The following is a 224,157-nucleotide window of genomic DNA, read 5'->3' as shown; positions in this document are numbered from 1 at the left end:
ATGCCTACCGGGCAGTGGCCAAGGCCGACGCCAAGCCGGCACCCTTCACCACGCCGGCCGAGGTCACCGCGGCGGCGCTGGCGAAGTCGGATCCGGTGGCCGCGGAAGCGCTGTCGATATTCGTCACCTGTCTGGGGCGCACCGCCGGCGACCTTGCGCTGGTGTTCATGAGTCGCGGCGGCGTCTTCCTGACCGGCGGCATCGCCCAGAAAATCCTGCCGGCGTTGAAGACGGGCGAGTTCCGCGCCGCCTTCGAGGACAAGGCGCCGCATAGCGAGTTGATGCGGACCATGCCCGTCTATGTGATCACCCACCCGCTGGCTGCGCTCTCCGGCCTTGCCGCCTATGCCAGAAATCCCTCGCTGTTTGGCGTCCAGACGGCGGGGCGGCGCTGGCGGGCTTAGGTGACGACCTGAGCGCCGGCGAAGTTTTGCCGGCCTCGGCCATAGGCAAGCCGCCACCAGGGCGCTAAGAGGATTGCCGAATTAGCCCGGCCGCGAAGCCGAAACCGACATCACGGATCCCCACTTGAACCAATCGCCCAAACATCAAGCGAAAGCTCGGCATCAAGCGAAAGCCCGGCCCGGCGAGATCGTGGCAGTGGTGCGCCGTATCCTGACCGAGAACGGATACGAGTACCGGTGGTCCTACGTCTTCACCATAATCTGCCTGTTGACCGTATCCGGAACGACAGCAGTCACGGCCTTGATCATGAGCCCCGTGGTCAATCAGATCTTCTACGAACGGCGCGGCGATCTGATCGCCTGGATCTGCGCTGCGATCCTGGGTGCCTTCATCCTGCGCGGACTGGCCGGCTACGGCCAGGCGGTGACGTTGGCCAGGATCGGCAACAATCTGGTGGCGCGCTACCAAAAGCGCATCTTCGACCATCTGATGAAGCTCGGCGTCGGCTTCTTCAACGACACGCGCTCGGGGCGCCTGGCCGCGCAGGTCAACGAGAACGTCAACGGCATCCGCGACCTTCTGTCGATGACGCTGACGTCGATCGCGCGAGACGGTGTGACGCTAATCGGGCTGATCGGCGTCATGATCTATCAGGATCCGGTGCTATCCCTGAGCTCGCTGCTGATCGGGCCGCCGCTGATCTACACCGTCACCTATCTGATGCGGCGGGTGCGGCGTATCACCCGTGAATCGGTGCAGATCAACTCGCGGCTGATCGGCGCCATGCAGGAAGCCACGCAAGGCATCGCCATCGTCAAAGCCTTTACCATGGAGGGCGAGCTGTCGCGCCGCCTCGGCAAGCTCGCCGACGATGCCGAGCAGCGGACAAACAAGATCGCCCGCGTTTCGGAGCGACTGACGCCGATCTCCGAAATACTGGCCGGTTTCACCGTTGCCGGCGTCATCGCATATTCCGGCTACCGGGCGACCGTGCTCGGGCAGCCGCCCGGCGCAGTCTTCTCCTTCATCACCGCGCTGCTGCTCGCCTACGATCCGGCCCGGCGGCTGGCGCGCATGCAGGTCGGCATGGAACGGGCGCTGGTCAATGCGCGCATGATCTACGAGTTGCTCGACCTCGAGCCGCAGCAAGGCGACGCCCCCGGAGCGGCCGAAGCGAAGATCACCAGCGGCGAGGTGCGCTTCAACAACGTCTCGTTCGGCTATGTCGCCGACGCGCCGGTGCTGCAGGACCTCAGCTTCGTCGCCGCCGCCGGCAAGATGACCGCCATCGTCGGCGCCTCGGGCGCCGGCAAGTCGACGCTGGTGGCGCTGTTGCAGCGCTTTTACGATGTCGAGGCAGGCAGCATCGAGGTCGACGGCCAGGACATTTCGAAGATCACCAAGCAGTCGCTGCGCAGCTCCATCGCCTATGTCTCGCAGCAGCCCTATCTGTTCGAAGGCACCATTCGCGACAACATCCGCTACGGGCGGTTGAGCGCCAGCGACGCCGAAATCGAACTGGCCGCGCAACAGGCCGAGGCCGACGGCTTCATCCGGCAACAGCCGCAAGGCTATGACACCCCTGTCGGCGAAGGCGGCGTGACGCTGTCGGGCGGCCAGCGCCAGCGCGTGTCGATCGCCCGCGCCATTGTGCGCCAGGCGCCGATCCTGCTGCTCGACGAGGCGACCTCGGCGCTCGACAACGAGGCGGAAGCCCGTGTCCAGCAAGCGCTCACCAAGGTTATGCACGGGCGCACGACCCTCGTCATCGCGCACCGGCTGTCGACGGTGGTCAACGCCGACCACATCGTCGTGCTGGAACAGGGCCGGCTGGTCGAGCAAGGCACGCACGCCTCGCTGATGGCCGACCCGCACAGCGTCTATGCCCGCTTCCACCGGGTCCAGGGCAACAAAGGGCTGGGGCTTGTCGACGATGGTAAGCCAATCCAAACTCCGGTGCGCCGCGCGAAAAAGGCGGTTGGGAGGACCTTATGAACGACACGCCCACGAGCGATATGGGCCTGGTGGTGGTCGGCGCGGCCGGCCGCATGGGCCAGGCACTGATCCGCGCCATCCACACGATACCGGGCGCGCGCGTCGCCGGCGCGATCGAGCGGGCCGGCTCGCCCCATCTCGGCAAGGATGCCGGCGAGCTTGCCGGCATCGGCAGTATCGACGTGGCGATCGGCGACGACCCGCTGCCGGCCTTCGCCAAGGCCGACGGGGTGCTCGATTTCACGAGCCCGGCAGCGACAGTCGAATTCGCTGGATACGCGGCGCAGGCACGCATCACCCATGTCATCGGCACCACCGGCTGCTCGGCGGACGACGATGCGAAGATCGCGGCGGCAGCGCGCCACGCGACGGTCGTCAAATCAGGCAATATGAGCCTCGGCGTCAACCTGCTGGCGGTGCTGGTCGAGCAGGCGGCGCGCGCGCTCGATGCCGACGATTTCGACATCGAGATCCTGGAAATGCATCACCGGCACAAGGTCGACGCGCCGTCGGGCACGGCGTTGTTGCTCGGCGAGGCCGCCGCCGCCGGGCGCGGCATCGATCTTGACGGGAACAGCGTGCGGTCGCGCGACGGTCACACCGGCGTGCGAAAGACTGGCTCGATCGGTTTCGCCACGCTGCGCGGCGGCTCGGTGGTCGGCGACCACTCCGTGGTGCTGGCCGGCACCGGCGAGCGCATTACGCTCGCCCATCATGCTGAGGACCGGGCGATCTTTGCCCGCGGCGCGGTCAAGGCCGCACTGTGGGCGCGCGGCAGGAAGCCGGGGCTGTATTCGATGCGGGACGTGCTCGGACTCGCCTGAGACGATCTGATCCACAAACTGAAGGAGCAAAAATGTCGGGAACTCTCGTGCTCGTGCGCCACGGCCAGAGCGAATGGAACCTGAAGAACCTGTTCACCGGCTGGCGCGACGTCGACCTGACCGAACTGGGCCACGCCGAGGCCAAGGAGGCAGGCGCAAAGCTGAAGGCGCGGGGCCTGAAATTCGACATCGCCTTCACGTCGTCGCTGATCAGGGCGCAGAAAACTTGCCAGCACATTCTCGACGCGGTTGGCCAGAGCGATCTCGAGACCATTCGCGACCAGGCGCTGAACGAGCGCGACTATGGCGACCTCTCCGGCCTCAACAAGGACGACGCGCGCAAGAAATGGGGCGAGGAGCAGGTGCATGTCTGGCGCCGTTCCTACGATGTGCCGCCGCCCGGCGGCGAAAGCCTGAAAGACACTGGCGCGCGCGTCTGGCCGTACTACCTGCACGACCTGCAGCCGCATGTGCTGCGCGGCGGCACCGTGCTGGTCGCGGCGCACGGCAATTCGCTGCGTGCGCTGATCATGGCGTTGGACGGCAAGTCGGGCGAGGAGATCGTCAAGCTGGAGCTCGGCACCGGCGTACCGGTCGTCTACAAGCTCAACCCCGATTCGACCGTGGCGTCCAAGGAAGTGCTGCAGGGCGCATGACCCCGAACCGCAGGTTCGGAAAGGATCATGCGCAAATTCAAAACTACACTAGCCGGCGCGCGGGGCGCGTTTCTAGATTGCGCAAAAAAGCGCGTTGACACTCACCCCTTGCCCGCCTAAAGAGCCCGCACCAGCCCAGATGGCGGAATTGGTAGACGCGCACGGTTCAGGTCCGTGTTCCGCAAGGAGTGGAGGTTCGAGTCCTCTTCTGGGCACCAAATTCCCGTTTCGGACCGCTCGACATGGTTCAGAAACTCCAAGAAAAAGCCCGGTTTTGCCGGGCTTTTTTCTTGACCTGATGTCCTATTGCTGTTCGCAGTCCTGTCACTGGTTCCCACCATGCTTATCCGCCCGGGTTAGGCAGCGATCTGTCGTTGCGACAGCGCACTAGCAGGGCGGAGATCACTGTGGTGATCTTTTTTGGTTGGCGTTGGTCACGACGGTCATGCACGCACATCCGTAGCCGTGGCCCGAACCAGGCACCTTGGTCTCGACGAACTGTCGGTCGTCACGCCCGATGCTGGACGATGCCGCCTTGAGGCATTCCTGCACATGCGGCCGCCGCATCCGCCGGTCTTCGCGCCGGACGCTGCAAGCATCGACTGTTCAACAGACAGGAACCGATCTCTGGTGATGCCAACAGCACAGATGCCGCAATCGTCATACCACCAAGCCTCATTTCCATATCGCCTCCCGCGAGCCGGCAAACAAGGCGAATCCGCCACAGGCGATCGCCGCGAACACGGGCAGACCATGCGGTGAATTTTCCATTGCTATGCCGGCGATGAGCGGCCCCAGGAGCGCGCCGATACCCCAGGCGATGGAGAGCAACGCATAGATACTGAGCAATTCTGCGCCCTTGTAAGCCTCCCCGAGCATGACGACCGTAGTCGTATAAATGCCGACGAAGGCCCCTCCCCAAAGGAAAAGTAGGGGATAGGCAAGCCACGGGTGCAAGAAGGCTAGAGGCCAGGCAAGCGCCCCAAGCGCCGATATGGCCGCAAGGGCAATCAGTAACCCCCGACGGTCCATTCGGTCGCCAAGCCAGCCGATGGGCAATTGCAGCAGGATCGAGCCGATAAGGAGTACAGTCAACAGCAGCGTCGCTGAATGCTCCGGCCATCCGAGCCGGACGGCATAGAGCGGCAATAGGCTGAGACCGGCAGCTTCCAATGCGGCGTTCAGGACTGAGGAAGCAACCGCCACTGGCGCCAGTTTGAGGTACCGAAACGGATTGCCGATATCCTCGCTCGCAGGCTTGGCTGCATGAGGTCTACCTACGATCAGGATCACGCAAGCGGTGAGTGCTATTGCAGCGCCGATAATGAAAGCAAGAGACTGCTCGCGTCCGACCAGGGTAAGAATGGCAGGACCAATTGCGGTGCCACAGGAAAGAGCGGTCATATAGATTGCAATCATTCGTCCGCGGTTTCTCTCGCCGGCAAGCTGGTTGAGCCACGTTTCGGACACGACAAACAGCGTCTCTGACGCCGCACCGAGAGCCGCACGCAAGGGAAACCAGATCCACAGAAACGGTGCCAGGGGAAAAAAGAGGAACAACCCGCCTGATGCTATCAGAGCTCCCTTCGCCAGCCGCGCAAATCCAAGCTGTTGTGCAAGACGGGGCAGGTAGGGGGCCGCCAAAAGAACACCGATGGCGTACATGGCGCTGTTTGCGCCGATAAGGCTTTCGGAATAGCCCGCTTCCGCCAGCTCAAGTGCAATCAGCGGTGCGCTAAGGCCATAGGTCAGCCCGAAGACTGCAGCGGTCAGGATGACGACCGCTGACGTGCGCACAAAACCACTCATGCAGGCGCCCCGTCGCGCTCGGCCACATGGGCCAGCTTGCGGCCAGTGCTGAATGCGTCGGAAAGCTTGCTTCTCCAGCGCCGGTCGCTGTGTTCAACGACGCTGTGCAGAAGGCGCGTGTAGTCCAGAACGAGCCCCGGGGTCCACGTCAAGGACTCGGCTCGGCCGCGGACGAGCCGCAACAACCAGAATTGCGGATTGCTGATGATCTTGAAGAGATCCCGCCAAATGTGGCCGCTGTACGATGAGCCCTCCAGAGCCGCATCGAGCGCCTGAATAACGGTTGTCGAGCAGTTGCGGGCCGTCAGATTATAGGTCTTGTCCTGAGAATATGCTTCCCAGAAAATCCGCAGGGCTTGCGGATTGAATCTGTGGAACGTCACCTTCTGGTCCGGCTCACACCAGGCGGCCGACTCCTGTGCAAGGGATTCGTTGAACCGCCCAGCTACATCATTCTCATGTCCCGCCGAGAGAATGGCACGGAAGTCATCAGGGCTGTGGTCGATGTCGTCGAACGGATAATGGCTGATGTAAAGGTCTGGCGGCATTTCCAGCGCGGAATGGCCTGTTGAGATCACACCTTTCTTGTCGACTGCCGCGACATACCGGTCGATTAGTATCCTGCGCTCCGGGTCCTTGATTGCGCCGACGGCCGTCCAGACATAGACATTGAGGACGTCAGCTCCCTTGGCCCAGACATCCTCCCTTGCCGGAATGGCTGGCCGCGCTGTCCCACCATGCCAGTTACGAGCTGCATAAAGTGGCAAAGACGTGACCGAGCCGCCTTCCGGCAATTGCCGTAGAGGCAGAGCCATCCGCACAAGTGCATAGCCGGACGTCAGCAGAAGGAGCGCAAAGCAAAACGGAACTGTCAGCTGGTGCGGGACCGGCCAGGACATCAAGATGCCGATGGCCAGGCTGATCTCGATCAGGCCCGCGACAATCCCGACCCGCCAGCGTGGGCTGTGGATCACAAACGCGGAGCCGATCCTGAAAAGCCCGTCAACCAGGAAGGCGGCGCCGAACACAATTGCCGCGCCGATATTGTTGTCCCAGGGGACGTCGAAGACCAGAAACGCGGCGAACAGAAATGCGATGCCGCGCAGCGCATCGATCCAGTGCTGGCGAAGCCCGGCGGATATGGCTGCGGCAAGCTCGACCAGCCCCTCGACTACCAAGAATACGGCGAGCGTATCCAACACGACCGAGAGCGCGCCGTCGCTCAGGTCGAACAGGATGGCAATGCCCACAAGCATCCAGACGACGCCTGCCGCAGTCAGGAGTTGCCAGACCGGTTTCAGTGCACGCGCCCCAAGAAGAAGAAAAACGAGCCGGATCATGATGCTTTCGGTACCCTTGAGGGCCTAAAGGGGCGGTCATCTAGTTGACGTTTCCGAAATACTGGCCGCAGCTTCTCCACGGTCCCGTCTTCGATCGGCCCCAGAAGCTGCAACATGCGTCTGGCCGCTATCGTGGGGACGCAAGGCCGTACTTATCGGGGTGGAAGATGTCCTCTTTCCATTTCCGGCCACTAGTCGTTGACGGCGATAATCTTCACCGTATTGTTGTCTCCGATGCCGGAGAACCAAACCTCTCCATCGCCAATCATCACACCCTGCCAGTTGGCGAACAGCTTCGGATAGGTCTGATTGGAGACGGCTCCCTTGACCTTGGCAGTGAAGACTTTGTCGTAATCCGCCGCGAAATGAGCGGCGTCCCTGATCGTCACGGCCTTGCCGTTGATCCGTGCCTTGAAAGGATATTCGACCATGGAAGCGACGGCCCCCTTGTCGTTTCCAGCGACGGCCTTCTTCAGCGTCTCGAAGAAGGCGTGATACGGCCCATGAGCGCCATACAGATCGTCAAGGGTCTGGTCCATCTCTTTAGCTGATTGGGCTCCCACCGTCGTGATCCCCGCCAAGCCGATGAACAGAGCTGCAAAAGAGAGTTCGATTTAGCTTGTGCATGTTACTACCCTTCTGCTGATTGATCGTGAGCAAAACACTTTGCCATGTCTTGCGGCACTCCGAGCTTTTTCGCCCAGGATACCAGTTCAGGTTTCTCCGACGGATCGGCATAGCCGCCCCATACGTCGCGGAACTGCTTCTTTCCGTCGACTGTCTGGAAGAACATCACGCCGTCGTCGCTCACCGGCGTGGAGACGTAGGCGGCACTCCAACTGCCGCTCTCCATGATTGTGATGAACTTCGCTTGAGCGGGCTTGAACTTTTTGTCCAACGCCGAGACGACGAGAGGGGCATACTCCTGCTTGCGCGCCTTCGTCACTTCTACCTTTACACCGTCACAGGCGTTGTTCGCGGCGAAAGCGGCCGTCAGTGTCATTCCCAGCCCCGCAAGGCCGACCATGACGATTTTGGCACGCCGACGGATGAGACCGTTCAATTCAGGCATGAATGGATATCCTCTTCTTGTTCGCAGCAGGGGCGATTAATCGGAGTCGCCATCGTCCGATGAACTGTCATCGTCCGGCGAATCGACCTCGCAGCCGATGCCGCGGCAGCCCTGGTAGTTGCCTTGGGTATCGAAGTTGGGATTGCCTTCCTTGTCGTATTGCGGTCTGTCGTCGATACTCTGATCCCCGTCATCAGGATCGTCGACTTTACACCCCAGCCCACGGCAGCCGATGTAACGGCCTCGCGTATCGAAGTTGGGATTGCCATTCCTGTCGAACTGCGGCCGGTCATCAATCTTTCGGTCCCGTTTATGAGGCCGATCAACCAGGCAGCCCGATCCGCGGCAGCCATCGTAGCCGTCGTCGGTGGTACAACCGGCGATCGCCACCAAAGCCGTGGCCAGGGTCGCATAGATTACAAATCTCATGGTTCATTCCTCAGACTGCCTGGCGGTTGGGGATCATCGTATCAGAAGACTATTGCAGGCGGCGGTCCCCGCTCTTGTCGGCTGCCGCGAAGTCCTTCATGACCCGGTTCATGAATTCGTCCCGGCTGACGCGGCCGTCCCCGCTCGCATCGGTCGATGCGAACTGATCAGCGTTCAGGACGTCGGCGGTTTCGGCTTGATTGAGAGCGCCGTTATTATCGGCGTCCAGCTTTTCGAAGGCCTCGGTCATGAAGGCCTGATACTCCTGCCGGTTCACGGCGCCGTTGTCATCGGTATCAAGTTGGTCTTGGTGACCCTCGTACATGGACTGCTGTGCCGTGGCCGCGCCGGTGCAAAGCAGGAGCAAGGAAGCCGTCGTCGCAATTATGGATTTCATTGTTTTGTCCTTTCTTCTCGTCTCAGCCGCAGGCAAGACGATTGCCGAGGTAGCCGCCACCGCCGATGCCAATCGCTGAACCGATCACACGTCCGGTTCCACCACCTATGGTGCTGCCGATCAGGCCGCCCACGATCGCGCCACCGACCGTACCGGCTATGCAGCCGAACTCGCTGTTGCGCGCCTGAACTTCCGGATTGGATGACGACTGGCACGCCGTAAGCGCGAAAGTGCCTGCGAGCACGATTGTCAAAGTTGATTTCCTCATCGCTCTTTCCTGATTTGATTGCTGATTGGACGCCCATCCGAGGAGGACAGAGCTTCGCCGGCCGCCGAATGAGCCAGGCTGTAGCCGTTGCATTCGAAGTTAGTCGCCGGCTGTCGTAGTCTCTTACGTCGAGGGGAACGCTCCCCACGGGGCCGCATTAGCGAATGTCGATTTCCCTCTCCATGCTTTGCGCCCGTCCGCCCAGGCATGCCAGCAATCCACTGACGCGGTTGCTGTCGCGAAAAAAGTTGCATCCGATGTCGGCCTACGGCAAGGAAAAACTGCAGTATCATCGGATGAACTTTGCAGATGCTTAATAATTCGGAACGCTCGCCGCATACCTTAGCAGGTACTTAAGTTCTTTCGGTAGCAAGATTCCAGCACCTAAGATCACCCTTGTTCTATTGTTGACTATATTAAGCTCAAGAAATAATTCACACTTCTATGGATTTACACTGATCGAAAAAGAGCTTATGAGGAAATGTAAGCCTATTTGATCGCCTGGATCTGGGTATATTGCTGGTATTTTTCGAACCCCGCCAACCGTTGCGCAGGCCGAAAGAAGTGCCGCTCACTTATTCGATTTTCTTCAACGCTGCGGTGTGCCGATAGAGGCGCAGTGGGCGCGCAGCGGCCGCTTTTTGAGCATCTTCCCAGACGGAGTGTCATCGGGTAGCGTGGGGGAGCGGCACGTGACGACGCTCTCTTCGGCGAATGCGTTGTCGCATCTTCAGCAGTTGCCGTCGGCAGATGGAGCTGGTGTCACAACCCGGTGCTTGCCGTGACAAGTCGTTCCCGTCCCGGTTGGTTTCAGCGCCGAAGCGAGGGGGAAGAAAATGCACAAGCGGTTTCTGCAGTCTCTGCGGAAAATGTCGTTGGCGGCATTGACGATGCTGGTGGTGAACATCCCGGCCCAAGCGGCCGATCTCGTCATTGCAATGCCGAACTGGCCGTCGGGCCAGGCGACGGCAAACATTCTCAAGGTCAGCCTGAAGGAAAAGTTCGGGCTCGATGCTGAGGTGCGCGAGATGGGGACGCTTATTGCCTTTGCCGGCCTCGATTCGGGCGAGGTGGATATTCACCCCGAAATGTGGCTGCCCAACCTGGACAATCTGGTGAAGAAGTATGTGGACGGTGCCGGCACGGTAGCCATCAGTCCCATCGGTGTGCCGGCTTGGCAAGGCATTTGCGCTACTCGCGAAACTGCCGACAAGTTTGGCATTCGCGACATTTCGGATCTTACCGACCCGCGCAAAACTGCCGCGTTGGACACTGATCGGGACGGACATGGGGAACTGTGGATTGGCGCCGAGGGTTGGTCCTCAACGGCGATCGAGCGCGTCCGCGCCAACAGCTATGGCTATGCCAAGACGATGACATTGCTGGAGACGCCGGAGGATGTCGGAATGGCAGCTGTCGACGCCGCGGTCGCCACGGCTCATCCGATGGTGTTTGCCTGCTACGCGCCGCATCATGTGTTTGAACTGCACGACATTGTCCGGCTTACCGAACCGCCTTTTGACCCGGCAAAGTGGAAGATCGTGCTGCCTTCCGAGGATCCGCTCTGGGTCTCGAAGTCCAGCGCGCCAGTGTCCTGGGATACCGCACATTTCCATATCGCTTACGCCACCTCACTGCGCAAAAAATATCCTGACGTGGTCGAGTTCCTGGAACGGGTCGCGCTCAAGCCCGAGGACGCCGCGAAGATGAGTTATGCGCTCCAGGTGGAGCGTCAGGATCCTTACGAGTACGCCAAACAATGGGTTGCCGCGCAGGGCGCTCGGGTGCACGGGTGGGCAAATCCATGAACGGAAAGCTGATGATCGTGGGACGCGCCATTCTGCAGCGGCGCTCCCTGACCGCAATTGTCGCGGTGGCGTTCGGTCTTGTCGCAGTGGCGGCGCTGGCTGCGGGAACACAGGTTTTCGATCCGAAAACCCGCAAATGGGTGGACTATGACCGCACCAAGGCGCGCAAATATTATGCCGCGCATAATGAAGTTCCCGAGGCGTTTCGCCCGCAGATGGTCAAGTTTCGCACCGCGGAAGTGCCCGGCACGATCATCATCGATGGCAACCAGCATTTTCTCTATCTTGTGCAGCCCGGTCAGCGGGCCATGCGCTACGGTATCGGCGTCGGCCGGGAGGGATTTGGATGGGCCGGAATCGTGCGCGTCGGCCGCATGGCGGAATGGCCGACCTGGACGCCCCCGGCCGAAATGATCGCTCGTGATCCGAATGCGGTCAAACATGCGGGAGGCATGCCGGGAGGACCGGACAACCCGCTCGGCGCCAGGGCGCTCTATCTGTATGAGCGCGACCAGGACACGATCTACCGGATACACGGCACGCCGGAGCCCTGGACGATCGGGCTCGACGTGTCATCAGGGTGCATCCGGATGAGGAACGACGACATCACCGATCTCGCATCCCGCGTCAAGGTTGGAGCCAAGGTCATCGTTCTCATGCAGGGGGCGGCACTTTACAAGGGTGTGTAAGGCCGGGAAGCGGCATTCGGAGAGGGACCAAGCAATGTCGGCAAAACATGCAGTGAGAACGTCGATCCGGGCAACAACAATTGGATTTTTGGTGGGAACACTGAGCGCTTGCGTCAGCGCCCCGCCGCCGCCTCCCCAGGAACAGATGTCCAGGACCAAGGTCGAGACGGCCCCGGCGGACCTTCAGCTTCTTTGCGCCGACGCGGCCGCCAAGGCGAGCGGCGTCGACAGCACGAAGATACTTCCGGTTTCGTCGAGCAAGATCGATCCCCAAACCTATCAGGTCGAGCTCGATGCCGGCGGCAAGAAGACAAGCTGCCTTGTCGATACCGAAGGCAATGTCAAATCGGTTCAGCCTGCCTGATCCGCTCTGGTCGAGGAATTTTGGGCGATCTGACGATTGCTGCGAAGCTGCCGTCGACTTCGGACGTGAGGTGGTGGCGATCAGCCGTGATGAAGGCTCAGAAACCTCGAGAAAAAACCGGCCGACCGCAGCTTGCCTCAACCCGGCGGCATCATCGTGATTGGCAGGTTCGGGCATCCGCTGTACCATTTCCTACGCCGGTCGCCGACGCAGCGTGTTCCGGCAAGGGAGAAACGTCCATGTTCCGATCAATTTCGCTTGCGGTTTTCCTGGCGGTCGTTCCTGCGACAGCCTTTGCAAACTCATGCCCGACCATCATGGCCGCGATCGACGCGGCGTTGCCGAGCGCCACCCTCTCCGAGGCCGATAAGACCAAAGTCAAGGAACTGCGCGCCCAAGGCGAGACATTGCACGCCGCCGGCGATCATGCAGGGTCAGAGGCCGCGCTCAACCAAGCCAAGACGATGCTCGGCATATAGCTGCGACGATCGCGGCTTTGCTGGCCGATCTTCTTGGCCGATTGCCGGGCTTTTGTTCGGCTGTCGGACGGTGAGGATCGCGGCCTTGACCGGTTGAAGCAGGCCTGAACTGGAGTGGATCACCCAGCCCGATGCGCTTGGCGCCTTCTCGGAACATGGCCTCGACGTCCGATAACCGGTCAGTTGCTTGGCAATCCAAAAAGCCTTCCGCCGGGCACGACGTCATTGATCCCGGCGAGCCGCAGACAATGCCAGGCCATGGCGTGGTTGCTGGACGTCACCGGCACGCCGATACGCTGCTCGAGCCCGGCGGCCGCTTCGGCGATGCGCAGGCTGGTGCATGATATGAAGACCGCATCCACCCCCGGCGCGGCAGCCATTTGCTCGGCCGCAGCTTCGATCGATGCGACCGCGATGCGGGCGGCGTCGCGATCGTCGCGTCGGTCGAAGGTCGCGACGGCCGATATGCCGACGCCGCGCCCGCTGAAATAGGCAACGAGGTTTTCGTTGATCTGCGGCGCGTAGGGCGTCAGCAGGCCGATGCCTTTGACGTCGAGAGCCTTGAATGCCGCGAGTGCTGCGGTGACCGGTGTGGTGCAGGCGACATTTGGCCGTGCCTTCCTGATCTCCGCGAAAACCGCCTCTTCGCCGAGCGTCATCGTTGCCGAGGTACAGCCGAAGGCAACGACGTCCAGGGAAATGCTCGGCAAGATGAGGTCGACGGCCGGCGCGATCCTGGGACCGATGGCGCGCAAGGTGTCAGTCGTTATGTCGTTGTCGCTGAACACGCGGGATTCGTAGAAGGCGACACCGGGCTGGCGCACGAGTGCGCGGAATTCATGCTCCAGGGTCTGATCCGTGGCCAGCACCACAAGGCCGATCGCCGCCCGTGACGCCAGACCGCCGTCGAGTTCCGACGGCAGCACGCCAAGATCGACCGGTTTGGGATCGACCGGTCCTGAAAACCGAGGGGCGGCAAGGTTGAGAGACATGGCGTTCCCTTTCAATTTGAGCATGATCCTCTCCGAAAACTGGTTCCCACCCTTGGGTCAGGCCCGAGGGCATGCTTTTCGGGATCATGCTCTAGGTCAAAAGATCATCCATCGGAATGGCCGGCGTCCGGCCGGCGATCAGGTCGGCGGTGATCCGGGCCGACCCGTGCGACATGGTCCAGCCGATGTGGCCATGCCCGGTGTTGAGGAAGAGGTTGCGCAAGCGTTGCCGTCCGAAGGTGGGAAGATTGTTCGGCGTCATCGGCCTCAGACCAGCCCACATTTCGGCGCGGTCGTAGTCGGCGCCTTCGGGGTAGAGCTCCTGCGTCACGCCTTTCATGAAAGCGAAATCGGCGGGCTTATGGCTGGTGTCGTAGCCGGCGAACTCCGCCGTCGCGGTGACGCGGATGCGGTCGCCGAAGCGCGAGATGGCGACCAGATTGTGCTCGTCGACTGAGGCGATGGTCGGCGGCAGCGGACGATTGCCGATCGGAATCGTCAGCGAATAGCCCTTGATCGGGTAGATCGGCAGCCGGATGCCGATCTTGCCTGCCAAAGCAGGACTGTGACTCCCAAGCGCCAGCACATAGGCATCGCCCCTGAAAGGCTCTTTGTCGGTGAGCACCTGCGCGACAGCGTCGCCTGATGTTTCGACGCCGGTGATCGTCGTGTCTGTGTGGATGGCGCCGCCCCGGGCGACAATCTTGGTGGCGAGGGCCCTGGTGAACTTTGCCGGGTCGCCGGTCTCGTCGGTCGGGCAATAGATGCCGCCGGCAATCTTGTCCTTGGCCGACGCCAGCGACGGATCGAGCGCGACGATCGCGTCTCGGTCGAGCACCTCGATCTCTTGTCCGTCCGACTGCAGCAGCTTCATATGCTCGACACCGCTATCGAGTGCCTGCTGGCTGCGATGGAAATAGACGATGCCGCGATCGTTACGGTCGTAGTCGATTTGCTCGTCGGCAACGACCTCGCGCAGCACCGCCTGCGAGTAGGCGGCGAGGCGATGCTTGAGCAGCGTGTTGCGTCGCGCCTTGGCGGCCGTGCATTCCATGAGAAACAACCAGGACCACGTATAGAGCCGCGGATCCGCCGAGAACTTGAAGCGCAGCGCCTGGTCCTTGAGCACCAGCGATTTCAGCAAGGTCATCGGCGCCTTGGGGGACGACCAGACAAAGGAATGGCCTGGCGCGATCATGCCGGCATTGCCCCAACTCGTCTCGGCGGCGACCTCGCTGTTGCGTTCAATGAGCGCGACGTCGTGACCATCGTTTTGCAGTTGGTAGGCTGTCGTGATACCGACGACGCCGCCACCCAGCACCACTACGCGCATGACGCCTCCGGAAATCGCAAAGTGAGTACACTTTAGAATGTAATTTGCGAACCGCAAGAGGCTCTATGCAATCGCCAGACACCGGCGGGAGAGAGGGCTCCGGGGATCGTCAGGCGTTTGGCTCGCCTGGCTGTCCTGTTACGCGGCCGTCCCAAAGAAGATCCGCGCCAGACCGCGTGTCGCCACCTCCATCGCATGCGCCGAACTCAGCGTGATGTGCTTTTCGACCAGCGCTGCCCCGCCCGCGGCATCGCGACGGCGCAGGGCATCAATGATCGCTTCATGCTCCTGGTAGCTGTGGCTGCGGCGCGGCATGGACTCCAGATCGATGCGCCGGAAAAAGCGAATCCGCGAACATAGGCCATCGAGCGCGTTGACCATCTGCGCATTCTTCGACAATTGCGTCAGGGCCATGTGGAAACTTTCATCGGCAACGGCAACCTTCGCCCACGACCCTTCACCCTTCAGGCTGCTATGCTTCGTCCATGCGTCGACGGTGGCCTGGATCTCGGTATCCGATGCCCGCTTACAAGCCAGGACGAATGCGGCCCGCTCGATCGCCGCGCGAAGTTCATAGAGATCGCGCACGGCTTCCGGCGTGAGTTCGCGGGCATAGAATCCCTTGTTGGGAACTGACGCTACGAAGCCGTCGCGCTGCAATCTGTTGAGAGCCGCGCGCACCGGCGTGCGACTTACGCCAAGTTCCGTCGCGAGTTCGACCTCGTTGATCTTCTCCCCCGGCCGGAAACGATAGTCGATCGCGAACTCCTTGATCGTCGCGTAGACCCTATCGACACTGTCCGCAGCACGGACGATGCGCTCTCGCTCTTTTGCGCGCGTTTGGACTTCTACCCCGGCACCGGCGTCATTTCTGGGTTTTTTTGCCATCCTGTCCTCATGCCATGTCCACGCACGCGTCTGAAGAGGCCTATGCGGCGCGCTTTGCGTTCCTGTTTTTGTGCATGTCGTTGTCCCAAAGCCGCTATGCACCTTTGGGCAACACGCATTAGCCTCCCGAGAAGACCAACTCTGATATGATACATAGCTGAGTCGCAAACTGCACTCAGTTACCGCCACGGGGAAAGAGCCGGCCGAGGATCGGGGCCGCGATCGGTTGAGGTCGTGTCAGACGGAGGCATGGCTCGGGCTCATTCGCTTCAAAAGCACCGTCCCGGGTTGGATCACCCCAGCCCAATCCTTCTCGCCCCTTGCCGGAACAGGGCCTCGGCATCCGGTTCGAAGCGGAAGGTGTTGATGAAATCGTCGGCGCGGTAATTCGGCAGCGTCTTGCGCAGCGCGGCGGCGAAATTTCGGGCCTCGTCCTGCCGTCCGGCCAGCGCCAGGCAGTGGGCGGCGATGGCCAGGATGATGGCGTGGGCGTTGGGGCGGGCGGCGGCCTTCAGCGCCCATTCTGCCGCCTCGTCGAACTGGCCGAGCCGGGCGAGCGCCATGGCGCGGGAGCCGAGCATGCCGAACAGCAGCGGATCGAAGGGGCTGAGATGCCTGGAATGGTCGGATGAGCCGATCGCTGATTTCGGGTCGCCCGACTGCGAGTGCACGAAGGAGAGTGCATAATGGCCGAGCGCGAAGTTAGGGCTGAGGTCGACAGCCCGTTCCAGCTCGATGAGGGAGCCGTCCTGCTCGCCGCGCAGCCACAGCGCCCGGCCCATGGCCCAGTGCGCGGCGGGATTGTGATCGTCGACCAGAAGGCTTTGCCCGGCCGCCTCGAAGGCGAGCGCGCTTTCCTGCTCGCGGTCGCCCCAGCGCTGGAAAGCATTCTGCCAATGGGTGAAGGACAGGCCGGCATAGGCGCGGGCGAAGGTCGGATCGAGCTTCAAGGCAATGTCGAAGAAATGCCGGGCCTGTTCGTTCTCGGTGCGGGTGAAGCGGTACATGTGCCAGAGGCCACGATGGTAGGCCTCCCAGGCATTGAGCGAGTTCGGCGCCTTCAGCATGGCGCGGTTGCGCTCGCGCGTCTCGATCTCGTTCGAGATCGACGAGACGATGGCGTTGCCGATCTCGTCCAGCACGGCAAAGATGTCGTCGGGCCGGCGCTCGAACGTCTCGGTCCAGACGATCCTGGCGGTGCGCACCTCGACCAGTTCGATGCTGACGATGATGCGGCCTGGCAGGCTGCGCACCGCGCCGGTGGCGACATAGTCGACATTCAGCCGCCGGCCGGCATCCTCCGGCGCGATGTCCTTTTCCGCCAGCGCAAAGACGGAGCCCCGTGCGATGACGAAGAAATCCCTGAGCTTGGCCAGGCGGGTGATGATGTCGTGGGTGAGGCCGTCGGCCAAGCCACCACGGGGGCCAACGCCGGCTTCCTCAAAAAACGGCATCACCGCAAGCGAGGCCCGGCGCGGTACCGCGGCATCGGGTTCGGCAAGCGCAATCGGGGGCGCCAAACTTACCACGGAGCGCGCGCATGGCGTGGCTACCGACGGCCGGTCCTTGATCGCCCGCCAGGCGTCGCGGACCGGGGCAAAATCCAGGTCCTCGGATTGGAAGAGTTGCGCGGCGGCGGCAAGATGCTCCTCGCACGCGCCGACTTGGCCGCGCTGGGCAAGATTTTCCAGCAATGCGACATGGGCACGCCCATCGAAGGGTGCCAGAGCAAGCCATCTTTCGATGTGGGCGGACACGCTCCTGGAGCCCACCGGGAGATTGTTGACGAGATGCTCCAGAATGGCGGCATGGCATGAGCTGAAGCGGCGGCGCTGCGCAGTCACCCAGCTCATGAAATGCGGGCTGCGGTCGATCTCCAAGCCTTCGAGGAAATCGCCAACGAACAGTTCGGACAAGGCTTGCAGGCGCTCCAGATCGAGTGTCTCGACGCCCTTGGCGGCGGCTGAGGCAATATCGATCGCGTCGACGAAACTGCCGCCGAGATCAAGCGCGACCGTGTCGCCCGACGTCTCGATCTTGGCGGGATCCTCGAGAACGCCCCTGAGCTTGCTCAGGCACCAGCGAAGCTCGCCCCTCGGATCGTTCGGTACGTCCCACAAGAGCTCGCACAGGCGGCTGCGGCTCACGGCGTGCGGCGCAAGCGCCAGATAGGCGAAGAGCGCGCACAGCTTGCGCGATGCCGGCAGTTGCACGGCGGCGCCATCGCGCATGATCGTCAGCCGCCCGAGCAGCCGCACGGACAGCCCGGCCCTACCGCCGTCCAGGCTCGATCGAGCGGATTCCACGTGCATTTCCACGCTTGCTCCCACGCTGGCCTATCGCCCTCTGCTTTATCACTGAAAGCGATAGAGTGCATCCGGCAACGAATTTCCGCGCCGGACGCCGGCATTGCCGGCACAGGCACCTTACCGCGGCAAGGTCTCGAAACCTCGCCGCCCAAACCGCCGGTTTGTAACCGGCTCGTGACGACAACAACTTGTGACAAAAACAAAAAGAGGAGAGCAGACATGTTGCAGCAACGGAAAATCAGGACCACGGCCGGCCGCGGCCGCCTGTTCGACAGCGTTCTCGACACGGTCGGCGATACGCCGGTGATCAGGATCAACAATCTCAGCCCCGATCATGTGACGATCTATGTGAAGGCTGAATTCTTCAATCCGGCGGCCTCGGTGAAAGACCGGCTGGCGCTCAACATCATCGAGGAGGGCGAGCGCAGCGGCGCCCTGAAGCCGGGGCAGACCGTCGTCGAGGCGACCAGCGGCAACACCGGCATCGGGCTTGCCATGGTCTGCGCCCAGAAGGGCTATCCGCTGGTGGTGACGATGGCCGACAGTTTCTCCATCGAACGGCGCAAGCTGATGCGCATGCTGGGCGCCAAAGTAGTGCTGACGCCGCGCGCCCAGAAAGGCTTCGGCATGTACAAGAAGGCGGTTGAGCTGGCCGAGGCCAATGGCTGGTTCCTGGCCCGTCAGTTCGAGACCAAGGCCAATGCCGCCATTCACGAGGCGACGACCGGGCGCGAGATCATCAACGATTTCGTCGGATCTCGGCTCGACTGCTTCGTCACCGGCTATGGCACCGGCGGCACTGTCGTCGGCGTTGGGCGCGTGCTGCGGCGCGAGCGTCCGGAGACGCGGATCGTGCTGGCCGAGCCCGCCAACGCCCAGCTGATCGGCAGCGGCAAGGCGCAGGAGCGCGGCGCCGGTGGCGCGCCGGCTGCCAGCCATCCGGCCTTCGAGCCGCACCCGATCCAGGGCTGGACCCCGGATTTCATCCCCAACGTGCTGCAGGAGGCGGTCGACGCCAGCCTCTATGACGAGGTGATGCCCGTGCCCGGACCGGAAGGCATGAAATGGGCCAAGGCGCTGGCGCAGAAGGAAGGCATCTTCACAGGCATTTCCGGCGGCGCCGCCTTCGCTGTGGCGCTCCAGGTGGCGGAAAAGGCGGCACCCGGCTCGGTCATCCTGTGCATGCTGCCCGACACCGGCGAACGTTACATGACGACGCCGCTGTTCGACGGCATCGAGGCCGAGATGGACGCCGAGGAGATTGCGCTTTCGCAGTCGACGCCGGGCTGCCAGTTCCCGGCGTGACGGCGGCATATCGGGGGCGACCTGCATGGACACGCCGTCTGGATTCTCCACCACGACCGAGGAAACGCTTGACCCCTCGGACTGGGCCGATGTGCAGATCCTGTCGCACCGGATCGTCGACGATGCCGTCGCTTACCTGCGCGATGTCAGAGACCGGCCGGTGTGGCAGGAGATGCCTGGAGATGTGAGGGACTTCTTCACCGCGGCCCTGCCGCAATCGCCAACGCCGCTTGCCGAAGTCTATGGCGACGTCGTCAAGAAGCTGATGGCCTATCCGATGGGCAACATCCATCCGCGCTTCTGGTCGTGGTACATGGGGTCGAGCAATTTCACCGGGGCGCTCGGTGATTTCCTGGCAGCGATACAGGGTTCCAATCTCGGCGGCGGCAATCATGCCGCCGCCCTGATGGACAGCCAGGTCGTCGACTGGCTGAAGCAGATGCTGGGCTTTCCGCAATCCGCCAGCGGCACGCTGGTCAGCGGCGGCTCGATGGCCAACATCATCGGCCTGACCGTGGCGCGCAATGCCAAGGCCGGCGTCGACGTGCGCGAGTATGGCGTCGCCGCCATGGCCAAGCCGCTGCGTTTCTACGGCTCGGACCAGCTCCATTCCTGCCACCGCAAGGCGATGGAAGCGCTCGGCCTCGGCAACCGGGCGCTGCGCCGCATCCCGACCGACGCCGGATTGCGGATCGACATCGACGCATTGCGCAAGGCGATCGCCGAGGACCGCAAGGCCGGCTTCAAGCCGGCCTGCGTCATCGGCACGGCAGGCACTGTCAATACCGGCGCGATCGACGATCTGCAGGCGCTGGCAAGGCTGGCGGCTCAAGAGGACCTCTGGTTCCATGTCGACGGCTGCATCGGCGCCCTGATCGCCATTGCGCCGGAAAATGCCCACCGGGTCGCCGGCATCGAACGCGCCCATTCCATCGCGCTCGATCCGCACAAATGGCTGCACGCGCCGTTCGAGGTCGGCTGCGCTCTGGTCAGGGACGGCGCCTCGCACCGCAATACGTTTGCGGTCACGCCGGAATATCTGGAATCGACGCCACGCGGACTGGCATCCGGACAATGGCTGCATGATTACGGCCTGCAAACGTCACGCGGCTTTCGCGCGCTGAAAGTGTGGATGGCGTTGAAGGAGCACGGCATCGAAAAATTCGGCCGGCTGATCGACCAGAACATCGCCCAGGGCCACATTCTCACCGGGCTGATCGAGGCCGAGCCGACCCTTGAGCTGACGGCGCCGACCAGCATCAACATCGTCTGTTTTCGCTACCGCGGTGATGGGCTGGCGGACGACGAGTTGACGGGCGAAGCGCTGAAGGCGCTCAACACCGAGATCATGCTGAGGCTGCAGGAAGAAGGCATCGCCGCCCTCTCGGATACGACGGTGCATGGCCAGCATTGCCTCAGGGTGGCGATCAACAACCACCGGACCCGACGCGAGGATCTTGACCTACTGGTGCGGGAGACGGTTCGACTTGGGAAGGAGATTTCAGGGGCACCCGCCGGCCGCTGATTCAAGCGACCGGCAACGACAAGGTCACGCCTCAATCCAGACCTTCTCGAAATGCTGCTCCAGCGACTGGTGCTGCTCGCAGCCATGCACGCCCTTGCGGAACGTCCGGTAGACCGAGCGCCAATAGGGCTGGATGATGATGCCGGAGTCGCGCAAATTCTGTTCGATCTTGGCCATAATCTCCTTGCGGGCGCTGGCATCAGGCGTGGCCAGCGCCTTGTCGAGCAAGGCGTCGAACTCGGGATTGGCATAGGCGCTCTCGTTCCAGGCAGCGCCTGATCTGTAGGCCAGAGCCAGCACCTGGACGCCCAGCGGCCGGCCGAGCCATTCGGTGCAGGAGAAGGGATATTTGCTCCAATCGTTCCAGAATGTCGCCGCCGGCAGCACGGTGCGTTTTACCTTCAGCCCGGCGTCGCGCATCTGCGCGGCGATGGCGTCGCCAGTCGTCTTCTGCCAGTCGACATCGACCGATATCAGATCGTATTCGTGGTCGGACTTGCCGGCTGCGGCAAGCAGGGCCTTGGCTTCGTCGACGTTGCGGACGGCCGGACCGATGTCGGCATATTCGGCGTGCATCGGCCCGACATGGTGGTTCTCCGCCGGCTTGCCGCGGTCGTTCATGCCGATCTTCAGGATCGCGCTGTTGTCGACCGCTAGCTGGGCGGCCCGCCGCACCCTGATATCGTCATAGGGCGCATTGCCGACGTTGAAGCGCGCAACGATCGTCGAGCCGGTGGCAAGCTCCGAATTGCTCAGGTCCATGGCGTCGGTCTGCGAGACCGTATCGGCGGCAGTTTCGTGATTGGTGTCGATCTCGCCGGATTCAAAAGCCGAGAACATGGCATTGGGATCGGAGCCGTAGTCGACCCATTGGATGCCGTCTAGGTAGAAGTCGCCTTTCCACCAAGGCTTATCCTTGCGGCGGACTTCTGCGCCGACTTCAGCGTCCCATACCGCCAGCTCGCAAGGCCCTGACGTGATCGCCAGCGCCTTCAGCGGATCGCCGTCGCCATCGTAGCTGCGATGCATGATCAGCGCCGGATAGTCGGTCATGCCGGCAATCAGCGAAATGTCGGGCTTCGGCAAATTGAGCCGGACGGTAAAGTCGTCGACGCGTTCGATGCCACCGTCGACTGGTTTCTTGGTCGCGGCATCGACCAGCGCGCCCATGCGCTCGGCGACCGAATTACCGGGGACGCCGGCATCGCACCAGCGCGTCAGATTGTGGACGACGTCGTCGGCGTTGAAGGTATCGCCATTCGACCAGGTGATGCCCTTGCGGACGTGCAGCGTGAGCACGCGGGCGTCGTCGCTGGTCTCCCAGCTCTCGAGCAGCCACGGCTCGAAGGTGAAATCGCGGTTCCAGCGGACCAGATATTCGTTGCACTGGCGGGCGATGTTGGACATTTCGACGCCGTCGAAGGTGCGCGGATCCTTAAAACCCTTGACGTTCATGGCGACGCGGAGCACGCCGCCGCGCTTCGGCTCCTCCGCCCTGGCCGGGGAAGGTGCCAGGCCGCCCAGCGTCAGCGCACCGACGGCGCTGACGCCGAGTGCTGCCATGGTGGCGAGATATTCGCGCCGGTTCATCTGGCCCTTCTTAAACCCGTCGGCGACGGGCTCGGCCTGCGGATGCAATGACCTGCCGGTCAACATGAACTTCATAGTCGATCCTCCCTGTCGGCGCCCGGCGACCGCTTCGCGGGGGCGGATGCGGTCGCCGGGCGCCCTGGTCATAGGCGATGATAGTGTGGGCTTGATCGGGGAAGTGTTCTGGTTTCCGCAGTTGTTGTGCGCTGTTCCGCAGAGGTAGAAGGGGCCGGCACTGCTGCGATGCAGAAGCGCCGAGCTACGCGCCTTTTTTCCACGGCAGGCTCCAGCGCAGCTTTTCCCGCGTCGCTCCGGCCGCAGTCGATGTCGGGGCGGGCTTCATTTCGTGGTATTGTGCCGAGCCCTGCGGCGGATAGGCGTGGGTGTTGTTGAGAGCGAGCTTCTCGATCTGGCTGAAGTCGGGGAAAGGCAGGTTTTCCGCCTCACGCCAGTCGCGGACCCTTTTCTCCGCAGCGATTCGTTTTTCCTCGTCGGCCGGCAGATCGGCGGCCGTGTACTCCAACTGCGAGGGGAAGGCGAACTGCGTGCCGGCATCGTCCATGATGTTGATGATGGATAGAAGGATGTCCTCGCGTATGGCGAGGAACTCGGACCCGTCCGCCGTCATGATATAGGTGGACACCTCTATGTCGAGCGAATAGGGGCCGAAGCCGATAAAGCGCACATGGCAGGGGTCGTCGATGACGCGCGGATGCGCGATCAGCAGCTTGCGCAACTCGGCCAAAGTATAGCGCAACTGATCGGGTGTGGTCTCGTAGCGCAGTTGCAGCGTCGTCGCGAAGCGGGTGCGGTCGCGATGCGCGTAATTCTCGATCTGCATGCCGGCGAAATCCGAATTCGGCACCGAGATGATTGTGCGGTCGGGCGACCTTATGCGGGTCGAGCGCATGCCGATATGCTCGATGGTGCCCGACTGTCCGCCGAACTTGCAGAAGTCTCCGACGCTGACCGGCCGGTCGGCATAGAGCGTCAGGCCGGAGAGGAAATTCTGCAGCGTCGGCTGCGCTGCCAGCGCCACGGCGAGGCCGCCGATGCCGAGACCGGCGATGACGCCCTCGTAAGGAATTGCGAGCACTTCGGCCAACAGCAGGAAGGCGACGATCAGCACGGCCACGCGCGCCACGCCGGTGGACAGCGAAATCAGCGTGTCGTGATAGCCCGGCACCTGCCACATGCTACGATAACGATCGGCGATCCTGCCGATCAGGTGCCAGATCACCGGTACGAAACCTATCACGATCAGGCTCCAGGCCACGGCCTTCACTGGTGCTGCGACCACCTGCGGCAGGCCGAGCGGGCGCAATGTCACCAAAAGGAAAAGGCCCAGGAAGATCGAACGTACCGCCCATTCGACCACGCGCAGGAAACCCGACCGCTGCGAGCGGTTCTGGCTGGGCGTGAAAAAGGAAATGACCGCATTGGCGATGAAGCCGAAGACAATGCCGGCCAGCACTGCCAGGCCGAGCATCCACCATTGCCAGCGCTCCATCGGTCCGGCGCGGGTGAGCAGGCGGGGGCTGATCTCGCGGGCCAGGCCACGCGTGGCGAAGAACGGGTCGGTGCTGGCGAAAGCGGCGAATTCCGGCGCCACCGGGACCTCTTCCACATCGGCATAGAGCGTGCGGATATTGGCGAGCGTCTCGGGCGTGAATTGCCAGATCTTGCCTTTGCCGGTGCCAGCGGAATCCGTCTCGACCGGCCCGACGACTATGTTGCCGGACGGATGCTCGAAATAGACGTAGGGCGTGTTGCTTATGGGGTCGTCCGGAATTTCCTGCCAATAGACATAGCCGATACGATCGATGACTTTCTTCAGATAGCGCTCGAGAAGGACCGCCTCGTCGGCGCGCACGGCGGGGTTGTAGTCACGCAGATTGAGCGCCGCCTGCGCCATGTTACCGGCCTCGGTGACGCCGCTGAGCAGCACCTTGAACGTATCGCGTGGCGAGGCCAGCTTGGCTGGATCGTCGACCCAATCGACGGCTTCGCCGCGTGCCGCCTGGAATTCGGCGAGCTTGGCCTGGAGCAGGCCGGAAGGCGGCCCGACGATGAACCACTCGCTTTGCCTGCGCCGGAAAGTGACGTCGAAGAAGACGTTGGTGCCATATTGCTGGAGCTTGGCTCTCACCTCGTCGCCGGCGATCGCGTCGTGCGGCAGGCTCCAGAGGCGGAAGGTGGCATTGTCGATGACATTGAACAGAAGCTTGGTGTAGTCGGGCATGTTGAGGCCGCCGCGGTCGGCCTCGGCGACATCGACTAACCCGGCCGCCCGGGCGGCGAGGCCCATGCCGCCGCCGGTTGCGCGCGGTACATTGTCGGCGCCGCTCTCGTTCATCGCCTGCAGGAACGAGCGCATGGTCGTCATCGGGCTGGTCTGGTCGACACGGATGTCCTCGACGGCGCTGACGCGCACGCCTGTCCACCATTCGGCCGTGGCAGTTTCGAAGCGCCCCATGAAGCTCTCGCCGTCGGGCGACTGGACGAAGAGGAAAGCGCCCTGGCGATCGCCCTCGAACCAGCGTCCGACAAGATTTCCGCCTTCAGCCTTAGCCTCGATGCGGCCGTTGTAGAGCGGGTAGACGCCCTTTACATCGGCACCGGTCTGCTCGAACGTGATCTCGGCGCCGCCGCCGCGCCATTTCGTGTCCCAGACGCCGTTCCAGTTGGCACCGGTCCAGTCGGCTGTCTCCTGGGCATTTGCCTGCTGCAGCAACGGCAGCAGGCCGGCCAAGGCAAGCGCCACGATCAGAGCGATCATACGGATCAGGACCGAGGCCAGCCGATCTTGGCTCGCTGATGCGACGGGGACACCGCTCATTGCATTGTCCTTCTTCTCGCCCGTGCAGCAGTGGGCGGGACTCTGTCGAAGAAGGGTTATTGCCGCGGAAGGTGAATATTCTGTTTCCGCAGGGTCATGGAACACCGCCGGATCGCGGCGCTTGCCGTCAATCGTAGGTCAGATCCGTCGCCTTGCCGCCGAAGACGCGGTAGGCGTAGAACGAATAGAAGATGATGATCGGCAGCACGACCACCGTGCCGGCCAGGATGATGGCAAGGCTTTCGGGCGCGGATGCCGCCTGCCAGATGGTCAGCCTGTCGGGCACGACGAAGGGATAGAACGACCAGGCAAGCCCGGCAAAGCCCAGCGTGAAGATGGCGGCCAGCGTCAGGAACGGTATCAACGCATGGCGGTCGTCTGCCTTGGGCAGATGAAAGGTCTGTCGCCATAGCCACCCGAACAGCATCGCCGACAGGACCGGCAGCGGCGACAGATAGAGCATGGAGGGCCAGACGAACCATTTGTCGAAGATGCGCGGGCTGGCGAGCGGCGTCGCCAGCGAAACGGCGACCATGCCGAGTGCGGTCAGCACCAGCGCACTACGCAACCAGAGCACCGCCTTCTTTTGCAATTCGCCTTCCGTCTTGTAGATGACCCAGGCCGCGCCCATCGCCGCATAGGCGGCCGCAAGGCAGAGCGCCACCAGCGCGCCGAAGGCGATGCCGCCCAGGCCGACATCCAGGCCGAGCACATAGATCCCAAGCATATAGCCTTGTGCCAGCGAGGCGATGACCGAACCGAGGAAGAAGATGCGGTTCCAGCGATGCTTCCGACCGGCCGGCACCTTGGCACGGAAGTCGAAGGCAACGCCGCGCAGGATGAGGCCGACCAGGAGCAGGAAGACGGGGATGTAGAGTGCGGTGAGGATGGTGCCGTGCGCCAGCGGGAAAGCGACCAGCAGCAAGCCGACGGCCAGCACCAGCCAGGTCTCGTTGGCGTCCCAGAACGGACCTATCGCGGCGATCATGGTGTCCTGCTCGGCGTCTTCGGCGACCGCGAACAGGATGCCGATGCCGAGATCGAAGCCGTCGAGAATGACGTAGATCAGGATGGCAAGGCCCATCAGGCCGGCGAAGATGACGGGGAGCAATGTCGGCCAGTCGAGGGTCATCACCGGTCTCCTGGTTGGGCGACGGGCTGCGACAGCGGCGCGTTGAGGACACCCGGCAGCGGCGAGGCGTCACCATCCTTCGCCGCCTTCAGGGCCAGATGCACCAGCACGCCGAGATAGGCGATCAGAAGCAGCGCGTAGAGGGCGAGATAGACGGCAAGCGACAGCGCGACCTGGCTGCCGGCGACCGGGCCGACGGCATCGACAGTCCTCAGCACGCCGGTCACCAGCCAGGGCTGGCGGCCGATCTCGGTGGTGTACCAGCCGGCTAGCGTCGCCAGCCAGCCGGACAGCGCCATCGGCACCATCACCAGGGCCAGCAGTTTCGGCAGGCTGTGGCGGCGCTTCAAGAAAAAGGCGGCCGACCAGGATACGACGAGCATCAAGACCCCGGTGCCGACCATGATGCGAAAAGCCCAGAACACCGGGAAAACAGGCGGGTGGTTGCCGACATAGTCGTTCAGCCCCGGCACGACGCCGCTGGCGCTGTGCCTGAGGATGAGGCTGGCCCCGTCGGGGATGGTGACCTCGAACTTGTTTTCTCTTGCCGCTTCGTCGGGAAGCGCGAAGAGGACCAGCGGCACGTTTGGTCCGGTGTTCCAGTTGGCCTCCATGGCGGCGATCTTCTGCGGCTGGTGCTCCAACGTGTTGAGGCCGTGCTGGTCGCCGGCGAAGATCTGGATGGGGATCAGGATCGCCGCAGTGAAGACACCGGTGCGCAATGCCTTCCACATCGATTCCGAGCGATCTCCATAGAGATAGCGCAGCGCCGACAGGCCGGCGATCAGGAACGAAACCGTCAGGCCTGAGGCAAGCAGCATGTGGATGAGCCGGTAGGGCATCGATGGATTGAAGACGATGGCCCACCAGTCGACGGCATGGGCGACGCCGTCGCGCATCTCGAAGCCGACCGGCGTCTGCATCCACGAATTGAGCGCGATGATCCAGAAGGCGGACAGGGTGGTGCCACCGGCCACCAGCACGGTCGCCAGCGTGTGGATGCGGTTGGAGACACGGCGGAAACCGAACAGCATGATGCCGAGGAACGCGGCCTCGAGGAAGAAGGCGGTCAGGATCTCATAGGCGAGCAGCGGGCCGGCTATGTTGCCGACGGTCTCCATGTAACCCGGCCAGTTGGTGCCGAACTGGAAGCTCATGGTGACGCCCGAAACCACGCCCATGGCGAAAGACAGCGCGAACACTTTCACCCAGGTGAAATAGGCACGCATCCAGGCGGAATCGCCCGTGGCGTTGTAGCGAAGCTTGAAGAACAGCAGCACCCAGCCAAGTGCAATGGTGATAGCCGGAAACAGGATATGGAACGAGATGTTCGCGCCGAACTGGATGCGCGAAAGGATGAGCGGGTCCATGGTGGGCTCCGGCTGCTGCTTATGGCAGGAAGATAGGCCGGATGCGCCAAACGGTCAAAGCGGCGTGGCGTCACGCGAGGCGGAACGCCGCAGGACGGGACCATTTATTCCTGAGGCGTTATCGTCAAAGCCAGGGTAGGCACCTATACTCGGATCAGTGTACGGCCTAGCGCCTTGAGACCGGTTGGCCGATCTCAACACTAGAACCGGATGCCGACCTTGGCCGAGACGGTGTGATCCTGGCTGTCGCCATCGGTACCGACTACGGTGCTGTAATTCATGCCGAAATTCCAGCCATCGCCCATCTGCGCGTCAAAGCCGAGGCCAACCGACAGCAGATCCTGCGAGAAGGCTTCGACGTCGAACCCATAAGGCAAGGTGCCCAGATCGGCATAGCCCATGCTGGCGCGGCTCGACCCCTCGAAATCATGCGTGTATTCCAGCCGCAGGCGTGGCGTCAGCACGCCCCAGCCCATGGGCATCGCCTTTTCCAGCCGCAGGCCGAGCGTGCCAGACAGCGTGTCGATCTCCTGCTCGCCAAAGGTCAGATTGTCGAGGCCGGCACCGGTCTCGGTAAAACCATCGAGCCTGGAGCGCGAGCCTGATAACCGCCCGTAAGGCGAGATCAGAAGCCCGTCCCGGCGATATTCATAGCCGGCCGAGAACGAGGCGAAGATCTGGTCGCCGCTGCGTGTGCCCGATGCGAAGTCGCCCGTCCCCGTCACGTAACGCTCGCTGTCGAAATCCAGGCTGCTATAGCCGGCGAGCCCATCGAGGAAGAAGCCAGGCACCGGGCGGTAGCTGCCATACGCCGCAATGGAAATGGCTTTGGCATGGCTTTCGGTGCCGTTATCGCCGACATCGGTGACGTCGCGCCCGTAGCCGAAGCCGAGTCCGGCGGTCAGTTGAGGGCTGAACCGGTAATCGGCGCCGGCACTGACGCCGACCAGGGTGCTTTCCAGCTTGAGCGCGCCATCGTCATTCTTGCCGAAATTCACATAGCCGCCGCTCCAGAGGGCGAGTTCGCCAAATGGGCTGTCGGAGACGATCGGGTCGGCCGCGGCGCTGCCGCTGGTGCCTTGAATCGCCGTGCCGGTGGCCGGCGCCTGGCGCTGCTGGCCGGGCTTGTCCTGCGCATAGGCTGTGGCAGTGGTGGGCAGCGGCTGCGCGGCTGTTGCCGTACGGTTGCCGTTAGCGGTGTTGGTCGCCGCGTCGGGTACAACGCGCTGGATGGCATCCAGCGCAGGATCGCTCTGCACGATCTCCTCCGCATAGGCGTCCGGATCGTTCGGATCGCTTTGGACGCCGAGATTTACGCCGATGGAATTTGTGCGCCGTTCGCCCTCATTGTGAAGCTGTTCGAGGCGCTGGTTGAAGTGGCGGATCTGCGTGTTGGCGAACCGCTTGGTGCTTTCCGTCTGTGCCCGGATCAGGCCGATCACTTCCGGATCACGCGATGGATCGGCGCGGGCGGTGACATTGATGGTGACTGTCGCCGGCGCCGACGCGCCATCGGAGTTGGACAGCGTATAGGTCAGGCTGGTGGCGCCGGCAAAAGTGGCGGACGCCGCAAAACTGAGGATGTAGGTACCGCTTTCAGCGACGATCGTCGCCTCGCCGGCCTCGCCTGGCGCCGGCGTGACAATGGCGGCGCTGGTGAACGGGCCATTGACCGCACCTTGGGTGAGGTCGACCGTGCCGGTGGTGCCGGCCAGAACGGTCAGCGTGTGATCCTGTGCTTCCGGCTGCGTTCTCTCGATCACGAGCGTATAGGCCTGTTGGCCGATGAAGCCGAGATTGTCAGTCGCCGTCACGGTGAGATTGAACGAGCCGGATTCCGTTGGCGTGCCGGAGATCTGGTTGCCGCCAAGGCTCAGGCCCGCCGGCAAGGTGCCCGCAGTCAGGGCAAAGCTGTAGGGCGCTGTACCACCCTGAGCGCTTATCGTGACCGCACTATAGGCATCGAACACGTTGCCAGTCGGCAGGCTACCAGGTGCCAGTGTAATCTCCGGCGCCTCGATGGTCAGCGCGTAGGCGCGCTCGCCGGTAAAGCCATGGGCGTCGGTGGCCGTTACGGTGAAGGTGAAGTTGCCGGCGACCGTCGGCGTTCCCGTGAGATCGCCATTGGTCAGGGTTACACCAGCCGGCAAGGCGCCAGCCGTCAGTGTATAGCTATAAGGAGCGGTTCCGCCTGCTGCAGCAAAGGTAGCGGGCGCATAGACAACGCCCCCGGTTCCGATCGGAAGGCTGTCCGGTCCCAGGGTAATTTGTGGGGCGTCGATGGTCAAAGTGTATACATTTTCGCCGGGAAAGCCGTTGGTATCAGTGGCCGTCACGGTGAAGTTGAAAGTACCGGCAGCGGTCGGCGTTCCCGCCAACTGACCATTGGTCAAGCTCATCCCGGCCGGCAGGGCGCCGGCTGTTAGTGCAAACGTATAAGGCGCTGCACCGCCCTGACCCGAAAGCGCCACCGGTCCGTAGGTAGTGCCGGCTGTTCCATTTGCCAGATTGTCGGGCAATACGTCGATGCCCGGCGCGTTGACGATCAGCGCATAGGCGCGCGCACCGGTAAAGCCATTCGCGTCGGTGGCCGTCACTGTGAAATTGAACGTGCCGGCGACAGTCGGTGTCCCCGTCAGTTCGCCATTGGTCAAGGTCATCCCGGTCGGCAGCGCGCCGGCAGACACTGCATTGCTATAGGGTGCCGTTCCGCCCTGAGCCGACAGCGCCACCGGCCCATAGGCAGTGCCGGCCGTCCCATTGCCAAAGCTGACAGGTTCGATGCTGATCGCAGGGGCAACGACGGCCAAAGTGTAAGCCCGTGAACCGGTAAAGCCATTGGCGTCGGTGGCCGTCACGGTGAAGTTGAAGTTGCCGGCGACAGTCGGTGTCCCGGCCAGTGCGCCAGCGGTCAAGGTCATCCCGGCCGGTAGCGCGCCGGCGCTCAGCGCATAACTGTAAGGTTCTGTTCCGCCCGTTGCAGAGTATGCCACCGGCCCATAGGCGGTTCCGGCCACTCCACCGGGGACGTTCGCGGGTTCCACCGCGATCACCGGTGCGACAATCGCCAGCGAGTAGGCCCGGGTGCCGGAAAAGCCGTTGGCCGATGTTGCTTGCACGGTGAAACTGAAAGTGCCGGGCGTATTCGGCGTCCCTGACAAGATGCCTGCCGACGATAGTGTCAACCCCGCAGGAACCAAACCAGATGAGATGACGAAGCTGAAGGGGGCGGTTGCGCCATTTGGACTGGTGGCCGTGAGGGTCTGGCTATAGGCCACCGCCGACACGCCGCCGGGCAGCGTCGATGGCGAGATATCGACGGTCACGGCGGTGCAGGCGAGCACCAAATTGGTCACATCGGCGCCGGCAATGGCGCCGGATGTTGGTTGGAGCGTGCAGATTTCCTGCGCCGGGTTGGAGACTATCGAGGCGCTCCAGCTGGTGCCGTTGAGCAATCCGGTAGGGAAAGTGAAGCCGGCCGCGCCGGCTGCGACAGTAACGGTCTGAGGGCCGCTCGAGCTGTTCAGTTGAAGGGTGACCGGACCGCTAGCGCTACTGCCGGTGCCGCCGACGAAGAAGCGAGGCTCGGAAAAGCAGATCAGAGCTGAGCCATTACCGGCGACAACACCGTTGTTGATCGTCGCTGATTGCAGCCCCGTGACACCCGAGCTACCGCCCGCACCACCGCCGCCGCCGCCATTCCAGTTCTGCTGACAGCCGGTCGTGCCCACACCAGCACCACCGCCGCCACCGCCAGTGACTGCGCCACCGCCACCGCCGCCGCCAAATCCGGCGCCGGTAAAGGAGCCCGAGAAATTGAAGGCATCTCCGCCATCACCGTTGGCGCCGCCGGCTGTAGCGGGAAATGCGCCGCAACCCGCACCGCCCGCACCGCCAGTGCCGACGCTGCCGCCGCCGCCACCGAATGGCCCTGTGCCACCGGGTACAGTCGCGCCTGCAAGGCCAAGGCCACCACCGCCTACACCTCCGGCACCACCGGCAATCGCATTGGCTGTGCTCCAGCCGGCATTGCCGCCCCCACCGCCACCGCCTGCTATGGCGACACGGCTGCCGCTTCGTTGCAGATCCGTTGCGCCACCGCCAATGCCATCGACCCCTTCCCCAACACCGCCAGGATTGACAGCCTGCGAGCCCTGTCCGCCGACGCCGATGGTCAGCACATCGCCGGGCGTGACCTGAAGCGTGCCGCGAACGCGGCCGCCGAGGCCGCCGACGCCGCCGGGGCTGTTGGGGCTATTGCCAATAGTGCCGGCGCCACTCCTGCCGGAACCACCCTGGGCACCCGAGAGAAAAACCGTGGCCTGGGTTACGCCGTCTGGAACGGTTATGGTTTGCTGTCCGCCGGTAAAACCGAATGGATGTGCCGTCTCGCCGGGAGCACAACTTTGCGCCGATGCGCTGGCCGACCAGGCGCAGACCATCGCGATCGCGCCCAGTATCCGCGCAACCGTTCGCACATGTCTCTTCGATTTCATGACGCCCCCGCCAAGTCTGTGACTTTCGATCTATAAGGATGATCTACCGGCGCAGTGCAATCAGAATTTCCATGAAGTTGTCGTGAGATATCGGATGCGGCGACTGAGGCTCAATATTAAGCAAATCCGATGCATTTTTGCTACACCAGTAATGCTGTAGCCTAAACAGGTGATGCTGGCTTGCCAGCCCTAAGCCTCACGGTTGAAGGAACCGTTGATACCTTGGATCGTGCGCGCCCTCTCGCCTGTAGTTTCGCTGGAAAAGCTTAACTGTAGTTATTCTTGCTCGGAATGTGCCGCGCGTGCAATGGCGGCGCAATTATGCTCTCATTAAATGAGATTCATACCAACATCCTGCTCACATTGGGTGAGACTGCGCTCAGATTATTTCTACAGCTCTCGCAAAATCATCGGTTTGCGCTCCGATTAGTGAGACGCTTATGGCCGCCTCATTTGGGTAGACGTCAGCGGAGCAGCGTGGCGAGACGGTTTTTGCGTCTCATAAGGATGGCTTGCGACAGTCCGAGACGCTATCGCGTGGCATCATCTAGATGCCCGTCCTGTCATCGATCAATCGACTGTGATGTGACGGCACGCTTCTCCGGTGATTCCGTGAAGTTGATAAGGCCATTCCTGACTTTGGACTAGGCGTGTTTAGATTCAGGTCAGGCAGAGCCGAGAATGGTGGGTCCCGAGAACCGGAACGGAGCGGATATTTGGGTCCGTGAGTACCGGACGCGCAGGAAACCGCCGTTCGCAGGCCGGCATCACCTGAATATTGACGTGCCCTAGATGATCTGTGGGTCCGTCATCACGGTGAACATTCCGACCCGCTTGGACCGCAAACTTCCGGGCTTGTATTTGCTGAGCCATTCATCCGTTTCGGACAGGAAAAGGCTCGCCTTCCCGTCCGCGGCGGCATTGCCGGCCGCTGCGGCTCTGCCTCGTATCGCCTGGTGAACAGATCGGAAATAATAGTGGAAGAAGAGACGGTTGAATTCGGTGAAGTAAATGTCGGCAGCCCTTCCGCTGCCGCGGATCACGAGCATGTTCTCGTCGTTGCCCGTGATCGAAGCGTCGGAAAAGTTTGCCGACCCGGTGATGACGATCGGGTCCGCACCGAGAGGGTCCTTCAACAGAAACTTCGAATGAATGTAGGCGACATGCTGGTTGAGCTTCAGGATGCCGGCATTGACCTCGCGGGTCCAGCGATAGAGATTGTCCCGCAAATACGATCCCCAAGCCTGGTAGACGTTGTGCTTTGCGGATAACCGGACGAAAGCATCGGGCTTTTCCGGATCCGGCTTGTCTTCCTTCTCCAGCATGAGGAAGGAGATGTGGCTGTCTCGCGTATTGTCTGCTAGTGCGGATTTGAACAGCGCGTTGACGCCGAAGGCGAGCGTGATGCAAGCGAGCGATTCCGCCGCGTCAAGCGTCTCGACATACATCTCAAGAACTGAAACGCCCTTTCGCGGGCTGAAGATCGGTGTCACTCCGGCTGGAATCTCCGACAGCTTCCCAGGCGTCGGCAGCAACGCCATCACCGCCTCGCGGTAAGCCGCTTTTTTGGCTGTCGCTTCGGCCCGTGGGTCGCCCTTCAACGAGCCAGGATCGGTTGCCAGCAGTTTCCAATATTTGCTGAACGCCGAGGCAGTGTCCTTGTTGCGAAGCCAGTGCCCGACATTGGTTTGCCCATGAACCCCGCCATCCGACAGATTGGTGGAGCCCGTCCAGACCTCTTCTGCGACCGCGGGGTCGCCGCGCAGAAGCACCAGAAACTTGTTGTGCTGGATGTCGCTTGGATTGGCGGCGCGCCAGCAGGCGACGCTTTCTGCCGGCAATCCGGCGGCGGCCACCGTGCGCTTGCTGTCCTCCAGCGGAAAGCTTTCGACAAGCTTTCCCGTCTTCTTGTCGATATGGGCGTTGTCCTTGCCGTCAAGGATCAGCTTGACGATAACCCCGCGTTCGACGGCGGCCGTCAGTCTTTTGACGACGGGCAGATAGCGGAATTCATAAAAACACCCAAGCAGCGTATCGCCCGCTTGCACGCCGTCTATGAAGCGGATCAAGGCCTCGTCTAGATCGCGGCTCAGCCAGTCGAGCGCCGCCTGGCGCTTGACCGGGTCGGTGATCTTGTCCGGCGCCTTGTTGTCGAACTGGCGCGCATAGGCCTGACTGCTTGCGACGCCACGATTGAAGAAGATGTCATGCTCGCCCTTGGTAAACAGCGGCTCGGTGCGGATGCCAATCTCCACCGGCGCTGCGCTGCGGTCGATATTCCTCGGTTTTCCCTTCAGCGGATGAAAGAAATAGCGATATTCGCGACCTGGTTTGGCGGTGAAGTCATCCCAGACGAAGCTCTGGATCGGCTGGTCATATGTACTGACGATCATATCCTGGCCGGGAAAGGGAATTACGGACGGAAACACCTTGAAACCGTACATGAAATAGCGCTCGTCTTCCTTCGGGTCGAAGCGCTCAACCGCAAAACCCAACAGGCCCGCCGTATCGGCCTGTCGGTAGTCGACAGCAAAAGAGACAGTGTTTGTGCCCGAGACAGCATATATTACATAGCCGTCTACAGAATTTGACCTGAAATGCACGAGAACCCCCTCTTGTTCATCGTTTTTACGGAACACAGCGAAGTAGCTACTACTATAGCATGGAATATGCTTTTATGGCGAAACTAGGCGTGCGATCGCGCGATTGCGGCAGGGGAAGATGCGGCTTCGCATGCCAATGTCCAGAACTGTCAGGAGTGCCATTGACTTCCGGCTGCGCGCACCGACATTCAGCGGATTAAAATCAACAAACCTCCTTTCAAGCAGCCGTTTTCAGCCATGCCATCCATCATTTCCATTTCCGGGGTCACCAAGACCTACGCCACCGGTTTCAAGGCGCTGAAGGAAATCAACCTCGATATCGAGCGCGGCGAGATTTTTGCGCTGCTCGGGCCGAACGGCGCCGGCAAGACGACGCTGATCTCGATCGTCTGCGGTATCGTCAACCGCTCGTCGGGCACGGTCACAGTGGACGGCCACGATATCGGCCGGGATTATCGGGCAGCGCGCAGCCTGATCGGGCTGGTGCCGCAGGAACTGACCATCGATGCGTTCGAAAGCGTTTGGGCGACCGTCAGCTACAGCCGCGGCCTGTTCGGCAAGCCGGCCAACCCCGCCTTCGTCGAGAAGGTGCTGCGCGACCTGTCGTTGTGGGACAAGAAGGACGCCAAGGCGATCACCCTGTCCGGCGGCATGAAGCGGCGGCTAATGATCGCCAAGGCGCTATCGCACGAACCGAGGGTGCTATTTCTCGACGAGCCGACAGCCGGCGTCGACGTCGAGCTGCGCCAGGACATGTGGGCGATGGTGCGCCGGCTGCGCGAGGATGGCGTCACCATCATCCTGACCACGCACTATATCGAGGAGGCCGAGGCGATGGCCGACCGCGTCGGCGTCATCAACCGCGGCGAGATCGTGCTGGTCGAAGACAAGGCCGAACTGATGCGCACGCTTGGCCGCAAACGGCTGTTGCTGGAGCTGCGCAGCCCGCTTGCCATCATACCCGAAACGTTTTCGCGCTATGCGCTGGAGCTTTCGCCGAACGGTGACCAACTGACTTATACCTACGACAACCAGAGCGAACGGCCGGGCGTGGCCTCGTTACTCCGCGACCTTGAGACTGCCGGCATCCAGTTCCGCGATATCGACACGCAAAACAGCTCGCTCGAGGAGATCTTCGTCAATCTGGTGAGGAAGGACGCATGAACCTGCGAGCAGTCTGGGCGATCTACAAGATGGAGATGGCGCGTGCCTTTCGGACCGTGCTGCAGAGCATCGTCTCGCCGGTCATCTCGACGTCGCTCTATTTCGTCGTCTTCGGCTCGGCCATCGGCTCGCGCATCACCGAGATCGACGGCATCAGCTACGGCGCTTTCATCGTGCCGGGGCTGATCATGCTGTCGCTGCTGACGCAGTCGATCTCCAACGCGTCCTTCGCCATCTACTTCCCGAAATTCGTCGGTTCGATCTACGAATTGCTGTCGGCGCCGGTATCCTATCTGGAGATCATCATCGCCTATGTCGGGGGTGCGGCGACCAAGTCGATCATACTCGGCCTGATCATTCTGGCGACCGCGGCGCTGTTCGTGCCGCTGACCATCGAGCATCCGTTCTGGATGCTCGCTTTCCTGGTGCTGACGGCGGTGACGTTCAGCCTGTTCGGGTTCATTATCGGCATCTGGGCGAAGAGCTTCGAGCAGCTGCAGCTGGTGCCGCTGCTGATCATCACGCCGCTAACCTTCCTTGGCGGCAGCTTCTATTCGATCGATATGCTGCCCGGCATCTGGCGCACGGTGACGCTGTTCAATCCTGTCCTCTATCTGGTCAGCGGCTTTCGCTGGAGTTTCTACGGCAAGTCCGACGTCTCGATCGGCATCAGCCTCGGCATGACCGTCGTTTTCCTGCTTATCTGCATAGCGGTCGTCGCGTGGATATTCAGGACCGGCTACCGGCTGCGGAACTGACGGTCCCAACTTCGTCACCCCAGGGTCTCCGCGACGGAGCTTCGTTCCGCCCCAGGATGACGAAGGGAGAAGGCTTCGATCAAGCCCGCTGTGTCGAGGACCTAGAGCGGTTCAGCTTTTGATAGAATCGCTGACCCGCTCTAAGTGTTTGTTTTTACGCAATTCCGAACGGAAAACCGCTACGCACTTTTCCTGGAATTGCTCTAGAGTGCCTTGATCAGGCGGAGCAATCCCAGCATCTCGATGAAGGTACCCTTGCGGAAGGCGATGTAGGTCGGCTCCTCGATGCCGTGGAAGCGGCGTTTGAAAGCTGCCTGCCCCTGCAGGTTGAACTTGCTCCGGTTGATCCATGGCGAACCATAGGCGCGCTGGAAGGTGGTGCGCCAGAAGTCGCTTTCGGCAAATCCGCTGGGTCCGATGTCGACGAGCGGCGACAGGCCGAGCGTGACGACGGAGACGCCTTGCTCGCGGAAGCGGTCGACTGCGAATTTGGTCAGACCGATCTCGGCATGCGGCGTGGCGTCGACATGCTTGCGCTTGAACGAGGTGGTGTAGCCGATCACCTCGCCGCCGCTGAACAGGGGATCGAAATCGAGCAAGGCCACGAGCTCGCCATCGGGGCCATGCAAGACGAAGCGGCGCATGTCGACGCCGAGATGATCGCTGAAAGGGCGGTTGAGGAAGGCCATCTCCCATCGTTTGACGATGCGGTCCGCCCGCCAGTTCTGCGATAGCCGCTGGATCTCGTCGAGAAAGATGGTCCGCTTGTCCTCCGCAAAGGAGAACCCCTTCTTCAACAGCCAACGCTCGGAATAGCGCACGGTTTCGTTGCGCTTTCCGGAAAAATCATGGGCTGGCAGAACCAGCCGCGTATCCACGCCGAGACGGTTGACCTGGTATCCGAGCCCGGCCAGCACACGCGCCGTCTGTTCGCCGATCTGCACGAACCACGGGTTATCGGCGGCCTCAACGAAACGCTTGATATAGTCGGGCCGATCGGGCGGATGGACCACCGGGTCGCCGAGCGCGAAATGGTGTTTCATTTTGGTGCCGAAGGCGATGTAGCCGTCAGCGTCACCGAAATAGGAAAGGTTGCGCTGGACGGCGGTCGAATAGGCGAGCGAAAAATTGCCGTGCTGGCGGACCAGCGCCAGGCGCTGAACATGCGTCAGCTCCCGCCGCTCTACCTTCGGCGCTGCGCCCTCGAGCAGGCGGTCGAAATGAATGCGCAAGGAGGGCATTGTCGAGATTCCGCGTCCCGCGCTTCACTACTGGGAGTACCCGCCAGCTCGCGGGCTTCGAATCAATCTCATTGGGCGGTCTGATTGTCGATCATATCGCGCATGTGCCCTATAGAGCGCAACTGGGGTGGTGAACACCATGAAATGGTAGCAGCGAGAATTGAACGAAAGCCCAGCAATTGGGCTAAACTGGCAATTGGGCATAAAAATGAGGGGCTTCGGCCGAACCGAAACCCCTCCTTCACGATTTATCAGCGTGGACCTTGGAGCGAGCCGATCCCTAGACCGCGATCTTGCCGCCGCCCTGTTTGGTGATGGCGACGACCGACGGCCGCACCGGCATATCGGGCTTGAAGTCGGGCCAGCGGGTCGACAGGTCCTCGTAGTAAGAGGGACGGCCAAAAGGCTCCCAGTCTTCGCCGCCATCGGCCGGATGCTGGACTGCAACGAAGGCGGTCTGGTCGTCAGGCGTGAATAGCGGGCCGCACATTTCTGCGCCGATCGGCACGCGGAAGAACAGCTTTGACGTCGCCCGCGCCTCGCCTTCGGTGTCGACCGCCCACAGGCCGTCGGTGCGACCGGTCGCCTTCGGACCCTGGCCGTCGGTCGAGACCCAGAGCCGGCCGGCCGCATCGATGGCGCAATTATCCGGCATGCCGAACCAGCCATTGGCGGTCGTTGCGGTCGAGAAGGTGGCACCGACTTCGGCCACCGAGGGATCGCCGCATTTCAACAGCACTTCCCACTTGCCCTTGGCAGCAGTGAAATCGCCACCGTCCTCGACGATCTCGATGATATGGCCGAAGGCGTTTTCGGCGCGCGGGTTGGCGGCGTCGACCTGCTCGGCCTTGCGCTTCGAATTGTTGGTCAGCATGACGTAGACCTTGCCGGTCGTCGGGTTGGGCTGGATGTCCTCAGGGCGATCCATCTTGGTGGCGCCGAGAAGATCGGCGGCAAGCCTTGTCCCGATCAGCACGTCGGCCTGGCTGGCAAAACCGTTTTCGGCGGTCAACGGGCCCTGACCGTGAACCAGCGGCAGCCACTCAAGCGTGCCGTCCTCGGCGAATTTGGCAACGTAGAGCGTGCCGTCGTCGAGAAGATCCATGTTGGCGGCACGGTCCTCGGCGTTGAATTTGCCTGTGGTGACGAATTTGTAGACATAATCGAAGCGCTCGTCGTCGCCGAGGTAGAAGACGACGCGGCCATCCTTGGCGACGATCGATTCGGCACCCTCATGCTTGAAGCGGCCCATGGCTGTGCGCTTCTTCGGCACCGAATTCGGATCGTTGACGTCGACCTCGACGATCCAGCCAAAGCGGTTCGGCTCATTCGGCTCCTTGCCAAGGTCGAAACGGTCGTAATGCGCCGCCCACTCATAGGCGCCTTCGGGAATGCCCAGGCGCTTGTAGTTGGCTGCCTCCGGATGATCGGCCGGCAGTTCGCCGGAGAAATAACCGTGGATGTTTTCCTCGGCCATGACATAGGTGCCCCAGGGCGTGACGCCGCCGGCGCAATTGTTGACGGTGCCGATGACCTTGGTGCCGGTCGGGTCGGCATTGGTCTTGACGCGGTCATGGCCGGCGACGGGACCTGACAGTGCGATCTCGGTGTTGGAGGTGATGCGGCGATTGAGCTTGCCGTCGCGCACCACTTGCCATTTGCCTGATACCTTGCGGATCTCGACGACGGTGCCGCCATGCGCGGCCATCTCGACATCGACCTGTTCCTTGCTCAGCGGCGCCTGCTTGGCCTCACCCTCGACGATGGTGACGAGACCCGGAAACATCAGATGCGGGTTGGTGTATTCATGGTTGACCACCAGCAGGCCATGCTCGGCCGAGCCGTCGAGCGGGATGTAGCCGACATAGTCGTTGTTGTAGCCGAACTGTCTTTCCTGGGCCTGCGCCGACTGCTTTGTCGGATCGAATTCCGGCGAATCGGCAAACAGCGGATCGCCCCAGCGCAACAGCACGTCGGCGTCATAGCCCGGCGCGACATGATGCTTGTCGTCGACGCCTGCCTCGATCTCGTCGAAAGTGAAGGCCGAGCCGGTGGCGGCGCGGGCATCGTCGGCAAGCATCAGCGCCAGCGGACTGACGGTGACGGCAATGGCGGTCGCCGCGAGCGATCCCTGCAGGAACCCACGGCGCGAGAAACGCGCGGCGATGATTTCGCCCATCGTCCGGTTGTCGGTGGGATTGGTTCCTGGCCCATCGTTTTCCTCGAGCAGGCTGGTGCGGAACTGGGCGTCGGGGGCGCGATGTTCAGACGAGCGATGTTCAGTCATGGGGGGCTTGCCTCTGGCTTCTTTGGGATGGCTGGAGCGTCTTGCTTGACTGACCGCTATCGCCAGCAGATCACAGTTTGATGACGTTGCCGGCCAATTTCCAGTCCCGATTCCGTGTCTATGGTCGGCCCCGCTTGACCGCGACCGACGCTTCGGAAACAAGATCTGCCGCAGGCACGGAAGCACCGCTTTGAGAGGGACAAAAAGTGAGTTTTTGGGGACTGGGGCAGCTCGGCATTTCGACGGTGATCTTCCTTCTGGCGGCGACGGCGGCCAAGCAATGGGGACTGGCGCCGAGCCTCGGCAAGATCATTCTGACCTTGGCGCTCTATTCACTGGGCAATCTGATCATGCTGAGGCTGATCCGTGAATTCGGCATGTCGGTGTCGTTCAGCCTGTCGGCGGTGATCCAGCTTGTGTCCGTGAACGTGGTGGCACTGGTCTTCTTCGGCGAGCGCGTCAATGCGTTGCAGGCGGCCGGGATCGTGCTCGCTGTCGCAGCGGTGGCGCTGATCACGCTCGGACCCTATCTGCAAAAATTGTAATTGCGAGGGCCGATGAAGAACACCACAACCAAGTTGCTCGGCTGGATCGAATTCCCGGTGCTGCTGGCCGGACTGGTCATCGCCGGCGGACTATGGGGGTTCGAGGAACTGATGGAGGTGGCGCGGGACGCCACGCCGCACGCCTTCGACACGGAAATCCTGCTTGCCTTCCGTGAAGCGGGCCAGCCCGACGATCCGATCGGACCGCCATGGCTGGAAGGGGCGATGCGCGACATCACCAGCCTCGGCAGCGCCAGCGTGCTCGTGCTGATCACCGCTGCGGTGATCGTCTATCTGCTGCTGATCCACAGGCCGGGGCCGGCATTTCTCGTTTTCGTAGCGGTGGCGGGCGGGCAGGCCTTGTCGAGTACGCTGAAGCTCGGAATCGATAGGCCTCGCCCCGAGTTGGTCTCGCATCTCGCCGACGTGGCGACGCTTTCGTTTCCGAGTGGCCATGCGATGCTGTCGGCGGTAACATATTTGACGCTGGGCAGCATGGCGTCGCGCTTCCTGCCCGGGCGAACGACGAAGATCTACGTGCTGTCGCTGGCAGTGCTGACGACGGTGCTGGTCGGCATCAGCCGCGTCTACCTCGGCGTTCATTGGCCGTCCGACGTGCTGGCCGGCTGGTGCGCCGGCTTCGCCTGGGCGATGCTGTGCTGGCTGGCCGCATGGGCGCTACAGCGATGGCGCGGGCAGATCGACGCCTGAACGCCGCCGCGGCTAGTACTCCTCGAAATTTGTGACGGCGAGGGCCTGCTGTCCCAGTTGGCGCGCAGGCTCTGCAGGACACAACCAATCTTGGTGCGTGCATGTCTGACATATACATCATGATGCTTGAAACATGATAATGATGGTATTATGCATGGGAATGCAGACTCAGACGGGGTTTTTTAGCCGATGATCACTGCCGCGCAGATGCGCGCCGCAAGGGCGCTGGCCGGCATCGATCAGAAGACGCTTGCCGAGCGCGCCGGGGTTTCGCTTCCAACCATCCAGCGCATGGAAGCGAGCGACGGCGTGGTCAGGGGCGTGGTCGACACGCTGATGAAGGTCATCCAGGCCCTCGATGAGGCCGGCGTGGAACTGATCGGCGAGAATCAGGCCAGCGAGCGCGGCGGCAGGGGCGTGCGCCTCAAGCCGGTCGTGCCGAAGAGCCCGCCGGGCTGAGTCGCTAAAAGTCGCGACGGCGACCGCCGACAGTCCTGCCGACGATCTCGCCGCCTTGGTTTTTATGCATGTCGTTGCCGACCTGCATCAGGAGCGAAAGGCAGTCCATGGATCGGCGGGCAATTCATCAACCGGCCCAAAGACCGGCAAAGCCGACATTTTCTGAACTGTTCACCCCGAAGCTGGTGACAGTGCTGCGCGAGGGCTACACAGCAGAGCACTTCAAGGCCGATGCCATTGCCGGGCTGACCGTGGCCATCGTGGCGCTGCCGCTGTCGATGGCGATCGCGGTCGCCTCCGGCGTGACGCCGGAGCGCGGGCTCTACACGTCCATTATCGGCGGCTTCCTCGTCTCGGCGCTCGGCGGCAGCCGCTTCCAGATCGGCGGGCCGGCCGGCGCCTTCATCGTGCTGGTAGCGGCAACGGTGGCGCGGGTCGGTGTCGACGGGTTGCTGCTGGCGACGATGATGGCCGGCATCTTCCTGCTCGCCATCGGCTATCTCAGGCTTGGCACCTACATCAAGTTCATTCCCTATCCGGTGACCGTTGGCTTCACCGCCGGCATCGCCATCACCATCGTCTCCGGCCAGATCGTCGAGCTGTTCGGGCTGAAGCTCGCCGGCAAGGAACCCGGACCGCTGGTGCCGAAGCTGATGGCGCTCAGTGAGGCGGCCGGCACGATCAATCTCGCCGCCACCTCCGTGGCCGTACTGACCATCGTCGCTATTGTCCTGATGAAGCGATGGCGGCCGAAATGGCCTGCCATGCTGATTGCCATCGGCCTTGCGTCGCTCGTCGTGGCGCTGTTTTCCCTGCCTGCCGAAACCATCGGCACGCGCTTCGGCGGCATCCCGCGCAGCCTGCAAATGCCGGCCTTTCCGCCGATCAGCTTCGACAAGGTAATCGACGTCCTGCCGGACGCCATAGCCTTTGCGCTGCTTGGCGCGATCGAATCGCTGCTGTCGGCGGTTGTCGCCGATGGCATGACAGGAAGGCGACACCGCTCCAATTGCGAACTCGTGGCGCAGGGCTTTGCCAACATCGCGTCGGCCCTGTTCGGCGGCATCTGCACCACCGGCACCATCGCCCGAACGGCGACCAACGTGCGGGCCGGCGCGCATGGACCGGTTTCGGGCATGATCCACTCGGTCCTCCTGCTTGCCCTGATGCTGGTGGCGGCGCCGCTGGCCAGCTACATCCCGCTTGCAGCCCTCGCCGGCGTGCTGGCGGTGGTGTGCTGGAACATGTTCGAGAAGCAGGCCTTCGCCACGTTGCTGCGTGCCTCGCGCGGCGACGCGCTGGTGCTGATGGCGACCTTCCTGATCGTCGTCTTCCGCGACCTCACCGAAGGCATCGTCGTCGGTTTCGCCCTGGGCTCGATCCTGTTCATCGACCGCATGGCCAAGAGCATTGCGGTTGAGCCGGATCAGAGATTGGTGCAGGACGATGTCGCCGACCAAACCGGTGCCGCGAACGCATATGATTCCAGTGAAGCCAGCGATACCGACACCGTCGTCTACCGTATTTCGGGCGCCTTCTTCTTCGGCGCTGCCTCGACCGTCGCCACGGTGCTGGACCGCATCGCCGACCAGCGCAAGAACTTCATCCTCGATTGCTCGGCCGTGCCGTTCTTCGATTCGACTGCAGCCAACGTCATCGAGGGCGCAGCCCATAAAGCGAGGCGGGCCGGCGTGCGCTTCATCATCTCAGGCGCTTCGCCTCAGGCACGTCGCATGCTGATCAACCACGGGGTCAAGCGCCCGCTGGTGACCTACGCCGCTTCGATCAGGGATGCGCGGGCGCAGTTGGAAGGGAAGCGGAAGATGGACTAGCGATCAGGATTTTACCGGTCAGTGGGTCATTTGTCAGGTGCAAGGATGTCCGCCCGTTGCTTCAGTTTCCACCATGATCTTTTGTCCGGACATTTTTGCTCTTTGCAGCCGCGCTTCAAAAATGGAACCACATTCATGGTAGAGTTCGCGCACTGATTTGCCAGTATGCATGACACATCCCCGTGAAATCGAAGTGATCCTATGCCGACGGCGCCAACACTTGAACTTCGCCGCTATTCGCGCCTGAAAAATTTGCGGGAGCGCGCAGAACGCCAGGGTGCTGCATTGCAGTTCTGGGCGCGTACGGCATCGCTCGCCGTGATCTCCTGCTTCTTTTCATCGATCAGCCGCTGGGATGCCTCGCTGCTCTTCGTGCTGGCGGGCCTCGTGCTGTTCCAGCTCGTCGGCCTGATCCAGTTTCTCTTTGCGCGCCGTCGCAACGCGCCATGGTGGATCGGTTACCTCGTGGGTACGCTGGACATCATTCTGTTGACCGTTCTGCTGGTAACGCCCAACCCGTTTTCCCTGGAGGTCGCGCCGGCCGCGATGCAACTGCGCGAGGGCAGCTTCAAATTCCTGCTGATTTTCGTATGCCTTGGCGCGCTGACCCTTTCGACACGATTGGCGCTCTATCTCGGCGCGCTCGCGGCCTTGACGTGGGCGATCGGGGTGGGGTGGGTGATTTTTCATGCGGGAACCGTCATTCCGGCGACGAACCTCTATTCGCTGCCGATGACAGAGCGACTGAACCTCTATCTCAATCCCAATTTCGTCGATACATTCGCGCAGGCGACCAACGTGTTGGTTGTGCTTATTATCGGCGCGATCATGGCGCTGGTCGTGTCTCGTTCCCGACATCTGTCGGAAGACTATGTCAAGGCAGAGCGCGCCCGCGCCAATCTTGCCCGGCATTTTTCGCCCAATGTCGTCGACCAGCTCGCCACGGATGACGAGCCCTTCGGCCCGGTCCGCCGGCAGGATATCGCGGTGCTGTTCGCCGACATCGTCGGCTTCACACACTATTCCGAGGATCATCCGGCCGAAGCAGTGTTCGAACTTCTGCGTCAGTTCCACCGTCGCATGGAGCAGGTCGTTTTCGACCACCATGGCACAGTCGATAACTATATTGGCGATTGCATCATGGCGACATTCGGGGTTCCGCAAGCCAGCCATGACGACGCGACTCGGGCCATCCAATGCGCTGAAGCGATGATCGCCGCTCTCAAAGACTGGAATGTGCAGCGGGTGTCCAGGGGATACCCGCCGCTGGACGTTCGGATCGGTGCACAATATGGCGCAGTCGTCATCGGCGCGGTCGGCAGCGAGCGCAATCTGTCCTTCGCGGTGGTGGGCGACACCGTCAACGTCGCCAGCCGTTTGCAAGCGCTCTGCCGTGAGCTTCAGGCGAATATTTGCTTTGGGTCACGACTGATTGAGGCCGCGCAGGCGGAATCGCCCACGACACAGTTGAATGCGCGCGATCATGGACCGGTGAGCATCCGCGGCCGGGACGAACCGGTCCATGTTTGGGTCGAACACAGAGCCGAAAACCAGGGCGCTGTTGCGGTCTCGGCGTGATATAGGCCGCCATGTGAAACGCCGCACTTCGGCCGGATAGCGGCCGCGCCATAGGGGTATGTCCTGACCCAGGCCGCTCGCCCGGCAGATGCGCGTGTTGTAGGTCCGATAGCGCGACAGCGGCACGGCGATGCAGCCATCGCCAAGTGTGACCTCGATCAGGCGGCGACGCTCCGATCCGTCCTCCGGTTCGGGCAAGGCATCGCCGACATAGAAGGCCGCATGCGACCAGGTCGACTGGGTCAGGTATTTGATCGCTGCCGAGATCTTCTGATTGCCCTCGATGAGCAGGATGTCGCCGGGCTCGAGCGTTCGGCGCAGCGTTTCGGCATCGGACGGCGTGTAAGGCTCGTAGCCCGACGATTCCTCCTGCAACCGGCCGGCAAGCCAGCGGCCAAGTCGGTCCAGAAGCGTGTCCCCGGTCTCGATCATGCCAGACGGCGATTATCACAGGCCGGCGGCCTAGACCATGATCCCGAACTGAAGGACTGCATCAGCCGGCGGCGCCGGGCGCGCTGGCGTCTTCGCGCGGCGCGGCCGCCAGATCGTCGCGCGCCTTGCGTGCGAGTTTCCTTGTCGAGCGCCTGGGACTATCGCCGAACAGATCGGCCGCCGCGGCGAGGCAGGTCTTTTTCAGGCTTTTCTCCGAGCGCTTCAACAGTTTGCCCAGGAGCCGGGTCTCTTGAGGAGAGCCGAGCGGCCGGTCGTCGGCATCGAGAAGTTCGCGCAGGACAAACAAATCATGCAGCTCGCCCAGTCTTTCGCCCAATTCGTCGACTGCTTTACGCCGGGCCTTGATCGGCGTCGGCCACAGCCTTCCGAGCAGCGACAGATGCATACCGTGGGTCTTTGCCGCCTTGCGCAGATCATGGAAATCGTCGGCCTCACCGCGGGAGCCCGCCTTGTCCAGCGCCTTTCTGGCGCGACGCAGCGTGGTGCGGGCGCCTTCGGCAAGCACATCGGCGGCCTGTTCAGGCCGGTCGGGCAAGGCCAGCATATCGATCCGGTTGATTCCCTCCTCGCAAGCGGCAATCGCGGCAGCTACCGCAGCGTCGAGGCCGACACCGCCATGCAATTCGTTCTGGCGCGCGACGAGCGTCTCGCGCACGGCATCGAGGCCGCCGCCGGCGCTCTGCTCGGGAAAGCTTGCCGCCAACCGGTCGATGGTTTCAACCAGCGCGGTCGCCTCGCGCGGACCGGCGAGCAGGGCCGCCACCTGTCTGTAGCATTGGTTCTCGGTCACGCAAAATGTTTCGTCTCCGGAACGGACCAAGCGTAGCAAGGCGCGTGCATTCTTCAGCCGCTTGCGGCATTTGTGCAGCGCCTGCTCCGGCCGGTCATGCGCCGCGTCCAAATGGATGAGCGCCTTGCCGATCTCCTCGGCGAGAATGCGCCTGACCTCATCGGTCAGCGGCAGGCGCGGGTCGATGCGATAGCTCATGCGGCGATCTCCGGAATCCCCCCGAGGGCGAGCGACGCGTTATAGAACCTCTGCTCGCCGGTGACTTCGCGGCCGAGCCAGTCTGGCAGCATTTCGTCCGGTACGTCCTCCGGCGTCTCGAGCTCGGCGACTACAAGACCGGTATGCATCCCGCCGAAGACATCGACTTCGTAGAGATGGCCGCGATGCCTAACATGGTGGCGTGTCTTCTCGATGACATGTCCGATGGCGAAGGCCAGCATCTCTTCCGCCTCCGCCAGAGGGATCGGATATTCGAATTCGTCGCGTTCGCGGGCCTTGCTGCCGAATTTGAGCGTCAGCTTTGCCGAGGCGCCGTCGCTGATGCGCACGCGCACCGAGCGGTCGGGTGCGGCGGCGAGGTAGAACTGGCGAATGCGGATATCCGCCTCGGCCAGGTCCCGCCACTCATTGCCGGAGACCAGGAACTTGCGCTCAATTTCCTTGACCATGGCTTCGCACTAAAGCGCGTGCGGCAGGAGAAGGCAAGGTCGAGATAGTCAAAGGTTGACTTTAATCATTCGATTGATTAAATAGCTGATCATGAGCAAATCAACGGACTCCAAAATTCCGCGACGCGAGGCATCTCCCGCCGACATGACGCGCGCGGCACTTGTCCGCGCGGCCCTGAAGCTGTTCGGACGCCAGGGTTTCGACGGCACGTCGACGCGCGAGATCGCGGCGGAGGCCAAGGCCAATATCGGCTCGATCGCCTATCATTTCGGCGGCAAGGAAGGGCTTCGCAATGCTGCGGCCGACTACATCGTCGACACCATCCAGACCATTGCCGGCCAGGCGATCGGCAATCTGCAAGCGCCCGCGGCGGCAATGACCGATCCCGAAGCAGCGCGGGCGCATCTATTCACCGCACTGGAGCGGATGGTGGCCTTCATCGCGGCAAGGCCGGAAGCGGGCGAGATCGTGCAGTTCGTCCTGCGTGAGCTGTCCCATCCAACCGCCGCGCTCGACCGTATCTATGACGGCGTGTTCGAACCCGCGCATCGCCGGCTCTGCCTGATCTGGGAACAGGCCACGGGCGAGCCGGCCGAGAGCGAAGCTACCCGTCTCACCGTGTTCACACTGATCGGCCAGGTCGTCTATTTCCGCATCGGCCGCGAGGCGGTGATGCGCCGCATGGGCTGGCGCGCGATCGGCGACGCCGAGGCCACCAAGATTGCGGCGGCGGTGACGGATAACCTTGGGGCCATATTGGCCGCCCGGAAGGATCGTAGGTCATGAGTTTTCTCTGTTCTCTGCCGCTCGCCGCCCTGCTTTTCAGCGCCTGCGCACCGGCGGCACCGCTCGCCGTCGGCTATGTCGAGGGCGACTATGTGCTGCTCGCGCCGATCGAGGTGGCGCAGGTCGAGACGATTTCGGTCAAGCGCGGCGACCGCGTCGCGCCGGGCACGCCGGTGGTGACGCTTGAGAGCGCCGACGCGAAAATCGCCGTCGCGCAAGCCGAGGCGGCGCTTGCCCAGGCCCAGGCGCAACTTGCCGACTTGCAGGTCGGTAAGCGACCGGAAGAGATTGAGGTGCTCAAGGCGCAGGTCGACATGGCCAGGGCGCAGGCCGCCGACGCCAAACGCAGATACACCCGCGCCAGCGATCTGTTCAAACGCGGCACCGGCACGCAGGCCGATTTCGACACCGCCTCGGCCACCCTGGAGACAGCCAACGCGCAGGTCGGCCAGGCGGAAGCCAATCTCGCTGTCGGCGGCCTACCGGCGCGGCCGGAGACGATCAAGGCCGCCGACAATCAGGTCAGGCAGGCGCAATCGGCGCTGGAGCAAGCGCGATGGCGGCTGTCGAAGCGCGTGCTGGCAGCGCCTTCGCCGGGGCGCGTCAACGATGTGATCCGCAATCCGGGTGACACGGCCGGCCCAACCGCGCCGGTCATTTCGGTGCTGCCGGACGGCGCGGTGAAGCTCAGCGTCTATGTGCCGGAAAGTGCGTTCTCGTCGATAAAGGTCGGAACGCTGCTTAACGTCCACTGCGACGGCTGCGGGCCGGACGTGAAGGCTCGCGTCAGCTACGTGTCGCCGGACCCGGAATTCACGCCACCAGTGATCTACTCGCTCGAGACCCGACAAAAGTTGGTCTACCTGGTCGAGGCGCGGCCCGAGAGCGACGCCAGCGCGCTGCAGCCGGGGCAGATCGTCGACGTTGATCTGGCGGATATCGGCAAATGAACGTCATCGACGTCCATGGCCTGGTCAAGCGCTTCGGCGACAAGACCGTCGTCGACCATGTAACGATGACGGTGGCAGAAGGAGAGATCGTCGGCTTCCTCGGCCCGAACGGCTCGGGCAAGACGACAACGATCCGCATCATGTGCGGCCTGCTGACGCCGGATGAGGGCGACGGCACGGTGCTCGGTTTCGACATCCGCACCGACAGTCTGAGTATCAAGCGCGAAGTCGGCTACATGACGCAGAAATTCTCGTTCTACGAGGATCTGACCATCGCCGAAAATCTCGAGTTCGTGGCGCGGCTCTACCAGTTGAAGCCACTCGACGAGCATGTCGGCAGAACGCTGGAGGAACTTGGCCTGACCTCGCGCAAGGACCAATTGGCCGGCACATTGTCCGGTGGCTGGAAGCAGCGGCTGGCGCTGGCCGCCTGCATCATGCACAAGCCCAGATTGCTGCTGCTCGACGAGCCGACGGCGGGCGTCGATCCGAAGGCCAGGCGCGAATTCTGGGACGAGATCCATCGGCTGGCGAGTGGCGGGCTGACCGTACTGGTCTCCACCCATTACATGGACGAGGCCGAGCGCTGCCACCGCATCAGCTACATCTCCTACGGCAAGATGCTGGCGTCAGGCACGGTCGAAGAGGTGGTCAGGAATGCTGGGCTGACGACCTTCGTCGTGCATGGCCCGCGGCTTGATCAGGTTGCTGCCGCACTCGGCGGCCGCTCCGGCGTCGACCAGGTGGCGCCCTTCGGCGCGACGCTGCATGTCGTCGGTTCCGACAAGAACGCGCTTCAGGCAGCCCTCGCTGACGTCGAGAAAGAGCACAAGGGCGTAACGGTGACGCCGGGCGAGACCAGCTTGGAGGATGTCTTCATCCAGTTCATGTCCGGCTCGAAGGACAATATGGGATGAAAAATGGGATAAACAGCGTCTTCTCCTTCGCCAGGCTCGGCGCGCTGCTGATCAAGGAATTCATCCAGATGCGGCGCGACCGCATCACCTTCGCCATGATGCTGGGCGTGCCGCTGATGCAGCTGGTGCTGTTCGGCTATGCCATCAACAACGATCCGAAGAGCCTGCCGGCGGCCTTGGTTACGATGAGCAGCGATCCTTACACGAGGGCCATGGTTTCGGCGCTGCAGACCACCGGCTACTACCGCTTCGACCATGTCGCGCAAAGTGCCGCCGAGGCGGAATTCCTGATGGCGCGTGGCGACGTCGCCTTCGTCGTCACCATCCCCGCCGATTTTGCCCGGAGGGTCGAGCGCGGCGACAGTCCGCAGATCCTGATCGAAGCGGACGCGACTGACCCGGCCGTCGCCAGCGGAGCCATCTCGACGCTGGGCACGGTCGCCAACCAGGCGCTGCTTCGGGCGCGCGGCATGCAGGAGACGGCAGCCGAGAACGCCAAGGGCCAGCTCGAAGTGGTGGTGCACCGGCGCTACAATCCGGAAGGCATCTCGCAATACAACATCGTGCCCGGCCTGCTCGGCGTCATCCTGCAGATGACGATGGTGATGATGACCTCGATCGCGCTGACGCGCGAGACCGAGCGCGGCACGATGGAGAACCTTCTGGCGATGCCGTCGAGCCCGCTTGAGATCATGCTGGGCAAGGTGCTGCCCTATCTGGTGGTCGGTGCCGTCCAAGTGGTGGTGGTGCTGGCGGCGGCCAAGCTTTTGTTTGGCGTTCCGTTCACCGGATCGATGTCGCTGCTGCTGACAGCGGTCCTGATCTTCGTGCTGGCGCTGGTGCTGCTCGGCTACACCATTTCGACGATGGCGCGCACGCAGATGCAGGCGCTGCAGCTTACCTTCTTCTTCTTCCTGCCGTCGATCCTGTTGTCCGGCTTCATGTTTCCTTATCGCGGCATGCCGGGCTGGGCCCAGATCTTCGGCGAGGTCCTGCCGCTGACGCATTTCTTGCGCATCATCCGCGCGGTTATGCTGAAAGGCGCCGACCTGCCGGCGATTGCAACAGAGATCGGCTGGCTGGTTGTGTTCGTGGCGCTGTTTGCCGGCGTGGCGCTGGTGCGGTTCCGTCGAACGCTGGATTAAAGCGCGTCGCGTTCGAGCGGAGTCATGCGACGCGCTTTAAGCTCTTGTTTTTATGCATGTCGTTATCGCAAAACCGCTGCGCACTTTTGCGCGACATGCATTAACTCACGCAAAATGGCCGAGATGAGCGGAGTGAGGAGCTCCAACGCGAACGCGCAACGGCCGCGGGATGCATGATCGTTCGGTTCATGCAGGCTTGGCCTGAGCCGGAACCGGCGGCAATTCAGGCGCATCCAGTCCTTTGAAGGGATCGCGCCAGGCGTCGATTTTTTCAAGCTGGCAATACCAGCGGCTGACAGACGGATAATCAGCGAGCGGCAAGCGGGCGACATCGTTGAAGGGCAGAAACGTCGCCATTCGAAAGTCGGCATAGGAAACCGAATTTTCGACCAGCCATTCTCGCTCGGCAAGCGCGGCCTCGAGTGTTGCCGCGGCCGTGCGGAAGTCTCTCAGCCCCTCCTCAACCCGGTCCTGATCGATCGGGCCGATCCCATACCGCTGTTTGGTTCCGCGTTCGAAATGCACGACGTCGCAAGCTCTTGCGAAATTCTCTTTGCCCCAACTGAGCCATCGGATCATCTCGGGCTCGTCGTCACCGGTGCGCCAGAAATCCGAATGCGCGTCGCGTGAAAGCCGGCAGGCTATGGCGTCGGCCTCCCAGAGACTTTTTCCCGAGCCCACAAGTATGGGCAATGAAAGATTGGGGTTTAGCGGGCGAAATCGCTCAGCCTGCCCTGGAGCGAAGGGGGAGGCGAATTCAAACTCGACCTTTGCGTTGAGATAACGTGCGACCGCGACCGCGAGGCGAGGGTTGGGATTGCGGCTGAAGAACAGTTTCATTCCATGTCAGCCTCTGAATGGGATCGGTTCGACTGGGCGCGCACGGGGCGCTTGAGACTTTGAATCGGCGCGTGATCCGGAACTAAGCTGCCGCCATGATCTCGGCATAGGTGCCGAAATCGACATTGCCGCCGGAGAGCACCACGACAACGCACTTGCCGGCAATGTCGATCCTGCCCGACGATAGCGCGGCCAGCCCGACGCAGCCGCCGGGCTCGACCACCAATTTGAGATGGGCCATGGCGTCGCGCATCGCCTGTGCCGCCGCTCTGTCGGGAACGGCAATGCCGCCGGCAAGATTCCTGCGGTTGATCTCGAAGGTGATCGCGCCGGGCTCGGTGGTGAGGAGCGCGTCGCAGATCGAAGTGTGGCCAGGTTCGATCGAAACCCGCGCACCTCTGGCCAGTGAACGACAGGTGTCGTCGAAATGCTCGGGTTCCACCGCCCAGACGGCCGTATCAGGCGAGGCATCCTTGACTGCAATGGAGATGCCGCTGCTCAAGCCGCCGCCGCCGCAGGGAATGACGACCGCGTCGAGGCTCACGCCGAGTGCTTTCGCCTGCGCCATCAGTTCGAGGCCGATCGTGCCTTGGCCGGCGATGATGGCCGGATCGTCGAATGGCGGGACCAGGACCATGCCCCTTTCCATGTAGGGGCGAACGACCGTCATGCGATCGTCGCGGAAGCGGTCGAACGGAACCACTTCCGCTCCCATTTTCCTGACATTGCCGACCTTCATTGCCGGGGCGTCAGTGGGCATGGCGATGACCGCCTTGACGCCGAACATCGCCGCCGACGCAGCGACGCCTTGCGCATGGTTGCCCGACGAGAAAGCGACGACGCCACGGCTGCGTTCTTCCTCGGTGAGTGAAGACAATTTGTTGTAGGCGCCGCGAAACTTGAACGAGCCGGTGCGCTGCAACGTCTCCGGCTTGAACAGGATCCTGGCGCCGAAGCGCTTGTTCAGCTCCGGCGATTCGATGAGCGTCGTTTCGACGATCAGGCCGGACAATCGCAATGCTGCGGCGCGGATATCGGCGATGCCGGGAGGCGTTGGTGCGGTCATGAAGCGGTCCCGTGGAAAGACATGTTGCCTTTCATGATGCCCAGAAAGGGAGGCGGCGCACCAATGAAAAAATGTGACCGTTACAAATTCCCGCTGGTAGGAAGAGGGCGGTGTGCCTGTCACCTACCGCCTCCCCGGCCCTCCGCTATGGCTCCGGGCGCTCGTCGCTTCAATCGATAAATCGTTGTCGATTGATCGGCTTCGCCGACCGATCATCCCAAAAGCGTTCGTTGCCGTTTGGCGCCGCCCATCTTGCGCCAGTTGTTGAAGCGATGGGTGGCGGCGGCGAATGAGATCTTCATCTGCTGGGCAACCGAATAGCGCGATTTGCCCTCGTCGAACAGGCGGTAGCAGCACTCGACGCCCTCCTCGGTCAGCTTGCCGTCGGGAGCCTTGTTGTGCGGATTGGCCGGATCGAATTTTTCGACCTGCTGCTCGACCAGGCCTTTCAGCCGCTGCAGGTCTGCCTCGATATTGGCGATGAGGTCTAGAACAGGTTTCGGGTCAAATGCATGGGTGGGCTGTTTTGCCGGCATCAACAGTTTCCTTTCTCTTGGCTTAGATTCAGCTATATAGGTGAACATTCGTCAATAATGAAGAGACGCCGATAATGAAGAAGCGCAGGAGGATTCCCGGAACCAATAATTTGAGCGTTCAGCAGCGAACGAGATTGACCAAGCGCGCGCTGGACCCTAGTTTAGAATAATTCTAAACTAGGGCGATTTTCTCATGCTTTCCCGCGTTTTCGGCTTTGGCCGCCGTCCTTTCGAATCGCTCTCGGAGCAGGAGATCCTCGCGCTCGCCATCTCTTCGGAGGAAGATGACGGGCGTATCTATCGCGCCTATGCCGACGGGCTGGTGGAGAGCTTTCCGCATTCGGCCAAGGTGTTCGAGGAAATGGCCGAGGAGGAGGACGGCCATCGCGACTCGCTGATAGAGCTTCACCGCGAGCGTTTCGGCGAGCGCATTCCGCTGATTCGGCGTGAGCATGTGAAGGGCTATTACGAGCGCAAGCCCGACTGGCTGGTCAGGCCGCTCGGCATCGAGCATGTGCGCCAACAGGCCGAGTCGATGGAGCGGCAGGCGTACCTGTTCTACGTCGAGGCATCCAAACGTACCAGCGATGCCTCGACGCGAAAGCTGCTCGACGACCTGGCGGTGGCCGAACAGGGCCACGAGACGCTGGCGCAGCGGCTGGAGAAAAAGCATGTGCCTGGCGCCGTGAAGGACGAGGAAGCAGCGGCCGAGCAGCGCCAGTTCATCCTGACCTATGTGCAGCCGGGACTGGCCGGGCTGATGGACGGGTCGGTGTCGACGCTGGCGCCGATCTTTGCCGCCGCCTTTGCCACGCACGACACGTTCCAGACCTTTCTGGTCGGGCTTGCCGCCTCGATCGGCGCCGGCATCTCGATGGGCTTCACCGAGGTCGCCTCCGACGATGGCAAACTATCGGGCCGCGGTTCGCCGGTGAAACGCGGATTGACCGTCGGCATCATGACCATGCTGGGTGGCCTCGGCCATGCGCTGCCCTACCTCATCCCGTTTTTCTGGACAGCGACGATCGTCGCTGCAGTCGTGGTGTTCTTCGAATTGTGGGCGATCGCCTTCGTGCAGAACCGCTACATGCAGACGCCGTTCTGGCGCGCCGCCTTCCAGGTGGTGCTGGGCGGCGCGCTGGTGTTTGCGGCGGGGGTGCTGATCGGGAATGCTTAGAAAGCCCTACCCATGCAGCGCCCGGCTATCCTCAGGCGCCTCGGCTCGCTCGGTCAGGCCATAGTCGCGCACGACATCGGCGATGCGCAGACGATAGTCGGCAAAGATGCCGCCACGGCCGGCCTTCTGAGCCCGCCTATGTTCCTCCGTGTTGCGCCAGGCCTTCACCGCCTCCTCGTCGCGCCAGAACGACAGTGACAGGATGCGGTTCGGGTCGGTGAGGCTCTGAAAGCGCTCGATCGACAGAAAACCGTCTATGCCGTCGAGCAACGGGCGCAGGTCGGCGGCGATGGCCAGATAGGCATCGCGCTTGCCCGCTGCCGGCTGGACCTCGAAGATGACGGCTATCATAGTTTCACCAGGGAGGCATGCGGCCCGGAGGCGAGTTTCAGAAAAGTCCGGTCCTCTTTAAGAATGAATTTTTCACGTCGCGCGAATTCGTAATTCGCCTTGCCGGCCGGATCGGCGGCGAGCCTGGCACGGTAGGCTTCGTAAGCGGCCAGGTTGTCGATGTTGTAGGCGGCGTAGGCGGTAGTGGCCGAGCCTTCATGCGGCGCGAAATAGCCGATCAGATCGGCGCCGCAGCGCGGAATCGCCTGGCCCCAGTTGCGGGCATACTCCTCGAACGCCGCCTTGCCGAACGGGTCGATCTCGTAGCGGATAAAGCAGGTGATGGTCATCTTTTGTCTCCTTGCTGAATCTGGTTTGTTGCGGCGACAGTTCGAGCGGGGTCGAAACGTTCGGCGGCTCGACGTGCTAGGCAAGTTCTCCACTGGTCACGCTTGCCAGAAGGATTTTGCGCATTCGCGGCGAACGTCTTCCGGCGTCAGCCCAAGGTCGCGCAAAAGATGCTCGTCAATCTCGGCGAGGTCGAGGCGTTGTAGATGGCGGTCATACCACCGCGCCAACAGCCGCAGGCGCAGCCGGCGTAAGGTCACGAAGGGGAACGGCCGGCGGCCGAACCGGCCAGCGGATACGGCGTCGGGAACGGTTCTTGCAGTCATCGTCGTCTCCTTGATCTCATTGGAGGATAGTGGTTACTTGACGACAACGCTTCGATGAGGAACGAACTATGCGTGAAGGACCAGATATAGCCCGCATCGCCAGCCTGGTCGGCGATCCGGCGCGGGCAAACATGCTGACCGCGCTGATGGGCGGCACGGCATTGACGGCGAGCGAACTGGCGCTCGAGGCCGGCGTCTCGCTGCCGACCGCCAGCTCGCATCTGTCGAAACTGATGGAAGGCGGTCTGCTGACACTGGCAAGCCAAGGACGGCATCGCTATTACGGCCTCGCCGGTCCGCAGGTGGCAGGCATGATCGAGGCGATCACCGGCGTCGCCGCTGCGGTCGGGCCGCAGCGGGTGCGGCCGGGTCCGCGTGACGCGGCGATGCGCGTGGCGCGGGTCTGCTACGACCACCTCGCCGGCGAACAGGCGGTGGCGATGCTGGATCGTCTTGTCGCTCGGCAAGTGCTGCTGCGCGACGACAATGAGATCAGGCTTGCGCCATCAGCCGCCTCGTATTTTGCCGCGATTGGCATCGGCGTCGAGAGCAAGGCGCGGCGGCCGGTGTGCCGGGCCTGCCTCGACTGGAGCGTGCGGCGTTCGCATCTTGCCGGCACACTGGGTGCGGCCATTCTCGACAAGATCCTTCTGGAAAAATGGGCGCGGCGCGAGAAAGACAGCCGCGCGGTGGTGTTTTCGCCGACGGGCAAGCAGGCGTTCGAGAAGGTGTTCCTCGGTTGAAAAACTGATCAGTCGCGCTTGAGCGGCTTACCCTGCCTGAAAAAATCCGCCCACGGATCGGCTTTCGCCAGCTGCTTCAGCGTCGTCTTGTCGCCGATCGGGAAAGCGTTCGGCGCCAGTCCGGCCTCGATCTCCGCCCAGGTCGCCGGCATCGATACCGTGGCGCCCTTCTTGGCCCGCGACGAATAGGGCGCCACCGTGGTCGAGCCACGGCCATTGCGCAGATAGTCGACGAAGACCTTGCCGGTGCGCGCCTTCTTCGACAGCGTCGCCGTGTAACGCTCGGGTGCCGCCTGCTCGAGGGCGAGGGCGAAATCATGGGCGAAGCCCTTCACCTCATCCCAATCGGCCGATGGTTTCAGCGGCACGACGACATGATAACCCTTGCCGCCCGATGTCTTGACGAAATTCGGCAAGGACAGCTCATCGAGCCGGCCGCGAATTTCGAGCGCCGCCGCGCGCACCGCTTTCACGTCGACGCCTTCATCGGGGTCGAGATCGAAGATGATCTGGTCCGGCTTGTCCAGTTCGTCGATGGTGCAGCCCCAGATATGGATCTCGACCACGCCGAGCTGGACCAAGGCAGCGACACCGTCGAAATCGCGGATGAACAAGATCTCCTCGCCGTCGGTCGGATCCTTCATTCTGGCGATCTTGTCATGCATGCCGGCCGAGGCATGTTTCTGAAAGAAGCGTTGGCCGTCGACGCCGTCCGGCGCGCGCACCAGGCTGAGCGGCCGATTGACGACGAATTGTTGCATGCGCGGCCAGACCAAAGCGTAATGATCGAGCAGGCCCTGCTTCGATACCTTCTCCTGCGGCCACAGAAGCTTGTCGGGATGAGAAAGCTTTACGACGGTGTTTGCCGCCCCGGCGGATTTGACCTTGGTCTCGCCCTTGCTACCGGCAGGCTTTGCCTTGGTGTCAGCCTTCGGCTTTTCCTGCACGACTTCCTCCGCCCGTTCGTCCTCGCGCAATCCCTGGAGCGAGGCGTGGCGTATTATACGACCGGACGTCCAGCTACGGAACTCCACTTCGCCGACAAAGTCTGGCCCCGCGAAAGCGAGGCACGCCGGATTGCCCGGCGTTGCCTCGATCGAGAGCGTTATTCGGCGGCCTGAAGGTTGACCTTGGCTTCCGCAATCTCGGTAAGCTTGCGGTCGGTCGCCTGCTCTTCCTTGATGTTGTTGGCCAGGACATTGGCGCAGTCGGTGCGGCCAAGCTGCTTGGCCCAGGCGATCAGCGTGCCGTAACGGGTTATCTCATAGTGCTCGACCGCTTGCGCCGATGCGATAAGGGCGGCGTCCAGTACGTCCTTGTCGTCGATGTCGCCGCTGACTTCATCGGCTTCCTCGAGAATACCGTCGATGGCCGGACAGTTGACCGTCTTGGCCTTCACGCCATGCAGTTCGAACACCTTCTCGACCCGCTCGATATGGCCTTTGGTCTGGCCTAGGTGCTTCTCCAGGCCGGCTTTCAATTGCGGATCGGTTGCCTTGTCGATCATCTTCGGCAGCGACTTCTCGATCTGCTTTTCGGCGTAGTAGATGTCGCGCAGCGTGTGGACGAAGAGGTCGTCCAGCGTCTTGATGTCTTTCGAAAAGAAACCCATGGCTTTGCCTTTCCATTGTTCTTGCTGTTGGGATGTGGCGGCGGTCCCGCTCGGAAAGCCGCAGCCTGCCGGGCCGGCTTGGCCCGGCTACTGGCGTCAACGTGCTGATATAGGAGGGGTTCCTGACTTTCTCTGGCAAGCACGGAAATTCCGCGCTGCCGGCCAAGGTTGAAACAGAAGCGCGCCGCAGCGACATCCAAACGAAACATATGTGATGCAAAAGTCACATCGACCGAAATGTCGACGAACTGCATGGAAAGACCCCGAATCAGCCGCATTGCGGCCACGAACCAAGGCATTTTCGACCAGATATTAACATCGTGTTCACCGACTATTCACGCCTCGACGCTATGATCTCCGCAATTCGGAAGGGACATCCGAAATCGGGACAGGGACAGGTAAAATGAACTTCTTGACGCACCTCATCGGCTACGCTGCTGCCATCCGCGAATTCGTCGCGCCGACCTATCGGCCGGAGCGCTATTACATGCGCGGCCCAGGGCCTGCTTGCGCACGCCGCGGCCACACGCTCGGCATCAGCGCGCACTGATGACGACCATGGAAAGCCGTCATGACAGCCGGATCTGCAGGCCGGCCGCCGATCACCGTGCGACCACCTATCGTGCGGAGCGCCCTGCGCTCGCCGACAGGCGGCGTGCGACAATGCCAACGTCCTGAGATTCTCGGCTCTGTGATTCTGGGGCTTTGATCTCGCCGCCGGCAAGCTTATGTGTCTTTTGACACCAAGCAGCCGGGACTCGCGCGATCACCCAGCCAGACCATCCTCCTGAAAAGCCAGCCTTCGATGCAAGCCATCCGTTGATCGTGTTCGACGGCGTCTGCGTGCTGTGCTCCGGCTTCGTGCGCATGGTGGTCAGGCTCGACCGCAAAAGCCGCTTCCGCTTCGCCACGGCACAGTCGCCGCTCGGCGACGCGCTGTTTCGAAAATACGGGCTGCGGACAGACAGCTACGAGACGAATCTGGCCCTCATCGACGGTGCCGCCTTCACCCGCCTGGACAGTTTCGTTGCCGTGATGGCCGAACTAGGCTGGCCATGGCGGGCGGCGAGATTTTTGCTCCTGCTGCCGCGCCCGCTCCGCGACTGGCTTTATGATCGCATCGCAAAGAACCGTTACGCGCTGTTCGGCAGGAAAGAGAGTTGCGAGATTCCTTCCGCTGAACTGAAAGGGCGGCTGATTGGCTAGCAGACAACGCTCAGTTTTCGCCTTTCAGTCAACCAGATCGGCCGTTGGGGCGCTTCGGATGAAGGTTCTCCGCAAATCTAGAGCGGGATAGCGGTCGTCTCCTTGGCGGTCCGAATCACAAACATTGTGTAATACCGCGCGACATTGGTCCGATCCCGGAACAGCCGCTCGCACAGAGCATCAAACTCTTCCATATCCGTCAGGCGCAGCATAAGGACAGCGTCGGTCGAGCCGCTCACGCTGTAGGCTTGGATCACCGCTGGTTCCATGGCGGCAAGCTCTAGGAAGCGGCGCATGTGTTGCTCGCCGTGGCGCTCCAGCTCGACCGTGACGATAGCCTTCATCCCCCTGCCGGCCTTGGCTGGGTTAAGAAGCGCGACAACGCGATCGATGACACCGGCTGACTTAAGCCGCCGTATGCGGCGCAAGCAGCTGGAGGGCGAAAGCCCGACCGCCGCCGCCAGGTCGGCATTGGTTCGCGAAGCGTCTTCTTGCAAGAGCTTAAGAAGCTTCCTGTCGATCCGGTCCATTCGGGCCCTCCGTTGTCGTCTACCGCTGCAATTTTATTGCACAAGACCGCTAATTTTGACCACAAATGCGAACCGTCTAACGGTAGTCATTTGGCGTCAATAACGGAGACGTCGCCATGGCAGTGTATGCCCTCTACCGAAAGACGCTGGGAACGCTTGAAATCTATTGGGAATTGGTTCGCGTCATCGTTCCGGTCACGATAGTCACACAGATCCTGCAGGATCTTGGTGTTATCCGGGCGATCTCTCCATTCTTCGCCCCTCTCATGACGCTGGTTGGTCTACCGCCCGAGCTCGCCCTTGCCTGGCTGACAGGACTGCTGGTGGGAATTTGGGGCGCGGTGGTGACCGTGTTCACGCTGGCGCCGGTTTCGACGCTGAGCACTGCCGACATGACCGTCTTTTCAACCCTTTTGCTATTTGCGCATGCCATCCCGATTGAACAACGCATCATTCAGAAGGTTGGGCCAAGCTTCGTGGTCACTGCGGCGCTTCGTATTGGCGGCGGACTGATCCTTGCCATGCTCCTGCACCAGATATTCGTAACAACCGGATGGCTATCCGAGCCGCTGAAGCCGGCGTGGGTACCAATGAGCGAAGGCACTGATTGGAGCAGTTTTTTTCTGAGTATGCTCAAAACCCTGGCAGCCATGCTCGTCATTCTCCTCGCACTGAGCTGGCTGATCGAGCTGCTCAAGATGTCGGGCATCCTGGGTTGGCTGAACAAGGGGCTTGCGCCGCTCTTTCGCCTTGCCGGCATCCAGTCACAAGCGGTACCGTTCACTGCGGTCGGTCTGTTACTTGGAATTTCCTATGGCGCGGGACTTCTGATCCGCGAGGCGCGCACCGGCAGCGTAGAGCCGCGCCAGATATTCCTCGCTTGCGTGTTCATGGGCTTTGCCCACAGCCTCATAGAGGACACACTGGTTGTCGTAGCTCTGGGTGCAGACTTCACCTGCGTGTTCGTCGTTCGCCTGATCTTTGCCGTGCTCGCAACCGCTTTGATCGCCCGGGCAGTCAGTTCGGCTTCCGACATTACGTTTTTCAAAGCATTCTTCCACAAGGAAGAACATCGGCTTGCTCAGTCGGAATCCGGGTTTGGCGGTTAATAATGGAGCGTCTTCGGCCTGCCAATGTGGCTATACCCCGCGTCCGCTACCGCGGATGGCTGGAACCATTGCACGGCTCCAGCAAGATCGTGGCGCCTGCAGCCTTGCCCAGTTCGCGACAGCCCTGGACCGTGCATAGCGTCCAGCCTTCACGCGTCGCGCCAGAGGCTGCGAGCACGAGGCGCGGCTGAGGCCCGGTCCGGGGTGCATAGACCCACCAACCATTTCTCAGCACCGAGCCTTCCGGCGGCTCCATGCCGGCGCCCGAGCCCTTGATCCGTGCCTCGGCTATTTGCAAGCCGGAGGGCAGCACCTTCCAGTCCTCCTGCCAATGCGTCTTTTCCACCGAATGCGTCCAGGACAGCGTGAAAGCGGCGACAGTGAGCGTCACCGCCTTGCCGGCGGCTAGAATACAGAGGCTCATGCGGACCCGGCGGCCGACGCCTGCCGCGCACGCCAGCAGTGCCAGCCGATCCAGACGAGAGAGAGTACCCAGCCGGCTTCGTCGGTGAGCGGCAATGCGGCAACCAGCAGAGCGCCGGCAGCGAAGGCGACGAGACGTTCCCACCAGGCCATGCGCCGGGCGAGAAACCCGACAGCGGCCGCGCCCCACAGGACGATGCCCATGCAGGCCTTGGCGACGACATAGGCGACCTCGACGGGATAACCGAACTGGGCGGCGATCGGACCGGCGTCCTGCAACATCAATGCCGGGGTGTAAACCGCCATGAACGGCACGACGAAGCCGGCGATGGCAAGCTTAGTCGCCTGGATGCCGATCTTGAGGCCGCTCTCCTTGGCCATGGGCGCGGCGGCGAAGGCGGCCAGCGCCACGGGCGGTGTGAGGTCGGCCATGATGCCAAAATAGAAAACGAACATGTGGCTGACCACCAGCGGCACGTCGAGCGCCAACAGGGCCGGTCCGGCCAACGACGAGGTGATGATGTAATTGGGAATGGTCGGGATGCCCATGCCGAGTATCAGGCAGGTGAGCATGGTCAGCACTAGCGACAGGAACAGATTGTTCTCGCCGATGGAGATGATCCAGCCGATGAAGGTCGAGGCGATTCCGGTGAGCGTCAGCGTGCCGATGACGACGCCGACAATGGCACAGGCAATGCCGACCGGCAGCGCGTTCTTTGCGCCCTCGGCAAGCGAGTCTATGCATATCTGCAGCGTCTCGCGGCCGCCCTTGAAAGTGAAGCAGGCGATAATGAGCGCAGCGATAACAAGGCTCAGGATATTGACGCCGAACTTCATGAAAGAGGCGGCGGCAAGCCCCAGCGCCAGCCAGAAGACGATACGGAAGGCAAGCGGCCCGATCAGCGCCGCCAGCGGCGTGCCGAGGATGAGCACGATGGTCAGCGCCAGGCCCATGGTGCCGGCGAAGATCGGCGTATAGCCGGCAAACAGCAGATAGATGAGTGCGGCGAGCGGCAGCACCAGCGGCCAATGCCTTCTCACCGCGTCCCAGGGATTGGGCAGGTCCGCCTTGGCCATGCCGTGCAAGTCGGCCTTGCCGGCTTCCAGATGCACCTGCCAGAAACAGGCGCCGAAATAGAGCAGCGCCGGGATGATCGCCGCCTTGACCACCTCGGCATAGGGGATGTTCAGCGTCTCGGCCATGATGAAGGCGACCGCGCCCATCACCGGCGGCATGATCTGGCCGCCCATCGACGAGGTCGCCTCGACGGCGCCGGCGAAAGCCGGGCGGAAGCCGAAGCGCTTCATCAGCGGGATGGTGAACTGGCCACTGGCCACCACATTGGCGACGCCGGAGCCCGAAATGGTGCCCATCAGCGCCGAGGACAGAACACAGACCTGGGCCGGGCCTCCGCGCCACGAGCCAACCAGGCCCAGAGCGAAATCGTTGAACAGCGCGATCATGCCGGCGCGTTCGAGGAAGGCGGCGAAGACGACGAAGATGAAGATGTAGGCGGCCGAGACGTAGACCGGTGTGCCGTATATGCCTTCGGTGCCAAAGGCGAAGGTGTCGACGAGCTGGGCGAAGTCATAACCGCGATGGATGAAGGGCGGCGGCAGATGATTGCCGGCAAATGCGTAGGCGAGGAAGATCAAGGCGATCAGGGCAAGCGGCAGCCCCATCAGCCGCCGCGCCGCCTCGAAGACCAGCACGACCAGCACCGTGCCGACGATCAGGTCCGGCGTGGTGAGGAAGCCGGAGCGCCGGATGAGGTCGGTATAGAACACCCAATTGTAGAGGCCGGTGCCGAAGCCGAGCACGCCGAGCGCCCAGAACGCTGCTTTCGCCGGAACGCTTGTGGCGCGCAGATTGGCGATCAGGGCAAAGCCGAGCAGCAGCAAGAAACCGACATGCATGGCACGCACCACCTGGCTCGGCAGGCTGCCATAGGCGGCGATGTAGATCTGGAAGATGGAAAAGGCGATGGCGATGAGAAAGGCGGCCTTGCCAGCGAGCCCTTCGCCGAAGCCCGGCGGCAGTCCTTCGACCGGGGTTTCGGCGGTGGGGGAAGCTTCGGGATGGGTCATTGACGGGGCTCCTGGCGGGGCGCTCCCCTCCCCCTCGAGGGGAGGGTGCCGAGCGAAGCGAGGCGGATGGGGTCGCCTCAACTGCCTCGACCTTGACTGAGAAAGTTGGAGCGCGTCGCCGAGGACCCCACCCGTCCATCCGCCTTCGGCGGCTGTCCACCCTCCCCTCAAGGGGGAGGGGGACGGCTTACTTGATGAGCCCCTTCTCCTTGTAATACCGCTCGGCGCCTGGATGCAGCGGCACCGGCATGCCGTCGAGCGCCTTGGCCGGATCGATCGCCTTGGCTGCCGCGTGAGCCGCAGTGAGCTGGTCGAGATTTTCGAACAGCAGTTTGGTCATCCGATAGGCGGCCTCGTCGGAGACGTCGGCGCTGGTGATGAGGAAATTGCCGACGGCCGCGGTCGCGACGTCCTCGTCCTGACCCTCATAGGTGCCCTTGGGGATGATCACCGAAAGATAGGGCGAGCCGATCTTGGCGACATCCTGCGCCGGCACGGCAACGACGTTGATCGGCACCGACGTGGCGAGGTCGCGGATCGAGGCGACGCCGAGGCCGGCCGATTGTAGCGTGGCGTCGAGCTGGCGGTTCTTGATCAGCTCGACCGATTCGGCGAAGGGCAGATACTCTACCCGTCCGAGGTCTTCGTATTTCAGCCCGGCGGCGGCGAAGATGGCGCGGGCGTTGAGCTCGGTGCCGGAGGCCGGCGCGCCGACCGACAGGCTCTTGCCCTTGAGGTCGGCGAGCGTCTTGATGCCGGACTCCTTGCTGGCAACGATCTGGATGTAGTTGGGATAGATGGCGGCGATACCGCGTAACTTGTCGAGCTTGCCGGGGTAGCCGGCTTCGGTGTTGCCCTCGGCGGCCAGCTTGACGGAATCGCCGAGCGCGAAGGCGATCTCGCCCTTGCCCTGCTGCAACAAATTGAGGTTCTCGACCGAAGCTTTCGTCGCCTGCACCTGGGTGCGGGCGCCTTCGATGCCCTTGCCATAGATTTCAGACAGCGCGACGCCGAGCGGATAATAGACGCCCGAGGTGCCGCCGGTCAGCACGTTGATGAATTCCTGCGCCTTGGCCGACACCGCGCCAAGGCCAAGCGACAGCGCCAGCGCGCCGGCGGCAACAAACTTCGTCCTGAAATTGAGCATGTGATTTCCTCCCTGAAATATCTGCCGTACCGCCCTCTCCAGCACGAGCCGAAGAGAGTTTAGACAGCGGGCGGGAAATGCCAACCCGGTATTGTGCTGATTAGACGAACGGCTGAGTGATGCCGCAACGCATGGCCGCTTGCGCGACATGCGATCGGAGCCGAAAGATTTTCGCAGAGCCTGTCGAAATCGCGCGAGGCCGCGCGACATACGTTCGGCTCGCAACGATGCGGCCTTCGAAAATGGAGAAGACCATGCGGTACATGCTTTTGATCTACGTCAACGAAGCCGCGATGGCGGCAGCGCCGACCGACAAGACCTACGAAATCAGCGCGGCCTATGGCGCATATACCGAGGCGTTGAAGAAGTCCGGCGCCTGGCTCGCCGGCGACCGGCTGAAGCCGACCCAGGCCGCCACTTCGGTGCGCATGGCCAACGGCAAGACCAACGTGCTCGACGGCCCGTATGCCGACACCAAGGAGCAGCTCGCCGGCTTCTACATGATCGACGCTGAGGACGCCGATGCCGCGATCGCCTGGGCGGCGCGCTGCCCCGCTGCCAGCGCCGGCACGGTCGAGCTACGGCCAATCTGGGAACAGACCATGTGATGGAGAATGGCCTGGAGATCGCGCGGGCGGCCGCGGAAGCGGCCGCCCGGCAAAGCTACGGCAAGCTGGTCGCCTGGCTGGCCGCCCGCACGCGCGACGTCGCCGGCGCCGAGGACGCGCTGGCCGATGCCTTCGCGGCGGCTTTGGAGCGCTGGCCGCAGACCGGCGTGCCGAACCGGCCGGAAGCCTGGCTGCTGGCGGTGGCACGCCGGCGCCGGGTCGACGCGGTCAGACGACGGCTGACCGGGGAGGCCAGCCGCGACCATCTCAGGTTGATCGCCGAGGAGATGGAGGCACGCATGACCGACGACGACCTGCCCGACGAGCGGCTCAGGCTGATGTTTGCCTGTGCCCATCCGGCGATCGAGGCGAGCGTGCGCGCGCCGCTGATCCTGCAGACCATCCTCGGCTTCGATGCGGCAACGATCGCCTCGGCGTTCCTGGTGTCACCGGCAACGATGGGCCAGCGCCTGGTGCGTGCCAAAAGCCGCATCCGCGAAACCGGCATTCCGTTCCGGGTGCCTGAACGAGCCGAGCTCGGCGAGCGGCTGGATGCGGTGCTGGAAGCGATCTACGCCGCGTTTGCCGAAGGCTGGTCCGACCCTGCCGGCACCGAAACCCGTCGCCGCAATCTCGCGACCGAAGGCATCTGGCTCGGCCGGCTGATTGCGTCGCTGATGCCCGACGAGCCGGAAGCGCTCGGCCTGCTGGCGCTGATGCTGTTTGCCGAGGCACGGCGGGGAGCCAGGCGCAGTACCGAAGGCGATTTCGTGCCGCTTGCAGAGCAGGATTGCCAGCTGTGGGACCGCACCCTCATCAATGAGGCGGAGGCGCTGCTTTCCCACGCCGCCACCAAGGCGGTGATCGGCCGCTACCAGCTCGAAGCAGCGGTGCAGTCCGCCCATGCGGCACGACGGCTGACCGGCCGCACCGACTGGATGGCGATCCGCGAACTCTACGACGCGTTGCATTCGATCGCAGGCTCGCCGGTGGTGTCGATCAACCGCGCGGTGGCCATTTCCGAGACCGACGGCGCCGCGGCGGGATTGAGCACGCTTGATGAGCTTGGCGACGACAAACGGCTGCATGATTATCAGCCTTATTGGGCTGCCCGCGCGGGCCTACTGGCCAGGCTCGGCAAAACTCGGGAAGCGAGCGAGGCCTATGACCGGGCGATCGGCCTCGAACGCGACCCGGCTGTACGTAGGTTCCTGCAGGCACGACGGGCTGGGCTCGGCCGCGTGGAAAAAGCCTGAGACGTGGCGATCCGTTCAGGCAGGCCACATGGCGTGGGAGGCGTTCAGCTTCCTCATCACCGGATGCTCCCGCAACCCGGCCCACAGGCGTTCGATGTTCGGCAGGGTGGTACGGACTTTTTCGACCTCAGGATGCCAGGCCGCCAGCATGATGAGATAGATGTCGGCCAGCGAGAGCCGGTCGCCGACCAGCCAGTCACGGCGTTCGAGGGCAGCATCGAGAATGGCCAAGCCGCGATCCATTTCCGAGATCGCCGCCTGCTTGACGGCGTCCACCCCGTCTGGATCGGCCGTGTAGCGATGAGCATAGAAGAACCGCAGGTCAGCTTGATAGATGACCGACGACATGAACGTCATCCAGCGCAGGAAGTCGGCGCGATCAGGCGAGTTCGCTGCCGGCGCCAAGTTCGCTTCCGGGTGGCGCTCGGCAAGCAGGATGCAGATCGCCGCCGATTCGGTCATCGAGCTTCCGTCCGGCAAGACCAGGACCGGCACCTGGTTCAACGGGCTGATGTCGAGAAAGGCCTGGTCGGGCGAGGTCGACTTCGGAACGCCGATCTGGTCGAAAGGCACGCCCGCCAGTATCAGCGCCGCCTCGACGACAAAGCCGCCGGTGTTGGCACGGGTATAGAGTTTATACATGAATTCCTCCGCCAGCCGGTGCAAGGCCGGCGACGATCTGAACGGAAGCGCCGCTTTACTCAAGCGCGCGGCAGCCGCCACAGGTATTTTTTCAGCGGTCCAGCGAACTGCGATGTAAACCCTGGGCGTTATCGTTGGAAGCTGGCGCGAGACGAAGTGTCGAGGACCTAAGCCCCCAGCCCCTCGAACAAGATCGTCGACAGGTAACGTTCGGCGAAGGATGGAATAACGACCACGAGGTTCTTGCCCTTGTTCTCCGGCCGCGAGCCGACGACGATCGCCGCCTGCAGGGCGGCGCCCGAGGAGATGCCCACCGGCACGCCTTCGAGGCGGGCGACTAGCCGTGCATTGGCGACCGAATCCTCGTTGGAGACCTTGACGATCTCGTCATAGATCGTCGTGTCGAGGATCTTCGGCGCGAAGCCGGCGCCAATGCCCTGGATCTTGTGCGGGCCGGGCTGGCCGCCCGACAGCACCGGCGAGGCTTCCGGCTCGACGGCGACGACATGCACGGAGGGCTTGCGCTGCTTCAGCACCTGGCCAACGCCGGTGATGGTGCCGCCGGTGCCGATGCCAGCGACGAAGATGTCGACCTCGCCTTGGGTGTCGTTCCAGATTTCCTCGGCCGTGGTGCGGCGGTGGATTTCCGGATTGGCCGGATTCTCGAACTGCTGCGGAATGACGGCGTCGGGCAGCGTCGCGGCCAGCTCGTCGGCCTTGGCGATGGCGCCTTTCATGCCTTTCGGCCCTTCGGTCAGCACCAGTTCGGCGCCGAGCAGCGCCAGCATCTTCCTGCGTTCGACCGACATCGTTTCCGGCATGGTCAGGATCAGCTTGTAGCCCTTGGCGGCGGCGGCAAAGGCGAGCGCGATGCCGGTGTTGCCCGAGGTCGGCTCGATCAACGTGGTCCTGCCGGGCGCAATCCTGCCCGATGCCTCAAGCGCCTCGATCATCGAGACGCCGATGCGGTCCTTGACGGAGGCGATCGGGTTGAAGAATTCGAGCTTTGCCAGCAGATTGGCGACGACGCCCTTTTCATTGGCGAATTTGTCGAGCCGCACCAGCGGCGTGTCGCCGATCGTCTCGGTAATCGAATTGTAGATGCGGCCGCGGCCGGGCGCGTGCGCGGTGGTGGCGGGCTTGTTCATTGGTTTCGCTCCCAAGAGTTAGGCGGGCAAGAGTCAAACGGGCAAGAGTCAGTCAATTAAGTCTCGACCAGGCAGGATAAAGCCTTCGGCCGCGCAAGATAGTCTGCCGTTTGAAAATATCCGAGTGAGCCGCATGCCGAAAGCATCCTCTCCCCGGAAGAGCATTTCAGACGTGACCAAAAGTGGGCTATTGCCGGGCGGCGATGGCAGCGGCCGCTCCGACCATGAAGCCGGCGGCGGTGCGGTTCAGCACCCTCAGCGCGCGCGGCGACTTCAGCAACCCGCGCGCCTTGGCCGCCAGCGCCAGATAAGGCACCAGCACCACCAGCAGCACGACAACCGTCAGTGCGACGAGGATGGCGTAATCGGCCAGCGTGATGGTCTTCAGATCGACGATGGTCGGCGTGATGGCGAGATAGAAGATCATCGTCTTCGGATTGCCAAGCGTGACGGCAAGGCCGGCAATAAAGCTCGACACCAACCCGCCCCTGCCTTTCTTCGCCTCTACCGTTTCGGGCGTGATGCCGCTCGTCCAGAAGCGCCAGCCAAGGAAGGCGAGATAGGCGACGCCCAGCCATTTGATGGCCAGGAAGGCCACGCCGAAGGTCTGCGCGACGATGGCGAGGCCGAGCACCACGGCGGTCAGATAGGTGAGATCGCCGAGTATCAGCCCGAAAGACATGGCGAGCGCCGAGCGAAAGCCGGAACCAAGTGCACGCGCAATAAGCGCGGTGAGTCCAGGGCCAGGAATGGCGGCGGCGATGCCGAGGGCCGCGCTATAGGCAAGGAATCCGGTGAGAGTCATGATTTCGGCCCTAGCGCATAACCCGAAAACCGGAATCGATTTTAAGACGTGCCTTGTCGCACAAAGGCAGGCAGGCGTGAATTCCCTGAGAGACGGATTCGATTGCACCAGCGGACTGCCGGGCGACCTCGCCGATCAAGACGGGCTTTTGCCGTAAGTGACGCGCCAGATGGAACCGCTGCCGTCCTCGGTGACAATCAGTGCGCCGTCCTTGGCCACTGCGACACCGACCGGGCGGCCCCAAACCGCGTCGTCGGAGACGACGAAGCCGGTCATGAAATCCTCATACTCGCCGGTCGGCTTGCCGTCCTTGAACATGAGCCGCACCACCTTGTAGCCTGTCCTTGTGCCGCGGTTCCACGAACCATGCAGGGTCACGAAGGCGTCGCCCCGGTAGTCGGCCGGAAAGTTCTTTCCGTCGTAAAAGGCGATGTTGAGCGGCGCCGAATGCGCCTGCATCAGCACGTCGGGGATAGCGACCTTGCCGGCAAGGTCGGGGCGTTTGCCTCTGTGGCGCGGATCCTCATTGTCGCCGATGTAATACCAGGGCCAGCCGTAGAAGGCGCCGTCCTTTATTTCAGTCGCAAATTCGAACGGCACATTGTCGCCGAGCCCATCACGCTCGTTGACGACGCACCAGAGCGCACCTGTCGCCGGCTGCACGGTCATGCCGGAGCAGTTACGCAGGCCGGTGGCGACGATCCGCCTGTTTTTGCCGTCGGGGTCGAACGCCAGCACATCGGCGCGGCCTTCCTCCGAGCCCCAGATCGCTCCAAGCGGCTTTGCCTCAATCCACGCGTCGAGACCGCCATCCGGCTCAGCTTCGATCTTCTCGGCAGCATTCGAGCCGGAACCGATCGACAGATAGAGCGTCTTGCCGTCCGCAGCGAAGGCGATGTCGCGGGTCAAGTGACCGTTCGAGGGAATGCTGTCGACGATGGTTTCCGGCTCGCCGGCGGCCTTCAGGTCGCCGTCCTGATAGGGGAAACGAACGATGCTGTTGCTGTTGGCGATGTAGACCCATTGCGGCTTGTCACCTGGCGGATAGAAGGCAATGCCGTAGGGGCGAGTGAGTTTCGTGGCGTAGGTCGATTTCTCGGCCGGTTTTGCGCTGCCCTCGGCGAGACGGTAAACCCGTATCTGGCCGGCTTTGCTGTTGGCGACGAACAGATCGCCATTCGGCGCAACACGGACGGCGCGCGGATTGTAGATGCCGGAGGCGATCATCTCGGCCGAGAAGCCCGGTGGCAGCAGTGGCCTGGCACCTTCGGGTATTTCGGCCCTGCCGGCGCCGTTCCTTACGGATTGGCTGACATTGGGCGCCTGCAGATCGTCTGGCCGGATCAGGCGTCGCACGCCCGGCCTGTCACCTTTCCAGCCGCCGAACGCGGCTTCGCCTTTCAGCACCTGTTGATCCGCTTGCTGGGCGAAAGCTGCTGTCGCAAGAAACAAGGCGGCTGCAATGGCCGCAAAACCGCCAAATCGGATCAACCTCTCCTCCTAAACTTGGCTCCGATCCTGAGAAACCGGCTAGCTCGACGGTCGTTCCGGGTTGGGTGGTTCAGCACAAGCAAATCGACCGTTTGGCTTTTCCGGCTCAGTTTCCGGCCGCGTAGAAATCATCGTCGAGGCGTTTTTCCAACGCGACGAGATCGGCCGGCAGCGGCAGGCCCATGGCGCGCATTTCCCTCAGCTTTTCGCGCAGTTGCTCCTGCACTTCATGCTGATCCTCAGGCTGGTTGATCATTTGCTCGAGCAACAGGCTGATCTGGGCCTTGAATGATTCCAGCGCCATTTTTTCTCCTTGAGGTCCGGCCTAAGCGCATGCTGCGACGCGCCTGGGTTTTGTTTTATGCATGTCCCAAAACCGCTGCGCACTTTTGGGCGACATGCATTATCGCAGCATGCGGGAAATAAGCTGCGCGGTATAGTCGACCATCGGCACGATGCGTGCGTAGTTCAGCCGGGTCGGGCCGATGACGCCGAGCGCGCCGATGACGCGGGCGTCCTTGTCGCGATAGGGCGCCACGACCAGCGACGAACCCGACAGCGAAAACAGCTTGTTCTCCGAGCCGATGAAGATGCGCACGCCCGACCCTTCTTCGGCAAGGTCGAGAAGCTGGATCAACCCGTCCTGCGTCTCCAGATCCTCGAACAAGTGCCGCAACAGCTCGATGTCGGCCTGGGCCGTGACGTTTTCCAGCAGATTGGCGCGGCCGCGCACGATGAGACGCGCCGGCAGGCCGCTCTCGGTGCCCGCCCAGACCGCGAGGCCCTTTTCGACCAGATCCTGCGACAGCGTGTCGAGGGCGGCCTTGGTCTCTTCCTTGAGGCGGGCGATCTCGATCCGCGCCTCGGCCAGCGTGCGGCCGCGGATGTGGGCATTGAGGAAGTTCGATGCTTCATGCAATTGCGAGACGGTGACGCCGGCGGGCAGGTCGACGACGCGATTTTCGACGTCGCCGTTCTGCGACACCAGCACGGCCAGCGCCTTGGTCGGCTCGAGCTGGATGAATTCGATGTGCTTGAGCGCCACCTCGTTCTTGGCGGCAAGCACGAGGCCGGCGCCGCGCGACATGCCGGACAGCATCTGGCTGGCTTCGGTGAGCATGTGCTCCAGCGTCGCGCCCGAGCCGGAGGCGCGCACCTGCGCCTCGATGGTGCGGCGTTCCTCGTCGGAAAGATCGCCAAGCTCCATGAACGCATCGACGAAGAAGCGCAGGCCGGCCTGGGTCGGCAGCCGGCCGGCCGAGATATGCGGCGCGTAAATCAGGCCGAGATGCTCGAGATCGCTCATCACGTTGCGGATCGTGGCCGGCGACAGCGACGACGGCAGGATACGCGACAGGCTGCGTGAGCCGACCGGCTCTCCGTCCTTCAGATAGGAATCGACGATGCGCCGAAAGATGTCGCGCGAACGCATGTCGAGCGACTGGAGTGCGGGCGATTGAAGCAGGGGCGACTGCGAACTGGGATCGACTGCCTTGGTCATTCGGGCCAAAATCCTCCGGCCCAAAGATATAGACTTCGGCCGCGCCCGCGCAACCGGCCATTTTCCTTTGCGCCTTGCGCACCATGCGGCTACAAGCCGGCCACGATTCCGAAAAAAATAGGAAAAAAGCCTGAATGCGCCCTTCCAAACGCCAATTCGACGAAATGCGCGCCATCTCCTTCGAGCGCGGCGTCTCCAAGCACGCGGAAGGTTCGTGCCTGGTGAAGTTCGGCGACACGCATGTGCTGTGTACGGCCAGCCTTGAGGAAAAGGTGCCGGGCTGGATGCGCAATTCCGGCAAGGGCTGGGTGACGGCGGAATATGGCATGCTGCCGCGCTCGACCGGCGAACGCATGCGCCGCGAAGCTTCGGCCGGCAAGCAAGGCGGCCGCACACTTGAAATCCAGCGGCTGATTGGCCGTTCCCTGCGTGCCGTGGTCGATCTGCAGGCGCTCGGCGAGCAGCAGATCACCGTCGACTGCGACGTGATCCAGGCCGATGGCGGCACGCGCACCGCCTCAATCACCGGCGGCTGGGTGGCGCTTTATGACTGCCTGCGCTGGATGGAAGCCCGGCAGATGGCCAGCGTCGCCAAGGTGCTGAAGGACCATGTCGCGGCTATCTCCTGCGGCATCCATGACGGCCAGCCGGTCATCGACCTCGACTATCTCGAGGATTCCTCGGCCGGCACCGACGCCAACTTTGTCATGACCGGCAAGGGCGGCATCGTCGAGATCCAAGGCACCGCCGAGGGCGAGCCTTTCTCGGAAGAGCAGTTCACGGCGCTGATGGAACTGGCCAAGAAGGGCATTGCGCGACTGGTCAGCCTGCAGCAGATGGCTGTGGCTTAGCCGTCGGTTCTGTCATGACCCCTTCCGCCATCCTCGAATCAGCCCTCTACGTGACCGACCTCGATGCCGCGGAAAACTTCTATTCCGGCGTGCTCGGGCTCGATCTGCTGGGCAAGGCCGACGGCAGGCATCTTTTCTTCCGCTGCGGGGACGGCGTGCTGCTCATCTTCAACGCCGAGGCGACCAAGGTGCCGCCGGCGCCCGATGCCAGGCTGAAAGTGCCGCCGCACGGCGCTGTCGGCGACGGCCATCTGTGCTTTGCGGCAAGCGCGGACGAGATTCTCCGCTGGAAAGCGCATCTGGAGGAGAAGAAAATCGCTATCGAAAGCGAGTTCGAATGGCCGCAGGGCGGCCGCTCGATCTATATTCGCGACCCCTCCGGCAATTCAATCGAATTCGCCGAACCAAGAATCTGGGGCATTTGATGCAATCGCTTGATGGACATGAGATCGTCGTTGCCAGCCACAATGCCGGCAAGCTGCGCGAATTCGCCGATCTGATGGCGCCATTCGGCATAGATGCAAAGTCGGCCAAGGAATACGGCCTGCCGGAGCCGGACGAGACCGGCACTACCTTCGAGGAGAACGCCTATATCAAGGCATTTGCCGCCGCCAAGGCGACCGGTCTGCCGGCATTGTCGGACGATTCCGGCCTGTGTGTCGATGCACTGGGCGGAGCGCCCGGCGTCTACACCGCCAACTGGGCCGAGGCGCCGGACGGGTCCCGCGACTTCGGCATGGCGATGCAGCGGGCGGAAGTGGCGTTGCAGGAAGTCGGCGCGGTCGCGCCTGCGCAGCGCAAGGGCCGCTTCGTCGCCGTCATCTGCCTGGCCTTTCCCGACGGCGCGGCCGAATATTTCCGCGGCGAAGTCGAGGGCACGCTGGTGTGGCCGCCCCGCGGCGAACTCGGCTTCGGCTACGACCCGGTGTTCGTGCCGGACGGTTTCGAAAAGACCTTCGGCGAGATGACCGCGGAGGAAAAACACGGCTGGAAGCCCGGCCAGCCGACGGCGTTGTCGCACCGCGCCCGCGCTTTCCAGAAATTCGCGCAAGCCAGGCTGGATTTGGCACGATCGGGCGTGAAATGACCATGCTGCTCGACCGCAGCCCCGGCTTCGGCGTCTACATCCACTGGCCGTTCTGCGCAGCCAAGTGCCCCTATTGCGACTTCAACAGCCATGTCCGCCACCAGCCAGTCGACCAGGAGCGTTTTGCGCACGCATTCGAGACCGAGCTTGCGACCATGCGCGACCGCACCGGACCACGCGAGGTGACCAGCATTTTTCTCGGCGGCGGCACGCCATCGCTGATGAAGCCGGAAACCGTGGCGGCCGTGCTGGACGCGGTGGCGAAGAACTGGACGGTGCCTGCCGGCATCGAGGTGACGCTGGAGGCCAACCCCTCCTCGGTCGAGGCCGAGCGCTTCCGCGGTTACCGGGCGGCGGGCGTCAACCGGGTGTCGCTCGGCGTGCAGGCGCTGAACGACAAGGATTTGCGCTTCCTCGGCCGGCTGCACAATGTCGACGAAGCGCTGCATGCGATCGGCCTGGCGCGTGACATCTTTCCGCGGCTGTCCTTCGACCTGATCTACGCGCGGCCCGGCCAGACACCGGAAGCGTGGCAGGCCGAGCTCGAGCAGGCGATCGGCCACGCCGCCGACCATCTGTCGCTCTATCAGCTGACCATCGAGGAAGGCACGCCGTTCCACGCGCTGCATGCGGCCAGGAAATTCGCCATTCCTGACAACGACCTTGCCGCCGACCTCTATGCGCTGACGCAGGAGATCACTGCCGCGCATGGGCTGCCTGCCTACGAGATTTCCAACCACGCCAGATCAGGTGCCGAAAGCCGGCACAATCTCACCTATTGGCGCTATGGCGAATATGTCGGCGTCGGTCCCGGCGCGCACGGCCGCTTCGTCGAAAACGGCCGCCGCGTGGTGACGATAGCCGAAAAGATGCCGGAGACCTGGGCCAATCTGGTCGAGGCCAAGGGCCATGGCGTCACCGGCGGCGAGACCCTGACGCGCTCGGAAGAGGCCGACGAGTTCCTCCTGATGGGGCTAAGGCTGGCCGAAGGCATCGACCTCTCGCGCTATGAAGCGTTTTCCGGCCGCGGCCTCTCGACCGCGCGGCTGTCGGTACTGCAGGGCGAAGGGCTGGTGGCGCCGATCGGCAATGCCCGCCTGCGCGCCACGCCAGCCGGCATGATCGTGCTCGACGCCGTGGTGGCGGACCTGGCGCGGTAGAGCATAGGCCAGAAGCGGAACTGTCATAGACAATTTATCGGCTCACGCAAGGATGCTAGAAATTCGGCTTGCCCGACTACCAACGCAAGCCCCATGGCTGCCCCTCTGCCCTAGCAAAAGCCTGGGCAGGAAAAGCATTGGTGTCAGCATGGGAATAGGTGTTAGGCGTGTGAGCGGCGTTCGAAAATCTTACTGCTGGCGTGCCTATTTTAGGCTGAATACCTCGATCATCTCGGCGCGCCCTTTGACCTCGTGATAGCCGCAGGACTTGAAATAATGTCTACCTTCAGGCCAGTGCTCGACGAATTGGGCGCTGACCAACAGCGGCTTGTCCAGTTTTCGCGTCAATCCCTCAATACGAAAAGCCAAATTCACGGCATCGCCCAGCGCGGTGTTGATGCCTTTGCCCATAGCGCCGATAGCAACTTCACCCACATGAAGGCCAATGCGGCAGTCGAGTACGATATCTTGTTGTTCCCTGACCAGTACTCGGGTTGGCGACGTAGCCGCGTCTTCCGCAGCGCGGAGCGCCTGGGCAGCCTCAACCGCAGAGGCACAGACATCCGCTGCGGTCCCGTGCCAATAAGCAAATACACAATCACCGATGAATTTGTCGATCGAGGCACCGTAGTGCTTCAAAATCACATTGCAGTCCATATACCACTCGGCCAAGAGGGCCGCCACCTGTTCCGGGGATAGCCTTGCGCTAATTCCGGTAAACTCCTTCAAATCAGCAACGAACAGGGTGGCCGGCCGGCTCTTAGGGGCCGCCGGCTTGCCCCATTGAGTTTTTGTGTTCGCCGCTTGCGAATCTAGATCGGGGGCAGTCGTGCCCTGTTCGAAAAGAAAAATCGATTTGCCGAACTGGACGCGATCGCCGGTGTGCAGCACACGCGCGGTTGTGAGCGCCACGTCATTCACATAACTGCCATTGGCACTGCCGACATCGACAACCCAGTAGTTCGCGCCGTCGCGCCGGATCGTTGCATGCTGGCGCGAAACTTCCCCGTCTGCCAAGCGTATGGTGGCATTTTCGCCACGACCAATCAGGTTGAAATCTCCCAGCCTATAGGCCTCTCTGTTGCTCAGTGCGGTTAAAGTTGCTGACATAATCCTCTCCCGTACGCTCAAACGCGCACGCAGGTCCAATATTAACACGGAGCGTTACGAAACAGAGACTGGCGGCGTGTTTACTAGTCGAAGGATATCGAAATCGCATCGGCCGGCACCAGCCACGATGCTGACACCGTTGACGCACGAACTCGTTTCGTGGGCCGATATCATCTTCGTCATGGAAAGGCGCACCGCGCCAAAGGCCAGCCTGAGGAAGGCTCGCGTGATCTGCCTCGATATTCCGGACGACTATGAGTTCATGGATCCGGGCCTGATGCGTCTGCTGGAGGCGCGCGTCTCGAAGTACCTGGGTTGAATGATGTGGTTGAGCGTTTCAACCCCCGCTTTCGTCATCCTCGGGTCTGCGCGGCTTCGCTCCTGCTCCGCCCAGGATAACGAGGAGAGAAGTGTCTCGGCCAATCGCGGGGTTGCGATAGTCAAGCGTCGTGCTTGTGGCGCCGCTTGACGTGCTCTTTCTCAGCGTCCGCTTCACCGGAGCGAGCCGGCTTGGCGTCGCCCTTGTCGCGGCGGGCGCGGTTTTGATCGCTTAGGGGATGTGACGGTGCTCCATTCCGGGAGCTTTTCGTTTCAAGGCGGGTGATGAAAATGTCGAAGCGATTGGGCATCGTCTGGTCAGTGCTCCATCGTGCTGCCGGTGCCGGTCGAGGGCTCGATTTCCAGGCTGGTTGCCTTTGAAGGACGACGCTTTCGCGGCTTTTTGGCCAAGCCGGAGCCAGCTTTGGCAGGCTGGCCCTTGTCCTTTCGCGCGGCAAAGCGCTTGCGCCCTGCATAGTAGGGTTCGAAAACGTCTTGTATCTTGAGACTGTCCATCCTGCTCCTCCCGAGATCAGGGGTAAATACGCCGGGCACGGTTTCGTTCCGTACTATGGCAAAGGCATGGCGGCTGCTTCACTTCGGCACGGGTTTTGCAACCGCGCGTCAGCCGTGCCAAACAGGTCCAAATGCATGCAAGCAGCTTGAGGACAGCGGTGACCGGCGACAAACGCAGCTATGTGATCGGCCAGACTGAGATGTCCGCCCGGCCGCTCGAGCCGGCGCTCTATCTGGTGGCGACACCGATCGGCAATCTGGCCGACATCACGCTGCGGGCGCTGGAAACGCTGGCTGCCGCCGACATCGTCGCCTGCGAGGACACGCGGGTCAGCCGCGTGCTGCTCGACCGATACGGCATCCGCCGCCGCACCACTGCCTATCACGAACACAATGCCGGCGAGGCCGGGCCGAAGCTGATCGCGGCCTTGCTGGCCGGGCAGAGCGTGGCACTGATCTCGGACGCCGGCACGCCGCTCATCTCCGATCCCGGCTACCGGCTGGTGGGCGAGGCCCTCGACCAGGGCATTCGCGTCGTGCCGATCCCCGGCCCGTCGGCGCCGCTTGCGGCGCTGACGGCCTCCGGCCTGCCCTCCGACGCGTTTCTGTTTGCCGGCTTCCTGCCGGTGAAGACGGGGCAGCGGCTGACGCGGCTGGAAGCGCTGAAAACCGTGCCGGCGACGCTGATCTTCTTCGAATCGCCGCGCCGGCTGGCCGAGACGCTCAGCGCCATGGTCGAAGCGCTGGGTGGCGCCCGCAAGGCTGCGATCGGCCGCGAACTGACCAAGACCTTCGAGGAAATGCGGACCGGCACCTTGCAGTCGCTCGCCGACCATTATGCGGCGGCCGACACGCCGAAGGGCGAAATCGTCATCTGCGTCGGCCCGTCGGAAGCGGCCGCCGACGAGCCTGAAGACATCGACCGGCTTCTGCTTTCGCTTGCTGCCGAGATGCCGGCATCCAAGGCGGCGGCGGAAGCCGCCAGGATGACCGGCGGCCAGAAGCAGGCGCTTTACCGGCGGCTGCTGGAACTTAAGGATGCCGGGCAGAACGGAGAGATCGGGAAAGAGGGTGACACCGGGAAAGACGGGGATGGCTGAACGCCCGGTCGCCAGCCGCCGGCAGGCCTATCGGCGCGGCCACCGCAGCGAGTGGCTGGCGGCGGCAGCATTGATGGTGAAAGGCTACCGGATACTGGCGCGCCGCCACCGCACGCGGTTCGGCGAGATCGACCTGATCGCGCGCCGCGGCGATCTGGTGCTGTTTGTCGAAGTGAAGGCGCGCCGCACGCTGATGGAAGCGATGGAGGCTGTTCGCTACGAATCGGAGCGCCGCATCGAAAGCGCAGCCGACCTCTGGCTGTCGCGCCAATCCGACTATGGAAGATTGTCGGCGCGTTTCGATATGGTGGCGGTGCTGCCCTGGCGCTGGCCGGTGCATGTCGAGAATGTTTTCTACGGACGAAATTGAGGCAGGTCGCCATCCGAATCTTGCGAGACGTCAGCGGGACAGCGCCCCCTCTGACCGGCAGGGGCAGAGGGGCGAAGGAACTCGGCGGAGTAGCATGAGGTCAGCCTCCGCAATCACCCCCAGATCATCAGCGCAACCAGGCCGACGGTGCCGATGACCAGTCGCCACCAGCCGAACAGCGAGTAGCCGTGGCGCGAGACGTAGTTGAGCAGGAAGCGCACGACGATAAGCGCTGCGATGAAGGCCGCGATGAAACCGGCGGCGATGACCGGCAGGTCGGCGCTGGTCAGCACATTGCGGTTCTTGAAGAGGTCGAAGGCGAAGGCGCCGACCATCGTCGGCATGGCGAGGAAGAAGGAGAATTCCGCAGCCGCCCGCTTATCGACGCCCAGAAGCAGCGCGCCGACGATCGTCGAGCCGGAGCGCGACGTGCCGGGGATCAGCGAAAGGCACTGGAACAGTCCGATCTGCAGATAGAGCCTGAGCGGAAACCGCTCGACGTCGTGGTAGAGCGGCTTCGGTTTGAATCGATCTACCCACAGCAGGACCACGCCGCCGATGATCAGCATGACGCAGATCAGCCTCGGCGATTCAAAAAGCACCGTCTTGATGAAGCCATGCGCCAGCGCGCCGATGACGGCCGCCGGCAGGAAGGCGACGAGGATGCCGAGGACGAAATGCCGCGTCACCCGGTCACGCGGCAGTTCGACCAGCATCTGCCACAGACGATGGAAATAGACGCTGAGAATCGCCAGGATGGCGCCAAGCTGGATCAGGATCTCGAAGGCCTTGCCGGTCGAGTGGAAGCCAAGAAAATGGCCGGCAAGCAGGATATGGCCGGTCGACGAGACCGGAATGAACTCAGTCAGGCCCTCGATCATGCCGAGCAGCAGCGCTTCGACGATGGTCTGGCTTTCCATGGAAACCTCGGTGTTCGAGTGAGGGCTTGAAAAACGGCTTGCGAAAGGGCTTGCAAAAGGGCTTGCTTGTCATGGCGCGGAACTCCTCCTATAGGTCGCAGCACCCTGACGGCCCTTTTGAATCGGGGCGGCCAAGACTTACCGGCGCAGCCGGCGATTTGCCAGTGCGCTCTATTATCGCGGGACCATGCTGACGCTTTTCCACCACCCGATGTTCGCCTCCTGCCGGTTCGTACGCCTCGCTTTCGGCGAATATGGCGAAGAGCTGGCGCTAATCGAGGAAAAGCCGTGGACGCGGCGCAAGGAGTTCCTGGCGCTGAACCCGGCCGGCACGCTGCCGATCCTGCTTGCCGAGGGCGACGTGCCGATCGTCGGCGCCATGGTCATCGGCGAATATCTCGACGAGACGCGCGGCGTGCTCAAGCGTGACAAGCGGCTGTTCGCCGAGGATCCGATGGGGCGCGCCGAAATCCGCCGACTGACCGACTGGTATCTCAACAAGGCCGATAGCGAGGTGACGCGGCATCTCGTGCGCGAGCGCGTGCTGAAGCCGGTCATGCCGGAAACGGCGGGCGGCGGTTCGCCCGATTCGGCGGCGATCCGCGCCGCGCGCGCCAATATCCGCCAGCACATGAAATATACCAATTGGCTGGCCGGCACACGCCATTGGCTGGCCGGCAGCAAAGTCACCTATGCCGACCTCGCTGCGGCGGCGGCGCTGTCTGTGCTCGACTATCTCGGCGAGATCGACTGGCGCGAACACGCTGCTGCGCGCGAATGGTATGCACGGGTGAAATCACGGCCATCGTTCCGGCCGCTTTTGTCCGACCGGGTGCGCGGCCTGTCGCCGGTGTCACATTATGCGGACCTCGATTTCTAAAGCGGAAAAACTGCGCGCGCTGATCAACCGCGAGGCACGGCGCGCCGGTTTCGATGCCGTTGCCGTTACCACTCCCGATTCTATCCCGCAGGCGCCGGCCCGACTTGCCGCATTCGTCGCCGACGGCTTTCACGGCTCGATGGGCTGGATCGCCGAGACGCTCGAACGCAGGGGCGAGCCGACAGCACTTTGGCCCGAGGTTCGCTCCATCATTGTGCTGGCCATGAACTATGGCCCCGACCACGACCCGCGCGCGGTCCTGGTGAAGCGTGACCGCGGCGCGATTTCCGTCTATGCGCAGAACCGCGATTACCACGACGTGATGAAGGGCCGGCTGAAAGAGATCGCCGGCAAGATCGTGGCCCGCACCGGCGGCGACGTAAAAGTGTTCGTCGACACCGCCCCAGTGATGGAAAAGCCGCTGGCAGAAGCCGCCGGCCTCGGTTGGCAAGGCAAGCACACCAATCTGGTCAGCCGCGAGCACGGCTCCTGGCTGTTCCTCGGCACCATCTTCACGACGGCCGAGCTTGCGCCCGATACGCCCGAGGTCGACCATTGCGGCTCGTGCCGCGCCTGTCTCGACGTTTGCCCGACCGACGCCTTTCCCGCACCCTACCGGCTCGATGCGCGACGCTGCATCTCCTATCTCACTATCGAGAACAAGGGGCCGATCCCGCACGAGTTCCGGGAAAAGATCGGCAACCGCATCTATGGCTGCGACGACTGTCTGGCCGCCTGCCCGTGGAACAAGTTTGCCCGAACTGCGTCGGAGGCAAAGCTCGTCGCCCGCGCGGACCTGCGCGAGCCGGCGCTCGCCGATCTCTTGGCGTTCGACGACGCGGCTTTCCGGTCCTTCTTCACCGGTTCGCCGATCAAGCGCATCGGTCGCGACCGCTTCGTCCGCAATGTGCTGATTGCGGCCGGCAATTCCGGCGATGCCTCGCTCGGCAACGTCGTGTGTGCGCTGCTGGGCGATGCCTCGCCCCTGGTGCGTGGGGCGGCGGTATGGGCGCTGTCACGGCTTGTGCCTGAGCCCGAATTCGCCAAACGCGCCACCGCTGCAGTGAAAGCGGAAAGCGACGAGGCCGTGCAACGCGAATGGCGCCTGGCGCTGGCAGATCAAATCGAGGCGCATGCATGAGCAAGAAGCAGATTTTCATTTTCGGCGCCGGCTATTCGGGAAGGGCATTCGCCCGCGCCAGCAAGGATGCCGCGACAACGGTCTTCGGCACGACGCGCTCGCCGGAGAAATTCGAAACGTTGCGGCAAGCCGGAACCCAGCCGCTGCTTTTCGATGGCGCGCTGACGCCAGAAATTGGCGACGCGCTCGAGAAAACAACCCATCTCGTCGTCTCGGTGGCACCGGAAGAGGCCGGCGACCCGGTGCTGAATGCGGCGCGTGAGACAATCGCGGCGCAGATGCCAGCGCTCGAATGGATCGCCTATCTCTCCACGGTCGGCGTCTATGGTGACCATGGCGGCGGCTGGGTCGACGAGACCGCCGAATGCCGGCCGGTGTCGAAGCGCTCGATGATGCGTGTCGCCGCCGAGCAGGATTGGCTGAAACTGCGTCGGGACATCGGCCGGCCGGTGGCGGTCCTGCGCCTTTCCGGCATTTACGGGCCGGGCCGCAATGCCCTGGTCAATCTGGAAAACGGCACTGCGCGGCGGCTGGTCAAGCCGGGCCAGGTGTTCAACCGCATCCATTGCGACGACATTGCCGGGGCGCTCTGGCATTTGATCGGAGACAATCGCGGCGGCATCTTCAACATCACCGACGACCTGCCGGCGCCGCCACAGGACGTCGTCGCCTACGCCGCGGGGCTGATGGGAATCGAGCCGCCACCCGAAATTCCGTTCGAGACCGCCCAACTTTCGCCCATGGCGCGGTCCTTCTATGGCGAGAACAAGCGTGTCGCCAACACGGCGATCAAGGCGGCCGGCTATCGCTTTCGCTTTCCCGACTACCGCTCGGCCTTCGACCGAATGTGGGCTGACGGCAACTGGCGCGACGGTGAGGCGCGCAGCCCGATGAAGCGGTCGTGATCGAAACTGCGCGCCAGGCGTGATATAATTCGACTTAAATTCGCAGAGGGGTTCTGCTTCATGAAAACGTTGAGGCAATCATTGCCCGGTAGGAATCTGGTAGAGCGCGTCGCGACGCGCTTTAAAGCTCTGTTTATGCACGTCGTTTTCCCAAAACCGCTGCGCACTTTCGGGCGACATGCATTAGCCGCGCTCGCCATTCTGACCCTGGCGGGGCTTGCAGCGCGACCAGCAGCGGCCGAAGACCTGGCGAAAGACCTGTTCGGCGCCAAAAAGTTGCCCGCCATGGCTGCGCCGCAGTCGATCGGCTTTTATTCCAAGGGCTGCTTTGCCGGCGGCGTTGCCATTCCCCTAGACGGCCCGAAATGGGAGGTGATGCGGCCTTCGCGCAATCGCCGCTGGGGCCATCCGACGATGATCGCGCTGATCGAGAAACTGTCCCGCGACGCCGCGGCCGACGGCTGGCCTGGCCTGTTGGTCGGCGACATTTCGCAGCCGCGCGGCGGCCCGATGCTGACCGGCCATGCCTCGCACCAGATCGGCCTCGACGCCGACATCTGGCTGACGCCGATGCCCGACCGCAGGCTTTCGATCGAGCAGCGCGAGAACATGAGCGCCACCTTGCTTGTCGACGAAAAAACGCACTTGGTGAAGGATGCGCTCTGGGTGCCGGCGCATACCCGGCTCCTGAAGCGCGCCGCAACCTACCCTGAAGTCGAGCGCATCCTGGTCAATCCCGGCATCAAGAAGAAGCTCTGCGACACGGTGAAAGGCGACCGCGCATGGCTGCGCAAGGTCAGGCCGTTCTGGGGCCACGACTATCACTTCCACATCCGCATCGGCTGCCAGCCCGGCTCGCCCAACTGCAAGCGACAGGAAGCCACAGCGCCCGGCGACGGCTGCGACCAGTCGCTGGCATGGTGGTTCACCGAGGAACCATGGCGCCCGAACAAGAATCCCGACAGGCCGAAAGCACGCGACCTGATGACGATGGCGAGCCTGCCCGCGGCATGCCAGGCCGTGCTCGACGGGCCCGATCCGGCTTCGGCTGAAGCTGTCACCTATTATGGCGACGGCGTGCCGGTCGCGGCTGCACCCGCTCTTACGGTGGCTCCGGCACCGGCGCGGGCGTCCGCAAGCGGCGCGGCAGCGCTTCCGGCCTCGATCAACGCCTTCGCGGCAACGCCCGAGATCGGCATTCCATTGCCACGGCCGCGGCCGGGGAACTGATCCGTCGGAGGCGCTCTCAACGCAGCAGGGCGAAGGCAAGGACATGACGGGAAAGGTTGAAACGGCGGATGCATTGGTCCAGAACGCGGCCGTTTCCACAAGCAATGCACGCTACTTGCGCTTTCCCTCCACACAATCCCAGAACAAGCTCGCTATATCAGCGCCCCCAAAACGCTGCACCTCGCGCACGCCGGTCGGCGAGGTCACGTTGATCTCGGTCAGGTAGTCGCCGATGACGTCGATGCCGACCAGGATAAAACCGCGCTCTTTCAGCGACGGGCCGATGCGGGCGCAGATTTCGTGCTCGCGCGCCGTCAGTTCGGTTTTTTCGGCGCGGCCGCCGACATGCATGTTGGAGCGTGAATCATGCTCGGCCGGCACCCTGTTGATAGCGCCGACCGGCTCGCCGTCGATCAGGATGATGCGCTTGTCGCCCTTGCGCACGTCCTTCAGGTAGCGCTGCACGATGTAGGGCTCGCGGAACATCTGGCCGAACATCTCAAGCAGCGAGGCGAGGTTGCGGTCGGCTTCGTGCAGGTGGAAGATGCCGGCACCGCCATTGCCGTAGAGCGGCTTGACGATAATGTCGCCGAACTCCTTGCGAAAGGCGGCGACCTCTTGGCTGTCCTTGGTGATCAGCGTCTCGGGCATCAGATCGGGGAATTCGGTGACGAAGATCTTCTCCGGGCTGTTGCGCACCCAGGCCGGGTCGTTGACGACCAATGTCTTGGGATGGATGCGCTCGAGGATATGCGTGGTGGTGATGTAGTTCATATCGAACGGCGGATCCTGCCTGAGCAGGATGACGTCCATCTCCGACAGGTCGGTGCGCACCTTTTCGCCGAGCGAGTAGTGATTGCCCTTCTCGTCGCGGACCTGCATTTCCTCGATGCGGGCAAACACCTTGCCGTCGCGCAGCGACAGTCGGTCGGGCGTATAGTGGAACAACTGGTGGCCGCGGCGCTGCGCTTCCAGCGACAGCGCAAAAGTCGTGTCGCCAGCAATCGAGACGGTGGAGATATGATCCATCTGGACAGCGATTCTCAGAGGCATGGCGGATCTCCGGCGGGTCGGATGGCAGCTTTGCTTGCCTGTACAGGTTCCCCGGGCATCTGCCAATCGCAACGTTTGCATGCGCGGCAGCATGCCGGAACTATTCCTAAACGCCGCGGGCAGAATTGCGCAAATAGCCAAGCGTGGCGCCCCTGCGCCTGGGCGATCTGACGACCGGTCGCACTGCGGTTGCTGCGCGGCGTCTTTTTGTCAGACATAAGCCCGCCAAGTTGCTTTTCGCCCTTGCTCCTCCGATCTGGCTGGCTAGGATGCGCGCCGGTCGGACAGGGCCAGATCTGGAGAGAGAAAATGATGCCATCGGCGCGCTTTGCCGACCTTAAAGACGCTTCGGTGCTGATCACCGGCGGCGGCTCCGGCATCGGCGCCGCGCTGACCGAAGGTTTTGCCCGCCAAGGGGCAAAAATTGCCTTCATCGACATCGCCGACGGCCCGAGCCTGGCGCTGGCCGACCGTATCGAGAAGGATCTCGGCCGGCGGCCCCTCTATCTCAACACAGACATACGCGACATCGAGGCGCTGCGGGCTTCAGCCGCCAAGGCGGCCGAAGCGCATGGCGACGTCACCGTGCTGGTCAACAATGCAGCACTCGACGATCGCCACACCGTGGAAGACGTCACGGTTGAGTTCTGGGATAACAACCATGCGGTCAATCTGCGCCCGCATTTCTTCACCGCGCAGGCGGTGGCGCCGGGCATGAAGCGGGCCGGCGGCGGCTCGATCATCAATTTCACCTCGACGTCCTATCTCATCAATCATCCCGACATGCCGGCCTACACCGCCGCCAAGGCCGGCATTGTCGGCCTGACCAAGGGCCTTGCCGGCAGGCTCGGCGTCGACAGCATTCGCGTCAATGCGATCGCCCCCGGCTGGGTGATTACCGAGCGGCAGAAGCAGCTCTGGGTTAGCGAACAAGCGCTCGCCGCCCACGTCGCCAAGCAATGCATCAAGCAGGTGATGCAGCCGGAAGACATTGTCGGCACGGCGCTGTTCCTGGCGTCGGACGCTTCGCGCATGTTGACGGCGCAGATGCTGATCGTCGACGGGGGCTTCCTGTGAGCTCAGGAATTGCGAGCAAGGCGCCTTCTGTCGCCGCCGTCGACTGGGGCACAACCCGTCTCCGGGTCTGGCTGATCGATGACGCCGGAAAAGTCCTTGCCGAGCGCCGCGGTGACGATGGGCTGATCACCGCGCAAGCCGCCGGTTTCTCGACCGTTCTCGAAGGGCACCTGGAGGCGATGGGCGCGCCGGAAGCGATGCCCGTCATCATCTGCGGCATGGCCGGCTCGCGCCAGGGCTGGCTCGAGGCGCCCTATGTCACAGTGCCGGCGCCGATCGGCGCCATTCTGGCCGGTGCTGCGCGCATTCCGGGCCAGCGCCGCGACATCCGCATCGTGCCGGGCCTGGCCCAGCGCCAGGCCGACGCGCCCGACGTCATGCGCGGCGAGGAAACGCAGCTTGCCGGCGCTGGTTTGCCGGCAAAGGGTCGCCATCTCGTCTGCATGCCTGGCACCCACTCGAAATGGGTGCTGGTCGAGGACGGCGCCGTTGCAGGTTTTGGCACGTGGCCGACCGGCGAGCTGTTTTCGGTGCTGGCGGCGCATTCGATCCTGCGCCATTCGCTGGGCGAGCAGCCTCAGCCGGTCGCATCGGGAAATCCGTTTTTCCGGCGCTGGTGCGAGCAAGCGCTTGCTGACGGCGGCGATGTCACATCGAGGCTGTTCTCGATCCGCGCGGCGGGCCTGCTGCAGGACCTGAAACCCGACGATGCCGCTGCTTGCCTGTCGGGCCTGCTCATCGGCGGCGAGATCGCCTCCGCCAGTCGCCGCTACGGGAAGGGCGCGGCGCCGGTCGTGCTGATCGCGTCTGGCGCGCTCGGCGCGCTCTATACAGAGGCGCTCGGCCTTGGTGGACTTGCGGTTCAGACTGTCGACGCCGACGAGGCAGTGCGTGCCGGCTTGATCGAAGCCGCACGCGAAAATGGCATGATTGCCGCAAGCGGAGTTGTAGCATGACCGAGACTGCACCGTTTCCGAAGCTTGGGCGCGGCCTTGTCGCCATCCTGCGCGGCCTCAAGCCAAGCGAGGCGGTGGCAATCGGCCAGGCGATTTTCGAGGCCGGCATCGAAGCGATCGAAGTGCCGCTCAATTCGCCGGACCCGTTTGCCTCGATTGCCAGCATCGTCGAGGCGCTTCCATCGACAGCTCTGGTCGGAGCCGGGACTGTGCTTACAGCTGCCGATGTTGACGGATTGCATAAAGCCGGCGGGCGGCTGCTGGTCAGCCCCAACATCGATGCCGAGGTCATGGGCCGCGCCATGCACTATGGCATGGTGACGATGCCCGGCGTGTTCACGCCGACCGAGGCCTTCCAGGCGCTCCGGCTCGGCGCCTCGGCGCTAAAATTCTTCCCGGCCAGCGTGCTTGGCGCGGGCGGCATCGCAGCGATGCGCGCCGTTTTGCCTGATGAGACGCTGGTCGGCGCGGTCGGCGGCGTTTCGGAAAAGGACTTTGCCGGCTACAAGGCGGCCGGCGTCAGCGTTTTCGGCTTGGGATCCAGCCTGTTCAAGCCTGGTATGAGTGTCGATGAGGTGGCCGCGAAGGCGCGGGCTGCCACAGTAGCCTGGGATGCGGCGTTTGGAGCGGCGGTATGAGGCAAGCTATCGTTTCGGTTTTTTCCGACCATGTCTGCCAGCTCGGCGAGGGACCGAGTTACGACCCGGCCACGGATACGCTCTACTGGTTCGACATCGTCAACGGCCAGCTTCTGGAAAAGCGCCTTTCCGGCGGCGCGGTTAAAATCCACGAGCTTGGCCAGATGGCCAGCGCGATTGCCATCATCGACGACAACAGACAGTTGATCGCCACCGAAACCGGCCTGCACGTCCGCGACGCGGCGACCGGTAAGATGACGCTGCACACGGCGATCGAGGCCGACAACCCGGTGACCCGTTCGAACGATTCGCGCGTCCACCCCTGCGGCGCCTTCTGGGTCGGCACGATGGGCAAGGGCGAGGAAAAGGCCGCCGGCTCAATCTACTGGTTCTTCAGGGGGGAATTGCGCCGCCTCTATTCGGACATCACCGTGTCGAACTCGATCTGCTTTTCCGAAGATGGAACGATCGCCCACTACACCGATACCAGCACCGGCCTGCTGATGCGGGTCGGCTGCGATCCGGCAACCGGGCTGCCGGTCGGCGAACCGAAGGTCTTCGTCGATCACCGCAAGGCGAAGGGTTACATCGACGGCTCGGTGCTCGATCGCGACGGCGTCCTGTGGAACGCCTGCTGGGGCGGCGGCGTCATCGAAGCTTACGGACCTGACGGCAAGCTCGTCCGATCGGTCGCGATGCCGGTAACGCAACCGTCTTGCCCGGCCTTTGTCGGCAGGAATGCCGACCGGCTGGCGGTCACCTCCGCCTGGTCGGGCAAAGATGAGAAACAGCGCCGGCTGGATCCGCAAGCCGGCATGACGTTTCTGCTCGACGTCGAGGTCAACGGCCGCTTCGAGCCGCGCGTGCTGATTGCTTGAGCACGTTTCACTGTCGTAGAGGCGTCTGGCTGACGTCGGTTCAGCGAAAGCCTGATACACTGGCCATGCGATGGTAGGCGATCGCGCCGCCAGGAATTACCCGTCCCATGCCAAGCCGCAAACCGAAGCTGATCCTCGTCCACGAGCCGGAAAAGGCTTGTATTGACCGGCTGATCGCCGATAGCCACATCCCGGCGCGCGCCGCCGAAATCGCCTCCTATCTGGCGCAATCGACCGACATCGCCCCTGAGTTCGATGCGCTGGCCGCAGCCTGCCTGACGCGCGGCCTGTCCTTCGCGCCGGTGACGCTTGACGATGCCGCAGGTGCGCTTGCCGGCGAAGATCCGCAGGCCACGCTGGTGTGGACGCTGACCGACGGCGTCGCCTACTTCCGCGGTGGCGCGGCACCGGCCCTGGCAAGGCTGAACGGTTTGAGGACGATCGGCGCCGATGATGCGCTGTTTGCGCTCTGCCAGGACAAGTTCCGATCCGGTGCCGTGCTTGGCGCGCTCGGCCTGCCGGTGCCGCAAGCCGGGCTGGCTCGCGACGGCCGCTGGCTGGTCGAACCGCCGCCTTCGCCAACCGGCTGGTTCGTCAAGCCAAACCGGCTCGGCGCCAAGATCGGCATCTGGCCGGATTCGCGCAGCAGTGATCTCGGCCATGCGCTGGAGCTTAGCCGACGCATCTTCGCCGCCTATCGCGACGACGCCCTCGTGCAGCCCTATGTCGCCGGGCGCAATGCGCGCGCAAGTTTTCTCGGATTGAGGCCGGACACCGGCGTCGAGGCGCTTGGCATCGCCTTCGTCGATTCGGGCGGCGATTTCCAGACCATGGAAGATAGCCTGGCGCTCTACGGCGACACCGGCGAGGCTGCGAGGGCCGCGGGAACATACACGGAGCCGGTGTTGCTGCCGATTGCCGCCAGCCAGCCGCGAGCCGACGCAAGCATCCGACGGATAGCGCAAAGGCTGATGGCCGGGCTCGGCTTGAGGGATGTGTTTTCCATCGACTTCCGGGTCGAAGCCGACGACAGCGTTCATCTCATCGAATTCGAGGTCTGCCCCGGCCTGCCCTGCTTCGATTTTCGCGCCTATTGCCGAACGCAATGGGAGATGGGTCTCGCCGATGCGATGGCCGAGACCGCCGCGAGCCGTTTTAGCCGAATGACCGCGTCTTGAGTAGAAATCCTGCCTAACGCTGCCCCAGCGACCCAGGATTACATCGTATCTCGACAAATAGCTTGCGTTCCAGCATCTCACTTAATAGGGTGTTAAGTGAAGGAGGAGCTCGGTGAAAGTCGACTCTGCGACATCCCCGGACATGGCCGTGCTGGCAGCGGCGGCGGATGCGGACAAGACAAAGCATGTCGGTGGGCGGATCAAGGCCATTCGCACCGCGCGACGCATTTCGCTTCGTCAGCTGGCCGACATGATCGGCACGACTGCGAGCTTCATCAGCCAGCTCGAGCGCAATCTGAGCGGAGCCAGCGCCAGCACCTTGATGCGGATCGCGGCTGCCCTGGACCTCGGCATCAACGACTTGTTCGAGCAGACCGAAGGTGGGTTCCACAAGGTGCTTACCAGGGCCGACCGGCCCCTGCTGCCGATCAGCCACGGTTGCCGAAAGACGTTGCTGTCGCGGCGGCCGATCCATGAATTCGAGGTTTATTCGGGAGATTTCGACGTCGGCGGCTCGACCGGCAATGACGCTTACACGCATGGCGGCAAACACGAGATGTTCGTCGTCCTGAAGGGCACGGTCGAGCTGACGCTGGCGGACGAGCGCTTCGTCATGAACGAGGGCGACAGCATCGAGTACGCAACGTCGACGCCGCATCGCACAGTGAACATCGGCAAGACGCCGGCGCAGGTGCTCTGGATCATCGCGCCGCCGACCAGTGGGGCGGCGGAACTCAATCAATACACGTCCGGACAAGGCTCGCGGCCGGGCGCACAGAAGTAATGCGGGTGCACGGAAATGGGAGATAAAACATGAAGACCAAGATCGGACAGGCGGCCGCGCTCGGGCTGCTGATGATCACGACCGCAGCGCTTGCACAGAGCAAGCCTGTGGCGGGCGAGGTGGCTGAGGGCTCGCTGAAGGACAAGACGCTTACCTTCGTCTCGTATGGAGGCATTTATCAGGACGGCCAGATCGCCGCGCTGAAAGAGTTCGTCGACAAATCAGGTGTGACGCTGCTCAGCGACGGGCCAACCGAAATCTCGAAACTGCAGGCGCAGGTCGAGTCCGGCAATGTCACCTGGGACGTTGTCGACACCGGCGATTTCCCGCCCTACGTCTATTGCGGCAAGCTGTTCCAGAAGTTGGACTTCTCGAAGATCGACACGTCCAACATTCCACAGGGCCAGATCAGCGATTGCAGTGTGCCGGCCATGAACTATGGCGTGGTGCTGATGTACAACACTGAAAAGTACAAGGATAACCCGCCCAAGAACTGGAAGGATTTCTTCGACATCGAGAAGTTCCCGGGCTCGCGCGCTCTGGAGGGCAGCGGCGATCTGTCCGGCGGCATGATCGAGCAGGCGCTGCTCGCAGCCGGTGGGTCGGTGGAAAGCATGACGGTTGCCGACATCGACAAGGCTATCGAGAAGGTGAAGTCGCTCGGTCCGGACACGATCTTCTGGAAGACCGGCGCCGATTCCCAGCAGCTCGCCGAATCCGGCGAAGCCGACATGATCGCGATGTGGACCGGACGCGCCATGACCGCGGTGAAGAACGGCGCGGCGTACACGCCGGTGTGGCAGGACTGGCTGGTCGTGATGGACCAGATGACCATTCCGATGGGCGTCAAGGACCCCGACGCGGCGCATGCGCTGATCAACGCCTATGTCGGCAAGGGCGCGCAGGAGACGCTTGCAAAAACCACCTCGTATACGCCGATCCACAAGGACGCGAAGCCCGAAGTGGACGAGGTCACCGCGGCGTTCATGACCAACACGCCGGACAAGCTTAAGCTTGGCTATCAGCAGAACATCAAGTTCTGGGTGGAGAACTTCGAGGTCGCGAACGAAAAGTGGAACGCGTTGATGGCGGGCAACTAGGCCCGCCCCCGTGGCAACGATAACAACAGACAGCCGGAACACTGGTCCGGCTGTCGCGGCAGGCGACCGGCGGCGCTGGTTTCGCGGACAGGCTTTCTGGCTCGTCGCGCCGGCGCTGCTGCTGCTGGTTGTCTGCCTGGGCCTGCCGCTCGCCATCGTAACCTTGCGTAGCTTTTCCGAGCCGCAATGGGGATGGCAGAACTACGCCTGGTTCTTCGGCACACCGGTCAACCTGACCGTCCTCCAGCGGACCTTCGCGATCTCCGCCTGGGTGACGCTGGTATGTCTCATCGCCGGCTATCCCTATGCCTATGTGATGACCGCAGTAGGACCCAAGATGCGGCTTATCCTGATCCTGTGCGTGCTGGTGCCGTTCTGGGTGAGCGGTGTGGTGCGCACCCTGGCATGGGTCATCCTTTTACAGGATTCCGGCGTGATCAACTCCGTCATCCGGGCAGTCGGCCTTAGTCCGGTCAAGCTGATCCGCACGCAGACCGGCGTGGTGATCGGCATGGCGCAGGTGCTGCTGCCGTTCATGATCCTGCCGCTCTATTCGGTGATGAAGACGATCGACCTGCGGCTCATGCAGGCGGCACGAAGCCTCGGCGCGAGCCCGGCGCGCGCCTTTGCCCAGGTTTACCTGCCGCTCTCGCTTCCGGGCGTCTATGCTGGCGCCATCATCGTATTCATTCTGGCGCTCGGCTTCTACATCACCCCCGCGCTGCTCGGCGGTCCGCGTTCGACCATGCTTTCGACCCTGATCCAGAACCAGGTGCTCAGCCTGCTCAACTGGGGTCGCGGCGGTGCTATGGGTGTGGTGTTGTTGATCGCGACCTTCGTCCTGCTCGCGCTTGCAGCGCCGCTGTCGCGCCAACCGTACAAGACGGGATCGAGACGCTGATGAAACAGCCCGGTCGAATCCTGCTCGGTCTGTTCTGCCTGCTGGTCGCGGTCTGGCTGGTCGCGCCGACAATCGTCGTCGTTCCGATGTCGTTCAACGACAAGAAGTCGCTGGCCTTTCCGCCATCCGGCTTTTCCTGGCAGTGGTACCAGAACTTTTTCACCAACCCCGAATGGTTGGCGAGCCTGGTCGGCTCGCTCAAGGTTGCCGTCGTCACGGCGGTGTTCGCCACTGTCATCGGCACGCTGGCGGCATTCGGCCTCGATCGCATGAAGAGCCGCGTCAGCGGCGTGCTGCGCGCACTGCTGATCACGCCAATGGTCGTCCCGGGGGTGGTACTCGCCGTCGGAATCTATGCGGTCTATCTCGATACGCAGTTGGTCGGCACCATGACCGGCTTCGTGCTGGCCCACACGATGCTCGCCGTTCCTTTCGTCATCATCGCCGTCTCCGCCAGCCTGGAAGTCTTCGACAAACGGCTGGAGACGGCTGCGGCCAGCCTCGGTGCGACCCGGCTGACCGCATTCAGGACAGTGACCTTGCCGCTGATCGCGCCGGGCATCCTGTCGGGGCTCCTGTTTGCGTTCGTAACCTCGTTCGACGAGATCATCGTCGCGCTGTTCATCACCAGCCCTTACCTGAAGACATTGCCGGTCCAGATCTTCTCCAGCATCACCCGGGACGCCGACCCCACCGTTGCGGCGGTGGGCACGCTGCTCTTCATCGTGACGTCGCTGGTGATCGGGGCGGGGCTGCTGATCGGCTCGAGACAGGGAAAACGCTGACATGGCCTCACCATCGACCCGCGGCGCAGCCATCGATCTCAAATCCGTCAGCAAACAATATGGCAGCTTCGTCGCTCTCGATAAGGTCTCGCTGCACATCGAGCCGGGGGAGTTCATGACGCTGCTCGGACCCAGCGGTTCGGGCAAGACGACGACGCTCAACGTCATCGCTGGCTTCACCGAGGTCAGCTCGGGTTCGCTTGATGTCGGCGGCAAGAGCGTCATCGGCGTACCGGCGCACAAGCGCAATATCGGCGTGGTCTTCCAGCACTACGCGCTGTTTCCGCATATGACCGTGAGCAGGAACGTCGCATATCCGCTGACCTTGCGCGGCATCGCCAATCCCGATCGCGAGGCGCGGGTGCGCAAGGCGCTGGACATGGTGAAGATGGCGGATTTCGGCCACCGCTTCCCCAGCGAGCTCTCCGGTGGGCAGCAGCAGCGCGTCGCGCTGGCGCGCGCCATCGTATTTGACCCGCCGCTGCTCCTGATGGACGAGCCGCTCGGCGCGCTCGACAAGAAGCTGCGTGAATGGCTGCAGCTCGAGATCAAGCGGATCCATCGGGAATTGGGCACCACCTTCGTCTACGTCACGCACGACCAGGAGGAGGCCTTGGTCCTCTCGGACCGCATCGCCGTGTTCAACCAGGGACGCATCGAGCAGATCGGCAGCGGTCGCCAACTCTACGATGAGCCCGAGACCTTGTTCGTCGGCAAGTTCGTCGGCGACTCGACGATACTGCGTGGTGCAGCCTCCACCTCCGGCGGCGAGACCGCCATCGAAATAGCCGGACGGAAAGTGGCCGCCGCCAAACGCCTTCCAGACGGCGCTAAACCGGTGATGCTGCTGCGGCCGGAGAAGCTGAGCCTCGCCAGACGGGGGAAGGGCGGACAGGATCGAAACGTCCTGCCCGGTCGCATCGGCGAAGCCATCTATCTCGGATCGGGCTCCAAATACGAGGTCGTGCTGGCCGACACCTCCAAGGCGATCGTGCGCTCGACGCTGGATGCCGAGACCTTTGCCATCGGCGACGAGGTCGACCTGATATTTGCGGGCAGCGACGTAAAGCTGTTGGCGGACGACGATAAGGCCGATTTCACGCTGACCTGAATCTTATCCTGGGAATAGCAATAATGGACGTGAAGAAGAACGGCGACGTGTCATTCTGGTATGCCGACATCGGCGGCGTGCCCGGCTACCGACCGCCGCTGCAAGGCGATATCGTGGCCGACATCTGCATCGTCGGGGCCGGCTACACCGGGCTTTGGACCGCTTACTATCTGAAGCAGGCAGCTCCGCACCTCAACATCGTCGTCGTCGAGAAGGAGTTCGCCGGCTTCGGTGCTTCGGGACGCAATGGCGGCTGGCTGTCCGGCGGGTTCTCATGGTCGCGCGAAAAATATGAGGAGGCATCCTCGCGCCAAGGGGTCATCGCCATGCAGGCGGCGATGATGGGCACGGTGAACGAGGTCATATCGGTCGCGGAAGCCGAAGGTATCGACGCCGACATTCGCCGTACCGACGAACTGCTGGTCGCAACCAACGAGGCGCAGGAGCAGCGCGCCAAGGCGATGTATGCCCATGCCAGATCCTGGGAGCTGACCGACGAACGCGTCGGGTACATCGATGCCGCGGAGATGCGCCGGCGCATAGCGGTGCACAATGCGCGCGGCGCCTTCGTCATCAAGAAAGTTGCGCGGGTTCAACCTGCAAAGCTGGTGCAAGGGCTCGCCAGGGCAGTGGAGCGCCTCGGTGTCCAGATCTGTGAACAGACGACCGTGCTGTCGATCGAGAAAGGCAAGGTCGTAACCAATCGTGGCGTGGTGCGGGCCGAAAAGATCGTGCGGGCGACCGAGGGTTTCACTGCGGGAATTGCCGGCCACGAGAGACTTTGGCTGGCGCTCAACAGCGCCATCGTGGTGACCGAGCCTTTGTCCGAAAAGCTGTGGAGCGAAATCGGCTGGGACGGCTACGAGGTGCTCGGCGACGCCGCGCACACATACTGCTACGCGCAGCGCACCCGGGAAGGACGCATTGCCATGGGCGGGCGCGGGGTGCCTTATCGGTTCGGCTCTAAGACCGACATTCGAGGGGTCACCCAGCAGGCGACGATCGACAAGCTGCACAAGATCCTGACGACGCTTCTGCCGCAGACCAAGGAGCTCAGGCTCGACCATGCGTGGTGTGGAACGCTGGGCGTGCCACGCGACTGGTGCACGACGGTGGGCTTCGACCGGCAGAGCGGAATAGGCTGGGCCGGCGGCTATGTCGGCCTCGGCGTCTCCACCTCGAACCTCTCGGGACGCACATTGAGGGATCTGCTGCTGGGCAACGATACCGAGCTGACGCGGCTTCCCTGGGTCAATCGAACGGTGCGCAAATGGGAGCCGGAGCCGCTGCGCTGGCTGGGCGTCCATTCGATGTATCAGCTCTACCGAATTGCCGACGAGCGGGAAGCAAAGGGGTTGCCGCGGACATCGCGGCTGGCCGCCCTGGCAGACCGCATCACCGGCCACTGAACCGCATCACCTCAAGGACTCAGGAATGATCGACTTCAAGACCTTCGCCCACCTTGCGCATATCGACCTCGGCGAGCCCCAGCCGAAACCCACCTCGGTGGAAGGCGATCAGCTGGAAGCAGCCAACACCCTCTGGGCTTCGGATGACGGCAAGATCGAAGTTGGTGTCTGGGAATGTTCGCAGGGCCGGTTCACCGCGCGCCGAGATACGAATTCCGAGATTTGCCACATCGTCTCAGGCCGCGTAACGCTGCACGGTCCCGATGGCGCGGCCAAGGATGTCGGACCCGGCGAATTGCTTGTCCTGCCGCTTGGCTGGGTGGGCGCGTGGACCATCCACGAGAAAACGCGCAAGCTTTACATCCTGCATTCGGTCTGACCGTCGCAGGCGATTGCCGCTGAACTAAACCCCTTCGACCAGCACGATCTCGCCGTCGGCCACTTTCTGGCGGATCGCCACGGCGCGCTGATACTCCGGCGAGTGGTAGCAATCGTGCGCCGCCGCCAATGACGGAAACTCGATGATCACGTTGCGGTCGCGGCCCGGCCCCTCGGCCTTTTCATGCGCGCCGCCACGTGCCAGGAAAACGGCGCCGAAACGATCGAAAGCCAGTTTGGCGGCAGTGACATAGTCCTTGTAGCCTTCCGCATCGCGCACATCGACGCGGGCGATCCAGTATCCCTTGGGCATGGCTCTTTTTCTCCGAAATCTAAGCGTTAAGCCGAGCGCATTTCGTCAAGGATCGCTTCCGCGACCGCCCGCCTGTCGGTCGCGCCGACGATCGGCCGGCCAACGACGAGATGGCTGGAGCCGTTGCGGATCGCCTGCGCTGGCGTCACCACGCGTTTCTGGTCGCCATGGTCGCTGCCCTTGGGCCGTATTCCCGGCGTCACGACGGCCATATTGGGGCCGACGATCCGGCGCACCGCTTCCGCTTCCTCGGCCGAGCAGACAATGCCGCCCATGCCGGCATGCAGCGCCTGCTCGGAGCGCCTTAGCACCAGCGTATGCGGGTCGTATTCATAGCCGGCGTCGATCACGTCCTGCTCGTCCATCGAAGTCAGCACGGTGACGCCAAGCAGGCATAGATCGCTGCCCCTGGCGGCCTCGACCGCTGCCAACATCGTCTTCGGATAGGCATGCAGCGTCAGCATGGTCATGCCCATCTTGGCGATGGCCTCGACGCCCTTGGCCACCGTGTTGTCGATGTCGAGCAGCTTCATGTCGAGGAAGATCCTGGTGCCGCCGCTGGCGAGCTCGCGGGCGAAGTCGAGGCCGCCGGCGAAGGCGAGCTGGTAGCCGATCTTGTAGAAGGAGACGACCCCGTCGAGCTCTCGCACCGTTCTCTCGGCTTCTTTCAACGTCGGTACGTCGAGGCCGACGATCAGCCTGTCCTGCATGGTTTCGGCGCGCTCCTGGATCACGCCTCGATCCGGGTGGACAGCATGCGCGAGGTTTCGATCAGCGTGCGGCATAGGTGCTCCATCGATCTGTGCAGTCTCTCGTCCCTGAAATTTCCGTCCTCGTCGAAGGCGTTGCCGCCCTCCGGCACCGAGCACTCCGGCGTCACCACCTCCATCTGGCAGCGCACCAAAACGGCGCGCAGATGGTTGATGCAGCGTACCCCGGCGAAGTGTCCTTTGGAAGACGAACAAAGGCCGGCGGGCTTGCCGGTGAACGGCCTGAACGACCGCCCGCCATCCTTGCGCACCCGGCTCACCCAGTCGATGCTGTTCTTGAGCAGCGGCGGGATGGAGCCGTTATATTCGGGCGTCGCGATCAGCAGCCCGTCATGGGCGGCGATCTGCCGGGCAAGCTTGATGGCGTTTTCGGGAACGCCTTTCTCCCTTTCCAGGTCCTCGTCCAGGATCGGCAGCGGATAGTCGGCAAGCGAGATGCGGGTTACCTCGGCGCCCTGCAGGGCGAGTTCCTTCTGCGCCACATCGGCAGTCCGGCCGCTGTAGGCGCCAGCGCGAATCGAGCCGGCGAAGACGAGAATTTTCGGGATCACTGCCATTGGCCACCCTTGTCCCCGGACAGGTACAGCCAAGGATCGCTCAAATCAACGCCAACTTCGTCATCCCCGGGCGGAGCAGGAGCGAAGCTCCGTCGCGGAGACCCTGGGATCCATACCGTGACCTTGACCGTGGAGTGCCGCAGAGCAGAATTCTGCACCGCTGTGGTGCTCAGATGTCCCGGCATGGATCCTCGGGTCTGCGCTGCGTCGCCACGCTCCTTGCTCCGCCCGTGGATGACGAAGTGACGCGCGTTTCCACTAACCGCTGAACGGTCGTGCGCCGAGAAGCTAATGCGCCCCGCGCCGATAGATCCAAAGCTGCGTTGGCGGGATGTTGCGGATGACGAAATGGAAATGCTCGACCGTGTAGTCGCCGCGGCCGGGCGGGATCGGCGACAGCGGGCCGTAGGTCAGCTGCACGATCGGGCGGCCTGTCGGGATGCGGTCGAGAAGGCTTTCGACATAGGCGATGCGCTGGGCGACCGGGAAATTGAGCAACGGCACGCCGGAGACGACCGAATCGAAGGTCAGGCCGCTCTTGTCGCCGAGCGTCGCGTCGAGATTGAAGGCGTCGCCCTCGATGACGTTGACGCCGGGATAGAGCCGGCGCAGATGGTGCACGAAATCGGTGGAATATTCGACCGCGTAGAGATTTTCAGCCCTTACGCCCTGGGCAAGGATGGCTCGGGTGATGACGCCGGTGCCGGGCCCAACTTCGAGCACTGGCAGGCCTGACGTCGGGTCGACGACGGAGGCCATCTTGCGGGCCGTGATGGAACTGGTTGGCACGATCGAACCGACCGCCTTTGGCTTGTCGATCCAGCCCTTGAAGAACTTCAGTTCGTCGTCGAACTTTTCCGCCAGCGCTTTTCGCAGTCCGGGACCATGTGCCATGCAAGTTCTCCTGAACGCTCCCCCGAGAGGCTACTTAGCAGCTACAGGGTCCAAGGCAAGGCGGATGCCGGTATAAGATGTTGATGACGCTAGGGGAGCTTCCCCTAGATTGTACTCTACACTGATTGGCAAGAATAGGCGTCAGCGCTCGCCGAAGGTTTCGAAGAAGTCCTTCATGCGGGCGAAAAAGCCGCTCGACTGGGGCGAATTGTCCTTCGAGGAAAGCTGTTCGAATTCCTCCAGCAACTCGCGCTGGCGGCGGGAAAGGTTCTGCGGCGTCTCGACCGCGGTCTGGATATAGAGGTCGCCGACATTGTGCTGGCGCAGCACCGGCATGCCCTTGCCCTTGAGACGGAATTGACGGCCGTTCTGGGTGCCTTCCGGCACCTTCACCTTCGTCTGCGTGCCGTCCAGCGTCGCCACCTCGAACGAACCGCCAAGAGCTGCCGTCGTCATCGAGATCGGGACCTTGCAGTAGAGATCGGCGCCGTCGCGCTGGAAAAATTCGTGCGGCTTGACCGCAAGGAAAATGTAGAGATCGCCCGACGGGCCGCCGCGCAGGCCGGCCTCGCCCTCATTGGCGAGGCGGATGCGGGTGCCGTCCTCGATGCCGGCCGGAATGTTGACCGAGAGCGACCGCTCCTCGGTGACGCGGCCCTGACCGGCGCATTTCGGGCATGGCTCCTTAATGGTTTGGCCACGCCCCTGGCATTGCGGGCAGGTGCGCTCGATCGAGAAGAAGCCTTGCGTGGCGCGCACCTTGCCGTGGCCGTTGCACATCGAGCAGGTGACGGGCTGAGTGCCGGGCTTGGCGCCGCTGCCGGAGCATTCCGTGCAGGAGATCGACGCCGGCACGTGAATCTGCGCCGTCTTGCCGGCGAATGCCTCCTCCAGCGTGATTTCCATATTGTAGCGCAGGTCGGCGCCGCGCTCGCGGCCACCTGAGGAGCGGCGCTGGCGCCCGCCCATCATATCGCCGAAAATATCCTCGAAGATATCGGCGAAGCCGCCGGCGCCGAAGCCTTGCGCGCCGCCATTCATGCCGCCCTGTTCGAAGGCGGCGTGGCCGAAACGGTCGTAGGCCGCGCGCTTCTGCGGATCCTTCAGCGTCTCGTAGGCCTCGTTGATTTCCTTGAACTTGTGCTCGCAGGAATGGTCGCCTGGATTGCGATCGGGATGGAACTGCATGGCGAGCTTGCGGAAAGCGCTCTTGAGCTCCTTCTCGTCGGCCCCCTTTTGCACGCCCAACGTTTCGTAGAAATCAGCTTTCATCTTTTCCTGCAGTCCGGATATTCAACGTCTTGAAGCCTTGTTGCGTCGTTTGCCGGCACGCTGTTCCGATTTAGGTGCGATGGGGCCGGGATGCCAGTGTCGACGCGGGCTTGCCCGCATTTTTTCGATCAAGCCCGCATTTTTTCGGCCGGAGTTGCAAAAAAGCCCGGCTTTGCGCCGGGCTTTTCTGCCTCAACCTGCCGTCAGGCGGTTCAGGCCGACTTCTTCTTGTCGTCGTCCTCGTCGATTTCTTCGAAATCGGCGTCGACCACGTCGCTGTCCTTGGCGGCATCCGCCTTGGCGTCAGCCTCCGCGGCTTCCTTCTGCGAAGCTTCGTACATGGCCTGGCCGAGCTTCATCGAGGTTTCGGCGAGCGCCTGCGTCTTGGCTTCGATCTCGGTCGCGTCGTCGCCTTCGGCAGCGGTCTTCAGCGCCGCGATCGCATCTGATATCGCCGTGCGGTCGGCCTCGGAAACCTTCTCGCCATATTCCTTCAGCGACTTCTCCGAGGAATGCACCAGCGCCTCGGCCTGGTTGCGGGCCTCGACCAGCGCGCGCCGCTTCTTATCGGCCTCTGCATTGGCTTCGGCGTCCTTCACCATCTTCTCGATGTCGGCGTCCGAAAGGCCGCCAGACGCCTGGATGCGGATCTGGTGCTCCTTGCCGGTGCCCTTGTCCTTGGCCGAGACGTTGACGATGCCGTTGGCGTCGATGTCGAAAGTGACCTCGATCTGCGGCACGCCGCGCGGCGCCGGCGGAATGCCGACCAGGTCGAACTGGCCGAGCGCCTTGTTGTCGGCGGCCATTTCACGCTCGCCCTGGAAGACGCGGATGGTCACGGCCGACTGCGAATCCTCGGCCGTCGAGAACACCTGGCTCTTCTTGGTCGGGATCGTCGTGTTGCGCTCGATCAGCCGCGTGAACACGCCGCCCAGCGTCTCGATACCGAGCGACAGCGGCGTCACGTCGAGCAACAGCACGTCCTTGACGTCGCCCTGCAGCACGCCGGCTTGGATGGCGGCGCCCAATGCGACGACCTCATCCGGATTGACGCCTTTATGTGGCTCCTTGCCGAAGAACTGCTTCACGATCTCCTGGATCTTGGGCATGCGGGTCATGCCGCCGACCAGAACGACCTCGTCGATTTCGCCGGCCTTCAGGCTGGCATCCTTGAGCGCGGCCTTGCAGGGCTCGATCGTGCGCTGGACCAGATCCTCGACCAGGCTCTCGAACTTCGCACGCGTCAGCTTCAGCGTCAGGTGCTTGGGGCCGCTGGCATCGGCGGTGATGAAGGGCAGGTTGATCTCGGTCTGCGTGGTGGACGACAGCTCGATCTTGGCCTTTTCGGCCGCTTCCTTGAGGCGCTGAAGGGCGAGCTTGTCGTTGCGCAGGTCGATGCCCTGCTCCTTCTTGAACTCGGCCGCCAGATACTCGACCAGGCGCATGTCGAAATCCTCGCCGCCGAGGAAGGTGTCGCCATTGGTCGACTTCACCTCGAAGACGCCGTCGCCGATCTCGAGCACCGAAATATCGAACGTGCCGCCGCCAAGGTCATAAACGGCAATGGTCTTGCCTTCCTTCTTGTCGAGGCCATAGGCAAGTGCGGCCGCGGTCGGCTCGTTGATGATGCGCAGCACTTCAAGGCCGGCGATCTTGCCGGCATCCTTGGTGGCCTGGCGCTGGGCGTCGTTGAAATAGGCCGGAACGGTGATGACCGCCTTCTCGACCTTCTCGCCGAGATAGGCTTCCGCCGTTTCCTTCATCTTCTGCAGGATCATCGCCGAGATCTGGCTGGGCGACTGCTTCTTGCCGCCGGCCTCGACCCAGGCGTCGCCATTGTCGCCCTTGACGATCTTGTAGGGGACAAGCTTCTTGTCCTTGTCCGTCACCGGGTCGTCATAGCGGCGGCCGATCAGGCGCTTGACCGCGAAGATGGTGTTTTCAGGGTTGGTGACCGCCTGGCGCTTGGCCGGCTGGCCGACGAGGCGCTCGCCATCGCTGTTGATGGCGACGATGGAAGGGGTCGTGCGCGCGCCTTCCGCATTCTCGATGACCTTCGACTCCTTGCCGTCCATGATGGCGACGCAGGAATTGGTGGTCCCCAGATCGATACCGATTACTTTTGCCATTTTTCTAGTCTCTCCGCTAAGCAGGCTCTCTGGACCCGTACAGGCGTTCCGACGAAAGCCCCTGTTCACAAGAAATTCCGCTTCGGCAACCGGCATTCCGGCGTCGAACGGCTTGGCGCGTATATAAGAACAGGCTGCGCGGCGCGCAAGCATTCTGCGCAAGGCGTCCAACATCCTTTTCTCGGGGCCGGCCGGGTGTCCTCCGGCGACGGCATAGCGAGTTCAGGCCGTGCAGCGTTTCCCGAGGGATCTTTTCGGGTCCGTTCGCGGGCCGCGATCCTTCCCGTAGGGTTGGCGCGCAATAAGCCGCAACTTGCATGGCCACAACCGAGACCCGTCGGAGCAATCCGGCGGGTTTTCATCGCGCGTGGTCGTCGAGTGCGGGTCGGCCGCCATCGACCTTCAAACCCGAGAACTCATGGGCAATCGTTCGATTGCGTCCAAGTCCGTTTCGCCTGGTAAAGCCTTGCATCGACCCGTTTGTACAGGCTCGACCAGGCTTCGCTGGGTTTAAACGTTCCCACGCCGAAACTCGCAGTGAGCGGCCCGACCCCCTTCAGCCCGGCAAACTGTTCTCCTCTATGGCGATCCTTAGCCGTTCGGAGCATTCATAGGCTTCCTCGGAACTGGTATCTGGAAGGAACACCGCGAATTCCTCACCGCCGAGCCGGCCGACGATATCCCCTTTGCGCGCTGATTTGCGCAGCACGCGTCCGACCTCTCGCAGCACGCTGTCGCCGACGTCATGACCGTGGGTGTCGTTGATGCTCTTGAAATGGTCCAGGTCGCACAAGACGAGCGATGCGGCGCCTTTTCCGCTCTTTCGCTGATAGGCCGAGGCGCGCTCTTCGAACCCGCGCCGGTTCAGAACGCCGGTCAACGGGTCGACATCGCGCTCCCGTCGCAGATCGTCGATGACGTCGGCAACGGCGGCGGCGAGGATCGCCAGAGCGAGAGCCGCGCCGAGCACGGCAAGAGAAAGCTGAAGTGCCTGCCAAAACATCGAGTTCGCGAAGGCTGTTTTATCGGCGGGCGCCGAAAGCCCGATCGTCAATAAGGTCCGCGGAAAGAAATGCAGCGCAAAGATCAGGAGAATCCAGAACAGCACCCTGTCGACGTACCGGCCTTCCGCAAGCGGCGAGAGTCGCACTGCGGCAATGAGCAGGATCATCCCGTACCCGAAATTCTGGATGTAGACGCGGGCAAGAAGGTTGCGATCGACGTAGAAGAAATACGCCAGCAGAAGCGTGAATCCGATCAGGATCGCCGCGTCCATTCTCAGGCCGAGCCTGGTCCCTGAGCGGAGCAGGATACCCTCGACCGCCGCGAGAACAGCCGATGTATAGAGAGCGCCGGACACGATTGCATTGGGTCCGGCCCCTGACGGCCAACCGAGAATTTGGGATATGGCGCCAAGAGCAAATAAAGCGCAGGCGCCCGCCAACACAAGGAGATAGCTTCGCTTTCGTTCGATGAGCCAGGCGCAAACGAAGGCAATCCCAAAGACAAACAATATTCCAGGGCTTATCAATGCGAGTGTGGTCCTGACGATCGCCCCGTCCATCAAATCAATGTTCCTGTTGCGCCGAGACGCGGCCCTTTGCATGGGTCTAGATCGCTGCCGGGGATACTCCGAAACCTTTATCCAATCTGATAAGAAAAGCCTCGGATTAGAATCGTCTGATTTCGTCGAGCTGGACGCCACGCTACGCCTTCGGCTGAACGTGGGGCAGCAACAGCGCCTTTCCGCCACGACGACTGGCCATTTTCGGGCCGATACGGTAGGGCGGGAGCTGGCTCAAGAGCGGGAAGCGGACATGGCTCAAAAAACCCTGATCGCGCCATCGGTGCTGGCGTCGGATTTTTCGAAGCTCGGCGACGAGGTCGAGGCGGTGGCGGCGGCCGGCGCCGACTGGATCCATCTCGACGTCATGGACGGGCATTTCGTGCCCAACATCACTTTCGGCCCGCCGGTAATCAAGGCGATCCGCAACCGCACCAAAGCCTTCTTCGACTGCCATCTGATGATCGCGCCGGCCGATCCTTATCTGGAGGCTTTCGCCGAAGCTGGCTGCGACGGCATGACAGTACATGCCGAAGCCGGGCCGCATCTCGACCGTTCGCTGCAGACGATCAGGAATCTCGGCAAGAAGGCGGGCGTGTCGCTCAATCCGGCGACGCCTGAAACGGCGATCGAATATGTGCTCGACCGGCTCGACCTGATCCTGATCATGACCGTCAATCCGGGTTTTGGCGGCCAGGCCTTCATTCCGGCGATTGTCGACAAGGTGAAGCGGGTGAAGGCGCTGATCGGCAACCGGCCGATCCGGATTGAGATCGATGGCGGCATCTCGCCGCAAACCGCCCCTTTGGTCACCGCCGCCGGCGCCAGCGTATTGGTCGCCGGTGCGGCCATCTTCAAGGGCAGCAGCGTCGAAGCCTATCGGGCGAACATCGAGGCGATCAGGACGGCGGCCGACCGGGCCGCCGGCTGACGCTGACGGCGCCACGCGCCGTCCCTTCGGCCGGCCCGACGCCGGTGCGCTTGTGCTCACGACATGCGGTCCCATATTCTCTGTCTCCATCCTTTTGCCTCGGACCCTCCCGCAGGCTCCTCTTCGACGGGTCGGATCGATGAACCGCAGCCCTTTCTTCGCTGATCTGCTGAACACCATCGCCGATCGCGGCCGGATGATGCTGAATCTCGTTCGAGGCGACGAGCCCGTCTCGGCCGACAGCCTGGCGCGTCTGTGCGCCCGCCTGCTTTCCAGCCAGGGCGAGGCATCGGGCGTCGCCTATGCAAGGGAAATACTCGATCGCTGGCGCACTCTCGGCGCCGACGGAAGGCTGGCGTTTCTGCATGTGCTGCGCGATCGGTTCGGCACCGATCATGCCAGGCTTGCCGCCGCGGTGGATGCGTATCGCGACGCGCCCGACGATCGCACGGCGCTCGCTTTGCATGACGCCGCCGAGCCGGCCAGGCAGGAGCTGCTGCGCCGTTTGAACCTGGCGCCCGGCGGCATCGAGACGCTGGTGCGCATGCGCCAGGATCTGCTTGCCCGACTGAAGACATCGCCCGATCTCACCATCGTCGATGCCGACTTCACGCACCTCTTGTCCTCGTGGTTTAACCGCGGCTTCCTGGTGCTGCGTCGGATCGATTGGTCGACGCCGGCCAACATCCTGGAAAAAATCATCCGCTACGAGGCGGTGCACGCCATCCACACCTGGGACGATCTGCGCCGCCGGATCGAGCCCGACGACCGGCTCTGCTATGCGTTCTTTCACCCACAGCTCGGCGACGAGCCGCTGATCTTCGTCGAGGTCGCGCTCACCCGCGCGATGCCGACGACGATCGCCGAGCTGCTTGCCGATGAGCGGCCGCTGGTGCAACCACGGCAGGCGACGACGGCAGTCTTCTATTCCATCTCCAACTGCCAGGAGGGTTTGCGCGGCATCTCCTTCGGCAATTTTTTGATCAAGCAGGTGGTCGAGGATCTGCGCCGCGACCTTCCCGGCCTGACTGATTTCGTCACGCTATCGCCGGTGCCGGGCTTTGCCCGCTGGCTGGCCGAGCAGCCCGGTCCCTCCGCCGCTGAAGTCCTGGACCTCGTCGCCAACGAGGGCTGGCATGCGGACGCTGCCGTGCGCGAGCGCGTGGGGCAGGCCCTGCTTCCTCTTGCGGCACAATATTTCCTCGAAGCTCGCACCGCCTCCGGCAAGGTGATCGACCCGGTCGCCCGGTTTCATCTCGGCAATGGCGCACGGCTGGAACGCATCGACCTTTTCGGCGACCTGTCGCCCCGAGCCTTGCGTCAGGCGCATGGGCTGATGGTCAATTATCGCTACAAGCTCGACGACATCGAGAAGAACCACGAGCTGTTCGCCGCCAGGAATGATGTGGCGGCCGCACCCGCCGTGCGCCGCCTGCTGCCGAAACCGGCAGCGCCGCGGCTGCCGGTGCAACCTCAAGGGAATGGGGACGTGAGGGACATATGAGCAACCATTTGTTCGACGCTTTCCGCGCCCGCATGCCGGCGCCCGAGCATCTCCTGATGGAAACGGATGACGGGCGCTCGATCACCTATGGCGATATGCTGGCGCGGTCGGCGCAACTGGCCCACGCGCTGCTGCAACTGGGCGTCGAACCCGGCGACCGCGTCGCCGTCCAGGTCGAGAAGAGCCCGGAGGCGGTCCTGCTCTATCTCGCCTGCCTGCGCGCCGGTGCGGTCTTCCTACCGCTCAACACGGCCTACACACTGACCGAGCTTGAATACTTCTTCGGCGATGCCGAGCCGCGGCTGGTCGTCTGCGATCCGGCACGGGCAGCCGATATTGGGATCTTGGCGGAGACATCGGGCGCTATCACAGTCACCCTCGGCGGCATTGGCGAAGGGTCGCTGATGGATCAGGCCTCGCGGCAGTCTTCGGATTTCCACGACGTGGTGCGCGGAGCGGACGATCTGGCGGCGATCCTCTATACGTCGGGAACGACCGGCCGTTCGAAGGGCGCCATGCTCAGCCATGACAACCTTGCCTCGAATGCGCGCGTGTTGGTCGACCACTGGCGCTTCACCGCCGCAGACGTCTTGATCCACGCGCTGCCGATCTTCCACACGCATGGCCTCTTCGTCGCTACCAACGTCGTGCTGATGGCCGGCGCCTCGATGCTGTTCGAAACCAAATTCGACCCCGCCCGCATCGTCTCGCTGTTGCCGCGCGCCACCGCGCTGATGGGCGTGCCGACCTTCTACGTGCGCCTGCTGCAGCAGGACGGCTTGAACCGCCAAGCGGCCAAAAACATCCGCCTGTTCGTTTCCGGCTCGGCGCCGCTGCTGGCCGAGACGCACAAGGCCTGGCGCGAGCGCACTGGCCATTCGATCCTCGAGCGCTACGGCATGACCGAGACCAACATGAACACGTCGAACCCCTATGATGGCGAGCGGCGCGCCGGCACGGTCGGCTTTCCCTTGCCTGGCGTCGCGCTTCGTATCGCCGACCCGGAGAACGGCGAAACACTTGCCAAAGGCGAGGTCGGCATGATCGAGGTAAAGGGCCCCAACGTCTTTGCCGGTTATTGGCGCATGCCGGAAAAGACCAAGGCGGAATTCCGTGACGACGGCTTCTTCATCACCGGGGATCTCGGCCTGATCGACACCGACGGCTATCTCCACATCGTCGGGCGCGGCAAGGATCTGATCATCTCCGGCGGCTACAATATCTATCCGAAGGAGGTCGAGAGCGAGATCGACGCGCTGCCCGGCGTCGCCGAAAGCGCTGTGATCGGCGTTGCCCATCCAGATTTCGGCGAAGGCGTCACGGCGATCGTGGTGCGCGCGCCGGCCTCGGCCGTCACCGCGGCCGAGATTGTCGGCGCTATCGCGGGGCGGATTGCCAAATACAAGCATCCGAAGCGGGTGATCTTCGTCGACGAGCTGCCGCGCAACACAATGGGCAAGGTGCAGAAGAACCTGCTGCGCGAAACCTACAAGGATCTCTACGCGCCGGCCAAAGCCGGCTGACGCAAGAGGTTGCACTCAGTTGGCGCCGGCTCCGAAAACCTTGTCGCCTTCTATCCAGACGCCCTTGACGTCCAGTTCGTCCGACAGCGAAACAATATCGGCGGCGGTGCCGTTGGCGAAGCGCCCAAGCCGATGCGCCTGGCCGATCGCTTGTGCCGGATAGAGCGAAGCCATGCGTAACGCCTCCGACAGGTCCAGTCCGACGACGTGGTGAACGAAGCGCACGGCGGCGATCATGTCGAGATCGGCGCCTGCCAACGTCCCGTCGGCAAGCGTCAGCCTGCCGTCCTTGCGGTAGATGGTGCGGCCGTTCAGCGTGAACGAGGTCATATCGGTGCCGATCGTCGCCATGGCATCGGTGACCAGGAAAATTTTCGCCGGACCCTGTTTGGCGCGCAAAGCGATGGCCATGGTGGCGGGATCGACATGGAAGCCGTCGGCGATGATGCCTGCAGACAATGTGCCCATATCAATGGCCGCGCCCGCCAACCCCGGCTCACGATTACCGATCTGGCTCATGGCATTGAAGAGATGGGTGACCATTGTTGCGCCGGCCTCAGTGAACACGCGCGCCGTGGCATAGCCGGCATCGGTATGGCCGAGGCTGACGACGATCCCGGCCTCGATCAGCGCCGAAACGCGCGTGGGGTCGACGGATTCCGGCGCTATGGTTGTCAGCAGCACCGGCAGAGCCTTCCGCGCCGCGACCAGCATGGCCTGGTCGATATCCAGCATCGGACGGATCAATGCCGGATCGTGCGCGCCTTTGCGGGCGATCGACAGATGCGGCCCTTCGAGGTGCAGGCCCAAGAAGCCCGGCACCTTTTGCCGCGCGGCCTCTGTCCCCGCGGCAACCGTCGCGGCGGTGATGTCGGGCGTGTCGGTGATTAGCGTCGGCAGCAGCGCCGTCGTGCCGAACGGCGCGTGCGCCTGGCAAATGGTTTCGATCGAGGCGACATCGGGATGATCGTTCAGCATGACACCGCCGCCGCCATTGACCTGCAGGTCAACGAAGCCGGGAGCCAGCATACCGCCGTCGGTCTCGATCCGCTCAATACCGGACGGAATGGCGCCTGCCGGAACGATGGCTTCGACGAGACCGTCACGCACGACAAGGGCGGCATCGTCATGCCAGTCGTCGCCGTCGAATATACGGGCGCCAGTCAGGGCAAAACGGTCGCTCATAGGGTTTCCGTCACCTTGCGAAGATTGGGCGGCGTGTCCGGATCGAGGCCGCGATGGCGGGCAAAGGCCTCGACGAAGCCATAGAAGGACACGATCAGCGCCAGTGGGTCGGTCAGCGGATGGCCGGTGGCGACATGCGGCAGGTGCTGAGCGCTTTTCGCCTTGTCCGAAGTCACAAAAACCGCTGCCCCCTTGGCCGCCAGGCTGTCGGCGGCTTCGGCAACCGAGGGCTCGGAAGCATCGCGGGCGGCCAGCGCCAGCACCGGAAAGCCCGGTCCGACCAGCGCCAGTGGGCCGTGCATGACTTCCGCGGCACTATAGGCCTCGGCGTGCATGGCGCAGGTTTCCTTGAACTTCAGCGCCGCCTCATTGGCGATCGCCGCGGACGGACCGCGGCCGAGGATAAACAGCGATTTCTGTGTCTCAAGGGCGCCGGCCAGCGCCATCCAGTCGCAGGCGATCGCCTTGCGGAAATGCTCCGGCAAGCGGTCGAGTGCCGCCAGAAGCGCATCGTCACCGGTGCAGTGCGCCATCAAGGCGAGGCCGGCGACCGCCGAATTGACGAAGGTCTTGGTCGCTGCGACGCTGCGCTCCGGCCCGGCCAGAATGTCGATCGCGTAATCGGAGGCGCGGGCGAGCGGCGAATCGGCGGTGTTGGTGATGGCGACGGTCAGCGAACCGCCGGCTCTCGCGGCTTGTGCCATGGCGACGATGTCCGGGCTCTTGCCCGACTGCGAGATGGCGAGGCAGGCCGAGCCGCTCAGCTTGAGCTTGGCGCCATAGATCGAGGCGATCGATGGGCCAACGGAAGCAACGGCAAGGCCGGCGGTCAGCTCCACGGCGTATTTCATGAAGGTAGCAGCATGGTCGGACGAGCCGCGGGCGACGGTGACGATGAAATGCGGGTCGCGCTGGCGAATGCCGCGCCCGGCCTCGGTCAGCACGGCTGCCGAACCATCGAGCAGGCGCGCGGTCGCCTCCGGGATCTCCTCGATCTCGCGCCGCATATGAGTTTTGGTTGCGCTCATGGCCGGCCCTCTTCGCCCGGCCCGCTCAGCCGGAGTTCGGCGACGAAATCATAGGCGTCGCCCCTGTAGATGGAGCGGGTGAATTCGATCACCTTGCCGCTCGCCAGATAGGAAATACGCTCGATGTGCAGCCCGGCAATGCCCGGCCGCACTTCGAGCAGCTGCGCGTCTTCGCCACCGAGATTAGCGGCGGAAATGCGCTGCACCGCACGCACCGGCCGTTTACCGGTCGCTTCCAGTGCCGCGTAGAGCGACGAACCGATCGCCGCCGGGTCCGGCAGCACGCTGGCAGACAGTGCCGCGCGTTCGATCGCCAGCGGCGTGTCGTTGGCGATGCGCAGGCGCGCCACGCGCGCCACCATCTCGTTTGACGACAGGCCGAGCACCATCATCTCGTCTGGCGAGGGCGCATAGAGGCCGCGGTCGAGCCAGGCCGAACGAACAGCCATGCCGCGCCGCGCCATGTCCTCGGTGAAGGAAGTCAGCCGCGACAGCGACTGCTCGACACGTTCCATACGCGGCGCGACGAAGGTGCCGGAGCCATGGCGCTGGACGAGGATGCCGCCCTTGACCAGATCCTGCACCGCCTTGCGCACGGTGACGCGCGAAATGTCGGCCTTACTGGCGATATCGCGCTCGGACGGCAATGCGTCGCCCGGCCCGATCAGGCCGCGATTGACCGCATCCTCGATGCTTTTCCTGAGCTGCAGATAGAGCGGTGCGCCACTTTGCGACGACTGTTTCAGCGTAGCGAAAATCTGGTCGGCCGCCTCGCTCATCGCGCTGCCCCCGCCCCGTTCGCGAAGATACGGACCGCCATCTGCACCGCACCGCCCAGCGCATCGTCGAGCGGCGGCTTCAGCAGCGCCCGATAGCGCGCCGACAGGCGTGGTGCATAGAGCGGCGCCAGCCCGCCAAGCAGGCAGAGCGGATCGTCGCCATGGAGATCGAGCACGCCAAGTGCTGCCTCGACATCGGCGACTGCCTTGTCGAGGATCCAATTGGCGACCGTGTCGCCTTTTTCGGCATGGTCGAAGACCTTGGGCGCAAAGCCGCCGAAATCGCCGGGTTTGGCATTGGTGGTGAACTCGACCACATCCTCGGGATTGTCGCGGAAGGTGGCGAGCATCGCCTGCGTCAGCGGCGAACCCTGACGGATGCCGTCATAGGCAAGCAGCGTCTGTTCGAGCAGGTCGCGGCCGATGCGGGCACCGCTGCCCTGGTCGCCGACCTGGAAACCCCAGCCGCCGATTGCCCGCGACTTGCCTTGTCTGCGGGCCATATAGGCGGTGCCGGTGCCGAGGATGGCCATGGCGCCGTCACCGGAGCCGACCGCGCCTTCGAGCGCGATCTCGGCATCGGTCTCGACACGGCTTTGGCTGAACGGCAGGATGGCTTCGAGCTGCTGCCTGTAGGTGCCGACATTGGCGCCGGCGAGACCTAGGATGGCGGGGGTTTGCGGGATCAGTTCGGGATCTTGCCCGGCTTCGACAAAGGCCTGCCTCGCCGCGTCCACGATGTTGGCCCTGGCGCCGGTGAGATCGGTGCGAATATTGGCGGCACCACTCTTGGCGCGGCCGACGACGACGCCATCCGCTGTCGCAAGGGCTGCCCTGCAGCTGGTGCCGCCGCCATCAATGCCAAGCACGAAATTCACGCGATTTCTCCTCACGGCGAATAATACCAATAAAGTACCAATAGCCAAGGACTAATTTCTGTTTCAAAAAGATTGAGGCGTATTTTGTTGAAAAATCAATGCATTCCGCCGGGGAGCCAGCTCCAAACCAAGGAGCTCGTTAATGTATGTGGACAAGTGGTATTTTTTTGGTATTGTTTTACGGATTGGAGGAAGTTGGATGGCCGCAACGCGCACCGAAGCGCTTCACCAGAATGCCGAGGGGCTGGACATCCAAGCCCCGAACGTCATCCTTTCCTCTTTGGCCAACGCCCAGATCGAGGTCGCCAAGGCCGCGCGCGGCGCCATTCCCGCCTTTGCCAAGGCAGCCGAGATCATCGCCAGCCGGCTGAAGAGCGGCGGCAAGTTCGCCTATACACCAATGGTCAGCTCGGGCCTGATGGCGCTCGTCGCCGCCGGTGCCGATGCGGCCGAGAAGATATTGGAAGGGACCAGCCAGAAGCTGCGCCCGGTCCTTTCCGCGATCGAGGGGAGCATGGGGCGCAATGCCTCTGTTCTCAAAACCGAACCTGCAAAAGGTCAACAGGGAGACTGAGCATGACAACGAAACTACTGACGGCACTTCTTCTCGGCACCAGCATTCTCGGCTCAGCCGGAATGGCTTATGCCCAGGACGTAACGCTCAACATCGAAAGCTGGCGTGGCGACGACCTTGCCATCTGGAAGGACAAATTGATCCCGGCCTTCGAGGCCAAGAACCCGGGCATCAAGGTGGTGTTCGCGCCGTCGGCGCCGACCGAATATGACGCCGCACTCGGCGCCAAGCTCGCCGCCGGCTCGGCGGGCGACCTGATCACCTGCCGCCCGTTCGACAAGTCGCTGGAGCTCTTCAAGAAGGGCAATCTCGCCGACATTTCGACGCTGCCCGGCATGGAGAATTTCTCCGACGTGGCCAAGGCCGCCTGGCAGACCGACGACGGCAAGGCGAGCTTCTGCGTGCCGATGGCTTCCGTTATCCACGGCTTCATCTACAACAAGGACGCCTTCGACCAGCTCGGCATCAAGGTGCCGACGACGAATGAGGAGTTCTACGCCGCGCTCGACAAGATCAAGGCCGACGGCACCTATATCCCGATGGCGATGGGCACCAAGGATCTCTGGGAAGCCGCGACCATGGGCTACCAGAACATCGGCCCGAACTACTGGAAGGGCGAGGAAGGCCGTCTGGCGCTGATCAAGGGCGAGCAGAAGCTGACCGACCCCGAATGGGTCGCGCCCTTTGCCGAACTTGCCAAGTGGAAGCCTTATCTTGGCGACGGCTTCGAGGCACAGACCTATCCCGACAGCCAGAACCTGTTCACGCTCGGCCGCGCCGCCATCTACCCTGCCGGCTCGTGGGAAATCGGCCTGTTCAACACCCAGGCGCAGTTCAAGATGGGCGCATTCCCGCCGCCGGTGCAGAAGGCCGGCGACACCTGCTACATCTCCGACCACACCGACATCGGCATGGGGCTCAATGCGGCGTCGAAGAATGCGGACGCCGCCAAGACCTTCCTGACCTGGGTCGCCTCGCCCGATTTCGCCACCATCTACGCCAACGCGCTGCCGGGCTTCTTCAGCCTGAACAATACCCCGGTGAAGATGGAAGACCCGCTGGCGCAGGAATTCGTCTCCTGGCGCGACAAGTGCAAGCCGACGATCCGCTCGACCTACCAGATCCTGTCGCGCGGCACGCCGAACCTCGAGAACGAGACCTGGGTTGAATCGGCCAACGTCATCAACGGCACCGTCACGCCGGAAGCTGCGGCCAAGAAGCTGCAGGACGGCCTCGACAGCTGGTATAAGCCGGCGAAGTAAGAGCCAAGGCGGAGCGCTGCGATCTCCCCCCTAGGGGGGAGATGTCGCCGAAGGCGACAGAGGGGGTTGATGGAGGCAGGCTGCGACCTGATCGTTGCTGGAAAGCGCGGTCGGGATCATGGTGGCGCACTGCCTCGGCCGACCCCACCCGCCGCGCTTCGCAAGGCACCCTCCCCCTCGGGGGAAGGAGGCGCCGCGCCTTTTGGCGGCAATTGCAAGAAACCTGATCGGCGGGGACCGAATTCATGGCCGCAGCACCGAAACGACCGTTCCGCTGGCATATCGTCGTCTTCCTGGCGCCGGCGTTACTGGTCTATACGGCGATCATGATCCTGCCGCTGGCCGGCACGCTGCAGCTCTCGCTGTTCCGCAACATCGACCAGGCCCAGGTCTTCGTTGGGTTCGAAAACTTCCGCAGGCTGTTCGGCGACCCCAACTGGTCGGTCAATTTCTGGAATGCACTGCGCAACAACGTCTGGTTCTTCATCATCCATATGGTCGTGCAGAACCCGATCGGCGTCCTGCTGGCCGCACTTCTGTCCAGCCCGAGGCTGAGATTCTCCGCCTTCTACCGCACGGCGATCTTCGTGCCGACGATCCTGTCCTTTGTCATCGTCGGCTTCGCCTGGAAGCTGATCCTGTCGCCGCTATGGGGCGTGGCGCCGAACCTGATGGATCTCGTCGGCCTCAAAAGCCTGTTCACGCCGTGGCTGGGCAAGGAGCAATATGCGCTGACCACGCTCAGCCTGATCTCGGTGTGGCAGTTCGTCGGCATTCCGATGATGCTGATCTATGCGGCATTGCTGTCCATCCCCGATGAAGTGATCGAGGCGGCCGAATGCGACGGCATATCCGGCATGTCGCAATTCTGGAAGATCAAGCTGCCGCTGATCCTGCCGTCGATCGGCATCATCTCGATCCTGACCTTTGTTGGCAATTTCAATGCCTTCGACCTGATCTACACCGCGCAAGGCGCGCTGGCCGGACCGAATTATTCGACCGATATTCTCGGCACCTTCCTCTACCGCGCCTTCTTCGGCTTCCAGTTACAGGTCGGCGATCCCAACATGGGCGCGGCGATCGCCACGATGATGTTCCTGATCATCCTTGGCGGCGTCTGCGTCTATCTCTTCCTCGTCCAGACGCGCCTGCGTCGCTACCAGTTCTGAGGCGCCAGACATGAGCACGGCAACCCGCTCCCTGCCCCGCACCATCGGCGCCCATGCGGTGCTGTTGACCTATACGGTGATTGCGCTGTTTCCGGTGATCATTGTCATCATGAATTCATTTAAATCCCGCGCCGGCATCTTCGGCGCGCCTCTAACGCCGCCGACGCCAAAAACCTTCGACCTGATCGGCTACACCACGGTGATCGGGCAGGGCGATTTCATCCACTATTTCCAGAACAGCCTCGTCGTCACCGTCGCCTCGCTGTTCTTCGTGCTGTTGTTCGGCGCCATGGCCGCTTTCGCGCTGTCGGAATACCGCTTTCGCGGCAACACGATGATGGGGCTTTATCTCGCGCTCGGCATCATGATCCCGATACGCCTCGGCACCGTCGCCATCCTGCAATTGATGGTGGCGAGCGGGCTGGTCAATACGCTGACGGCGCTGATCCTGGTCTACACCGCACAGGGCCTGCCACTGGCGGTGTTCATCCTGTCGGAGTTCATGAAACAGGTGTCCGACGATTTGAAGAATGCCGGCCGCATCGATGGGCTGTCCGAATACACCATTTTCTTCCGGCTGGTGCTGCCGCTGGTACGGCCATCGATGGCAACCGTCGCCGTCTTCACCATGATCCCGATCTGGAACGATCTGTGGTTTCCGCTGATCCTGGCGCCGTCGGAGGAGACCAAGACGGTGACGCTCGGCGCCCAGCTGTTCCTCGGCCAGTTCGTCACCAACTGGAACGCGATCCTGGCGGCATTGTCGCTGGCGATCATGCCGGTGCTGATCCTCTACGTCATCTTCTCGCGGCAGCTGATCCGCGGCATTACTTCGGGAGCGGTCAAGTGAACGAGGAAAAACCCCTTCGCGTTGTCGTCGCCGGCCTCGGCAATATGGGCCGCAGCCATGCGCTGGCCTATCACACCAATGCGGGTTTTAAGATCGCAGCATTGGTCAGCCGCTCGGATGTGCCGTTGCCGGGCGGGCTTTCCGGCTATGGCATCAGGCGCTCTTTCGACGAGGCGCTACGCGACGAAAAGCCCGATGTCGCTTGCATCGCCACCTATTCCGACAGTCATGCCGACTATGCGGTCAAGGCGTTCGAAGCCGGCTGTCATGTCTTCGTCGAAAAGCCGCTGGCGACGACGGTGGCCGATGCCAAACGCGTGGTCGCGGCAGCCAAGGCCAACGGCAAGAAACTGGTGATCGGCTACATCCTGCGCCATCACCCGTCCTGGATCAGGTTAATCGCCGAAGCGCGCAAGCTCGGCGGTCCCTACGTGTTTCGCATGAACCTCAATCAGCAATCCTCCGGCCATAGCTGGCAGACGCACAAGCAGTTGATGCAGACGACGTCGCCGATCGTCGATTGCGGTGTCCACTATCTCGACGTGATGCTGCAGATCACCGACGCCAGACCGGTCGAGGTGCGCGGCATGGGGCTGCGGCTGACCGATGAGATCGCGCCCTCGATGTACAATTACGGCCACCTGCAGGTGCTGTTCGACGACGGGTCCGTCGGCTGGTACGAGGCCGGCTGGGGCCCGATGATTTCGGAGACCGCCTTCTTCGTGAAGGACGTGATCTCGCCCAAGGGCTGCGTGTCGATCGTCATGAAGGAAGGTGTCCGATCCGACGACATCGACACCCACACCAAGACCTCGACCATTCGCCTGCACAGTGCGGAAACCGGCGCGGACGGCAAGTTCGTCAAAGCGGATGAGATGCTGTCGATGGAGGGTGAGCCCGGCCATCAGGATCTTTGCGATCTCGAACAGGCTTTTCTGCTCAAGGCGATCCGCGAGGATCTCGACTTGACCCGCCATATGGACGACGCGGTAAAATCGCTCGCCGTCTGCCTTGCCGCCGACGAGAGCGTGCGCAGTGGGAAGGCGGTGCAATTGTGACAGGGGTCGAGTTCCACGCCACCCCCCTCTGTCCTGCCGGACATCTCCCCCGCAAGGGGGGAGATCGGATGTCAGTATCCTTTTCGCTAATTTCCAGCGCCGCAAAGTGGCGCGAGGCCTCGAAGCTGCCAATCTCCCCCCTTGCGGGGGAGATGGCCGGTAGGCCAGAGGGGGGTGCCTTGACGCCCACATTCCAATCCGGAGGAACGCCGTGGGCTCGCTGAATATCGAGAATGTGAAAAAAGCCTTCGGGCCGGTCGAGGTGCTGAAGGGCATCAACCTCGAAGTGACCGATGGCGAATTCGTCGTCTTCGTCGGCCCCTCCGGCTGCGGCAAGTCGACCCTGCTCAGGGTCATCGCCGGGCTGGAAGATTCGACTTCGGGGCGTGTGGTGATCGACGGCGCGGACGTCTCCGCGACGCCGCCGGCCAAGCGCGGCATCGCCATGGTGTTCCAGACCTACGCGCTCTACCCGCATCTGACGGTGAAGAACAATATGGGCCTCGGTCTCAAGCAGGCGGGCACGCCGGCGGCCGAGATCGACCGCCGCATCGGGATCGCCTCCTCGATGCTGTCGCTGGAGCCTTATCTCCAGAGGCGGCCGGCCGAGCTTTCCGGCGGCCAGCGCCAGCGCGTCGCCATCGGCCGCGCCGTGGTGCGCGAGCCCAAGCTGTTTCTGTTCGACGAACCGCTTTCGAACCTCGATGCGGCACTGCGCGTCAACACCAGGCTGGAGATCGCGCAACTGCATCGCCGGCTGAAGGCAACGATGATCTATGTCACTCACGACCAGGTCGAGGCGATGACGCTGGCCGACAAGATCGTCGTGCTCAACGCAGGACAAATCGAGCAGATCGGCGGCCCGATGGAGCTCTACAATTCGCCGGCAAATGAGTTCGTCGCTGGCTTCATCGGCTCACCGAAGATGAATTTCGTCGACGGCGCCAGGCTTGGCGAGACGGCCAAGACCATCGGCGTCCGGCCAGAGCATCTGACCGTCGATCCGAAATCCGGTGCTTGGAAGGGCACGGTCGTCCATGCCGAGCATCTCGGTGCCGATACCAATCTTTATCTCGATTGTGAAAAAGCCGGGCTGATCACCGTGCGCATCTTCGGCGTCTACAATGCCGAGCCCGGCGCTACGCTTTATGCGACCCCGGATCCGGCAAAGACGTACCGGTTCGGGACGGATGGGAAGGTTTTGAAGTAGATCTATCCGCTGACACGGCCTCCGCGCCGCCACCGTCACTGCCGCGAAAGCAGTAGGTACTCCTCCGCCGATATCTCATTGCATATGCTCGTCCTGATGTCCTCCCGTACCGAAGGGTCATCGAACGGCAGGATCCCAACAGCCTGAAGCGCCTTGCGGCGGTCGATGCTTCTGCCCAGGAATTCCAGGACAACGCGACCCGCGGTAATGCGGCGGGAGGCGGTGGGGGCAATTCCCATCATGATGCCTTCGAGGCGGTGCAATTTGTGCACGCTCGGATTGAGCATGGACATGCCAATGTCGCGGCCGTCGAAACGGTCCGCGCCGATCGTGAAGATCCTGTCGCCCACGCTGCCGACCACACCCCTGTAGGTGACAAATTGAAGACTCGTTTGCGCGGCGCTTTTGCTGCCATAGAACCTTTGCTTCGTGGTCGAGACCATTGTGCCTTCGCTGAGGCGCCAATGCACCAGCTCTCGCTTTATCCGTCCGTCGCCGTTGAAGCTGAGAAAATAGCGGAAGTAGTACCCGCGGTACTCCTCGAGGAATTTTACGCTGGCACCGGCCATGTTGCGCATGATGTAGGAAAAATTACGCAGATCCTCGGGAAACAAGGTTTCCGATTTTTTCCGACCGAAAGAGGAGACAAACCTTTTATGAGGGATGAAAAGCTCGTCGTCCTCCAGTCCAAAGAAGTCGCTCAGCTTCTTATGATTGAACCGCGATGGGAACGTCTCTCCTGAAAGATACCGGTTGAACTGTTGCCGGTTTATCCCAAGCTTGCGGCATAGATCCGATACCGATCTGTAGTGGTCGCAGCAAAATTGCAGGTTCGCGCTGTAATCGTCACGCTTATTCTGATCGATGACTTTCGCGCGAGTCATGGGTTCCCCTTACATTCATGTGCCGGGCTCCCGGCGCTTCAAGCGTCAATTAGCGTCAACATGCTTAAAAGATATGTGATGATCTACGCCGCGAAGAGTGCCATGCTGAGCCATTGGAAATCAACGGGCCTGGGCCTGCCGAGCCGGGTTCATCAGAAAACTCCTGGGAAGGATGGGCTTCGGAGATCAATGCTCCGTACATCGGGAGAATTTTGCCGCTGATACGAAGTGTAAATCGAAAAATTGTTGAGGCTGATTCTGTTGAAAACGTAAGATATTCCAAAAAATACATAAAATAACAACAGCGACGGAAATCTGACCGATCGCATAGCGGAGTGGGAACATGCCAAAATTCAGAACAGCCTTTCTTTCTCTATTTACCGCGCTTGGCTGCCTGTCAGCGCAAGCGGAAGAAGTTGTGTTTGCCTGCTGGGGCGGGGCGTCTCAGCAGAATTTCCAGACAAACATTCTCCCGGGATTTGAAAAACAATATGGGGCGACAGTCCGCTACGTCCCTGGCGGATCGACCTACTTCGTTTCACAGTTGCAGGCGCAGAAAGCCGCGCCGGAGATCGACGTTGCCTGCATGGACGACGGCCCGCAATCCATTGCCCGCGAACTGGGCCTGCTCGAACCTTTGACAGCGGCGCAGGTCCCAGCGATCCCGGACATCCTCCCGGCCGCGATCGGGAAGGATAATAGCGGCGTGGGCTACGGAATGCTCGCCATGGGGCTCGTCTACTCGCCTGAAGCGCTCTCCGCGGCTGGCATCGAGCCTCCGACGTCCTGGAACGACCTCGCCGATCCTCGTTTCAAGGGTCATGTGGTGCTTGGAACGATCGACAACACGCCCGGACTGTTCGCTCTGATGATGCTGGCCCGTACCAATGGCGGCGGCATCGACAATATGGAACCAGGTTTTGCGAAGATGAAGGAAGTGGCTGCCAATGTCGGCAGTTTCGTCAAGGGTACCGACATGACCCCTTATTTCCAGCAAGGGGAAGCCTGGATCACCGTATGGACGAACTCCGAGATGAACCGCTTCGTGAGTTCTTCCGGATTCCCGCTCGAATTCGTCTTCCCCAAGGAAGGTGCGCCGGCGGTCATGCCTATGCTGAACCTGGTGAAGAACGCCCCCAACAGCAAAATGGGCGCCAACCTGATCGCCTATCTGCTGAGCCCCGAAACCCAGAAACAGTTCGCGCTCTCTTCCAAGCTCGGCCCTGTCAACACCAAGGTGACGCTGAGCGAGGATGAGGCCAAGGGCCTGATCTACGGCAAGGCCGCCGACAGCCTCATCAATCTGGATTGGTCGGCGATGAACGCCAAGCGACCCGAGTGGACAAAGCGCTGGAACGAAGAGATCGAGCGCTGACGCCAGCGCTCGATAGACAATCCTGCCGCGCTTTCCTGATGTCGCACAAGTGAAAACCATAATGCAGTATTTTCGGGTGGAACGCCTGGTCCACAGATTTGGCGACTTCGTCGCGATTCAGGACATTTCCTTCGACATCCGGGCTGGCGAAAGACTGTGCCTACTCGGCCCGTCCGGATGCGGAAAAACAACGACGCTGCAGGCGATTGCCGGCTTCGTCACGCCGCAATCGGGAACCATTTCGATCCTGGATGAGCCCATCGATGCCTTGCCCCCGGAAAGGCGCAACATCGGCATCATGTTCCAGAACTACGCGCTGTTCCCGCATATGAACGTTTTCGACAATGTCGCGTTCGGCCTGAAGATGCGCAAGACGCCCAGGAACGAGATCCAGAGCCGGGTGAGCGAGACGCTGAGGTTCGTGCAGCTGGAACACAAGGCCTCGAGCATGCCCTCCCAGCTCTCGGGCGGTGAACAGCAGCGCGTGGCCTTTGCGCGCGCCGTGGTGATACGGCCGAGGCTTCTTCTGTTGGACGAGCCGTTTTCCAATCTCGACGCGAGGCTGCGCCTGGCCATGCGCGAAGAGCTGCTTGAGCTGCTCAAGGGTCTTGAGATCGCCACCCTGATGGTTACCCACGATCAGGAGGAAGCCATGGCGATCGGCGATCGGATCGCGGTGATGCGATCGGGCTATATCTGCCAGATCGGAACGCCGCAGGAACTTTACCAAAAGCCGAACAGCCGCTTTGTCGGAGAGTTTCTGGGCTCGTCGAACGTCTTCCCGATCAAGGATTTCCGTGCGGGAACGGACGCAATCCGGCTGAACGTCGCGGGGATCGGCGAAGTCCTCGCTGATCCGGAGCCGGACATCACTGAGCAGTTGGCTCAGTACCTTCTGGTGCGGCCGGAAAGGATACGGCTTCTTTCCCCGTCCGCGCCGGCGCCGGACGGGCTGACAAATCGCTTCGACGGCGTCCTGGAGAACCTGACCTTCCTCGGCCCCAAGGTCGAGGCCCGCATCCGCGTCGCGGACCAGTCGGTTCAGGCATCCTCCGATACCTTTCCCGCCGGTCTCAGTCTCGGGCAGCCGGTCAGCATTGCATGGTCACAAGATGCATCCGTCGTGACAAGGGATGCACCTCATGGCTAGCTCGCGCAGGTCGCCAGCTCTGGCCGGACCCGTGTCCGCGGTCTTTATGATCGTCTTCTTCGTCTTGCCTGTCCTGTATCTGGTCCTGATCAGCTTTGCTCAACATAGCAGTACGCAAGGCGTCGCCTGGTCGTTTTCGCTGAACAACTATCTGGATACGGTCAGGGATTTCTTCTTTTGGGAAGTCGCTTGGCGCACGCTGCGGCTCAGCGCGCTGACGACGCTGATATGCCTCACCCTCGCTTTTCCGGTCAGCCACTACCTCGTGACATCGCGCGGCTGGCGGCAATTGGTGGTGTTCATCGTGCTGCTGATGCCCCTGGTCACGTCGGTGACCGTCATGTCCTACGGCTGGCTCATCCTGCTTGGGCGGCAGGGCCTCATCAACACATTCCTGACCGGGACCGGCCTGCTGTCTATCCCCCAGCCGCTAATGAACAACGAGCCGGCCATCGTCGTCGGCCTCGTTCACGTCTTTCTCGTCTTCATGGTGATTTCGATTGCCGGATCGCTGCAATCGATCAACCCGTCGCTGGTGCTCGCGGCGCGTAGCCTGGGGGCAGGACCGGTCTCGACCTTCTTGCGCATCACACTGCCGCTGTGCCTGCCCGGCATCCGGGCCGGCTCGCTGTTGGTCTTCGCGCTCAGCATGAGCGCCTATGCCATACCGGGTATTTTGGGTGGACCTCGATACAAATTCATATCGACCCTCGTCTACCAACAAGCCGTTTCGCTCTTTAACTGGCCGGTCGGTGCGGCACTCGCTGTCGTCCTGCTCGCAATAACCGCCTTGATCATCCTGGTGGTGCTGTCGGCGACACGGCTCGTGCAGATTTGCCGGAGCAGAAGCTCATGATCAAAGCTCGATTTCTTCAGGGCATTTTCGTCACGCTGATCTGCCTCTTCATCGTCGCGCCCATCGTCTCGGTAACATTGGGCGCCTTTACGGAGACGGCCTATGTGGTGTTTCCGCCCAAGGGCTTCACTTTCAAATGGTACATGAACGCCTTCCGGCAGGGGCAGGCCATCGACGCGCTTTTGTGCAGCCTCGGGCTGGCCGCCGCGTCAGCCACGATTGCGACCGTCGTTGCGTTTGGGATTGCGAATGCCACGCGCCAGCACAGTTCGCGCCTCTACGGCTTTCTTCGCGCCCTGGCGCTCATGCCGGCGATGCTGCCGGCGGTATTCCTGGGCCTGGCACTGCTTGTCGCCTATTCCTGGCTGCGTCTCCGAGGCCTTCCCGCCCTGTTTGTCGGGCACGTCATAATCGCCATGCCATTCGCACTTTCGATGATCGCGGTAGGCCTCAGCGCGCTGAACCCGCAAATGGAATCAGCGGCGCGCAGCCTTGGCGCCAGCCCGAGGCAGGTGCTTTTCCGGATCACGTTGCCCTTGATCGGCTGGAGCGTGCTCAGCGGCTGGGGTTTTGCCTTCATGGTGTCGTTCGGCGCGCTGGAAGTGTCGCTGTTCCTTTCTTCAAGCACGGTGGTCACGCTTCCCGTCTACATCTTCGCCTCACTCGAATGGATGCCGATGGACCCGACCCTGACTGCGGTGGCCTCGGGCGTGATCCTGCTTACGCTCATTGTTCTGGTCGTTTCGGCACGCGTGGCGCGTCTGGACCGCTTCCTCCGTCGCTGAGACCGCCGGCATTCGTGTGCCGGCCGGTCGCAATCGTAACTGCCAATTTGGCGGGTGCCCGCGCGCCACGCCGACCGTGATTTGATGGAAACCAAAATGTCCGAGGATGTTGAAACCGATGTCATCGTGGTCGGCTCCGGAGCCGCCGCTCTTGTCGCTGCCTTGCGCAGCGCCGTTTGCGGCGCATCCGTCCTGGTGATCGAAAAGACCGGCAAGATAGGCGGGACGAGCGCGATGTCCGGCGGGATGACCTGGATTCCCGCCAATCGCCTGATGCTGGAGGCCGGCTACACAGACAGCGAAGCCGAAGCGCTGACCTATATTCAGGCAACCGCGCCGAAAGGATGGTCGGCGACCGAGGACACGCTCTGGGAGGCCCAGGTCCTCAACGGCCCGCGCATGCTGGACTTCATCCTGGAGAAGTCTGCCGTTCGCTTTGTCATAGCCGACGTTCCCGATCCGCATATGGAGCTGCCGGGTGCCAAGGAGAAAGGCAGGCTTCTTGCGCCGGATGTCGCCAACGGCCGACGTCTGGGTCGTTATTTCAAGCTCATCCGCAACTCCACCATCCCGCAGGATCTGACCTACGATGAATCGGTCAAGGCCGAGATGTTCAGACATCCTTTCCGCGCCTATCTGCGCCATGCCGGCACAATCGCGGGCCGCTGGCTTTCAAAAACGCGGGGCAAGGGCAATGCCCTCATCATGGGGCTGCTTTCCGGCTGTCTCGCTGCGGGATGCCGTCTCAAACTGAACGCCCGCGCAGTCGAGCTCACGACCGACGAAATGGGCAGCGTCACCGGCGTGATTGTCGAGACCGCGGGCCGGCGTGAGCGGTTCCGCGCCCGTAAGGGCGTCATTCTTGCGACCGGCGGATTCGAGTGGGACAGTGAACTCCTGCACACTAACTTCCCCGGCAACGCCGAGTTCCTCAGCAGCCCCAGCACCAACACCGGGGACGGACTGAAAATGGCGGTGAAGATCGGCGCTGCAACGGCGCATATGAACCAGGCCAACATCATGCTGCAGCCGCCCGTGTACTATGAGAAGTCGCTGCACGGCCTGCCGTTGCGTATTCATGCCGAACCGGACGCAATCTTTGTGGACGCTGATGGACGCCGCTTCGCAAGCGAGTATGAGTTCAACGTCGCGGACTGGACTGTTCGCGATACCGACCAGGGACGCTGGCTGAAACGGCCCGCATGGGTCGTCAGCCACTGGCCCATGGTCCAGCGCGCATGGCTCATCAGATGGTACAAGCGCTACAAACCCGGTTGGCTGGTAACGGCCGGAAGCCTTGATGAGCTTGCGGTGAAAACAGGGCTCCCGGCCGAGCCGCTGAAGGAGACCGTCGCCCGGTTCAACCGCTTCGCCGTCATCGGTGTGGACGCGGACTTTCATCGCGGTGCCGCCAGCGACTATGAAGCCCGGCTGGCCGCCTCTGTCGGCCTGATGTCTCCCATCAACCAGCCGCCCTTCGTTGCTTACGAATTTCGACCGTCCATTCTCGGGACCAAGGGCGGCATACGCACCAATGAAAAAGGGCAGGCGCTGCGTTCGGACGGCACGGCGATTTCGGGATTGTATTGTGCCGGCAACGTCATGGCCAATCCCATCGGCATGCGTACGCCAAGCCAGGTGGGAACGACGCTGGGTCAATACATGACCTGGGGCTACATCTGCGCGAATGCCTTGCTCAACGCAAATCGCTGACGCGGCGATCGATCGACAGTCTCCGAACAGGCCGAAGAGGAAAATCCCATGAAACTGGATCATATCGTCTGGGCGTCGAGCTCACTCGACAGCGCCATTGCACAATTTGCCGAATTGAGCGGCGTTGTCGCGGATTCCGGCGGCAGCCATCCCGGCATCGGAAGCCGCAATGCGTTGATCAATCTGGAAAATGAAATCTATCTCGCCATCGACGGACCGGACCCCGAGCAATCGCTCGAAGGCAATTACGGCGCATTCCTGAATAGCCTGCGGTCGCCTGTCCTGTGGCGTTTCGCGGTCCAGACCCCGGACCTCGAAGTCGCGCGAACGCTGCTTGACCGAAGAGGCTTCGAGACCGGCGTAAAGCATGGCGGGCGCAACGCAGCCAATGGCGAGCGTCTCGAATGGGACACGCTGTCCGTCGCCAGTCACGATCTCGGCGTCGGTCTTCCGATCGTCAAAACCTGGCATACATCCGCGCATCCATCGGCGAGCGCCCCTCCCGGCTGCAGGCTTCTGGAGCTTACGGTCTTCCATCCAAGAGCCGCCGAATTGCGGTCGCTCTACGCCGATTTCGGCCTGGACGTAAAAGTGGAAGAAGCTGCCGAACCGGCCCTCAGGGCGACCTTCGAAGGCAGGAAACGGATATTTTCCCTCTCCTCATGACAGCGCATTCGAACGCCTGCCGCCAGCCGGACTTGCTTGGCACGGCGTCGGTGTAATGAAAGCAAAAAGTGGAGCGCAGCCGCCTTGCAGCTACGCTCCACCCATTCGTGTCATTCGTGCGGCGCAGGCAACCTTACCTGGCGTCGAGATGTTCAGACGTCAGCCTTGAACGTCTGCTTCTGCTGACCGAGTCCCTCGATGCCGAGTTCGACGACGTCGCCGGCCTTCAAGAACACCGGCGGCTTCATGCCGAGCCCGACGCCGGGCGGCGTGCCGGTCGAGATGATGTCGCCCGGATGTAGCGACATGAACTGGCTGAGATAGGAAACGAGGTAGGCGACGCCATAGACCATGGTCTTGGTCGAGCCGTTCTGCATCGTCTTACCGTTGACCTTCAGCCACATCGGGATGTTCTGCGGGTCCTTGACCTCGTCCTTGGTTACCAGCCACGGGCCGATCGGCCCGAACGTGTCGCAGGACTTACCCTTGGTCCACTGGCCCTGGCGCTCGGCCTGGAAGGCGCGTTCGGAAACGTCGTGCGCGACGCAATAGCCGGCGACGTAGTCCAGCGCCTCGGCCTCGGTGACGTATTTCGCGGTCTTGCCGATGACCACGCCAAGCTCGACTTCCCAGTCGGTCTTGACCGAGCCGCGCGGGATCAGCACGTCGTCATCAGGCCCGACGATGGCCGAGCTTGCCTTCATGAAGATGATCGGCTCCGGCGGCACGGTGGCGCCGGTCTCGGCGGCATGGTCGGAATAGTTCAGGCCGATGCAGATGAATTTGCCTGTGCCGGCGACGCAGGCGCCGATGCGCGGCTTGCCGGAAACCGCCGGCAGCGATTTCGGATCGAGCTTCGACAATGTCTCGAGCGATGCCGGGTCGAGCGCCTTGCCGGCAATGTCGGCGACATGAGCGGAGAGGTCACGGATCGTCCCATCCGCGTCGAGCATGCCGGGGCGTTCGCTCCCCACTTCGCCATAGCGCAGCAGTTTCATTCATTTTCTCCTGATTGCGGCCGGAGGCCTCTTAGATCGACCAGCCACCGTCGATATTATAAGCCTGCCCCGACGTATAGGTGGCGCCGGCCAGATAGACGGCGAGATCGGCGATTTCCTCCGGTGTGCCGAGGCGGCCCATCGGCTGGCGGGCGATGAAGGCGGCGCGGGCCGCCTCGTAGTCACCCTGCGCATGCATGCGGTCCTGCAGCGACGGGCTTTCGACCGTTCCCGGACAGATGGCATTGCAGCGAATGCCCTTGCCGACATAGTCGGCGGCAACCGATTTGGTCAGGCCGATGACGGCAGCCTTGGTCAGCCCGTAGACGAAACGGTTCGGCACGCCCTTGGTCGAGCTGGCCAGCGACGCCATGTTGATGATCGAGCCGTCACCGCGCTCAAGCATGCCGGGCAGCACGGCGCGGATGGTACGGATCATCGAGCGGACATTGAGATCGTACGCAAAGTCGAGATCGCCGTCCTTCATCTCGAGGATCGAGCCCGAATGGACAAAGCCGGCGCAGTTGAACAGCACGTCGACGGCGCCGATCTCGGCGAAGCCGGTTTTCACCGCCTCGTCGTTCAGCACGTCGAGCTTGCGGGCCTTGATCCCGGGCGTCTTGCCAAGTTCGGCGAGCATCACCTCGTTGATGTCGGTGGCATGGACGACGGCGCCTGCCTTGGCGAAAGCCAGAGCGCTCGCTCGGCCGATGCCTTGTGCCGCCGCCGTGACGACAACGATCTTGCCTGCCAGATCCGCCATGCTTTTCTCCTCTGTGGCCGCCCGGTTTTTTACCGGCACGCGGCCAGGGCGCAATGTGCCAGATAGGCACTACCATGCCGCCTGTATCGCCGTTCGCTTAGGGGCAAATGTTTTTTCTCGGTAAAGAACATCATTTCTGCCGTCAAGCCCGAACGCTTCTCATCCGACACCGCGCGAAAGGCGATCGTTCAATCGCCGTAAGGCACCCAGACGTTCTTGACCTCGACGGCACGGCGCAGGAAGGCATCGCCGGCGGCCTCGACCGACGCCCAGTCGAGGCTGCGGCCATTGCCCGTCCAGACGCGCTTGAGATTGCCAACGGAGTCCGCTTCGGCCTTGGCGCAGGTCTCGGCATCGGCGAACACCCAGAGCCCGTCGACATCGTCGTGCTTGGCCAGCACGCCGGCGAGCTCGGCGCTGCGCCCGGTGACGATATTGATGGCGCCGGCCGGAACGTCGGAATATCCGATGACCTGATAGAGATCCGTGGCAAGCAGCGGATATTTTTCGGAAGGCACTGCGACCACGGTGTTGCCCATGGCCAGCGCCGGCGCCACCAGCGAGATCAGGCCGAGCAGGGGCGCATTGTCGGATGCCACGATGCCGACTATGCCGACGGGCTCGTGCAGCGCCAGCGTGACGGCGCGGGCCGGTGGCTGGTGGACGCGGCCCTCGAATTTGTCGGCCAGGCCGGCATAGAGAAACAGCCGCTCGATCGACAGCTCGACCTCTTCGCGCGCCGCCTTGGCGGTGGCGGCAGTCAGCTCTGTGATGCGCGCCGCAAACTCCTCGGCACGGCCGGAAAGATTTTCGGCCAGATAATAAAGCACCTGACTGCGGTTGTAGGCCGTCGCCTCCGGCCAGCTCTTGCAGGCACGTGCGGCCGCGACGGCGTCGCGGATATCCTTGCGGCTGCCGAGGCCGACTTCGCCGGCGAGCCTGCCCTTGGCGGTGGCGACAGCAATCGAATAATTGCCGTCCGGCCTGACCTGCTTGCCGCCAATGAACAGCTTTGCCGTGCGGTCGATGCCTTCGCTTTCGACCTGCTCGATCGGCTGGGCCGATGACGTTGCCGGTTTGATGACGGGGCCGAGCGGCAGTTTTGCCGAGAGATATTCGAACATGCCCTCGCGCCCGCCTTCGCGGCCAAAACCGCTTTCGCGGTAGCCGCCAAAGCCACAGGCGGCATCGAACATGTTGGTACCGTTGACCCAGACCACGCCGGCCTTCAATTGCGGTGCGACGTGCAGCGCAAGATTGACGTTCTCGCTCCACACCGAGGCGGCCAGCCCGTAGCGCGTGTTGTTGGCGAGTTCGACCGCTTCCTCGGTATTGCGGAAGGTCATAGTCGCCAGCACCGGCCCAAACACCTCTTCCTGCGCCAGGATGTTAGCCGGCGAAACGCCTGTCGCCAGTGTCGGCAGGTGATAATAGCCGGAGGACGGCAGCGCTACATCCGGTTGCCAGCAGACGGCGCCCTGTTTGGCGCCTTCGGCGACCAGACCCTTGACGCGATCGAGCTGGGTCAAGTCGACCAGCGGACCGATATCGGTGTTCTTGTCGAGCGGGCTGCCGACGCGCAGCCGGCTCATCCTTATCTTGACCTTGGCGATGAAGGCGTCGGCGATGCCTTCCTGCACCAGCAGCCGCGACCCGGCGCAGCAGACCTGGCCCTGGTTGAACCAGATGCCGTCGACCAGTCCTTCGACGGCGCTGTCGAGATCGGCATCCTCGAAGACGACGAAGGCCGACTTACCGCCAAGTTCCAGCGATAGTTTCTTGCCCGATCCGGCAGTGGCCTTGCGGATGATCTTGCCGACCTCAGACGAACCGGTGAAGGCGATCTTCTGGATGCCGGGATGGTTGACGATTGCCGCGCCGGCCTCCGGCCCGCCCTGGACGATGTTGACGACGCCTTTCGGCACACCCGATCGTTCGCAGATCTCGGCGAACAGGATGGCGGTGAGCGGCGTGAACTCGGCCGGCTTAAGCACCACAGTACAGCCGGCGGCGAGCGCCGGCGCGATCTTCCATGCCAGCATCAAAAGCGGGAAGTTCCACGGGATGATTTGGCCGACCACGCCGACGCCCTTTTGGCCGGGGAAATCCCTGTCCAGCGCCTGCGCCCAGCCGGCATGGTGGATGAAATGGCGGATGGCCAGCGGCACGTCGATGTCGCGGCTTTCGCGGATAGGCTTGCCGTTGTCGATTGTCTCAAGCACCGTGAACAGGCGCTGGTGGCGCTGCATGGCACGGCCGATGGCGTAGAGCACTTTGGCTCGGCTATAGCCTGATCTGGCGCTCCATTTCGGCAGCGCCTTGGCCGCGGCCGAAACCGCTGCGTCGATATCGGCGGCACTCGCATCCGAGACCTTGGCCAGCAATTTTCCCGAAGACGGGTCGCTGGTGTCGAAAGTCTTGCCACTGCCGGCCGCTTTCCAGTCGCCGCCAATGAACAGCGCTTTGCCGAAATCGCGTGCGACCAGCCAGGCATCGGCCTCGTTGCGAGCTTCCGGCGCCGGACCGTAGTCCATGGCGTGATAGCGTTCGAGAATGTTCATGGAGCGCTCCCGAAAATCACGCCATCGCGTGGCGATGATTGGCCGAATAGTGACCGGTCAGATGGTGCTCTAGTTGGCGCTCTATGTCGGTCAAAAGGCTCGACGCGCCGAAGCGGAACAGGTCGGGCTCCAACCATCGGCGGCCAAGCTCTTCCTTCATCAGCACCAGCCAATCGAGCGAAGCCTTGGCGGTGGAAATGCCGCCGGCCGGCTTGAAGCCGATGAGATAACCGGTTTCCTCGAAATAGGCGCGGATGGCGCGCACCATGGCAAGGCCGACGGGCAATGTCGCGTTGACGCTTTCCTTGCCGGTCGAGGTCTTGATGAAGTCCGCGCCCGCCATCATCGCCACCATCGACGCCAGCATGACGTTGCGCAGCGTGGCGAGGTCGCCGGTGCCGAGGATGACCTTGAGATGCGCCTCGCCGCAGGCGGCGCGCATTGAGACGATCTCGTTATAGAGTTCCTGCCATTTCGCCCCGAATACCAGCCCGCGCGGAATGACGACGTCGATCTCGTCGGCGCCGTCGCTCACCGACGCTTCGATCTCCTGCAGGCGCGTCGAAAGCGGGGTGAGGCCATGCGGGAAAGCGGTGGATACGGCGGCGACATGGATGCCGGTGCCGCGCAGCGCATCGACGGCAGTGGCAACGAAGGGGTGATAGACGCAGACCGCCGCCGGGCGGATCTTTTCACCAGTAATGCCGAGGCCTTCGACGATGTCGCGGCGGAACGGATTGACCGCCTTGGCGCAGAGCCGGCGCACGCGCTCTTCGGTGTCGTTCGAGTTCAGCGTGGTGAGGTCCATGCAGGCGACGGCGCGCAGCAGCCAGGCCGCCTGGTTATCGGCCTTGATCGAGCGTCGTTTGGTCAGGCTGGCGACGCGCCGTTCCAGCGCCGAGCGGTTGACGCTGCGCATCGATTCCATGAAGCCGAGATCAAGCTTCATGCCGGGATTGCGGGCAATGCCGTGTGCTTGCGACGCCGGCGCGTTGGCGGCGGTGCGCGCCGGCAACGGCGTGATCTTGGAAGGTCCGAGATCGGCTTCGCGGATTGTGCTGCTCATCTCCTGCCCTTTCATTCGACGACTTGTGCCGAAGATAGACCGTGAAGCAGCGCTTCACGAGTCCTTCAGGCGGTCATATTGGAAAAAGGCTGCGAAAGCAGCTGATTTTGACCGCATGGTCAAAATCATGGTTTGAATGCAGCGAACGCTGACTGCGGGCGCCTCAGCCGACGAAGGCGCGCTCGACGACGAAACTCGACGGATGGCTCAGCGAGCCTTCGTGGAAGCCGAGGCTTTCGGCCAGCTCCTTGACGTCCTTGAGCATATGCATCGAGCCGCAGATCATGATGCGATCGTTCTCCGGGTCGAGCTTGTCGATGCCGAGATCGGTATAGAATTTGCCCGAGCCGATCAGCGCGGTGATGCGGCCCATGCGCTCGGAGGTTTCGCGCGTCGTCGAATTGTAGAGGGTGACGCGTCCACCGGTCAGCTCGCCGATCAGCGGGTCGTTCTCCAGCGCCGCGACCAGCTCCTGGCCGTAGGTGAGTTCGGCGATGTCGCGGCAGGTGTGGGTCAGGATCACCTGCTCGAACTTCTCATAGGTATCGGGATCGCGCAGCAGGCTGGCAAAGGGCGCGATGCCGGTGCCGGTCGAGATCATGAACAGGCGCTTGGCCGGGGTCAGCGCGTCGACCACCAGCGTGCCGGTCGACTTCTGCCGCATGATGACGGTGTCTCCGGCCTGGATTTTCTGCAGCTGCGAGGTCAGCGGGCCGTCCGGCACCTTGATCGAGAAGAATTCCAGTTCGTCGTCCCAGGCAGGGCTGGCGATCGAATAGGCGCGGAACACCGGCTTCTCGGCGTTGGGCAGGCCGATCATGACGAACTCGCCGGAGCGGAAACGCAGCGACTGCGGCCGGGTGATCCGGAACGAGAACAGCCGGTCGGTGTAATGCTTCACCGAGACCACGGTTTCGGCATAGACATTGGCCGGTATAGGGAACTGCAACGGCCGGGCGCCAGCGGTGTTCAGCGCGGATGTGGTGTTCATCAAACCTAACCTTCTGGCCAACCCGAAGTGCTGACGCCAAACCTTCTCCTGCGCGCCCGAACCGATCAGGTTCCGGCGTGCCGTTTGCACACTGCGAAGCGGTAAGCTCTTGTGTCCGGAATTTATTAGTATACAAATGATATTTGCGTCAAGACGCTGGCGTAAAACGCCTTTCCAAACTGAGACATGTAAGCAGTCCTGGCATTTCGGGTTTCGGCAATGAAAGAGAATTTTTCGGCGCAGGCGCAGGATTCCCTGGGCAGCGTCGTCGCCGGTATCGATGTCGGCGGAACCTTTACCGACCTGCTTCTGATCGACGGCCGAGACGGTGGCCGGGTGCATATCGCCAAGACCCCGACCACTATCGACAACCAGGCTTTTGGCGTCGTTTCGGCGCTTGGCGCCACCGGCTTTCCCATCGACAGCATCGACCTCATCGTGCATGGCACGACGACCACCACCAACGCGGTGCTGGAACGTCGGCTGGCCAAAACCGGCATGATCACCACGCGCGGCTTTCGCGATGTCATCGAGCTTGGCCGGCGGACACGGCCGCAAGCCTATGGCATGACGGGCAGCTTCGTCCCGATCATTCCACGCAATTTGCGGCTCGAAGTATCGGAGCGCGTCGAAGCCTCGGGCGCGGTGCGCATTCCGCTCAACGAAGCCGAGATGCGCGCGGCGGTTTCGCAGTTGATCGGCGCCGGTTGCGAATCCCTCGTCATCCATTTCCTGCATTCCTACGCCAATCCGGCGCATGAGCGGCGCGCCGCCGAAATCGCGGCCGAGCTTTGGCCGAACGGCTACATCACGACGGGCCATGCACTGCTGTCCGAAGCGCGCGAATTCGAGCGAGGCGTCACCGCCTCGGTCAACGCCTCGGTGCAGCCGATCCTCGAGCGCTATGTCGAGCGGCTGCGCAAGGAGTTGGGATCAAAAGGCTATGCCCGCGACTTCCTGATCATGAACGGCAATGGCGGCATGATCTCGGCGCGCTTCGTCACACGTGAGTCGGCCAAGACGGTCATGTCCGGTCCGGCTTCCGGCGTCATCGCCGCGGCCTATACGGGAAAACGCGCCGGCTTCGAAAACCTGGTCACCTACGATATGGGCGGCACCTCGACCGATGTCGCGCTGATCCGCAATGCCGAACCGGCGGTGTCGAACGAGATCGAGATCGAATATGCGATGCCGATCCATGTACCGATGGTGGCGGTGCATACGGTCGGCGCCGGCGGCGGCTCGATCGCCCGCGTCGATGCGGCAGGCCTGATCCAGATCGGCCCGGAAAGTGCCGGCGCCAATCCCGGCCCGATCTGCTACGGGCGCGGCGGCGGCGAGCCGACCATCACCGATGCCAATCTGGTGCTCGGCCGGCTGGCGCCGAAGAAGCTGCTCGCGGTCGAGAATCCAGTCACCGTCGAACACGTCACCCGTATATTCGCGGACAGGATCGGCCGCCCCACTGGCCTGTCCGGCGTCGAGGCGGCGGGCGCCGTGCTGCGGCTGGGCAATATGAAGATGGCCGGCGCCATCCGCATGGTCTCGGTGTCGCGCGGCCACGACCCGCGCGATTTCGCGCTGTTTGCCTTCGGCGGCGCCGGGCCGCTGCATGCGACCGCACTGGCGCGCGAACTCGGCCTGCCCAAAGTGCTGGTACCGGCGCGGCCTGGCATCACCAATGCGCTCGGCTGCGTCGTCGCCGATCTCAGGCACGATTTCGTCAACACGGTCAACCAGCCGGTGGCCAACCTCGATAAAACGCAGCTTCATGAGGTATTGGAACGGCACCGAAACGATGGTGAAGAACTGATCGGCAAGGAAGCGGTGAAGCCGGAGACGATCCGCGTCACCCATTCCGCCGACATGCAGTTCGTTGGCCAAACCCACATCATCAACGTCCCGCTGCCGGCCTCTTCTGTTACACGTGAGGTGCTGCAGCAACTGTTCGAAAAAGCCTATTTCGCCCGCTTCAAGGTCGAATTGCCGGAAATCCGCGCCAATCTGGTCAACCTCAACACCTCGGTGACCGGCGTGCGGCCGGCGATCGATCTGTCCCGGCTGATCGACCCGGCTGGCCGGGCCAAGACGCTCGATGAGGCACGGCGCGAGATCCGGCCAGTATGGTACGCCGGTACGTGGCACGACACGCCGGTCTACATCAGGGAAAAACTGCCGCTCGATGCGATCATCGAAGGCCCGGCGATCCTCGAACAGATGGATGCCACCACCGTGCTGGAACCCGGCGACCGGGCGCGATCGGACGCCGACGGCAACATCATCATCGACATCGGTGAGGCCTGAGATGGAAAAGCTCGACGCCATCACGCTCTCGGTCATCCAGGCGGTGCTGCAGCAGGTCTGCGACGAGATGGACCTGACCTTCTCGCGTGCCGCCTTCTCGCCCGTCATAGCCGAGGCCAACGACCGCTCCGACGGCATCTATTCGGCTGTCGACGGATCGCTGATCGCACAAGGCAGCCAGGGCCTGCCGGTGTTCGTCGGCGTCATGCAGTATTCGACCAGGACGGTGATCGAGATGATTGCCGACGGTCGCTGCCTGCCGCCGGAGCCCGGCGACATCTATATCGTCAACGACCCCTATCTCGGCGGCACCCATCTGATGGATGTACGCTTCGCCATGCCGGTCTACCGGGACGGCAGGATCTTCTGCTGGCTGTCGAACACCGGCCACTGGCCCGACATTGGCGGCTCGGTGCCAGGCGGCTTTTCCGCCTCGGCGACGGCAGTCGAGCAGGAAGGCTTGCGGCTGCCGCCGGTCAAATTGTTCAAGAAGGGCGTGCTCGATCCCGAGATCTACGCCATCATCTGTTCGAACATCCGTGTCGCCGACCAGCGCATCGGCGATATCAGGGCGCAGGCGGCAGCACTGCTGATCGGGCAGGACCGGCTCAACGGAATCCTTGACCGTTACGGTAACGAAACGGTTGTCGAGGCGATCGCCGAACTGCGCCGCCGCGCCGCCGAACAGATGCGCGCAAACATCGCGGCCATCCCCGATGGCGTCTACCGCTCCAAGGCCTTCGTCGATTCCGACGGGGTGGTGAACGAACCACTGACCATCGCGCTTGCTGTGGAGAAACAGGGAGACACGCTCAGCTTCGATTTCTCAGGCTCGTCAAAGCCTTGCGCCGGGCCGATGAACAGCGTGCTGGCGACGACCTTGTCCTCGGTCTATCTTGCCATGCGCCATATTTTCCCGGATGTGCCGATCAGCGCCGGCGCTTTCGAACCGCTTGATGTCAAGCGGCCGGAAGGCACCTTCCTCGACGCCAAATATCCGCGACCGGTATCGGGCTGCGCGGCCGAGGTTTCGCAGCGCATCGCCGAGGCGGTGTTCGCGGCCATGGTGCAGGCCCTGCCGGAGAAGGTGACGGCGGCTCCCGCCGGCTCCAGCGGCAATTTCGCGCTCGGCGGCAACGACCCGGCGCGCGGTCGCGACTACGTCATGTACCAGATCTCTGGCGGCGGCTATGGCGGCAATGCCGGTCACGACGGCCTGACCAATGGCTGCTCGACCATAGGCATTTCCAAGTCGCCCCCGGTCGAGATCATGGAGCAGGCGTTTCCAGTGCTCTATCGCCACTATGCCTTGCGCGAAGGCTCGGGCGGTGCCGGCAAGCATCGCGGCGGCTTTGGCCTCGCCTATGAGGTCGAGATCCTGCGCGGCGATGCCCGCGCCTCCTTCGTCATGGATCATGGCCGCTTCGGCCCACAGGGCGCGCTTGGCGGCAAGGACGGCGCGGTCAACACGGTGACCGTGTTTCGCGACGGCAAGGAACATGTGCCGCCGCACCTTTCCAAAGAGCAGGACATCGCGCTAAAGGCCGGCGACCGTGTGCGCGTCGGCACGCCGGGTGGCGGCGGCTACGGCGATCCCTTGCAGCGCGACCCGGAACTGGTGCAGAGGGATGTCAGGCTGGGGTACTATACAGCCGAGCAAGCCAAGGACCTGTTCGGGAGTCGTAATGGATGACCAATCCTGAGCCTATGTCTGAACTGGCTCACGCGGTCGAGCGTGTCTACGACGTCTTCGCATCTTATCCGCTGCCGCGCCTTCTCCATAGCTCGCCGATCGAAGATGCGGAGGCAATCTTTCGGGCAGTGTCCAGTGATAAGCTACGGCAACTCAGCGGCGAAAAACTCGGCACCTATGCCGGATCGGCCATATGGACAGTCGGCGACCTTGATGATTACCGGCACTTTCTGCCGAGGGTGCTTGAACTTGCCATCCAAGGCGAGCCTTCGATGGGGTTCGACGCCAACGTAATTGCCAAAAAGCTCGAAAGAACCTCTTGGCGCGATTGGCCATTGGAAGAACAGCAGGCCCTCGAAACCCTGTTTCAAGCTGCCTGGCGAAAGACATTGGCCAAGCACCCCGATGAAGGGAATGCGGTTCCCTGGTTGGAGGGCATGGTCGTTGCCGGAATGGATGTGGCAACTGCACTGGCCGCCTGGCTTGAAAGCCCTTACCCCGAGGCCATGCTGCACTGTGCTGATCTGATCACCGGCAACATCAAGAAACTCGATAAGGGGCATATGATCGTCAGCGAACAGGTCACCGCGTGGCTTTTGTCCGAAAGTCTCGCCCTGCATTTATTCACGGTCGCGGTCGAGGCTCCCTTGCGCCCGGAGGATCGCGAAAAACTCGCTTGGGCGAGCGAGACCATCGAAAATAACCTGAAGCCTCCCGGAAACTGAAGGCAGTACCTAGCCGCGCCGTGATCGCCGCAGGGCATGTCGTTTCCGTCTCCGCCGGGGGTACAAAACCCCGTAGACTTGCACCTATCAACGGAGATTGGATCATGCGCCTTTTCGGTCGTTTCGTGCTTGCGGCGTCCGTCGCCATAATTGCCGCCATGGGTGCTGCCTCCGCCCAGGACAAGAAACTCAGGCTCGGCACTGAAGGCGCCTATCCGCCCTTCAACTATGCCAACGCCGACGGCACGCTGGGCGGGTTCGACATCGATCTCGGTACAGCGCTTTGTGCCGAGATGAAGACCGAATGCGAGTTCGTCGTGCAGGATTTCGACGGCTCGATCCCGGCGCTGCAGGCCGGCAAGTTCGACGCCATCATCAACATCACCATTACGCCGGAACGGGCCGAGAAGGTCGACTTCACCCACAAATACTACCAGACGCCGCCGGCGATCGCGGTGCCGAAGGATTCGACTGTCACAGGCACTTCGCCCGAGGACCTGAAAGGCAAGGCGCTGGGCGTGCAAAGCGCGACGATCCACCAGAATTTCGCCGAGCAGAAATACGCGGGCTCGACCATCAAACCCTATCCGACCGGCGACGACGCCCGCACCGACATGGTCAACGGCCGGCTCGACGCGGTAATGGACGGCTCTATCCTGCTGACCGAATGGCTGAAGAAGCCTGAAGGCGCCTGCTGCAAATTGCTCGGCACCTTGGCGCCAGACCCGGCCATCCATGGCCCGGGCGTCGGCATCGCGCTGCAGAAGGGCAACAAGGAGCTGGCAGACAAATTCGATGCGGCGATCGACGCGCTGCGCGCCAACGGCAAATACAAGGAAATCAACGACAAGTATTTTGCCTTCGACGTCTACGGCAGCTGAGACCGACGACAAACGCCTTCGGCAGCGCTGTCCGGCGCTGCCGTTTTCGTGAAGATGGAGATTTTCATGCCCGAACGGCGTTCCCCTTTTTATAGCAGCATCGTCGGGCTCGGCGCGACGATGGGCCGGGTCGGCGGCGATTTCATCTCGGCAAAATATTACTCCGGCATCGCCGACGAGCATCTGAACACCCGTAGGAATGTCGGTGTCCAGGACCTCAGCACGATGGGCAAGATGGACATCAAGGGTCCGGACGCCGAGGCCCTGGTCAACCATGTCATGGTCAACGACGCCGCTGCCATGCGACCGGGCCAGGTGCGTTATTCGACCGTCTGCCGCGAGGATGGCGGCATCATGGATGACCTCACCGTGTTCAGGCTCGGGCCCGAGCATTTCATGCTGGTGACCGGCTCCGTCAACCGCCAGAAAATGCTGCCCTGGCTGCTGCATCACGCCGAGCGCCGAAAAGCCTATGTCACCGACATCACCGCGGCCATCGCCTTCCCGACGATACAGGGGCCGCGCTCGCGCGAGTTGTTGAAGGCGCTGGTCTCGGATGCCGATCTGGACCGCCTCAAGCGCTGGTCGTTTGCGTCAGGTCGCGTCGGCGAGACGAAGCTGCTGATCTCGCGCACCGGCGTGACCGGCGAGCTCGGCTTCGAGCTGTTCGTGCCGGCCGACGAGGCCACTGCCGTCTGGGATGCGCTGATGGGGGCCGGCCGCGATTTTGGCCTGAAACCATATGGCGTGCTGGCGATGTTCACGCTGGGGCTGGAGAAGGCCTATCCGGCGCATGGCATCGATATGGACGAGACCCGCACGCCATTCCATGTCGGCCTTAACAGCTGGATCAAGTTCGACAAGGGCGATTTCGTCGGCCGCGAGGCGCTGCTCAAGGTCCGCGACACAGGCGTCGACGAGCGCTGGACCGGGCTGATCGTCGATGGCGGCACGCCGGCCGCGGCGAATGCGCGGGTTCTGGCCGATGGCGAGGATGCCGGCGTCGTCACCTATAGCGACCACGGCTATTCCGTGGGCAAGGTGCTGGCGACCGCGCATCTGCGGCTGCCATTCACGCAGATCGGAACGGAACTCAGCATCGACATCGACGGCACGCCGACACGCGCAGTGGTGTCTGCGATGCCGTTCTTCGACCCGGAAGGGGTCAGGCTGAGGGCCTGATCCTACGCCCTGTGATCCAGCCTGGCCACCAGCCGGTCGCCGGCCCACTGGATGCCGCAGACCAGGATGATCAGCACGATGACCACGGCGACCATGACTGACGTCTCGAAGCGTTGGTAACCGTAGCGGATGGCGAGGTCGCCGAGCCCGCCGGCGCCGATGGCGCCGGCCATTGCCGAGGCGCCGATCAGCGTCACTAGCGTCACTGTGAAGCCGGCGACGATGCCGGGCAGGGCTTCCGGCACCAGCACCTCGCGGATGATCGTCCAGCGGTTGCCGCCCATGGCGCGCGCCGCCTCGATCAGCCCGTGGTCGACCTCGCGCAGCGACACTTCGGCGATGCGGGCGTAATAGGGCGTGGCCGCGATCGACAGCGGCACGATGGCAGCCCAGGTGCCGATGGAGGTGCCGACGATCAGCCGCGTCACCGGGATCAGCGCCACCAGCAGGATGATGAACGGCACCGAGCGGAAGCCGTTGATGACAGCGCCGAGGACGCGATTCACCCACAGGCTTTCGGCGATGCCGCCACGGTCGGTGGCGACCAGCGCCAGGCCGAGCGGCAGGCCGAACACCAGCGAGATGAGGCCGGAGGCGCCCGTCATCAGGATCGTCTCCCAGATCGAACGAAGCAGGAGCTCAAACAGAATTGGCGACATGGCCAAGCACCTCCACCCGCGCCTCGCGGGCTTTCAGAAACGCGATCACTTGTTCAAGATGATTTGCATCGGCAGCCGGCACCGCCAGGAACAGCGTGCCGACAGGCTGCCGCTGGACATGGTCGATGCCGCCGTGAACGAGGCGGAACGAGCCGGGAACCGCGGCGGCAAGGTCGGACAGCAGCGGGCCGCGGGCCGCCTCACCCGCCACGTCGATTTTCAGGATCGCCTCCGTGCTGGCGCCCTGCGTTAGCCGGCTTGCGATCTCCGCCGGCAATTGCGGCCGGATGCCGCTGAGCAGGCTCTGGGTGATCGCCGACTTCGGATCGGCAAACACCGACCACACCGGCCCTTCCTCGACGATGCGGCCGGCGTCGATCACCGCGACGCGGTCGGCGATCGAGCGGATCACCTCCATTTCGTGGGTGATCAGCAGAATGGTCAGGCCGAGCTGCCGGTTGATGTCTTTCAAAAGCGCTAGGATGGAGCGGGTCGTCTCCGGGTCCAGCGCCGAGGTGGCTTCGTCCGACAGCAGCAGCGCGGGCCGGGCGGCAAGCGCCCTGGCGATACCGACGCGCTGCTTCTGGCCGCCCGACAGCGATGCCGGATAGGCTTTGGCCTTCTCCGACAGGCCGACGAGATCGAGCAGCTCGGCCGCGCGCGCCAGGCGTTCGGCCCTGGGGCGGCCTTCGATCTTGAGCGGCAGCGCCACATTGTCCTCGACGGTCTTGGCCGAAAGCAGGTTGAAGTGCTGGAAGATCATGCCGATGCGCCGCCTGAGCGGCTGCAATTCGCGCTCGCCAAGCCGGCTGATCTCGCGGCCTTCGATGAAGACCTGGCCGGAATCCGGCCGCTCCAGACCGTTGAGGCAGCGGATCAGCGTCGACTTGCCGGCGCCGCTGCGGCCGATGATGCCGAGGATCTCGCCCTTGCGCACAGCGAGCGACACGCCATCGAGTGCCGGCGTCGCGCCGAAGCGGCGCTTCAGCGCGGTGATCCGCACGACGTCCTCCGGCCGCTCCGGGGTGCCGACCGGTAGCTCGGCAGTTGCGGGGAAATGCTGGTTCATGGCCTTCCTGTTTCGGCGGTCCGTAAAATAGGATTGCGGCCCGCGCGTTGGGCGCGGACCGCTTTTCATATCCGGGACGCCCCGGATCCATATCTCATCAATAGGCGCTGGTGCCGGTGCCCTTGTAGACCTTGTCGAACTCGGCCTTTACCGCCTCGTTCTGATAGGAAGCCACCAGCGTCTTCACCCAGGGCTCGTTCTCGCTGCCGGCCTTCACCGCGATGAAGTTGCGGTACGGATTGTCGGCGATCGGCTCCTGAGCGATGCGGTTTTCGGGGGTCAGGCCGCTTTTCAGCGCCCAATCCGTGTTGACGACGGCCGCGTCGAGGTCTTCCACCGAGCGCCCGACGATGCCGGCATCGAGCTCCTTGATGACCAGTTTCTTCGGGTTATCGGCGATGTCGGCCGTTGTCGCCAGGATGCCGGTGCCGTCCTTCAGCTTGATCAGGCCCTCATTCTGCAGGACGCGCAGCGCCCGGCCTTCGTTGGACGGGTCGTTCGGCACGCCGATGACGGCGCCCTCCGGCAGGTCGGCAACCGCACTGTGTTTCTTGGAATAAAGGCCGATCGGCCAGACGCCGGTATAACCGACGGCGACGATATGATAGCCTTGCGTCTTGATCTGACTGTCGAGATAGGGCTTGTGCTGGAAGGCGTTGGCGTCGATTTCGCCACGCTCCAGCGCCTCGTTCGGCTGAGTGTAGTCGTTGAACACCACGGTCTCGATCGTCAGCCCTTTCTCGGCCGCCTGCGCGGTGACGACGCGCCATACGTCTTCATCCTCGCCGCTGATGATGCCGACCTTGATCGCCTTCTTGTCCTCGGCAAAGGCCGAACCGGGCGCAGCCAAACCGGCAATTGCGACAGCCGAAGCGAAAAGTAATGCAAGACCTGTGCGGCGGTTTATAGTTGTCGAAAAAGACGATAGCAAAGTGTTGTTGTTCCCGATCATGATAAAGCCCGTCCATTGTTAAATCATGCTGGCTAGGCGAAGCGCGAAGCCTTGTTCACAGCATCGGGGATGCTAGCCGCCGGATCAAAGAACCGCGTTTCTCGCCAGATGCGAAGCCGGGAATATTCTCTCAAAGATTCTGCGATTGCGAGCACAGCGGCGCTTACCGCGTGCTCGTCTAGGCGGGGCACGCCATCCGCCGAGCTCGCAGCCATGGAAGCTTGGTTCCTCGCCCCCATGAAATGGGGGAGAGGTGGCTCGGCGAAGCCGAGACGGAGAGGGGGAGGGCCATATGCGATTGCCCTGCCTGTCCTGTTATGACCGGACCGAGACGTTCGGATGCCCGCGCTTGACGGTGGTCTCGTGAGCAAGGTCTCCCGCGCATCCCGAATTTCGGCGGCGCCAGACCTTTGTCCTGCATCCTCCGATCTCGTGCCGTTTCGGCCTGGATGCGCTGGCTGTTTGCCATTTTTCGTCCGGGCCGGCGGCGGACGATTGCCAACGGAACCTCTGCACAGCTGAGGCGTTCGAACCGCAAGAGCTGCACAGGGTCACAGGCAATGGCTCAGAAAGCAAAGATAACGACAGGCACCAACGACCGGCCGCGCAACGAAACCATAGGCCAATCCAGCGAAGGTCTGCCGGGCAGCACGCCGCTTGAAGTCGATGAGACCGCGGTCGTCCGGTTGAGCAAGCAGCTGCAAGGCAAACCCGAGCAATTTGGCGAAGCCAATGTCGACGCGGCAGGCATTGCCGGCGCCGGCGAGCATATTTGCCACCGCTGCGCCGGGTCAGGCATGATCGACGGCCGCACCTGCCCCGAATGCGGCGGAACCGGAAAGGTGACGACGCCGATAGGCGGCGCGTGAGGCGATCACGACAGCGATCGCGCTCGCGGCAATCTCGATCACCGGAGCGCCAAGGAATCTGGGCCGATGGTCGACAAGGCAAAGCCCGTGAATGCACGACTCAAACGCCGACTGAGCCGCTACCAACCGCCGTTTCCATCCAGGCTCCCCAGGATCAGATCGCCGGCACCCACTTCCAGAACACGCCCTCCATCCGTTCGGGGTAGTGCTTGAACTCGCATTCAAAGCGCCATCCGTAAGCCTTGGCCGCCGCCAGCGCTGCCGGGCTGACCGGGTTCATGCCCGTTCCCGGCGCGAACCAGTCCTCCAGCAAGTCGTCGGGTATGTAGGCGCCGATCCTCAAAGGCAGCTTTTCGAGGACGACATCCATTTCCTCAGGTGCGGACAATGGGTTCTCCCTTCGATATCTACGCAGCCGCCGCTCATTTGCTCACGGCAATAAGCTGGCGGTTGGGTCTAAAGTCTCGATCGTATCATCAGTTCGGAGACGAAGCTTCCGATACGCTTCAGATGAAAGCCAGCCGGTCACTACCTTCTGAAACGACCTGTCGTTCATGAAACGCGCGAAGATTTCTTCGTTTTGGTCCATTCGCTCTACAAACAGTGCTTCTAGCAAATTCCTGAAGACGAGTTCGAATTTATCGCCAGGATTTACAGCAGCGGCCTGCTTTAACACGGCATCCAGAACGGCGACTTCGATAATCTGATCGAAGAATAACTGATCAGCCTGATTAAAGTCTGTTCCGAAGCGGTCATTGACGACATCGATGAGCCGAGAAAGCGGAACCGCTTCCTCATGAAGGGCGCCGGTTCCGACTTCGGAAGGGCCATCGAGCCGGTTGGCCTGTCCATCACTCAGGCTGATCGATCCCTCACTGATCTTCTGAAGGCGATAGTATTCCAGCCGGACCTCATCATCGAACTGGTAGGATGGTCCGCTACCGCGTTTTGGCAGCTTTGTCGCGAGGTGCCGTAAGAACACGTACAGACGTTCGAGATCAGAATCCTGATAGGGAATAATCTGGCTGAGGAAGCCATAGAGGTTGCAAAAGGCGAGCATCTTGCCGCGCCACAGCTCGGCCTCGTCCGGTTTCTCTTTCTGGAGTTCCTTGAAACGGGCGACGCACGGATCAAGCGCGGCATTCATCAGTTGATGATCGTTCGGGCTCTGGCGCTGCCTTGGCTTAAAATAAACGGCGCTGAAGCGCTCAACGTCGGCGGCCTCGTAGACGCCATCGGCGTCGAGCTCGCTCTTGATCTCATACATTCGGGCCGGATCGACTTCCTCGCCGATTTCGGCGCCTTCGAAGTAGATCTTGAAGGCCTCGCGGATTTCGTCGCGGTCGTTGACGAAATCGAGAATGAAGGTGTCTTCCTTCAACGGATGGATGCGGTTCAAGCGAGATAAAGTTTGCACCGCCTGGATGCCCGCGAGCCGCCGGTCGACATACATCGTATGCAGCAACGGCTGATCGAAGCCCGTCTGGTATTTCTCGGCGACGAGCAACACTTGATATTCCTGGGTGGCGAAGACCTCCGGCAGTTCCTTCTCACGAACGCCAAGATTCATGCCTTCCTCGGTGTAGGTGACATCGTTCAGCTTGTCGTCTGTGACGACGCCGGAGAAGGCCACCAGCGACTTGATGGCATAGCCCTTCTCTTTGATATAGCGGTCGAAGCTCTGCTTGTAGCGCACCGCTTCGAGACGAGAGCCCGTGATCACCATCGCCTTTGCCCGCCCTCCAATCTTGTGTTGGGTCGCGGCGTGGAAATGCTCGATCATCACCTCTGTTTTTTGGCTGACATTGTGCGGGTGAAGCTTGAGGAAGCGTGCAAGCGCGCGGGCTGCCTTCTTCCGCTCGACGTTCGGATCGTCCTCGCTTGCCTTGAGAAGCCGAAAATAGGTGGCGTAGGTTGTGTAGTGCTTCAGCACGTCGAGGATGAACCCTTCCTCGATCGCCTGTCGCATCGTGTACCGATGCGAGGGCTTGTCGTCGCGTCCGAACACCTTGAAGGTTTTGTGCTTGGGTGTCGCGGTGAAGGCGAAGAAGCTCAAATTTGCCTGCCGTCCCCGCTTTGCCATAGAGCGGTACAGTTCCTCGACGTTTTCTTCGTCGTTCTCGGCCATGTATTTCGTGGCCTCTTCGCGAAGACCCTGGCCGCCTAGAACTTCTTTGAGGTCGGTCGCTGTTTCGCCGCCCTGCGAACTATGCGCCTCGTCGATGATTACAGCGCAGTGCCGCGACTTCAGCGTGCCGCCATCAGCTTCACCCCGCTCCTCCGCCATCTTCGCGAGCTGGCGCGAGACGAAGGGGAACTTCTGCAAGGTGGTGATGATGATCGGCACGGCGCTCTCGAGCGCTTCGGCAAGTTGGCGGGAACTCTCGTCGATCTTCTGCACCACGCCATGTTTGTGCTCGAACTGGTAGATCGTGTCCTGAAGCTGCTTGTCCAGCACCACTCGATCCGTGATTACGATCACGCTATCGAAGACGCGGTTGTTCCTGTCGTCATGCAGCGACGCAAGTCGGTGCGTGAGCCAGCCGATAGTGTTGCTTTTGCCACTGCCTGCCGAGTGCTCAATCAGGTAGTTGTTGCCGACGCCTTCGCGCTGCGCCTGATCGACCAGAGCGCGAACCGCCTCTAGTTGATGGTAGCGCGGAAAGACCAGGGTCTCTTTCTTGACCTTCCGGCCTTGATCATCGCGCTTTTCCTCGATTTGCAGATGGATGAAGCGCGCCAGCAGATCAAGCAGGCTGTCCCGCTGCAACACTTCTTCCCATAGATAGGCCGTGCGATAGCTGCGTCCCTTCGGGTCTGGCGCATTGCCCGCGCCGCCATCGCAGCCCTTGTTGAATGGCAGAAAATGGGTCGCTGATCCCGCAAGCCGTGTGGTCATGAACACCGTGTCTGTGTCGGCCGCGAAATGCACCAGCATGCGCCGTTTGAACTCGAAGATCGGTTCGCGTGCATCGCGGTCGGCCCGATACTGACGCAACGCATGGTCGACTGTTTGTCCAGTCATCGGGTTCTTGAGTTCGACCGAAGCGATTGGAATGCCGTTGATGCTCAGCGCCACGTCCAGAGATTTCTCTGCCGTTTTAGAGAAGTGCAGCTGCCGAGTGATGCCGACGCGGTTGGCCCGATAGCGCGCCTCAAGCTCGGGGTTTAAGCCGTGAGCCGCCTTGAAGAAGGCCACGCGCAGAGTCTTGCCATAGCACTTGAAGCCATGGCGTAAGGTGGCCAGCGAGCCTTCCCGATCCATCCATTTGGTGAGGTCGGCCAGGATCTGCGCGCCGGTCCTTTCGCCGTGAAGCGCTTCCAGCGCCCTCCATTCCTTCGGCTGGGTATCGCGAATGAACGCCAACACGGTCTCTGGGAAGATCGCCCGGTCGCGATCGAACCCCGCCGCCGGTTCTGGCACATAGCCATTGGCCAACATGGTGCCTTCGATGACGGTCTCGAAGGCCCCTTCCGAATGCCGGGCGTGGTTCATGCTACTGCCGCTCCCACCTTTTGCCGGAGAAACCAGATTGCGACAGGGCTGAATGGTTCAAGTTCCCCAAATTGCCCGATGCGTCGATCGATCTGCGACTGCACCTTCTGTCTTGCGTTCGGCGTCGAACGCCACCAAACCAGAACGGAGTCGATGACTGCTTTGCGGCTATTCTTTAAGAAGGCGAGGTTCAATCCAAGAATATCATTCAACTGAACATTGAATTCAGCGTCGATACTTTCAACAGTCCCGTCAGCGAGATAGCGTAGGCGGCCCTCGATCGCATGTGCGATGTTCGCGGGGTTCCACTTCAGATCGTTGTTTGCCTTCCGCGTGTCGCAGTGCTGATTGGCAGGAGACTGTCCCTCACCGCCAAGACATGCACCCAGCAGGTTTCCGTAAGCGAGTTGGTGCTGCGGATAGGTTGTCTGGCACTGCCAGTGCTCGATCTTCATGCGCGCCACATCGGCTCGGATGCGTCCGGTACAGTAACAGCATAAGCCTTTCTGCTCGTTGACCAGCGCAGCGCGAAGCTCGTCCTTTTGCTGATAATTGTTGTAGTCGCTGTGCGCTTGAGCCCGGTGTTGTGTCAGACTTTGCGGCTCTGCCGCCTTGACAACCATTCTCACGCATCCCCCTCCATGAAGTCGAGTAGCGTGCGAGCGCGCGTGATTTCCGGATCGTCCATGCCGATCTCATTGGAGAGCGCTTCGATTGCCTCTCGTGCTTCTGTGCTCTTGCGATCCGAGATCAGTTTCGCGATACGGCCAATTTCCTGTTCAACGGATGGGTTTCGCGAGCCGGTTTCCATCACCTCTTCCAGCACACGGCTGGAATCGATGCCGAACGACCGCGCAGGCGAATAGATATGCCCGTCCTTAATCATCTGGATTTTGTCGTGAGGCACTTCGCCGATGATCTGGGGCGAATGGGTAGTGGCGACGAACTGGCATTTCGGGAAAGTCCGTTCGAGGTTGCCCACGATCTTCCGCTGCCATTGTGGGTGGAGATGCAGATCGATTTCGTCGATGAGGACAACAGCCTCGCCGCTTTCGAGGGGGTCATCTAGCCGGGGGTTAGCCTGTGCAAGGCGCTTGGATACGTCGAGGATCAGTGCAAGCACATTGCGCTCGCCATCGGACAGCAGACGCACATCAAGAGTCGTGCCCTTAATATCGATTAGCACCTTCGATGGGTTCTCGTCTGAAGGTCTCAGATTGGAATAGCCGGGTAGGAAACGATCCAACGCTGAGCTGATTCCGTCCACCAGATGCCGCGAAGCGGGGCGCTCGGAGGACAACTCCATCTGAGCGCGCATCCAGTCGGCGAATTGGCGCAGGCTGAGGGTGTTGGATTGCAGCGCGTTCACATAGGCCAACTGGCTTGTACCGGCCGCAGACTTGCGCTCTGCTTGTTCGTTCATGATCGATCGCGCGGTCGAGTAGTGTATCATCAACGGCGCACTGGGCTCGCTGCTTGCCTGAGCCTTCAGGTCGTTCCTTGAGGGGTAGAAGTACACAGCATCAGCCGGCGATACCGTTTCCTGCAACTCGCGCAGCTGGGTACGCAGGCGATCCCTGGGGCGTGCTGTTTCGAGAATCTCACGACGCAGGCTCTCGACGTTCTCCGTCGTCTCGGCAGCGACCTGTTCCCGCCATTCGCGCAGGCGAACAAAGGTGTCAGCGTCATCACCGAAGCTGAGATAAAGCGCTGCCTCGGCAAAGGGCGCGTCGCCATGAATGTCGTCAACGCCAAAACCGAAGGGTTTGAATGGCATTTTTTGAAGGGCAGACAAGAGATGCGAGCCGCAGAAGCGGATCGCGTCCAGTGCCGTGCTCTTGCCAGCGCCATTGATGCCAATGATCAGGTTAAAGCCGGGATTGAAGGCGAACTCGGCCTCCTCAAATGCCCGCACATTATCGAGCGAGAGCCTCGTGATCTTCATGCCGCCTCCGGCATGTCGATCTGGCCGGTGACGGCGGCGGCGATCAGCGCGCCGCGGCGTTCCTTAAGAAGCGTAATGGAGTGCTCGGTGGCGGCGCGAAGCCGGTCGATCTTGGCGGCTTCGGCCGCGATGCGGCTTACGATCTCGCGCTGCTCATCAAGTGACGGGACGGGCCAGTAGGTTTCGAAGAAACCCTCTGGATAAAGCCGCAGGCGGGAAGACCAGACTCCCTTTGAATATCGCGTCACTTCCTGGGCGAAAACCGGGATGCGGACGAGAGCATCGACGTAGTCCGGCAGAAGCCGCGGACCAGGAGTGTAGACATTGTAGGCCGGGCTGACGATGCCGTCGACACGAGCCGTGCCCATGGCTCCCATCCACGCCCAAAGCGTGTTGATGACGAGATCGCCCGCGAAGCAGAGCTTGTAGCCGACCGTCGACTCGGCTTCGAACATATTGACGTCTTTCTCTGATCGCGGAGTGACGCCGGTGAGGTGCGAGACCGTAAGCATTTCTTCAGTGCCCGTCTCGGACCTCTCGTCCCTTTCGCGGAAAAGCCAGCGTGACCGCTCGATGGGCCAATGCGCGGGGATGTCGCCGAGCCAGTCGATGCCGGAGGGGCGCAGCGGGGCGGCAGGATTGAGCCCGCGCATGATGGCCTCGGTGACAATCGCGCGCCGCTTCTCGGCCAGAAGTTCGAGGAGGCGCTGCTTGGCGGCGAGCAGGGCGTCGATGCCGGCGGTTTCACGATCAAGAAACGCCACAATACTCGTCTGCGCGACCATCGGGGGGACGGGTATTTCAGTGGATGCCACAAGATCATACTCGAGACTTTCGACCGTCGCCCCTTCTTTGCTCCACAGTCGTAGGAGTTCCGCCTGGAAACCGTCGATCAAGCGCGCAAGATAATCGACCCGAAGGCAATCATTTGGCACGATCGCGCGTATGTCCTGGTTAATGGTAGCAGGCACTCGATTTATGGCTACTGGAATGGAGTGTCTAAGAATGCCTGAGCGGACCACGATCAATGCGGCTCCAGGCTGAACCAAGTTCGTCGCGCTCGACTGAAGGCCCTCCGGTGTAATATGATCTTCTGTGTCAAAGATCTCCTCGGTCTTCATGTCCTTGGGAGAGACCCACGGAATATCGCCGTTCCAGAATTCTGACTTCGATTTATCAGGGGTTCCGCCCCCAATGAATCGCGCGACGTATTTCAATTTCTGGCGGGTCCAGAGCGGAGGGAGACGATCAGACCAAAGCATGTCGTTCATTCCGTCACCTCCCGCAGCAGCCGCAGGATTTCGTCTTCCGCCTTCTTCAAGTCGGTATCGATCTCGGCCAGCTTTCGCGGCGGGGTGAGGGTGTAGAAGTGGCGGTTGAAGTTAATCTCGTAGCCGACCTTGTCCTTGGCGCGGTCCATCCAAGCATCGGGGACATGAGGCAGCACCTCGCGCTTGAAGTAGGCGTCGATATCCTCCTTCAGCGGCACGTTCTCGAAATCCCGCAGATTCGCATCAGGCTCCAATCCTGAACCTCTCTTCACTGGTGCGCCCTTCGCGTCCTTCGCGGTGAACACCGACCGGAACAACTTTTCCTCCGGCGCCTTCCAGCGCGAGCCCAACTTCTTGAGCAGCTTCTCGATGCTGGCCCATACCGTGTTCCAATCGAGCCGCGGCTCACGGCCGAACGCCTTGTCGATGGCCTGAATGTCGTCCAGCAGGTGCGGTGCTGCGTCCAGAAAGCGCGCCTTGTCCTCCACCGTCATCTGGTAGCGCAGCTTCAAGGGGCGTTCGACCGTGACACGCGTGTAGCCGAAGTCTGCATTGTCGAAGAGCTTGGACTTCTCGTTCACCTCGAATCCGCCATAGAGCCGGACGATATCGGCGATCTGATCCGGCTCGTCCGCGCGGTCGTCACCCTCCAGCGCCCTGCCTTCGCCGATCTTGCGGCGCTTATCGCCCTGGCTGCGGCGCATGGGAATCCAAGTGTCGCGCGCATCGACAAGCTGGATTTTGCCCTTGCGCTCCTTCGCCTTCCGGTTGGTGACGAGCCAGATATAGGTGCCGATGCCGGTGTTGTAGAACATCTGCTCTGGCAGGGCGACGATGGCTTCGAGCATGTCACGCTCAATGATCCAGCGACGGATTTCGCTCTCGCCACTGCCCGCGCCGCCGGTGAAGAGCGGGGAGCCCGAGAAGACGATCGCCGCGCGCGAGCCGAACTTCAGCTCTTTCGGAGCGACCCTTTCAAACTTCGACATCATATGCTGGAGGAAGAGGAGCGAACCATCGTTGACCCGTGGCAACCCGGCGCTCCACGGACTCTCCTTTGGAGCTTTCTCGTGCCGCCGGACGATTTCCTTCTGCTGCTTCTTCCAATCGACGCCGAAGGGAGGATTGGCGATGAAGTAATCGAAGTTTTGCTCTTCGAACCTATCGTCGAGAAAGCTGTCGCCGAATTGGACATTCTCGCCGCCGCCGTTGTGGTCGACCTCCTTCATGAGCATGTCGGAAGCCGCCGTTGCAAAAGCGCGCTTATTGTAGTCTTGCCCATAGACATAGAGTTGCGCATCGGCGTGATGATCGCGCATGTACTTCTGCGCGCCGGCGAGCATTCCGCCCGTGCCGCAGGCGGGATCGAGCATCCGCATGGCTATGCCCGGCTTGCTGAGAAGATCATCCGCATCGAGAAAAAGCAGATCGATCATCAGCGTGATGACCTCGCGCGGCGTGAAGTGATCGCCGGCCGTTTCGTTCGCCAGTTCGTTAAAGCGGCGGATCAGGTTTTCGAAAACCAGACCCATGTCCTGATTTGTCACCCTTCTGGGATGCAAATCGACATCGCAGAACTCCTTTATTACGAGATAGAGGATGTTAGCCTCTTGCATTCGCTCGATTTCGTTTTCGAACTCGAAATATTCAAAAATGCGTTGGACGTTGGCTGAAAACCCCTTGATGTAGCTGACGAGGTGTTTGTTGAGATTGTCTGGATCGCCCTTCAGCCTCTGGAAGTCGAGGGGCGACCGATTGTGGAAGCGATGCCCCGCTGCCCTGTTGAGAATGCGGTCGAGCGCGTCATCCTCAAGCTTTCCGCCCTTGCGGCGCTCGTACTCGGCTAGCACTTTCTGCTTGGTATCGGCCAGAACGCAGTCGAAACGGCGCAGCACCACGAGCGGCAGCATGACGCGCTCGTACTGCGGTGGCCGGTAGGGACCGCGCAGCAGGTCCGCGATCTGCCAGATCAGGTTTGCAAGGTCGGAATGGCTAGCCATGCTATACAGCCTTCCGGGCTTCGGCTGCTGCGGGAGAGTTCATCACGTCTTCGCCCCTCTTACCTTTGCACGTGGTGACCCGGAGCGTTGTTTCTCGGTTTTCCCGGAGAGACGTTCATATTCCTCGACAGCAAGAACGACGACAACTGGTCGGCCATATTTCTCAATGGCAACCGGTGCGGCCCGCGCCAAATCGATCAGCCGTCCGAAGCCGTTCTTCGCGTCGCGCGCTGACATTCGATGCATGAAACGTCCCCTAGGTGGAGCTACTTTAGCTCGTTTGGGAATGCACGCCAATCGAGCAGCTGGGCGCTTGTCGTACGTTAGGAAGCTGAATTTTCGATTGATACAGTCCCGGAGAGTGTGAAGGCATCGACAGACAGAACTGGCGCACCCGACAGGATTCGAACCTGTGACCTCTGCCTTCGGAGGGCAGCGCTCTATCCAGCTGAGCTACGGGTGCTTTCAGGATCGACGATCCGGAAAACGAAGCAGCCGGGTAACCGGCCAGCCACGGCTTCTTAGCGGAAGCAGGCGCAGGCTTCAACGGGCAAGTGGCCGGCGGCAGGGCTGCGAACTCGGAATAACGCATTTTTTCGGATTCCACGGAGACCCATGATCTGGAGCCTGCAACCCTCGAAGGCGCGAGAAGCCAAGCCCGAAGGCCGGCAAACCTGCGGTTTTGCCGGACCTGCGAAGAATGGCGCCGAAGCCTGAAAATGAAAAACCCGCCTCGGCGGGCGGGTCGTTGGCGCAAATCAGCACCATGAATTAATTCCTAGCATAACTGCCGTCACCTGTCAAGTTGAAACCGATCACGGGCTCGTCCCCCGCCGAACGTCCGCGCCTCACGGCTCCTGCGCATACAGCAGCCGCGTCGTCGTGTTCGATGCCGGCGACAGGTTGCGCTGGATCAGCGCTTCGACGTGGTCGTTGCGCTGGCGCGCGCTGTCGGCACCCATCACCACGAGGATCAGCCGACGGCCGTCGGCATCGTAGGAGGTGACGATGTTGAAGCCTGAGGCCCTGATATAGCCTGTCTTGATGCCGTTGACGCCGCGGACGCGGCCGAGCATGTCGTTGTGGCCGCGCACCAGCCTGCCCCGGAACATGAAGTCGCTTTCGGAGAAATAGTGGAAATGCTGCGGGAAGCGGGCGCGCAGCGCCATGCCGAGGACCGCCATGTCGCGCGCCGTCGTCTGCTGGACGCCGTCCGGCAGGCCCGAAGCGTTGCGGAAGACGGTACTGCGCATGCCGATCTGGCGCGCTTTGGCCGTCATCATTGCGGCGAACGCCTGTTCGCTGCCGCCGAGATATTCGGCGACGGCAACCGCCACGTCATTGGCCGATTTGACGGTGATCGCCCGGATCGCCGATTCGACGTCGATCGCCTCACCGCGCCTGAAGCGCAGCTTGGTCGGCGGCTGCCTGGCGGCGTTGTCCGAGACCGGGATCAGCGTCGTCTTGGTTAGGCGGCCCTGGTCCAGCGCCTCGAACAGCAAATAGAGCGTCATCATCTTGGTCAGCGACGCCGGATAGCGCGGCGCCGTCGAGTTAACCTCGAACAGCGTCTTGCCGGTGCTGCCATCGATGACGATGGCCGCATATTTCTGCGGTGCTGCCGGCACCGCCAGCATGGTCTCCGGCGGCGTCGTCGTGCAGCCGGCGACGAGCCCCAGCAGCGCAAACGCCGCGACAAGTTTCTGGATGAGCGGAAAGAGGCGCGGTTTGGACAAGATGGGTCTGTTCTGAAGGGTGGCAGTTGCTGAAACGAGTGGGAAACTAACGTAACCCAATGACGCCGTCCATTTGGTTAATGCCGGTCTTGCCCAGGGTTATCCCCGGATAAACGCATTTTCGCGGCACACCGTCGATCACCACTGGACCGCCGCAATTGCCTGTTTCCGCGCTGATCTTCCCACAAGGTCGCGCTCCGGCTAGAAAGGACGCGGCATTGGGTATTGGGGGGATTCCATGGCGGGCGGTATCGGCATGGGCGGCGCTGCGCCGTCGCTTATCAGGGCATCTCTTGGCCGCACCGGCAGATGGGCCAGCGGGGTGGCCTTTGTCGGCGGCTTCATTTCCGACATCCTCACGCCGCTGGCGCCGTTCGCCGCCTATATTGCGCTGGTCGCCGCGATCGCCGCGGCGATCATCGCCATTGCTATCGTGCTGCGACTGGTGCTGGCGGCCAAGGCGCTGCCGGCGCTGGTGTTCGCCAGCACCGCCGCGGCGGTCGCCGGCGGCGTCTTTGCCATTCAGAAGCAGACAAATTCCCAAAATGGGCTGATCGCCGGCCTGGTGCCGGCCGTAGCCGAGCTGCAGCGCTCGATGGGCATTGTCTCGGCCAAGGTGGCGAAGATCGAGCAGACCGTCACCGACACGCAAAAGACGGTCGAGACGGTCAAGCAATCGACCGACAAGGTCGCGCAGAAGACCGACGAGATTGCCTCGGTCCAGCAGCAGCAGACCGCGCAGGGGGCTGAGACGCAAAAGACCGTCGAAGCGGTCAAACAGACGGCGGATACCCTGGCCGACACCGTGGCCGCCGGCCAGCAGCAGCAGCAGGCCCAGGCCGAAAAGCTGCAGGCGACGACCGAGCAGATCGCCGTCTCGATCGACACCATCGCCAAGGGTTTTGCCGCACTTGCCGCACAGGGCGGGGCGATCGCCGAGCCCAAGCGGCCGGACGAGTTTTATCACAATGCCCGCGTCTACGAATTGTCGGGCGATATGCTCAATGCCCGGCGCTCCTATCTGGCGTTCGCCGGCTTCGATGTCGACGCCATCGACCCCTATACGCGCTTCGCCACTCTGCTTCGGGTGCAGGACGGCAAGGCCGGTGCCCGCGAGGTGTTCGGCGCATTGGCCGACAAGGGCAAGGCGCTGTCGATCAAGCTCGTCCATGCCTTGCAGTTCGACGATGCCCAGCGTCTCGAAAAGCTCAACGCGTTCATCGCCGCCAATGCCGATTTCGCGCCGGCTTACTTCCTGCTGTCGCAGGAGTTTTCGGAAGATCGTCTCGGCTTTCAGGCGCTGTCCGACAAGCGCAGCGAGGCGACGGCGCTGACCAGGTTCCTGTCCTATGAGAAGGATGGCGGGCTGCTCAAACATTTCGTCGATCAGACCCAGCTCGCCGATTGGCTGGACCGCAGCCGCAGCCGGCTGGCAGCGCTTGGCGACGTGCTCGATGCCGGGCGCTTCGCCCCGACGCTGACGCCGATGCGCTCGAACCAGGGCTGGTCGATGACCATTTCCATTCCGGAAGCGGCGACCGGCATTTCATGGCGCATGGGCGACAGCGGTCCGTTCACCGAAACCGGCTTCCTGGCGCTCAACGACCAGACCACCGGCAAGCCGATGCCCAATCCGAGCTTCGAACTGCCCGACAGCACCGCCGCCGGCAGCATCGCGATCAAATATCTCGATGTCAGGGGTCGCGAGACCGGTCCGTTCGACATCCGCTTCGATCCCGAGGCGGCACTTCAGCAAGGCAATAAGCAGATCCTCGACCAGTTCTGGACGTCGTGGATCGCCTTCGACGCCAGCGGCAACCGCGGCCTAGTCTATTTCACCCAGATGCTGTCCTACCGCTGCGCCATCAAGGCGGTGCATTACGGCCTGAACGGTGCAGCGCTCGACAAAGCGATCGAGATGCCGCCCTGCGACCCCAAGGATCCCTACGCCATTCCTTACGAATACCAGCCCTATTTCAAGGTCGCCGACAGTGTGAAGTCGATGTCGGTCCAGGTCACCTACACCGACGGCACCCAGTCGCCGGTACGGGAGTACATCAGGCAGTAGGGCTGGCTCCTGCGCCGACGCCAGTGCTGCCTGATGTGAAATGCCGGCCACGCGGCTTGCGCAACCGGCACATGCAGGTTTTGCTGGCGCCGACAGAATCACGAGGTGCGCCATGGAAACGCTGACGATCAATGCAAAAGGCATTTCGGTGACGGTCGATCTCACCGTCGGCCATCTCGCCGACATGGCAGTCGATGTCGACGGGCGCCAGTTGCGGCCGCTGCATCGCGCGCCGTGGATCGACGAGCCGCGCGAAACGCTGCCGCAAGACCTGCCCGCCGGCACTGTTCGCCTGTCCGGCGATTTTCTCTGCGCGCCGTTTTCGCGCAGCGATGTCGAAGAAGCACCCCTGCATGGCTGGCCGGCCAACAGCCCGTGGGACGTCGTCGCCTCCGAGGCGACGGTCGATGGTTGGCGCGCCGTTTTCAGACTGCAGCGCAAAGTCATGGGCGCGACGGTCGACAAGATACTCACGCTGCGCGACGACCATCCCTTCCTCTACCAGGAGCATGTTTTTTCCGGCGGTTCCGGCGCGATTTCCGTCGCTCATCATCCGATGACGGTGATGAAGGACGGTGGCAGGCTCGCCTTTTCGCCGAAGCGGTTTGCCGCAACGCCGGACGACTCGCTGGAGCCCGATCCGGCCCGCGGCCGTTCTCTCCTGGCCTATCCCTCGCGTTCCACTGACCTGACGCGCTTTCCCACCGCCGGTGGCGGCACGCTCGACCTGACCGACTATCGCATGGACCAGAGCCGAGAGGATTTCGTCACGCTGGTTGAGGCCGACCATGACGGGCCGGGCTGGACCGCACTGGCGCGAAAGGCCGAAGCCGATCTCGTTCTGGTGCTGAAGAACCCGGCCGAGCTGCCGGTCACCATGCTGTGGGTCAGCAATGGCGGGCGCGACTACGCGCCATGGAGCGGCCGCCATCGCGGCGTGCTCGGCATCGAGGACGGCCGCACGGCGCTCGGCCATGCCGCCTCGCTGGGCGACAACTGGCTGAAGCGGGAAGGCGTGGCGACCGCCTTTGCCCTTGGCGAAGGCCGCAGCGTCTCGTTCCGCCACGTCATCGGCGCCCTGCCCTTATCCGGCGGCGAGGCGCCGCGCGACGTTGCGACCGCGCAGGGACGGATGCGCCTTACGGCTGCCGATGGTTCGGTGCGGAATGTCGCTTTCGACAGCGATTTCCTGCGGATTGGCCAAGCCGTGCCTGTCTGATTGGTTTGCCCTGGGCGATCGCTCATTGCCAGCGTTTGCGCTGCCCCTCACCTGCCTGCCGGCATCCTCTCCCCGTATAGTGACGGGGAGAGGGGCGCTCTCATCGATGGTTTCGCCAATCACCAGTGTTGCAGGAAGGGCGCCAACGTAGCGGCCAGCTCTTTCTCCCCGTCACTATACGGGGAGAAATGCCCGGCAGGGCAATGAGGGGCGGCAGCGACCTCGACAATTGGTCGGTCTTCTACACGAGTAGCAAGCGATCACTGCTGGAAGCGACTACCCTGGACAACGCCAATCCGGCGTTTGAAATTTCCGCGAACTATCGGCAAAATGCGGTCGATCAGCCAGAAAGGCTCCGATGTCCGAGACCGCTCATCTCGCCGCCACCATCTTCAAGCGCGCCGGCAAGGCGCAGCGTTTCGTCGTTGCCATCGCCGGTCCTCCGGGCGCCGGCAAGTCGACGCTTTCGGCCCGCTTGCATGAACTGCTGCCGGAGGGCGCGGCCGAGATCGTGCCGATGGACGGCTTCCATTACGACGATGTCGTGCTCGAGCGGCGCGGCCTGCGCGCGCGAAAAGGCGCTCCGGAAACCTTTGACTTTGCCGGCTTCGAAACCCTGCTGAAGCGCATCCGCGCGGGCGAGCCTGACATCGCCATTCCGGTGTTCGACCGCAGCATGGAATTGTCGCGCGCCGCCGCCTCGATCATCGCCGCCGATACCAAGTTCATCCTGGTCGAAGGCAATTATCTCCTGCTCGACGAGGAACCCTGGTCGCGACTGGCGCCGCTGTTCGATTTCTCGATCTTCATCGGCGTGACGCGCGCCGAGCTCGAGCGCCGGCTGCTTGAGCGATGGCACGAGCATGGCCGCTCCGACGAGGACGCCCGCGCCTGGATCGCCTCCAACGACATGCCGAATATCGACCGCGTGCTTGCCCGCCGGCGCCCCGCCGATCTGGTGATCGGCGATCAAGCCTGATCCGGGCAGGGCGGCCCCGCCGGAACCTTAGGACTTTCCGGCCGTTGTCTCAGATACGGCAATGATGCTGACATGAGGGAAACGTTCAATGGCTACCATGGCAAGAAAGCCTGCGCCTGCCAAGGGCAAGGCGACTCGATCAAAGGCAACTCAATCAAAGACAGGCGCCGGCCCGGCAGTCGCGGCGCGCTCCAAGGATGCGGCAAAGCCTACTTTTGGCAAGGCGGCACCGAAGAAAGTGAGCCAGGCCACAGCCAAATCAACGGCAAAACCGGCCAAGCCGAGGAAATCGGCAAGCGGCGGCAGCTCGATGGCAGACAGCGCCATGCGCACGGTCAAAACGACGGCCAATGTCGCGGCCGGTGCGGTTGTCGCCACCGCCAGGGGCGCCGCATCACTGGCCGCTTCCGTCATGGGCAAGAGCGGCTCGAAACCCAAACCCAAGGCGAAATAAACCGCCCCTTTGTGCGGCTCTACCGGTTACCGCCAGTCAACCCCGCGCGGGAATGTCGAGGCCCCTTTGCACCGCCGGCCGGGCAAGGCCGCGTTCCAACCATGCCGCGACATTGGGAAAATCGTCGAAGCCGACAAGGTCCCGCGCCTCATAGAAGCCGATCAAATTGCGCACCCAGCCCAGCATCGAGATATCGGCGATGGTGTAGTCGTCGTCCATGATCCAGCTGCGGCCCTTCAGCCGCGTCTCGAGCACGCCGATCAGCCGCCGCGATTCGTCGCGATAGCGCTCCAGCGGCCGCTTGTCGGCGATCTCGCGCCCGGCGAATTTGTGGAAGAAGCCGACCTGGCCGAACATCGGGCCGATCGCCGCCATCTGGAAGAACACCCACTGGATCGTTTCGTAGCGCCGCACCGGGTCGGCCGGGATCAGCTTGCCGGTCTTGTCGCTGAGATAGAGCAGTATGGCGCCGGATTCGAACAGCCCGATCGGCCTGCCGCCCGGACCGTTCGGATCGATCATCGCCGGTATCTTGCCGTTGGGGTTCAGTGACAGGAATTCCGGCGTCCAGCTTTCGTTCTTGCCGATGTTCACCGCGTGCGCCTCATATGGCAGGCCGAGTTCCTCCAGCGCGATCGACACCTTCACGCCGTTCGGCGTTGGATACGAATAGAGCTGGATGCGGTCGGGGTGGCTGGCCGGCCAGCGCGTGGCGATCGGAAAGGCGGACAGGTCGGTCATCGAAAACTCCTTGGCGGGGATTTTTTGCGCGCAAGCGGGAGGGGCGGATCGCTGAGAATTAAGCGCGACGGATGGCCCGATCAATATGACGGGTGAAAAGTCTCGCCGTGCCCGGGCAACCAGCCGTGAACCACCTGCGGTCAGATCGCCTTGACCGCCAGCACCGCGTTGGTGCCGCCGAAGGCGAAGCTGTTGCTCATCGCAACGCGTACGTTGCGCTCGCGCGCCTCGTTCGGCGTGATGTCGAGATCGCAATCGGCATCGGCCTCGCGAAAATTGGCCGTCGGCGGCACGATGCCGTCGCGGATCGCCATGATGCAGGCGATCAACTCCAGGGCGCCCGACGCGCCGAGACAGTGGGCGTGCATCGATTTGGTCGACGAGATGGAAAGCCTGTGGGCATGATCGCCGAAGACGCGCTTGATCGCCGCCGTCTCGATCTGATCGTTGGCCTTGGTGCCGGTGCCATGCGCATTGAGATAGTCGATGTCTTCCGGATTGAGCCCGCCGTCGACGAGGCAGAAGCGCATCGCCGCTTCCGGCCCTTCGATGGTCGGCGCGACGATGTCGGAGGCATCGCCGGAAACGCCGACCCCGGCGATTTCAGCGAGAATTGTGGCCCCGCGCGCCACCGCATGCTCATAGGTTTCCAGAACCGCCATGCCGGCGCCTTCGCCGAGCACCAGACCCTGGCGATCGGCCGAAAACGGCCGGCACGTGTCGGGTGCCAGCACCCGCAGCGCCTCCCAGCCTTTCAGGATGCCCCAGACCAGCGGCGCATCGGTGCCGCCGGCGATCATGATATCGGCGCGGCCGAGCCTGATCTGGTCGACCGCCGAGGCGATCGCGTGATTGGACGAAGCGCAGGCCGAGGTGATACCGAAAACCGGTCCACGCAAGCCGAGATTCATGCTGACATGGCCGGCCGCCGCCCCAGGCATGACTTTCGGCACGGTGAAGATGCCGGCGCGGTTCTTGCCTTCGAGCAGGATGGCGCGATAGCTCTCTTCGATTGCTTCCCAGCCGCAGACGCCGACGCCCACGATGGTTCCCATCCTGTAGGTGTTGGCTGCGTGCGAGGTCAGCCCGGCTTGTTGCGCGGCCTCCCGTGCGGCGATCGTCGCCAAAAGGCTGAAGCGGTCCATCGACACGACCTGCTTGCGGTCGATGCCGTGATCGGGAAGCGCCTTGATTTCGCAGCCGACCCTGACTTTCAGGTCATACAGTTCCGAATTGACGATCGGACCGATGGCCGAACGGCCGGCGCGCATCTCGCCCCAGATCGCGGGCACATCGGTGCCGAGCCCGCAGATGCCGCCGATGCCGGTAATGACGATGCGCTTGTGCATTCAGTCAGGCTTTTTTCGCGATCAGCGCGCGAACCGCCTCGACCATGTCGCCGACGTTCTTCAGGTTGCTCCAGGCATCGACCGTGTTCATCTCGATCTCGATGTCGTACTGTTCCTCGAGGTCGAAGATGATCTCCGTCAGTTCCAGCGAATGGATGCCAAGCGAGGTCAGTTCGGTATTGGTGGTGATTTCTTCGCCACCGGGCTCGGCATGAGCCTTGATCTTCGCGATGATGTCTGTTGCCAGCTGGTCAGCCATTCGGTTCCTTCCCCAACCTTGTCGTTTCTCGACGCCGACTGATCAGCGCCCCTTTTTCCGGATTCAAATCGTCATCGCGCCTTCTACCCCGTCAGGCGCTGCGTGACAGTACCAAGGTGGCTCCCTCTATAGAAACCGAAACGTTGTCAAGCAACAAGCTATATATCGACAAAGCCGCCGCTGTGCTTAACGTTGGCGCTGTGGACACGATCGAACATGGCCTGACCTCGGCGCTGCCGGCCCAGCGCGTCGCCGGAATGGCGCAGCTTGCCTGCGACAGGACCGGCGGCCGCACGCGTCTTCGGCGCCTCTATCAGGATGGTTCCGCCAAGATCCGCATGCCGGCCGTCTCCACCGATCCGCTCGAAGCCGTCTTGATCAACACGGCCGGCGGGCTGACCGGCGGCGACCGCCTCGGCTGGGAGGTCCATGTCGGCGCCGGCGCCTCCGCCTCCATCACGACCCAGGCCTGCGAGAAGGTCTACCGCGCCGCGTCCGATCGCGCCGAGGTGCGGGTGAAGCTGATTGTCGGCGCGGACGGCCGAATCGCCTGGCTGCCGCAGGAAACGATCGTCTTTGATCGATCGGCCTTTGCCCGCAGGCTCGACCTGGAGCTTGCCGCCGGCGCCGAGGCGCTGGTGCTCGAGGCAACCGTCTTCGGCCGCCTTGCCATGGGCGAACGCGCCGCGCAGGGCAGTTTCCACGACCGCTGGCGCGTCAGCCAGGACGGAGCGCTCGTTCATGCCGAGGATTTCCGCATCGGGCCCGGTATTGCGGCCACTTTGGGCCGTTCAGCGGTGGCCGGCGGCGCCATCGCCCTGGCGACGGTGCTGATGATCTCGCCGCGGGTGGAGGCTTTGCTCGATCCGGCCCGGCACATCATCGGCGGCCAGGGCGACGCCAGCGTCTGGAATGTGAAGAAATCTGGCAAGCTTCTTGCGAGGCTGTTTGCCGAGGACGGCTACCAGCTCCGCAAGCGGCTGGTTCCGCTTGTCGAATTGCTCAACGGACGGGCGGGTCTGCCCAAATTATGGTCACTCTGATTCCGATTACGCCACTGGTGATTACGCCAATCTTGTTTACGCCATCCTAGGGAAACGCATGAACCTGACGCCAAGGGAAAAGGATAAGCTGCTCATCGCCATGGCGGCGATTGTGGCGCGCAAGCGGCTCGAACGCGGCGTCAAGCTCAACCACCCGGAAGCGATCGCGCTGATCACCGACTTCGTCGTCGAGGGCGCCCGCGACGGCCGCCCGGTCGCCGAGCTGATGGAGGCCGGCGCCCACGTCGTCACCCGCGCGCAGGTGATGGAGGGCATCGCCGAGATGATCCATGACGTCCAGGTCGAAGCGACGTTTCCCGACGGCACCAAGCTGGTAACCGTGCACGAGCCGATAAGGTGAGGCCGATAAGGTGAGGAGAGGAAAATGTTTGAGCTGCGCCCAAATTGCGAATGCTGCGACAAGGACCTGCCGCCCGAGACGACGGATGCGCTGATCTGCACCTTCGAATGCACCTTCTGCGCCGATTGCGCGGACAAGGTGCTGGGCGGCGTCTGCCCAAATTGCGGCGGCAATTTCTCGGTGCGGCCGATCCGGCCGGCAGCGATGCTGAAGAAATATCCCGCCTCGACAAGGCGCGTCCTCAAGGCCGAAGGCTGCGCCCCGGCCCGCAATGCCGCGTGACGGCTCGATCCTGACAACGGAAGGCATACAGATGATCCCCGCAACCATCAAACGCACGTCTCTCCCAGCGATCCTGCTTCTCGCCGCCGCCATGCCCGCTTATGCCCATGTCGGCATCGGCACGCCCTCGTCCTTGTCAGCCGGCTTCATGCATCCGCTTTCCGGCCTCGACCACATGATGGTGATGATCGCGGTCGGGTTGTGGGCGGCGCTCAAGGGCGGCAAGGCGGTTGTTGCCTGGCCGCTCGCTTTCGTCGGCGTCATGCTGGCGGGCGGCGCGCTCGGCATGCTGCAAGTGCCGGTGCCGTTCGTCGAGCCGGGCATATTGGCGTCCGTCGTGGCGTTGGGGCTGCTGGTCGCGCTCGCGGTCGATCTTCCGGTTTCGGCCGGCGTCGCCATCCTCGGCCTGTTCGCGCTGTTCCACGGTCACGCCCATGGCACCGAGGTGCCTGAAAACGCCGGCGGGCTCGAATACATGGCCGGCTTTGCCGCCGCCACCGCGCTGCTCCATGCCGCCGGCCTCGCTGCCGGCCTCGGCCTCGGCATCAGGTTCCCAGGCCTTGCCCGCGCCGCTGGCGGCGCCTGTGCGGCCGTTGGTGCCGGCCTCGCCTTCGGCGTCTTGTGAGGCGGGCGATGATCCCGGGCGAAATCATCACGGCAGGCGGCGAGATCGAACTGAACAAGGGCCAGCCGACCGTCACCATGAAAGTGGCCAATAGCGGCGACCGGCCGATCCAGGTCGGCAGCCACTACCACTTCTTCGAGACCAATGAGGGGTTGAAATTCGATCGCGAGAAGGCGCGGGGCATGCGCCTCGACATCGCCGCCGGCACGGCAATGCGCTTCGAGCCCGGCCAGGAGCGCGACGTCACTTTGGTGCCGCTCGGCGGCAAGCGCGAGGTCTATGGGTTTCAGCAGAAGATCATGGGCGCGCTGTGATATCCAAGGCGTCGAGCAAGTTCAGCTCAGCTGGGCGGCTTGGCCGCCGCGTAGATGACGACCTTTCCGGGATCGTCGAATTCCACGGCGAGAACGTCTTCGGTCAGCACGCGTCGAGAGTCGATGGCGTTGAACAGCAATGCGTTCGCCTCGATCTCCTTGCGCAGTTCCGCAATGTCTTCCTGATGTTCCTTGACCTTGGTCTCGATCTCCGGCGGCGGACCGCCTTCCGTGCGCGCGGCATCGGTGAGGAACACGATATCGACCTTGTCGAGCTTGGATGTCTTGCGCACCGCGCCGATGTTTTCACGCGTCCGATCTATCGCCGTAGCGACTTTGCCGGCTTCCACGGTCGTGTTGGTCTCTTCCTGGCCGACGTCCGAGCCGATGATCCTGTTGACGGTATCAGGGCTATCAGGGCCTTCAAGCCCCTGCGCATTCAGCGCGGCATGGGGAACACTCGCCGCGAGAAAGGCAGTTGCGGCAATCATGTGGAGCCATCTGGTATCGGGGAAGGTGGTGATCGCCATCGCTCGCTCTCAGAGCCTCTTTCGAGACTCGTTTCTAGGCCAAAAAGTCGAAACGTATTCCGTCCTGCGAAGGTTCCCTCCCCGATGCGGCAGGCCGGCCTTGTGCCGGCCCGCCATAGCGCATCGTCAGCTTGCTTTCTTGGTGATCAAGGTCAGCGCGCCATTCGTGTCCATGCTGGCGGCGATCACTTGCGCCGAGGTCAAACCCTTGGCTTCGAGCGCGGACTTGACCTGGGGCGTCGCGTCGATCGAGCTGCGCAATTTCTGCAGGCCGTCCTCGCCGCGCTTGGCGATCACGTCGTTGACCTTCGTCTGCGTTTCCTTGGGCAGTTCTTCGATGTCGACGACGTTGACGGACTGAATCGCCGGCGCCGGCGCTTGCGGTTGAGCGCCGGGCGCCGCGGGAGCGGGCGAAGCCGGCGGCTCACTGGGTTGCGGCGCAGGCTGTTGCTGGGCGCTGGCAGCGGTCGCGAGCAAGAGGGTGGCGGCGGCTGCGAGACTTATCGTTTTGCGCATGGATCTTCCTTTCCATCGAGTGGCAAACGGTCGTTTTGGGGTGACCCGGCCACCTCAAACGCTAAATGGGATCGGAAAGTGTCGCCCAGCGGGTCATTGCGTGACCATAGGATGGCGACAATGTGGGGCCGGGCTTCGACAGGCTGTATTTTGGGTCGTATTTCAGGAGCAATTGCCGATGGCTAGAATCACCCGCGCCGCCTATGCCCAGATGTACGGCCCGACCGTCGGCGACAAGGTGCGGCTTGCCGACACCGAGCTGTTCATCGAGGTCGAAAAGGATTTCACCCTCCATGGCGAAGAGGTGAAATTCGGCGGCGGCAAGGTCATCCGCGACGGCATGGGCCAGAGCCAGGTGTCCCGTGCCCAGGGCGCGGTCGACACCGTCATCACCAATGCGCTGGTCGTCGACGCCTCAGGCATCTTCAAGGCCGATATCGGCCTCAAGGGCGGCCGCATCGCCGCGATCGGCAAGGCCGGCAATCCGGATATGCAGAACGGCGTCACCATCATCATCGGCCCCGGCACCGAGATCATTGCCGGCGAAGGCAAGATCCTCACCGCCGGCGGCTTCGACGCGCATATCCACTTCATTTGCCCGCAGCAGATCGAGGAAGCGTTGATGTCCGGCATCACCACCATGCTCGGCGGCGGCACCGGGCCGGCGCATGGCACGCTGGCGACCACCTGCACGCCGGGGCCGTGGCACATGGCGCGCATGATCCAGTCCTTCGACGCCTTCCCGATGAACATCGGCCTGTCGGGCAAGGGCAACGCGTCCTTGCCGGCTGCGCTTGAAGAAATGGTGCTGGGCGGTGCCTGTTCGCTCAAACTGCACGAGGATTGGGGCACGACGCCTGCGGCGATCGACTGCTGCCTGTCGGTAGCCGACGATTACGACGTGCAGGTGATGATCCACACCGACACGCTGAACGAGTCCGGCTTTGTCGAGAACACGGTCGCGGCGATCAAGGGCCGCACCATCCACGCCTTCCACACCGAAGGTGCCGGCGGTGGCCATGCGCCTGACATCATCAAGGTTTGCGGCCTGCCCAATGTCATTCCGTCCTCGACCAATCCGACCCGGCCCTACACCGTCAACACGCTGGCCGAGCATCTCGACATGTTGATGGTCTGTCATCATCTGTCGCCATCGATCCCCGAAGACATCGCCTTTGCCGAAAGCCGCATCCGCAAGGAGACCATCGCCGCCGAGGATATTTTGCACGACATTGGCGCCTTCTCGATCATCTCGTCGGACAGCCAGGCCATGGGCCGTGTCGGCGAGGTGGCGATCCGCACCTGGCAGACCGCCGACAAGATGAAGCGCCAGCGCGGTTCGCTGCCGCAGGAAACCGGCGACAACGACAATTTCCGCGTCCGCCGCTACATCGCCAAATACACGATCAACCCGGCCATCGCGCATGGTCTGTCGAACGAGATCGGCTCGGTGGCGGTCGGCAAGCGCGCCGACCTTGTGCTGTGGAACCCGGCCTTCTTTGGCGTCAAGCCTGACATGGTGCTGATCGGCGGCACGATCGCCGCCGCCCCTATGGGCGACCCCAACGCCTCGATCCCGACGCCGCAGCCGATGCACTACCGGCCGATGTTCGGCGCCTATGGCAAGGCGATGACCAATTCGTCGGTAACCTTCGTTTCCAAGGCGGCGCTCGATGCCGGCCTGCGCGGCAGGCTCGGCGTCGACAAGCAGATGGTCGCGGTCGAGAACACCCGCGGCGGCATCGGCAAGCATTCGATGGTGCTCAATGACGCCACCCCGCATGTCGAGGTCGACCCTGAAACCTATGAGGTTCGCGCCGACGGCGAACTACTCACCTGCGAGCCGGCCACGGTGCTGCCGATGGCGCAGAGGTACTTTTTGTTCTGATCCATCGGCGCTATAGCTGACGCAGAACATGCCGCCCAGGGCCCATGAACCAGCAACTCCCCTACGCCCACGACATCTTCCCGCACATCCGCATCATCTTGGGCATGGTGATCGGGCTTGGCGTCACACGGCTGCTGTCCGGGGTGGCCCGCATTGTCCAGCATCCAGGCCAATACCGGCTCTATCCCGTGCATCTGGCCTGGGTTGCGTCGGTGCTTTTGATGCTGGTGCATTTCTGGTGGTGGGAGTTCGGTCTGTTCCAGATCGAGACCTGGACCTTCGGCAAGTACCTGTTCATCATCTTCTACGCGGTCACGCTGTTCCTGCTCTGCGCGCTGCTGTTTCCGGACTCGATGCTGGACTACACCAGCTACGAGGATTTTTTCTACTCGCGCCGCGCCTGGTTCTTCGGCCTGCTGGCGGCGACTTATCTGCTCGACGTGATCGATACGCTGCTGAAAGGGCCCGAGCATTTTGCTCGCTTCGGCGTCGAATATTTGTTCCGCACCCCGGTGTTCGTTGCGCTTTGTGTCATCGCGATCCTCGTCAGCGACCGTCGCTTCCACATCGCCTTTGTCGCCGCCGCGCTGGTCTATCAGATATCGTTTATCCTGCGGCTCTTCGACACGATCGTTTGACTACAGCGCCGCGCGTCCTTTCGGACGCGCGAAGGACGCTGTAGAAACTTGGTTTGGCACATGATCCTTCCCGGAATCGAATTCGATTTCGGGGTCATGCGCTGGCATTGGGTCGATGCCTGGAATGGACTAAGCTTTTACAAGGCAGGTTTTACATGAAGCTCGATATCCGCACCGACTTCACTAAATTCCCGCGTGCCGTTTCGGTGCTCGCCGCCGGCGAAGCGGGAACGGTCACGCCATATGATTGGGCCGTGCTTGCCCATGACGAGCGGCACCTGCGCCGCCGCGCCATCGAGACTTCAGGCGGCGACAAGATACTGGTCGATCTGCCCGAGCCGGTTGCTTTGGGCGACCGCGACCGGCTGGTGCTTGAGGATGGCCGCCATGTCGAGATCATCGCCGCGGAGGAGCCGCTCTACGACATCCGCGCCTTGAGCCCTGTTCATCTGACCGAACTCGCCTGGCATATCGGCAATCGCCATCTTGCCGCGGGGATCGAGGCGAACCGCATCCTCATCCTGCGCGACCATGTCATCAAGGCGATGCTGGAAGGGCTGGGCGCCACGGTCATCGACGTCTCCGAACCGTTCGTGCCAGTGCGCGGCGCCTATTCCGGTCATGCCGAGGCACACAGCCATGCCGAAGCGCATTCCCACACCCATGGCGAATCGCATTCCCACTCGCACAGCCACCACAGCCATCATCATGACCATGACTGACCAGCCTTCCGGCATCGCCCTGCTGCGGCTGATGGCGTGGCTGTCGCCTTCCTTCCCGGTCGGCGGCTTTTCCTACAGCCATGGTCTGGAACAAACCGTGCATGCCGGGCTGGTCGCCGACAGCAAAGACCTCGCCGCATGGCTGGAGACGCTGGTCGAGCTGGGCTCGGGCTGGAACGACGCGGTGCTGTTTGCCGAGAGCTGGCGGCGCGCCCGCGAGGGCCGCGATCTCGATGAGATCGCGGCCCTCGCCGAGGCATTGGCCGGCTCACGCGAGCGCCATACTGAAACCATCCTGCAAGGGGCGGCCTTCCTGAAGGCGGCTTCGGCCTGGCCCTGCCAGGTGCTGGACCGTCTGCCGGCCGAATGCGCCTATTGCGTCGCAGTCGGCGCGGTGGCCGGCGGCAACGGCATCGCGCTGCAGGACGCGTTGTCTGCCTTTCTGCAGACCTTCTTCTCCAATCTTGTCCAAGCCGCGATCAGGCTCGGCGTCGTCGGTCAGACCGGAGCAACCGCGCTTCTCGCCGGCTTCGAGCCGCTGGCGCTGGAAACGGCGTCACGTGCTTCCAACTCGACCCTTGACGATCTCGGCGGCTGCATCTTCGTTTCCGACATCATGGCGATGAAGCACGAAACCCAGTATTCGCGATTGTTCCGCTCATGATCATTCTCGCCTTCGCGCTCTCGCTCGTCCTGCTGCTAATCACCACGCTCCATGTCTATTGGGGCATTGGCGGCATCTGGCCGGGCAGGGACACTGTCTCCTGCGCCCACGCGGTGGTCGGCTTTCGCGGCGTCGACGAGATGCCGGCGCCCTTCGCCTGTTTTGCCGTCGCCGCTTGCCTCGGCCTGGCAACACTGTGGCCGATGGCCCTCGAGGGTATTTTTGCCACGCCCTTTCCCAAGGCCGGGCTCGCCGCCACAGCGCTGCTCATCGCGCTGGTCTTCCTAGCGCGCGGCGTTGCCGGTTTCACGCCCTGGTGGCGCCGGCTGACGCCGGAACAGCCTTTCGCGCGGTTCGATGTACGCTATTATTCACCGCTCTGCTTGGTTGTAGGGCTCGGCTTCGCCATTCTTGCCATCACGGAGTTCCCCGCATGACCCAAGCCAACGGTCCTCTTCGCATCGGCATCGGCGGTCCCGTCGGCTCCGGCAAGACGACGCTCACCGAAAAGCTCTGCAAGGCGCTGCGCGAGGAATTCTCGATCGCCGTCGTCACCAACGACATCTACACCAGGGAAGATGCCATGATGCTGGCCAGGCTTCAGGCGCTGCCCGAGGATCGCATTGTCGGTGTCGAAACCGGCGGTTGCCCGCATACGGCCATCCGCGAGGATGCCTCGATCAATCTGCAGGCGATCGCCGAGATGAACAGGAAATTCCCAGATCTCGACATCATCTTCATAGAATCCGGCGGCGACAACCTTGCCGCCACCTTCTCGCCTGATCTCGCCGATCTGACGCTCTATGTCATCTCGGTCTGCCAGGGCGAGGAGATCCCGCGCAAGGGAGGACCGGCGATCACCCGATCCGACTTCCTGGTCATCAACAAGAGCGATCTCGCGCCCTATGTGAACGTCAATCTCGACGTCATGGAGGCAGATGCCGCCCGCATGCGCGGCAAGCGGCCATTCGGCTTCACCGACCTGTCGCGCGGCAAGGGCCTGCAGGAGGTGATCGATTTTATCGTCGAGTATGGCGGGCTCAGGGTCGACGCCGCCAGAAGCACTGCGGCTTAAGCCAACGGCGCCCGCCTGCACCAAACGAAACTGGTTGCGCGCATCTGCGGCGCGCGGCATCCTTGCTTCTTTCACGGAGGTTTTCGATGAGCATCGCCCGCCTGCAGAAAGAACCGCTGACCAACCTGCCCTTCTACGAAGAGCGCGTCGATCTGGCTTGTGCCTTCCGCTGGACGGCGCGGCTCAACATGCACGAGGCGGTGGCCAATCATTTCTCGCTGGCCGTCAACGATGACGGTTCGCAATTCCTGATGAATCCCAACCAGGTGCATTTCTCGCGCATCAAGGCGAGCGACCTGCTGCTGATCGACGCCAACGATCCCGATACGCTCTCCGGCCCGAATGCGCCCGACCCGACGGCATGGGGCTTGCATGGCGCCATCCATCTCAATGTGCGTCATGCGCGCTGCGTCATGCATGTGCACTCGATCCATGCCACGGTGCTCGCTTCGCTCGCCGATTCGACGCTGCCGCCGATCGACCAGAACTCGGCGATCTTCTTCAACCGCCACGTCGTCGACGGCCATTATGGCGGGCTCGCCTTCGAGGAGGAGGGCGAACGCTGCTCGCAATTGCTCACCGATCCCAAGGTCAAGGTGATGGTCATGGGCAACCATGGCGTTCTGGTCATCGGCGACACCGTCGCCGACACTTTCAACCGCATGTTCTATTTCGAACGCGCCGCCGAAACCTACATCAAGGCGCTGTGGACCGGCCGGCCGCTGCGCGTCCTGTCGGACGAAATCGCAGAGAAGGCGGCAAAGGAACAGGAAGACTATCCCGGCCAGGCCGAACGGCACCTGTCGGAATTGAAGGCGATCCTCGACGAGCAGGAGCCCGTTTACCGGAACTGAGAGAGCCCCTTCTCCCCGTATAGCGGCGGGGAGAAGGACGCTCTCATCCCGGGTTGCCAGCTCAGAGCCCCAGTTCCGCCCGCAATTCGTCGGCGCTGTTGATGTTTATCGCGCCGGGCGGTCCTTCCATGGGCGCTTCCGGCCAGAAGATCGTTCTCATTCCCGCCGCCAGCCCCGCCGTGGCGCCGGTCACGCTGTCGTCGACGGCCACGGCATCGGCCGGATCGACCCCGGCCAGCCAGGCGGCACGCAGGAACGGTTCGGCGTGCGGCTTGCCTTCGCGCACGTCGTTGCGGCTGACCGTCTTCATGCCGGGATAGAAAAGACCGACCATGCGCAGATTGGCGTCGACGATCAGCCGGTCGGAATTGGACACCACCGCTTGCGCCACGCCAAGCGCGCGCAGTTCGTTGTAGATCTCGATCGCGCCGGGGCGCGGCTTCAGCGTCTCGGCCATCGGCAGATAATGGTCGTATTTGCGCACGATCCAGTCGTCGAAAGGCAGGTCGAGGCCGAACTCGTCGCGCAGCATCTCGTAGACCGGCCATGCGGCAATGCCAAGCACCCGCTCATGCAGGTTGGCCGGCGCCGCGATGCCGACGCTGTGCAGCGCCGCCACAAGTGCTGCCTCGTGCAACGGCTCGCTGTCGACCAGCGTACCGTCCATGTCCCAGAAAACTGCTTTCGGCGTCATGCAAGAATCCTTTCTCGATCCCCATACGGCGTTTGTGTTCCGAGATAAACCTTCGGGTCGCGGTCGGCGATACCGGCACGGGTCGAATCTTCTCTCGTCTTGTCAGAAACATGCAAGCAATTGCTCTGATGATTGGCAATTGCGCGCAGTCGCGTTCCCTGCAAGACTATACAATCCGTTTCAAACGTTCGACGGGCTGGGAGGCGAGACGTGAATTCCCGACAGGACAGCGGCAGCAACAGGTTGGACGACGCAGCGCGCGCCGGCTGGCTCTATTATGTTGCCGGCAACACGCAGGATCAGATCGCCTCGACGCTGGGCATCTCGCGGCAGACGGCGCAGCGGCTGGTGTCGCTGGCCGTTTCGGAAGGGCTGATCAAGGTGCGTGTCGACCATCCGATCGCCAATTGCCTCGACCTCGCCGCGCGGCTGAAATTGCGCTTCGCGCTCGACTTGGTCGAGGTGGCGCCGAGCGATCCCGCTTCCTCCTCCACCGTCGGAGTCGCCGTGGCGGCGGCTGCCGAAATCGAGCGGCGGCTGCGGTCGCCGACGCCGATCGTCATGGCTATCGGCACCGGCCGCACGCTGAAGGCGGCGATCGAGCAACTGCCGCCGATGGAATGTCCGCAGCACAGGGTCGTGTCGCTGACCGGCAACATCTCGCCGGACGGTTCGGCCGCTTTCTACAACGTCATCTTCACCATGGCCGACAGGGTCAAGGCGCGGTCCTTCCCGATGCCGCTGCCGGTCATCGCCTCCTCGCCGGAGGAACGCGAGATGCTGCTCAGCCAACCGATGATCCAACCGACGCTGGCACTTGCCGCGGAGGCCGATGTCACCTTCGTCGGCATCGGCGATCTCGGCCCGAAGGCGCCGCTTTATGAGGACGGCTTCATTTCGGAAAGTGAACTGAAAGCGCTGCAGAAGGCGGGCGGCGTCGCCGAAATCGTTGGCTGGGTGTTCGATCGCGAAGGCCGGATGATCGAGGGCATCACCAATGACAGGGTGTCTTCGGCATCGTTGCCATCGCGCGAAAAGTCGCTGGTGATCGCGCTCGCCATGGGCGAGCGGAAACTGCCAGGCATCCTTGCGGCGGTGAACCGGCGTTTGGTCAATGGCCTCATCACCGACGAGCGGACCGCCGCCGCTTTGCTGGCCGGCGCATAGCCTCGAAAGGATCGTCCGCCGAAATAGGTGCTTTGCGCGTCCGCAAGGACACGCGGCGCATCTGAGTTGGCGATAAATCCAGCAAGGCTATTTGCGCCGGCCGGAAGGATCGTTGCCATCGAGAAAACCCATGTCGCGCTGGAGGTGTGGCGATAATTCCCTGATGTCGAGATAAGCCCGTTTCGTGGCTATGTGTCGTACCAATCCACGCGCCAGCCGCAAAAACCAGCCTTGGCCCGACGTCCAAAATAGCTTTTCCTGTACCGTGGTCATGATCCTCAGCCTTCGTTATGACTGGCGCATGACCCCGAAAATCAATATCGATTTTCGGAAAGGATCATGCGCAACACCAAAGTGCTACAGCGTCCTGTGCGCGTCCAAAAGGACGCGCGGCGCTGTAGACGAGAGTGATCGTCGACCTCAAATATCGGCTGGACGGCGCCTTGCCGCCAATCAAACGTCGATCACGGCCCATAAGGAGGCCTTATGCCCGAACTCAATGCGCGACAGATTTCGCAGCTCCCGCCGCTCGCCGCGATCCGCGTGTTCGAGGCGGTGGCGCGGCATCTATCCTTCACCAAGGCCGCCGGCGAACTCGGCATGACGCAGGCAGCGGCGAGCTATCAGATCAAGCTCCTGGAGGAGCGCGTCGGCGCGCCTTTGTTCCTGCGCCGTCCCAAGCAGATCGTGTTGACCGAGGCGGGGCAGCGTCTGGCGCCGGCGGTCAGCGAGGCCTTTGCCCTGTTAAGCGGAGCCTATGCCGCCGCGCGCAGCGGCGTCGATGGCGTGCTGTGCGTTTCGACGCTGCTGACGTTTGCGTCCAACTGGCTGGCGCAGCGCCTCGGCTCGTTCCAGGTCGCGCATCCGTCGCTGGCTGTGCGTCTCGACACATCGAGCCGCCTTGTCGATTTCAGCCGTGAGGATATCGACATCGCCATCCGTTCGGGCAGCGGAAACTGGCCGGGCGTGGAGGTGCACAAGCTTTTCAACGCCGACTTCACGCCGATGCTGAGCCCGAAACTCGCCGCGACCATCGGCGGGGTGAAGGAGCCGGCCGATCTGTTGCGCCTGCCGATCCTCGACCCCGGCGACATCTGGTGGCGGGACTGGTTTATCGCTGCCGGCCTGCCGGTCGAGGAACTAGCCAAACGCCCCGGCACCAGCATGGGTGCCCAGGCCTATGAGGCGAACGCCGCGATTGCCGGGCAGGGCGTGGCGATCGTGACGGCCGCTCTTTTCAAGGCCGAGCTTGCCGACGGCCGCCTGATTCAGCCTTTCGATCTGGTCGGGAACGACGGCCAGGCCTATTGGCTGGTCTATCCCCAGGCGCGGCGCAATGTGCCGAAGATCCGCGCCTTCCGCGATTGGATTCTGGCCGAGATTGCCGATCAATAGGTCGACGATCCATCCGATCAAGCGGGCATTGAAATCCGACATTTCGCGCGCGCCGAGAGCCATCCCAACCGTCTTCAAACAGTTCCGCAAGCGTCCGGAACCGGATGCCGCTGGAGCCAGCGTGCTGCGCTGCAGCAACGAATCCGGCTTGACATAATTCACGGAGAGTGAGTAATTGCCCATAGCCAAGGCAAATGCTCAGCTTGGTCTATGGGAGGAATTGATGAAATTTCGCACGCTCACCCTGGGTCTGTTGTCGGCCAGCGCATTTGCGTTCGCCGCGCATGCCGAATCCATCACCATCGCCACCGTCAACAATGGCGATATGGTCCGCATGCAGACGCTGACCGACGACTTCACCGCCAAGAACCCCGATATCCAGCTCCAGTGGGTCACGCTCGAGGAGAACGTGCTGCGCGAGCGCGTTACCACCGATATCGCCACCAAGGGTGGCCAGTATGACGTGATGACAATCGGCACCTATGAGGTTCCGATCTGGGCCAAGCAGAGCTGGCTGCTGCCGCTCGACAAGCTCGGCGACGACTATGACGTCAAGGACATCATCCCGGCGATAGCAGGCGGCCTGTCGGTCGACGGCACCCTTTATGCCGCACCGTTCTACGGCGAAAGCTCCTTCGTCATGTACCGCAAGGACCTGATGGAGAAGGCTGGGCTGACCATGCCCGACGCGCCGACCTGGGACTTCATCAAGCAAGCTGCCGACAAGATGACCGATCGCGCCAATGGCGTGAACGGCGTCTGCCTGCGCGGCAAGGCCGGCTGGGGCGAGAACATGGCCTTCCTGACTGCCATGTCGAACTCCTTCGGCGCACGCTGGTTCGATGAGCACTGGAAGCCGCAGTTCGACCAGCCCGAATGGAAGAACACGTTGCAGTTCTATGTCGACCTGATGAAGGCCAACGGCCCGGAGGGCGCGTCGTCCAACGGCTTCAACGAAAACCTGGCGCTGTTCCAGCAGGGCAAGTGCGGCATGTGGATCGACGCCACCGTCGCTGCCTCGTTCGTCTCCGACCCGAAGAACTCGACGGTTGCCGACAAGGTCGGCTATGCGCTGGCGCCCGACAACGGCTTGGGCAAGCGCGGCAACTGGCTATGGGCCTGGTCGCTGGCCATTCCCGCCGGCACGCAAAAGGCAGACGCTGCTCAGAAATTCGTCTCCTGGGCAACCAGCAAAGCCTATGCCGAGCTCGTCGCATCGAAGGAAGGCTGGGCCAATGTTCCGCCCGGAACGCGCTCCTCACTCTACGCCAACCCCGAGTACCAGAAGGCGGCGCCCTTCGCCAAGATGACGCTGGACTCGATCAATGCCGCCGATCCGACGCATCCGACCGTCAAGCCGGTGCCCTATGTCGGCGTTCAGTTCGTCGCCATTCCCGAGTTCCAGGGCCTTGGCACCACTGTCGGCCAGCTCTTCTCAGCCGCACTCGCCGGCCAGACGAGCGTCGACGACGCTTTGAAGCAGGCGCAGGACGCCGCCACGGCGACGATGACCGAGGGCGGTTACATCCAGTAAGGCTCCTCCCGGTGCCGGTTGCCCATCATGGCCGGCAGCAGAGGCCGCCCGAATCCCAGTTCGGGCGGCCACTTTCACACTCTTGAAAATTGGCTGACCTTTGAAGGGTGACCGTCATGGCTACTCAGCAGACCCGTTCGCTTGCCCGCTTTATGATGGCGCCATCCGTGGTGCTGCTGCTGGTTTGGATGATTGTTCCGCTGGCATTCACCCTGTGGTTTTCCTTCCAGCAGTATAATCCGCTCAACCCGATCCGCGATGGTTTCGTCGGCTTCTCGAACTACGCGCTTTTCTATTCCAATCCGGCGTTCCTGCAGTCGATCCTCAACACGTTGACCATCGTCGTGGCCGTGCTTTTGATCACAGTGGTCGGCGGCATCCTGCTGGCTCTCTTGCTCGATCAGCCGATATGGGGACAGGGCATCGTCCGCATCCTCGTCATCTCGCCGTTCTTCGTGATGCCGCCGGTGGCCGCACTGGTCTGGAAGAACATGATCATGCATCCGCAATACGGCGTCTTTGCCGATATTGCGCGCTTCTTCGGCGGGCAGCCGATCGACTGGTTCGGGCAGTATCCGCTTACCGCGATCATCATCATTGTCGCCTGGCAGTGGCTGCCATTTGCGACATTGATCCTTTTGACCTCGCTGCAGTCGCTCGACGGCGAGCAGAAGGAAGCCGCCGAGATGGATGGCGCCGGCTTCATCAGCCGCTTCATCTATCTGACGCTGCCGCACATGTCGCGCGCCATCACCGTCGTCATCCTGATCCAGACCATCTTCCTTTTGTCGGTCTATGCCGAGATCCTCGTCACCACCAATGGCGGTCCAGGCTACGCCTCCACCAACCTGCCCTTCCTCGTCTACCAGAAGGCGCTGCTGGAGTTCAAAATCGGCCAGGCATCGGCCGGCGGAATCATCGCCGTCATTCTCGCCAACATCGTCGCCTTCTTCGCCATGCGCGCGGTCGGCAAGAACCTGGACAAATAAGGGAGGAAACAATGGCACGTGCAGTCAGCACCCAGCACAAGACGATCGCGACCGCGGCCGCCTGGATCGTCGCCCTGCTGATCTTCTTCCCGATCCTCTATACGATCATCACGTCGTTCAAGTCGGAGCAGGAAGCCATCCAGGGCTTCAACCTGTTCCCGTCGGGAACCACCGAGAGCTATACCGCGGTCGAGGCGCAGAACGGCTACTTCAAGTTCTTCCTCAATTCGGTGTTCCTGGCGGTGGGTTCGACCATCCTGGCTTTGCTTGTCGCCATACCGGCGGCATGGTCGATGGCTTTCTCGCCGGGCAAGTGGACCAAGGACATCCTGATGTGGATGCTTTCCACCAAGATGATGCCGGCGGTTGCCGTGCTGTTCCCGATTTACCTGATCTTCCGCGATACCGGATTGCTCGACAGCCGCATCGGACTGATGATCATGCTGATGCTGATCAACCTGCCGATCGTGGTGTGGATGCTCTACACCTACTTCCGCGAGATCCCGGGCGAGATCCTGGAGGCGGCGCGCATGGATGGCGCATCGCTCTGGAACGAGATCGTCTATGTGCTGACGCCGATGGCGGTGCCGGGCATCGCCTCGACGATGCTGCTCAACATCATCTTGGCATGGAACGAGGCGTTCTGGACGATCCGGCTGACCACCACCGAGGCGGCACCCCTCACCGCCTTCATCAGTTCCTTCTCCAGCCCGCAAGGCCTGTTCTGGGCCAAGCTGTCGGCGGCCTCGACGCTGGCGATCGCGCCGATCCTGATCATGGGCTGGTTCAGCCAGAAGCAGCTGGTGCGCGGCCTGACATTTGGCGCCGTGAAGTAGGGACATTGCTCGAAGCATCTGGCGAAAAACAACCCCTCGGGGAGGAAACCATGGGAAACATCACGCTCAAGAACGTCTCCAAGTCCTTTGGGGCAACGACCATCATCCCGAACATCGACCTGGTGATCGAGGATGGCGAGTTCGTCGTCTTCGTCGGCCCGTCGGGCTGCGGCAAGTCCACACTGCTGCGGCTGATCGCCGGACTGGAGGATACCAGCGGCGGCACCATCAACATCGATGGCCGTGACGTTACCGGCGAGGCGCCGGCCAAGCGCAAGCTGGCCATGGTGTTTCAGTCCTATGCGCTCTACCCGCATATGACGGTGGCCAAAAACATCGCCTTCCCGCTCAAGATGGCCGGCGAAGATCAGGCGACGATCGACAGGAAGGTGAAGGACGCGGCGCGCGTCCTGAACCTCACCAACTATCTCGAGCGCCGTCCAGGCCAGCTCTCCGGCGGCCAGCGCCAGCGCGTCGCCATCGGCCGCGCCATCGTGCGCCAGCCTTCGGCCTTCCTGTTCGACGAACCTTTGTCCAACCTCGATGCGGCGCTGCGCGGCACCATGCGACTGGAAATCAGCGAGCTGCATCATCAGCTCAAGACGACGATGGTCTACGTCACCCATGATCAGGTCGAGGCGATGACCATGGCCGACAAGATCGTCGTGCTCAATGCCGGCAATGTCGAACAGGTCGGCTCGCCGATGGAGCTCTACAAGACGCCGAAGAACCTGTTCGTCGCCGGCTTCATCGGCTCGCCGAAGATGAACCTGATCGAAGGCGCGCCGGCAGCCAAGTACGGCGCCAGGACCGTTGGTATCCGTCCGGAGCACATGAACATCTCGAAGACATCAGGCGACTGGAAGGCCACCGTCGGCGTCGCCGAGCACCTTGGCTCCGACACGTTCTTGCACGTGCAGGCCGACGGCGTCGGCCCGCTGACGGTGCGTGCCGACGGCGAACTGGCCGCCGATCACGGCGACACGATCTATCTGACCCCCGACAAGGCGAAGCTGCACCGTTTCGGCGCCGACGGAAAGGCAATGATGCAATGAGGCTTGAGGGTAAATCGGCGCTGATCACCGGGTCGGCGCGCGGTATCGGCAGGGCGTTCGCCGAAGCCTATGTGCGCGAGGGCGCCACGGTGGCGATTGCCGACATCAACCTCGAAGCGGCCGAAAAGACGGCTTCGGAAATCGGCAGCGCGGCTTATGCCGTGAAACTCGATGTCACCGACCTCGCTTCGATCGAGGCGGCGGTCAAGGCGGTAGAGACAAGGACCGGCGGATTGGACATTTTGATCAACAACGCCGCTCTGTTCGACCTAGCGCCGATCGTCGAGATCACCAAAGCGAGCTACGACCGTCTGTTTTCCGTCAATGTGGCCGGCACGCTGTTCATGCTGCAGGCAGCAAGCCGCTCGATGATCGCGCGCGGCAAGGGTGGCAAGATCATCAACATGGCGAGCCAGGCCGGGCGCCGCGGCGAGGCGCTGGTTGGCGTCTATTGCGCCACCAAGGCCGCCGTCATCTCGCTCACTCAGTCGGCTGGGCTCGACCTGATCAAGCACCGCATCAACGTCAACGCCATTGCGCCGGGCGTCGTCGACGGCGAGCATTGGGATCACGTCGATTCACTGTTCGCCAAATATGAAAACCGGCCGAAGGGCGAGAAGAAGAAGCTGGTCGGCCAAGCGGTCCCCTATGGCCGCATGGGCACCGCGCAAGACCTCACCGGCATGGCGGTGTTCCTGGCCAGCGAAGACGCCGAATATATCGTCGCCCAGACCTACAATGTCGATGGCGGCCAGTGGATGAGTTGAGGGGGCGAAGGCGCTCTTCTCCCCGTTTCCTCCACGGGGAGAAGAGGCACCCCACCCAAGGATAAAAAGCAGATGACCGTGAAACTCTCGTCTTCGATCCTCGCCAAGCTTCCGCCCAAGGTTGCCGGCCCGAAATATGATCGCGCCGCGCTCAAAGCCGGCATCGTGCATTTCGGAGTCGGCAATTTCCACCGCTCGCACCAGGCAGTCTATCTCGACGATCTGTTCAATTCGGGTGTCGGCCACGAGTGGGCGATCGTTGGCGCCGGCGTCTTCGAGGGCGAAAAGCTCGGCCGCGGCAAGCTGCAGGAACAGGACTGGCTGACCACCGTGGTCGAGCAGGACAGCGGCCACATGAGCGCCCGCGTCACCGGTGTCATGATCGACTTCCTGATGCCGGGCGATGCGGCAGCGATCATCGAGCGTATGGCCGATCCTGCTATAAAGATCGTCTCGCTGACCATCACCGAAGGGGGCTACTTCATCGATCCGGCGTCGGGGCTGTTTAATCCGACCCATCCCGACATCGTCGCCGATGCGCAGCCGGGAGCTACGCCGAAGACCGTTTTCGGCATCATCCTGGCTGGGCTGTTGCGCCGACGCGAAGACGGCATCGTGCCGTTCACGATTATGTCCTGCGACAACATCCCCCACAACGGCCATGTCACCGCCGATGGCGTCATTGGTCTCGCCCGCCTGATCGACGAGGATCTGGCAAACTGGGTGAGCGAGGAAGTCGCCTTTCCCAACGGCATGGTCGACCGCATCACGCCGGCCACCACCGACCGTGAGCGCGGCATTCTGTCGAGCGAGTTCGGCCTCGACGACAATTGGCCGGTGTTCTGCGAACCCTTCAAGCAATGGGTCCTGGAAGATCGATTCACCGACGGCCGCCCGCCGCTGGAAAAGGTCGGCGTGCAGTTCGTCAGCGATGTCGCGCCCTACGAACTGATGAAGATCCGCATCCTCAATGGCGGCCATGCGACTATCGCCTATCCGGCCGGGCTGATGGACATCCATTTTGTCCACGAGGCGATGCAGGAGCCGCTGGTGCGCGGCTTTCTCGACAGGCTGGAGCATGACGAGATCATCCCGACCGTGCCGCCGGTGCCCGACACCGTGCTGGAGGATTACTATCAGCTCATCGAGCACCGCTTCTCCAATCCGAAGATCGGCGACACGATTCGCAGGCTCTGTCTCGATGGCTCCAACCGCCAGCCGAAATTCATCATCCCGACCATCGCGGACCGGCTGAAAGCCGGCAAGGGCGTCGCCGGCCTGGCGCTGGAATCGGCGCTCTGGTGCCGCTACTGCTTCGGCACGACCGATAGCGGCGCCGTCATCGAACCCAACGATCCGAGCTGGGACCGGCTGCAGACGACTGCCAAAGCGGCAAAGGACGCGCCTGCCGCCTGGCTTGCCATGGAAGACATCTATGGCGACGTCGGCCGCTCGGCGGCGTTCGCCGAAGCCTTTGCCAATGCGCTCAAGGCGCTCTGGGCGGATGGCGCGCGTACGACGCTGACGCGCTACCTCGCCGGCCGGCTCTGAATGGCGCCTGAGCTGGTCATTTTCGACTGCGACGGCGTGCTGGTCGACAGCGAGACGCTGTCCGTCGCGGCGCTGCTTGGCATGATCACGATCGCCGGCGGCACGATCAGCGAGGAGATCGCTTATGAGCATTTCCTCGGCAAGAGCATGAAAAGCGTTCGCGAAATTCTTCTTCGCGACTTCGAGCTTGATATCACCGACCGGCATCTGAGCGAGATGCGTGTTGAGCTGATGCGCAAGTTTAGCAAGGAGCTGAAGCCGATCCCCGGCGTCGGGCAGGTTCTGCCGAGCCTTGGCATGCCATGCTGCGTTGCCTCTTCCGGCACGCTTGAGCGCATCCGCCATGCGCTCGAGGTCACCGGGCTGCTCGGACTGCTCGAGCCGCATCTGTTCAGCGCCGCCATGGTGGCGCGGGGCAAGCCGGCGCCGGATCTCTTTCTCCACGCCGCCGCCGAAATGGGAGCGATCCCGCAAAATTGTCTCGTCGTCGAGGACAGCCCGGCCGGCGTCGAAGCGGCACGGGCCGCGGGCATGCGCGTGCTTGCCTTCACTGGCGGCTCGCATGCCGGCAACCCGGCATTGAAAGCGCGGCTTGCGTCGAGTGAACCGGACTTTATATTCGCCGACATGCTGCAATTGCCCGATCTGATTGCAGGCCTGGGAGCGAGAGCAAGAACACCTTGACGAACAATTTCGTTTGCGCGGTCGATGTCGGTACCGGGAGCGCCCGTGCGGGCATTCTCGACACCGGAGGCACCTTGCTCGGCCGCGCCGAGCATCCGATCGCCATGAACCGGCCGAAGGCCGATCACGCCGAACACGATTCGCAGGATATCTGGTCGGCGGTCTGCACCGCCGTGCAGGCAGCCCGCGAAAAGGCCGGCGTGGCAGCTGAGGACATCGTCGGCATCTCCTTCGACGCCACCTGCTCGCTGGTGGTGCGGGACAGGAATGGCGGCCAACTCAGCGTCTCGGTGTCAGGCGAAACGCGTTGGGACACCGTCGTCTGGCTCGACCACCGCGCCATTGCCGAGGCCGATGAATGCACCGAAAGCGGCCACGCCGTGCTCGACTATATCGGCGGCGTCATGTCGCCGGAAATGGCGACGCCGAAGCTGATGTGGCTGAAGCGCAACCTGCCCGGAACATGGAATGAAGCCGGCTTTCTATTCGACCTTACTGACTTCCTCACCTGGAAGGCGACCGGGTCGCTCGCCCGTTCGCAATGCACGCTGACCGCCAAATGGACCTATCTTGCGCATGAGGAAACCGGCTGGCAGCGCAGCTTCTTCGAAACGGTAGGCCTTGCCGACCTGTTCGAGCATGGCAATCTGCCGGCCAAGGCCAGCCCGGTCGGGACCGACATCGGCCGGTTGAGCGTGCAAGCGGCGGCCGAGCTTGGCCTTACCGAAAAATGCCGGGTCGGCGCCGGCGTCATCGATGCCTATGCCGGCGCTCTTGGCGTGCTCGGCGGCTTTGCCGGCGACGAAACCAACATCGGCCGGCATCTGGCCCTGATCGCCGGCACGTCGAGCTGCGTCATGGCGATGTCGCCCGATCCGCAGCCCTTTGCCGGCGTCTGGGGTCCCTATTATGGCGCGGCCCTTCCCAGGCTTTGGCTGTCGGAAGGCGGTCAATCGGCCACCGGCGCGCTGCTCGATCACATCATCCGCTGGCATGGTGCAGGTGGAGATCCGGACGCAGCCATGCACGCCAGGATCGCCCGCCGCGTCGCCGAACTGCGCGCCATGGAGGGCGAGAATCTCGCGGCAAGGCTGCATGTGCTGCCGGATTTCCACGGCAACCGTTCGCCGCTGGCCGACCCGCATGCCGTCGGCGTCATCAGCGGACTGACGCTGGATTCCTCCTTCGACAGCCTGTGCAAGCTCTATTGGCGCACCGCCGTCGCCATCGCGCTTGGCGTGCGCCATGTGCTGGAGGCGCTGAACGAGAACGGCTACCTGATCGACACGCTGCATGTCACCGGCGGCCACACCAAGAACCCGCTGCTGATGGAGCTTTATGCCGACGCCACGGGCTGTACGGTGGTCGAGCCATTGGCCGACGAGGCGGTGCTGCTCGGCACCGGCATGATTGCCGCGACCGCCGCCGGGCTTTTTCCCAATCTCAACACCGCCTGCATCGCCATGCAGCAGGGCGGCAAGACGCGAGCGTCCAATCCGGCGGCCGCCGGCCGCTTCGATCGCGACTACCGCGTGTTCTTGGAGATGCACCGGCAGAGGCAGGCGCTGGACGCGATCAGGTAGGCTCGAACAGCCTGTAATGCTACCTCTGGTTCCAGCGCCGGATAATAGGTTCGCCGAGGTCGTGCTCATAGCCGAGCACGCTTATGCTGGCGGTGTCCAGAACGAAGAGGGCGCCATCCTGCGGCGGCAGGCCGAGCCAGCGCGCGGCCAGCACCCGCAGGAAATGAGCGCTGGAGAACACCAGGACATTGCCGTTGACACCACGCAGCTCGTTGACGATCCGGTCTGCTCTTGCGCCAACATCCTCTGCCGCCTCGCCGTTGGGGCAGCCGTCGCGAAAAAGCTGCCAGCCTGGACGCTCGATGAGGATCTCCTTGGTGGTCAGGCCCTCGTAAGCGCCGTAATCCCATTCGGCCAGGTCGGCCTTCTTTACGCCGGCCGAGCCGAAGCCGGCCAGCATACAAGTCTTTAAGGCACGCTGCGACGGGCTCGACCAGACGGCCTGGAACGAAAGCCCCTGCAGCCGCTCGGTGATCCGTCCAGCGGCCGCCTCGCCGGCAGGCGTCAGCGGTATATCGGTCAGGCCGGTATGCTTGCCGGAAGCGCTCCATTCCGTCTCGCCATGCCGAACCAGGTAGATTTCGGGAAACGCGCTCATCTGCATGCCTTTCGATGGAATCTGTACGCCGCCCCCTTGTTGGGATTGGCCACGGCGCAAACCATAGCGGCTTCCATGCTCTCTCCAAATAGGCGGGATTGAGACAACTCGGCCTTTGCTGGCTTAATCCTTGGCTGCGTCAGCCTCTTGCCATCCCTACCAATTTCGTAGACAAGCCGTGCCGTTGATGCGGAATCCGGGCCAAACGGCCATGTTCCGCGTTGAGACGCGGCTTCCGGTGTTTGCCGACGCGCCGCAATCGGATAGGCGAAAAAAATGTCTGCGGTAGAAGCCGGCGCCCGCGCGCCGGAAAATCTTTGGCGTCAGGAAATCAGGGCGACGCTGGCGCTCGCCTGGCCGATGGTGCTCACCAATCTCGGCCAGACCGCGATGACCGCCACCGATGTCATGATGATGGGGCGGCTGGGTCCGGACACACTGGCCAGCGGCGCGCTCGGCGCCAACCTCTATTTCATGCCGCTGATCTTCGGGCTTGGCCTGATGCTGGCGACCTCGCCGATGATCGCTACGGAACTCGGCCGCCGCCGCCACTCGGTGCGCGACCTGCGCCGCACCGTGCGGCAGGGCCTGTGGCTGGCGATCCTCATCTGCATTCCGATCTGGATCTTTCTCTGGCACGGCGAAGCCGTGTTGCTGGCCATGGGCCAGGAGCCGGCGCTCGCGCATCAGGCCGGCATCTACCTGCGCTGGCTCGAATGGGCGGTCCTGCCCTTCTACGGCTATATCGTCCTGCGCTCGTTCATCTCGGCGCTGGAGCGGCCGGGCTGGGCGCTGGTCATCGTCTTCGTTGCCGTCGCCTGCAATGTCTTCTTCAACTGGGTACTCATGTTCGGCAATCTCGGCGCCCCTGCGATGGGCATCGCCGGTTCCGGCCTCGCGACGACGTTGTCCAGCACACTGATGTTCGTCGGCATGGCGGCTGTGGTGATGCTTGAGCCGAAGTTTCGCCGTTATCGGCTGTTTGGGCGCTTCTGGCGGGCCGACTGGCCGCGCTTCAAGGGATTGCTGCGACTCGGCCTGCCGATCGCCGGCCTCCTTGCCTTCGAGGTGACGATCTTCAACGCGGCAGCCCTTCTCATGGGCCTGATCGACGCGGCCTCGCTCGCGGCGCATGCCATCGCCATCCAGATCGCCTCGATCAGCTTCATGGTGCCGCTCGGCCTCAACCAGGCGGCCACTGTGCGCGTCGGGCTCGCCCATGGCGCCGGCAATCCGGAAGGTGTTTCCCGCGCCGGCTGGACCGCCTTTGTCATTGGCGTCTCGTTCATGGCGCTGATGGGGCTGGTGATGATCCTGTGGCCGCAACTGCTGATCAGCGCCTTTATCGACCTTGGCGATCCGGCCAATGCCAGGGTGATCGGGCTTGCCGTGTCGTTCCTTGCCTTTGCCGCGCTTTTCCAGATTTTCGACGGCGCGCAGGCCGTGGCCGCGGGCATGCTGCGCGGCCTGCACGACACCACGGTGCCGATGATCTATGCGGCGATCGGCTATTGGGGCATCGGCCTGCCGCTCGGCGTGCTGCTCGCCTTCTATTCCGGGCTCGACGGCGTCGGCATCTGGATCGGCCTATCGCTGGGTCTGGCGGTGGTAGCGGTGCTGCTTCTGGCGCGTTGGCTGCGGCGGGACAGGATCGCGCCACCGCTCTCCTTTGCGCATGGATGAAAGCGGCTGCCGGTTCGTCCGAAGGCGGTCCAACTTTGTGTGTGCCGGCCCTCACGCTTTCGTCGCGAAGGACGGCGTGACGCCTATGGATATTTCGTCAGATTTGCACTTGCGGCCTTTGGGTCGCTCTGCAACTCCTCTGGCAATGGCAGACTTGAGCACCGCAAGTGCACTTCGCGGGCGAACAATTTTCGCTGCTTCTGCTGGTGCTCCTTGATGGCTGCTGCGAGTCCTAATCCGTACGGGCCAAGAAAGACGCCGGTCCCCCAACCCGGCTGCTTCTTTTCGCGAGCATCGTAGTCCGAAGCCTCCAGGCGGGCTTGCTGGCATTCCGGCGACGCCCATTTCTGGTCTTGCTTCGAAAGCGACGCTCCATAGTCGACCGGAGAGGTCGCGCATCCAGCCACTGTCGCCGCCAACGCGACAAACATTGCAATTCTCATCCCCAAGCCCTTCCTAAAGTATGTGGAGAGTACACAGAACTCTTCTTACCGGATCGCTCCGATGAGGCAGCCGGAAACACGGTTATCGTTATCAATCGTTTTTCACAACGCAGAACCGGCGTCCTAGTCTGTAGCCGCCCGTCGCTCAAGCGAACGTGCGTATTGCGTCAGCGGGAAGCACATGATGAAGAAAATCAAAGCGACCAGCCCATAGACGGTGAACGGCTCGAAGGTCGCATTGTTGATGGCGTTGGATGTCCTGACCAGTTCCTCGAAACCGATGATTGAGGTCAGCGCGGTCGACTTGACCAGCTGCACCAGGAAACCGACGGTCGGCGCGCGGGTGATCGAAAACGCCTGCGGCAGGATGATCAGCCTGAGTTCCTGCAGATAATGAAGGCCGAGGCTGGCGCCGGCGTCCCATTGTCCGCGCGGCAGCGCATCGACGCCGCTACGCCAGATTTCGGCGAGATAGGCACTGGCGAAGAAGGTGAGGCCAAGTGCAGCGGCGGTCCACGGTTCGATACGCAAGCCCAGCATCGGCAGGCCAAAGAACATCAGGAAGAGCTGCATGAGCAGCGGCGTTCCCTGGAAAAGCGCGATGTAGCCCGAAGCAATTCGCCGGCTCCACTTGTTCTTGGCGATCCTGAAGAACAGAACGACCATGCCGACCACGCCGCCGCCGACAAAGGCGGCCAGCGACAGAAGCACCGTCCAGCGCGCGGCAAGCAGAAGGTTGCGCACGATATCCCAGAAGGTGAATTCGATCATGACACCCCGGCTCCCAGAGCGCGGCGGCCGCCGCTGACCAGCAGCCGGCGCAGCCCCATCGACAGGACGAGATAGACCATCGTCACCACGAAATAGGTCTCGAAAGCGCGGAAGGTCCGCGCCTGCAGCATGTCGGCCTCGTAGGTCAACTCGCGCACTGCGATCTGCGACACGACGGCGGACTCCAGCATCATGATGATGATCTGGCTGGTCAGCGCCGGATAGATCACCTTGAGTGCCTGCGGCAGCACGATCTTGACGAAGACCTGACGGGGCCGCAGCCCGAGCGCCAGTGCTGCTTCCGTCTGCCCGCGCGGCACGGCGTCGAGCCCGGCGCCGACGATCTCGATCGTGTAGGCCGCCATGTTGAGCGTCATCGCCAGCATGGCGGCCAGGATCGGATCGAGCCTTATGCCGATGCTGGGCAGCCCGAAGAAGATGAAGAACAGCTGCACCAGGAACGGTGTGTTGCGCATGACCTCGACATAGACGCCGATCGCCCGCTTGAGCAGGGCAGGGCCGTTTCGCCGCCCTGCCGCGCCGAGGATGCTGAGGAACGTGCCCGCCAGCGTGGTCACAACGATCAACAGGATCGTCGTGGCCGCCCCTCGCGCGATAGCGCCTGTCGCATCGGCAAGCCAGCCGAAGTCGAGGCTGTAGCCCACTCGATGTCAATCCTTGAGGTTGTCGGGATTGAGCGGCGTCTTGAGCCAAGCCTTCGAGCTTTCGTCCAGCTTGCCGTCGGCCAGCATCTTGGCGACCGCGTCGTTGACCGCTTGCTTCAGGCGGTCCTCGTTCTTGTTGAGGCCGATATGCGAGGGTGAGGTGAGGAGCTGGAACTTCTGCTCCGGCTTCAGCGCCTCCTGGCGCGCGAGCACCTGAGCGCCGACGTCGTTGCCGACGACCATCAGCTGGGTCTGACCCGAGATGAAGGCCTGGATGACGGAATTGTAGTTGTCGAAACGGCGGATATCGGCCGAGGCGGGTGCCGCCTCGGTAAGCGACGTATCTTCCAGCGTGCCGCGGTTGACGGCGATCGACTTGTCGGCGAGGTCGTCCTTGCCTTCGACCTTGAGCGCGGCCGGGCCGATCACGGCGATATAGTAGGGCGCGTAGGCGGCGGCGAAATCGATCACCTGCTCACGCTCCTTGGAGTAGCCGACGCTCATCAGGATATCGACGCGCTTGTCGGTAAGATATGGCATTCGGTTCTGGCCGGTCACGCTGACCAAATTGAGCTTGACCTTGAGCTGGTCGGCGATGAACTGCGCCACGTCGATGTCATAGCCTTTGATGCTCATATCGGCACTGGCCGAGGAGAAGGGCGGAAAGTCGGAGAAAATGCCGACATTGATGGCGCCGGCCTTGGTGATGTCGTCGACCGCGTCGGCATTGGCGGCCTGGGTGGCGATACCAAAACCGGCGAGCAGCAGCGCGGCGGCGATGGATGATCTGAGCTTCATGTGAAATGTCATTGTCGTTCCCCTGCTGGAAGCTTGTTTTGTTTGAATGCGGCCGCCGGCTCCAGCGCGGCGGTCGCCTTGGATTTGATGTCGGGCTCCTCAGGCTCCCTTGCCTGTTATTGCCGGGCTGAACACCATCAGGCTGAGAATCTCGAACAGCACCTGCGCGCCGGCATGGGCGGTGTTGGTGGTCGCGTCATATTGCGGCGCTACCTCGACGACGTCGCCGCCGACGATGTTGAGGCCCTTCAGGCCGCGCAGCAGTTCGAGCACCTCCCGCGTCGTCAGCCCGCCGACCTCAGGCGTGCCGGTACCCGGCGCGAAGGCGGGATCGACGCTGTCGATGTCGAAGGAGACATAGGTCGGCCCGTCGCCGACGATCTGGCGCGCCTTCTCGATGATGGCAGGGATGCCGAGGCTGGTCACCTCTTCTGCATGCACGACGGTCATGCCGGATTCGTAGGTGAACTCCCATAGATATTCGGCCGAGCCGCGGATGCCGATCTGGATTGTGCGGGTCGGGTCGAGCACGCCGTCCAGCACCGCGTTGCGGAACGGCCCGCCGTGATGGAACTTTGTCATGTCGAACAGGCCGCTGGTGTCGCAATGGGCGTCGATGTGGATCATGCCGACCGGCGCCTTTTTGCCGACCGCTTTCAGGATCGGATGGCTGATCGAATGATCGCCGCCGACCGAAAGCGGGATGACGCCGGCATCGACGATCTGGTTGGTGCGGCGCTCGATGTCGTCATGGCTGGTTTCCAGCCGGTAGCGGCTCTGGAACGGCACGTCGCCGATGTCGGCGACCTTCAGCTCATGTGTCGGCGCGCATTCCAGCACATGGTTGTAGGGGCCGATGCGTTCGATAGCGCGCAGTGCCCTTGGCCCGAAACGGGAACCCGGCCGGTTGGTGACGCCGAGGTCCATCGGCACGCCGATCATCGCCACCTGCAGATCGCCGAAATCCGGATTGTCGGCGGCAATCTGCCGATAGGGCGCGGCGAGGAAGGTCGGGATGCCGGAATAGGGCGCCAGCCGCGTGCCGCTCTTGGAAAAGATCTTGTCGGCGACCTTTCGGAATTTCGGGTCGAACATTTCGCCGCCATGGCTTTCGCCATACTTGCGGCGCAACGCCTCGAGCTTGCCGCTGTTATAGCCCATATCGGTCCTCCATGGCTGGTGCAGTGCGGCCATCAATGACGGTCGCCATCCCGCCGGCTGCTTGCGGATTCAGGTCTTGATACTGTTCCCGGGCAAAGTGTCTTGTAGCCGCATTGAAAAATCAATTGATATTGTTAGGGTCTTCGTTGTGAGGAAATCTCACATGTTTGAGGCTCTGATGGCCAAGCGTCTGCCACCTTTGAATCCACTGCGGGCCTTCGAGGCGACGGCGCGTCACGCCTCGCTGACCAAGGCGGCGGCTGAGCTGAACGTCACTCATGGCGCCATCAGCCACCAGATCAAGGCGCTCGAACAGTCGCTTGGCGTCAAGCTGTTCGAGCGCGCCGGCCAGCGGGTGAAGCTGACGCCGCACGGCGCCGAATTGCTGCCGGCGGTGTCGACCGCCTTCGACGGCATAGCTGCCGCCACGCAGCGCATGACCCGGCCGGCCAGCACCGGCGCACTCTCAGTGTCCTGCGTGCCGGCGCTGCTTTTGCTGTGGATGATCCCGCGGCTCGGCAGCTTCACCTCGCAATACCCCGATATCAGGCTGACGCTGATCCCGTCCAACGACGCCAAGGACATCCGGGCACCGCATATCGACATCTGCGTGCACTATGGCGACGGCAGCTGGACCGATTGCTGGATGCGCAAATGGTCGGGTCTGGAACTGTTCCCGGTGGTCAGTCCGACGCTGATCAACAACCGTCCGATCCGCACGGTGCGCGATCTCGCCGATCATGTCTTCCTGCATGGCGACGACGGTCGTGAATGGCACACCTGGCTGGCCGCCGCCGACGCGCTGGACCTGGAGCGCGGCCGCCGCCATCATCTCGGCGACGCCCGCATGGCGAGCGAAGCTGCGGTTCATGGCCACGGCGTGGCGCTTGGCGATACGGTGACCGCAAGCGGGCTGCTCGCCAGGGGGCTGCTGGTCGCGCCGTTCAGCCTGTCGGTGCCGGCAGTCGACGATTTCTACGTCGTCTGTCGCAACGAGATGAGGTCGGCGCCGATCGTGCAGCTATTCATCGACTGGCTGTTTGCCGAAAAGGAGCAGGCCGACGGCCGCGCCGATGCGCCGGTGGCGGGCCGTATCGGCATCCGCAGGAAGCGCCCGGCGCTGCGGGTGGTCGGCACTAAGACCGCATCCTGAGGCTGCAATTGCCGAAGCCGCATACATGCCGCAGGGTTCTCTTTTTGTCGGGCCAGCCCGCAAAGCGGCAGCACTTTCCAAAATTCAATGCTAAGAGGCATTCCGCAGGGAGCAGCGAAGGCGGCATTGAGACATGACTAAGACCGATATAGCGCGGCGCGTCTACAACCACACCTGGAAGCTCGACCCGATCGTCCGCAGCCTGCTCGACACCGATTTCTACAAGCTTTTGATGCTGCAGATGATCTGGGGCATGTATCCCAAGGTCGACACCACCTTCTCGCTGATCAACCGCACCACTTCGGTCCGTCTCGCCGAAGAGATCGACGAGGCGGAGCTGCGTGATCAACTCGACCATGCACGCACTTTGCGTTTCTCCAAGAAGGAGATGATCTGGCTCGGCGGCAATACCTTCTATGGCCGCAAGCAGATTTTCGAACCTGAATTCCTCGCCTGGCTCGAAAATTTCCGACTGCCCGAATACGAGCTTTCCAAGCGCAATGGCCAATACGAGCTGACGTTCAGCGGTCCGTGGATGTACACGACGTTGTGGGAGATCCCGGCGCTCGCCATCATCAACGAGCTGCGCTCGCGCGCGGCCATGCGGGCGTTCGGACCGTTTGCGCTCGACGTGCTCTATGCCCGCGCCAAGGCCAAGATGTGGGCCAAGACCGAGCGGTTGAAAGCGCTGCCCGGCATCCGCATTTCGGATTTCGGCACGCGTCGCCGCCATTCCTTCCTGTGGCAGCGTTGGTGCGTCGAGGCGCTCAAGGAGGGCGTCGGCGAGGCTTTTACCGGCACCTCCAACGTGCTGCTCGCCATGGATAACGACCTCGAAGCGCTCGGCACCAATGCGCATGAATTGCCGATGGTGCTTGCCGCACTCGCCAATTCGGAAAAGGAATTGAAGCAGTCCCCCTATAAGGTGCTGCAGGATTGGCAGCGCTACTATGGCGGCAATCTGCTGATCGTGCTGCCCGATGCTTTCGGCACCGCTTCGTTCCTGCGCGACGCGCCGGACTGGGTCGCCGACTGGACCGGCTTCCGTCCCGACAGCGCGCCGCCGATCGAGGGCGGCGAGAAGATCCTTTCCTGGTGGCGTGAAAAGGGCAAGGACCCGAAGCAGAAGCTGCTCATCTTCTCCGACGGGCTCGAGGTCGAGACCATCGAGGAAACCTACCGCCACTTCCGCGGCAAGGTACGCATGTCCTTCGGCTGGGGCACCAACCTGACCAATGATTTCGAAGGCTGCGCACCGACCGAAACCAACCGCCTCGACGCCATCTCGCTGGTCTGCAAGGTCACCGAAGCCAATGGCCGCCCGGCGGTCAAGCTCTCCGACAATCCGGCCAAGGCGACCGGCGACGAGAAAGAGATCGCGCGCTACATCAGGATCTTCGGCGAAAAAGACCGCGTGGAGCAACTGGTCAAGGTGTGAGGGTGAGGGAACTCTTGCACAGTATGAGTTCCTTCGCGCCCCCCTCTGTCCTGCCGGACATCTCCCCCACGAGGGGGGAGATCGGCAGTTCCGCCGCCGGCTCTCCCTCTGCAACTTTGGCGATTGGCGAAAGCGGCAATGACGGCGCAATCTCCCCCCAAGTGGGGGAGATGTCCGGCAGGACAGAGGGGGGCGCCGTAGAGCGCTGCAGTTTGGCAATAGCAATGCCCTTTGCGGCTTCGTTAATTCTCTTGTCGCCCACCCCGGCCTTCGCCCATGCCTCCGATCGCGGCCACGTCCTGCTCCTTCCCACCGGCTACTACGCCGCCGGTGGCGCGCTCGCCGTGGCCGTCAGCTTCCTCGTATTGGCCTTGCTGCCGTCAGACTTTCTCGGCCGCTTTTGGCGGCGGCGTCTACCGCTTTTCGCATTCGGCGAGGGCGCACGGGCAATCGTCAGCCTGGTATCTTTTGCCGGCTTTGCAATTCTCATTGCGGCCGGCCTGTTCGGCAGCCGCGATCCGCTTTCCAACCCGCTGCCCCTAACGATCTGGACGCTGCTCTGGGTGGGGTTGGTTTTGCTGCAGGGGCTGTTCGGCAATCTCTGGTCATGGCTGAACCCCTGGTACGGGCCTTGGCGCGTCATTTTGCGCCTGTTCGGCAAGTGGCAGACATGGCGCCCGCCCCCATGGCTCGGCTGCTGGCCGGCCGTCGCGCTGTTCTTCGCCTTCGCCTGGTTCGAGTTGATCGACCCGGCGCCCGACGATCCGGCGCGGCTCGCCTGGGCCGCCGGCCTCTATTGGCTGCTGAACTTTGCCGCCATGCTGGTGTTCGGCTATCGCGACTGGAGCCGCAGTGGCGAGTTCCTGACCGTGTTCTTCGCCATGATTGCGCGCTTCGCCCTCCTCGAGCGCAACGAAGACCGCCGGCTCAGTCTCTGTTGGCCGGGCGCCAAGCTCAGCAATGTCGCGCCGCTGTCGTTCAGCGGCATTGCTTTCCTGCTGCTTGCGCTGTCGTCGGTCTCGTTCGACGGACTATCGAAAACCTTCTTCTGGCTCGGCCTGTTCGGCATCAATCCGCTAGAGTTTCCGGGCCGCACGACAGTGATAGGCATCGGCACCTTCGGGCTGGTGCTGACGTTCGTGTTGCTTGCTGCGGCGTTCATCCTTGCAATTGTCCTTGGCCAGCGCCTTGCCGGAAGCCCGCATTCCCTCGGTCAGGCTGCGGGGCTGCTGGTCTGGTCGATCGTGCCGATCGCGCTCGCCTATCATGTCGCACACTATCTGACGGCGCTGCTCGTCGACGGCCAATACGCCATTGCCGCGCTGTCCGACCCGTTTGCTTTGGGCTGGAACCTGTTCGGCACCGCCGACCTGCAGATCGAAGCCGGCGTCGTTTCCGGCGCCGGCTCGGCATGGTGGCTGTGGAACGTCCAGGCCGGCGTCATCATCGCCGGCCACATGCTAGCTGTGCTCGTCGCTCATGGCCTCGCCTGGCGATTGCATCCGGTTCCCGCTCGGGCAGCGCTCAGCCAATTTCCGCTCACCGTGCTGATGATCGCCTATACGATCTTTGGGCTCTGGTTGCTTGCCACGCCGGCGGCCGGATGACACAAAAGCCGGGCTCGATGTCGTCGATCGATCCTTGGGGAAGCTCGCTTGCCACATCAGGGCTTTGATGATTTAGTTTGTACACATGCAATTTCGGCGCTCTCACCAGGAGCGGCCCGCCTCGCTACAGCCGTTGGTCAAAACTCAAAAAACAAGGGGAACTGCCGTGACTGACAAGAATGGGTTTTTCGATCTCTCCAAGACCGGTTTCAGCCGCCGCACGGCGCTGAAGGGATTGGCCGCGGGCGCCGGACTTGCCGTCGCGCCTGGGTTCGTACGCTACAGCCAGGCACAAAGCTCGGCGCCGATAAAGATCGGCTTCCAGTCCCACCGCACCGGCATCGGCGCTGCCTATGGCCGCTGGTATGAAAAGACTACCGCCGCTGCGGTCAAGGCGATCAACGACGCCGGCGGCATCAATGGCCGGCCGGTCGAGGTGATCATCGAGGATGACGGCACCGATCCCGGCCGGGGTGCCGAGGTGGTCGGCAAGTTCGCTACCCAGCACAAGACCGACATCGTCTACGGCACGCTGTTTTCACATGTCGTCATCGGCTCGGCGCCTGCCGCCGGCGAGGCCAAGATGCCGTATTTTGTCGTCAGCGAAGGCCACCACGTCGCCTCGACCAAGCTCAACCGCTACGTGTTCCAGCCCGGCATCACCGACGTGAAGAGCCAGATCCAGTCGATGGCGCCATGGATCGCGGCGAACGCCGGCAAGAAGGTGACGCAGATCTTTCCCGATTTCGCCTTCGGCTACGACCATCGCGACTACCTGCCTCCGGCACTGAAGGCGCAAGGTGCTGAGGTCATCGCCCAGATCGCCATCCCGCCGACGGAATCGTCCTTCACCAAATATTTTCCGCAGATCCCGGCCGAGACCGAGGTGATCTACCACGTCATGGTCGGCCCGGCGGTGCTGACCTTCGTCAAGGAACTCGGCGAGTTCTACGGCTCCAACCGGCCGCAGCTGTTCGGTTTTATCGATTCGCTCGAAGCCACCGACATCAACAGCCCCGGCCTCGAATTCCTCGACGGCAGCCATTTCTGGGAAGGCTCGCCGCGCTACGCGCAGCCGGATGATTCCGCCGCGCAGAAGGCCTATCGCGCCGCCGTCGGCATCGACGACAATGGTGCTGCTGTCGGCGATCCCAAGGACGTCTCCACCGCCGCGCACATGTTCGGCTGCTGGGAAACGCTTTATGTCGTCAAGAAGGCGATGGAGGATGCCGGCTACAAGGGGCCGGAAGACCGCGCCAAGCTGGTCGAGGCGACCGAGGCCTTGACCGAATTCGCCGAAGGCCCCGAGCATCCGCAAGGGCCGAAAACCTTCAACGGCAAGATCCATCAGTGTTTTGGTATCCAGAACATCTCCAAGGTCGAAGGCGGCCGGCTGAACGTCGTCCACAAGACCAAGATCGAGGACGGCCTCTACGAGCCGGAAGGGGATTACACGACCCAGGCGCTGTAGACACGGCTTTGTCTGTAAGCGTGGGAGCCAAGCCACCCCCCTCTGTCCTGCCGGACATCTCCCCCTCAAGGGGGGAGATTGGCTGTCACCGCTGCTTTCGCCAATCGCCAAGGTTAATAGACGGTCACCGTCGCAGGAACTGCCAATCTCCCCCCTTGGGGGGGAGATGTCCGGCAGGACAGAGGGGGGTGCTTCGCGCATCCGCTGGTGCTTAGCCGATGCACTTCGGACCCCACCTTCTCCTCGCCGCTCTCGAAGGCCTTGTCACCTCCGCCGTGCTGGCGCTGACGGCGCTCGGCCTGTCGCTGGTGTTCGGCGTCATGCGCGTCGTCAATGTCGCCCATGGCGAGTTCTTCATGCTGGGCGCGGTGCTTGCCTGGGCGATCTCTACGGCCATATCGGGCCATCCGGCGCTCGGCTTCGTGACCGCGCTGGTGCTGGCGCCGCTGATCGTCGGCCTGATCGCACTCGTGGCCGAACGGCTGGTGCTGCGCCGGCTGAATTACAATCCGGAAGCCACCATCGTCGCCACCATCGGCATGCTCTACATCATCCAGCAACTGGCGCTGACCTTCTATGGTCCGGAGGCGCGGCCGGTGGAGCCGCCCTTCAGCTACCGCATCCTTCTGCCGTGGTTCGGCTATTCCGGTTACAAGCTGTCGATCATCGCCGCATCGGCGCTTCTGCTGGTCGCGACCTGGTTCGTGCTAACGCGTACCAAGATCGGCCTCGTCATGCGCGCTACGCAATATGACAGCGAGACGGCGCAGGCCTTCGGCATTCCGGTCGACCGCGTCTATGCCGGCGTTTTCGCGCTCGGCGCCATGCTGGCAGCGGTGGCGGCGGTGCTGATCGTGCCGATCAGCCAGGCGCATTATCTGATGGGGCAGGACCCGCTGCTGCTGTCCTTCATCGTCGTCATCATCGGCGGGCTGGGATCGCTGCGCGGCACGGTCGTCGCGGCCGTGCTGATCGGCCTGTCGGACGGCATCATCTCGGTGTTCTTCTCGCCAACGCTAGCCAAGATCATCGCCACCCTTTTGGTTGCCATGGTGCTGGTGTTCCGACCGCAAGGCCTGTTCGGGACGGCTTCGCGATGAAGGAGGCTTCACCGGCAAAAGCCTACGCGCTGCATCTGGGCGTCATCGCCCTGCTTTTTGCCCTAAGCTTCGTCCTGCCGGAGTATCACCACGGGTTGCTCGCCCGCATCATGGTGCTGGCGGTCTTCGCCATGGGCTACAACATGCTGTTCGGTTATGTCGGGCTGCTCAGCCTCGGCCACGCCATGTTCTTTTCGGCCGGGCTCTATGGCGCCGGCCTTGCCGTCATCCATCTCGGCTGGAGCGTGCCGGCCGCCTTCGCCGCCGGCCTTGCCTGCGGCGCGGCTCTTGCGCTCATCATCGGGGTGCTGGCGCTGCGCACGTCCGGCGTCGCCTTCATGATCGTCACCATGATGTTCGCGCAGGTGTTCTACCTCATAATCCTCTATTTCGCTGCCTGGACCGGCGGCGACCAGGGCCTGGTCGTGCCGCAGTCGGCGCGTGTGCTTGTCTTGGGCGACACGTCGCTCGGCCTCACCAACCCGACCGTGCGCTATATGAGCGCGCTCGTCCTGTTCTCGATCGTGCTGCTGGTGACGCTCGCCGTCGTCCGCTCCAGATATGGCCGTGTGCTGGTCGCCATCCGCGAGAACGAGGAGCGGACCAAAATGCTCGGCTACGACACGTTTTCCAACAAGCTCGTCGCCGTCGTCGTCTCCGGCACCATCTGTGCTGCTTCGGGCGCCGCCTACGCGCTGCTGTTCGGTTATGTCGGCTCGACTTTCGCCTCGGTGCAATATTCCATCCTGCCTCTGCTCTGGGTCCTGCTCGGCGGTGCTGCGACCACGCTCGGCCCGTTGATCGGCACGCTGTTCATGTACTATGTCGTCGACATCACCAGTGGCTATACCTCCGCCTATCTGCTGATCGTCGGCATCGCCCTCATCTTGCTGGTGTTGTTTTTCCCCAAGGGCATTCTCGGCACCATCCGCCAGCGCTGGCTCGGATGGCTGCCATGACGCCGTTGCTGACGACCAAGGGCCTGTCCCGCAATTTCGGCGGCCTGCGCGCCGTCGACGGCGTCGACTTCGCCCTCATGCCGGGCGAGATCCGCGCCGTTATCGGCCCCAACGGCGCCGGCAAGACCACCTTCGTCAGCCTGGTTAGCGGCCGCATCCAACCATCCTCGGGCATGATCGTCTTCGACGGCGCCGATATCACCAACCTGCCGGCCTACGCCAGGGTTCGCCTCGGCATCGCCTACACCTTCCAGATCACCAGCGTCTTTGCCAATCTCTCCGCCTATGACAACGTCGCGCTGCCGGTGCAGCGCACGTTGACCGATGGCCGCTCGAAGGGCGCCGTGCATGCCGGCGTCATGACGGCGCTGGAGCGCACCGGCCTTGCCGACCGCGCCCACATGCCGGCCGGGCAATTGTCCTATGGCCATCAGCGCCTGCTCGAAGTGGCGATGGGGCTGGCGCTAAAACCGCGCCTGCTGATCCTCGACGAGCCGACGCAGGGGCTGGCTGACAGCGAGATCGACAATTTCATCGAGCTGGTGCGCGAGATCGCCAAAAGCGCCACCGTGCTTCTGATCGAACACAACATGCCTGTTGTCATGCAGCTTGCCGACCGCATCACCGTCTTCAATGCCGGCAAGATCCTGGCTGAAGGCACGCCCGAGCAGGTCCGCGCCAATGCCGAGGTGCAGGACGCCTATTTGGGGACGACCCATGGCTGAAACACGGTCTGAAGCACTGACCATCTCCGGGCTCGACTGCTTCTACGGCGAGGTCCAGGTGCTCTATGGCCTCGACCTCGTGCTGAACAAGGGCGAGGTGCTTTGCCTGTTCGGCCGCAACGGCGCCGGTAAGACGACGACGCTGAAGGCGATCATGGGCCTCGTTCCCTCACGCGCCGGCTCGATCAGGGCCGACGGGCGGGAATTGACCGGCCTGCCGGCGCACGACGTGCCGAAGGCCGGCGTCGCCTATGTGCCGCAGGGCAGGCGGCTCTTCGCCGAGATGACGGTGGCGGAAAACATCGAGATCGGCCTGATGGCGCGCAGCAAGGGCAAGACGACGCGCGAACACGTGCTCGACCTTTTCCCGCTGCTGCGCCAGCGGCTGAGACAACGCTCCGGCACGCTGTCGGGCGGCGAGCAGCAGATGCTGGCCATGGCCCGCGCTCTGTGCCTCGAACCGCAGGTGCTGCTGCTCGACGAGCCGACCGAAGGGTTGATGCCGTCGATGATCGCAAAAATCCGCGAGACGGTGTCGAAGCTGCGCGACCTTGGCGTCTCGACGATCCTGGTCGAGCAGCGGGTCGATGCCGTGCTGTCCGTCGCCGACCGGGTCTCGTTCATCGAGAACGGCCGCAACCGCGAGACGGTCGATGTCGAGGAATTGCGTGCCGACCCATCGGCGGTGCGCCGTTATGTCGGAGTAGGGTAATCACCCGAAGAACAAAAAGCCGGCAAGCAAAAATATCGGAATCAGCACCGCGCCCGACCACGCCATGTAGCCGAAGAAGCCCGGCATCTTCACGCCGCGATGTCTGGCAATGGCATAGACCATGAAGTTCGGTGCATTGCCGATATAGGTGTTGGCGCCCATGAACACTGCGCCGGCCGAGATCGCCGCCAGCGTCGAGGCGAAGGTGGTCATCAGATGCTGTGGGTCGCCGCCGGCGAGCTCGAAGAACACCAGATAGGTCGGCGCATTGTCGAGGAAGGATGACAGCGCTCCGGTCATCCAGAAATAGGCGAGGTCGTTGGGCTCGCCCGTGGGCGAGCTGACCAGCGAGACCAGCGGCGCCAGCGCACCGTCGGGGCCGGCCCTGAGAATGGCGATGACCGGCACGATGCAGATGAAGATGCCGGCGAACAGTTTCGCCACTTCGGCGATTGGCTCCCAGTGGAAGTTGTTCGCCTGCCTGTGGCTCTTGTGCGAAACGCCGAGTGAAAGGAAGGCAAGCGCCAGGATGATGGCGTCGCGCACGAGGTTCTGCAATTCAAGGCTCACGCCCTGGACCGAGAAAGCCACGCCCGGCTTCCAGGTCGCCGAAAGCAGGATCGCGCCGATCACCCCGGCCAGCAGCGGGACGTTGGCCAGGCCTCGGATGCGCACCTTCGTGTCCGGTGTCGGATCCTTGATCTTCGGCGCACCAGCCTCGCGGCGATGCAGGATGACGTCCAAAGCCAGGAAGACAGCCAGCACCAGGCCGCCGACGAACAGCGTCTCCTGATAGAGATTGGTGGTGGTCCAGAAGAAATCGACGCCGCGCAGGAAGCCGACGAACAGCGGCGGATCGCCGAGCGGCGTCAGCGAGCCGCCAATGTTGGACACCAGGAAAATGAAAAAGATGACGACATGGGCGTTGAACGGCCGGTTATCGTTGGCGCGCAGGATCGGCCGGATCAGGATCATCGAAGCGCCGGTCGTCCCGATGACCGAGGCGAGCATCGCCCCGACCAGCAGCAGTCCGGCATTCACCAGCGGCGTGCCATGGATGTTACCGGCAACGAGGATGCCGCCCGAAATGGTGAACAGCGCGAACAGAAGAACGATGAACGACATGTATTCGGTGAGCAGCGCATGCAGCACCGCCTCCGTGGCCGAAAACATGCCGAACGCCACCGCCAGCGGCGCGACCGCAAGCGCCGCCCAGAAGATGGTGATCTTGCCGTAGTGATGCTCCCAGACGTGGGGGAAGAGCAATGGTCCGGTGGCGATCGACAGGAGCAGGCCGGCAAAGGGCAGCGCCCACCATAGCGACATTGTTTCGCCCGGCAGCTCGTGGGCTTCGGCTGCCAGCGCTAGTCCCGGACACAGGGTTGCGACTGCCACCACTGCGCCCGCCGTCAAAGCCGCCGCAAAGCGCATAAAGCCCCCTCTGGAATTGTGCCGGATGCGACTGGTGATGTTCAAGCCAGCGTCACGCCGGCATCGCGCATCCGGTTCAGCATCGTCTCGACGGAGCCGTTGAGATCGATGCCGCGGCAGGCGTCGAGCCGCACTGTCGTCTTGAAACCTTGCTTGACCGCATCGAGCGCTGAGAAGGCGACGCAGTAATCGGTCGCCAGGCCGGCTATGGTCAGCGTGTCGATGCCGCGCTCCTGGAGATAGCCGGCAAGGCCGGTCGGCGTCGTATGATCGTTCTCGAAGAAAGCCGAATAGCTGTCGATCTCTGGGCGAAAGCCCTTGCGGATCACCAGTTCGGCCTTGGTCCAGGCAAGGCCCGAATGGAAATCAGAACCCAAGCTGCCCTGGATGCAGTGGTCGGGCCACAGCGTCTGCGGGCCGTAAGGCATGTCGATCGTTTCGAACGGCTGCTTGCCGGGATGACTGGAGGCAAAGCTCGAATGGCCGGCGGGATGCCAGTCCTGCGTCAACACGACATGTCCGGTCCGCCGGATCAGGTCGTTGACCAGCGGCACGATCTCGTCGCCGCCGGCCACCGCCAGCGCGCCGCCCGGGCAGAAATCATTCTGCAGGTCGATGATAACAAGCGCTTCGTCGGCCATGGAGCCTCCCTCTTGTCTGTCCCGGAGGCATGACCCGAACCGGAAGTCTGCCGAGACGTGGAATCCGTGTTCGAACCCAGGCTCCACCGAAAAATGCCGCTGACGCGGCCGGATGCAGAAACTTGACCAGATGGCTGGCTGCGTCAACCTCTTCAGCGCTGCGCGTCTTTTGGACGCGCAAAGGACGCTGTAGCATTTTGAGTTTGCGCATGATCCTTTCCGAAAATCGGTTCCGATTTTCAGGGTCATGCGCGGGCATAACAAATACGTGCCGCCGCGCCGATGCGGATAGCGGCTCGAAACTCTGGCTTTGACAATTCCTGCCGGCTTGATATCATTTGCATACGAATGAATTTTGACCGGTCCGGATGCCGGTAGGATCCGTCGGGAGCCCCTTCAAAGGAGGTCCCTTTTTGGAAGGCAAAGCGTGATCCGTTACGCGAAACCCACCACGGTCGACGAAGCGCTCGCTTTGCTGGGCGAGGCCCCGTGGCGCATCCTTGCCGGCGGCACCGATTTCTACCCGGCACAAGGAGCTAGGCCTTTCCGCGAAAATGTCCTCGACATCAACGGTCTGGCGACGCTGCGCGGTATCGCCCAGAACGAGGAACATTGGGTTATCGGTGCGCGCACGACCTGGACCGATCTTGTTCGTCATCCGCTGCCGGCGGCTTTCGACGCGCTGAAGCAGGCGGCGCGGGAAGTCGGCTCCGTGCAGATCCAGAACGTCGCCTCCATCGCCGGCAATCTCTGCAATGCCTCTCCGGCCGCCGACGGCGTGCCGGCGCTGCTCGTTCTCGATGCCGAGGTCGAACTGCGCTCGGTGGCGATGGTCCGCCATCTGCCGCTGGAAAGGTTCATCGTGGGAAGCCGCCGCACGGAGTTGCAGCCGGGCGAAATGGTCACCGCCATCCGCGTGCCGAAGGACGCAGCCACCGGCACGTCGGCTTTCATAAAACTCGGCGCACGTCGCTATCTCGTCATTTCCATCGCCATGGCCGCGGCCCGCCTGACCATTGAGGACGGCATCGTCGGCAATGCTGCCGTCGCCGTCGGCTCCTGTTCGGCGGTCGCCAAACGTCTCCCGGGTGTCGAAGCAGCCTTGCGCGGCCTCCCGCTCGACCATTCTCTCGCCGCCGCGATCCAGTCCGCACCGATGGACGAGCTGTCGCCGATCGGCGATGTGCGCGGCAGTGCCGAATACCGGCTGGACGCCGCGCGTGAGATCGTCGCCCGCGCCGTGCTCGGCGCCGCGGGTCACGTGTCGGACAACGAGGTGGTGGCGGCATGAGCAAAGCTCAGCCTGACATGACCAAAGCTCAGCCTGGCATGAGCATGGAGCGCGCCGACATCGCCTTCGAGGTCAACGGCGCTGCCGTTGCTGTCTGCGTGCCGCCGGTTCGCCGCCTCTCTTCGGTGCTGCGCGACGAATTGCGCCTGACCGGCACCAAGATCGGCTGCGACGCCGGCGACTGCGGCGCCTGCACGGTGCTTGTAGACGGCGAACCCGTCTGCGCCTGCCTCATGTCTGTGGCGTCTGCCGCTGGCGCTGTGGTGACCACCGTCGAAGGGCTCGCCAACGGCAGGTTGTCGGCGCTGCAGGCCTCGTTCCTCGACCATGGCGCGGCGCAATGCGGCATCTGCACGCCCGGCCTGCTAATCGCGGCAACAGCACTGCTGGACAACAAGCCCAACCCAACCGAGGCCGAAACCCAGGATGCGCTGGGCGGCATCCTCTGCCGCTGCACCGGCTACCGGAAGATCGTCGCGGCGGTGATGGATGCGTCGCGCCATGCCGATGGCCTCGACCATCGCATGCCGCAGTCCGGCCACGCCGTCGGTTCGTCCCCGGTCAGGCTCGACGGCCTGCCGAAAGTCACCGGCGGCGAAAAATTCGGCGGGGATTCCTTCCCGGACGACGCGCTGGCGGTGCTGGTGGTCCGCTCGCCGCATTATCACGCCCGCTTCGCCTTCGGCGATCTCGACGGCTGGGTGAAAACCCATCCCGGCATCGTCGGCGTCTTCACCGCTGCCGACATTCCGGGAAAGAACAGCTTCGGCGTCATTGCGCCTTTCGCCGACCAGCCGGCTCTGGCCGAAGGTTTTTCGCGCTTTCGCGGCGAGGCAGTGGCGCTGGTTGCCGGCGAGCGCGAGGCCATCCTCGATCTCGACCTTGCGGATTTCCCTGTTGGTTGGACCGAGTTGCCGCACCTTCTGCAGCCTTGCGAGGCGCAAGCCGGCGGCGCGCAGCTGATCCACGAGAACCGGCCGGCAAACCTGCTCACCCAAGGCTTTGTCGAGCGCGGTGACCCCGACGCCGCCCTTACTGGGGCTGCCTTCACCGTTTCCGGCGCCATCGACACATCTTATGTCGAGCATGCCTATATCGAACCGGAAGCCGGCTACGCCTACATGGATGGCGACACGCTCGTCGTCGTCGCCTGCACGCAGGCGCCCTACATGGACCGCGACAACGTGGCAAAGGTGCTTGGCCTTGCCGTCGACAAGGTGCGCATCGTGCCGACCGCCACCGGCGGCGGCTTCGGCTCCAAGCTCGACGTTTCGTTGCAGCCGCTGATCGGTCTGGTCGCGATGAAGACCGGGCGGCCGGCGGCACTCGCCTATACCCGCAATGAATCGATGATCTCGACCACCAAGCGTCATCCCGCCGAGATGAAGGCGACGATTGGCGCCGACGCCGATGGCCGCGTCACCGGCATGATCTTCGCTGGTGATTTCAACACAGGCGCCTATGCGAGCTGGGGACCGACCGTCGCCAACCGCGTGCCGGTGCACGCCTCCGGTCCCTATGCCACGCCGAATTATCGTGCCGAGGGCCGCGCCATCCACACAAATGGGCCGATCTCCGGCGCCTTCCGCGGTTTCGGCGTGCCGCAGGCGACGATCATGCAGGAAACACTCTATGACGAGTTGGCGGAAAAGCTTGGGCTGGATCGGCTCGATTTTCGGCTGAAAAACTGCCTTCGTAACGGATCCGAAACGGTTACTGGTCAGAGATTGGAAGCGGGCGTCGGCATCGTCCAGTGTCTCGAAGCGCTGCGGTCGCATTGGGTGCGTGCGCTTGTCGATGCCGAGTTGTTCAACGCCGGCAGCAGCACAAAAAAACGCGGCGTCGGTGTCGCGTCCTGCTGGTACGGCTGCGGCAACACCTCGCTGCCAAATCCGTCGACCATCAGGGTTGGCATCTCGGGCTCTGGCGATGTCGTCCTGCATCAGGGCGCCGTCGATATCGGACAGGGCTCGAACACGGTCATTGCCCAGATCTGCGCCGACGCGCTTGGCCTGCCGCTCGAAAAATTCACGCTGAAAAGCGCCGACACGGCGATCACGCCCGATGCCGGCAAGACGTCCGCTTCGCGCCAGACCTTCGTGACCGGCAAGGCCGCCGAAAAGGCCGGCCGAGCCTTGCGCGAAGCGGTCTTGCGCTTTGCCAACGTGTCGGAGAAGGCGGCGATCGCTCTGGATAGCACAAGCCTGATCATCCGCGAGGGCGAAGCGATACGGCACATCGATCTGTCCACACTGAAGGCCGATGCTAATGGCTTCGTTTTCCACGCCGAAGAGAGCTACGACCCGCCGACGCTGCCGCTCGACGCCAAGGGCCAAGGCAAGCCTTATGCCGTTTATGGCTACGGCGCGCAGATCGCCGAACTGGAGGTCGACCTCAAGCTCGGTACGGTGAAGTTGATCAAGATCACCGCCGCGCATGATGTCGGCAAAGCGATCAATCCTCTGCTTGCCGAAGGCCAGATCGAGGGCGGCATCGCGCAAGGCATCGGCATGGCGCTGATGGAAGAGTACATCCCCGGCCGCACCGAAAACCTGCACGACTACCTGATCCCGACGATCGGCGACGTGCCGCCGATCAAGACCATCCTGATCGAAGTTCCGGATCCGGAAGGACCCTTTGGCGCCAAGGGCCTGGGCGAACATGTGCTGATCCCGACGGCGCCCGCGATCCTCAATGCCATCCGTCATGCCACCGGTGTTCTGGTCACCAAAATTCCGGCGACGCCGAGCCGCATCCGTGCCGCGATCCGCGACAAGGAGGCACGCCGATGAGCGAACTTGCCGAACGCTTCGAGACGCATGATCCCGGCGAGAAGCAGGTGGCGGAAAAGATCCGCTGCGATGCCTGCCCGGTCATGTGCTACATATCAGACGGCCGCACCGGCGCCTGTGATCGCTACGGCAATGTCGGCGGCAGAATCGTGCGGATGGACCCGCTGACTATCCTCGACCATGCGGCCGAGACCGGCGCTGCGGTCGTGCCGTTTGTCGCCGAAGGCGAGGCCTGGGACGGCGAATTGGTCAACACCGGCCGCCGCTTCGTCACCGCGATCGGCGCCGGCACCACCTATCCCGACTACAAGCCGGCGCCATTCATCGTCAGCCAGCAGGTCGAAGGCGTAGATCTCGTCACCGTCGTCACCGAGGGCATCTTCTCCTACTGCGGCGTCAAGGTGAAGATCGACACCGACCGTCATATCGGCCCCGAAACGGCAACGGTCCGCGTCGCGGGCGAGGCGATCGGCCATGTCACGACAGGCGAATATGGCTCGCAGATGCTGTCGCTGGGCGGCGTGCACCATTTGACCGGCGGCTCCAAGGCGGAGGGCCGCGCCACCTGCGACGCATTGCTCAATCTATGCAACCGCAAGCCGGTCGAACTCACCATCGACGGCGGTGCTACGGTTATCGTCGAAGCCGGCAAGCCGCCGGTCATCGACGGCAAGCCCGAACATCGCATGCGGGTCGGCTGCGGCTCGGCCACTATCGGCATGTTCGCCACCCAGTGGCGCGGCCTGGTCGACGAGGTGGTGGTGGTCGACGACCACATCACCGGCGTCGTCTCCGAGCATCAGGCGGGCAAGGTGCTGGGCTGGCAGGACACCGGCATCAAGATCATCGGCCGCCGTTCGACGCCGGGCCGTTATTTCAAGGTGTCGGAGCCCGGCCTCGGCTGGGGCGGCACCAGCATTTCCGATCCGCTGTCGATCCTTGGCGAATGGAATGCGAAGAAGGGTGCGCGGCCTGGCCTGTCGCTGCTGATGGTCTCGACCACCGGCGAGCAGTTCGCCTATTACGAGCTCGACGACCAGTTGAAGCCAGTGCAGAAACCGTTCCCGGAGCGGCTGCAGAAGTCCGTCGGTCTGATCGAGGACAATTGCGAGCCGGCACTGTGCACCGTGCTGTTCGTCGGCGGTGCCGGCGGCTCGTTGCGCGCCGGCGTCACCGAGAACCCGGTCAACCTGACCCGCTCGGTGCAGGGCCTGACGACCTATGTCACCGTGGGCGGCGCGCCGGTCTATGTCTGGCCGGGCGGTGGCATCACGCTGATGGTCGATGTTGTCAGCGTGCCGGAAGGTGCCTTCGGTTATGTGCCGACGCCGGCGCTGGTGGCGCCGATCGAGTTCACCCTGCGCCGCGACGACTATGTCAGGCTCGGTGGCTACGAAGCGGAGATCCGCAGCGTCGAGGATATTCTTGCCAAGGGCGGCGAATATCTCAACCCGCGCCGCGGCACGGGCGCGTCGGCCAGCAATCCGTGGCCGCCGCTGGCGCAGTTGCGGCGTGCAGCGGGCAACGGAGCCGGGTGATGAACGGCCCGCAGGCACATTGGCTCGAGGACGGCAGGCGGCTGCATCTCAATCATGGCCCGATCGACTTGATTATCGAGGCATTTGGCGATGCGGACGAGTGCCGCGCCGCCTACGGCCAGGCGGTGGCGCGGTTTCAAACGATCCTGCCCGAACTCGTCGACGAACTGCCGGAACTGCGCCGCCCGGCCTCCTTGCGGCCACGTGCTTTCGCTGGCCCGACGGCGCGCCGCATGGAAGCGGTGGTCGTTCCGCTAGCGAAACAATTCATCACGCCGATGGCTGCCGTCGCCGGTTCGGTAGCCGACGAAATGCTCGGCGCGATGCTGGCCGGCCGCCGGCTCGATCGCGCCTATGTCAACAATGGCGGCGACAGTGCGATCCATCTCGGCAGCGGCCAGCTTATGACCTTCGCCATTGCCGGGACAGGGCATGGGCTGGCGGACCGCATCACGATCCCCGCCGAAGACGGGATCCGCGGCGTCGCAACCAGTGGCTGGCGCGGCCGGTCCTTTTCGCTTGGCATCGCCGACGCCGTCACCGTGCTGGCGCGGACGGGTGCCGAAGCCGACGCCGCCGCGACCCTGATCGCCAACGCCGTCGACCTGTCCGGTCATCCCGCCATCGAGCGCGTGCCGGCGCGCGCTCTGGCACCCGATAGCGATCTAGGCGATCGTCTGGTCACAATTGCTGTTGGCCCGCTTTCACCCGCTGAAATCGCCACTGCACTGGACAGCGGGCTCGCTGTCGCCGATGATTTTCGCCGAAATGGCCTGATTGCCGCCGCCGCGCTTTTCCTAGTCGGGCAAAGCCGCGTCAGTGGTTCCATGGCGCTCGTCGCGCCCAATAAAATCCTAGGGAAGGAAGTTGCCCATGCCTGAGTTTTCCGTCGGCGCAAAAGGCGTCAAGGCTTGGGACGGGCTGCTGTGAGCGAGGAAAACCTGCTCAAGCTGGTCGAGGCCGAGGAGCCTGAGGAAAACGACTATCATTTGCAGGAGCAGGTAGGCTTCATCCTGCGCAAGGCGCATCAGCGCCACGTGTCGATCTTTGCCGCGCACATCGCCGACCTGACGCCGCCGCAATTCGCCGCCCTGGCCAAATTGCACGACGTCGGCGAGACCTCGCAGAACCAACTTGGCAGCCTGATCGCCATGGATGCGGCAACGGTGAAAGGCGTCATCGACCGGCTCAAGGCGCGCGGCCTGGTCGAGCTTTCCAAGCATGAGGTCGACAAGAGGCGCCTGCTGGTCAATCTGACCGCTGAGGGCCGCGATGCGATCGAACGCCTGATCCCGATCGCTCGCGACATCACGCAGGAGACGCTGGCGCCGCTTTCCGCCAAGGAAGTCGCCATTTTCATGAGGCTTTTGGCCAAGCTGGCCTGAGCGGTGCTGCTTGCCTGTCGAGACGTGAATTTCTCTCCCTGCCGGGCGATGCCGCCCGGCAGGGAGTTTCAACTCAGAGCCCGTTGTCCTTCAGGATCTGGGCCGCATTCTCCTTGGTGATCTTCTCCGTCGGCAAGGTAATGGTCTTTTCGACCTTCTCGCCGTTCAGGAACTTGATCGCCTGCCGCAGCCCTTCTGCACCCGGCGTCACATAGGTGAAGGTCGCCGTCAGTTCGCCATTGTTGACCAGCGTCACGCCTTCATTGGGCAGGCCGTCGATGCCGATGAACTTGATGTCCTTCTCGCGCCCGACATCCTTGGCGGCAAGATAGGCGCCGTACGCCATCGGGTCGTTGTGACCATAGACGAGGTCGATCTTCTCGTTGTTGCGCAGTGCGGTGGCCATGATGTTGTAGGCCTGGTCCTGTTTCCAGTCGCCCGACTGCTGGTCGAGCAGGTACTTGATGCCCGGCTCCTTGTCGGTGAATTCATGGAAGCCGTCATGGCGGTCATGCGCCGGCTGGGTGCCCATGCCGCCCCAGATCTCGACGACATTGCCTGATGCCTTGCCCTTGCCGCCCAGAAGCTCGACGGCATATTCACCGGCAGCCCGGCCGATCAGCTTGTTGTCGCCGCCGACGAACTGTGTGTAGTCCTGGGTCTCGACATTGCGATCGAGCACGAAGACCGGGATCTTGGCGTCGACCGCCTGCTGCACGACGCCGGTCAAGCCGGCTGATTCCTTCGGTGACACCAGCAGCGCATCGACCTCCTGACGGATCAGGTTCTCGACATCGGCGACCTGCTTTTCGGTCTTGTCCTCGCCGTCGGTGACGATGAGCTCGACTTCCGGATGCTTGGCGGCCTCAGCCAGAATGTCCTTGTTGAATTGGGCACGCCAGGGCTCGATCGTCGTCACCTGCGAGAAACCGATCTTCCACTTCTTGTCCTGCGCGTAGGCGTTGCCGCTGGTCAAAAGGGCGGTCGTGGTCAGCAGCGCCGCAGTGACGGCGGCAAGCTTCAACATGTCACGTCGTTTCATTTCTTGTTTCCTCCAAGATTTAGAGACGGGGTCTCTTGTGACGGCCGCTTTGCTGCGGTCGTTTCCTTGTGCGCCGCTTTTCCACTGGGCAGGCGCAGATAGAAGAGAAGATCAAAGGCATTGCGCTCCTGCACGAGCACGGTGCCGATGATGATCATCCCCTTCAGCACGAGCTGAAGGTTCGAATTGATGTTGTGCAATTGCAGGATGTTCGAGAGCAGTCCGAAGATCAGCACGCCGCAGAATGTGCCGATAAGGCTGCCGCGTCCGCCCATCAGGCTGGTGCCGCCGATGACCACTGCGGCGATGGCATCGAGCTCAAGTCCGGCGCCGGCATCCGGCTTGCCTTGCCTGTATTGCGCAACGTAAAGCACTGCCGCCACGCCGGCCAGCAGCCCTGACACCGCGTAGGTGGCGATCTTGACACGGCCGGCGGCGATGCCGGACAGCCGCGCCGCCTCTTCATTGCCGCCGATGGCGTAGACATAACGGCCGAACGGCGTGAAGCGCAGCACGGCGCCATAGATCAGGATAGCTCCGAGAAAGAACAGGCCCGGCATCGGGATCACGCCGAACACCAGCGAACGCAGGACCTCGAAATCGGCGGTGGCGTTCGAGCCGGTGTATACCGGCAGCACCGCATTGTTCTGCCCGGCGGTCAGCCGGGCGATGCCGAGCGCCGTCACCATCATCGCCAGCGTGACGATGAAGGGCTGCAGCCGCCCGGCAACGATGATGAAGCCGTTGAGCGCGCCGAACAGCAAGCCGACGCAAGGCGCCACCAGCAACACGCCGAGTACGCCGAATTTCGAGCCTACCTGCGGCAGCAGGAACCACAGCACGAGGGAGCAAAGGATCACCCCGACGATGCCTGGTGTGACCAACCCACGAACGCTATCCAGCCTGATGTCGTGCGTGGCCTGCGCGCCGGCGCGGGATTTTTCGATGTTCAGGAAGATGAAACGGGTGACCAGGATGCCGAGGCAAAGGGCGACCACGGCAACGGTCGGCACCCCCAGCACCACCGCCGGCGTGACGCCCGGAACCGTCAGCAGCATGGCGCAGACCACGGTGCAGATCGCCATCAGCGAGCCGACGGAAAGGTCGATGCCGCCGGTGATGATCACAGCCGTCATGCCGGTTGCGATCAGGCCGGTGGTCGACACCTGGCGCAGCACATCGAGCAGATTGCCGTAGGACAGGAAGATGTTGTTGCCCTTGGAGCTGATCGGCGAGCCCAGCACGCCGATCAGGAAGATGGCGATCAGGCCCCAATAGAGCTTCGTCCGGGACAGGATGTTCAAGATGCTCATGCTGCGGGTCTCGTTATGGTCCGGCGCGGCGCCGCAAGCCGCATGATGGCCTCCTCGCTGGCTTGCGCGCGCGAGAGGATCCCCGTCTGGCGACCATCCGCCATGACCAGGATGCGGTCGGAAAGATGCAGCAGCTCCGGCAATTCCGAGCTGATGACGGCGATGGCGAGCCCATCGCGCGCCAGCTTGAAGATGAGATCGTATATCTCGCGCTTGGCGCCGACATCGATGCCGCGCGTTGGCTCGTCCAGCAACAGCACCCGCGGTCGCGTCGCCAGCCACTTGCCGATGACGACCTTCTGCTGGTTGCCGCCGGACAGCGTGCCGGCCGGCTGCTCGATGGTGCCGCAGCGAATGCCCAGCGCCTTGACGGCGTGCCGCGCCAGGCTTTGCTCTCCGGCCAGCGAGCGAAGGCCGAACCGCGCCAGCGCGCCGACCAGCGGCAGCGCGACATTGTCTGATATCGACGCCTGAAGATGCAGGCCTTGCGTCTTGCGGTCCTCTGTCACCAGGGCGATGCCGAGCCGGCGGGCGTCGCGCGGCGAACGGATTTCAACCGGCTCGCCGTCGAGCCGGATTTCGCCGCCGGCACGCCCGCCGCCGGAGCCGAAGATGGTCTCCAGGATTTCAGTGCGTCCCGAGCCCAGCAGCCCGCCTATCCCGAGAATTTCGCCTTCGGCAAGATCGAAGCCGACGCCGTCGAGTGCGGTGCGCCAGCCGTGGCGATCGGGTTTGGACAGCGACAAGCCGCTTACGGAGAGGACGACCTTGCCGCTGGAGCCGCGCTCCTCCTGGGAAGAGGCGAGCAGGCTTCGCCCGACCATCGCCGAAATGATGGTGTCTTCGTCGAGCTTTGCCATCGCCTCGGTCAGCACGTGGCGTCCATCGCGAAACACGGTGACCCGGCTGGCCAAATGCATGACCTCGTCGATGCGGTGCGAGATGTAGACGATCGCCACGCCGCTGTCGGCGAGCTGGCGGATGATCCGGAACAGCCTTTGGCATTCGGCCGGCGAAAGCGCTGATGTCGGCTCGTCCATGATCAGGATGCGCGCCGACATCGACAGCGCCTTGGCGATCTCGACCAGCTGCTGCTCGCCGACGCGCAAGCTGCCGACCCGCGCTTCCGGATTGAGCTCGATGCCGAGCCTCTGCAGCAGCGCACCGGCGGCCTGGCTGCTTGCCTTGCGATCGACCACAAGCCCGGCGATCAGCTTTTCGCGCCCGAGGAAGATGTTATCGGCAACGCTGAGCTCAGGGACGAGATTGAGTTCCTGGTGGATGATGGCGATGCCGGCGCGCTCGGCGTCGCGGACGCCGGCGAAACGGACCGGATTGGCATCGACGTTCACCGTTCCATCGTAATCCGTATAGACGCCGGAAAGAATCTTCATCAGCGTCGATTTGCCGGCGCCGTTTTCCCCCATCAGCGCATGGACCTCGCCGCGCCGCAGATCGAAGCCGACATCGACAAGGGCGGCGATGCCACCAAACGTCTTGGAGATGTGCTCGGCGCTCAGAACCACAGCCGAGCGGTCGGCCTTAGCCGTGTCATCTCCGGACGTGATGGAATTGCCATGCTCCATGACAGAACGGCCTCCCTTCCGTCGTTGTCTAACGTCTCAAACGCTAATCTAAACGTTTCGATCATGTCAAGCTGATATCTGGTGAGGTCGGTGAACGAATTTCAATTCTTGCGCAGAACCGCAAGATTCCGTAGGTATTGCAGCTAGAAGGCGGTGAAACGTTTCGAAAATGATGGCGTCAGGGCGAAAAAAGCAGCGGAAGTCCACGGCGCCGACCATGCTGCACGTGGCTCAAGTGGCACGTGTTTCCGTCGCCACCGTCTCAGCGCTGATCAATGGCACCGCGACTGTCAGTCCCGAACTCAGCCAGCGCATCGAACAGGCGATCCGCGACATCGGCTACAAGCGCAACGCGATCGCCCGCAGTCTGAAAATGGGCACGACCCGCACCATCGGGCTTACCGTTCCCCACATTACCAATCCGTTCTTCACCGATGTCGTGTCGGTCATCCAACAGGCATTCGATCGCGCCGGCTACGCGGTCATGCTGTGCTGCACGGACGAGGATCTGAACACGCAGGACGACCAGATCAGGCTGCTGCTCGACCGGATGGTCGACGGGCTGATCGTCGCGCGCGTCGGCGACGGCGCGATCCTCAAGGGAATTGTCGATGCCGCCAACGTGCCGGTGGTGCTGCTCGACCGGGTCTGCGAAGGCGTCGACACCGACACCGTCGTTCTCGACAACCAGCGAGCGGTGTTCGACGCCATCACCTATCTGATCGATCTCGGCCACCGACGGATCGGCTACATCTCCGGATCGTTCGACATCTCGCCAATGCATGACCGCATGGAAGGGTATCGCGAGGCGCTCAAGGCCGCCGGCCTGCCGGTCGAGAACGAGCTCGTTCGCTACGGCAACTTCCACGAAGTCGACGGCTACAACGCGACGATGCAGCTGCTTTCGCTGCACGACCGTCCGAGCGCCATCTTCTCGGCCAACAACCCGATGGTGATCGGCACAATGAAGGCGATCCGCGATATCGGGCTGTCCTGCCCGGAGGATATTTCGATTGCCTGCTTCGATGATTTTCCGTGGTCGGACGTGTTCCAGCCGCAACTGACCACGGTCGCCCAGCCGGTGCAGGCGATCGGCGAGCAGGCCGCCAATCTCCTGCTCGACCGGCTCGCCGGAAACAGGGACGCGCCGCCGCGCAAGCTGGCGCTCAAGGGACGCCTGATGATCCGCAATTCATGCCGGCCACTGGGGGCGCCCTTGGGGGCGATCGCACAAAGCGTCAGGGCGTAACGCGCCTTCGCAGCCTCATAAAAGACTCAGGCTGCTTCCGACAGGGATTTATGGACGTCGGCCAGGATCTCGAAGGATCGCACCCGCGCCGCGTGATCGAACATCTGCGCCGTGACCATCAGCTCGTCGGCGCCGGTGCGCTGCACAAACGCATCGATGCCTTGCCGGACCGTTTCCGGGGCGCCGACGACGGCGCAGGACAGAGCCTGGCTAAGCATGGTTTTGGCCATCGGGTCGAGATCGCGCTCATATCCCTCGACCGGCGGCGGCAATCGGCCGGCCCGGCCGGTTCGCAGATTGACGAAGGCCTGCTGCAGCGAAGTGAACAACAGCCGCGCCTCGGCGTCGGAGGGTGCCGCAAAGACATTGAGACCGAGCATGACATAAGGTTTGTCGAGCTGTTCCGAAGGCTGGAAGCGCGAGCGGTAGATCTCCAGCGCGTGATCGAGTTCGGCCGGTGCGAAATGCGAAGCGAAGGCGTAGGGCAGGCCAAGCATGGCTGCGAGCTGCGCGCCATAGAGGCTTGAGCCGAGAATCCAGATAGGCACCTTTTCGCCCTCGCCGGGCACGGCGCGGATGCGCTGACCATCTTCGGCCGGTTGGAAATAGCCCATCAGCTCGACGACATCCTGCGGGAAACTGTCGGCGCCGGCCTCGAGGTTGCGGCGCAACGCTCGCGCCGTGCTCATGTCGGTGCCCGGCGCCCGGCCGAGGCCGAGGTCGATGCGGCCTGGATGTAATGCGTTGAGTGTGCCGAACTGCTCGGCGATGACCAGCGGCGAATGGTTGGGCAGCATGATGCCGCCGGCGCCGACGCGTATCTTCCTGGTGCCGCCGGCGACATGGGCAATGACGACCGAGGTGGCGGCGCTGGCGATGCCCGGCATGTTGTGATGTTCGGCCAGCCAGTAGCGCTTGTAGCCCAGCCGCTCGGCATGGCGGGCGAGATCGAGCGAATTAGCGAGTGATTGCGAAGCGTTGCTGCCTTCGACGATCGGCGACAGGTCGAGAACGGAAAGAGCGGTCATGGGCGGGATCCTGTGGACGGGAGGGATGTAGGAAGCGACCGTCACCGCCGCAAATTCAAAAAATTGAACAGACGCCGCGCGTCCAAGCGGACACCATAGGACGCTGTCGCATTTGGATCCGCAGTCCCTTCAGGACCTATTCCGGTTCCCGGATCACGCGCCCGCCGCTTTCTCGGCATCGGAAATCTCTTCGTCCTCAACCGCCGTATGCTGCGCCGCAAGGAAATTGCCGACATGGCTGAGGCCATCGAAATGATCGCAGAACACCTTGATGACGACCAGCAGCGGCACCGCTAGCAGGGCGCCGACGAAACCCCACAGCCAGGACCAGAAGGCGATGGCGATGAGGATCGCCACCGCGTTGATCTCGAGGCGGCGGCCGACCACCGTTGGCGTCACGAACTGACCTTCGATGACGTCGCACAAAATGACGAAGGCTGGCGCCAGCAGTGCGTAGGAGATCGTCTCGAAGCTGATCAGCGCGATGATCGTAACCAACGTGATCGTGATCAGCGCCCCGATATAGGGCAGGAAGTTGAGCAGAGCCGCTGCGGCGCCCCAGACCTGCGGGTTGGGCACGCCGAGTGCCCAGAGGCCGAGCCCGATGACCAACCCTAGGCATGTATTGATGACGGCGACGGTAAGCAAATAGTGCGAGATTTCACGTTCGACGTCATAGACGACGCGCAGTGCCCGCTTCTTTTCGCTGAGCCTGGGAAAGGACTGGACGATCTTCTCATAGAACATCGTGCCGGAGGCGAGCAGGAACAGCGAAAGGACGAAGACGATGGCAATGCTGGTGCCCGCCGACAGCAGATTGCCGGCGGCTTGCGATAGAATGCCGGATCGCGCCATGGCAACCCTCTGAACGCCCGGCTCCTGGGATGTCTCTGCCAGCCCCTCTATCCGCCGCGAAATCTCCAGGATCCTCTCGAAAGGACGCCGCAATTGCGCGAGTCGTTCGGTAAGTTGCTGGCCGATCGACGAGGTGTTGTTGATAAGGTCAATGACCGGGCCGCTGAGCAGATACCCTGCGACGGCGATGACGCAGAACGACAGCAACACCAGCAATGTCGCCGACATGACATCGGGCATGCCATGCTTGCGCAGGAAGCGGACGATCGGCGTCAGCGTCAGCGCCAGCAGGAAAGCCAGAATGACCGGCATGAAGAAAGCACGGGCGAAGTAGAGCGCGTAGATCGCCATAAGGATGAAGATGCCGATGAGCAGCGAACGCATCAGATGCGTATCGGCGCGTGCCTCGGCGCGAGGATCCGGGCTTTCGGCGACGCCCAAAGCGGCGGGTTCGGCTTTCATTCTGACCCTCGGGGGGGCACACCGCAATGGTGTAGGCCGTCGGGCAAAAACGCCTTTGTCGCTTCAAAGTTCCGTTAGCCGGCGTCGGCGCATTGACGGCAGGCGGTTATGGCCATGCCAGTGAATCAGGCGGCCGGCGCGGCCACGGCGGGAATGGTCTTCGCCGTTTCCTTGCGCACGATCGGCGCCACCTTGGTGCCGTAGAGTTCGATGGCCTTCATGATCTTGGCGTGCGGCATGGTGCCGATCGCCATTTGCAGCAGGAAGCGGTCGTTGCCGAATATCCTGTGCTGGGCAACGATCTTCTCGGCCACCTGTTCGGGATTGCCGACGAACAGCGCACCGTTCGGGCCGCGTGATTGGTCGAAATGCGCCCTCGACGTCGGACCCCAGCCGCGCTCGCGGCCTATGCGGTTCATCACCTCGGCCTGCGGTCCATAAAAATCGTCGGCCGCCTGGTCGGTAGTCTCGGCGATGAAGCCGTGGACATTGAGGCTGGTGGCGAGATTAGCCGAATTGCCGGCCCGCTTGGCTGCCTCCCTGTAAAAATCGAACAGCGGCGCAAACCGCGCCGGCTCGCCGCCGATGATGGCCAGCGCCAGCGGCAAGCCGAGTGCGCCGGCCCGCGCGGCCGATTGCGGCGTACCGCCGATCGCGATCCAGATCGGCAATCTGTCCTGGAAGGGGCGGGGATAGACGCCGCGATCGTTGATCGGAGCACGCAGTCTGCCCGACCAGGTCACCTTGACATGATCGCGAATGGCAAGCAGCAGGTCGAGCTTTTCGGCAAAGAGCTCGTCATAGTCTTCGAGATCGTAGCCGAACAGCGGAAACGATTCGATGAACGAGCCTCGCCCGGCCATGATCTCGGCCCGGCCGCTGGACAAAAGGTCGAGTGTCGCAAACTGCTGGAAAACGCGAACCGGATCGTCGGAGGAAAGCACTGTGACCGCGCTGGTCAGTTTTATGCGCCTGGTGCGTTCGGCCGCCGCGGCCAGGGCTACGACCGGCGCTGAAGCGGCGTAGTCGGGGCGGTGATGCTCGCCCAGCCCAAACACGTCGAGGCCGACCTGGTCGGCCAGCTCGATCTCCTCGATCAAATTGCGCAGCCGCTCATGCGCACCGATGGCGCCGGGCCCCGGTTCCGGGCTGACGTCGGCGAAGGTATAGAGACCGAGTTCCATCATGTGTCATCCCCGTGTTTTGTTTTCCGCGCTACAGGTAGCGACCAGTCCGCCGCGCCGCCAGAGGGCCGGATGGTGAACAGTGCATGTCCGTTTCAGCCGAATTCAGCCAAAAAGGCGTCTCCCGACTGCAACAGCTCAGAAATTCATGGCTGGCATACCGTTTTGGCGCTTGAACTCTCGGCTTTCACGCGTATGTAAGCCTCGCAAATTGACTTCAGGGAAGTGGACTTGGCTATCTACAGGGAAAAAGACATTTTCGAGCGGCGCAATGCCGCGAACGAGGCAAAGAAGGCGCTTCTGGAGCGCTTCAAGTCAAAACCGGCAGCAGACGATCCAGCGGTGTTGGCACGACAGGCCGAACGCAAGGCGATCCTCGAGGCTCGTGCTATACGCGAGACTGAAAAGGCCAGACTGAAGCAGGAAAAGCTGGCGCGCGAAGCGGCCGAAAAGGCCGAGCGCGAAGCTGCTGCCGAAGCGGCGCGTATCGCTGCCGAAGAAGCGGCACAGGCGGAAGCGAAGATCCGGGAAGCCGAAGAGAACGAGCGCATCGCTCGTTTGCTCGCCGACGAGGCCGAGCGCAAAGCTAAGCGCGACGCACGCTATGCGGCGCGCAAGCAGCGCACCGGCAGGACGCCTCCGGGCTTTTCCGCGCGCTAGCGCTCCTATAGCGCGATTTCACGAATCAAATTCAGGGCCGCCTTGCAGCGGCCCTGAAGGCGTTTGCGTTGCGATCTTGCAGCAAAACTAGGCCGCAAGCTTGAGCCCAATGATGCCGCAAACGATAAGCGCGATGCAGCCCAGCCTGATCGCGGTCGCAGGCTCGCCGAGCAGCCAGATGCCAAGCAGCGCTGTGCCGACGGTGCCGATGCCGGTCCACACCGCATAGGCGGTGCCGACCGGCAGCGTCTTCAGCGCCAGTCCGAGCAAGGCGAGACTGATGACCATCGAGACAACCGTCAGGACCGTCGGCAGCGGCTTCGAAAAGCCGGCAGTGTATTTGAGGCCGATTGCCCAGCCGATCTCGAATAGGCCGGCGAAGAAGAGAAGAATCCACGACATCGGAACGCTCCATTGAATTGCGGGTCGTCCCGGCCGATTTCGGGGAAAGCGCGAAGTCGTCTTCGCTGCATTGATATAGAAATTTTCGGACGCCCTATCAACAGCGACACCAGCAACATTTCAGCACCAATCGCTGATGGCGATCGGGCCTGAAATGCCGCCGGTCATCACCTTGAACCGAACGCCGAGGCTTACCTGTTCTTGAGTTTGGTCGCCTTGACAGGCGGCGCTTTCAGGGTCGGGGCAGCGGCGGGTTTCTTCGCGTCCTTCTTCGGCTTGCGGGCCTCTTTGCCCGCCTTCATCGCACCTTTAGCCATGATTCGTTTTCCTCCGATTGTGGCAAGCGAAATGAACCAAGAGAAACGCCGGACCGCAAGAGGCATAATCTGGCGCCGGTGCCGGCCGGCGGCCATCAACCGGCTTCTAATTCGCTCGTAAACAGCGTTGGTCCGTGCAATGATCTTTTTGCACTGCAGCAACAGCCCGCGCCTTCGCCGGGTGATGATCCGGCAGGCCGGTCAGGACGATAATGCGAATCCACATCGGCTGCGAGATGAGCTTCGACTTTCCGCAGGAAACGCCGCTGATCGCGATGCTTAACGTCCACTATTCCCGGGCGTCCGATCTCGAGCGGCCGGATTTCCTGACTTCGAACCCGCCGGTGCCGATCGAGAGCTACCGCGACAGTTTCGGCAATTGGTGCAACCGTCTTGTCGCCCCGCCGGGTCGCTTCACCTTCGGCACGGACGCCGTGATCCGCGACCCGGGAACCTTCGAAATGGGCGAGCTGGTGGCGTGGCAGCACGAGGTGCGCGACCTGCCGGCGGAAACATTGCTGTTCCTGCTGCCGAGCCGCTATTGCGAGAGCGACGTCCTGGCGAACGAGGCATGGCGGCTGTTCGGCCACACATCGCTCGGCATTCCACGGGTGCAGGCGGTCTGCAACTTCGTCCACAACCACATCGTCTTCAATTACGGCAATGCGCGGCCGACGCGCACGGCAGCCGAGGCCTATCGTGAGCAAAGCGGCGTCTGCCGCGATTTTGCCCATCTCGCCGTCGCCTTCTGCCGCGCCCTGAACATCCCGACGCGCTACTGCACCGGCTACATCAGCGACATCGGCCTGCCGAAACCATGGTCGGACATGGATTTCGCTGCCTGGATGGAGGTCTATCTAGGCGGTCGCTGGCATGCTTTCGATCCGCGCAACAATGCGCCACGCATAGGTCGCATCCTGATCGCTTCCGGCCGCGACGCAGCCGATGTGCCGCTGACCCATATTTTCGGGCCGGGCACGCTGGCCGGGTTCAAGGTCTGGACGGACGAGATCGTCGACTAATACATGTCGCGCAAAAGTGTGCAGCGGTTTTGCGATATAGACATGCATAAAAACAACAACCGTCTCATGGGGCCGGTCAAAAATGCGACGCGCTTTAGGTCGTGCGGACAGTTACCCCAACCACAAGACAATAGCCGCGAGAGAGACAACCGCGCGGGGCGGGTTTCTCGAAGCGGATTGCGACCCGGCGGAACTGCTTGAGTTTGGAGGAGCAGCACTCGACGAGATGACGCTGGGCAAAGAGTGTCCGGACAGTGGGATAGCTTCTAGAGGCGGCCTACTTAGATTAGCTTGAGCTGTAGTGGCGCTGCCAAAGTCTCGAATGCGGTCAGACGTTCAAGAACCTAAGAAGCGGCGGGCTTGCTTCGGATGGTTAAGGCCAGGAGCGCCTCCGAAAGTCGTTTCTTCGCCCGCTCGACTCCGTTCTCGTCGATTGCTTCCACATCCAGGAACAAGTCGAGGCCAGTCGCGTGCTCGCTGATGACCTGAGGGCGCTGGGCCAGTTCACCCAGGAGGCCCTCGACTTCGTAGGGGACAACTTCCCGGCTGATCCCCTTCATGGCAATCGGTGCTAACGGACGTGCCCGGACAAGGTCGCGGACGAGCGCGTAAGTCTCATAGCTGAGGCAGATGCCGCCGGGCTCGGCAATCGACTGCAGACGGGCCGCCAAGTTCGCTTCAGCTCCGATGATCGTGTAGTCCATCCGATCATCGGAACCGAAGTTCCCAACATTGCAATAGCCCGTGTTGATACCCATGCGAGCTTGGAAGGGCCGTTCAACTCCGCGGTCACGCCACACCCTGTTCAACTGCTCCAGCCGATGCTGCATGTCGACAGCCATGCGCAAGCAGGCTCTCGCGTCTTCCTCGACGCCTTGCGTCTCGGGGTCTCCGAAGAACACAAGAAGCGCGTCGCCGATGAACTTGTCGACGGTGGCGCCGTGTTTGAGCGCGATCGTCGACATCTCGGTGAAATACTCGTTGAGGAGAACCGTAAGGTCCTCGGGCTGGAGCCGTTCCACGATCGCGGTGAAATCTTTGACGTCGGAGAAAAAGATCGTGAGTTTCTTGCGCTCGGTCGCGATGGTGACGTCTTTCTGGCCGCTGAAGATGCTTTTGTAAATTTGAGGTGAGAGGTACTTGGCGATCTTCAATGAGATCGCGGCCAGGAAGTCGTTTGCCTCGGAAAGCTCCTTATTGATGCCCTGAACCAAGGCGGACTGCCGACGCTGCAGGAGAATGAACGCCAGGCCAGCCGCCGCCGCGAACCCGAAATATAGGAGAAGATACTTGAAAGCCAGGACGTTCGCAGCGATGGGCTGATTGACTGATATCTCCTGGATACCTCGGACATCCCCTACCTTCCAGTCCGTCTTGGGGCTGTCCGGGTGTGAGTTATGGCAGGTTACGCAGACTTGTCCCATGACAACCGGGGCCGCGGCGCGGACGTGCCGGTCAAACAGCGAACCCGAGACTTCGATGATCGGCTCCCTAGGGTTGGCGCGCAAAGCAAAGATTGCATTCCGCTCGAATACATCGAGCTGGTGGGGGTCGCGACCTTTGAAAGGTAGATCCGAGACGAACCGATATTTGACGGACCCGTCGTGAGCGCTGATGCGCTTGCCGAGTTCGATCGAGAGGGTTGCTGGAATAGGGATCGCGCCTGGCACGTCCCGGTAGTTGTGCGTCGCGGTCACGGCGTCGTCTGCTTGCAGCACGCGTCCCACGACGTCGCTGCCGTAGAATCCGCGCATTTCGTCGATGATCCGGCTGATTTCGCTGGCTTGCGTGCGCAGCATCCGTTCCGATAGGTCTCGGAGGTCGAGCCAGGCTGCGACGGGCAGGCCGATAAGACCGATGACCACCGCCGCCACCAGGAGCGGTCCGATGGTGCGCTGCTGACGCGCAACCTGTTCACCCAATCCAGCCATTGTGCAGGCGCCCGGCAGTGATTAGCATCTGAATTATAGCTCATTCCTGGCACGGTACCTAGCGTCAGTCTTGGCTCGCGTCGCTCAACCATTGCTGAACGGATTTCGGGAGGAACGAAGATGAAAATCGACGGCGGCTGCCATTGCGGCGCCATCACATATGAGGCCGAGGTCGATCCGGAAAAGACCAGTATTTGTCACTGCACCGATTGCCAGAAGCTGACCGGAACGGCATTTCGAGTGACCGTGCCGGCGCCGGAGGATCACTACCGGATCACCAAGGGCACGCCGAAGATCTACATCAAGACCGCACCGAGCGGCGCCAGGCGCGCCCAGGGTTTTTGCGGCGAGTGCGGTTCGCATCTCTACGCCACGTCGGTCGGCGACGGGCCGAAAGTCTACGGCATCAGGGTCGGCACGGCGCGGCAGCGCGATGAACTGATCCCGAGACGACAGATCTGGCACCGCTCGGCGCTGCACTGGCTGCCGGAATTCGAAGGCACGACGATCGTCGAGGAGCAGTAGCCTCTTAGTCGTCGCCTTCGACGACCCTTAGCCTCAGCTGGCCGGTCTTGGAGTCGGCGACGCGTGCGCCTGCTTCGGCCCTCGCGCCGCTCCCATGTTTCGTCGCGGCCGATCCGGCGTCTTCCTCCGTCGGCTGTGCGCCGAACTCCAGCGCCTCGATCTTCTGGCCGCGCTTGGTCACCTTCGACGTCGAGACGAGGATCTCGTCGATGTCCTTGGCAGACTGGCCGAAATGGCTCTGCAGCTTGCGCACCCGCTCGTCGAGACGCGAGACATCCTCCATCAGCCGGATGACTTCGCCCTGGATCAGATGCGCCTGTTCGCGCATGCGTGCGTCCTTCAGGATCGCCTGGATGACCTGGATAGACAGCATCAGCAGCGACGGCGAGACGATAACGATGCGGGCCCGGTGCGCCTTGTGGACAATTCCCTCGAAATTCTCATGGATTTCGGCGAAAACCGATTCCGACGGCACGAACATGAAGGCGGTGTCCTGCGTCTCGCCCTGGATCAGGTATTTTTCCGATATATCGCGGACATGCACCTCGATGTCACGCCGAAACGCCTGTGCTGCGACCTTCTGCAGATCGGCGCCTTCGGCGGCACGGATGGCATTCCAAGCCTCCAGCGGAAATTTTGCGTCGATGGCAAGCGCCGGTGCGCCGTTCGGCATCTTCACCAGGCAGTCGGGCCGGCTGCCGTTCGACAAGGTCGCTTGGAATTCATAGGCACCGTGCGGCAGGCCGTCGGCGACGATCGCTTCCATGCGCGACTGGCCGAAGGCGCCGCGCGTCTGCTTGTTGGAGAGGATCGCCTGAAGCTGAACGACCTGGCCGGCCAGCGACTGGATGTTGCCCTGCGCCGTATCGATGACCGCCAGCCGCTCCTGTAGCTTGGCGAGGCTCTCATGCGTCGATCTCGTCTGCTCGGTCATGGTCTGGCCGAGACGACCGGTCATCGCGTCGAGGCGTTGGCCGATCGACTGTGTGAGTTCGGCCTGCCGCGCCCCGAACACTTCGGCGATGGCGCCCATGCGGCCCTGCATCTCGGCCTGGCTTTGCAAGATGCCGGCCATCCGCGCCTCGGCGTCGCGTGCGTGATCGGCGGCTTCCGCGGCCGCCACCGCACGCGCCTTGGCCGACCGCCACAGCGCGACGACCAGCGCCACGAACAGGCCCAGGAACAGGATCGCGCCGAATGCCAGTGCGTGGCCGAGCGTGATCGTGGCGGCGCCGAGCCGAGCGATCGGTTCGGATAGGATGGTGGTCAACTCGTTCATATCGGACAGCATAAATGATTCGGCCCGACGGCACAGATCAAAACGTGAACGAGCTTCAATTGCCCAGGTTGACGCTTTCGGTGCGACGTCTTAGGTGAGACGCCATGTCGATCAAGCCGCTCATCATCCTTCCCGATCCCGTCCTGCGCCAGGTTTCGAAACCGGTTGAGCGCGTCGACGGCGCCTTGCGCAAACTCGCCGACGACATGCTGGAGACCATGTACGATGCGCCGGGCATCGGCCTGGCGGCGATACAGGTCGGCGAACCGTTGCGCATGCTGGTGATCGACCTCGCCAAGGAAGACGAGACGCCGGCGCCGCATGTCTTCATCAATCCCGAGGTCCTCGAGAGCGCCGATCAGCGCTCGGTCTATGAGGAGGGTTGCCTGTCGATCCCGGATTACTATGCCGAGGTCGAGCGCCCCGCCGCCGTGCGCGTGAAATATCTCGATCGCGACGGCAAGCTGCAGGAGATCGAGGCGGAAGGGCTGATGGCGACCTGCCTCCAGCACGAAATCGACCATCTTAACGGCGTTCTGTTCATCGACCACATTTCGAAGCTGAAGCGCGACATGGTGGTGAAGAAGTTCAAGAAGCTCGCCAGGGAGAAGACACCGGGCAGTAAGGCGTCGGGCAAGTTGGTGGGATAGGGCATTTTCAAACAGCCTGAAATTGATGTTGAGCAAAGGCCCGCGCTCCGATATCATTGATATCAAGCTTGGAGATGCCGATGGGCGATATGCTGATCAGAAATATTCCCGAACCCTTGAAGCGCGAGATCGAACAGGCGGCGCACAAGGGCGGCCAGAGTCTCTCGGGCAAAGCGATCGATCTGTTGCGCAAAGGCATGGTTGCGGAAAGAGAAGCCAAGCCGGAACCGGGTCTTTCGGCGTGGGAAGCGATTCGCTCGGCATTCGCCGCCGAGAACGCGATTGACGACGAGTTCGCAAAGATAATGGACGAAATCGAGGGGGAACGGAAACGCGATTTCGGTCGCCCGGTCGAGGATTTCGAGTGATTGTTCTCGATACCAACGTTGTGTCTGAAGCCAGCAAGCCCGCGCCCGACCCGAATGTCTCCGCATGGTTTCGCAAACAGGACCTTCTTGCGCTCTATATGTGTGGCCCTGTCATCATGGAGCAGTCTTTCGGTGCGGAAAGATTCTTGAACAAGACGGGGTCGGACCGTTATGTTCGCGTGCTCGACCACCTGATTTCGCAGCAGTTTGCCGGCCGCATCGTGGATTTTACCGGCTCGGTCCCGCGGCTGGCTGGGAAGCTTCGCGCTGCACGGGAGCAACGTGGCCGTCCGATCAGTCTCGCTGACGCGATGATCGCCGCAAGCTGCCTTGCGCATGACGCTACGCTCGCGACCCGTAATATCAGAGACTTCGACGGGCTTGACCTGAAGCTCGTAAATCCGTTTGAAGCAGGTGCCTGAGCCGACTTAACGGCCAGACCAGGACCGGAACAAAAATGCCCCTGCGCGTCGTTTTCATGGGTACGCCAGAATTCTCGGTGCCGACGCTGCGGGCAATCGCGAAAGCCGGGCATGAAATAGAAGCCGTCTATACCCAGCCGCCGCGCGCCGCCGGTCGCCGCGGGCTGGAATTGACGCCGTCGCCGGTGCAGCGCGAGGCAGAACGACTGGGCGTCGAGGTGCGGACGCCGGTGTCGCTGAAGAACGAAGCCGAGCAGCAGGCGTTCCGCGCCTTGCGGGCCGACGTCGCCGTCGTCGTCGCCTATGGATTGCTGTTGCCCAAACCCATCATCGAGGCGCCGCGGTTCGGCTGCCTCAATGGCCACGCATCGCTGTTGCCGCGCTGGCGCGGCGCTGCCCCCATCCAGCGCGCCGTCATGGCTGGCGATGCGGAAACCGGCATGATGGTGATGCGTATGGAAGGAGGCCTCGACACCGGCCCGGTGGCCATGGTTGAAAAATGCGCCATCGGCCCCGATATGACGGCCGGCGATCTGCACGATCGATTGATGTTTATTGGCGCTGCGCTGATGGCGAAAGCGCTGGCACGGCTGGAACGGGATGCCCTGACATTTACCGCGCAAGCGACGGTGGGGGTGACCTATGCCAAAAAGATCGATAAAGCGGAGACGCGCGTGGACTGGACGCGGCCTGCTGGCGAAGTCCACGATCATATTCGCGGCCTGTCGCCCTTTCCTGGCGCATGGTGCGAGACCGAAATCGGCGGCCGCCTGGAACGGCTGAAACTCATTCGCTCGACGCTTTCGCAAGGCGCCGGCGAGCCGGGAGGAATTCTCGACGACCGGCTGACGGTCGCCTGCGGGTCAGGCGCGATCAGGCTGGTCGAAGTTCAACGTGCGGGCGGAAGGCCCATTACCGCGCAGGAGTTTTTGCGCGGGGCCAAGCTCGAAAAAGGAATGAAATTCTCATGAGCATGATGTCGATACGCGCGGCGACGCCGCGGGACCGTGAGGCGATCCGCCTCGTCGAGGAACATGCATTCGGCCAGCAGGCGGAGGCCGGATTGGTCGACGCGCTGGTCACCGGCGGCGATGCCGTCGTCGAACTGGTGGCGGACGAAGATGGACAGGTGGTCGGCCACATCCTGTTTTCCAGGCTTTTCGTGCAGAACGGCGGCAAGAGCTTTGCGGCGGTGGCGCTGGCGCCTTTGGCGGTCGAGCCGTCATTCCATGGCACCGGCATTGGCGGCGCGCTGGTCCGCGAGGCACATATCCGCCTGAAGGACGCCGGCGAACTGCTGGCGGTGGTGCTTGGCGATCCCGCCTATTACGGCCGTTTCGGCTACAGCCACGCACGCGCTGAAAAATTCGAAAGCGAATACCAGGGCGACGCGTTGCAGGCGCTTGCCTGGGGCGAGGCGCCTGAGACCGGCAAGCTGGTCTACGCTTCGGCTTTCGGCTCCGCGCTCGCCGCCTAACTCATCCTGCTTTAGGAATGCCGCGTTTTCGCCTCGACATCGAATATGACGGCAGCCTTTATGCCGGTTGGCAGCGCCAGGCCGACCAGCCGTCGGTGCAGCAGGCGATCGAGCAGGCGATCGAGAAATTCTGCGGCGAACAGGTCTCGCTGCGCGGCGCCGGCCGCACCGACGCCGGCGTCCATGCCTCTGGCCAGGTGGCGCATGTCGATCTCGTCAAGGCGTGGCCTGATGACAAGGTGCGCGACGCCGTCAACGCCCATCTGCAAGTGGCCAAGGCGCGCATCGCCATCCTCAAGGCCGCCGTCGTGCCCGATAGCTTCGATGCGCGTTTCTCGGCGATCGGCCGCCACTATCTCTATCGCATCGTCAACCGTCGCGCGCCGGCCGCGCTCGACAAGGGCAAGATCTGGTGGGTGCCGAAGCGGCTCGACACCGAGGCCATGCACGAGGCGGCAAAGGTGCTGCTGGGGCGGCATGATTTCACCACCTTCCGCTCGACCCAATGCCAGGCCGAGAGCCCGGTCCGAACGCTCGACCGGCTGGATGTCAGCCGGCTGGGTGACGTGATCGAAGTGCGAGCCTCGGCGCGCTCGTTCCTCCACAATCAGGTGCGCTCGATGGTCGGCTCGCTGAAGCGCGTCGGCGAAGGCGGCTGGACAATTGTCGACCTGAAGGCGGCGCTCGATGCGCGCGACCGTGCAGCCTGTGGCCAGGTAGCGCCGCCCGATGGGCTTTTTCTTATCGGCGTCGACTATCCGCAGGCATCCGGATGACGAAGCTAGATGTGCCGGTCAGCCAGCGTCACCTAGGCCAGATCGTCCTGCCAATCGGCCCCGCCGTAGAACACGCGCAAAATCACCACCCGCTCGGACTCTACGATGAAGGCGATGGTGACGCGGCGTTCGAATCCGATGATGCGAAGCTCCTGCCGCACATCGTCGCGGCGTGTGCCACGTTCGGAGCCGTATTCAAGGCGTTCGCAGAATGCCCGGATACGCTGATCATAGCGGTCGGCTGTGGTGGCACTGCTGGCTTCCGCAATGATGTCGTAAATCCGATCGAGATCGCCGCCTGCCTCAAGCGCGTAAATTACAGTTCGACGCTTCACGCATTTCTCTGCAAGTGGGCCTTGTGGCGCTCGCGCGCCCGTTCGGCCATCTCCTCTGGCGAAATA

Annotated in this window: 220 protein-coding genes, 2 tRNA genes and 4 pseudogenes (2 of these 226 only partly in view); 123 read left to right on the top strand and 103 right to left on the bottom strand. The window is 62.7% G+C overall.

From position 1 onward, the window contains the following. From ABID19_RS10335 to ABID19_RS10315, 5 genes are all read left to right on the top strand, one after another. Positions 1–404, top strand: partial view of a glucokinase gene (locus ABID19_RS10335; protein WP_354490189.1) — the end only. Its footprint begins 616 nt before the window's first position; 404 of the gene's 1,020 nt are visible here — the last part of the coding sequence; its start codon lies beyond the left edge, outside the window; the stop codon is at positions 402–404. A gap of 124 nt (positions 405–528) precedes the next feature. After that, positions 529–2,400 (top strand): ABC transporter ATP-binding protein, encoded by a 1,872-nt coding sequence (locus tag ABID19_RS10330; RefSeq protein WP_354490187.1) that lies wholly within the window; start codon positions 529–531, stop codon positions 2,398–2,400. Beyond that, positions 2,397–3,224 (top strand): 4-hydroxy-tetrahydrodipicolinate reductase, encoded by an 828-nt coding sequence (gene dapB / locus ABID19_RS10325; RefSeq protein ID WP_354490185.1) that lies wholly within the window; start codon positions 2,397–2,399, stop codon positions 3,222–3,224. Before ABID19_RS10330 ends, dapB begins: the two co-directional genes overlap by 4 nt. Positions 3,225–3,256: 32 nt before the next feature. After that, positions 3,257–3,880 carry a 2,3-bisphosphoglycerate-dependent phosphoglycerate mutase gene (locus ABID19_RS10320; RefSeq protein ID WP_354490184.1) on the top strand — a complete coding sequence of 208 codons (624 nt, stop codon included), beginning with the start codon at positions 3,257–3,259 and terminating at the stop codon, positions 3,878–3,880. Positions 3,881–4,013: 133 nt separating this feature from the next. Beyond that, a tRNA-Leu gene (locus ABID19_RS10315) sits at positions 4,014–4,098 on the top strand. Between the two features lie 184 nt (positions 4,099–4,282). On the opposite strand, the gene ABID19_RS10310 is transcribed toward ABID19_RS10315, so the two are convergent. The 8 genes from ABID19_RS10310 to ABID19_RS10275 all read right to left on the bottom strand — a co-directional run bounded on the left by ABID19_RS10310 (position 4,283) and on the right by ABID19_RS10275 (position 9,195). Next, complete coding sequence (locus tag ABID19_RS10310) at positions 4,283–4,447, bottom strand: DUF4087 domain-containing protein (protein ID WP_354490182.1); 165 nt, start codon at positions 4,445–4,447, stop codon at positions 4,283–4,285. 108 nt (positions 4,448–4,555) lie between these two features. Continuing rightward, positions 4,556–5,689 carry an MFS transporter gene (locus ABID19_RS10305; RefSeq protein ID WP_354490180.1) on the bottom strand — a complete coding sequence of 378 codons (1,134 nt, stop codon included), beginning with the start codon at positions 5,687–5,689 and terminating at the stop codon, positions 4,556–4,558. Next, positions 5,686–7,029: an HdeD family acid-resistance protein gene (locus tag ABID19_RS10300; protein WP_354490178.1), complete on the bottom strand. Its 1,344-nt coding sequence runs from the start codon at positions 7,027–7,029 to the stop codon at positions 5,686–5,688. Before ABID19_RS10300 ends, ABID19_RS10305 begins: the two co-directional genes overlap by 4 nt. 191 nt (positions 7,030–7,220) lie before the next feature. Beyond that, complete coding sequence (locus tag ABID19_RS10295; RefSeq protein ID WP_354490177.1) at positions 7,221–7,610, bottom strand: hypothetical protein; 390 nt, start codon at positions 7,608–7,610, stop codon at positions 7,221–7,223. A 50-nt stretch (positions 7,611–7,660) separates the two neighbouring features. Further along, entirely contained in the window at positions 7,661–8,101 is a 441-nt protein-coding gene (locus ABID19_RS10290; protein WP_354490175.1) for a hypothetical protein, read from the bottom strand. 36 nt (positions 8,102–8,137) lie between these two features. Then, positions 8,138–8,530, bottom strand: a complete 393-nt coding sequence (locus ABID19_RS10285; RefSeq protein WP_354490174.1) for a hypothetical protein — start codon at positions 8,528–8,530, stop codon at positions 8,138–8,140. Positions 8,531–8,579: 49 nt separating this feature from the next. Next, on the bottom strand, positions 8,580–8,927 hold the full coding sequence (locus tag ABID19_RS10280) for an EF-hand domain-containing protein (protein ID WP_354490172.1): 348 nt from the start codon (positions 8,925–8,927) through the stop codon (positions 8,580–8,582). A 22-nt stretch (positions 8,928–8,949) separates the two neighbouring features. Further along, on the bottom strand, positions 8,950–9,195 hold the full coding sequence (locus ABID19_RS10275) for a hypothetical protein (protein WP_292406210.1): 246 nt from the start codon (positions 9,193–9,195) through the stop codon (positions 8,950–8,952). Positions 9,196–10,064: 869 nt separating this feature from the next. Here ABID19_RS10275 and ABID19_RS10270 point away from each other — a divergent pair. The 4 genes from ABID19_RS10270 to ABID19_RS10255 all read left to right on the top strand — a co-directional run bounded on the left by ABID19_RS10270 (position 10,065) and on the right by ABID19_RS10255 (position 12,535). Beyond that, complete coding sequence (locus tag ABID19_RS10270) at positions 10,065–11,003, top strand: ABC transporter substrate-binding protein (protein WP_354490662.1); 939 nt, start codon at positions 10,065–10,067, stop codon at positions 11,001–11,003. Then, positions 11,000–11,692 carry a L,D-transpeptidase gene (locus ABID19_RS10265; RefSeq protein WP_354490170.1) on the top strand — a complete coding sequence of 231 codons (693 nt, stop codon included), beginning with the start codon at positions 11,000–11,002 and terminating at the stop codon, positions 11,690–11,692. Before ABID19_RS10270 ends, ABID19_RS10265 begins: the two co-directional genes overlap by 4 nt. Positions 11,693–11,837: 145 nt before the next feature. Further along, positions 11,838–12,056, top strand: a complete 219-nt coding sequence (locus ABID19_RS10260) for a hypothetical protein (RefSeq protein ID WP_337124585.1) — start codon at positions 11,838–11,840, stop codon at positions 12,054–12,056. Positions 12,057–12,295: 239 nt separating this feature from the next. Then, positions 12,296–12,535 (top strand): hypothetical protein, encoded by a 240-nt coding sequence (locus tag ABID19_RS10255; RefSeq protein ID WP_354490660.1) that lies wholly within the window; start codon positions 12,296–12,298, stop codon positions 12,533–12,535. Positions 12,536–12,714: 179 nt separating this feature from the next. Here the strand turns inward: ABID19_RS10255 and ABID19_RS10250 are convergent, their stop codons facing one another. The 4 genes from ABID19_RS10250 to ABID19_RS10235 all read right to left on the bottom strand — a co-directional run bounded on the left by ABID19_RS10250 (position 12,715) and on the right by ABID19_RS10235 (position 18,060). Continuing rightward, positions 12,715–13,551 carry a maleate cis-trans isomerase family protein gene (locus ABID19_RS10250; protein ID WP_354490168.1) on the bottom strand — a complete coding sequence of 279 codons (837 nt, stop codon included), beginning with the start codon at positions 13,549–13,551 and terminating at the stop codon, positions 12,715–12,717. A gap of 67 nt (positions 13,552–13,618) precedes the next feature. Next, a complete protein-coding gene (locus ABID19_RS10245) occupies positions 13,619–14,860 on the bottom strand; it encodes a D-amino acid dehydrogenase (protein WP_354490166.1) in 1,242 nt (413 codons plus the stop codon). A gap of 138 nt (positions 14,861–14,998) precedes the next feature. Beyond that, on the bottom strand, positions 14,999–15,748 hold the full coding sequence (locus tag ABID19_RS10240) for a GntR family transcriptional regulator (protein ID WP_354490165.1): 750 nt from the start codon (positions 15,746–15,748) through the stop codon (positions 14,999–15,001). A gap of 293 nt (positions 15,749–16,041) precedes the next feature. Beyond that, positions 16,042–18,060: a transcriptional regulator gene (locus tag ABID19_RS10235; protein ID WP_354490163.1), complete on the bottom strand. Its 2,019-nt coding sequence runs from the start codon at positions 18,058–18,060 to the stop codon at positions 16,042–16,044. Positions 18,061–18,276: 216 nt separating this feature from the next. On the opposite strand from ABID19_RS10235, the gene ABID19_RS10230 reads away from it, so the two are divergent. Together ABID19_RS10230 and ABID19_RS10225 are read left to right on the top strand one after the other, a co-directional pair. Continuing rightward, a complete protein-coding gene (locus ABID19_RS10230) occupies positions 18,277–19,362 on the top strand; it encodes a PLP-dependent cysteine synthase family protein (protein WP_354490162.1) in 1,086 nt (361 codons plus the stop codon). Between the two features lie 25 nt (positions 19,363–19,387). Continuing rightward, positions 19,388–20,887: a pyridoxal phosphate-dependent decarboxylase family protein gene (locus ABID19_RS10225; protein WP_354490160.1), complete on the top strand. Its 1,500-nt coding sequence runs from the start codon at positions 19,388–19,390 to the stop codon at positions 20,885–20,887. Positions 20,888–20,911: 24 nt separating this feature from the next. Here ABID19_RS10225 and ABID19_RS10220 read toward each other — a convergent pair whose 3' ends face one another. The 6 genes from ABID19_RS10220 to ABID19_RS10195 all read right to left on the bottom strand — a co-directional run bounded on the left by ABID19_RS10220 (position 20,912) and on the right by ABID19_RS10195 (position 34,809). Next, positions 20,912–22,552, bottom strand: coding sequence for an ABC transporter substrate-binding protein (locus ABID19_RS10220; RefSeq protein ID WP_354490158.1), 1,641 nt, complete (start codon positions 22,550–22,552; stop codon positions 20,912–20,914). A 184-nt stretch (positions 22,553–22,736) separates the two neighbouring features. Next, positions 22,737–25,316 (bottom strand): mechanosensitive ion channel family protein, encoded by a 2,580-nt coding sequence (locus ABID19_RS10215; protein ID WP_354490156.1) that lies wholly within the window; start codon positions 25,314–25,316, stop codon positions 22,737–22,739. A gap of 127 nt (positions 25,317–25,443) precedes the next feature. Continuing rightward, positions 25,444–26,448 (bottom strand): cytochrome d ubiquinol oxidase subunit II, encoded by a 1,005-nt coding sequence (locus tag ABID19_RS10210; protein ID WP_352927614.1) that lies wholly within the window; start codon positions 26,446–26,448, stop codon positions 25,444–25,446. Then, positions 26,448–27,818 carry a cytochrome ubiquinol oxidase subunit I gene (locus tag ABID19_RS10205; RefSeq protein WP_354490154.1) on the bottom strand — a complete coding sequence of 457 codons (1,371 nt, stop codon included), beginning with the start codon at positions 27,816–27,818 and terminating at the stop codon, positions 26,448–26,450. The genes ABID19_RS10210 and ABID19_RS10205 overlap by 1 nt, the downstream gene beginning before the upstream one ends. 200 nt (positions 27,819–28,018) lie before the next feature. Beyond that, complete coding sequence (locus ABID19_RS10200) at positions 28,019–32,314, bottom strand: putative Ig domain-containing protein (RefSeq protein WP_354490152.1); 4,296 nt, start codon at positions 32,312–32,314, stop codon at positions 28,019–28,021. A gap of 788 nt (positions 32,315–33,102) precedes the next feature. Further along, positions 33,103–34,809, bottom strand: a complete 1,707-nt coding sequence (locus ABID19_RS10195; protein WP_354490151.1) for a phospholipase D-like domain-containing protein — start codon at positions 34,807–34,809, stop codon at positions 33,103–33,105. A 345-nt stretch (positions 34,810–35,154) separates the two neighbouring features. Here ABID19_RS10195 and ABID19_RS10190 point away from each other — a divergent pair, with 345 nt between their 5' ends. Both ABID19_RS10190 and ABID19_RS10185 read left to right on the top strand, forming a co-directional pair. Further along, on the top strand, positions 35,155–36,081 hold the full coding sequence (locus ABID19_RS10190; RefSeq protein WP_354490150.1) for an ABC transporter ATP-binding protein: 927 nt from the start codon (positions 35,155–35,157) through the stop codon (positions 36,079–36,081). Beyond that, complete coding sequence (locus ABID19_RS10185) at positions 36,078–36,839, top strand: ABC transporter permease (RefSeq protein WP_352927598.1); 762 nt, start codon at positions 36,078–36,080, stop codon at positions 36,837–36,839. The genes ABID19_RS10190 and ABID19_RS10185 overlap by 4 nt, the downstream gene beginning before the upstream one ends. Positions 36,840–37,042: 203 nt before the next feature. Here the strand turns inward: ABID19_RS10185 and ABID19_RS10180 are convergent, their stop codons facing one another. Together ABID19_RS10180 and ABID19_RS10175 are read right to left on the bottom strand one after the other, a co-directional pair. Next, a complete protein-coding gene (locus ABID19_RS10180; protein ID WP_354490148.1) occupies positions 37,043–38,080 on the bottom strand; it encodes a phosphatidylglycerol lysyltransferase domain-containing protein in 1,038 nt (345 codons plus the stop codon). Positions 38,081–38,360: 280 nt separating this feature from the next. Next, a complete protein-coding gene (locus ABID19_RS10175) occupies positions 38,361–40,367 on the bottom strand; it encodes a PhoX family protein (RefSeq protein ID WP_354490146.1) in 2,007 nt (668 codons plus the stop codon). A 206-nt stretch (positions 40,368–40,573) separates the two neighbouring features. Between ABID19_RS10175 and ABID19_RS10170 the strand changes: the two genes are divergently transcribed. The 4 genes from ABID19_RS10170 (at position 40,574) to ABID19_RS10155 (ending at position 43,914) form a co-directional block, all read left to right on the top strand. After that, complete coding sequence (locus ABID19_RS10170; protein WP_354490144.1) at positions 40,574–40,912, top strand: hypothetical protein; 339 nt, start codon at positions 40,574–40,576, stop codon at positions 40,910–40,912. A gap of 12 nt (positions 40,913–40,924) precedes the next feature. Beyond that, positions 40,925–41,623, top strand: coding sequence for a phosphatase PAP2 family protein (locus ABID19_RS10165; RefSeq protein ID WP_354490142.1), 699 nt, complete (start codon positions 40,925–40,927; stop codon positions 41,621–41,623). 189 nt (positions 41,624–41,812) lie between these two features. Continuing rightward, entirely contained in the window at positions 41,813–42,082 is a 270-nt protein-coding gene (locus tag ABID19_RS10160; protein WP_354490140.1) for a helix-turn-helix domain-containing protein, read from the top strand. Between the two features lie 107 nt (positions 42,083–42,189). Beyond that, entirely contained in the window at positions 42,190–43,914 is a 1,725-nt protein-coding gene (locus tag ABID19_RS10155; RefSeq protein WP_354490138.1) for a SulP family inorganic anion transporter, read from the top strand. 33 nt (positions 43,915–43,947) lie between these two features. Here ABID19_RS10155 and ABID19_RS10150 read toward each other — a convergent pair whose 3' ends face one another. After that, positions 43,948–44,085 carry a hypothetical protein gene (locus tag ABID19_RS10150; protein WP_354490136.1) on the bottom strand — a complete coding sequence of 46 codons (138 nt, stop codon included), beginning with the start codon at positions 44,083–44,085 and terminating at the stop codon, positions 43,948–43,950. Positions 44,086–44,115: 30 nt separating this feature from the next. Between ABID19_RS10150 and ABID19_RS10145 the strand changes: the two genes are divergently transcribed. Further along, entirely contained in the window at positions 44,116–45,492 is a 1,377-nt protein-coding gene (locus ABID19_RS10145) for an adenylate/guanylate cyclase domain-containing protein (protein ID WP_128241694.1), read from the top strand. A 60-nt stretch (positions 45,493–45,552) separates the two neighbouring features. On the opposite strand, the pseudogene ABID19_RS10140 reads toward ABID19_RS10145, so the two are convergent. From ABID19_RS10140 to ABID19_RS10130, 3 genes and pseudogenes are all read right to left on the bottom strand, one after another. Further along, positions 45,553–45,924 (bottom strand): annotated as a pseudogene (locus ABID19_RS10140) (lipo-like protein); the annotation flags it as partial. Between the two features lie 61 nt (positions 45,925–45,985). After that, a complete protein-coding gene (locus tag ABID19_RS10135) occupies positions 45,986–46,933 on the bottom strand; it encodes a CHAD domain-containing protein (protein WP_352927570.1) in 948 nt (315 codons plus the stop codon). Further along, positions 46,930–47,403, bottom strand: a complete 474-nt coding sequence (locus ABID19_RS10130) for a CYTH domain-containing protein (protein ID WP_354490133.1) — start codon at positions 47,401–47,403, stop codon at positions 46,930–46,932. The genes ABID19_RS10135 and ABID19_RS10130 overlap by 4 nt, the downstream gene beginning before the upstream one ends. A gap of 91 nt (positions 47,404–47,494) precedes the next feature. Between ABID19_RS10130 and ABID19_RS10125 the strand changes: the two genes are divergently transcribed. Genes ABID19_RS10125 through ABID19_RS10110 form a run of 4 tightly spaced genes read left to right on the top strand, consistent with a single transcriptional unit; the run spans position 47,495 to position 51,202 of the window. Beyond that, positions 47,495–48,190, top strand: a complete 696-nt coding sequence (locus ABID19_RS10125; protein ID WP_354490131.1) for a CerR family C-terminal domain-containing protein — start codon at positions 47,495–47,497, stop codon at positions 48,188–48,190. Continuing rightward, a complete protein-coding gene (locus ABID19_RS10120) occupies positions 48,187–49,140 on the top strand; it encodes an HlyD family secretion protein (protein ID WP_354490129.1) in 954 nt (317 codons plus the stop codon). The genes ABID19_RS10125 and ABID19_RS10120 overlap by 4 nt, the downstream gene beginning before the upstream one ends. Further along, entirely contained in the window at positions 49,137–50,057 is a 921-nt protein-coding gene (locus tag ABID19_RS10115) for an ABC transporter ATP-binding protein (RefSeq protein WP_354490127.1), read from the top strand. The genes ABID19_RS10120 and ABID19_RS10115 overlap by 4 nt, the downstream gene beginning before the upstream one ends. Before the next feature lie 8 nt (positions 50,058–50,065). Continuing rightward, positions 50,066–51,202 (top strand): ABC transporter permease, encoded by a 1,137-nt coding sequence (locus tag ABID19_RS10110; protein ID WP_354490659.1) that lies wholly within the window; start codon positions 50,066–50,068, stop codon positions 51,200–51,202. 186 nt (positions 51,203–51,388) lie between these two features. Here the strand turns inward: ABID19_RS10110 and ABID19_RS10105 are convergent, their stop codons facing one another. The 3 genes from ABID19_RS10105 to ABID19_RS10095 all read right to left on the bottom strand — a co-directional run bounded on the left by ABID19_RS10105 (position 51,389) and on the right by ABID19_RS10095 (position 53,644). Then, the gene (locus tag ABID19_RS10105) at positions 51,389–52,042 is read right to left on the bottom strand and encodes a glutathione S-transferase family protein (protein ID WP_354490125.1); all 654 of its coding nucleotides are present in this window, start codon (positions 52,040–52,042) and stop codon (positions 51,389–51,391) included. 82 nt (positions 52,043–52,124) lie between these two features. Beyond that, the gene (locus tag ABID19_RS10100; protein ID WP_354490123.1) at positions 52,125–53,108 is read right to left on the bottom strand and encodes a threonine/serine dehydratase; all 984 of its coding nucleotides are present in this window, start codon (positions 53,106–53,108) and stop codon (positions 52,125–52,127) included. A 212-nt stretch (positions 53,109–53,320) separates the two neighbouring features. Then, complete coding sequence (locus ABID19_RS10095; protein ID WP_354490121.1) at positions 53,321–53,644, bottom strand: hypothetical protein; 324 nt, start codon at positions 53,642–53,644, stop codon at positions 53,321–53,323. 193 nt (positions 53,645–53,837) lie between these two features. On the opposite strand from ABID19_RS10095, the gene mbfA reads away from it, so the two are divergent. Further along, positions 53,838–54,821 (top strand): iron exporter MbfA, encoded by a 984-nt coding sequence (gene mbfA, locus ABID19_RS10090; RefSeq protein WP_354490119.1) that lies wholly within the window; start codon positions 53,838–53,840, stop codon positions 54,819–54,821. Between the two features lie 6 nt (positions 54,822–54,827). On the opposite strand, the gene ABID19_RS10085 is transcribed toward mbfA, so the two are convergent. The 3 genes from ABID19_RS10085 to ABID19_RS10075 form a co-directional block, all read right to left on the bottom strand. After that, positions 54,828–55,172, bottom strand: coding sequence for an antibiotic biosynthesis monooxygenase family protein (locus tag ABID19_RS10085; RefSeq protein WP_354490117.1), 345 nt, complete (start codon positions 55,170–55,172; stop codon positions 54,828–54,830). Next, complete coding sequence (locus ABID19_RS10080) at positions 55,169–55,501, bottom strand: NIPSNAP family protein (RefSeq protein ID WP_354490115.1); 333 nt, start codon at positions 55,499–55,501, stop codon at positions 55,169–55,171. The genes ABID19_RS10085 and ABID19_RS10080 overlap by 4 nt, the downstream gene beginning before the upstream one ends. Before the next feature lie 96 nt (positions 55,502–55,597). Then, positions 55,598–55,825 carry a DUF1127 domain-containing protein gene (locus tag ABID19_RS10075; RefSeq protein ID WP_354490113.1) on the bottom strand — a complete coding sequence of 76 codons (228 nt, stop codon included), beginning with the start codon at positions 55,823–55,825 and terminating at the stop codon, positions 55,598–55,600. 68 nt (positions 55,826–55,893) lie between these two features. Between ABID19_RS10075 and ABID19_RS10070 the strand changes: the two genes are divergently transcribed. After that, complete coding sequence (locus tag ABID19_RS10070; RefSeq protein WP_354490111.1) at positions 55,894–56,568, top strand: ArsR/SmtB family transcription factor; 675 nt, start codon at positions 55,894–55,896, stop codon at positions 56,566–56,568. Between the two features lie 8 nt (positions 56,569–56,576). On the opposite strand, the pseudogene ligD reads toward ABID19_RS10070, so the two are convergent. Continuing rightward, a pseudogene (gene ligD, locus ABID19_RS10065) lies at positions 56,577–57,620 on the bottom strand (DNA ligase D); the annotation flags it as partial. Positions 57,621–57,673: 53 nt separating this feature from the next. Next, positions 57,674–58,180: a YciE/YciF ferroxidase family protein gene (locus ABID19_RS10060; RefSeq protein WP_027154740.1), complete on the bottom strand. Its 507-nt coding sequence runs from the start codon at positions 58,178–58,180 to the stop codon at positions 57,674–57,676. Between the two features lie 403 nt (positions 58,181–58,583). Between ABID19_RS10060 and ABID19_RS10055 the strand changes: the two genes are divergently transcribed. Both ABID19_RS10055 and ABID19_RS10050 read left to right on the top strand, forming a co-directional pair. Next, positions 58,584–58,730, top strand: coding sequence for a hypothetical protein (locus ABID19_RS10055; RefSeq protein ID WP_023801394.1), 147 nt, complete (start codon positions 58,584–58,586; stop codon positions 58,728–58,730). 269 nt (positions 58,731–58,999) lie between these two features. After that, entirely contained in the window at positions 59,000–59,386 is a 387-nt protein-coding gene (locus ABID19_RS10050; protein ID WP_354490108.1) for a thiol-disulfide oxidoreductase DCC family protein, read from the top strand. A gap of 77 nt (positions 59,387–59,463) precedes the next feature. On the opposite strand, the gene ABID19_RS10045 is transcribed toward ABID19_RS10050, so the two are convergent. Next, positions 59,464–59,916 carry an Lrp/AsnC family transcriptional regulator gene (locus ABID19_RS10045; RefSeq protein ID WP_354490106.1) on the bottom strand — a complete coding sequence of 151 codons (453 nt, stop codon included), beginning with the start codon at positions 59,914–59,916 and terminating at the stop codon, positions 59,464–59,466. 116 nt (positions 59,917–60,032) lie between these two features. Between ABID19_RS10045 and ABID19_RS10040 the strand changes: the two genes are divergently transcribed. Then, the gene (locus ABID19_RS10040; RefSeq protein ID WP_354490104.1) at positions 60,033–61,025 is read left to right on the top strand and encodes a nucleoside recognition domain-containing protein; all 993 of its coding nucleotides are present in this window, start codon (positions 60,033–60,035) and stop codon (positions 61,023–61,025) included. Between the two features lie 46 nt (positions 61,026–61,071). Here ABID19_RS10040 and ABID19_RS10035 read toward each other — a convergent pair whose 3' ends face one another. From ABID19_RS10035 to ABID19_RS10025, 3 genes are all read right to left on the bottom strand, one after another. Next, positions 61,072–61,449, bottom strand: coding sequence for a DUF1850 domain-containing protein (locus ABID19_RS10035; protein WP_354490102.1), 378 nt, complete (start codon positions 61,447–61,449; stop codon positions 61,072–61,074). Beyond that, a complete protein-coding gene (locus tag ABID19_RS10030; RefSeq protein ID WP_354490100.1) occupies positions 61,446–63,536 on the bottom strand; it encodes a TRAP transporter permease in 2,091 nt (696 codons plus the stop codon). The genes ABID19_RS10035 and ABID19_RS10030 overlap by 4 nt, the downstream gene beginning before the upstream one ends. A 187-nt stretch (positions 63,537–63,723) precedes the next feature. Further along, positions 63,724–64,683 carry a TAXI family TRAP transporter solute-binding subunit gene (locus ABID19_RS10025; RefSeq protein ID WP_354490098.1) on the bottom strand — a complete coding sequence of 320 codons (960 nt, stop codon included), beginning with the start codon at positions 64,681–64,683 and terminating at the stop codon, positions 63,724–63,726. A gap of 254 nt (positions 64,684–64,937) precedes the next feature. Here ABID19_RS10025 and ABID19_RS10020 point away from each other — a divergent pair, with 254 nt between their 5' ends. Both ABID19_RS10020 and ABID19_RS10015 read left to right on the top strand, forming a co-directional pair. Beyond that, positions 64,938–65,291 carry a YciI family protein gene (locus tag ABID19_RS10020; RefSeq protein WP_354490096.1) on the top strand — a complete coding sequence of 118 codons (354 nt, stop codon included), beginning with the start codon at positions 64,938–64,940 and terminating at the stop codon, positions 65,289–65,291. Continuing rightward, entirely contained in the window at positions 65,291–66,547 is a 1,257-nt protein-coding gene (locus ABID19_RS10015) for an RNA polymerase sigma factor (RefSeq protein WP_354490658.1), read from the top strand. The genes ABID19_RS10020 and ABID19_RS10015 overlap by 1 nt, the downstream gene beginning before the upstream one ends. A gap of 15 nt (positions 66,548–66,562) precedes the next feature. On the opposite strand, the gene ABID19_RS10010 is transcribed toward ABID19_RS10015, so the two are convergent. The 6 genes from ABID19_RS10010 to hrcA form a co-directional block, all read right to left on the bottom strand. Beyond that, positions 66,563–67,189 carry a glutathione S-transferase family protein gene (locus tag ABID19_RS10010; protein ID WP_354490094.1) on the bottom strand — a complete coding sequence of 209 codons (627 nt, stop codon included), beginning with the start codon at positions 67,187–67,189 and terminating at the stop codon, positions 66,563–66,565. A 167-nt stretch (positions 67,190–67,356) separates the two neighbouring features. Continuing rightward, on the bottom strand, positions 67,357–68,337 hold the full coding sequence (gene cysK, locus ABID19_RS10005) for a cysteine synthase A (protein ID WP_354490092.1): 981 nt from the start codon (positions 68,335–68,337) through the stop codon (positions 67,357–67,359). Between the two features lie 187 nt (positions 68,338–68,524). Then, on the bottom strand, positions 68,525–69,142 hold the full coding sequence (locus ABID19_RS10000; RefSeq protein WP_354490090.1) for a LysE family translocator: 618 nt from the start codon (positions 69,140–69,142) through the stop codon (positions 68,525–68,527). Positions 69,143–69,277: 135 nt separating this feature from the next. Next, positions 69,278–70,633, bottom strand: a complete 1,356-nt coding sequence (locus ABID19_RS09995) for a PQQ-dependent sugar dehydrogenase (protein WP_354490088.1) — start codon at positions 70,631–70,633, stop codon at positions 69,278–69,280. 106 nt (positions 70,634–70,739) lie between these two features. Continuing rightward, positions 70,740–70,937: a hypothetical protein gene (locus ABID19_RS09990; RefSeq protein ID WP_029347942.1), complete on the bottom strand. Its 198-nt coding sequence runs from the start codon at positions 70,935–70,937 to the stop codon at positions 70,740–70,742. Between the two features lie 99 nt (positions 70,938–71,036). Next, entirely contained in the window at positions 71,037–72,134 is a 1,098-nt protein-coding gene (hrcA, locus tag ABID19_RS09985; RefSeq protein WP_352927502.1) for a heat-inducible transcriptional repressor HrcA, read from the bottom strand. A gap of 134 nt (positions 72,135–72,268) precedes the next feature. On the opposite strand from hrcA, the gene rph reads away from it, so the two are divergent. From rph to hemW, 4 genes are read left to right on the top strand one after another with little or no spacing between them, the layout of a single operon-like run. Further along, positions 72,269–72,985: a ribonuclease PH gene (gene rph / locus ABID19_RS09980; protein WP_292672532.1), complete on the top strand. Its 717-nt coding sequence runs from the start codon at positions 72,269–72,271 to the stop codon at positions 72,983–72,985. A 14-nt stretch (positions 72,986–72,999) separates the two neighbouring features. Then, positions 73,000–73,410, top strand: a complete 411-nt coding sequence (locus ABID19_RS09975) for a VOC family protein (RefSeq protein ID WP_292672530.1) — start codon at positions 73,000–73,002, stop codon at positions 73,408–73,410. Then, positions 73,410–74,072 (top strand): RdgB/HAM1 family non-canonical purine NTP pyrophosphatase, encoded by a 663-nt coding sequence (gene rdgB / locus ABID19_RS09970; protein WP_292672528.1) that lies wholly within the window; start codon positions 73,410–73,412, stop codon positions 74,070–74,072. Before ABID19_RS09975 ends, rdgB begins: the two co-directional genes overlap by 1 nt. Then, complete coding sequence (gene hemW / locus ABID19_RS09965) at positions 74,069–75,232, top strand: radical SAM family heme chaperone HemW (RefSeq protein ID WP_354490084.1); 1,164 nt, start codon at positions 74,069–74,071, stop codon at positions 75,230–75,232. Before rdgB ends, hemW begins: the two co-directional genes overlap by 4 nt. Before the next feature lie 204 nt (positions 75,233–75,436). Here the strand turns inward: hemW and ABID19_RS09960 are convergent, their stop codons facing one another. Beyond that, positions 75,437–76,342, bottom strand: a complete 906-nt coding sequence (locus ABID19_RS09960) for an adenylate/guanylate cyclase domain-containing protein (protein WP_354490083.1) — start codon at positions 76,340–76,342, stop codon at positions 75,437–75,439. Positions 76,343–76,432: 90 nt separating this feature from the next. Between ABID19_RS09960 and ABID19_RS09955 the strand changes: the two are divergent. Then, positions 76,433–76,661 (top strand): annotated as a pseudogene (locus ABID19_RS09955) (low molecular weight protein tyrosine phosphatase family protein); the annotation flags it as partial. Positions 76,662–76,978: 317 nt separating this feature from the next. On the opposite strand, the gene ABID19_RS09950 reads toward ABID19_RS09955, so the two are convergent. After that, positions 76,979–77,176, bottom strand: coding sequence for a hypothetical protein (locus ABID19_RS09950; RefSeq protein ID WP_354490082.1), 198 nt, complete (start codon positions 77,174–77,176; stop codon positions 76,979–76,981). Positions 77,177–77,334: 158 nt separating this feature from the next. On the opposite strand from ABID19_RS09950, the gene rsmI reads away from it, so the two are divergent. Together rsmI and ABID19_RS09940 are read left to right on the top strand one after the other, a co-directional pair. Then, positions 77,335–78,276 carry a 16S rRNA (cytidine(1402)-2'-O)-methyltransferase gene (gene rsmI, locus ABID19_RS09945; RefSeq protein WP_354490080.1) on the top strand — a complete coding sequence of 314 codons (942 nt, stop codon included), beginning with the start codon at positions 77,335–77,337 and terminating at the stop codon, positions 78,274–78,276. Continuing rightward, a complete protein-coding gene (locus ABID19_RS09940) occupies positions 78,269–78,646 on the top strand; it encodes a YraN family protein (protein ID WP_095484733.1) in 378 nt (125 codons plus the stop codon). The genes rsmI and ABID19_RS09940 overlap by 8 nt, the downstream gene beginning before the upstream one ends. A gap of 113 nt (positions 78,647–78,759) precedes the next feature. Here the strand turns inward: ABID19_RS09940 and ABID19_RS09935 are convergent, their stop codons facing one another. After that, on the bottom strand, positions 78,760–79,566 hold the full coding sequence (locus ABID19_RS09935) for an undecaprenyl-diphosphate phosphatase (RefSeq protein WP_354490079.1): 807 nt from the start codon (positions 79,564–79,566) through the stop codon (positions 78,760–78,762). A gap of 187 nt (positions 79,567–79,753) precedes the next feature. On the opposite strand from ABID19_RS09935, the gene ABID19_RS09930 reads away from it, so the two are divergent. The 4 genes from ABID19_RS09930 (at position 79,754) to mepA (ending at position 83,722) form a co-directional block, all read left to right on the top strand. After that, the gene (locus tag ABID19_RS09930) at positions 79,754–80,446 is read left to right on the top strand and encodes a glutathione S-transferase family protein (RefSeq protein WP_352927473.1); all 693 of its coding nucleotides are present in this window, start codon (positions 79,754–79,756) and stop codon (positions 80,444–80,446) included. Beyond that, entirely contained in the window at positions 80,427–81,587 is a 1,161-nt protein-coding gene (gene queG, locus ABID19_RS09925; protein ID WP_354490077.1) for a tRNA epoxyqueuosine(34) reductase QueG, read from the top strand. The genes ABID19_RS09930 and queG overlap by 20 nt, the downstream gene beginning before the upstream one ends. After that, entirely contained in the window at positions 81,584–82,492 is a 909-nt protein-coding gene (locus ABID19_RS09920; protein WP_354490075.1) for an SDR family oxidoreductase, read from the top strand. Before queG ends, ABID19_RS09920 begins: the two co-directional genes overlap by 4 nt. Positions 82,493–82,627: 135 nt before the next feature. Next, on the top strand, positions 82,628–83,722 hold the full coding sequence (mepA, locus tag ABID19_RS09915) for a penicillin-insensitive murein endopeptidase (protein WP_354490073.1): 1,095 nt from the start codon (positions 82,628–82,630) through the stop codon (positions 83,720–83,722). Positions 83,723–83,833: 111 nt separating this feature from the next. Here the strand turns inward: mepA and gshB are convergent, their stop codons facing one another. Then, positions 83,834–84,775, bottom strand: coding sequence for a glutathione synthase (gene gshB / locus ABID19_RS09910; RefSeq protein WP_354490071.1), 942 nt, complete (start codon positions 84,773–84,775; stop codon positions 83,834–83,836). A gap of 309 nt (positions 84,776–85,084) precedes the next feature. Between gshB and ABID19_RS09905 the strand changes: the two genes are divergently transcribed. From ABID19_RS09905 to ABID19_RS09850, 12 genes are all read left to right on the top strand, one after another. Next, the gene (locus ABID19_RS09905) at positions 85,085–85,852 is read left to right on the top strand and encodes an SDR family NAD(P)-dependent oxidoreductase (RefSeq protein ID WP_354490070.1); all 768 of its coding nucleotides are present in this window, start codon (positions 85,085–85,087) and stop codon (positions 85,850–85,852) included. Beyond that, the gene (locus ABID19_RS09900) at positions 85,849–86,808 is read left to right on the top strand and encodes a 2-dehydro-3-deoxygalactonokinase (RefSeq protein WP_354490068.1); all 960 of its coding nucleotides are present in this window, start codon (positions 85,849–85,851) and stop codon (positions 86,806–86,808) included. Before ABID19_RS09905 ends, ABID19_RS09900 begins: the two co-directional genes overlap by 4 nt. After that, positions 86,805–87,446: a 2-dehydro-3-deoxy-6-phosphogalactonate aldolase gene (locus tag ABID19_RS09895; RefSeq protein WP_354490066.1), complete on the top strand. Its 642-nt coding sequence runs from the start codon at positions 86,805–86,807 to the stop codon at positions 87,444–87,446. The genes ABID19_RS09900 and ABID19_RS09895 overlap by 4 nt, the downstream gene beginning before the upstream one ends. Next, entirely contained in the window at positions 87,443–88,324 is an 882-nt protein-coding gene (locus ABID19_RS09890; RefSeq protein WP_354490065.1) for an SMP-30/gluconolactonase/LRE family protein, read from the top strand. The genes ABID19_RS09895 and ABID19_RS09890 overlap by 4 nt, the downstream gene beginning before the upstream one ends. Before the next feature lie 107 nt (positions 88,325–88,431). Next, positions 88,432–89,502 carry a D-alanine--D-alanine ligase family protein gene (locus ABID19_RS09885; protein WP_354490063.1) on the top strand — a complete coding sequence of 357 codons (1,071 nt, stop codon included), beginning with the start codon at positions 88,432–88,434 and terminating at the stop codon, positions 89,500–89,502. A gap of 112 nt (positions 89,503–89,614) precedes the next feature. Further along, a complete protein-coding gene (locus ABID19_RS09880) occupies positions 89,615–90,286 on the top strand; it encodes a helix-turn-helix domain-containing protein (RefSeq protein WP_354490061.1) in 672 nt (223 codons plus the stop codon). Between the two features lie 29 nt (positions 90,287–90,315). Next, the gene (locus tag ABID19_RS09875) at positions 90,316–91,386 is read left to right on the top strand and encodes an extracellular solute-binding protein (protein WP_354490059.1); all 1,071 of its coding nucleotides are present in this window, start codon (positions 90,316–90,318) and stop codon (positions 91,384–91,386) included. Between the two features lie 10 nt (positions 91,387–91,396). Then, positions 91,397–92,287, top strand: a complete 891-nt coding sequence (locus ABID19_RS09870) for an ABC transporter permease (RefSeq protein WP_354490057.1) — start codon at positions 91,397–91,399, stop codon at positions 92,285–92,287. Continuing rightward, complete coding sequence (locus tag ABID19_RS09865; protein ID WP_352927439.1) at positions 92,287–93,072, top strand: ABC transporter permease; 786 nt, start codon at positions 92,287–92,289, stop codon at positions 93,070–93,072. Before ABID19_RS09870 ends, ABID19_RS09865 begins: the two co-directional genes overlap by 1 nt. A 1-nt stretch (position 93,073) precedes the next feature. After that, positions 93,074–94,183 carry an ABC transporter ATP-binding protein gene (locus ABID19_RS09860; RefSeq protein WP_354490056.1) on the top strand — a complete coding sequence of 370 codons (1,110 nt, stop codon included), beginning with the start codon at positions 93,074–93,076 and terminating at the stop codon, positions 94,181–94,183. A 23-nt stretch (positions 94,184–94,206) separates the two neighbouring features. Then, complete coding sequence (locus ABID19_RS09855; protein WP_354490054.1) at positions 94,207–95,592, top strand: NAD(P)/FAD-dependent oxidoreductase; 1,386 nt, start codon at positions 94,207–94,209, stop codon at positions 95,590–95,592. 25 nt (positions 95,593–95,617) lie between these two features. Continuing rightward, positions 95,618–95,971 (top strand): cupin domain-containing protein, encoded by a 354-nt coding sequence (locus ABID19_RS09850; protein ID WP_354490052.1) that lies wholly within the window; start codon positions 95,618–95,620, stop codon positions 95,969–95,971. 24 nt (positions 95,972–95,995) lie between these two features. On the opposite strand, the gene ABID19_RS09845 is transcribed toward ABID19_RS09850, so the two are convergent. The 7 genes from ABID19_RS09845 to ABID19_RS09815 all read right to left on the bottom strand — a co-directional run bounded on the left by ABID19_RS09845 (position 95,996) and on the right by ABID19_RS09815 (position 103,265). Continuing rightward, the gene (locus ABID19_RS09845; protein ID WP_354490050.1) at positions 95,996–96,283 is read right to left on the bottom strand and encodes a DUF1330 domain-containing protein; all 288 of its coding nucleotides are present in this window, start codon (positions 96,281–96,283) and stop codon (positions 95,996–95,998) included. Positions 96,284–96,309: 26 nt separating this feature from the next. After that, positions 96,310–96,993: an orotidine-5'-phosphate decarboxylase gene (gene pyrF, locus ABID19_RS09840; protein ID WP_354490657.1), complete on the bottom strand. Its 684-nt coding sequence runs from the start codon at positions 96,991–96,993 to the stop codon at positions 96,310–96,312. Positions 96,994–97,013: 20 nt separating this feature from the next. Further along, positions 97,014–97,610, bottom strand: a complete 597-nt coding sequence (locus ABID19_RS09835) for an NADPH-dependent FMN reductase (RefSeq protein ID WP_354490049.1) — start codon at positions 97,608–97,610, stop codon at positions 97,014–97,016. 288 nt (positions 97,611–97,898) lie between these two features. Further along, positions 97,899–98,504, bottom strand: a complete 606-nt coding sequence (gene pmtA, locus ABID19_RS09830) for a phospholipid N-methyltransferase PmtA (RefSeq protein ID WP_354490048.1) — start codon at positions 98,502–98,504, stop codon at positions 97,899–97,901. A gap of 141 nt (positions 98,505–98,645) precedes the next feature. Further along, entirely contained in the window at positions 98,646–99,776 is a 1,131-nt protein-coding gene (gene dnaJ / locus ABID19_RS09825; RefSeq protein ID WP_354490047.1) for a molecular chaperone DnaJ, read from the bottom strand. A gap of 212 nt (positions 99,777–99,988) precedes the next feature. Continuing rightward, on the bottom strand, positions 99,989–101,905 hold the full coding sequence (dnaK, locus tag ABID19_RS09820) for a molecular chaperone DnaK (protein WP_352927420.1): 1,917 nt from the start codon (positions 101,903–101,905) through the stop codon (positions 99,989–99,991). A gap of 556 nt (positions 101,906–102,461) precedes the next feature. After that, positions 102,462–103,265, bottom strand: a complete 804-nt coding sequence (locus tag ABID19_RS09815; protein WP_354490045.1) for a GGDEF domain-containing protein — start codon at positions 103,263–103,265, stop codon at positions 102,462–102,464. Positions 103,266–103,722: 457 nt separating this feature from the next. Between ABID19_RS09815 and rpe the strand changes: the two genes are divergently transcribed. From rpe to ABID19_RS09800, 3 genes are all read left to right on the top strand, one after another. Further along, entirely contained in the window at positions 103,723–104,400 is a 678-nt protein-coding gene (gene rpe, locus ABID19_RS09810) for a ribulose-phosphate 3-epimerase (RefSeq protein WP_354490043.1), read from the top strand. 139 nt (positions 104,401–104,539) lie between these two features. Further along, entirely contained in the window at positions 104,540–105,904 is a 1,365-nt protein-coding gene (locus ABID19_RS09805) for a malonyl-CoA decarboxylase (RefSeq protein ID WP_354490042.1), read from the top strand. Then, positions 105,901–107,427, top strand: coding sequence for a malonate--CoA ligase (locus tag ABID19_RS09800; RefSeq protein ID WP_354490039.1), 1,527 nt, complete (start codon positions 105,901–105,903; stop codon positions 107,425–107,427). Before ABID19_RS09805 ends, ABID19_RS09800 begins: the two co-directional genes overlap by 4 nt. Positions 107,428–107,442: 15 nt before the next feature. Here ABID19_RS09800 and nagA read toward each other — a convergent pair whose 3' ends face one another. Genes nagA through ABID19_RS09780 form a run of 4 tightly spaced genes read right to left on the bottom strand, consistent with a single transcriptional unit; the run spans position 107,443 to position 111,297 of the window. Continuing rightward, on the bottom strand, positions 107,443–108,612 hold the full coding sequence (gene nagA / locus ABID19_RS09795; protein WP_354490037.1) for an N-acetylglucosamine-6-phosphate deacetylase: 1,170 nt from the start codon (positions 108,610–108,612) through the stop codon (positions 107,443–107,445). Beyond that, positions 108,609–109,640, bottom strand: coding sequence for an SIS domain-containing protein (locus ABID19_RS09790; protein WP_354490036.1), 1,032 nt, complete (start codon positions 109,638–109,640; stop codon positions 108,609–108,611). The genes nagA and ABID19_RS09790 overlap by 4 nt, the downstream gene beginning before the upstream one ends. Further along, positions 109,637–110,419, bottom strand: a complete 783-nt coding sequence (locus tag ABID19_RS09785; protein ID WP_354490034.1) for a GntR family transcriptional regulator — start codon at positions 110,417–110,419, stop codon at positions 109,637–109,639. The genes ABID19_RS09790 and ABID19_RS09785 overlap by 4 nt, the downstream gene beginning before the upstream one ends. After that, a complete protein-coding gene (locus ABID19_RS09780; RefSeq protein WP_354490032.1) occupies positions 110,416–111,297 on the bottom strand; it encodes a glucosamine kinase nucleotide-binding domain-containing protein in 882 nt (293 codons plus the stop codon). Before ABID19_RS09780 ends, ABID19_RS09785 begins: the two co-directional genes overlap by 4 nt. 142 nt (positions 111,298–111,439) lie before the next feature. Here ABID19_RS09780 and ABID19_RS09775 point away from each other — a divergent pair, with 142 nt between their 5' ends. The 6 genes from ABID19_RS09775 (at position 111,440) to ABID19_RS09750 (ending at position 117,420) form a co-directional block, all read left to right on the top strand. Continuing rightward, positions 111,440–111,871: an N-acetylmuramic acid 6-phosphate etherase family protein gene (locus ABID19_RS09775; RefSeq protein ID WP_354490031.1), complete on the top strand. Its 432-nt coding sequence runs from the start codon at positions 111,440–111,442 to the stop codon at positions 111,869–111,871. A gap of 2 nt (positions 111,872–111,873) precedes the next feature. Continuing rightward, positions 111,874–113,133 (top strand): ABC transporter substrate-binding protein, encoded by a 1,260-nt coding sequence (locus tag ABID19_RS09770; protein WP_354490030.1) that lies wholly within the window; start codon positions 111,874–111,876, stop codon positions 113,131–113,133. 245 nt (positions 113,134–113,378) lie between these two features. Then, positions 113,379–114,302, top strand: coding sequence for a carbohydrate ABC transporter permease (locus ABID19_RS09765; RefSeq protein ID WP_354490028.1), 924 nt, complete (start codon positions 113,379–113,381; stop codon positions 114,300–114,302). A gap of 10 nt (positions 114,303–114,312) precedes the next feature. Further along, positions 114,313–115,152 (top strand): carbohydrate ABC transporter permease, encoded by an 840-nt coding sequence (locus tag ABID19_RS09760; RefSeq protein WP_354490026.1) that lies wholly within the window; start codon positions 114,313–114,315, stop codon positions 115,150–115,152. Continuing rightward, positions 115,149–116,210 carry a Gfo/Idh/MocA family protein gene (locus tag ABID19_RS09755; protein ID WP_354490024.1) on the top strand — a complete coding sequence of 354 codons (1,062 nt, stop codon included), beginning with the start codon at positions 115,149–115,151 and terminating at the stop codon, positions 116,208–116,210. Before ABID19_RS09760 ends, ABID19_RS09755 begins: the two co-directional genes overlap by 4 nt. A 211-nt stretch (positions 116,211–116,421) precedes the next feature. Beyond that, positions 116,422–117,420 (top strand): ABC transporter ATP-binding protein, encoded by a 999-nt coding sequence (locus ABID19_RS09750; protein ID WP_354490022.1) that lies wholly within the window; start codon positions 116,422–116,424, stop codon positions 117,418–117,420. Positions 117,421–117,455: 35 nt separating this feature from the next. Here the strand turns inward: ABID19_RS09750 and ABID19_RS09745 are convergent, their stop codons facing one another. Then, the gene (locus ABID19_RS09745; RefSeq protein WP_354490020.1) at positions 117,456–118,304 is read right to left on the bottom strand and encodes a helix-turn-helix domain-containing protein; all 849 of its coding nucleotides are present in this window, start codon (positions 118,302–118,304) and stop codon (positions 117,456–117,458) included. A 343-nt stretch (positions 118,305–118,647) separates the two neighbouring features. Here ABID19_RS09745 and ABID19_RS09740 point away from each other — a divergent pair, with 343 nt between their 5' ends. The 6 genes from ABID19_RS09740 (at position 118,648) to ABID19_RS09715 (ending at position 124,849) form a co-directional block, all read left to right on the top strand. Then, positions 118,648–119,679, top strand: a complete 1,032-nt coding sequence (locus ABID19_RS09740; RefSeq protein WP_354490018.1) for an ABC transporter substrate-binding protein — start codon at positions 118,648–118,650, stop codon at positions 119,677–119,679. A 61-nt stretch (positions 119,680–119,740) separates the two neighbouring features. Continuing rightward, the gene (locus ABID19_RS09735; protein ID WP_354490017.1) at positions 119,741–120,829 is read left to right on the top strand and encodes an ABC transporter ATP-binding protein; all 1,089 of its coding nucleotides are present in this window, start codon (positions 119,741–119,743) and stop codon (positions 120,827–120,829) included. 31 nt (positions 120,830–120,860) lie between these two features. Continuing rightward, the gene (locus ABID19_RS09730) at positions 120,861–121,685 is read left to right on the top strand and encodes an ABC transporter permease (protein WP_354490016.1); all 825 of its coding nucleotides are present in this window, start codon (positions 120,861–120,863) and stop codon (positions 121,683–121,685) included. Then, positions 121,682–122,470, top strand: a complete 789-nt coding sequence (locus ABID19_RS09725) for an ABC transporter permease (protein ID WP_354490013.1) — start codon at positions 121,682–121,684, stop codon at positions 122,468–122,470. The genes ABID19_RS09730 and ABID19_RS09725 overlap by 4 nt, the downstream gene beginning before the upstream one ends. Positions 122,471–122,524: 54 nt before the next feature. Then, complete coding sequence (locus ABID19_RS09720; protein WP_354490011.1) at positions 122,525–124,183, top strand: FAD-dependent oxidoreductase; 1,659 nt, start codon at positions 122,525–122,527, stop codon at positions 124,181–124,183. A gap of 48 nt (positions 124,184–124,231) precedes the next feature. Beyond that, positions 124,232–124,849 (top strand): VOC family protein, encoded by a 618-nt coding sequence (locus ABID19_RS09715; protein WP_354490009.1) that lies wholly within the window; start codon positions 124,232–124,234, stop codon positions 124,847–124,849. Between the two features lie 152 nt (positions 124,850–125,001). On the opposite strand, the gene ABID19_RS09710 is transcribed toward ABID19_RS09715, so the two are convergent. The 5 genes from ABID19_RS09710 to ABID19_RS09690 all read right to left on the bottom strand — a co-directional run bounded on the left by ABID19_RS09710 (position 125,002) and on the right by ABID19_RS09690 (position 131,228). Continuing rightward, positions 125,002–125,847, bottom strand: coding sequence for a fumarylacetoacetate hydrolase family protein (locus ABID19_RS09710; RefSeq protein ID WP_354490007.1), 846 nt, complete (start codon positions 125,845–125,847; stop codon positions 125,002–125,004). Between the two features lie 31 nt (positions 125,848–125,878). Next, entirely contained in the window at positions 125,879–126,610 is a 732-nt protein-coding gene (locus ABID19_RS09705; RefSeq protein ID WP_354490006.1) for an SDR family oxidoreductase, read from the bottom strand. Between the two features lie 188 nt (positions 126,611–126,798). Then, positions 126,799–129,171, bottom strand: coding sequence for an aldehyde dehydrogenase family protein (locus tag ABID19_RS09700; RefSeq protein WP_354490004.1), 2,373 nt, complete (start codon positions 129,169–129,171; stop codon positions 126,799–126,801). A 16-nt stretch (positions 129,172–129,187) separates the two neighbouring features. After that, complete coding sequence (gene deoC, locus ABID19_RS09695; protein WP_354490002.1) at positions 129,188–130,237, bottom strand: deoxyribose-phosphate aldolase; 1,050 nt, start codon at positions 130,235–130,237, stop codon at positions 129,188–129,190. Positions 130,238–130,400: 163 nt separating this feature from the next. Further along, complete coding sequence (locus ABID19_RS09690; RefSeq protein ID WP_354490000.1) at positions 130,401–131,228, bottom strand: ferredoxin--NADP reductase; 828 nt, start codon at positions 131,226–131,228, stop codon at positions 130,401–130,403. A 219-nt stretch (positions 131,229–131,447) separates the two neighbouring features. Between ABID19_RS09690 and ABID19_RS09685 the strand changes: the two genes are divergently transcribed. From ABID19_RS09685 to ABID19_RS09665, 5 genes are all read left to right on the top strand, one after another. Beyond that, positions 131,448–133,532, top strand: a complete 2,085-nt coding sequence (locus ABID19_RS09685) for a hydantoinase/oxoprolinase family protein (protein ID WP_354489998.1) — start codon at positions 131,448–131,450, stop codon at positions 133,530–133,532. 1 nt (position 133,533) lies between these two features. Further along, positions 133,534–135,225: a hydantoinase B/oxoprolinase family protein gene (locus tag ABID19_RS09680; protein WP_354489996.1), complete on the top strand. Its 1,692-nt coding sequence runs from the start codon at positions 133,534–133,536 to the stop codon at positions 135,223–135,225. Then, a complete protein-coding gene (locus tag ABID19_RS09675; protein WP_354489994.1) occupies positions 135,222–135,950 on the top strand; it encodes a hypothetical protein in 729 nt (242 codons plus the stop codon). Before ABID19_RS09680 ends, ABID19_RS09675 begins: the two co-directional genes overlap by 4 nt. 104 nt (positions 135,951–136,054) lie before the next feature. After that, positions 136,055–136,831: an ABC transporter substrate-binding protein gene (locus ABID19_RS09670; protein WP_354489992.1), complete on the top strand. Its 777-nt coding sequence runs from the start codon at positions 136,055–136,057 to the stop codon at positions 136,829–136,831. Between the two features lie 66 nt (positions 136,832–136,897). Continuing rightward, the gene (locus ABID19_RS09665) at positions 136,898–138,013 is read left to right on the top strand and encodes an aminomethyltransferase family protein (RefSeq protein ID WP_354489990.1); all 1,116 of its coding nucleotides are present in this window, start codon (positions 136,898–136,900) and stop codon (positions 138,011–138,013) included. Positions 138,014–138,015: 2 nt separating this feature from the next. Here the strand turns inward: ABID19_RS09665 and ABID19_RS09660 are convergent, their stop codons facing one another. The 3 genes from ABID19_RS09660 to ABID19_RS09650 all read right to left on the bottom strand — a co-directional run bounded on the left by ABID19_RS09660 (position 138,016) and on the right by ABID19_RS09650 (position 140,693). Next, entirely contained in the window at positions 138,016–138,672 is a 657-nt protein-coding gene (locus ABID19_RS09660; RefSeq protein WP_354489989.1) for a methionine ABC transporter permease, read from the bottom strand. After that, positions 138,653–139,741: a methionine ABC transporter ATP-binding protein gene (locus ABID19_RS09655; protein ID WP_354489986.1), complete on the bottom strand. Its 1,089-nt coding sequence runs from the start codon at positions 139,739–139,741 to the stop codon at positions 138,653–138,655. Before ABID19_RS09655 ends, ABID19_RS09660 begins: the two co-directional genes overlap by 20 nt. Positions 139,742–139,838: 97 nt before the next feature. Next, positions 139,839–140,693 (bottom strand): MetQ/NlpA family lipoprotein, encoded by an 855-nt coding sequence (locus ABID19_RS09650; RefSeq protein WP_354489984.1) that lies wholly within the window; start codon positions 140,691–140,693, stop codon positions 139,839–139,841. Between the two features lie 560 nt (positions 140,694–141,253). On the opposite strand from ABID19_RS09650, the gene ABID19_RS09645 reads away from it, so the two are divergent. Beyond that, the gene (locus ABID19_RS09645; protein ID WP_354489982.1) at positions 141,254–141,562 is read left to right on the top strand and encodes a hypothetical protein; all 309 of its coding nucleotides are present in this window, start codon (positions 141,254–141,256) and stop codon (positions 141,560–141,562) included. Between the two features lie 154 nt (positions 141,563–141,716). On the opposite strand, the gene ABID19_RS09640 is transcribed toward ABID19_RS09645, so the two are convergent. The 9 genes from ABID19_RS09640 to ABID19_RS09600 all read right to left on the bottom strand — a co-directional run bounded on the left by ABID19_RS09640 (position 141,717) and on the right by ABID19_RS09600 (position 152,010). Continuing rightward, on the bottom strand, positions 141,717–141,950 hold the full coding sequence (locus ABID19_RS09640; RefSeq protein WP_023801492.1) for a hypothetical protein: 234 nt from the start codon (positions 141,948–141,950) through the stop codon (positions 141,717–141,719). Between the two features lie 42 nt (positions 141,951–141,992). Beyond that, entirely contained in the window at positions 141,993–145,058 is a 3,066-nt protein-coding gene (locus ABID19_RS09635; protein ID WP_354489980.1) for a type I restriction endonuclease subunit R, read from the bottom strand. Further along, complete coding sequence (locus ABID19_RS09630) at positions 145,055–145,681, bottom strand: retron system putative HNH endonuclease (RefSeq protein ID WP_354489978.1); 627 nt, start codon at positions 145,679–145,681, stop codon at positions 145,055–145,057. Before ABID19_RS09630 ends, ABID19_RS09635 begins: the two co-directional genes overlap by 4 nt. 2 nt (positions 145,682–145,683) lie before the next feature. Beyond that, positions 145,684–147,003 (bottom strand): AAA family ATPase, encoded by a 1,320-nt coding sequence (locus ABID19_RS09625; RefSeq protein ID WP_354489976.1) that lies wholly within the window; start codon positions 147,001–147,003, stop codon positions 145,684–145,686. Continuing rightward, a complete protein-coding gene (locus ABID19_RS09620) occupies positions 147,000–148,274 on the bottom strand; it encodes a restriction endonuclease subunit S (RefSeq protein ID WP_354489974.1) in 1,275 nt (424 codons plus the stop codon). Before ABID19_RS09620 ends, ABID19_RS09625 begins: the two co-directional genes overlap by 4 nt. Beyond that, entirely contained in the window at positions 148,271–150,274 is a 2,004-nt protein-coding gene (locus ABID19_RS09615; RefSeq protein WP_354489972.1) for a type I restriction-modification system subunit M, read from the bottom strand. The genes ABID19_RS09620 and ABID19_RS09615 overlap by 4 nt, the downstream gene beginning before the upstream one ends. Before the next feature lie 42 nt (positions 150,275–150,316). Then, on the bottom strand, positions 150,317–150,511 hold the full coding sequence (locus tag ABID19_RS09610) for a type II toxin-antitoxin system Phd/YefM family antitoxin (RefSeq protein WP_354489970.1): 195 nt from the start codon (positions 150,509–150,511) through the stop codon (positions 150,317–150,319). Positions 150,512–150,660: 149 nt separating this feature from the next. Then, positions 150,661–150,737, bottom strand: a tRNA-Arg gene (locus tag ABID19_RS09605). A 385-nt stretch (positions 150,738–151,122) separates the two neighbouring features. Continuing rightward, positions 151,123–152,010: a D-alanyl-D-alanine carboxypeptidase family protein gene (locus tag ABID19_RS09600; protein WP_354489968.1), complete on the bottom strand. Its 888-nt coding sequence runs from the start codon at positions 152,008–152,010 to the stop codon at positions 151,123–151,125. Positions 152,011–152,248: 238 nt separating this feature from the next. On the opposite strand from ABID19_RS09600, the gene ABID19_RS09595 reads away from it, so the two are divergent. The 3 genes from ABID19_RS09595 to ABID19_RS09585 all read left to right on the top strand — a co-directional run bounded on the left by ABID19_RS09595 (position 152,249) and on the right by ABID19_RS09585 (position 156,276). Further along, positions 152,249–154,078 (top strand): methyl-accepting chemotaxis protein, encoded by a 1,830-nt coding sequence (locus tag ABID19_RS09595; RefSeq protein ID WP_354489966.1) that lies wholly within the window; start codon positions 152,249–152,251, stop codon positions 154,076–154,078. Positions 154,079–154,190: 112 nt separating this feature from the next. After that, positions 154,191–155,297, top strand: coding sequence for a hypothetical protein (locus ABID19_RS09590; protein ID WP_354489965.1), 1,107 nt, complete (start codon positions 154,191–154,193; stop codon positions 155,295–155,297). 358 nt (positions 155,298–155,655) lie between these two features. Then, complete coding sequence (locus ABID19_RS09585; protein ID WP_354489964.1) at positions 155,656–156,276, top strand: nucleoside triphosphate hydrolase; 621 nt, start codon at positions 155,656–155,658, stop codon at positions 156,274–156,276. 150 nt (positions 156,277–156,426) lie between these two features. On the opposite strand, the gene ABID19_RS09580 is transcribed toward ABID19_RS09585, so the two are convergent. After that, positions 156,427–156,615, bottom strand: a complete 189-nt coding sequence (locus tag ABID19_RS09580; protein ID WP_354489962.1) for a hypothetical protein — start codon at positions 156,613–156,615, stop codon at positions 156,427–156,429. Between ABID19_RS09580 and ABID19_RS09575 the strand changes: the two genes are divergently transcribed. Next, on the top strand, positions 156,602–156,730 hold the full coding sequence (locus ABID19_RS09575; RefSeq protein ID WP_352927304.1) for a hypothetical protein: 129 nt from the start codon (positions 156,602–156,604) through the stop codon (positions 156,728–156,730). The two genes, ABID19_RS09580 and ABID19_RS09575, sit on opposite strands and share 14 nt — an antisense overlap. Positions 156,731–156,766: 36 nt before the next feature. Here ABID19_RS09575 and ABID19_RS09570 read toward each other — a convergent pair whose 3' ends face one another. The 3 genes from ABID19_RS09570 to ABID19_RS09560 form a co-directional block, all read right to left on the bottom strand. After that, positions 156,767–157,471: a glutathione S-transferase family protein gene (locus ABID19_RS09570; RefSeq protein WP_354489960.1), complete on the bottom strand. Its 705-nt coding sequence runs from the start codon at positions 157,469–157,471 to the stop codon at positions 156,767–156,769. 140 nt (positions 157,472–157,611) lie between these two features. Beyond that, entirely contained in the window at positions 157,612–158,820 is a 1,209-nt protein-coding gene (locus tag ABID19_RS09565) for a beta-ketoacyl-[acyl-carrier-protein] synthase family protein (RefSeq protein WP_354489959.1), read from the bottom strand. 4 nt (positions 158,821–158,824) lie between these two features. After that, complete coding sequence (locus ABID19_RS09560; protein WP_354489957.1) at positions 158,825–159,079, bottom strand: acyl carrier protein; 255 nt, start codon at positions 159,077–159,079, stop codon at positions 158,825–158,827. A gap of 257 nt (positions 159,080–159,336) precedes the next feature. Between ABID19_RS09560 and ABID19_RS09555 the strand changes: the two genes are divergently transcribed. The 5 genes from ABID19_RS09555 to ABID19_RS09535 are packed head-to-tail and all read left to right on the top strand — an operon-like array spanning position 159,337 to position 161,704. Further along, positions 159,337–160,122: an urease accessory protein UreD gene (locus ABID19_RS09555; protein WP_435528712.1), complete on the top strand. Its 786-nt coding sequence runs from the start codon at positions 159,337–159,339 to the stop codon at positions 160,120–160,122. A gap of 58 nt (positions 160,123–160,180) precedes the next feature. Then, positions 160,181–160,483: an urease subunit gamma gene (locus tag ABID19_RS09550; protein WP_023693076.1), complete on the top strand. Its 303-nt coding sequence runs from the start codon at positions 160,181–160,183 to the stop codon at positions 160,481–160,483. Positions 160,484–160,507: 24 nt separating this feature from the next. Beyond that, on the top strand, positions 160,508–160,765 hold the full coding sequence (locus ABID19_RS09545; RefSeq protein WP_354489955.1) for a DUF1272 domain-containing protein: 258 nt from the start codon (positions 160,508–160,510) through the stop codon (positions 160,763–160,765). Between the two features lie 31 nt (positions 160,766–160,796). Next, complete coding sequence (locus ABID19_RS09540) at positions 160,797–161,390, top strand: HupE/UreJ family protein (protein ID WP_354489953.1); 594 nt, start codon at positions 160,797–160,799, stop codon at positions 161,388–161,390. 8 nt (positions 161,391–161,398) lie between these two features. Further along, on the top strand, positions 161,399–161,704 hold the full coding sequence (locus ABID19_RS09535; RefSeq protein WP_354489952.1) for an urease subunit beta: 306 nt from the start codon (positions 161,399–161,401) through the stop codon (positions 161,702–161,704). Between the two features lie 26 nt (positions 161,705–161,730). On the opposite strand, the gene ABID19_RS09530 is transcribed toward ABID19_RS09535, so the two are convergent. Both ABID19_RS09530 and ABID19_RS09525 read right to left on the bottom strand, forming a co-directional pair. After that, the gene (locus ABID19_RS09530; RefSeq protein ID WP_354489950.1) at positions 161,731–162,234 is read right to left on the bottom strand and encodes a hypothetical protein; all 504 of its coding nucleotides are present in this window, start codon (positions 162,232–162,234) and stop codon (positions 161,731–161,733) included. A 126-nt stretch (positions 162,235–162,360) separates the two neighbouring features. Next, positions 162,361–162,750 (bottom strand): hypothetical protein, encoded by a 390-nt coding sequence (locus ABID19_RS09525; RefSeq protein WP_354489949.1) that lies wholly within the window; start codon positions 162,748–162,750, stop codon positions 162,361–162,363. Positions 162,751–162,928: 178 nt separating this feature from the next. Here ABID19_RS09525 and ureC point away from each other — a divergent pair, with 178 nt between their 5' ends. From ureC to ABID19_RS09490, 7 genes are all read left to right on the top strand, one after another. Next, positions 162,929–164,638 (top strand): urease subunit alpha, encoded by a 1,710-nt coding sequence (gene ureC, locus ABID19_RS09520; protein ID WP_354489947.1) that lies wholly within the window; start codon positions 162,929–162,931, stop codon positions 164,636–164,638. Between the two features lie 44 nt (positions 164,639–164,682). Further along, complete coding sequence (locus ABID19_RS09515; protein WP_354489946.1) at positions 164,683–165,276, top strand: hypothetical protein; 594 nt, start codon at positions 164,683–164,685, stop codon at positions 165,274–165,276. 155 nt (positions 165,277–165,431) lie between these two features. Then, entirely contained in the window at positions 165,432–165,998 is a 567-nt protein-coding gene (locus tag ABID19_RS09510; protein ID WP_354489945.1) for an urease accessory protein UreE, read from the top strand. Next, positions 165,991–166,662, top strand: coding sequence for an urease accessory protein UreF (locus ABID19_RS09505; RefSeq protein WP_354490655.1), 672 nt, complete (start codon positions 165,991–165,993; stop codon positions 166,660–166,662). The genes ABID19_RS09510 and ABID19_RS09505 overlap by 8 nt, the downstream gene beginning before the upstream one ends. Next, entirely contained in the window at positions 166,659–167,099 is a 441-nt protein-coding gene (locus tag ABID19_RS09500) for a DUF3995 domain-containing protein (protein WP_354489944.1), read from the top strand. The genes ABID19_RS09505 and ABID19_RS09500 overlap by 4 nt, the downstream gene beginning before the upstream one ends. After that, on the top strand, positions 167,096–167,737 hold the full coding sequence (ureG, locus tag ABID19_RS09495; RefSeq protein WP_354489942.1) for an urease accessory protein UreG: 642 nt from the start codon (positions 167,096–167,098) through the stop codon (positions 167,735–167,737). Before ABID19_RS09500 ends, ureG begins: the two co-directional genes overlap by 4 nt. Before the next feature lie 86 nt (positions 167,738–167,823). After that, positions 167,824–168,591 carry a class II aldolase and adducin N-terminal domain-containing protein gene (locus ABID19_RS09490; protein WP_354489940.1) on the top strand — a complete coding sequence of 256 codons (768 nt, stop codon included), beginning with the start codon at positions 167,824–167,826 and terminating at the stop codon, positions 168,589–168,591. A 61-nt stretch (positions 168,592–168,652) separates the two neighbouring features. On the opposite strand, the gene ABID19_RS09485 is transcribed toward ABID19_RS09490, so the two are convergent. Next, positions 168,653–169,285 carry an HAD family hydrolase gene (locus ABID19_RS09485; RefSeq protein ID WP_354489938.1) on the bottom strand — a complete coding sequence of 211 codons (633 nt, stop codon included), beginning with the start codon at positions 169,283–169,285 and terminating at the stop codon, positions 168,653–168,655. 210 nt (positions 169,286–169,495) lie between these two features. Here ABID19_RS09485 and ABID19_RS09480 point away from each other — a divergent pair, with 210 nt between their 5' ends. From ABID19_RS09480 to ABID19_RS09430, 10 genes are all read left to right on the top strand, one after another. After that, positions 169,496–170,452 (top strand): sugar-binding transcriptional regulator, encoded by a 957-nt coding sequence (locus ABID19_RS09480; protein WP_354489936.1) that lies wholly within the window; start codon positions 169,496–169,498, stop codon positions 170,450–170,452. A gap of 486 nt (positions 170,453–170,938) precedes the next feature. Next, positions 170,939–171,847, top strand: coding sequence for a transcriptional regulator GcvA (gene gcvA, locus ABID19_RS09470; protein ID WP_354489932.1), 909 nt, complete (start codon positions 170,939–170,941; stop codon positions 171,845–171,847). Between the two features lie 223 nt (positions 171,848–172,070). After that, complete coding sequence (locus tag ABID19_RS09465; protein WP_354489931.1) at positions 172,071–173,381, top strand: ABC transporter substrate-binding protein; 1,311 nt, start codon at positions 172,071–172,073, stop codon at positions 173,379–173,381. 116 nt (positions 173,382–173,497) lie between these two features. Continuing rightward, entirely contained in the window at positions 173,498–174,370 is an 873-nt protein-coding gene (locus tag ABID19_RS09460; RefSeq protein ID WP_354489930.1) for a carbohydrate ABC transporter permease, read from the top strand. 11 nt (positions 174,371–174,381) lie between these two features. Beyond that, positions 174,382–175,206, top strand: a complete 825-nt coding sequence (locus ABID19_RS09455) for a carbohydrate ABC transporter permease (protein ID WP_354489928.1) — start codon at positions 174,382–174,384, stop codon at positions 175,204–175,206. Between the two features lie 50 nt (positions 175,207–175,256). Beyond that, a complete protein-coding gene (locus tag ABID19_RS09450) occupies positions 175,257–176,261 on the top strand; it encodes an ABC transporter ATP-binding protein (protein WP_354489926.1) in 1,005 nt (334 codons plus the stop codon). Then, the gene (locus tag ABID19_RS09445; protein ID WP_354489924.1) at positions 176,258–177,028 is read left to right on the top strand and encodes an L-iditol 2-dehydrogenase; all 771 of its coding nucleotides are present in this window, start codon (positions 176,258–176,260) and stop codon (positions 177,026–177,028) included. Before ABID19_RS09450 ends, ABID19_RS09445 begins: the two co-directional genes overlap by 4 nt. Before the next feature lie 72 nt (positions 177,029–177,100). Further along, positions 177,101–178,579: a mannitol dehydrogenase family protein gene (locus ABID19_RS09440; RefSeq protein ID WP_354489922.1), complete on the top strand. Its 1,479-nt coding sequence runs from the start codon at positions 177,101–177,103 to the stop codon at positions 178,577–178,579. Then, positions 178,580–179,263, top strand: a complete 684-nt coding sequence (locus tag ABID19_RS09435; protein WP_354489920.1) for an HAD family hydrolase — start codon at positions 178,580–178,582, stop codon at positions 179,261–179,263. Then, complete coding sequence (locus tag ABID19_RS09430) at positions 179,260–180,846, top strand: FGGY-family carbohydrate kinase (RefSeq protein ID WP_354489919.1); 1,587 nt, start codon at positions 179,260–179,262, stop codon at positions 180,844–180,846. The genes ABID19_RS09435 and ABID19_RS09430 overlap by 4 nt, the downstream gene beginning before the upstream one ends. A 19-nt stretch (positions 180,847–180,865) precedes the next feature. Here ABID19_RS09430 and ABID19_RS09425 read toward each other — a convergent pair whose 3' ends face one another. Next, positions 180,866–181,444 carry a histidine phosphatase family protein gene (locus tag ABID19_RS09425; protein WP_354489917.1) on the bottom strand — a complete coding sequence of 193 codons (579 nt, stop codon included), beginning with the start codon at positions 181,442–181,444 and terminating at the stop codon, positions 180,866–180,868. A gap of 276 nt (positions 181,445–181,720) precedes the next feature. Here ABID19_RS09425 and ABID19_RS09420 point away from each other — a divergent pair, with 276 nt between their 5' ends. Beyond that, entirely contained in the window at positions 181,721–183,127 is a 1,407-nt protein-coding gene (locus ABID19_RS09420; RefSeq protein WP_354489915.1) for an MATE family efflux transporter, read from the top strand. 83 nt (positions 183,128–183,210) lie between these two features. Here ABID19_RS09420 and ABID19_RS09415 read toward each other — a convergent pair whose 3' ends face one another. The 5 genes from ABID19_RS09415 to speB form a co-directional block, all read right to left on the bottom strand. Then, positions 183,211–183,570 (bottom strand): hypothetical protein, encoded by a 360-nt coding sequence (locus ABID19_RS09415; protein WP_354489913.1) that lies wholly within the window; start codon positions 183,568–183,570, stop codon positions 183,211–183,213. Positions 183,571–183,693: 123 nt separating this feature from the next. Continuing rightward, the gene (locus ABID19_RS09410) at positions 183,694–184,341 is read right to left on the bottom strand and encodes an amino acid ABC transporter permease (RefSeq protein WP_354489911.1); all 648 of its coding nucleotides are present in this window, start codon (positions 184,339–184,341) and stop codon (positions 183,694–183,696) included. Further along, positions 184,338–185,006 carry an amino acid ABC transporter permease gene (locus tag ABID19_RS09405; RefSeq protein ID WP_354489910.1) on the bottom strand — a complete coding sequence of 223 codons (669 nt, stop codon included), beginning with the start codon at positions 185,004–185,006 and terminating at the stop codon, positions 184,338–184,340. Before ABID19_RS09405 ends, ABID19_RS09410 begins: the two co-directional genes overlap by 4 nt. A 6-nt stretch (positions 185,007–185,012) precedes the next feature. Further along, positions 185,013–185,816 carry a transporter substrate-binding domain-containing protein gene (locus tag ABID19_RS09400; RefSeq protein WP_354489908.1) on the bottom strand — a complete coding sequence of 268 codons (804 nt, stop codon included), beginning with the start codon at positions 185,814–185,816 and terminating at the stop codon, positions 185,013–185,015. Between the two features lie 87 nt (positions 185,817–185,903). Beyond that, positions 185,904–186,965 carry an agmatinase gene (gene speB, locus ABID19_RS09395; protein ID WP_354489906.1) on the bottom strand — a complete coding sequence of 354 codons (1,062 nt, stop codon included), beginning with the start codon at positions 186,963–186,965 and terminating at the stop codon, positions 185,904–185,906. Between the two features lie 178 nt (positions 186,966–187,143). Here speB and gcvA (ABID19_RS09390) point away from each other — a divergent pair, with 178 nt between their 5' ends. The 8 genes from gcvA (ABID19_RS09390) to ABID19_RS09355 all read left to right on the top strand — a co-directional run bounded on the left by gcvA (ABID19_RS09390) (position 187,144) and on the right by ABID19_RS09355 (position 196,130). Then, entirely contained in the window at positions 187,144–188,118 is a 975-nt protein-coding gene (gcvA, locus tag ABID19_RS09390; protein WP_292397631.1) for a transcriptional regulator GcvA, read from the top strand. 133 nt (positions 188,119–188,251) lie between these two features. Beyond that, on the top strand, positions 188,252–189,556 hold the full coding sequence (gene pncB, locus ABID19_RS09385) for a nicotinate phosphoribosyltransferase (RefSeq protein WP_354489905.1): 1,305 nt from the start codon (positions 188,252–188,254) through the stop codon (positions 189,554–189,556). A gap of 224 nt (positions 189,557–189,780) precedes the next feature. Beyond that, a complete protein-coding gene (locus tag ABID19_RS09380) occupies positions 189,781–191,163 on the top strand; it encodes a hypothetical protein (protein WP_435528706.1) in 1,383 nt (460 codons plus the stop codon). Between the two features lie 166 nt (positions 191,164–191,329). After that, positions 191,330–192,634: an ABC transporter substrate-binding protein gene (locus ABID19_RS09375; RefSeq protein ID WP_354489902.1), complete on the top strand. Its 1,305-nt coding sequence runs from the start codon at positions 191,330–191,332 to the stop codon at positions 192,632–192,634. A gap of 218 nt (positions 192,635–192,852) precedes the next feature. Further along, complete coding sequence (locus ABID19_RS09370; RefSeq protein ID WP_354489900.1) at positions 192,853–193,734, top strand: branched-chain amino acid ABC transporter permease; 882 nt, start codon at positions 192,853–192,855, stop codon at positions 193,732–193,734. Then, the gene (locus ABID19_RS09365; protein ID WP_354489898.1) at positions 193,731–194,693 is read left to right on the top strand and encodes a branched-chain amino acid ABC transporter permease; all 963 of its coding nucleotides are present in this window, start codon (positions 193,731–193,733) and stop codon (positions 194,691–194,693) included. Before ABID19_RS09370 ends, ABID19_RS09365 begins: the two co-directional genes overlap by 4 nt. Beyond that, a complete protein-coding gene (locus ABID19_RS09360) occupies positions 194,690–195,418 on the top strand; it encodes an ABC transporter ATP-binding protein (protein WP_354489897.1) in 729 nt (242 codons plus the stop codon). The genes ABID19_RS09365 and ABID19_RS09360 overlap by 4 nt, the downstream gene beginning before the upstream one ends. Continuing rightward, the gene (locus ABID19_RS09355) at positions 195,411–196,130 is read left to right on the top strand and encodes an ABC transporter ATP-binding protein (protein WP_354489896.1); all 720 of its coding nucleotides are present in this window, start codon (positions 195,411–195,413) and stop codon (positions 196,128–196,130) included. The genes ABID19_RS09360 and ABID19_RS09355 overlap by 8 nt, the downstream gene beginning before the upstream one ends. On the opposite strand, the gene ABID19_RS09350 is transcribed toward ABID19_RS09355, so the two are convergent. After that, a complete protein-coding gene (locus tag ABID19_RS09350; RefSeq protein ID WP_354489894.1) occupies positions 196,131–197,561 on the bottom strand; it encodes a sodium:proton antiporter in 1,431 nt (476 codons plus the stop codon). A 41-nt stretch (positions 197,562–197,602) separates the two neighbouring features. Beyond that, the gene (pncA, locus tag ABID19_RS09345) at positions 197,603–198,202 is read right to left on the bottom strand and encodes a bifunctional nicotinamidase/pyrazinamidase (RefSeq protein ID WP_354489893.1); all 600 of its coding nucleotides are present in this window, start codon (positions 198,200–198,202) and stop codon (positions 197,603–197,605) included. Between the two features lie 427 nt (positions 198,203–198,629). On the opposite strand from pncA, the gene ABID19_RS09340 reads away from it, so the two are divergent. Genes ABID19_RS09340 through ABID19_RS09320 form a run of 5 tightly spaced genes read left to right on the top strand, consistent with a single transcriptional unit; the run spans position 198,630 to position 205,208 of the window. Beyond that, the gene (locus ABID19_RS09340; RefSeq protein ID WP_354489891.1) at positions 198,630–199,493 is read left to right on the top strand and encodes an FAD binding domain-containing protein; all 864 of its coding nucleotides are present in this window, start codon (positions 198,630–198,632) and stop codon (positions 199,491–199,493) included. Continuing rightward, entirely contained in the window at positions 199,490–202,285 is a 2,796-nt protein-coding gene (locus ABID19_RS09335) for a molybdopterin-dependent oxidoreductase (protein ID WP_354489890.1), read from the top strand. Before ABID19_RS09340 ends, ABID19_RS09335 begins: the two co-directional genes overlap by 4 nt. After that, positions 202,282–203,823 carry a 6-hydroxynicotinate reductase gene (locus ABID19_RS09330; RefSeq protein WP_354489888.1) on the top strand — a complete coding sequence of 514 codons (1,542 nt, stop codon included), beginning with the start codon at positions 202,282–202,284 and terminating at the stop codon, positions 203,821–203,823. Before ABID19_RS09335 ends, ABID19_RS09330 begins: the two co-directional genes overlap by 4 nt. Beyond that, a complete protein-coding gene (locus ABID19_RS09325) occupies positions 203,823–204,704 on the top strand; it encodes a UPF0280 family protein (protein ID WP_354489887.1) in 882 nt (293 codons plus the stop codon). The genes ABID19_RS09330 and ABID19_RS09325 overlap by 1 nt, the downstream gene beginning before the upstream one ends. A 45-nt stretch (positions 204,705–204,749) precedes the next feature. After that, entirely contained in the window at positions 204,750–205,208 is a 459-nt protein-coding gene (locus ABID19_RS09320) for a MarR family winged helix-turn-helix transcriptional regulator (RefSeq protein WP_354489885.1), read from the top strand. A 73-nt stretch (positions 205,209–205,281) separates the two neighbouring features. Here the strand turns inward: ABID19_RS09320 and ABID19_RS09315 are convergent, their stop codons facing one another. Genes ABID19_RS09315 through ABID19_RS09305 form a run of 3 tightly spaced genes read right to left on the bottom strand, consistent with a single transcriptional unit; the run spans position 205,282 to position 209,149 of the window. Further along, entirely contained in the window at positions 205,282–206,250 is a 969-nt protein-coding gene (locus tag ABID19_RS09315; protein ID WP_352927160.1) for a substrate-binding domain-containing protein, read from the bottom strand. Further along, complete coding sequence (locus ABID19_RS09310; protein WP_354489883.1) at positions 206,247–207,563, bottom strand: ABC transporter permease; 1,317 nt, start codon at positions 207,561–207,563, stop codon at positions 206,247–206,249. Before ABID19_RS09310 ends, ABID19_RS09315 begins: the two co-directional genes overlap by 4 nt. After that, the gene (locus tag ABID19_RS09305; RefSeq protein WP_354489881.1) at positions 207,560–209,149 is read right to left on the bottom strand and encodes a sugar ABC transporter ATP-binding protein; all 1,590 of its coding nucleotides are present in this window, start codon (positions 209,147–209,149) and stop codon (positions 207,560–207,562) included. Before ABID19_RS09305 ends, ABID19_RS09310 begins: the two co-directional genes overlap by 4 nt. A gap of 217 nt (positions 209,150–209,366) precedes the next feature. On the opposite strand from ABID19_RS09305, the gene ABID19_RS09300 reads away from it, so the two are divergent. Next, the gene (locus ABID19_RS09300) at positions 209,367–210,398 is read left to right on the top strand and encodes a LacI family DNA-binding transcriptional regulator (RefSeq protein ID WP_354489880.1); all 1,032 of its coding nucleotides are present in this window, start codon (positions 209,367–209,369) and stop codon (positions 210,396–210,398) included. A 26-nt stretch (positions 210,399–210,424) separates the two neighbouring features. Here ABID19_RS09300 and ABID19_RS09295 read toward each other — a convergent pair whose 3' ends face one another. From ABID19_RS09295 to ABID19_RS09285, 3 genes are all read right to left on the bottom strand, one after another. Continuing rightward, positions 210,425–211,426, bottom strand: coding sequence for an LLM class flavin-dependent oxidoreductase (locus tag ABID19_RS09295; protein WP_354489878.1), 1,002 nt, complete (start codon positions 211,424–211,426; stop codon positions 210,425–210,427). Between the two features lie 153 nt (positions 211,427–211,579). Next, positions 211,580–212,743: an AI-2E family transporter gene (locus ABID19_RS09290; protein ID WP_354489876.1), complete on the bottom strand. Its 1,164-nt coding sequence runs from the start codon at positions 212,741–212,743 to the stop codon at positions 211,580–211,582. Between the two features lie 125 nt (positions 212,744–212,868). Further along, a complete protein-coding gene (locus ABID19_RS09285; RefSeq protein ID WP_354490653.1) occupies positions 212,869–213,927 on the bottom strand; it encodes an LLM class flavin-dependent oxidoreductase in 1,059 nt (352 codons plus the stop codon). 231 nt (positions 213,928–214,158) lie between these two features. On the opposite strand from ABID19_RS09285, the gene ABID19_RS09280 reads away from it, so the two are divergent. Beyond that, positions 214,159–214,587, top strand: coding sequence for a DUF6481 family protein (locus ABID19_RS09280; protein WP_352927141.1), 429 nt, complete (start codon positions 214,159–214,161; stop codon positions 214,585–214,587). An 87-nt stretch (positions 214,588–214,674) separates the two neighbouring features. Here ABID19_RS09280 and sugE read toward each other — a convergent pair whose 3' ends face one another. Further along, entirely contained in the window at positions 214,675–214,989 is a 315-nt protein-coding gene (sugE, locus tag ABID19_RS09275) for a quaternary ammonium compound efflux SMR transporter SugE (protein ID WP_354489874.1), read from the bottom strand. Positions 214,990–215,180: 191 nt separating this feature from the next. Further along, positions 215,181–215,402: a hypothetical protein gene (locus tag ABID19_RS09270; protein ID WP_354490680.1), complete on the bottom strand. Its 222-nt coding sequence runs from the start codon at positions 215,400–215,402 to the stop codon at positions 215,181–215,183. A 116-nt stretch (positions 215,403–215,518) separates the two neighbouring features. On the opposite strand from ABID19_RS09270, the gene ABID19_RS09265 reads away from it, so the two are divergent. Next, positions 215,519–216,328, top strand: a complete 810-nt coding sequence (locus ABID19_RS09265) for a transglutaminase-like domain-containing protein (protein ID WP_354489872.1) — start codon at positions 215,519–215,521, stop codon at positions 216,326–216,328. A 111-nt stretch (positions 216,329–216,439) separates the two neighbouring features. Here ABID19_RS09265 and ABID19_RS09260 read toward each other — a convergent pair. After that, positions 216,440–216,605, bottom strand: a pseudogene (locus ABID19_RS09260) (IS5/IS1182 family transposase); the annotation flags it as partial. A 67-nt stretch (positions 216,606–216,672) separates the two neighbouring features. Next, the gene (locus tag ABID19_RS09255; RefSeq protein WP_354489870.1) at positions 216,673–218,259 is read right to left on the bottom strand and encodes an adenylate/guanylate cyclase domain-containing protein; all 1,587 of its coding nucleotides are present in this window, start codon (positions 218,257–218,259) and stop codon (positions 216,673–216,675) included. 120 nt (positions 218,260–218,379) lie between these two features. Here ABID19_RS09255 and ABID19_RS09250 point away from each other — a divergent pair, with 120 nt between their 5' ends. Further along, on the top strand, positions 218,380–218,784 hold the full coding sequence (locus tag ABID19_RS09250) for a GFA family protein (RefSeq protein ID WP_354489868.1): 405 nt from the start codon (positions 218,380–218,382) through the stop codon (positions 218,782–218,784). 4 nt (positions 218,785–218,788) lie between these two features. Here the strand turns inward: ABID19_RS09250 and ABID19_RS09245 are convergent, their stop codons facing one another. After that, positions 218,789–220,063: a DNA recombination protein RmuC gene (locus ABID19_RS09245; protein WP_354489866.1), complete on the bottom strand. Its 1,275-nt coding sequence runs from the start codon at positions 220,061–220,063 to the stop codon at positions 218,789–218,791. 104 nt (positions 220,064–220,167) lie between these two features. Between ABID19_RS09245 and def the strand changes: the two genes are divergently transcribed. The 6 genes from def to truA all read left to right on the top strand — a co-directional run bounded on the left by def (position 220,168) and on the right by truA (position 223,756). Next, a complete protein-coding gene (def, locus tag ABID19_RS09240) occupies positions 220,168–220,713 on the top strand; it encodes a peptide deformylase (RefSeq protein WP_354489864.1) in 546 nt (181 codons plus the stop codon). Positions 220,714–220,793: 80 nt separating this feature from the next. Then, complete coding sequence (locus ABID19_RS09235; protein WP_354489862.1) at positions 220,794–221,081, top strand: plasmid stabilization protein; 288 nt, start codon at positions 220,794–220,796, stop codon at positions 221,079–221,081. Beyond that, on the top strand, positions 221,078–221,503 hold the full coding sequence (locus ABID19_RS09230; protein ID WP_354489860.1) for a type II toxin-antitoxin system VapC family toxin: 426 nt from the start codon (positions 221,078–221,080) through the stop codon (positions 221,501–221,503). The genes ABID19_RS09235 and ABID19_RS09230 overlap by 4 nt, the downstream gene beginning before the upstream one ends. Before the next feature lie 41 nt (positions 221,504–221,544). After that, the gene (gene fmt / locus ABID19_RS09225; RefSeq protein WP_354490651.1) at positions 221,545–222,474 is read left to right on the top strand and encodes a methionyl-tRNA formyltransferase; all 930 of its coding nucleotides are present in this window, start codon (positions 221,545–221,547) and stop codon (positions 222,472–222,474) included. After that, on the top strand, positions 222,471–222,980 hold the full coding sequence (locus ABID19_RS09220) for a GNAT family N-acetyltransferase (protein ID WP_354489858.1): 510 nt from the start codon (positions 222,471–222,473) through the stop codon (positions 222,978–222,980). Before fmt ends, ABID19_RS09220 begins: the two co-directional genes overlap by 4 nt. A gap of 17 nt (positions 222,981–222,997) precedes the next feature. Next, entirely contained in the window at positions 222,998–223,756 is a 759-nt protein-coding gene (gene truA / locus ABID19_RS09215) for a tRNA pseudouridine(38-40) synthase TruA (RefSeq protein WP_354489856.1), read from the top strand. Between the two features lie 32 nt (positions 223,757–223,788). Here the strand turns inward: truA and ABID19_RS09210 are convergent, their stop codons facing one another. Together ABID19_RS09210 and ABID19_RS09205 are read right to left on the bottom strand one after the other, a co-directional pair. Continuing rightward, the gene (locus ABID19_RS09210) at positions 223,789–224,091 is read right to left on the bottom strand and encodes a type II toxin-antitoxin system RelE/ParE family toxin (protein ID WP_354489854.1); all 303 of its coding nucleotides are present in this window, start codon (positions 224,089–224,091) and stop codon (positions 223,789–223,791) included. Then, positions 224,088–224,157 carry the final stretch of a type II toxin-antitoxin system ParD family antitoxin gene (locus tag ABID19_RS09205; protein ID WP_354489852.1) on the bottom strand. 212 nt of this gene lie beyond the right edge of the window, so only the last 70 of its 282 coding nucleotides appear in the window; its start codon lies beyond the right edge, outside the window; the stop codon is at positions 224,088–224,090. The genes ABID19_RS09210 and ABID19_RS09205 overlap by 4 nt, the downstream gene beginning before the upstream one ends.

The organism is Mesorhizobium robiniae, assembly GCF_040545535.1.
In the GTDB taxonomy this organism is placed as follows: domain Bacteria; phylum Pseudomonadota; class Alphaproteobacteria; order Rhizobiales; family Rhizobiaceae; genus Mesorhizobium; species Mesorhizobium robiniae.
This window is presented reverse-complemented; position numbering and strand designations above follow the sequence as displayed.

Excerpts from the sequence above, each read along its gene's own strand:
- dapB (WP_354490185.1), top strand. The coding sequence starts at position 2,397 with ATGAACGACACGCCCACGAGCGATATGGGCCTGGTGGTGGTCGGCGCG.
- ABID19_RS10320 (WP_354490184.1), top strand. The coding sequence starts at position 3,257 with ATGTCGGGAACTCTCGTGCTCGTGCGCCACGGCCAGAGCGAATGGAAC.
- ABID19_RS10310 (WP_354490182.1), bottom strand. The coding sequence starts at position 4,447 with ATGCGGCGGCCGCATGTGCAGGAATGCCTCAAGGCGGCATCGTCCAGC.
- ABID19_RS10305 (WP_354490180.1), bottom strand. The coding sequence starts at position 5,689 with ATGAGTGGTTTTGTGCGCACGTCAGCGGTCGTCATCCTGACCGCTGCA.
- ABID19_RS10300 (WP_354490178.1), bottom strand. The coding sequence starts at position 7,029 with ATGATCCGGCTCGTTTTTCTTCTTCTTGGGGCGCGTGCACTGAAACCG.
- ABID19_RS10290 (WP_354490175.1), bottom strand. The coding sequence starts at position 8,101 with ATGCCTGAATTGAACGGTCTCATCCGTCGGCGTGCCAAAATCGTCATG.
- ABID19_RS10285 (WP_354490174.1), bottom strand. The coding sequence starts at position 8,530 with ATGAGATTTGTAATCTATGCGACCCTGGCCACGGCTTTGGTGGCGATC.
- ABID19_RS10280 (WP_354490172.1), bottom strand. The coding sequence starts at position 8,927 with ATGAAATCCATAATTGCGACGACGGCTTCCTTGCTCCTGCTTTGCACC.
- ABID19_RS10275 (WP_292406210.1), bottom strand. The coding sequence starts at position 9,195 with ATGAGGAAATCAACTTTGACAATCGTGCTCGCAGGCACTTTCGCGCTT.
- ABID19_RS10270 (WP_354490662.1), top strand. The coding sequence starts at position 10,065 with ATGTCGTTGGCGGCATTGACGATGCTGGTGGTGAACATCCCGGCCCAA.
- ABID19_RS10265 (WP_354490170.1), top strand. The coding sequence starts at position 11,000 with ATGAACGGAAAGCTGATGATCGTGGGACGCGCCATTCTGCAGCGGCGC.
- ABID19_RS10260 (WP_337124585.1), top strand. The coding sequence starts at position 11,838 with ATGTCCAGGACCAAGGTCGAGACGGCCCCGGCGGACCTTCAGCTTCTT.
- ABID19_RS10255 (WP_354490660.1), top strand. The coding sequence starts at position 12,296 with ATGTTCCGATCAATTTCGCTTGCGGTTTTCCTGGCGGTCGTTCCTGCG.
- ABID19_RS10250 (WP_354490168.1), bottom strand. The coding sequence starts at position 13,551 with ATGCTCAAATTGAAAGGGAACGCCATGTCTCTCAACCTTGCCGCCCCT.
- ABID19_RS10245 (WP_354490166.1), bottom strand. The coding sequence starts at position 14,860 with ATGCGCGTAGTGGTGCTGGGTGGCGGCGTCGTCGGTATCACGACAGCC.
- ABID19_RS10240 (WP_354490165.1), bottom strand. The coding sequence starts at position 15,748 with ATGGCAAAAAAACCCAGAAATGACGCCGGTGCCGGGGTAGAAGTCCAA.
- ABID19_RS10235 (WP_354490163.1), bottom strand. The coding sequence starts at position 18,060 with ATGCACGTGGAATCCGCTCGATCGAGCCTGGACGGCGGTAGGGCCGGG.
- ABID19_RS10230 (WP_354490162.1), top strand. The coding sequence starts at position 18,277 with ATGTTGCAGCAACGGAAAATCAGGACCACGGCCGGCCGCGGCCGCCTG.
- ABID19_RS10225 (WP_354490160.1), top strand. The coding sequence starts at position 19,388 with ATGGACACGCCGTCTGGATTCTCCACCACGACCGAGGAAACGCTTGAC.
- ABID19_RS10220 (WP_354490158.1), bottom strand. The coding sequence starts at position 22,552 with ATGAAGTTCATGTTGACCGGCAGGTCATTGCATCCGCAGGCCGAGCCC.
- ABID19_RS10215 (WP_354490156.1), bottom strand. The coding sequence starts at position 25,316 with ATGAGCGGTGTCCCCGTCGCATCAGCGAGCCAAGATCGGCTGGCCTCG.
- ABID19_RS10210 (WP_352927614.1), bottom strand. The coding sequence starts at position 26,448 with ATGACCCTCGACTGGCCGACATTGCTCCCCGTCATCTTCGCCGGCCTG.
- ABID19_RS10205 (WP_354490154.1), bottom strand. The coding sequence starts at position 27,818 with ATGGACCCGCTCATCCTTTCGCGCATCCAGTTCGGCGCGAACATCTCG.
- ABID19_RS10200 (WP_354490152.1), bottom strand. The coding sequence starts at position 32,314 with ATGAAATCGAAGAGACATGTGCGAACGGTTGCGCGGATACTGGGCGCG.
- ABID19_RS10190 (WP_354490150.1), top strand. The coding sequence starts at position 35,155 with ATGCCATCCATCATTTCCATTTCCGGGGTCACCAAGACCTACGCCACC.
- ABID19_RS10185 (WP_352927598.1), top strand. The coding sequence starts at position 36,078 with ATGAACCTGCGAGCAGTCTGGGCGATCTACAAGATGGAGATGGCGCGT.
- ABID19_RS10180 (WP_354490148.1), bottom strand. The coding sequence starts at position 38,080 with ATGCCCTCCTTGCGCATTCATTTCGACCGCCTGCTCGAGGGCGCAGCG.
- ABID19_RS10175 (WP_354490146.1), bottom strand. The coding sequence starts at position 40,367 with ATGACTGAACATCGCTCGTCTGAACATCGCGCCCCCGACGCCCAGTTC.
- ABID19_RS10165 (WP_354490142.1), top strand. The coding sequence starts at position 40,925 with ATGAAGAACACCACAACCAAGTTGCTCGGCTGGATCGAATTCCCGGTG.
- ABID19_RS10160 (WP_354490140.1), top strand. The coding sequence starts at position 41,813 with ATGATCACTGCCGCGCAGATGCGCGCCGCAAGGGCGCTGGCCGGCATC.
- ABID19_RS10155 (WP_354490138.1), top strand. The coding sequence starts at position 42,190 with ATGGATCGGCGGGCAATTCATCAACCGGCCCAAAGACCGGCAAAGCCG.
- ABID19_RS10150 (WP_354490136.1), bottom strand. The coding sequence starts at position 44,085 with ATGCATACTGGCAAATCAGTGCGCGAACTCTACCATGAATGTGGTTCC.
- ABID19_RS10145 (WP_128241694.1), top strand. The coding sequence starts at position 44,116 with ATGCCGACGGCGCCAACACTTGAACTTCGCCGCTATTCGCGCCTGAAA.
- ABID19_RS10135 (WP_352927570.1), bottom strand. The coding sequence starts at position 46,933 with ATGAGCTATCGCATCGACCCGCGCCTGCCGCTGACCGATGAGGTCAGG.
- ABID19_RS10130 (WP_354490133.1), bottom strand. The coding sequence starts at position 47,403 with ATGGTCAAGGAAATTGAGCGCAAGTTCCTGGTCTCCGGCAATGAGTGG.
- ABID19_RS10125 (WP_354490131.1), top strand. The coding sequence starts at position 47,495 with ATGAGCAAATCAACGGACTCCAAAATTCCGCGACGCGAGGCATCTCCC.
- ABID19_RS10120 (WP_354490129.1), top strand. The coding sequence starts at position 48,187 with ATGAGTTTTCTCTGTTCTCTGCCGCTCGCCGCCCTGCTTTTCAGCGCC.
- ABID19_RS10115 (WP_354490127.1), top strand. The coding sequence starts at position 49,137 with ATGAACGTCATCGACGTCCATGGCCTGGTCAAGCGCTTCGGCGACAAG.
- ABID19_RS10105 (WP_354490125.1), bottom strand. The coding sequence starts at position 52,042 with ATGAAACTGTTCTTCAGCCGCAATCCCAACCCTCGCCTCGCGGTCGCG.
- ABID19_RS10100 (WP_354490123.1), bottom strand. The coding sequence starts at position 53,108 with ATGACCGCACCAACGCCTCCCGGCATCGCCGATATCCGCGCCGCAGCA.
- ABID19_RS10095 (WP_354490121.1), bottom strand. The coding sequence starts at position 53,644 with ATGCCGGCAAAACAGCCCACCCATGCATTTGACCCGAAACCTGTTCTA.
- mbfA (WP_354490119.1), top strand. The coding sequence starts at position 53,838 with ATGCTTTCCCGCGTTTTCGGCTTTGGCCGCCGTCCTTTCGAATCGCTC.
- ABID19_RS10085 (WP_354490117.1), bottom strand. The coding sequence starts at position 55,172 with ATGATAGCCGTCATCTTCGAGGTCCAGCCGGCAGCGGGCAAGCGCGAT.
- ABID19_RS10080 (WP_354490115.1), bottom strand. The coding sequence starts at position 55,501 with ATGACCATCACCTGCTTTATCCGCTACGAGATCGACCCGTTCGGCAAG.
- ABID19_RS10075 (WP_354490113.1), bottom strand. The coding sequence starts at position 55,825 with ATGACTGCAAGAACCGTTCCCGACGCCGTATCCGCTGGCCGGTTCGGC.
- ABID19_RS10070 (WP_354490111.1), top strand. The coding sequence starts at position 55,894 with ATGCGTGAAGGACCAGATATAGCCCGCATCGCCAGCCTGGTCGGCGAT.
- ABID19_RS10060 (WP_027154740.1), bottom strand. The coding sequence starts at position 58,180 with ATGGGTTTCTTTTCGAAAGACATCAAGACGCTGGACGACCTCTTCGTC.
- ABID19_RS10055 (WP_023801394.1), top strand. The coding sequence starts at position 58,584 with ATGAACTTCTTGACGCACCTCATCGGCTACGCTGCTGCCATCCGCGAA.
- ABID19_RS10045 (WP_354490106.1), bottom strand. The coding sequence starts at position 59,916 with ATGGACCGGATCGACAGGAAGCTTCTTAAGCTCTTGCAAGAAGACGCT.
- ABID19_RS10040 (WP_354490104.1), top strand. The coding sequence starts at position 60,033 with ATGGCAGTGTATGCCCTCTACCGAAAGACGCTGGGAACGCTTGAAATC.
- ABID19_RS10035 (WP_354490102.1), bottom strand. The coding sequence starts at position 61,449 with ATGAGCCTCTGTATTCTAGCCGCCGGCAAGGCGGTGACGCTCACTGTC.
- ABID19_RS10030 (WP_354490100.1), bottom strand. The coding sequence starts at position 63,536 with ATGACCCATCCCGAAGCTTCCCCCACCGCCGAAACCCCGGTCGAAGGA.
- ABID19_RS10025 (WP_354490098.1), bottom strand. The coding sequence starts at position 64,683 with ATGCTCAATTTCAGGACGAAGTTTGTTGCCGCCGGCGCGCTGGCGCTG.
- ABID19_RS10020 (WP_354490096.1), top strand. The coding sequence starts at position 64,938 with ATGCGGTACATGCTTTTGATCTACGTCAACGAAGCCGCGATGGCGGCA.
- ABID19_RS10015 (WP_354490658.1), top strand. The coding sequence starts at position 65,291 with ATGGAGAATGGCCTGGAGATCGCGCGGGCGGCCGCGGAAGCGGCCGCC.
- ABID19_RS10010 (WP_354490094.1), bottom strand. The coding sequence starts at position 67,189 with ATGTATAAACTCTATACCCGTGCCAACACCGGCGGCTTTGTCGTCGAG.
- cysK (WP_354490092.1), bottom strand. The coding sequence starts at position 68,337 with ATGAACAAGCCCGCCACCACCGCGCACGCGCCCGGCCGCGGCCGCATC.
- ABID19_RS10000 (WP_354490090.1), bottom strand. The coding sequence starts at position 69,142 with ATGACTCTCACCGGATTCCTTGCCTATAGCGCGGCCCTCGGCATCGCC.
- ABID19_RS09990 (WP_029347942.1), bottom strand. The coding sequence starts at position 70,937 with ATGGCGCTGGAATCATTCAAGGCCCAGATCAGCCTGTTGCTCGAGCAA.
- hrcA (WP_352927502.1), bottom strand. The coding sequence starts at position 72,134 with ATGACCAAGGCAGTCGATCCCAGTTCGCAGTCGCCCCTGCTTCAATCG.
- rph (WP_292672532.1), top strand. The coding sequence starts at position 72,269 with ATGCGCCCTTCCAAACGCCAATTCGACGAAATGCGCGCCATCTCCTTC.
- ABID19_RS09975 (WP_292672530.1), top strand. The coding sequence starts at position 73,000 with ATGACCCCTTCCGCCATCCTCGAATCAGCCCTCTACGTGACCGACCTC.
- rdgB (WP_292672528.1), top strand. The coding sequence starts at position 73,410 with ATGCAATCGCTTGATGGACATGAGATCGTCGTTGCCAGCCACAATGCC.
- hemW (WP_354490084.1), top strand. The coding sequence starts at position 74,069 with ATGACCATGCTGCTCGACCGCAGCCCCGGCTTCGGCGTCTACATCCAC.
- ABID19_RS09960 (WP_354490083.1), bottom strand. The coding sequence starts at position 76,342 with ATGTCAGCAACTTTAACCGCACTGAGCAACAGAGAGGCCTATAGGCTG.
- ABID19_RS09950 (WP_354490082.1), bottom strand. The coding sequence starts at position 77,176 with ATGGACAGTCTCAAGATACAAGACGTTTTCGAACCCTACTATGCAGGG.
- ABID19_RS09940 (WP_095484733.1), top strand. The coding sequence starts at position 78,269 with ATGGCTGAACGCCCGGTCGCCAGCCGCCGGCAGGCCTATCGGCGCGGC.
- ABID19_RS09935 (WP_354490079.1), bottom strand. The coding sequence starts at position 79,566 with ATGGAAAGCCAGACCATCGTCGAAGCGCTGCTGCTCGGCATGATCGAG.
- ABID19_RS09930 (WP_352927473.1), top strand. The coding sequence starts at position 79,754 with ATGCTGACGCTTTTCCACCACCCGATGTTCGCCTCCTGCCGGTTCGTA.
- queG (WP_354490077.1), top strand. The coding sequence starts at position 80,427 with ATGCGGACCTCGATTTCTAAAGCGGAAAAACTGCGCGCGCTGATCAAC.
- ABID19_RS09920 (WP_354490075.1), top strand. The coding sequence starts at position 81,584 with ATGAGCAAGAAGCAGATTTTCATTTTCGGCGCCGGCTATTCGGGAAGG.
- mepA (WP_354490073.1), top strand. The coding sequence starts at position 82,628 with ATGCACGTCGTTTTCCCAAAACCGCTGCGCACTTTCGGGCGACATGCA.
- gshB (WP_354490071.1), bottom strand. The coding sequence starts at position 84,775 with ATGCCTCTGAGAATCGCTGTCCAGATGGATCATATCTCCACCGTCTCG.
- ABID19_RS09905 (WP_354490070.1), top strand. The coding sequence starts at position 85,085 with ATGATGCCATCGGCGCGCTTTGCCGACCTTAAAGACGCTTCGGTGCTG.
- ABID19_RS09895 (WP_354490066.1), top strand. The coding sequence starts at position 86,805 with ATGACCGAGACTGCACCGTTTCCGAAGCTTGGGCGCGGCCTTGTCGCC.
- ABID19_RS09890 (WP_354490065.1), top strand. The coding sequence starts at position 87,443 with ATGAGGCAAGCTATCGTTTCGGTTTTTTCCGACCATGTCTGCCAGCTC.
- ABID19_RS09885 (WP_354490063.1), top strand. The coding sequence starts at position 88,432 with ATGCCAAGCCGCAAACCGAAGCTGATCCTCGTCCACGAGCCGGAAAAG.
- ABID19_RS09875 (WP_354490059.1), top strand. The coding sequence starts at position 90,316 with ATGAAGACCAAGATCGGACAGGCGGCCGCGCTCGGGCTGCTGATGATC.
- ABID19_RS09865 (WP_352927439.1), top strand. The coding sequence starts at position 92,287 with ATGAAACAGCCCGGTCGAATCCTGCTCGGTCTGTTCTGCCTGCTGGTC.
- ABID19_RS09860 (WP_354490056.1), top strand. The coding sequence starts at position 93,074 with ATGGCCTCACCATCGACCCGCGGCGCAGCCATCGATCTCAAATCCGTC.
- ABID19_RS09855 (WP_354490054.1), top strand. The coding sequence starts at position 94,207 with ATGGACGTGAAGAAGAACGGCGACGTGTCATTCTGGTATGCCGACATC.
- ABID19_RS09850 (WP_354490052.1), top strand. The coding sequence starts at position 95,618 with ATGATCGACTTCAAGACCTTCGCCCACCTTGCGCATATCGACCTCGGC.
- ABID19_RS09845 (WP_354490050.1), bottom strand. The coding sequence starts at position 96,283 with ATGCCCAAGGGATACTGGATCGCCCGCGTCGATGTGCGCGATGCGGAA.
- pyrF (WP_354490657.1), bottom strand. The coding sequence starts at position 96,993 with ATGCAGGACAGGCTGATCGTCGGCCTCGACGTACCGACGTTGAAAGAA.
- ABID19_RS09835 (WP_354490049.1), bottom strand. The coding sequence starts at position 97,610 with ATGGCAGTGATCCCGAAAATTCTCGTCTTCGCCGGCTCGATTCGCGCT.
- pmtA (WP_354490048.1), bottom strand. The coding sequence starts at position 98,504 with ATGGCACATGGTCCCGGACTGCGAAAAGCGCTGGCGGAAAAGTTCGAC.
- dnaJ (WP_354490047.1), bottom strand. The coding sequence starts at position 99,776 with ATGAAAGCTGATTTCTACGAAACGTTGGGCGTGCAAAAGGGGGCCGAC.
- dnaK (WP_352927420.1), bottom strand. The coding sequence starts at position 101,905 with ATGGCAAAAGTAATCGGTATCGATCTGGGGACCACCAATTCCTGCGTC.
- rpe (WP_354490043.1), top strand. The coding sequence starts at position 103,723 with ATGGCTCAAAAAACCCTGATCGCGCCATCGGTGCTGGCGTCGGATTTT.
- ABID19_RS09805 (WP_354490042.1), top strand. The coding sequence starts at position 104,540 with ATGAACCGCAGCCCTTTCTTCGCTGATCTGCTGAACACCATCGCCGAT.
- ABID19_RS09800 (WP_354490039.1), top strand. The coding sequence starts at position 105,901 with ATGAGCAACCATTTGTTCGACGCTTTCCGCGCCCGCATGCCGGCGCCC.
- nagA (WP_354490037.1), bottom strand. The coding sequence starts at position 108,612 with ATGAGCGACCGTTTTGCCCTGACTGGCGCCCGTATATTCGACGGCGAC.
- ABID19_RS09790 (WP_354490036.1), bottom strand. The coding sequence starts at position 109,640 with ATGAGCGCAACCAAAACTCATATGCGGCGCGAGATCGAGGAGATCCCG.
- ABID19_RS09785 (WP_354490034.1), bottom strand. The coding sequence starts at position 110,419 with ATGAGCGAGGCGGCCGACCAGATTTTCGCTACGCTGAAACAGTCGTCG.
- ABID19_RS09775 (WP_354490031.1), top strand. The coding sequence starts at position 111,440 with ATGTATGTGGACAAGTGGTATTTTTTTGGTATTGTTTTACGGATTGGA.
- ABID19_RS09770 (WP_354490030.1), top strand. The coding sequence starts at position 111,874 with ATGACAACGAAACTACTGACGGCACTTCTTCTCGGCACCAGCATTCTC.
- ABID19_RS09765 (WP_354490028.1), top strand. The coding sequence starts at position 113,379 with ATGGCCGCAGCACCGAAACGACCGTTCCGCTGGCATATCGTCGTCTTC.
- ABID19_RS09760 (WP_354490026.1), top strand. The coding sequence starts at position 114,313 with ATGAGCACGGCAACCCGCTCCCTGCCCCGCACCATCGGCGCCCATGCG.
- ABID19_RS09745 (WP_354490020.1), bottom strand. The coding sequence starts at position 118,304 with ATGACTCGCGCGAAAGTCATCGATCAGAATAAGCGTGACGATTACAGC.
- ABID19_RS09740 (WP_354490018.1), top strand. The coding sequence starts at position 118,648 with ATGCCAAAATTCAGAACAGCCTTTCTTTCTCTATTTACCGCGCTTGGC.
- ABID19_RS09735 (WP_354490017.1), top strand. The coding sequence starts at position 119,741 with ATGCAGTATTTTCGGGTGGAACGCCTGGTCCACAGATTTGGCGACTTC.
- ABID19_RS09725 (WP_354490013.1), top strand. The coding sequence starts at position 121,682 with ATGATCAAAGCTCGATTTCTTCAGGGCATTTTCGTCACGCTGATCTGC.
- ABID19_RS09715 (WP_354490009.1), top strand. The coding sequence starts at position 124,232 with ATGAAACTGGATCATATCGTCTGGGCGTCGAGCTCACTCGACAGCGCC.
- ABID19_RS09710 (WP_354490007.1), bottom strand. The coding sequence starts at position 125,847 with ATGAAACTGCTGCGCTATGGCGAAGTGGGGAGCGAACGCCCCGGCATG.
- ABID19_RS09705 (WP_354490006.1), bottom strand. The coding sequence starts at position 126,610 with ATGGCGGATCTGGCAGGCAAGATCGTTGTCGTCACGGCGGCGGCACAA.
- ABID19_RS09700 (WP_354490004.1), bottom strand. The coding sequence starts at position 129,171 with ATGAACATTCTCGAACGCTATCACGCCATGGACTACGGTCCGGCGCCG.
- deoC (WP_354490002.1), bottom strand. The coding sequence starts at position 130,237 with ATGAGCAGCACAATCCGCGAAGCCGATCTCGGACCTTCCAAGATCACG.
- ABID19_RS09690 (WP_354490000.1), bottom strand. The coding sequence starts at position 131,228 with ATGAACACCACATCCGCGCTGAACACCGCTGGCGCCCGGCCGTTGCAG.
- ABID19_RS09685 (WP_354489998.1), top strand. The coding sequence starts at position 131,448 with ATGAAAGAGAATTTTTCGGCGCAGGCGCAGGATTCCCTGGGCAGCGTC.
- ABID19_RS09680 (WP_354489996.1), top strand. The coding sequence starts at position 133,534 with ATGGAAAAGCTCGACGCCATCACGCTCTCGGTCATCCAGGCGGTGCTG.
- ABID19_RS09675 (WP_354489994.1), top strand. The coding sequence starts at position 135,222 with ATGACCAATCCTGAGCCTATGTCTGAACTGGCTCACGCGGTCGAGCGT.
- ABID19_RS09670 (WP_354489992.1), top strand. The coding sequence starts at position 136,055 with ATGCGCCTTTTCGGTCGTTTCGTGCTTGCGGCGTCCGTCGCCATAATT.
- ABID19_RS09665 (WP_354489990.1), top strand. The coding sequence starts at position 136,898 with ATGCCCGAACGGCGTTCCCCTTTTTATAGCAGCATCGTCGGGCTCGGC.
- ABID19_RS09660 (WP_354489989.1), bottom strand. The coding sequence starts at position 138,672 with ATGTCGCCAATTCTGTTTGAGCTCCTGCTTCGTTCGATCTGGGAGACG.
- ABID19_RS09655 (WP_354489986.1), bottom strand. The coding sequence starts at position 139,741 with ATGAACCAGCATTTCCCCGCAACTGCCGAGCTACCGGTCGGCACCCCG.
- ABID19_RS09650 (WP_354489984.1), bottom strand. The coding sequence starts at position 140,693 with ATGATCGGGAACAACAACACTTTGCTATCGTCTTTTTCGACAACTATA.
- ABID19_RS09645 (WP_354489982.1), top strand. The coding sequence starts at position 141,254 with ATGGCTCAGAAAGCAAAGATAACGACAGGCACCAACGACCGGCCGCGC.
- ABID19_RS09635 (WP_354489980.1), bottom strand. The coding sequence starts at position 145,058 with ATGAACCACGCCCGGCATTCGGAAGGGGCCTTCGAGACCGTCATCGAA.
- ABID19_RS09630 (WP_354489978.1), bottom strand. The coding sequence starts at position 145,681 with ATGGTTGTCAAGGCGGCAGAGCCGCAAAGTCTGACACAACACCGGGCT.
- ABID19_RS09625 (WP_354489976.1), bottom strand. The coding sequence starts at position 147,003 with ATGAAGATCACGAGGCTCTCGCTCGATAATGTGCGGGCATTTGAGGAG.
- ABID19_RS09620 (WP_354489974.1), bottom strand. The coding sequence starts at position 148,274 with ATGAACGACATGCTTTGGTCTGATCGTCTCCCTCCGCTCTGGACCCGC.
- ABID19_RS09615 (WP_354489972.1), bottom strand. The coding sequence starts at position 150,274 with ATGGCTAGCCATTCCGACCTTGCAAACCTGATCTGGCAGATCGCGGAC.
- ABID19_RS09610 (WP_354489970.1), bottom strand. The coding sequence starts at position 150,511 with ATGTCAGCGCGCGACGCGAAGAACGGCTTCGGACGGCTGATCGATTTG.
- ABID19_RS09595 (WP_354489966.1), top strand. The coding sequence starts at position 152,249 with ATGGCGGGCGGTATCGGCATGGGCGGCGCTGCGCCGTCGCTTATCAGG.
- ABID19_RS09590 (WP_354489965.1), top strand. The coding sequence starts at position 154,191 with ATGGAAACGCTGACGATCAATGCAAAAGGCATTTCGGTGACGGTCGAT.
- ABID19_RS09585 (WP_354489964.1), top strand. The coding sequence starts at position 155,656 with ATGTCCGAGACCGCTCATCTCGCCGCCACCATCTTCAAGCGCGCCGGC.
- ABID19_RS09575 (WP_352927304.1), top strand. The coding sequence starts at position 156,602 with ATGCGCACGGTCAAAACGACGGCCAATGTCGCGGCCGGTGCGGTTGTC.
- ABID19_RS09570 (WP_354489960.1), bottom strand. The coding sequence starts at position 157,471 with ATGACCGACCTGTCCGCCTTTCCGATCGCCACGCGCTGGCCGGCCAGC.
- ABID19_RS09565 (WP_354489959.1), bottom strand. The coding sequence starts at position 158,820 with ATGCACAAGCGCATCGTCATTACCGGCATCGGCGGCATCTGCGGGCTC.
- ABID19_RS09560 (WP_354489957.1), bottom strand. The coding sequence starts at position 159,079 with ATGGCTGACCAGCTGGCAACAGACATCATCGCGAAGATCAAGGCTCAT.
- ABID19_RS09555 (WP_435528712.1), top strand. The coding sequence starts at position 159,337 with ATGGCGCAGCTTGCCTGCGACAGGACCGGCGGCCGCACGCGTCTTCGG.
- ABID19_RS09550 (WP_023693076.1), top strand. The coding sequence starts at position 160,181 with ATGAACCTGACGCCAAGGGAAAAGGATAAGCTGCTCATCGCCATGGCG.
- ABID19_RS09545 (WP_354489955.1), top strand. The coding sequence starts at position 160,508 with ATGTTTGAGCTGCGCCCAAATTGCGAATGCTGCGACAAGGACCTGCCG.
- ABID19_RS09540 (WP_354489953.1), top strand. The coding sequence starts at position 160,797 with ATGATCCCCGCAACCATCAAACGCACGTCTCTCCCAGCGATCCTGCTT.
- ABID19_RS09535 (WP_354489952.1), top strand. The coding sequence starts at position 161,399 with ATGATCCCGGGCGAAATCATCACGGCAGGCGGCGAGATCGAACTGAAC.
- ABID19_RS09530 (WP_354489950.1), bottom strand. The coding sequence starts at position 162,234 with ATGGCGATCACCACCTTCCCCGATACCAGATGGCTCCACATGATTGCC.
- ABID19_RS09525 (WP_354489949.1), bottom strand. The coding sequence starts at position 162,750 with ATGCGCAAAACGATAAGTCTCGCAGCCGCCGCCACCCTCTTGCTCGCG.
- ureC (WP_354489947.1), top strand. The coding sequence starts at position 162,929 with ATGGCTAGAATCACCCGCGCCGCCTATGCCCAGATGTACGGCCCGACC.
- ABID19_RS09515 (WP_354489946.1), top strand. The coding sequence starts at position 164,683 with ATGAACCAGCAACTCCCCTACGCCCACGACATCTTCCCGCACATCCGC.
- ABID19_RS09510 (WP_354489945.1), top strand. The coding sequence starts at position 165,432 with ATGAAGCTCGATATCCGCACCGACTTCACTAAATTCCCGCGTGCCGTT.
- ABID19_RS09505 (WP_354490655.1), top strand. The coding sequence starts at position 165,991 with ATGACTGACCAGCCTTCCGGCATCGCCCTGCTGCGGCTGATGGCGTGG.
- ABID19_RS09500 (WP_354489944.1), top strand. The coding sequence starts at position 166,659 with ATGATCATTCTCGCCTTCGCGCTCTCGCTCGTCCTGCTGCTAATCACC.
- ureG (WP_354489942.1), top strand. The coding sequence starts at position 167,096 with ATGACCCAAGCCAACGGTCCTCTTCGCATCGGCATCGGCGGTCCCGTC.
- ABID19_RS09490 (WP_354489940.1), top strand. The coding sequence starts at position 167,824 with ATGAGCATCGCCCGCCTGCAGAAAGAACCGCTGACCAACCTGCCCTTC.
- ABID19_RS09485 (WP_354489938.1), bottom strand. The coding sequence starts at position 169,285 with ATGACGCCGAAAGCAGTTTTCTGGGACATGGACGGTACGCTGGTCGAC.
- gcvA (WP_354489932.1), top strand. The coding sequence starts at position 170,939 with ATGCCCGAACTCAATGCGCGACAGATTTCGCAGCTCCCGCCGCTCGCC.
- ABID19_RS09465 (WP_354489931.1), top strand. The coding sequence starts at position 172,071 with ATGAAATTTCGCACGCTCACCCTGGGTCTGTTGTCGGCCAGCGCATTT.
- ABID19_RS09460 (WP_354489930.1), top strand. The coding sequence starts at position 173,498 with ATGGCTACTCAGCAGACCCGTTCGCTTGCCCGCTTTATGATGGCGCCA.
- ABID19_RS09455 (WP_354489928.1), top strand. The coding sequence starts at position 174,382 with ATGGCACGTGCAGTCAGCACCCAGCACAAGACGATCGCGACCGCGGCC.
- ABID19_RS09450 (WP_354489926.1), top strand. The coding sequence starts at position 175,257 with ATGGGAAACATCACGCTCAAGAACGTCTCCAAGTCCTTTGGGGCAACG.
- ABID19_RS09445 (WP_354489924.1), top strand. The coding sequence starts at position 176,258 with ATGAGGCTTGAGGGTAAATCGGCGCTGATCACCGGGTCGGCGCGCGGT.
- ABID19_RS09440 (WP_354489922.1), top strand. The coding sequence starts at position 177,101 with ATGACCGTGAAACTCTCGTCTTCGATCCTCGCCAAGCTTCCGCCCAAG.
- ABID19_RS09435 (WP_354489920.1), top strand. The coding sequence starts at position 178,580 with ATGGCGCCTGAGCTGGTCATTTTCGACTGCGACGGCGTGCTGGTCGAC.
- ABID19_RS09425 (WP_354489917.1), bottom strand. The coding sequence starts at position 181,444 with ATGAGCGCGTTTCCCGAAATCTACCTGGTTCGGCATGGCGAGACGGAA.
- ABID19_RS09420 (WP_354489915.1), top strand. The coding sequence starts at position 181,721 with ATGTCTGCGGTAGAAGCCGGCGCCCGCGCGCCGGAAAATCTTTGGCGT.
- ABID19_RS09415 (WP_354489913.1), bottom strand. The coding sequence starts at position 183,570 with ATGAGAATTGCAATGTTTGTCGCGTTGGCGGCGACAGTGGCTGGATGC.
- ABID19_RS09410 (WP_354489911.1), bottom strand. The coding sequence starts at position 184,341 with ATGATCGAATTCACCTTCTGGGATATCGTGCGCAACCTTCTGCTTGCC.
- ABID19_RS09400 (WP_354489908.1), bottom strand. The coding sequence starts at position 185,816 with ATGACATTTCACATGAAGCTCAGATCATCCATCGCCGCCGCGCTGCTG.
- speB (WP_354489906.1), bottom strand. The coding sequence starts at position 186,965 with ATGGGCTATAACAGCGGCAAGCTCGAGGCGTTGCGCCGCAAGTATGGC.
- gcvA (WP_292397631.1), top strand. The coding sequence starts at position 187,144 with ATGGCCAAGCGTCTGCCACCTTTGAATCCACTGCGGGCCTTCGAGGCG.
- pncB (WP_354489905.1), top strand. The coding sequence starts at position 188,252 with ATGACTAAGACCGATATAGCGCGGCGCGTCTACAACCACACCTGGAAG.
- ABID19_RS09380 (WP_435528706.1), top strand. The coding sequence starts at position 189,781 with ATGCCCTTTGCGGCTTCGTTAATTCTCTTGTCGCCCACCCCGGCCTTC.
- ABID19_RS09370 (WP_354489900.1), top strand. The coding sequence starts at position 192,853 with ATGCACTTCGGACCCCACCTTCTCCTCGCCGCTCTCGAAGGCCTTGTC.
- ABID19_RS09365 (WP_354489898.1), top strand. The coding sequence starts at position 193,731 with ATGAAGGAGGCTTCACCGGCAAAAGCCTACGCGCTGCATCTGGGCGTC.
- ABID19_RS09360 (WP_354489897.1), top strand. The coding sequence starts at position 194,690 with ATGACGCCGTTGCTGACGACCAAGGGCCTGTCCCGCAATTTCGGCGGC.
- ABID19_RS09355 (WP_354489896.1), top strand. The coding sequence starts at position 195,411 with ATGGCTGAAACACGGTCTGAAGCACTGACCATCTCCGGGCTCGACTGC.
- ABID19_RS09350 (WP_354489894.1), bottom strand. The coding sequence starts at position 197,561 with ATGCGCTTTGCGGCGGCTTTGACGGCGGGCGCAGTGGTGGCAGTCGCA.
- pncA (WP_354489893.1), bottom strand. The coding sequence starts at position 198,202 with ATGGCCGACGAAGCGCTTGTTATCATCGACCTGCAGAATGATTTCTGC.
- ABID19_RS09335 (WP_354489890.1), top strand. The coding sequence starts at position 199,490 with ATGAGCAAAGCTCAGCCTGACATGACCAAAGCTCAGCCTGGCATGAGC.
- ABID19_RS09330 (WP_354489888.1), top strand. The coding sequence starts at position 202,282 with ATGAGCGAACTTGCCGAACGCTTCGAGACGCATGATCCCGGCGAGAAG.
- ABID19_RS09325 (WP_354489887.1), top strand. The coding sequence starts at position 203,823 with ATGAACGGCCCGCAGGCACATTGGCTCGAGGACGGCAGGCGGCTGCAT.
- ABID19_RS09315 (WP_352927160.1), bottom strand. The coding sequence starts at position 206,250 with ATGAAACGACGTGACATGTTGAAGCTTGCCGCCGTCACTGCGGCGCTG.
- ABID19_RS09310 (WP_354489883.1), bottom strand. The coding sequence starts at position 207,563 with ATGAGCATCTTGAACATCCTGTCCCGGACGAAGCTCTATTGGGGCCTG.
- ABID19_RS09305 (WP_354489881.1), bottom strand. The coding sequence starts at position 209,149 with ATGGAGCATGGCAATTCCATCACGTCCGGAGATGACACGGCTAAGGCC.
- ABID19_RS09300 (WP_354489880.1), top strand. The coding sequence starts at position 209,367 with ATGCTGCACGTGGCTCAAGTGGCACGTGTTTCCGTCGCCACCGTCTCA.
- ABID19_RS09295 (WP_354489878.1), bottom strand. The coding sequence starts at position 211,426 with ATGACCGCTCTTTCCGTTCTCGACCTGTCGCCGATCGTCGAAGGCAGC.
- ABID19_RS09290 (WP_354489876.1), bottom strand. The coding sequence starts at position 212,743 with ATGAAAGCCGAACCCGCCGCTTTGGGCGTCGCCGAAAGCCCGGATCCT.
- ABID19_RS09285 (WP_354490653.1), bottom strand. The coding sequence starts at position 213,927 with ATGGAACTCGGTCTCTATACCTTCGCCGACGTCAGCCCGGAACCGGGG.
- sugE (WP_354489874.1), bottom strand. The coding sequence starts at position 214,989 with ATGTCGTGGATTCTTCTCTTCTTCGCCGGCCTATTCGAGATCGGCTGG.
- ABID19_RS09270 (WP_354490680.1), bottom strand. The coding sequence starts at position 215,402 with ATGGCCGCCGGCCGGCACCGGCGCCAGATTATGCCTCTTGCGGTCCGG.
- ABID19_RS09265 (WP_354489872.1), top strand. The coding sequence starts at position 215,519 with ATGCGAATCCACATCGGCTGCGAGATGAGCTTCGACTTTCCGCAGGAA.
- ABID19_RS09255 (WP_354489870.1), bottom strand. The coding sequence starts at position 218,259 with ATGGCTGGATTGGGTGAACAGGTTGCGCGTCAGCAGCGCACCATCGGA.
- ABID19_RS09250 (WP_354489868.1), top strand. The coding sequence starts at position 218,380 with ATGAAAATCGACGGCGGCTGCCATTGCGGCGCCATCACATATGAGGCC.
- ABID19_RS09245 (WP_354489866.1), bottom strand. The coding sequence starts at position 220,063 with ATGAACGAGTTGACCACCATCCTATCCGAACCGATCGCTCGGCTCGGC.
- def (WP_354489864.1), top strand. The coding sequence starts at position 220,168 with ATGTCGATCAAGCCGCTCATCATCCTTCCCGATCCCGTCCTGCGCCAG.
- ABID19_RS09235 (WP_354489862.1), top strand. The coding sequence starts at position 220,794 with ATGGGCGATATGCTGATCAGAAATATTCCCGAACCCTTGAAGCGCGAG.
- ABID19_RS09220 (WP_354489858.1), top strand. The coding sequence starts at position 222,471 with ATGAGCATGATGTCGATACGCGCGGCGACGCCGCGGGACCGTGAGGCG.
- truA (WP_354489856.1), top strand. The coding sequence starts at position 222,998 with ATGCCGCGTTTTCGCCTCGACATCGAATATGACGGCAGCCTTTATGCC.